Source organism: Rhodococcus tibetensis (assembly GCF_024438035.1).
In the GTDB taxonomy this organism is placed as follows: Bacteria; Actinomycetota; Actinomycetes; order Mycobacteriales; family Mycobacteriaceae; genus Rhodococcus_F; species Rhodococcus_F tibetensis.
Genome location: NZ_JANFQF010000002.1, coordinates 1 through 229,870, shown reverse-complemented (window position 1 = coordinate 229,870; position 229,870 = coordinate 1). Strand labels below are relative to the sequence as shown.

General features: G+C 65.8%; 218 protein-coding genes, 1 tRNA gene and 4 pseudogenes (1 of these 223 cut by a window edge). 97 read left to right on the top strand and 126 right to left on the bottom strand.

Annotated elements, in window-relative coordinates:
* Together NOF53_RS03800 and NOF53_RS03795 are read right to left on the bottom strand one after the other, a co-directional pair.
* A protein-coding gene (locus NOF53_RS03800) for an NADH:flavin oxidoreductase (protein WP_255965685.1) crosses the window boundary here: on the bottom strand, positions 1-463 show its start. 662 nt of this gene lie to the left of the window's left edge; only the first 463 of its 1,125 coding nucleotides appear in the window; its start codon is at positions 461-463; its stop codon lies beyond the left edge, outside the window.
* Between the two features lie 134 nt (positions 464-597).
* Positions 598-1,224 carry a CGNR zinc finger domain-containing protein gene (locus NOF53_RS03795; RefSeq protein WP_255965683.1) on the bottom strand — a complete coding sequence of 209 codons (627 nt, stop codon included), beginning with the start codon at positions 1,222-1,224 and terminating at the stop codon, positions 598-600.
* Positions 1,225-1,457: 233 nt separating this feature from the next.
* Here NOF53_RS03795 and NOF53_RS03790 point away from each other — a divergent pair, with 233 nt between their 5' ends.
* From NOF53_RS03790 to NOF53_RS03760, 7 genes and pseudogenes are all read left to right on the top strand, one after another.
* Positions 1,458-2,321 (top strand): enoyl-CoA hydratase/isomerase family protein, encoded by an 864-nt coding sequence (locus NOF53_RS03790; RefSeq protein ID WP_255965682.1) that lies wholly within the window; start codon positions 1,458-1,460, stop codon positions 2,319-2,321.
* A gap of 415 nt (positions 2,322-2,736) precedes the next feature.
* A complete protein-coding gene (locus NOF53_RS03785) occupies positions 2,737-3,546 on the top strand; it encodes a crotonase/enoyl-CoA hydratase family protein (protein WP_255965680.1) in 810 nt (269 codons plus the stop codon).
* Between the two features lie 48 nt (positions 3,547-3,594).
* On the top strand, positions 3,595-4,779 hold the full coding sequence (locus NOF53_RS03780; protein ID WP_255965678.1) for an acetyl-CoA C-acyltransferase: 1,185 nt from the start codon (positions 3,595-3,597) through the stop codon (positions 4,777-4,779).
* 340 nt (positions 4,780-5,119) lie between these two features.
* Positions 5,120-5,671, top strand: coding sequence for a TetR/AcrR family transcriptional regulator (locus tag NOF53_RS03775; protein WP_374212558.1), 552 nt, complete (start codon positions 5,120-5,122; stop codon positions 5,669-5,671).
* 169 nt (positions 5,672-5,840) lie between these two features.
* The gene (locus tag NOF53_RS03770) at positions 5,841-6,656 is read left to right on the top strand and encodes an oxidoreductase (protein ID WP_255965675.1); all 816 of its coding nucleotides are present in this window, start codon (positions 5,841-5,843) and stop codon (positions 6,654-6,656) included.
* A gap of 284 nt (positions 6,657-6,940) precedes the next feature.
* Positions 6,941-8,162 (top strand): annotated as a pseudogene (locus NOF53_RS03765) (cytochrome P450).
* Positions 8,159-8,749, top strand: a complete 591-nt coding sequence (locus NOF53_RS03760) for a TetR/AcrR family transcriptional regulator (protein WP_255965673.1) — start codon at positions 8,159-8,161, stop codon at positions 8,747-8,749. Before NOF53_RS03765 ends, NOF53_RS03760 begins: the two are co-directional and overlap by 4 nt.
* Before the next feature lie 67 nt (positions 8,750-8,816).
* Here the strand turns inward: NOF53_RS03760 and egtD are convergent, their stop codons facing one another.
* The 4 genes from egtD to egtA are packed head-to-tail and all read right to left on the bottom strand — an operon-like array spanning position 8,817 to position 13,057.
* Positions 8,817-9,791, bottom strand: coding sequence for an L-histidine N(alpha)-methyltransferase (gene egtD / locus NOF53_RS03755; protein ID WP_255965671.1), 975 nt, complete (start codon positions 9,789-9,791; stop codon positions 8,817-8,819).
* Complete coding sequence (gene egtC / locus NOF53_RS03750; RefSeq protein ID WP_255965810.1) at positions 9,791-10,534, bottom strand: ergothioneine biosynthesis protein EgtC; 744 nt, start codon at positions 10,532-10,534, stop codon at positions 9,791-9,793. The genes egtD and egtC overlap by 1 nt, the downstream gene beginning before the upstream one ends.
* Position 10,535: 1 nt before the next feature.
* Entirely contained in the window at positions 10,536-11,840 is a 1,305-nt protein-coding gene (gene egtB / locus NOF53_RS03745; RefSeq protein ID WP_255965670.1) for an ergothioneine biosynthesis protein EgtB, read from the bottom strand.
* Positions 11,840-13,057, bottom strand: a complete 1,218-nt coding sequence (egtA, locus tag NOF53_RS03740; RefSeq protein WP_255965668.1) for an ergothioneine biosynthesis glutamate--cysteine ligase EgtA — start codon at positions 13,055-13,057, stop codon at positions 11,840-11,842. The genes egtB and egtA overlap by 1 nt, the downstream gene beginning before the upstream one ends.
* Positions 13,058-13,203: 146 nt before the next feature.
* On the opposite strand from egtA, the gene NOF53_RS03735 reads away from it, so the two are divergent.
* On the top strand, positions 13,204-14,379 hold the full coding sequence (locus NOF53_RS03735; protein ID WP_255965667.1) for an aminotransferase class V-fold PLP-dependent enzyme: 1,176 nt from the start codon (positions 13,204-13,206) through the stop codon (positions 14,377-14,379).
* Between the two features lie 363 nt (positions 14,380-14,742).
* On the top strand, positions 14,743-16,215 hold the full coding sequence (locus NOF53_RS03730) for an FAD-dependent oxidoreductase (protein ID WP_255965665.1): 1,473 nt from the start codon (positions 14,743-14,745) through the stop codon (positions 16,213-16,215).
* On the opposite strand, the gene NOF53_RS03725 is transcribed toward NOF53_RS03730, so the two are convergent.
* Positions 16,212-17,462 carry a GAF domain-containing protein gene (locus NOF53_RS03725; RefSeq protein ID WP_255965663.1) on the bottom strand — a complete coding sequence of 417 codons (1,251 nt, stop codon included), beginning with the start codon at positions 17,460-17,462 and terminating at the stop codon, positions 16,212-16,214. The genes NOF53_RS03730 and NOF53_RS03725 overlap by 4 nt on opposite strands.
* 228 nt (positions 17,463-17,690) lie before the next feature.
* On the opposite strand from NOF53_RS03725, the gene NOF53_RS03720 reads away from it, so the two are divergent.
* Together NOF53_RS03720 and pth are read left to right on the top strand one after the other, a co-directional pair.
* Positions 17,691-18,305 (top strand): 50S ribosomal protein L25/general stress protein Ctc, encoded by a 615-nt coding sequence (locus NOF53_RS03720; protein ID WP_255965662.1) that lies wholly within the window; start codon positions 17,691-17,693, stop codon positions 18,303-18,305.
* Positions 18,306-18,409: 104 nt separating this feature from the next.
* Positions 18,410-18,982: an aminoacyl-tRNA hydrolase gene (gene pth, locus NOF53_RS03715; RefSeq protein WP_255965660.1), complete on the top strand. Its 573-nt coding sequence runs from the start codon at positions 18,410-18,412 to the stop codon at positions 18,980-18,982.
* A gap of 69 nt (positions 18,983-19,051) precedes the next feature.
* On the opposite strand, the gene NOF53_RS03710 is transcribed toward pth, so the two are convergent.
* A complete protein-coding gene (locus NOF53_RS03710) occupies positions 19,052-20,686 on the bottom strand; it encodes a fatty acyl-AMP ligase (RefSeq protein ID WP_255965659.1) in 1,635 nt (544 codons plus the stop codon).
* A 209-nt stretch (positions 20,687-20,895) separates the two neighbouring features.
* On the opposite strand from NOF53_RS03710, the gene NOF53_RS03705 reads away from it, so the two are divergent.
* Both NOF53_RS03705 and NOF53_RS03700 read left to right on the top strand, forming a co-directional pair.
* The gene (locus tag NOF53_RS03705; protein ID WP_255965657.1) at positions 20,896-22,599 is read left to right on the top strand and encodes a peptide chain release factor 3; all 1,704 of its coding nucleotides are present in this window, start codon (positions 20,896-20,898) and stop codon (positions 22,597-22,599) included.
* A gap of 116 nt (positions 22,600-22,715) precedes the next feature.
* Complete coding sequence (locus tag NOF53_RS03700; protein WP_255965655.1) at positions 22,716-23,213, top strand: hypothetical protein; 498 nt, start codon at positions 22,716-22,718, stop codon at positions 23,211-23,213.
* A 25-nt stretch (positions 23,214-23,238) separates the two neighbouring features.
* On the opposite strand, the gene NOF53_RS03695 is transcribed toward NOF53_RS03700, so the two are convergent.
* The 12 genes from NOF53_RS03695 to NOF53_RS03640 form a co-directional block, all read right to left on the bottom strand.
* Positions 23,239-23,940 carry a pyridoxine/pyridoxamine 5'-phosphate oxidase gene (locus NOF53_RS03695; protein WP_255965654.1) on the bottom strand — a complete coding sequence of 234 codons (702 nt, stop codon included), beginning with the start codon at positions 23,938-23,940 and terminating at the stop codon, positions 23,239-23,241.
* A gap of 27 nt (positions 23,941-23,967) precedes the next feature.
* Positions 23,968-24,360, bottom strand: coding sequence for a VOC family protein (locus NOF53_RS03690; protein ID WP_255965653.1), 393 nt, complete (start codon positions 24,358-24,360; stop codon positions 23,968-23,970).
* Between the two features lie 40 nt (positions 24,361-24,400).
* On the bottom strand, positions 24,401-24,877 hold the full coding sequence (locus NOF53_RS03685; protein ID WP_255965651.1) for a nuclear transport factor 2 family protein: 477 nt from the start codon (positions 24,875-24,877) through the stop codon (positions 24,401-24,403).
* A gap of 235 nt (positions 24,878-25,112) precedes the next feature.
* Positions 25,113-25,787, bottom strand: coding sequence for an esterase/lipase family protein (locus NOF53_RS03680; protein WP_255965649.1), 675 nt, complete (start codon positions 25,785-25,787; stop codon positions 25,113-25,115).
* 416 nt (positions 25,788-26,203) lie between these two features.
* Positions 26,204-27,988 carry an ABC-F family ATP-binding cassette domain-containing protein gene (locus NOF53_RS03675; RefSeq protein ID WP_255965647.1) on the bottom strand — a complete coding sequence of 595 codons (1,785 nt, stop codon included), beginning with the start codon at positions 27,986-27,988 and terminating at the stop codon, positions 26,204-26,206.
* Entirely contained in the window at positions 27,988-28,923 is a 936-nt protein-coding gene (locus tag NOF53_RS03670) for a 4-(cytidine 5'-diphospho)-2-C-methyl-D-erythritol kinase (RefSeq protein WP_255965645.1), read from the bottom strand. The genes NOF53_RS03675 and NOF53_RS03670 overlap by 1 nt, the downstream gene beginning before the upstream one ends.
* 66 nt (positions 28,924-28,989) lie before the next feature.
* Positions 28,990-29,643, bottom strand: coding sequence for an urease accessory protein UreD (locus NOF53_RS03665; RefSeq protein WP_255965643.1), 654 nt, complete (start codon positions 29,641-29,643; stop codon positions 28,990-28,992).
* Positions 29,643-30,332: an urease accessory protein UreG gene (ureG, locus tag NOF53_RS03660; RefSeq protein WP_255965642.1), complete on the bottom strand. Its 690-nt coding sequence runs from the start codon at positions 30,330-30,332 to the stop codon at positions 29,643-29,645. The genes NOF53_RS03665 and ureG overlap by 1 nt, the downstream gene beginning before the upstream one ends.
* Before the next feature lie 39 nt (positions 30,333-30,371).
* Positions 30,372-31,004 (bottom strand): urease accessory protein UreF, encoded by a 633-nt coding sequence (locus NOF53_RS03655; protein WP_255965640.1) that lies wholly within the window; start codon positions 31,002-31,004, stop codon positions 30,372-30,374.
* Positions 31,004-32,725 (bottom strand): urease subunit alpha, encoded by a 1,722-nt coding sequence (locus tag NOF53_RS03650; protein WP_255965638.1) that lies wholly within the window; start codon positions 32,723-32,725, stop codon positions 31,004-31,006. Before NOF53_RS03650 ends, NOF53_RS03655 begins: the two co-directional genes overlap by 1 nt.
* A complete protein-coding gene (locus tag NOF53_RS03645) occupies positions 32,722-33,036 on the bottom strand; it encodes an urease subunit beta (RefSeq protein WP_255965636.1) in 315 nt (104 codons plus the stop codon). The genes NOF53_RS03650 and NOF53_RS03645 overlap by 4 nt, the downstream gene beginning before the upstream one ends.
* 8 nt (positions 33,037-33,044) lie before the next feature.
* On the bottom strand, positions 33,045-33,347 hold the full coding sequence (locus NOF53_RS03640; protein ID WP_159925067.1) for an urease subunit gamma: 303 nt from the start codon (positions 33,345-33,347) through the stop codon (positions 33,045-33,047).
* Between the two features lie 138 nt (positions 33,348-33,485).
* Here NOF53_RS03640 and NOF53_RS03635 point away from each other — a divergent pair, with 138 nt between their 5' ends.
* Positions 33,486-34,853, top strand: coding sequence for a cation:dicarboxylate symporter family transporter (locus NOF53_RS03635; protein WP_255965634.1), 1,368 nt, complete (start codon positions 33,486-33,488; stop codon positions 34,851-34,853).
* On the opposite strand, the gene NOF53_RS03630 is transcribed toward NOF53_RS03635, so the two are convergent.
* Positions 34,847-35,740 (bottom strand): YdcF family protein, encoded by an 894-nt coding sequence (locus NOF53_RS03630; protein ID WP_255965632.1) that lies wholly within the window; start codon positions 35,738-35,740, stop codon positions 34,847-34,849. The genes NOF53_RS03635 and NOF53_RS03630 overlap by 7 nt on opposite strands.
* Before the next feature lie 172 nt (positions 35,741-35,912).
* Between NOF53_RS03630 and NOF53_RS03625 the strand changes: the two genes are divergently transcribed.
* Both NOF53_RS03625 and NOF53_RS03620 read left to right on the top strand, forming a co-directional pair.
* On the top strand, positions 35,913-36,881 hold the full coding sequence (locus NOF53_RS03625; protein ID WP_255965631.1) for a helix-turn-helix transcriptional regulator: 969 nt from the start codon (positions 35,913-35,915) through the stop codon (positions 36,879-36,881).
* Positions 36,882-36,988: 107 nt separating this feature from the next.
* Positions 36,989-37,414: a hypothetical protein gene (locus NOF53_RS03620; RefSeq protein WP_255965629.1), complete on the top strand. Its 426-nt coding sequence runs from the start codon at positions 36,989-36,991 to the stop codon at positions 37,412-37,414.
* Between the two features lie 85 nt (positions 37,415-37,499).
* Here NOF53_RS03620 and NOF53_RS03615 read toward each other — a convergent pair whose 3' ends face one another.
* The 4 genes from NOF53_RS03615 to NOF53_RS03600 form a co-directional block, all read right to left on the bottom strand.
* A complete protein-coding gene (locus NOF53_RS03615; RefSeq protein WP_109332503.1) occupies positions 37,500-37,703 on the bottom strand; it encodes a cold-shock protein in 204 nt (67 codons plus the stop codon).
* Between the two features lie 309 nt (positions 37,704-38,012).
* Entirely contained in the window at positions 38,013-38,918 is a 906-nt protein-coding gene (gene rsmA / locus NOF53_RS03610; protein WP_255965626.1) for a 16S rRNA (adenine(1518)-N(6)/adenine(1519)-N(6))-dimethyltransferase RsmA, read from the bottom strand.
* Positions 38,919-38,928: 10 nt separating this feature from the next.
* Positions 38,929-40,056 carry a resuscitation-promoting factor gene (locus tag NOF53_RS03605; protein ID WP_255965624.1) on the bottom strand — a complete coding sequence of 376 codons (1,128 nt, stop codon included), beginning with the start codon at positions 40,054-40,056 and terminating at the stop codon, positions 38,929-38,931.
* A gap of 28 nt (positions 40,057-40,084) precedes the next feature.
* A complete protein-coding gene (locus NOF53_RS03600) occupies positions 40,085-41,200 on the bottom strand; it encodes a resuscitation-promoting factor (protein WP_255965622.1) in 1,116 nt (371 codons plus the stop codon).
* A gap of 237 nt (positions 41,201-41,437) precedes the next feature.
* Here NOF53_RS03600 and NOF53_RS03595 point away from each other — a divergent pair, with 237 nt between their 5' ends.
* Positions 41,438-42,931: an amino acid ABC transporter substrate-binding protein/permease gene (locus NOF53_RS03595; protein ID WP_374212557.1), complete on the top strand. Its 1,494-nt coding sequence runs from the start codon at positions 41,438-41,440 to the stop codon at positions 42,929-42,931.
* Positions 42,928-43,692: an amino acid ABC transporter ATP-binding protein gene (locus NOF53_RS03590; RefSeq protein WP_255965619.1), complete on the top strand. Its 765-nt coding sequence runs from the start codon at positions 42,928-42,930 to the stop codon at positions 43,690-43,692. The genes NOF53_RS03595 and NOF53_RS03590 overlap by 4 nt, the downstream gene beginning before the upstream one ends.
* Positions 43,693-43,746: 54 nt before the next feature.
* On the opposite strand, the gene NOF53_RS03585 is transcribed toward NOF53_RS03590, so the two are convergent.
* Together NOF53_RS03585 and NOF53_RS03580 are read right to left on the bottom strand one after the other, a co-directional pair.
* The gene (locus NOF53_RS03585; protein ID WP_255965617.1) at positions 43,747-44,187 is read right to left on the bottom strand and encodes a DoxX family protein; all 441 of its coding nucleotides are present in this window, start codon (positions 44,185-44,187) and stop codon (positions 43,747-43,749) included.
* A 136-nt stretch (positions 44,188-44,323) separates the two neighbouring features.
* Positions 44,324-45,166: a TatD family hydrolase gene (locus NOF53_RS03580; RefSeq protein WP_255965615.1), complete on the bottom strand. Its 843-nt coding sequence runs from the start codon at positions 45,164-45,166 to the stop codon at positions 44,324-44,326.
* 133 nt (positions 45,167-45,299) lie between these two features.
* Here NOF53_RS03580 and metG point away from each other — a divergent pair, with 133 nt between their 5' ends.
* Entirely contained in the window at positions 45,300-46,859 is a 1,560-nt protein-coding gene (gene metG, locus NOF53_RS03575; protein ID WP_255965613.1) for a methionine--tRNA ligase, read from the top strand.
* 121 nt (positions 46,860-46,980) lie between these two features.
* Positions 46,981-48,183 (top strand): DUF2786 domain-containing protein, encoded by a 1,203-nt coding sequence (locus NOF53_RS03570; RefSeq protein WP_255965611.1) that lies wholly within the window; start codon positions 46,981-46,983, stop codon positions 48,181-48,183.
* A 22-nt stretch (positions 48,184-48,205) separates the two neighbouring features.
* On the opposite strand, the gene rsmI is transcribed toward NOF53_RS03570, so the two are convergent.
* Positions 48,206-49,036 (bottom strand): 16S rRNA (cytidine(1402)-2'-O)-methyltransferase, encoded by an 831-nt coding sequence (gene rsmI, locus NOF53_RS03565; protein ID WP_255965610.1) that lies wholly within the window; start codon positions 49,034-49,036, stop codon positions 48,206-48,208.
* Between the two features lie 29 nt (positions 49,037-49,065).
* Here rsmI and NOF53_RS03560 point away from each other — a divergent pair, with 29 nt between their 5' ends.
* Positions 49,066-50,619, top strand: coding sequence for a dolichyl-phosphate-mannose--protein mannosyltransferase (locus tag NOF53_RS03560; RefSeq protein ID WP_255965808.1), 1,554 nt, complete (start codon positions 49,066-49,068; stop codon positions 50,617-50,619).
* Between the two features lie 32 nt (positions 50,620-50,651).
* Here the strand turns inward: NOF53_RS03560 and NOF53_RS03555 are convergent, their stop codons facing one another.
* The 4 genes from NOF53_RS03555 to NOF53_RS03540 all read right to left on the bottom strand — a co-directional run bounded on the left by NOF53_RS03555 (position 50,652) and on the right by NOF53_RS03540 (position 53,981).
* On the bottom strand, positions 50,652-52,301 hold the full coding sequence (locus NOF53_RS03555) for a BCCT family transporter (protein WP_255965608.1): 1,650 nt from the start codon (positions 52,299-52,301) through the stop codon (positions 50,652-50,654).
* Between the two features lie 84 nt (positions 52,302-52,385).
* The gene (locus NOF53_RS03550) at positions 52,386-52,817 is read right to left on the bottom strand and encodes a DoxX family protein (protein WP_255965606.1); all 432 of its coding nucleotides are present in this window, start codon (positions 52,815-52,817) and stop codon (positions 52,386-52,388) included.
* A gap of 48 nt (positions 52,818-52,865) precedes the next feature.
* Positions 52,866-53,240 (bottom strand): GntR family transcriptional regulator, encoded by a 375-nt coding sequence (locus NOF53_RS03545; RefSeq protein ID WP_255965604.1) that lies wholly within the window; start codon positions 53,238-53,240, stop codon positions 52,866-52,868.
* Between the two features lie 78 nt (positions 53,241-53,318).
* Complete coding sequence (locus NOF53_RS03540) at positions 53,319-53,981, bottom strand: SDR family oxidoreductase (protein ID WP_255965806.1); 663 nt, start codon at positions 53,979-53,981, stop codon at positions 53,319-53,321.
* 112 nt (positions 53,982-54,093) lie between these two features.
* Between NOF53_RS03540 and arsC the strand changes: the two genes are divergently transcribed.
* Positions 54,094-54,441, top strand: a complete 348-nt coding sequence (gene arsC / locus NOF53_RS03535; protein WP_509908950.1) for an arsenate reductase (glutaredoxin) — start codon at positions 54,094-54,096, stop codon at positions 54,439-54,441.
* 68 nt (positions 54,442-54,509) lie between these two features.
* Here arsC and arcA read toward each other — a convergent pair whose 3' ends face one another.
* The gene (gene arcA, locus NOF53_RS03530) at positions 54,510-55,727 is read right to left on the bottom strand and encodes an arginine deiminase (protein WP_255965600.1); all 1,218 of its coding nucleotides are present in this window, start codon (positions 55,725-55,727) and stop codon (positions 54,510-54,512) included.
* A gap of 104 nt (positions 55,728-55,831) precedes the next feature.
* Here arcA and NOF53_RS03525 point away from each other — a divergent pair, with 104 nt between their 5' ends.
* Positions 55,832-56,353: a heme-binding beta-barrel domain-containing protein gene (locus tag NOF53_RS03525; RefSeq protein WP_255965598.1), complete on the top strand. Its 522-nt coding sequence runs from the start codon at positions 55,832-55,834 to the stop codon at positions 56,351-56,353.
* Positions 56,354-56,395: 42 nt separating this feature from the next.
* Positions 56,396-56,866 carry a redox-sensitive transcriptional activator SoxR gene (gene soxR, locus NOF53_RS03520; protein WP_308213775.1) on the top strand — a complete coding sequence of 157 codons (471 nt, stop codon included), beginning with the start codon at positions 56,396-56,398 and terminating at the stop codon, positions 56,864-56,866.
* A gap of 10 nt (positions 56,867-56,876) precedes the next feature.
* Here the strand turns inward: soxR and NOF53_RS03515 are convergent, their stop codons facing one another.
* A complete protein-coding gene (locus tag NOF53_RS03515) occupies positions 56,877-57,371 on the bottom strand; it encodes a DUF2505 domain-containing protein (protein ID WP_255965596.1) in 495 nt (164 codons plus the stop codon).
* A 259-nt stretch (positions 57,372-57,630) separates the two neighbouring features.
* Between NOF53_RS03515 and NOF53_RS03510 the strand changes: the two genes are divergently transcribed.
* From NOF53_RS03510 to NOF53_RS03485, 6 genes are all read left to right on the top strand, one after another.
* Positions 57,631-59,085, top strand: coding sequence for a wax ester/triacylglycerol synthase domain-containing protein (locus NOF53_RS03510; protein ID WP_255965594.1), 1,455 nt, complete (start codon positions 57,631-57,633; stop codon positions 59,083-59,085).
* 17 nt (positions 59,086-59,102) lie between these two features.
* Positions 59,103-61,358, top strand: coding sequence for a glycerol-3-phosphate 1-O-acyltransferase (locus NOF53_RS03505; RefSeq protein ID WP_255965592.1), 2,256 nt, complete (start codon positions 59,103-59,105; stop codon positions 61,356-61,358).
* Positions 61,359-62,792, top strand: a complete 1,434-nt coding sequence (locus tag NOF53_RS03500; protein ID WP_255965590.1) for an HAD-IB family hydrolase — start codon at positions 61,359-61,361, stop codon at positions 62,790-62,792.
* Positions 62,793-62,900: 108 nt separating this feature from the next.
* The gene (locus NOF53_RS03495; protein ID WP_255965589.1) at positions 62,901-63,305 is read left to right on the top strand and encodes a YciI family protein; all 405 of its coding nucleotides are present in this window, start codon (positions 62,901-62,903) and stop codon (positions 63,303-63,305) included.
* 12 nt (positions 63,306-63,317) lie between these two features.
* On the top strand, positions 63,318-64,535 hold the full coding sequence (locus NOF53_RS03490) for an RNA polymerase sigma factor (RefSeq protein WP_255965587.1): 1,218 nt from the start codon (positions 63,318-63,320) through the stop codon (positions 64,533-64,535).
* Between the two features lie 89 nt (positions 64,536-64,624).
* Positions 64,625-66,655, top strand: a complete 2,031-nt coding sequence (locus NOF53_RS03485; RefSeq protein WP_255965585.1) for an ABC transporter ATP-binding protein — start codon at positions 64,625-64,627, stop codon at positions 66,653-66,655.
* A 3-nt stretch (positions 66,656-66,658) separates the two neighbouring features.
* Here NOF53_RS03485 and NOF53_RS03480 read toward each other — a convergent pair whose 3' ends face one another.
* On the bottom strand, positions 66,659-67,498 hold the full coding sequence (locus tag NOF53_RS03480) for an SDR family oxidoreductase (RefSeq protein ID WP_255965583.1): 840 nt from the start codon (positions 67,496-67,498) through the stop codon (positions 66,659-66,661).
* 149 nt (positions 67,499-67,647) lie between these two features.
* Positions 67,648-67,791, bottom strand: coding sequence for a hypothetical protein (locus tag NOF53_RS03475; protein WP_201453670.1), 144 nt, complete (start codon positions 67,789-67,791; stop codon positions 67,648-67,650).
* 654 nt (positions 67,792-68,445) lie between these two features.
* Between NOF53_RS03475 and NOF53_RS03470 the strand changes: the two genes are divergently transcribed.
* The 3 genes from NOF53_RS03470 (at position 68,446) to NOF53_RS03460 (ending at position 70,745) form a co-directional block, all read left to right on the top strand.
* A complete protein-coding gene (locus tag NOF53_RS03470) occupies positions 68,446-68,862 on the top strand; it encodes a helix-turn-helix domain-containing protein (protein ID WP_109332570.1) in 417 nt (138 codons plus the stop codon).
* Positions 68,863-69,040: 178 nt separating this feature from the next.
* On the top strand, positions 69,041-70,459 hold the full coding sequence (locus NOF53_RS03465; RefSeq protein ID WP_255965580.1) for a glucose-6-phosphate dehydrogenase: 1,419 nt from the start codon (positions 69,041-69,043) through the stop codon (positions 70,457-70,459).
* Positions 70,460-70,499: 40 nt separating this feature from the next.
* Entirely contained in the window at positions 70,500-70,745 is a 246-nt protein-coding gene (locus NOF53_RS03460; protein WP_255965578.1) for a DUF2630 family protein, read from the top strand.
* 18 nt (positions 70,746-70,763) lie between these two features.
* Here the strand turns inward: NOF53_RS03460 and NOF53_RS03455 are convergent, their stop codons facing one another.
* The 9 genes from NOF53_RS03455 to NOF53_RS03415 all read right to left on the bottom strand — a co-directional run bounded on the left by NOF53_RS03455 (position 70,764) and on the right by NOF53_RS03415 (position 77,809).
* Positions 70,764-71,777: a hypothetical protein gene (locus NOF53_RS03455; RefSeq protein WP_255965576.1), complete on the bottom strand. Its 1,014-nt coding sequence runs from the start codon at positions 71,775-71,777 to the stop codon at positions 70,764-70,766.
* A complete protein-coding gene (locus NOF53_RS03450) occupies positions 71,777-72,277 on the bottom strand; it encodes an ImmA/IrrE family metallo-endopeptidase (protein ID WP_255965575.1) in 501 nt (166 codons plus the stop codon). Before NOF53_RS03450 ends, NOF53_RS03455 begins: the two co-directional genes overlap by 1 nt.
* A gap of 2 nt (positions 72,278-72,279) precedes the next feature.
* Complete coding sequence (locus NOF53_RS03445; protein ID WP_255965573.1) at positions 72,280-73,116, bottom strand: cell surface protein; 837 nt, start codon at positions 73,114-73,116, stop codon at positions 72,280-72,282.
* 233 nt (positions 73,117-73,349) lie between these two features.
* Entirely contained in the window at positions 73,350-73,523 is a 174-nt protein-coding gene (locus NOF53_RS03440; RefSeq protein ID WP_255965571.1) for a hypothetical protein, read from the bottom strand.
* Between the two features lie 259 nt (positions 73,524-73,782).
* Positions 73,783-73,858: transfer RNA gene (locus NOF53_RS03435), tRNA-Ala, on the bottom strand.
* 99 nt (positions 73,859-73,957) lie between these two features.
* Positions 73,958-74,698, bottom strand: a complete 741-nt coding sequence (gene sepX / locus NOF53_RS03430) for a divisome protein SepX/GlpR (RefSeq protein ID WP_255965570.1) — start codon at positions 74,696-74,698, stop codon at positions 73,958-73,960.
* Positions 74,699-74,974: 276 nt separating this feature from the next.
* On the bottom strand, positions 74,975-75,610 hold the full coding sequence (locus NOF53_RS03425; RefSeq protein ID WP_255965568.1) for a GNAT family N-acetyltransferase: 636 nt from the start codon (positions 75,608-75,610) through the stop codon (positions 74,975-74,977).
* Positions 75,607-76,866, bottom strand: a complete 1,260-nt coding sequence (gene glp / locus NOF53_RS03420; RefSeq protein WP_109332586.1) for a molybdotransferase-like divisome protein Glp — start codon at positions 76,864-76,866, stop codon at positions 75,607-75,609. Before glp ends, NOF53_RS03425 begins: the two co-directional genes overlap by 4 nt.
* A gap of 22 nt (positions 76,867-76,888) precedes the next feature.
* Positions 76,889-77,809, bottom strand: coding sequence for a UTP--glucose-1-phosphate uridylyltransferase (locus tag NOF53_RS03415; protein WP_255965565.1), 921 nt, complete (start codon positions 77,807-77,809; stop codon positions 76,889-76,891).
* Positions 77,810-77,916: 107 nt separating this feature from the next.
* Between NOF53_RS03415 and NOF53_RS03410 the strand changes: the two genes are divergently transcribed.
* The 4 genes from NOF53_RS03410 (at position 77,917) to mscL (ending at position 80,271) form a co-directional block, all read left to right on the top strand.
* A complete protein-coding gene (locus NOF53_RS03410) occupies positions 77,917-78,528 on the top strand; it encodes a 5-formyltetrahydrofolate cyclo-ligase (RefSeq protein WP_255965563.1) in 612 nt (203 codons plus the stop codon).
* A gap of 81 nt (positions 78,529-78,609) precedes the next feature.
* On the top strand, positions 78,610-78,918 hold the full coding sequence (locus NOF53_RS03405; RefSeq protein ID WP_255965562.1) for an FmdB family zinc ribbon protein: 309 nt from the start codon (positions 78,610-78,612) through the stop codon (positions 78,916-78,918).
* A 97-nt stretch (positions 78,919-79,015) separates the two neighbouring features.
* Entirely contained in the window at positions 79,016-79,720 is a 705-nt protein-coding gene (locus NOF53_RS03400; protein WP_255965560.1) for an SAF domain-containing protein, read from the top strand.
* 83 nt (positions 79,721-79,803) lie between these two features.
* On the top strand, positions 79,804-80,271 hold the full coding sequence (gene mscL / locus NOF53_RS03395) for a large conductance mechanosensitive channel protein MscL (RefSeq protein ID WP_255965559.1): 468 nt from the start codon (positions 79,804-79,806) through the stop codon (positions 80,269-80,271).
* Between the two features lie 75 nt (positions 80,272-80,346).
* On the opposite strand, the gene NOF53_RS03390 is transcribed toward mscL, so the two are convergent.
* The 13 genes from NOF53_RS03390 to mrf all read right to left on the bottom strand — a co-directional run bounded on the left by NOF53_RS03390 (position 80,347) and on the right by mrf (position 90,939).
* Positions 80,347-81,048: an MspA family porin gene (locus NOF53_RS03390; protein WP_255965558.1), complete on the bottom strand. Its 702-nt coding sequence runs from the start codon at positions 81,046-81,048 to the stop codon at positions 80,347-80,349.
* Between the two features lie 66 nt (positions 81,049-81,114).
* Positions 81,115-81,735, bottom strand: coding sequence for an MspA family porin (locus NOF53_RS03385; RefSeq protein WP_255965557.1), 621 nt, complete (start codon positions 81,733-81,735; stop codon positions 81,115-81,117).
* A gap of 251 nt (positions 81,736-81,986) precedes the next feature.
* On the bottom strand, positions 81,987-82,688 hold the full coding sequence (locus NOF53_RS03380) for an MspA family porin (protein ID WP_255965558.1): 702 nt from the start codon (positions 82,686-82,688) through the stop codon (positions 81,987-81,989).
* 66 nt (positions 82,689-82,754) lie between these two features.
* A complete protein-coding gene (locus NOF53_RS03375; protein ID WP_255965557.1) occupies positions 82,755-83,375 on the bottom strand; it encodes an MspA family porin in 621 nt (206 codons plus the stop codon).
* Positions 83,376-83,963: 588 nt separating this feature from the next.
* A complete protein-coding gene (locus NOF53_RS27860; RefSeq protein WP_374212562.1) occupies positions 83,964-84,179 on the bottom strand; it encodes a hypothetical protein in 216 nt (71 codons plus the stop codon).
* Between the two features lie 3 nt (positions 84,180-84,182).
* Positions 84,183-84,743: a MogA/MoaB family molybdenum cofactor biosynthesis protein gene (locus NOF53_RS03370; RefSeq protein ID WP_255965556.1), complete on the bottom strand. Its 561-nt coding sequence runs from the start codon at positions 84,741-84,743 to the stop codon at positions 84,183-84,185.
* Positions 84,743-86,206 (bottom strand): trypsin-like peptidase domain-containing protein, encoded by a 1,464-nt coding sequence (locus NOF53_RS03365; protein ID WP_255965555.1) that lies wholly within the window; start codon positions 86,204-86,206, stop codon positions 84,743-84,745. Before NOF53_RS03365 ends, NOF53_RS03370 begins: the two co-directional genes overlap by 1 nt.
* 127 nt (positions 86,207-86,333) lie before the next feature.
* Positions 86,334-87,809 carry a sensor histidine kinase gene (locus NOF53_RS03360; protein WP_255965554.1) on the bottom strand — a complete coding sequence of 492 codons (1,476 nt, stop codon included), beginning with the start codon at positions 87,807-87,809 and terminating at the stop codon, positions 86,334-86,336.
* Positions 87,809-88,495 (bottom strand): response regulator transcription factor, encoded by a 687-nt coding sequence (locus NOF53_RS03355; RefSeq protein ID WP_255965553.1) that lies wholly within the window; start codon positions 88,493-88,495, stop codon positions 87,809-87,811. The genes NOF53_RS03360 and NOF53_RS03355 overlap by 1 nt, the downstream gene beginning before the upstream one ends.
* A gap of 66 nt (positions 88,496-88,561) precedes the next feature.
* Positions 88,562-89,170 carry a trimeric intracellular cation channel family protein gene (locus tag NOF53_RS03350; RefSeq protein WP_255965552.1) on the bottom strand — a complete coding sequence of 203 codons (609 nt, stop codon included), beginning with the start codon at positions 89,168-89,170 and terminating at the stop codon, positions 88,562-88,564.
* 47 nt (positions 89,171-89,217) lie between these two features.
* Complete coding sequence (gene rpmF, locus NOF53_RS03345; protein WP_255965551.1) at positions 89,218-89,391, bottom strand: 50S ribosomal protein L32; 174 nt, start codon at positions 89,389-89,391, stop codon at positions 89,218-89,220.
* 34 nt (positions 89,392-89,425) lie between these two features.
* The gene (locus NOF53_RS03340) at positions 89,426-89,680 is read right to left on the bottom strand and encodes a type B 50S ribosomal protein L31 (protein WP_255965550.1); all 255 of its coding nucleotides are present in this window, start codon (positions 89,678-89,680) and stop codon (positions 89,426-89,428) included.
* Positions 89,677-90,939 carry a ribosome hibernation factor-recruiting GTPase MRF gene (mrf, locus tag NOF53_RS03335; protein ID WP_255965549.1) on the bottom strand — a complete coding sequence of 421 codons (1,263 nt, stop codon included), beginning with the start codon at positions 90,937-90,939 and terminating at the stop codon, positions 89,677-89,679. Before mrf ends, NOF53_RS03340 begins: the two co-directional genes overlap by 4 nt.
* Positions 90,940-91,047: 108 nt before the next feature.
* On the opposite strand from mrf, the gene rpmB reads away from it, so the two are divergent.
* Genes rpmB through rpsR form a run of 4 tightly spaced genes read left to right on the top strand, consistent with a single transcriptional unit; the run spans position 91,048 to position 92,030 of the window.
* Positions 91,048-91,284: a 50S ribosomal protein L28 gene (rpmB, locus tag NOF53_RS03330; RefSeq protein WP_109332618.1), complete on the top strand. Its 237-nt coding sequence runs from the start codon at positions 91,048-91,050 to the stop codon at positions 91,282-91,284.
* Positions 91,284-91,448 (top strand): 50S ribosomal protein L33, encoded by a 165-nt coding sequence (gene rpmG, locus NOF53_RS03325; RefSeq protein ID WP_109332619.1) that lies wholly within the window; start codon positions 91,284-91,286, stop codon positions 91,446-91,448. Before rpmB ends, rpmG begins: the two co-directional genes overlap by 1 nt.
* A 12-nt stretch (positions 91,449-91,460) precedes the next feature.
* Positions 91,461-91,766: a 30S ribosomal protein S14 gene (rpsN, locus tag NOF53_RS03320; RefSeq protein WP_255965548.1), complete on the top strand. Its 306-nt coding sequence runs from the start codon at positions 91,461-91,463 to the stop codon at positions 91,764-91,766.
* A gap of 9 nt (positions 91,767-91,775) precedes the next feature.
* Positions 91,776-92,030, top strand: a complete 255-nt coding sequence (rpsR, locus tag NOF53_RS03315) for a 30S ribosomal protein S18 (protein WP_005238639.1) — start codon at positions 91,776-91,778, stop codon at positions 92,028-92,030.
* Positions 92,031-92,102: 72 nt separating this feature from the next.
* Here rpsR and NOF53_RS03310 read toward each other — a convergent pair whose 3' ends face one another.
* The 3 genes from NOF53_RS03310 to NOF53_RS03300 all read right to left on the bottom strand — a co-directional run bounded on the left by NOF53_RS03310 (position 92,103) and on the right by NOF53_RS03300 (position 94,315).
* Positions 92,103-92,723 carry a DUF305 domain-containing protein gene (locus NOF53_RS03310; protein WP_255965547.1) on the bottom strand — a complete coding sequence of 207 codons (621 nt, stop codon included), beginning with the start codon at positions 92,721-92,723 and terminating at the stop codon, positions 92,103-92,105.
* Positions 92,724-92,797: 74 nt separating this feature from the next.
* Positions 92,798-93,193: a DUF6153 family protein gene (locus NOF53_RS03305; RefSeq protein WP_255965546.1), complete on the bottom strand. Its 396-nt coding sequence runs from the start codon at positions 93,191-93,193 to the stop codon at positions 92,798-92,800.
* A 75-nt stretch (positions 93,194-93,268) separates the two neighbouring features.
* The gene (locus NOF53_RS03300) at positions 93,269-94,315 is read right to left on the bottom strand and encodes a serine hydrolase domain-containing protein (RefSeq protein WP_255965545.1); all 1,047 of its coding nucleotides are present in this window, start codon (positions 94,313-94,315) and stop codon (positions 93,269-93,271) included.
* 141 nt (positions 94,316-94,456) lie between these two features.
* Between NOF53_RS03300 and NOF53_RS03295 the strand changes: the two genes are divergently transcribed.
* From NOF53_RS03295 to NOF53_RS03275, 5 genes are all read left to right on the top strand, one after another.
* Positions 94,457-95,383, top strand: a complete 927-nt coding sequence (locus tag NOF53_RS03295; RefSeq protein WP_255965544.1) for an AEC family transporter — start codon at positions 94,457-94,459, stop codon at positions 95,381-95,383.
* Positions 95,384-95,400: 17 nt separating this feature from the next.
* Positions 95,401-95,862 carry a hypothetical protein gene (locus NOF53_RS03290; RefSeq protein WP_255965543.1) on the top strand — a complete coding sequence of 154 codons (462 nt, stop codon included), beginning with the start codon at positions 95,401-95,403 and terminating at the stop codon, positions 95,860-95,862.
* A gap of 4 nt (positions 95,863-95,866) precedes the next feature.
* On the top strand, positions 95,867-97,027 hold the full coding sequence (locus NOF53_RS03285; protein ID WP_255965542.1) for an MFS transporter: 1,161 nt from the start codon (positions 95,867-95,869) through the stop codon (positions 97,025-97,027).
* A gap of 149 nt (positions 97,028-97,176) precedes the next feature.
* Positions 97,177-100,362 carry an NAD-glutamate dehydrogenase domain-containing protein gene (locus NOF53_RS03280; RefSeq protein ID WP_255965541.1) on the top strand — a complete coding sequence of 1,062 codons (3,186 nt, stop codon included), beginning with the start codon at positions 97,177-97,179 and terminating at the stop codon, positions 100,360-100,362.
* A 50-nt stretch (positions 100,363-100,412) separates the two neighbouring features.
* Complete coding sequence (locus NOF53_RS03275; RefSeq protein ID WP_255965540.1) at positions 100,413-101,774, top strand: flavin monoamine oxidase family protein; 1,362 nt, start codon at positions 100,413-100,415, stop codon at positions 101,772-101,774.
* Between the two features lie 27 nt (positions 101,775-101,801).
* Here the strand turns inward: NOF53_RS03275 and NOF53_RS03270 are convergent, their stop codons facing one another.
* A complete protein-coding gene (locus NOF53_RS03270; RefSeq protein ID WP_255965539.1) occupies positions 101,802-103,328 on the bottom strand; it encodes a PucR family transcriptional regulator in 1,527 nt (508 codons plus the stop codon).
* A gap of 406 nt (positions 103,329-103,734) precedes the next feature.
* Here NOF53_RS03270 and NOF53_RS03265 point away from each other — a divergent pair, with 406 nt between their 5' ends.
* The 6 genes from NOF53_RS03265 to NOF53_RS03240 all read left to right on the top strand — a co-directional run bounded on the left by NOF53_RS03265 (position 103,735) and on the right by NOF53_RS03240 (position 112,589).
* On the top strand, positions 103,735-105,165 hold the full coding sequence (locus NOF53_RS03265) for a gamma-aminobutyraldehyde dehydrogenase (protein ID WP_255965538.1): 1,431 nt from the start codon (positions 103,735-103,737) through the stop codon (positions 105,163-105,165).
* Positions 105,166-105,218: 53 nt separating this feature from the next.
* On the top strand, positions 105,219-106,559 hold the full coding sequence (gabT, locus tag NOF53_RS03260) for a 4-aminobutyrate--2-oxoglutarate transaminase (RefSeq protein WP_255965537.1): 1,341 nt from the start codon (positions 105,219-105,221) through the stop codon (positions 106,557-106,559).
* Positions 106,560-106,631: 72 nt separating this feature from the next.
* Positions 106,632-108,587: a primary-amine oxidase gene (locus NOF53_RS03255; protein ID WP_255965536.1), complete on the top strand. Its 1,956-nt coding sequence runs from the start codon at positions 106,632-106,634 to the stop codon at positions 108,585-108,587.
* Positions 108,580-110,034: an NAD-dependent succinate-semialdehyde dehydrogenase gene (locus NOF53_RS03250; protein WP_255965535.1), complete on the top strand. Its 1,455-nt coding sequence runs from the start codon at positions 108,580-108,582 to the stop codon at positions 110,032-110,034. The genes NOF53_RS03255 and NOF53_RS03250 overlap by 8 nt, the downstream gene beginning before the upstream one ends.
* Positions 110,035-110,068: 34 nt before the next feature.
* Positions 110,069-110,959: a universal stress protein gene (locus NOF53_RS03245; RefSeq protein WP_255965534.1), complete on the top strand. Its 891-nt coding sequence runs from the start codon at positions 110,069-110,071 to the stop codon at positions 110,957-110,959.
* A gap of 55 nt (positions 110,960-111,014) precedes the next feature.
* Positions 111,015-112,589 (top strand): APC family permease, encoded by a 1,575-nt coding sequence (locus tag NOF53_RS03240; RefSeq protein WP_255965533.1) that lies wholly within the window; start codon positions 111,015-111,017, stop codon positions 112,587-112,589.
* Here the strand turns inward: NOF53_RS03240 and NOF53_RS03235 are convergent.
* On the bottom strand, positions 112,516-113,160 hold the full coding sequence (locus NOF53_RS03235; RefSeq protein WP_255965532.1) for a TetR/AcrR family transcriptional regulator C-terminal domain-containing protein: 645 nt from the start codon (positions 113,158-113,160) through the stop codon (positions 112,516-112,518). The genes NOF53_RS03240 and NOF53_RS03235 overlap by 74 nt on opposite strands.
* 164 nt (positions 113,161-113,324) lie before the next feature.
* Between NOF53_RS03235 and NOF53_RS03230 the strand changes: the two genes are divergently transcribed.
* Together NOF53_RS03230 and NOF53_RS03225 are read left to right on the top strand one after the other, a co-directional pair.
* Complete coding sequence (locus tag NOF53_RS03230; RefSeq protein WP_255965531.1) at positions 113,325-114,314, top strand: nitrilase-related carbon-nitrogen hydrolase; 990 nt, start codon at positions 113,325-113,327, stop codon at positions 114,312-114,314.
* Positions 114,314-115,336, top strand: a complete 1,023-nt coding sequence (locus NOF53_RS03225) for an agmatine deiminase family protein (protein WP_255965530.1) — start codon at positions 114,314-114,316, stop codon at positions 115,334-115,336. Before NOF53_RS03230 ends, NOF53_RS03225 begins: the two co-directional genes overlap by 1 nt.
* A 5-nt stretch (positions 115,337-115,341) precedes the next feature.
* Here the strand turns inward: NOF53_RS03225 and NOF53_RS03220 are convergent, their stop codons facing one another.
* From NOF53_RS03220 to NOF53_RS03210, 3 genes are all read right to left on the bottom strand, one after another.
* Positions 115,342-117,315 carry a vWA domain-containing protein gene (locus tag NOF53_RS03220; protein WP_255965529.1) on the bottom strand — a complete coding sequence of 658 codons (1,974 nt, stop codon included), beginning with the start codon at positions 117,313-117,315 and terminating at the stop codon, positions 115,342-115,344.
* Positions 117,315-118,700, bottom strand: a complete 1,386-nt coding sequence (locus NOF53_RS03215) for an ATP-binding protein (protein ID WP_255965528.1) — start codon at positions 118,698-118,700, stop codon at positions 117,315-117,317. The genes NOF53_RS03220 and NOF53_RS03215 overlap by 1 nt, the downstream gene beginning before the upstream one ends.
* Before the next feature lie 76 nt (positions 118,701-118,776).
* On the bottom strand, positions 118,777-119,094 hold the full coding sequence (locus NOF53_RS03210; protein ID WP_255965527.1) for a hypothetical protein: 318 nt from the start codon (positions 119,092-119,094) through the stop codon (positions 118,777-118,779).
* Between the two features lie 166 nt (positions 119,095-119,260).
* Here NOF53_RS03210 and NOF53_RS03205 point away from each other — a divergent pair, with 166 nt between their 5' ends.
* Positions 119,261-120,229 (top strand): alpha/beta hydrolase family protein, encoded by a 969-nt coding sequence (locus NOF53_RS03205; protein WP_255965526.1) that lies wholly within the window; start codon positions 119,261-119,263, stop codon positions 120,227-120,229.
* Here NOF53_RS03205 and NOF53_RS03200 read toward each other — a convergent pair whose 3' ends face one another.
* Entirely contained in the window at positions 120,230-121,453 is a 1,224-nt protein-coding gene (locus NOF53_RS03200) for an N-acetylmuramoyl-L-alanine amidase (protein ID WP_255965525.1), read from the bottom strand.
* Between the two features lie 482 nt (positions 121,454-121,935).
* Between NOF53_RS03200 and NOF53_RS03195 the strand changes: the two genes are divergently transcribed.
* On the top strand, positions 121,936-122,169 hold the full coding sequence (locus NOF53_RS03195) for a hypothetical protein (protein ID WP_255965524.1): 234 nt from the start codon (positions 121,936-121,938) through the stop codon (positions 122,167-122,169).
* Between the two features lie 55 nt (positions 122,170-122,224).
* On the opposite strand, the gene purH is transcribed toward NOF53_RS03195, so the two are convergent.
* From purH to NOF53_RS03175, 4 genes are all read right to left on the bottom strand, one after another.
* A complete protein-coding gene (gene purH / locus NOF53_RS03190; RefSeq protein ID WP_255965523.1) occupies positions 122,225-123,781 on the bottom strand; it encodes a bifunctional phosphoribosylaminoimidazolecarboxamide formyltransferase/IMP cyclohydrolase in 1,557 nt (518 codons plus the stop codon).
* On the bottom strand, positions 123,774-124,457 hold the full coding sequence (gene purN, locus NOF53_RS03185; RefSeq protein WP_255965522.1) for a phosphoribosylglycinamide formyltransferase: 684 nt from the start codon (positions 124,455-124,457) through the stop codon (positions 123,774-123,776). Before purN ends, purH begins: the two co-directional genes overlap by 8 nt.
* A gap of 55 nt (positions 124,458-124,512) precedes the next feature.
* Positions 124,513-126,039: a cell division protein PerM gene (locus NOF53_RS03180; RefSeq protein WP_374212561.1), complete on the bottom strand. Its 1,527-nt coding sequence runs from the start codon at positions 126,037-126,039 to the stop codon at positions 124,513-124,515.
* Positions 126,040-126,152: 113 nt separating this feature from the next.
* Positions 126,153-127,274, bottom strand: coding sequence for a DUF5336 domain-containing protein (locus NOF53_RS03175; RefSeq protein ID WP_255965521.1), 1,122 nt, complete (start codon positions 127,272-127,274; stop codon positions 126,153-126,155).
* A gap of 126 nt (positions 127,275-127,400) precedes the next feature.
* On the opposite strand from NOF53_RS03175, the gene NOF53_RS03170 reads away from it, so the two are divergent.
* Positions 127,401-128,027, top strand: coding sequence for an IMPACT family protein (locus tag NOF53_RS03170; protein WP_255965520.1), 627 nt, complete (start codon positions 127,401-127,403; stop codon positions 128,025-128,027).
* Between the two features lie 59 nt (positions 128,028-128,086).
* Here the strand turns inward: NOF53_RS03170 and sucD are convergent, their stop codons facing one another.
* The 3 genes from sucD to NOF53_RS03155 form a co-directional block, all read right to left on the bottom strand.
* Positions 128,087-128,989 (bottom strand): succinate--CoA ligase subunit alpha, encoded by a 903-nt coding sequence (gene sucD, locus NOF53_RS03165; protein ID WP_073365705.1) that lies wholly within the window; start codon positions 128,987-128,989, stop codon positions 128,087-128,089.
* Positions 128,990-129,005: 16 nt separating this feature from the next.
* Complete coding sequence (sucC, locus tag NOF53_RS03160; protein ID WP_255965519.1) at positions 129,006-130,175, bottom strand: ADP-forming succinate--CoA ligase subunit beta; 1,170 nt, start codon at positions 130,173-130,175, stop codon at positions 129,006-129,008.
* 168 nt (positions 130,176-130,343) lie between these two features.
* Entirely contained in the window at positions 130,344-132,296 is a 1,953-nt protein-coding gene (locus NOF53_RS03155) for a hypothetical protein (RefSeq protein WP_255965518.1), read from the bottom strand.
* 231 nt (positions 132,297-132,527) lie between these two features.
* Between NOF53_RS03155 and NOF53_RS03150 the strand changes: the two genes are divergently transcribed.
* Positions 132,528-133,622, top strand: coding sequence for a M23 family metallopeptidase (locus NOF53_RS03150; RefSeq protein ID WP_255965517.1), 1,095 nt, complete (start codon positions 132,528-132,530; stop codon positions 133,620-133,622).
* Positions 133,623-133,704: 82 nt separating this feature from the next.
* Here the strand turns inward: NOF53_RS03150 and pcrA are convergent, their stop codons facing one another.
* Positions 133,705-136,173, bottom strand: coding sequence for a DNA helicase PcrA (pcrA, locus tag NOF53_RS03145; protein WP_255965516.1), 2,469 nt, complete (start codon positions 136,171-136,173; stop codon positions 133,705-133,707).
* Positions 136,174-136,446: 273 nt separating this feature from the next.
* Here pcrA and NOF53_RS03140 point away from each other — a divergent pair, with 273 nt between their 5' ends.
* Complete coding sequence (locus NOF53_RS03140) at positions 136,447-136,743, top strand: chorismate mutase (protein ID WP_109332711.1); 297 nt, start codon at positions 136,447-136,449, stop codon at positions 136,741-136,743.
* A gap of 54 nt (positions 136,744-136,797) precedes the next feature.
* Here NOF53_RS03140 and NOF53_RS03135 read toward each other — a convergent pair whose 3' ends face one another.
* Positions 136,798-138,252 carry an NAD-dependent succinate-semialdehyde dehydrogenase gene (locus NOF53_RS03135; protein ID WP_255965801.1) on the bottom strand — a complete coding sequence of 485 codons (1,455 nt, stop codon included), beginning with the start codon at positions 138,250-138,252 and terminating at the stop codon, positions 136,798-136,800.
* A 69-nt stretch (positions 138,253-138,321) separates the two neighbouring features.
* On the opposite strand from NOF53_RS03135, the gene pgi reads away from it, so the two are divergent.
* On the top strand, positions 138,322-139,974 hold the full coding sequence (pgi, locus tag NOF53_RS03130) for a glucose-6-phosphate isomerase (RefSeq protein ID WP_255965515.1): 1,653 nt from the start codon (positions 138,322-138,324) through the stop codon (positions 139,972-139,974).
* 1 nt (position 139,975) lies between these two features.
* On the opposite strand, the gene NOF53_RS03125 is transcribed toward pgi, so the two are convergent.
* Complete coding sequence (locus NOF53_RS03125) at positions 139,976-140,755, bottom strand: FAD:protein FMN transferase (protein ID WP_255965799.1); 780 nt, start codon at positions 140,753-140,755, stop codon at positions 139,976-139,978.
* A 108-nt stretch (positions 140,756-140,863) separates the two neighbouring features.
* On the opposite strand from NOF53_RS03125, the gene NOF53_RS03120 reads away from it, so the two are divergent.
* Positions 140,864-142,123 carry a hypothetical protein gene (locus tag NOF53_RS03120; RefSeq protein WP_255965514.1) on the top strand — a complete coding sequence of 420 codons (1,260 nt, stop codon included), beginning with the start codon at positions 140,864-140,866 and terminating at the stop codon, positions 142,121-142,123.
* A 13-nt stretch (positions 142,124-142,136) separates the two neighbouring features.
* Here NOF53_RS03120 and NOF53_RS03115 read toward each other — a convergent pair whose 3' ends face one another.
* Together NOF53_RS03115 and NOF53_RS03110 are read right to left on the bottom strand one after the other, a co-directional pair.
* The gene (locus tag NOF53_RS03115; protein WP_255965798.1) at positions 142,137-143,486 is read right to left on the bottom strand and encodes an NAD(P)/FAD-dependent oxidoreductase; all 1,350 of its coding nucleotides are present in this window, start codon (positions 143,484-143,486) and stop codon (positions 142,137-142,139) included.
* 45 nt (positions 143,487-143,531) lie between these two features.
* Positions 143,532-144,284 carry an SDR family oxidoreductase gene (locus tag NOF53_RS03110; protein WP_255965513.1) on the bottom strand — a complete coding sequence of 251 codons (753 nt, stop codon included), beginning with the start codon at positions 144,282-144,284 and terminating at the stop codon, positions 143,532-143,534.
* Positions 144,285-144,369: 85 nt separating this feature from the next.
* On the opposite strand from NOF53_RS03110, the gene NOF53_RS03105 reads away from it, so the two are divergent.
* From NOF53_RS03105 to NOF53_RS03090, 4 genes are all read left to right on the top strand, one after another.
* Positions 144,370-145,803: a dihydrolipoyl dehydrogenase family protein gene (locus tag NOF53_RS03105; RefSeq protein ID WP_255965512.1), complete on the top strand. Its 1,434-nt coding sequence runs from the start codon at positions 144,370-144,372 to the stop codon at positions 145,801-145,803.
* Positions 145,804-145,867: 64 nt separating this feature from the next.
* Positions 145,868-147,415: a carboxylesterase/lipase family protein gene (locus tag NOF53_RS03100; protein WP_255965511.1), complete on the top strand. Its 1,548-nt coding sequence runs from the start codon at positions 145,868-145,870 to the stop codon at positions 147,413-147,415.
* Entirely contained in the window at positions 147,412-148,881 is a 1,470-nt protein-coding gene (locus NOF53_RS03095; protein ID WP_255965510.1) for a carboxylesterase/lipase family protein, read from the top strand. Before NOF53_RS03100 ends, NOF53_RS03095 begins: the two co-directional genes overlap by 4 nt.
* A gap of 137 nt (positions 148,882-149,018) precedes the next feature.
* On the top strand, positions 149,019-149,945 hold the full coding sequence (locus NOF53_RS03090) for an SDR family oxidoreductase (protein ID WP_255965509.1): 927 nt from the start codon (positions 149,019-149,021) through the stop codon (positions 149,943-149,945).
* A gap of 11 nt (positions 149,946-149,956) precedes the next feature.
* On the opposite strand, the gene NOF53_RS03085 is transcribed toward NOF53_RS03090, so the two are convergent.
* Positions 149,957-150,337 (bottom strand): VOC family protein, encoded by a 381-nt coding sequence (locus tag NOF53_RS03085; RefSeq protein WP_255965508.1) that lies wholly within the window; start codon positions 150,335-150,337, stop codon positions 149,957-149,959.
* Positions 150,338-150,481: 144 nt separating this feature from the next.
* Between NOF53_RS03085 and NOF53_RS03080 the strand changes: the two genes are divergently transcribed.
* Positions 150,482-151,579 (top strand): CaiB/BaiF CoA transferase family protein, encoded by a 1,098-nt coding sequence (locus tag NOF53_RS03080; protein ID WP_255965507.1) that lies wholly within the window; start codon positions 150,482-150,484, stop codon positions 151,577-151,579.
* A gap of 44 nt (positions 151,580-151,623) precedes the next feature.
* Here NOF53_RS03080 and yczR read toward each other — a convergent pair whose 3' ends face one another.
* The gene (gene yczR / locus NOF53_RS03075) at positions 151,624-153,108 is read right to left on the bottom strand and encodes a MocR-like transcription factor YczR (RefSeq protein ID WP_255965506.1); all 1,485 of its coding nucleotides are present in this window, start codon (positions 153,106-153,108) and stop codon (positions 151,624-151,626) included.
* Positions 153,109-153,396: 288 nt separating this feature from the next.
* Positions 153,397-154,935 carry an alkaline phosphatase D family protein gene (locus NOF53_RS03070; RefSeq protein WP_255965505.1) on the bottom strand — a complete coding sequence of 513 codons (1,539 nt, stop codon included), beginning with the start codon at positions 154,933-154,935 and terminating at the stop codon, positions 153,397-153,399.
* A gap of 31 nt (positions 154,936-154,966) precedes the next feature.
* Here NOF53_RS03070 and NOF53_RS03065 point away from each other — a divergent pair, with 31 nt between their 5' ends.
* Positions 154,967-155,560, top strand: a complete 594-nt coding sequence (locus tag NOF53_RS03065; protein WP_255965504.1) for a methylated-DNA--[protein]-cysteine S-methyltransferase — start codon at positions 154,967-154,969, stop codon at positions 155,558-155,560.
* Positions 155,561-155,614: 54 nt separating this feature from the next.
* On the opposite strand, the gene NOF53_RS03060 is transcribed toward NOF53_RS03065, so the two are convergent.
* The gene (locus tag NOF53_RS03060) at positions 155,615-156,904 is read right to left on the bottom strand and encodes an adenylosuccinate synthase (protein WP_255965503.1); all 1,290 of its coding nucleotides are present in this window, start codon (positions 156,902-156,904) and stop codon (positions 155,615-155,617) included.
* 228 nt (positions 156,905-157,132) lie between these two features.
* Between NOF53_RS03060 and NOF53_RS03055 the strand changes: the two genes are divergently transcribed.
* Both NOF53_RS03055 and NOF53_RS03050 read left to right on the top strand, forming a co-directional pair.
* Positions 157,133-157,786 (top strand): hypothetical protein, encoded by a 654-nt coding sequence (locus NOF53_RS03055; protein ID WP_255965797.1) that lies wholly within the window; start codon positions 157,133-157,135, stop codon positions 157,784-157,786.
* Complete coding sequence (locus NOF53_RS03050) at positions 157,783-158,556, top strand: site-2 protease family protein (RefSeq protein ID WP_255965796.1); 774 nt, start codon at positions 157,783-157,785, stop codon at positions 158,554-158,556. Before NOF53_RS03055 ends, NOF53_RS03050 begins: the two co-directional genes overlap by 4 nt.
* A gap of 8 nt (positions 158,557-158,564) precedes the next feature.
* On the opposite strand, the gene NOF53_RS03045 is transcribed toward NOF53_RS03050, so the two are convergent.
* Positions 158,565-159,068: a winged helix-turn-helix transcriptional regulator gene (locus tag NOF53_RS03045; RefSeq protein WP_255965502.1), complete on the bottom strand. Its 504-nt coding sequence runs from the start codon at positions 159,066-159,068 to the stop codon at positions 158,565-158,567.
* A 53-nt stretch (positions 159,069-159,121) separates the two neighbouring features.
* Between NOF53_RS03045 and NOF53_RS03040 the strand changes: the two genes are divergently transcribed.
* From NOF53_RS03040 to NOF53_RS03030, 3 genes and pseudogenes are all read left to right on the top strand, one after another.
* Positions 159,122-160,528 carry an MFS transporter gene (locus NOF53_RS03040; RefSeq protein ID WP_255965501.1) on the top strand — a complete coding sequence of 469 codons (1,407 nt, stop codon included), beginning with the start codon at positions 159,122-159,124 and terminating at the stop codon, positions 160,526-160,528.
* The gene (locus NOF53_RS03035; RefSeq protein ID WP_255965500.1) at positions 160,525-161,292 is read left to right on the top strand and encodes a thioesterase family protein; all 768 of its coding nucleotides are present in this window, start codon (positions 160,525-160,527) and stop codon (positions 161,290-161,292) included. The genes NOF53_RS03040 and NOF53_RS03035 overlap by 4 nt, the downstream gene beginning before the upstream one ends.
* A 52-nt stretch (positions 161,293-161,344) precedes the next feature.
* Positions 161,345-162,055: pseudogene (locus tag NOF53_RS03030) on the top strand (thiolase family protein); the annotation flags it as partial.
* Positions 162,056-162,074: 19 nt separating this feature from the next.
* Here NOF53_RS03030 and NOF53_RS03025 read toward each other — a convergent pair.
* Entirely contained in the window at positions 162,075-163,031 is a 957-nt protein-coding gene (locus NOF53_RS03025) for a helix-turn-helix transcriptional regulator (protein ID WP_255965499.1), read from the bottom strand.
* A gap of 64 nt (positions 163,032-163,095) precedes the next feature.
* Here NOF53_RS03025 and NOF53_RS03020 point away from each other — a divergent pair, with 64 nt between their 5' ends.
* Positions 163,096-163,557: a pyridoxamine 5'-phosphate oxidase family protein gene (locus tag NOF53_RS03020; RefSeq protein WP_255965498.1), complete on the top strand. Its 462-nt coding sequence runs from the start codon at positions 163,096-163,098 to the stop codon at positions 163,555-163,557.
* A gap of 3 nt (positions 163,558-163,560) precedes the next feature.
* Here NOF53_RS03020 and NOF53_RS03015 read toward each other — a convergent pair whose 3' ends face one another.
* The 5 genes and pseudogenes from NOF53_RS03015 to NOF53_RS02995 all read right to left on the bottom strand — a co-directional run bounded on the left by NOF53_RS03015 (position 163,561) and on the right by NOF53_RS02995 (position 166,638).
* On the bottom strand, positions 163,561-163,968 hold the full coding sequence (locus NOF53_RS03015; protein WP_255965497.1) for a hypothetical protein: 408 nt from the start codon (positions 163,966-163,968) through the stop codon (positions 163,561-163,563).
* 39 nt (positions 163,969-164,007) lie between these two features.
* Complete coding sequence (locus tag NOF53_RS03010; RefSeq protein ID WP_255965496.1) at positions 164,008-164,934, bottom strand: cation diffusion facilitator family transporter; 927 nt, start codon at positions 164,932-164,934, stop codon at positions 164,008-164,010.
* A 71-nt stretch (positions 164,935-165,005) separates the two neighbouring features.
* Positions 165,006-165,083: pseudogene (locus NOF53_RS27855) on the bottom strand (mycothiol transferase); the annotation flags it as partial.
* Positions 165,084-165,089: 6 nt separating this feature from the next.
* Positions 165,090-166,157: an FUSC family protein gene (locus NOF53_RS03000; protein ID WP_308213777.1), complete on the bottom strand. Its 1,068-nt coding sequence runs from the start codon at positions 166,155-166,157 to the stop codon at positions 165,090-165,092.
* A gap of 64 nt (positions 166,158-166,221) precedes the next feature.
* A complete protein-coding gene (locus tag NOF53_RS02995) occupies positions 166,222-166,638 on the bottom strand; it encodes a DUF3151 domain-containing protein (RefSeq protein WP_255965493.1) in 417 nt (138 codons plus the stop codon).
* 136 nt (positions 166,639-166,774) lie between these two features.
* Between NOF53_RS02995 and NOF53_RS02990 the strand changes: the two genes are divergently transcribed.
* The gene (locus NOF53_RS02990) at positions 166,775-167,851 is read left to right on the top strand and encodes an Rv0361 family membrane protein (protein ID WP_255965492.1); all 1,077 of its coding nucleotides are present in this window, start codon (positions 166,775-166,777) and stop codon (positions 167,849-167,851) included.
* Positions 167,852-167,910: 59 nt separating this feature from the next.
* Here NOF53_RS02990 and fbaA read toward each other — a convergent pair whose 3' ends face one another.
* Positions 167,911-168,945 carry a class II fructose-bisphosphate aldolase gene (fbaA, locus tag NOF53_RS02985; protein ID WP_255965491.1) on the bottom strand — a complete coding sequence of 345 codons (1,035 nt, stop codon included), beginning with the start codon at positions 168,943-168,945 and terminating at the stop codon, positions 167,911-167,913.
* 205 nt (positions 168,946-169,150) lie between these two features.
* Here fbaA and NOF53_RS02980 point away from each other — a divergent pair, with 205 nt between their 5' ends.
* Both NOF53_RS02980 and NOF53_RS02975 read left to right on the top strand, forming a co-directional pair.
* Positions 169,151-169,879, top strand: coding sequence for a VTT domain-containing protein (locus NOF53_RS02980; protein WP_308213774.1), 729 nt, complete (start codon positions 169,151-169,153; stop codon positions 169,877-169,879).
* Between the two features lie 25 nt (positions 169,880-169,904).
* A complete protein-coding gene (locus NOF53_RS02975; protein WP_255965489.1) occupies positions 169,905-170,570 on the top strand; it encodes a DedA family protein in 666 nt (221 codons plus the stop codon).
* Here NOF53_RS02975 and NOF53_RS02970 read toward each other — a convergent pair.
* The 4 genes and pseudogenes from NOF53_RS02970 to NOF53_RS02955 all read right to left on the bottom strand — a co-directional run bounded on the left by NOF53_RS02970 (position 170,567) and on the right by NOF53_RS02955 (position 172,727).
* On the bottom strand, positions 170,567-171,697 hold the full coding sequence (locus NOF53_RS02970) for a GTP-binding protein (RefSeq protein WP_255965488.1): 1,131 nt from the start codon (positions 171,695-171,697) through the stop codon (positions 170,567-170,569). The two genes, NOF53_RS02975 and NOF53_RS02970, sit on opposite strands and share 4 nt — an antisense overlap.
* A gap of 73 nt (positions 171,698-171,770) precedes the next feature.
* Positions 171,771-171,989, bottom strand: a pseudogene (locus NOF53_RS02965) (LLM class flavin-dependent oxidoreductase); the annotation flags it as partial.
* A 148-nt stretch (positions 171,990-172,137) separates the two neighbouring features.
* Positions 172,138-172,335, bottom strand: a complete 198-nt coding sequence (locus NOF53_RS02960) for an SRPBCC family protein (protein ID WP_255965487.1) — start codon at positions 172,333-172,335, stop codon at positions 172,138-172,140.
* Positions 172,320-172,727 carry a hypothetical protein gene (locus NOF53_RS02955; RefSeq protein ID WP_255965486.1) on the bottom strand — a complete coding sequence of 136 codons (408 nt, stop codon included), beginning with the start codon at positions 172,725-172,727 and terminating at the stop codon, positions 172,320-172,322. Before NOF53_RS02955 ends, NOF53_RS02960 begins: the two co-directional genes overlap by 16 nt.
* A gap of 1,217 nt (positions 172,728-173,944) precedes the next feature.
* Here NOF53_RS02955 and NOF53_RS02950 point away from each other — a divergent pair.
* The 3 genes from NOF53_RS02950 (at position 173,945) to NOF53_RS02940 (ending at position 176,752) form a co-directional block, all read left to right on the top strand.
* A complete protein-coding gene (locus NOF53_RS02950) occupies positions 173,945-175,021 on the top strand; it encodes a hypothetical protein (protein ID WP_255965485.1) in 1,077 nt (358 codons plus the stop codon).
* A 315-nt stretch (positions 175,022-175,336) separates the two neighbouring features.
* A complete protein-coding gene (locus NOF53_RS02945; protein WP_255965795.1) occupies positions 175,337-175,984 on the top strand; it encodes a protein kinase domain-containing protein in 648 nt (215 codons plus the stop codon).
* A gap of 54 nt (positions 175,985-176,038) precedes the next feature.
* Positions 176,039-176,752, top strand: a complete 714-nt coding sequence (locus NOF53_RS02940; protein WP_255965484.1) for a hypothetical protein — start codon at positions 176,039-176,041, stop codon at positions 176,750-176,752.
* Positions 176,753-177,259: 507 nt separating this feature from the next.
* Here NOF53_RS02940 and NOF53_RS02935 read toward each other — a convergent pair.
* The 8 genes from NOF53_RS02935 to NOF53_RS02900 all read right to left on the bottom strand — a co-directional run bounded on the left by NOF53_RS02935 (position 177,260) and on the right by NOF53_RS02900 (position 189,530).
* Positions 177,260-177,541, bottom strand: coding sequence for a hypothetical protein (locus NOF53_RS02935; RefSeq protein ID WP_255965483.1), 282 nt, complete (start codon positions 177,539-177,541; stop codon positions 177,260-177,262).
* 1,047 nt (positions 177,542-178,588) lie between these two features.
* Positions 178,589-180,169 carry an AMP-binding protein gene (locus tag NOF53_RS02930; protein ID WP_255965482.1) on the bottom strand — a complete coding sequence of 527 codons (1,581 nt, stop codon included), beginning with the start codon at positions 180,167-180,169 and terminating at the stop codon, positions 178,589-178,591.
* A 13-nt stretch (positions 180,170-180,182) separates the two neighbouring features.
* On the bottom strand, positions 180,183-181,871 hold the full coding sequence (locus tag NOF53_RS02925; protein WP_255965481.1) for an aldehyde dehydrogenase family protein: 1,689 nt from the start codon (positions 181,869-181,871) through the stop codon (positions 180,183-180,185).
* A 275-nt stretch (positions 181,872-182,146) separates the two neighbouring features.
* A complete protein-coding gene (locus NOF53_RS02920; protein WP_255965480.1) occupies positions 182,147-183,178 on the bottom strand; it encodes an oxygenase MpaB family protein in 1,032 nt (343 codons plus the stop codon).
* 121 nt (positions 183,179-183,299) lie between these two features.
* On the bottom strand, positions 183,300-183,956 hold the full coding sequence (locus NOF53_RS02915; protein WP_255965479.1) for a TetR/AcrR family transcriptional regulator: 657 nt from the start codon (positions 183,954-183,956) through the stop codon (positions 183,300-183,302).
* Between the two features lie 698 nt (positions 183,957-184,654).
* Entirely contained in the window at positions 184,655-185,887 is a 1,233-nt protein-coding gene (locus NOF53_RS02910) for an oxygenase MpaB family protein (RefSeq protein WP_255965478.1), read from the bottom strand.
* Positions 185,888-185,904: 17 nt separating this feature from the next.
* A complete protein-coding gene (locus tag NOF53_RS02905) occupies positions 185,905-187,698 on the bottom strand; it encodes a phytoene desaturase family protein (protein WP_255965477.1) in 1,794 nt (597 codons plus the stop codon).
* Between the two features lie 53 nt (positions 187,699-187,751).
* Complete coding sequence (locus tag NOF53_RS02900) at positions 187,752-189,530, bottom strand: phytoene desaturase family protein (RefSeq protein WP_255965476.1); 1,779 nt, start codon at positions 189,528-189,530, stop codon at positions 187,752-187,754.
* Positions 189,531-189,655: 125 nt separating this feature from the next.
* Here NOF53_RS02900 and NOF53_RS02895 point away from each other — a divergent pair, with 125 nt between their 5' ends.
* On the top strand, positions 189,656-190,315 hold the full coding sequence (locus tag NOF53_RS02895; protein ID WP_255965475.1) for a TetR/AcrR family transcriptional regulator: 660 nt from the start codon (positions 189,656-189,658) through the stop codon (positions 190,313-190,315).
* A 341-nt stretch (positions 190,316-190,656) separates the two neighbouring features.
* Here the strand turns inward: NOF53_RS02895 and NOF53_RS02890 are convergent, their stop codons facing one another.
* Genes NOF53_RS02890 through NOF53_RS02880 form a run of 3 tightly spaced genes read right to left on the bottom strand, consistent with a single transcriptional unit; the run spans position 190,657 to position 193,109 of the window.
* The gene (locus NOF53_RS02890; RefSeq protein ID WP_255965474.1) at positions 190,657-191,772 is read right to left on the bottom strand and encodes a glycoside hydrolase family 76 protein; all 1,116 of its coding nucleotides are present in this window, start codon (positions 191,770-191,772) and stop codon (positions 190,657-190,659) included.
* Between the two features lie 34 nt (positions 191,773-191,806).
* Positions 191,807-192,505, bottom strand: coding sequence for a TrmH family RNA methyltransferase (locus NOF53_RS02885; protein WP_255965473.1), 699 nt, complete (start codon positions 192,503-192,505; stop codon positions 191,807-191,809).
* Positions 192,506-192,509: 4 nt separating this feature from the next.
* Positions 192,510-193,109, bottom strand: coding sequence for a DUF6636 domain-containing protein (locus NOF53_RS02880; protein WP_255965472.1), 600 nt, complete (start codon positions 193,107-193,109; stop codon positions 192,510-192,512).
* 101 nt (positions 193,110-193,210) lie between these two features.
* Here NOF53_RS02880 and NOF53_RS02875 point away from each other — a divergent pair, with 101 nt between their 5' ends.
* The gene (locus tag NOF53_RS02875) at positions 193,211-193,657 is read left to right on the top strand and encodes a hypothetical protein (RefSeq protein ID WP_255965471.1); all 447 of its coding nucleotides are present in this window, start codon (positions 193,211-193,213) and stop codon (positions 193,655-193,657) included.
* Here the strand turns inward: NOF53_RS02875 and NOF53_RS02870 are convergent.
* Positions 193,641-194,366 (bottom strand): lysoplasmalogenase family protein, encoded by a 726-nt coding sequence (locus NOF53_RS02870; RefSeq protein ID WP_255965470.1) that lies wholly within the window; start codon positions 194,364-194,366, stop codon positions 193,641-193,643. The two genes, NOF53_RS02875 and NOF53_RS02870, sit on opposite strands and share 17 nt — an antisense overlap.
* 103 nt (positions 194,367-194,469) lie before the next feature.
* On the opposite strand from NOF53_RS02870, the gene NOF53_RS02865 reads away from it, so the two are divergent.
* Positions 194,470-195,111: a ScbR family autoregulator-binding transcription factor gene (locus NOF53_RS02865; protein WP_255965794.1), complete on the top strand. Its 642-nt coding sequence runs from the start codon at positions 194,470-194,472 to the stop codon at positions 195,109-195,111.
* 42 nt (positions 195,112-195,153) lie between these two features.
* Here NOF53_RS02865 and NOF53_RS02860 read toward each other — a convergent pair whose 3' ends face one another.
* The gene (locus tag NOF53_RS02860) at positions 195,154-195,357 is read right to left on the bottom strand and encodes a DUF6186 family protein (RefSeq protein WP_255965469.1); all 204 of its coding nucleotides are present in this window, start codon (positions 195,355-195,357) and stop codon (positions 195,154-195,156) included.
* A gap of 1 nt (position 195,358) precedes the next feature.
* Positions 195,359-195,604, bottom strand: a complete 246-nt coding sequence (locus NOF53_RS02855) for a hypothetical protein (RefSeq protein ID WP_255965468.1) — start codon at positions 195,602-195,604, stop codon at positions 195,359-195,361.
* A gap of 469 nt (positions 195,605-196,073) precedes the next feature.
* Between NOF53_RS02855 and NOF53_RS02850 the strand changes: the two genes are divergently transcribed.
* On the top strand, positions 196,074-197,342 hold the full coding sequence (locus NOF53_RS02850; protein WP_255965467.1) for a benzoate/H(+) symporter BenE family transporter: 1,269 nt from the start codon (positions 196,074-196,076) through the stop codon (positions 197,340-197,342).
* A gap of 4 nt (positions 197,343-197,346) precedes the next feature.
* Here the strand turns inward: NOF53_RS02850 and NOF53_RS02845 are convergent, their stop codons facing one another.
* On the bottom strand, positions 197,347-197,844 hold the full coding sequence (locus NOF53_RS02845; RefSeq protein WP_255965466.1) for a DnaJ family domain-containing protein: 498 nt from the start codon (positions 197,842-197,844) through the stop codon (positions 197,347-197,349).
* Between the two features lie 187 nt (positions 197,845-198,031).
* Here NOF53_RS02845 and NOF53_RS02840 point away from each other — a divergent pair, with 187 nt between their 5' ends.
* From NOF53_RS02840 to NOF53_RS02830, 3 genes are all read left to right on the top strand, one after another.
* On the top strand, positions 198,032-198,478 hold the full coding sequence (locus NOF53_RS02840; RefSeq protein WP_255965465.1) for a DUF4190 domain-containing protein: 447 nt from the start codon (positions 198,032-198,034) through the stop codon (positions 198,476-198,478).
* Positions 198,479-198,650: 172 nt separating this feature from the next.
* Positions 198,651-200,198 (top strand): flavin-containing monooxygenase, encoded by a 1,548-nt coding sequence (locus NOF53_RS02835; RefSeq protein ID WP_255965464.1) that lies wholly within the window; start codon positions 198,651-198,653, stop codon positions 200,196-200,198.
* The gene (locus NOF53_RS02830; protein WP_255965463.1) at positions 200,195-200,650 is read left to right on the top strand and encodes an SRPBCC family protein; all 456 of its coding nucleotides are present in this window, start codon (positions 200,195-200,197) and stop codon (positions 200,648-200,650) included. The genes NOF53_RS02835 and NOF53_RS02830 overlap by 4 nt, the downstream gene beginning before the upstream one ends.
* A 52-nt stretch (positions 200,651-200,702) precedes the next feature.
* Here the strand turns inward: NOF53_RS02830 and NOF53_RS02825 are convergent, their stop codons facing one another.
* Positions 200,703-204,581 carry an nSTAND1 domain-containing NTPase gene (locus NOF53_RS02825; RefSeq protein ID WP_255965462.1) on the bottom strand — a complete coding sequence of 1,293 codons (3,879 nt, stop codon included), beginning with the start codon at positions 204,579-204,581 and terminating at the stop codon, positions 200,703-200,705.
* Between the two features lie 352 nt (positions 204,582-204,933).
* Here NOF53_RS02825 and NOF53_RS02820 point away from each other — a divergent pair, with 352 nt between their 5' ends.
* Together NOF53_RS02820 and NOF53_RS02815 are read left to right on the top strand one after the other, a co-directional pair.
* A complete protein-coding gene (locus tag NOF53_RS02820) occupies positions 204,934-205,350 on the top strand; it encodes a hypothetical protein (RefSeq protein WP_255965461.1) in 417 nt (138 codons plus the stop codon).
* Positions 205,350-206,756, top strand: coding sequence for a condensation domain-containing protein (locus NOF53_RS02815; RefSeq protein ID WP_255965460.1), 1,407 nt, complete (start codon positions 205,350-205,352; stop codon positions 206,754-206,756). The genes NOF53_RS02820 and NOF53_RS02815 overlap by 1 nt, the downstream gene beginning before the upstream one ends.
* A 79-nt stretch (positions 206,757-206,835) precedes the next feature.
* Here the strand turns inward: NOF53_RS02815 and pyrE are convergent, their stop codons facing one another.
* The 6 genes from pyrE to NOF53_RS02785 all read right to left on the bottom strand — a co-directional run bounded on the left by pyrE (position 206,836) and on the right by NOF53_RS02785 (position 213,865).
* On the bottom strand, positions 206,836-207,369 hold the full coding sequence (gene pyrE, locus NOF53_RS02810; protein ID WP_255965459.1) for an orotate phosphoribosyltransferase: 534 nt from the start codon (positions 207,367-207,369) through the stop codon (positions 206,836-206,838).
* Between the two features lie 20 nt (positions 207,370-207,389).
* Positions 207,390-208,217, bottom strand: a complete 828-nt coding sequence (locus tag NOF53_RS02805; protein ID WP_255965458.1) for an SDR family NAD(P)-dependent oxidoreductase — start codon at positions 208,215-208,217, stop codon at positions 207,390-207,392.
* Between the two features lie 67 nt (positions 208,218-208,284).
* Positions 208,285-208,959 carry a TtfA family protein gene (locus NOF53_RS02800; RefSeq protein ID WP_255965793.1) on the bottom strand — a complete coding sequence of 225 codons (675 nt, stop codon included), beginning with the start codon at positions 208,957-208,959 and terminating at the stop codon, positions 208,285-208,287.
* Positions 208,960-209,054: 95 nt separating this feature from the next.
* The gene (locus tag NOF53_RS02795) at positions 209,055-209,918 is read right to left on the bottom strand and encodes a hypothetical protein (protein ID WP_255965457.1); all 864 of its coding nucleotides are present in this window, start codon (positions 209,916-209,918) and stop codon (positions 209,055-209,057) included.
* Between the two features lie 148 nt (positions 209,919-210,066).
* Positions 210,067-212,619: an ATP-dependent chaperone ClpB gene (gene clpB / locus NOF53_RS02790; protein ID WP_255965456.1), complete on the bottom strand. Its 2,553-nt coding sequence runs from the start codon at positions 212,617-212,619 to the stop codon at positions 210,067-210,069.
* Between the two features lie 166 nt (positions 212,620-212,785).
* Entirely contained in the window at positions 212,786-213,865 is a 1,080-nt protein-coding gene (locus NOF53_RS02785) for an alpha/beta hydrolase (protein WP_255965455.1), read from the bottom strand.
* 215 nt (positions 213,866-214,080) lie between these two features.
* Here NOF53_RS02785 and NOF53_RS02780 point away from each other — a divergent pair, with 215 nt between their 5' ends.
* Both NOF53_RS02780 and NOF53_RS02775 read left to right on the top strand, forming a co-directional pair.
* On the top strand, positions 214,081-215,232 hold the full coding sequence (locus NOF53_RS02780; RefSeq protein ID WP_255965792.1) for a globin domain-containing protein: 1,152 nt from the start codon (positions 214,081-214,083) through the stop codon (positions 215,230-215,232).
* Positions 215,233-215,308: 76 nt separating this feature from the next.
* Positions 215,309-216,061, top strand: a complete 753-nt coding sequence (locus NOF53_RS02775; RefSeq protein ID WP_255965454.1) for an FAD-binding oxidoreductase — start codon at positions 215,309-215,311, stop codon at positions 216,059-216,061.
* A 10-nt stretch (positions 216,062-216,071) separates the two neighbouring features.
* Here the strand turns inward: NOF53_RS02775 and NOF53_RS02770 are convergent, their stop codons facing one another.
* Positions 216,072-217,235, bottom strand: coding sequence for an FAD-binding oxidoreductase (locus tag NOF53_RS02770; protein WP_255965453.1), 1,164 nt, complete (start codon positions 217,233-217,235; stop codon positions 216,072-216,074).
* A gap of 113 nt (positions 217,236-217,348) precedes the next feature.
* Positions 217,349-218,926, bottom strand: coding sequence for an AMP-binding protein (locus NOF53_RS02765; RefSeq protein ID WP_255965452.1), 1,578 nt, complete (start codon positions 218,924-218,926; stop codon positions 217,349-217,351).
* Between the two features lie 195 nt (positions 218,927-219,121).
* Here NOF53_RS02765 and NOF53_RS02760 point away from each other — a divergent pair, with 195 nt between their 5' ends.
* The 5 genes from NOF53_RS02760 (at position 219,122) to NOF53_RS02740 (ending at position 223,448) form a co-directional block, all read left to right on the top strand.
* Positions 219,122-219,595, top strand: a complete 474-nt coding sequence (locus NOF53_RS02760; protein ID WP_255965451.1) for a CinA family protein — start codon at positions 219,122-219,124, stop codon at positions 219,593-219,595.
* An 86-nt stretch (positions 219,596-219,681) separates the two neighbouring features.
* On the top strand, positions 219,682-220,089 hold the full coding sequence (locus NOF53_RS02755; protein ID WP_255965450.1) for a ChaB family protein: 408 nt from the start codon (positions 219,682-219,684) through the stop codon (positions 220,087-220,089).
* Positions 220,086-221,267, top strand: coding sequence for a zinc-dependent alcohol dehydrogenase (locus NOF53_RS02750; protein WP_255965449.1), 1,182 nt, complete (start codon positions 220,086-220,088; stop codon positions 221,265-221,267). Before NOF53_RS02755 ends, NOF53_RS02750 begins: the two co-directional genes overlap by 4 nt.
* A 100-nt stretch (positions 221,268-221,367) precedes the next feature.
* Positions 221,368-222,858: an FAD-dependent oxidoreductase gene (locus NOF53_RS02745; protein ID WP_255965448.1), complete on the top strand. Its 1,491-nt coding sequence runs from the start codon at positions 221,368-221,370 to the stop codon at positions 222,856-222,858.
* A gap of 26 nt (positions 222,859-222,884) precedes the next feature.
* A complete protein-coding gene (locus NOF53_RS02740) occupies positions 222,885-223,448 on the top strand; it encodes a type 1 glutamine amidotransferase domain-containing protein (RefSeq protein WP_255965447.1) in 564 nt (187 codons plus the stop codon).
* A gap of 35 nt (positions 223,449-223,483) precedes the next feature.
* Here the strand turns inward: NOF53_RS02740 and NOF53_RS02735 are convergent, their stop codons facing one another.
* From NOF53_RS02735 to NOF53_RS02725, 3 genes are all read right to left on the bottom strand, one after another.
* On the bottom strand, positions 223,484-223,960 hold the full coding sequence (locus tag NOF53_RS02735) for a DUF4383 domain-containing protein (RefSeq protein WP_255965446.1): 477 nt from the start codon (positions 223,958-223,960) through the stop codon (positions 223,484-223,486).
* Positions 223,961-224,034: 74 nt separating this feature from the next.
* Positions 224,035-225,222 (bottom strand): sensor histidine kinase, encoded by a 1,188-nt coding sequence (locus NOF53_RS02730; protein WP_255965445.1) that lies wholly within the window; start codon positions 225,220-225,222, stop codon positions 224,035-224,037.
* 1 nt (position 225,223) lies between these two features.
* Positions 225,224-225,859, bottom strand: a complete 636-nt coding sequence (locus NOF53_RS02725) for a response regulator (protein ID WP_255965444.1) — start codon at positions 225,857-225,859, stop codon at positions 225,224-225,226.
* A 277-nt stretch (positions 225,860-226,136) separates the two neighbouring features.
* Here NOF53_RS02725 and NOF53_RS02720 point away from each other — a divergent pair, with 277 nt between their 5' ends.
* Both NOF53_RS02720 and NOF53_RS02715 read left to right on the top strand, forming a co-directional pair.
* On the top strand, positions 226,137-226,613 hold the full coding sequence (locus tag NOF53_RS02720) for a hypothetical protein (protein ID WP_255965443.1): 477 nt from the start codon (positions 226,137-226,139) through the stop codon (positions 226,611-226,613).
* Between the two features lie 65 nt (positions 226,614-226,678).
* Positions 226,679-226,819, top strand: coding sequence for a hypothetical protein (locus NOF53_RS02715; protein ID WP_255965442.1), 141 nt, complete (start codon positions 226,679-226,681; stop codon positions 226,817-226,819).
* Positions 226,820-226,832: 13 nt separating this feature from the next.
* Here NOF53_RS02715 and NOF53_RS02710 read toward each other — a convergent pair whose 3' ends face one another.
* From NOF53_RS02710 to NOF53_RS02695, 4 genes are all read right to left on the bottom strand, one after another.
* Entirely contained in the window at positions 226,833-227,240 is a 408-nt protein-coding gene (locus NOF53_RS02710; RefSeq protein ID WP_255965441.1) for a heat shock protein transcriptional repressor HspR, read from the bottom strand.
* Positions 227,240-228,409 carry a molecular chaperone DnaJ gene (gene dnaJ / locus NOF53_RS02705; RefSeq protein ID WP_255965440.1) on the bottom strand — a complete coding sequence of 390 codons (1,170 nt, stop codon included), beginning with the start codon at positions 228,407-228,409 and terminating at the stop codon, positions 227,240-227,242. Before dnaJ ends, NOF53_RS02710 begins: the two co-directional genes overlap by 1 nt.
* Before the next feature lie 22 nt (positions 228,410-228,431).
* Positions 228,432-229,082: a nucleotide exchange factor GrpE gene (grpE, locus tag NOF53_RS02700; RefSeq protein WP_255965439.1), complete on the bottom strand. Its 651-nt coding sequence runs from the start codon at positions 229,080-229,082 to the stop codon at positions 228,432-228,434.
* On the bottom strand, positions 229,079-229,870 hold a 792-nt coding region (locus NOF53_RS02695), incomplete at its 5' end, for an Hsp70 family protein (RefSeq protein WP_255965438.1). The genes grpE and NOF53_RS02695, both read right to left, overlap by 4 nt.

Genomic DNA, 229,870 nt, shown 5'->3' with positions numbered 1-229,870 from the left:
CGTCATCGATATCAGCGGCACTGAGGGCAATTCCGTGGGGCAATCCATCGAGTGCCAAACCGGAGGGGCCCACGGGCGGCGCTGTACGGATGGGTCCAGCCCCTTCGGTGCGAGTAGAGCCCACGTGCCAAAGTTGGGGGATGATCTTTCCTCCGGCCTGATGCACAGCCGACACCACATTGCGCCAACCGGCGAGGGCTTCTCCGCCCCAGAAGCGCGGGACCCGCTCGCTGGTGCCTGATGAGGGGTGATGCACCAAGGTCCCCTCGGTGATGATCAGGCCGACGTCCGCGGCAGCGCGACGAGCGTAATACTGCGCCACGTCAGCACCGGGAACTCCGCCCGGCGAAAAGTACCGCGTCAGTGGCGCCATGACAATGCGGTTGGGGACTACCAGGTCACCAACGCTGAAGGGGCGCCCGAGAACCTGCGCGGTCCGCACGACACCTGGGGTAGTGGTCACGTATTTCCTCCTGAGGGTTCCGTGATGCCGGATGGGATATGAAATGACCGTACACCTTTTGGTCATTTCATACCACGGCACGACCTCATCGCGACACCTCACCAGCGACTTTTCGTGCTCGCCGCCTCGGCGCTCTACGTTCCGGGGGTCCGGACCCGCTGACGGGCCCTGTGAGCACGCAGGTTCTCCGGGTTTCCGCACAGCTTGGCGGAATGCCACACCCCGCTGTTATTGCGCGAGGAATCGTAGAACGCCGCCCCGCAGCGCACATTGCGGCAAATCTTCAGTCGGCGCCACGCGCCCGCCTGCTGGGCCTGGAAAACCTCGAGCAAGATCACAGCGGCGATGTACCGCCACCCTTGTCCGCGCGGCTCCAGGACCGCCCGTCCACCGCGATCCAACCGTAGAGCCGCTGCCGCGACATTAACTGCCGGCGCCGCGTGGCTGTCGCCGCCCACGGGCGGCGCAAGCAGCCGCCGCAATTCGGCGCGCAGCCCGATGAGTTCCTGCAGGTCATGCGCGGAGAGATGTACCGGCGCGGCCGACTGCCCTGATTGCGCTGCCCAGTTCGCCAGCGCCTTATCGAGCCAAGCCTGTGCGTCAGGAAGGCCGCCGAGTAGGTCGATGGCCCGCGGACGACCGGCCGAAATCGTGTTGACAAAGTCGTGCACCAACGCCAACCCGTACGGCGCAGGCGCAATTTCGTACCGCGCGGAGGCGGACCACTCCATGGCCAAGCCTTCTCCGGAATTTGGTTCCACCGACATGACTGTAATCGGTTTGGTCATCGGTTCGATACCCCGAGACAAGCGACGCCCTTTCCACCCTCAAATCTTGACGATCCGGTCTAGACGGATTAGTCTAACGCGGATCGGGGCCGGTCGGCGTACAACGCGCACCCACCCGACCGCTGCGGCGCGCTTCGAACGCCGAACGCATGGCCATCGGCACAAGGCCTTGCAGGCACGTCGAGGCACTCACGCAGAAGCCATCCATGACGTACGAAAACCTGAAGGTGCGGCAGGAGGAGTCGGTGCACACCATCGGCCGCGCGGCCGCACCATTCGGCAAATGTGCCATGTTTACCGCAGGTCCCACACCACATTTGCGCACCAACCCTCGAAGGAATCAGATGTCCCTCATTACCGATACGGTTGATCCCGGAATTCGCGTGTTGACAATAAATAGACCATCCAAACGCAACGCCTTCGATATTGAAACCTATGTTGCACTGGCCGAGGGAATTGTGGAGGCCGACCGCGACCACGAAGTTCGAGTCATCGTAATTACGGGAAGTGGTGGCGTCTTCACCGCCGGCAATGATCTGATCGATTTCCGGGATCATCCCGATTCGATGGCTGCGTTCGATCTTCTACGAACCTTGGTCGCGACAGAAAAACCGATTGTCGCAGCGGTCGAGGGATTCGCAGTCGGCATCGGCGCGAGCATGCTCCTGCATTGCGACTTGGCTTTCGCGGGCAGCTCGACCGTCTTCTCGCTGCCGTTTGTAACCTTAGGCCTGACCCCTGAAGGCGCCACAACGCTCTTGTTGCCCCGTATCGCCGGTGTCAAATTGGCCACCGAGTTGTTGATGCTGGGGAAAAAATTCACCTCGGGCCGCGCCGAAGAGGCTGGCCTCATCAACCGCGTAGTCGCCGACGGGACTGCACTCTCTACAGCACTCGAGGCGGCAACCTCCCTCCAGGAACTACCCGCCGAATCGGTGCGGATCACCAAACGTCTCCTCCATCGCGACCGACTCGACGTTCTACAGGTAATCGACGAGGAAGCCGAACTGTTCAGGAAACGTTGCCATTCAGTAGAAGCCAAGGCCGCAATTGCGCGTTTTCTCGAGTGATCCCGGAGCCACGACAAAGCGAATGATGTTCGACAATTTGATCCTTGGGCGACTCCCCCGGCGGTGATCAACACAGGCCTGCTGACACCAGCACTCTGCAGCACAGAGGCCGACGAGTCGGAGGCATGTGGACGAGATAATCCACAGCCAACGTGAGACACCTTGCGGGCTATGTTGTTTCAGTTTTCTACTGTCAGGATCGGCCAGCCTGAGTGTGCTCGTCTCTATCCCGACGACCGCTTCGATATCTACCGCATCTACAGGAAACCCACCGTTGACATGAGAGAGACTGTTCTCTATCGTCAAGTTAGCCGCGTTGCCGGTATCGGCAGAACCGAACCGGCGACGTTCGTCCCGCCAACAAGCGCTCGCCTTCGTGTGGGCCGCAATTCGTCCAACAGAAGGAACGTAGAGAATGCCTGAATCGACGATCGAAGCCGGCGTGAAGTCCAGCACTGTCACCACCGAGGTACGCGGAAACGTGCTGTTGATCGGCCTGAATCGGCCCGACAAGAAGAATGCGTTGACTGGAGAGATGTTCTCGGCCCTGGCCGAGGCATACAAGCGTTACGACAGCGATGACGATCTGCGCTGTGCCGTGCTGTACGGCGAGGGAGGGGTGTTCTGCGCTGGAGCGGATATGACGCAACTGAAGGACCTCGTCGAAAGCGGTGCGCTGGTCTACAGCGAAGGAGAGTACGACCCCTTCGGAATGGAGGGCTCTCGGTTGTCGAAGCCGGTGATTTCCGCTGTTCATGGCATGTGCTTCGCTGGCGGACTCGAGCTCGCGCTCGCTGGTGAATTTATCGTCGCCGCCGAGGGCACGCTGTTCGGCCAGCCGGAGGTTCTGCGCGGTGTCTTTGCGTTCGGCGGTGGGGCGGCGCGATGGGCCGAGCGTGTCGGCTATGCCAATGCGCAACGGTACCTGCTCACCGGCAATCACTTGAATGCGACGGAAGCGCACCGGATCGGTCTGGTACAAGAAGTCGTTCCGGCGGATGAGCTCTTCGATCGGGCCCTCGAGTTGGCCAATGAGATCGCGGCAGCGGCGCCGATGGCAGTGCGTCACTCGCTGGCCGTGTCCCGCCTTGCTGCCGCTGAGGGAACTCCGGCCGCCTTCAAGGTAGTTCCTGAGCTGCGGTCCGAGGTCGTCGGAAGCAGCGACGCCGCCGAAGGCGTCGCGTCGTTCCTCCAGCGCCGCGCCGGCGTATACACCGGTAACTGAGTCGGAACGCACCGGCCGACAACATCAACATCGAAGGACAGAAGAATCATGAGAGAAGCGGCAATCGTCTCGACGGCGCGTACCCCCATCGGAAAGGCGTATCGCGGGGCGTTCAACAATAGCCACAGTGCGACCTTGGGAGGGCACGCCGTCGAGCACGCGCTGAAGAAGGCCGGACTCGAGCCCTCTCGCGTCCAGGACGTCGTGATGGGAGCCGCCCTCACGACCGGAGTGCAAAGCGGTGATATCGCGCGTCAGGTCGCGATCCGCGCCGGAATCCCTGTCACTACACCGGCAATCACCGTCAGCAAGTTCTGTACGTCGGGGTTGGAAGCGATTGTCGCGGGTTCCTATCGTGTGCTCCAGGGGGGGCTCGATGTGGTCGCCGCCGGCGGCGTCGAGTCGATCAGCATGATTCAGGTCCCGGGCTACGACTTCATGATCGAAGAGCCGTGGATCAGGCAGAACAAGCCCGACTACTACATGCACATGATCGAAACGGCCGAGGTGGTCTACGACCGCTACGGCGTGAGCCGGGAGTCTCAGGACGAGTTCTCTTTTCAGAGCCAGCAGCGCACGGCCGCCGCGCAGGCGGCAGGTCTGCTGGACGACGAGATCGTTCCGATGGAATCGGTCAAGCGAGTCGTGAACAAGGAAACTGGCGAGGAATCGTTCAGTACCGTCACCCTCACACACGATGAAGGCAACCGGCCCAGCACCACGTTGGAAGGCCTGCAGGCACTGAAGCCGGTGATGCGTGCCGATGGATGTGTCACAGCGGGTAACGCCAGCCAGCTCTCCGATGGTGCGTCGGCGGTCATCGTGATGAATCGCGACACCGCGGAAAAGGAAGGTATCGAGCCGCTCGGATACTTCCGGGGCTACACGAGTGTCGGCGTCGAACCCGACGAGATGGGTATCGCGCCCGTGTACGCAGTACCGGCGTTGTTGGATCGATTCGGCCTGAGCGTCTCCGATATCGGCCTGTGGGAGCTCAACGAGGCCTTCGCGGTTCAGGCGGTCTACTGCCGTGACAAGCTGGGCATCCCCGACGAACTTCTCAACGTGAATGGTGGCGCCATCTCGATCGGCCACCCCTACGGCATGAGCGGAGCCCGCATGGCGGGACACGCCTTGATCGAGGGCAAGCGGCGCGGTGCGAAGTACGTCGTCGTGACGATGTGCGCTGCGACCGGCCTGGGTGGTGCCGGTCTGTTCGAGGTTGCCCTGTAAGCGGCACAGCCTCTGTGTCACTGCGCGGTGGGATACCGCACGCGGCCCGTCGGACGTCGAACGCGGCCGACTGGCCGCACTGAGTCTCGCGGCGATCCGGCTGTCGACTCGCCGGATGGCCGCGAACCCAAGTCCCGTGCTGCTCGCAGGACGGGAAGGTCGGGAACCGTGGTTTCCCACAGACCGCGGGGGCCTGGACCATCTTGTCTAGACTAGATGGTCTAGGTCTTTTCGATCAGGACAGGCGGGTGCCATCATGCTGGAGTCGGCGAAAACGCGCGACAGTGGGAAACATGAGGACGAGCGGCCCCGTCGGAAAGATCTTTCGCATAAAGAACGATTGCTCCGACAGGGTATGAGCCAGTTCTATGCCCACGGTTTCAGTGGCACCACCGTTGATGCCCTACTCCATTCGACCGGCGTGCCGAAGGGTTCGTTCTACCACCATTTCGGCTCCAAAGAGGCGTTCGGCCGAGCTGTGCTGGAGCGATATTGTCACTTCCAGATGGACCTACTCGCCTCCTGGGCAGCCAGACCCGAACTCGGCACTGTGGATAAGCTGACCGGCTATTTCGACGCGATAGCCGACGGTTTCATCGACTCCGGGTTTCAACGGGCGTGCTTGGTCGGCAAATTCTCCACCGAAGTAGCCGCCACCTCCGAGGCCTTTCGACACCACCTCGACGAGGACCTTCGCATCTGGCACTCCAGCTTGTGCGAGATCCTCTCCGAAGGCCAGGCCGCGGGCGAGGTTCGGATCGATCGGGCTCCCCACGAACTGGCCGACGCGCTTCTCGCCCTGATTCAGGGGGCATTCGTGGTCGCGTTGTCGACGCGCAATGCCGAGTCGCTACGGTCCGTTTGCGCGACCATCCCGGTCATCCTCACGTGAGTGCATCGATCGGCTGTGTAAGCGGCCGCCGAAAGCCGCCCCTCGGACAGCGAGTCGGCAGGAAACCAGCCGGTGGCGTGTCACGCCGGAGATCGCACACGTAAAACCGAAGGCTTGCGATTGAAGCAGGCCGATCGGTTTCCCAACAATGAGAGCTCGGGAGTTCATGATGAGCACAACTCGGCCGGTGGCACTAGTGACGGGTGCGTCCTCCGGCATCGGAAAGGCCTCCGCCCTCGCGCTGTCCGAAGCAGGTTTCACAGTGGTCGGGTCGACCCGGGACACCTCACGCGCTACCCCACTCGACGGTGTGACGATGGTTGACCTCGACGTAGCCAGTGACGCTTCGGTCGCTGCCGCAGTTCAGCAGGGCGTCGAACGGTTCGGACGGATCGACGTCTTGGTCAACAATGCCGGGATCGGCTTGACGGGCGCGGCAGAGGAGAACTCCATCGCGCAGGCCCAAGGCGTTTTCGATATCAACGTATTCGGCGTCATGCGCATGACAAACGCGGTTTTGCCGCACATGCGAGCTCAGCGAAGCGGACGCATCATCAACCTCTCGTCGATCTTCGGACTCATCCCGGCGCCCTATCTGGCGGCCTACGCGGCATCCAAGCACGCGGTCGAGGGGTACTCCGAGTCCTTGGACCACGAGGTCCGCGAATACGGCGTGCGGGTCCTTCTCATCGAGCCCGGGGGGACCAACACCGGGTTCGAGGCGAACAGCCCGCGGCCCGATTCACCCTTGCCGGTGTACGAATCGCAGCGGCGCATCGCCGATCAGGTACTCGCGACAGCTGTCAGGGACGGCGACGCGCCCGCCACCGTTGCCAGCGTAATCGTGGCGGCAGCGACGGATTCGAAGCCGAAGTCGCGGTACACCACCGGCCCGATGGCCGGGCGCATCAGCATCCTGCGCCGCATCGCTCCCTCCCGAATCTTCTATACCCAGATCCGCAAGTACAACCGCCTGGCCAACTGACGCCTCCGGGCAGCAGGCCTCGCAAGCCCCACCGGACAGCGGAGAATTGATGCCAGGGCGCGATCCCATTCTGATCACCGTAGCCGTCGGCGAAGTCGGTGGCGGTTTTCGTCGATGACCTACGGAACATTGCCGACGGGGCAACCGCACTGAAGGGCTGCTGTTGCGTCTGCCTCAGTCCATGTGTGCTCAATCTTCCTGTCGGTACGTGTCGAACCAACCATTCCTCGACCGTAGTCGCTCCATTTGTTGACACTGCGCCCAGTGTGTCTCATTATCGATACGTGTCCGCCGAAGTGTCGAGCAGCGTGTCCTTCGTGCCGAGGTCGGGTGACTCGTGGCGCGGTCGCGCAGATGTACGCACACCTGCGCGACCGCGACCCTGTGCACCATGTCATTCCCGAGGAGGACCCCCGGCACGACTACTGGGTGCTGTCCCGGTACGCGGATGTCTACGCTGCTGCCAGGGACGCGGACACGTTCTCTTCCGCTTCCGGACTCACCACCACGTACGGCGAGCTGGAGAAGATCGGGCTGCAGGACAACCCTCCACTGGTGATGCTCGACCCGCCGGAGCACACCGCGTTCCGGCGGCTGGTGTCGAAAGGTTTCACGCCACGCCAGGTCATCGCCGTGGAGCCCGCCGTCCGAAAATTCGCTGTGCAGCGGATCGAGCGGCTCCGCGAAAGCGGTGAGGGTGACGTGGTGAAGGAGTTGTTCAAACCCTTGCCCAGCATGGTCGTTGCCCACTATCTCGGGGTGCCCGACGAGGACCGAGACCGGTTCGACGGCTGGACCGAGGCGATCGTGGCGGCCAATGCCCAAGGCGATCCTCGGATTGCGACTGACGCGATCACCGAATTGATGGCCTACTTCGCTACCCTGATCGAGCGTCGCCGCACCGACCCTGAAGACGACACGATCTCCCATCTCGTCGCCGGTGGGATGGGCGCCGACGCCGACGTGACAGGCCTGCTGTCGATCCTCGGTTTCGCATTCACGATGGTGACGGGTGGCAACGACACCAGCACCGGAATGCTGGGCGGTGCAGCGCAATTGCTGACGGAGCGCCGCGACCAACGGCAACTGCTCATCGACCATCCCGAACTCATCGGCGATGCAGTCGAAGAACTTCTCCGGTTGACGTCGCCGGTGCAAGGCCTAGCCCGGACCACCATGCGGGACGTCGAGATCGAGGGCACAGTTATCCCGAAGGGACGAAAGACGTTGCTGCTGTACGGGGCAGCGAACCGCGACCCCCGCCAGTTCGGCTCCGACGCCGAAGAAGTGGACGTGCAACGACGGCCCAAGCAGATCCTGACCTTCAGTCACGGAGCCCACCACTGCCTCGGCGCGGCCGCTGCCCGGATGCAGGCACGCATCGCACTGGAGGAACTGCTCGGCCGCTGCCCAGACTTCACGGTCGACATCGATGCCGTCGTCTACGCGGAGGGCAATTACGTGCGGCGCCCGACGAGCATCCCGTTCACGGTGCGCGGATCGTGACCGGAGGCTGGATGCGCGACGAGCGATCCCGCGTCGCTGCGGAACGAATCCTCGATGTCGCGGCTCAGTTGTACGTCGACAACGGAATCAACACCGTCGGGATGGCCGAGGTGGCCCGCGCAGTAGGGTGTTCGCGCGCAACCCTCTACCGCTACTTCGACAGTCGCCAGGCTCTACAACTCGCCTTCGTTCATCGCGAGGCCCGCCGCATCGGCGCGCTGATCGCGCAGGAAGTCTCCGGTACCGCCGACCCGCGGGACGTGATCGTCGACGCGATGCTCGCGGCGATCCGGCTCGTCCGCCGCGACCCCACCTTGGCCGCCTGGTTCCAGTTGGGCGACTCCGGACTCGCCGCGCAGATAGCGCACTCGTCGGAGGTCATCGAGTCGCTGGGCGCCGCCTTCCTCGGGCAGGCCGGAGTCGGCGGCGAGGAGACGTCACGCCGGGCGCGGTGGCTCGTCCGCGTCATCGTCTCGCTGCTCACCGTTCCCGGAATCGACGACGACGACGAGCGCGCCATGATCGAGCAGTTCGTCGCACCGGTCATCACCACCGGCCCGCACGAACGGGACGTTCGTTCGATCTGACGCAACGAACGTCCCGTTCGCACGGTCGGATGGGGTGAAGGCAGTGACCCGAAGTTGATCTTGTCGGTCACGATCGGGTTGCGCACACCAGGGCGAAGCGGTCATCCGGGTCGCTCCACGTGCGATCTACCTCGAAACCGGCCGCACCCAGCTCACCCGTGATTCCCGCGAGCGTGAACTTTGCCGAAATTTCCGTGCGCATCTGCTCACCGCGAGCGAACTCGACGTCCAGGTCGAGGGCCGCAACCCGAACGGACAGCGCACGCTCGGCCTCGAGCCTCATCTCGATCCACTCGTTATCGGCGTCCCACAGGGCGACGTGCCGAAAGGCGTCCAACGGAAAATCTGCATCGAGTTGACCGTTCAGCACTCGCAGCACATTGAGGTTGAACTGCGCCGTCACACCGGCGGCGTCGTCGTACGCGGGGACCAGCACAGCCGGGTCGGTGACGAGTCCGACTCCGAGGAGCAGGTGCTCACCGGGTTCGAGCACGTCGGCGATTCCGGCGAGGAATTCGGCTCGCTCGGCCGGGACCATATTGCCGAGTGTGCCTCCGAGGAAAGCGATCATGCGGCGACCACCCCGCGGAAGGTGATGCAGCGACTCGGTGAAGTCGCTGACCACGCCGCGCACGGTGAGGCTGGGGAACTCGGCTCCGATCTGCTCGGCGGCGCCCTGCAGCGCCGACACCGAGACATCCTGCGGTACATACGTATGGAGGGTTCCGTGACGTGTTCCCGCTTCGAGTAGCAGCCGAGTCTTCTCGGAGGAGCCGGAACCGAGCTCTACCAGAATCTCCGGTGCCGCCACCTCGGCGATCTCCCCCGACCATTGCCGGAGCAGTTCCCGTTCGGTGCGCGTCGGGAAGTACTCGGGCAACGCGGTGATCCGCTCGAACAGCTCGCTCCCCCGGGCGTCGTAGAACCACTTGGGCGGCAGCCACTTCGGATTCGACGTCAGCCCCACGGTCGCATCCTTGCGGAGTGCGTCCTTCAGTTGGTCCGGTTCCAGATACACCTCGAGTGTCGGTGCGGTGGTCATCAGGCTCCCATCTCGAGCGGCGTGATCATCAAATGTCCTGGGCGAGCAGAAACGAAGTGCCGGTCCGGTACCTGCTGCCACCCGGGGTCATCGTCGAAGGGTTCGGACATCACGATTGCCCTGTCGTCGTCGACGAGCACCGACAGCGAGTGGTCCCAGGTGGTGGCCCACAGTTCGCGGCCGTCGCCGAGCAGAAAATTCAGGCGCGACTTCGGTGCGGCCGCGTCGGCGGCACGGATCAACGTGGCGAGTGCCTTCTCCGGCCCCTGCTCCTCGAGCGCTCGTTTCAGCAGTAACCACAGCGCGGCCGAATCGGTCGGTGCCTCGAGTTGCAGGAGGTCTGTCACCGGCAGTTGCGCGGCGAGCGGGCCGAGTGTCTCGGGCCACCCCTTTACCAACCCGTTGTGGCTGAACGCCCACGTCCGATCGGTGAACGGCGCGCAGGCAGTGGCCTGCACGGGCATTCCCACGGTGGCCGAACGGGTTGCGGCCACCACGGCGCTGGACCGGATGTGGGGCAGCGTCTCGCGTAGTACCGGATCGGACCACAACGGCTGCTCGCTGCGGTAGCGCGAGAACTCTGCCTCCCGCCACCACCCGACACCGAAACCGTCCGCGTTGATGGTTCCGCCGTGGCGCATGTCTTGCGGTGCCCACGACTGGCGCAGGAGCGAGTTCTCACCCCAAGTGATGAGCTCGCCGACGGATACGTCCGGTCCCAGGTACCCCAGGTGACGGCACATCTCAGCGTTCTTCTCCCGAAAGGTCTCGTGCACAACGGAATCCTGAGAAGATCTGCCGGCGGATCGGATGGTCCCAGTTCCGGAAAGTTCCGCGGCAGGCCACCGGATCGGTACCGAACGAACCACCACGCAGCACCCGGTAATCGCCGCCGTAGAACACTTCCGAATATTCGCGATACGGGAACGCTGTAAATCCGGGGTAGGGCTCGAACGGCGAGGACGTCCATTCCCAAACGTCACCGACGAGTTGGTGGACGCCGAGTGGTGACGCGCCCGCCGGATATGCGCCTACCACGGCTGGTCCGAGGAATCGTTGCCCGAGGTTGGCGAGCGAGTGGTCCGGGTCATTGTCGCCCCAGGGGAACCGGCGGGAACACCCGGTGGTGGGATCCCATCGAGCAGCCTTCTCCCATTCGGCCTCGGTGGGCAGTCGCTTGTCGGCCCACCGCGCGAATGCCTCGGCCTCGAAGAAGCAGACGTGGACCACCGGTTCCTGCGGGTGGAGCGGTTCGGGCACCCCGAACATGCGGCGCCACCACGTGCCCCCTCCGTCGCTCGCCCAGAACTGCGGCGCTTCGAGTTCCGCCTCACAGCGGTGAGCCCACCCACGCTCGCTCCACAATTCGGGGCGGCGATATCCGCCGTCCGCCACGAACTCGAGGTAACGCCCGTTGGTGACGGGCACCGCGTCGATCACGAATGCCGGCACGTGCACCGTGTGCGCTGGGCGTTCGTTGTCCAGCGCCCAGGGATCATCCGACGCACCCATCGTGAATGTTCCGGCCGGAATGACGACTTCGTTCTCGGCCACCGACACCCCTACGCGCGGCGCGGTGTCCGCGGTCAGCACCGGTGCACCGGAACGCAATTGATGGGTGGCGAGCATCGTCTCCGCGTGTTGCTGCTCGTGCTGGGCGATCATGCCGAAGGCGAATCCATGTTCCTCGAGCGGGCCGCCGCGGAGGGTACTGCTGCCCAGGACGTCCCACGCCTTGTCCCGAACAGTACGTACGTATTCCCGAGCTTCGACCGGATTCAGCAGTGGCAGCGACGGCCGGGAGCGCCGGGAATGCTTGAACGCGTCGTACAACTCGTCGATGTCGCTACGGACCGGTTCACGGCCCCCGACATCGCGAACGAGCCACAACTCCTCCTGATTACCGATGTGGGCGAGATCCCAGACCAGTGGGCTCATCAACGGCGAATGCTGAGCGACGAGGTCGGAGTCGTCCAGGCAGTCCGTCAGTCCGGCGGTTCGCCGGCGCGCCCGGGTAAGCACTGCCTCGACCTTCTCGCGGGTCCCCATCAGCCCTCCTCGCCCGGAGCGTGCCCCCGGCAACATCTTTCGGCGGCGGCGTCGAGCAGTCGGACGAACTCCGGGTCCGGTGAGTACGACGCCGCGAGCGACAGCAGAGCCGTTGCAGCTGCCCGCAATTCGAGGTCGGCGAGCCCGAACTCGGCAGCATCTCGCCAGCGGTCCGCGGTGGGGAGAGCGGCGGCCAGCGCCTCGGCCATCGCACCCGGGCCCGAGAGTAACGCGTCGATTGCCGCCACGGGCACCCTCCACAGATTTCCCGGCTGCGCGTCGAGGTATCGGACCTCGAGGTAGCCCGCAGCCCGGACGGGGGGGAACAATGTCGTCAGGTGATAGTCGAGATCCGCGAAAGTCGGGGATCGTCCGATGACGTCGTCCAAGGACCCGACCACCCAGTCTCCGAAAGTCGCATCGGGCGGCGCCGTCCAGTCGCTGCCGTCGCCCCGGACACACAGCAACGGCACATCCAGTACCCAGCGGGCGTAGTCGCCGCTCCTCCGCGTTCCGGTGGTCCGGGGTGAATCGAGTTCGAGCCACGTCCGCATCCGCTGCGACGCCCAATGCCCATCGGGCACTCCGTACAACCGAGGGGAACACGCGAAGGCGGCGATCAGCGCAGGGCCCACTGCGTGCAGCAGGTGCCAGCGCTGCTCCACGGCCGCTGCGTCTGCGCCTGCGTCGACGCTGATCTGCGTCGCCGCGGTATTGCACATCATGAGCTTCCCGTAGGGGCCGATTCCACTGAATCGCGACTCCATCGCGCGGTATCGCGGCGATTGCAGGAGCCGCTGGGGGGGACGGCGCGTGTCTGCAGCCTCGGAGGACATGAGTATGGCCCGAGACGACAGCAGGTCGGTGAGAACTGCATGGTCGGCGGACAGGTAGTCACACAGTTCGCGTGCGGAGCGACAAGGAGCACTGGACAGTTCGATCTGTCCACCCGGTTCGACGCTGACGGCGCTGCCGCCGGGGAGGGGCTGAGCTGGTGAGGAGGGATCGATGGATCGGGGAGTGTGCGGCCCGAGCGCGTAGGCAAGCGCGGCCAGATCGGGGCGCACGAATTCGGGCACCTGCGCGGTGAGCCACTCCAACTCCGCGCCGATCAGCTGCGGGGGACCCAATTTGAAGCAGACGCCGCCCAGGTAGGCCTCCGCGGCAGGTCGAGACGTGACACCGACTCCCTCGACGGACTGGATCGCAGTAGCCATTCCACCCTCCCTCTCGGGCGCCGCCTGAACGTCGTTATCGACGATAGAGCGCAGAGCCCGCCTATGCACGCGCGAACGGCGATACTTTTCGATACTGCGTCGCGGTACGTTCGACACCATTCGATATTGAACAGGAGGTATCCGACATGCTCGACCTCGAGCGCGCACGAAGGGACACCCCCGGCTGCCTCGACAAGGTGTTTCTGGACAGCGCAGGGTCTTCACTTCCGCCCACTCCGGTGCTCGATGCGGTGTTCGCTCACCTGCGCCGCGAGGCCGACGTGGGCGGATACGTCGCGGCCGCGGAACGCGCTGGGGACCTTGCCGCAGTGAAGACCTCGATCGGCCGGTTGATCGGCGCGAGCGCCGACACCATCGCACTCGTCGACAGTGCCACCACGGCGTGGAACGACTTCTTCCAGGCCGTCCCCTTGAAGCCGGGCGAGAAGATCCTTCTCTCCGAAGTCGAGTACGCCAGCAACGCGATCGCCGTCCTGCAACGGGCTCGGTCGACGGGCGCCACCGTCGAAGTGATTCCGAGTGACCCGACCGGCCAGATCGACCTCACCGCTCTCGAGCAGCTTCTCGACGACCGGGTCCGTCTCGTTTCTGTGGTGCACGTGCCGACCAACGGCGGGTTGGTCAACCCGGTCCGCGAAGTGGTCGACCTGGCACACGCCCAGGGAGCTCTGGTGCTTCTGGACGCGTGCCAGTCGGTCGGTCAGATCGCGCTCGACGTGGCCGAGCTCGGCGTCGACGCGTTGTCGGCCACCGGCCGCAAGTGGTTGCGCGGCCCCCGGGGCACGGGGTTCTTATACATCAGGGACGAACTGACCACGACACTCGAGCCGGCGGCGCTCGACCTGCACAGTGCCGAATGGACCGGGGCCGAGGACTACCGGATGGCCGCGGACGCGAGTCGGTTCGAGTTCTGGGAATGCGACATCGCGGCCCGGCTGGGCCTCGGCGCGGCAGTCGACTATCTCCTCGACCTCGGCGCAAGCCATGTCGAGGCCGCCGTGGCCGACCGCGCCGAGCACCTCCGTACGGGGTTGGCGGGAATCGCCGGCGTCACGGTGCGCGACCTCGGGACCCGCCGGTGCGGAATCGTGTCGTTCACGGTCGACGGTCTCGACCCGCGGGATGTGCGTGCACAACTGGCGACTCGACAGGTGACCGTCACGGCCAGCCTGCGCGGATCGACTCTGCTCGACATGAGCGCCCGCGGTCTCGACGCCGTCGTGCGTGCGTCTCCGCACTATTTCTGTTCCCCGGACGATCTCGACCGGGTTCTCGCCGAGGTGGCGGCGCTGGCGAAGTAGTGGTTCTCGCCGGCGCACGGAAATAGTCTGGGAGCACCCACAAGCAGCACGCGAACGAAACTGACGAATCCGCACTCGGGAGGCCACGGCCCGCCTGCTCGGCGGCGAGGAGGCTCGCGTCGCCGGCACGCTGATCGACAGGCGGTCCCGATCCTGCAACGAGTTTCCGTCCATCTGGCCCATCGGGTGATGCGGAGGCAGACGCTCCACTACACACTGACCGATGTCTTTGAGCTGGAGAAACGACCACGGCGCGGACAAATGCTCCCACTTACCGAGATGGTAAGCCTGCTCGGATCTATAACAGGTTACAGTTCGGGTAGCTGTGCACACTTCACACCCGAGCGCCCGAGAGGACCACCCATGGCCGAACCGACTCCGATCCGCCCCCGGCCCGCTTCCGAGGTCGCCACGTGGGACTACGAGGCCGACGTCGTCGTCGCGGGCTACGGGATCGCCGGCGTGTCCGCGTCGGTCGAGGCGGCACGGGCGGGCGCCGAAGTGCTGGTCCTCGAGCGCACCAGCGGGTGGGGTGGCGCTGCCTCGCTGGCAGGTGGATTCATCTACCTCGGCGGCGGTACACCCCTCCAGAAGGCCTGCGGTTTCGAGGACTCACCGGAGAACATGAAGAAATTCATGATGGCAGCCCTCGGCCCCGGCGCCGACGAGGAGAAGATCACCGACTACTGCCACGGCAGCGTCGAGCACTACAACTGGCTCGTCGAGTGCGGCGTTCCGTTCAAGGCGAGCTTCTGGAGCGAACCAGGCTGGGAACCGCCGTTCGACGACGGGCTCATGTACTCGGGTGGTGAGAACGCAGCACCGTTCAACGAGATCGCCACACCAGCACCGCGCGGACACGTTCCGCAAATGGACGGCAAGCGCACCGGCGAGAAGGGTGGTGGCTACATGCTGATGAAGCCGCTGGTCGAGGCCGCCGAAAAGCTGGGTGTGCGAGCCGAATACGACATGCGCGTGCAGACGTTGATCACGGACGACACGGGCAGGGTCGTCGGAATCATCGCGAAGCAATACGGCAAGGAAGTTGCCGTCCGGGCTCGTCGCGGCGTCGTCCTCGCCACCGGGAGCTTCGCGTACAACGACAAGATGATCCAGGCCTACGCCCCACGCCTCATCGGCCGGCCCGGTGCCGCCATCGAGGAGCACGACGGCCGGTCGATCCTGATGGCCCAAGCGCTCGGCGCCGACCTCGCCCACATGGACGCCACCGAAGTGGCGTTCGTGTGCGATCCCCAGTTGATGGTGCGGGGCATTCTGGTCAATGGTCGCGGACAACGGTACGTCCCCGAGGACACCTACTCGGGGCGGATCGGTCAGATGACGCTGTTCCATCAGGACAATCAGGCCTTCCTCATCATCGACGAAGCCGCCTATGACGAGGGCGCGGCCGCCACCACCGCCACGCCTTTCCTGCGCGTGCAACCGAAGTGGGTCGCCGAGACCGTCGAGGAACTCGAGTCGGACATGGGACTACCCGCCGGTGCGCTCCAGTCAACCGTCGAGGTCTACAACAAGCACGCCGCCGACGGCGTAGATCCCCTGCTGCACAAGAAGTCCGAATGGGTGAAGCCGATCGGCTCCCCCGTCGCCGCCCTCGACCTGCGCGGGTTCACGCTGGGCTTCACCCTCGGTGGGCTGCGGACCACCCTCGACTCCGAGGTGCTGCACGTCTCCGGTGAGCCGATCCCCGGACTCTTCGCTGCGGGCCGCTGCACGTCGGGAGTCTGCGCGGGCGGATATGCCAGCGGAACGTCGCTCGGCGACGGCAGCTTCTACGGGCGCCGAGCCGGTATCGCCGCCGCGAAACAGACTTAGTCGAGCACCCGCACGTTCACGCCGTCCGCGAAGCGGTAGGGCTGCGTGCTCAGCACCGCGCCGAGAGTCTTGCGCAGACGCGAGACCTCGGCGCGGACGGCGACCACGTGGTCCCGATCGCCGAACAGTGCCTCACTGAGGGAAGCGGCATCGACCCCCGCCCTTCCCGCCGCCGTCAACACCCGGAGAATCTGCGCGTGCCGCGGCGAGAGCGCCTGCGTCCAGTTCGCGTCTCCGCAGACCGTCACTCGCGGTGCGGCGCCGAGGTCGAGCTCGACCTCCAGTCCCGCGCCGTCGACGCGGCGACGCACCAGCCACCCGTCGCCCAGCGGTTCGGGCACACAGATCCCGAGTCCGGGGACGAGCAGCGGCTTGTCGAGACTCGGCGCGGCCAGCCGCTCGGGTGCCGCAATCCCGGTCGCGCCCGCCACCCAGCCGTGCCGATCGACCACCAGAGCGGGACCGCCCGCCGACGCCAGCAGCGGCGCCGCCCGTCCGCGTAACTTCTCGAGTTGCGCGGCGTGCTCACGCCACAGAGTGGCCTCGGCAAGGCGAACCGCGGTGCGCACGAGTGCGACCGTTGTCGGGTGAACCGACATTGCCGAACCACTGATGTCCACCACACCGAGTATCTCCCCGGTGCGCGGATCGTGGACCGGGGATCCTGTGCACGACCATCCGTGATGCGATGGCGCATAGTGTTCCGCCGAAAAGAGTTGCACCGAGGCGTCTTCGACAAGAGCCGTACCGATGGCGTTGGTGCCCACCGCCTGTTCCGCCCAGCGGGCGCCCTCCGTAAAACCGAGTGCATCAGCCGCTTTGCGCACCCGGGGCGATCCCTCGCGCCACAACAGCACGCCGTCGGCATCGGCGATGACCACGATGAAGTTGGCGTCGTCGGCCACCTGCGTCAGCGTGCTGCGCAGCTCGGGAAGTACGGACCTCAGCGCGGTGCGCGTGCGGCGCGCCTCGATCTCCGCGAAATCTGCCGGTTCCACGTCGGCGCAATGATCGGGGCTCACGCCGCCTGCCTGCAGTCGGGACCACGAACGTGCCACCACGTCCCGCGGCATCACGGGCGGCTGCTGCCCGGACAGCACCGCGTCGTGCACCCGGCTGAGTAATCTGGCATGCCGCGACAGATCCACGCCGCTGACGACCGCGGTCAACCGGTCGGCGCTCTGACGTTCTGTGCTCACAGCGCCGAGGCTACCCCCGACGCTGTGAGCCACACCACTATCCTTCATCCGTCAGCGAAACGACGACCCGATTAGCAGGCCCGGCGGCCGTCCGGTAGAGTTTCGTAAGTTGTCTCGGCGAGGGTGAACCGGCATGTTCGATGCGCTGGATTACCGTGATCGACGCGGCTACGGCTCAGCTCGAGCGTTTCGCTCCTGGCCCGTGTGCGCGTTCGTCCCTCACCGACGACAAGACGCCAGCCAGTAACCACCGTGAGTTGTAGGAGCCGTTTCACCATGTCTGACGAAAACACCCTCGTAGCCGCCGTTCGCACCGAGTTCGGCAAGGGCGCCGCCCGCCGCGCCCGCCGCGATGGTCAGGTTCCCGCTGTTCTGTACGGCCACGGTGAGGATCCCCGGCACCTGAACCTGCCGTCGCGCGACTTCGCCGCGATCCTGCGTGCACACGGCACCAACGCGATCCTCAACCTCGACATCGACGGCACCCCCCAGGTCGCGCTCACCAAGTCGGTCGTGATCCACCCGATCCGTAACTACATCGAGCACGCCGACCTCCTCGTCATCAAGAAGGGCGAGAAGGTCACGGTCGAGGTCCCCGTCGTCGTCACCGGTGAGGCAGCGTCCGGCACCCTGGTCGCCCAGGACGCCGCTACCATCGCCCTCGAGGCCGACGCCCTGCACATCCCCGAGCAGATCGAGGTTTCGGTCGAGGGTCTCGAGGCCGGCACCCAGATCCTCGCCAGCCAGCTCGAGCTGCCGAAGGGTTCCACCCTTCAGGCCGACCCCGAGGTGCTCATCGTCAACGTCGTCGCAGCCCCCACCGCTGCCGACCTCGAAGAAGAGACCGGCGCAGCCGCCGAGACTCCTGCCGAAGAGGGCGCCGAGAGCTGATCCTCTCCAAACCGCACTGAAATCGGCGGCGCGTCGTCCCGGATGTTCCGGGGTGACGCGCCGCTGTCGTGTGACGAGAACCTGCCATAGGGAAGGACCTGCCGGTGAGTGAAGACACCGCCTTGGTGGTCGGCCTGGGAAATCCGGGACCACAGTACGAGAAGACCCGGCACAACGTCGGGTTCATGGTGGCCGGTGTGCTGGCCGGTCGCATAGGTGCAAAGTTCAGCGCACACAAGAAGAGTGGCGCCGAAATCGTTCAAGGGCGTCTGGAAGGACGCCCGACGATCCTGGCGAAACCCCGCTCGTTCATGAACCTGTCCGGTGGCGCCGTAGCCGGACTGGCACGGTTCTTCTCCGTCGACCCCGGCAACATCGTGGTGATCCACGACGAACTCGACCTCGACTTCGGGACCGTCCGTCTCAAACAGGGCGGCGGCGAGGGCGGGCACAACGGCCTGCGGTCCATCTCCAGTTCGCTGGGCACCAAGGACTACCTTCGTACCCGAATCGGGATAGGACGCCCGCCCGGACGGATGGATCCGGCATCCTACGTGCTGAGGCCCTTCTCCTCGGCGGAACGCAAGGAACTCGACCTTGTCTGCGAGGAAGCAGCAGACGCCGTCGAACTTCTCCTGAAGGTCGGCCTCGAAGCCGCGCAGAACCGCCTGCACTAGGCGCTCCGCGCCCGTGAGTGGTTAACGAGTCTCTGGACTCTCCAACCACGCACGGGCGCCGAAGGCGCCTCAGTCGCGGACCAGCGACGCCGAGGTAGCGCGGCGCAATTTGCCGGACGAGGTCTTGGGGATGCTGCCGGGTCCGAGGACCGCGACGGTGCGCGGACGCACACCGACCTCGGAGAACACCGCGTGCACGACCTCGTGCTCGATCCGCTTGACCTCGTCGTGGTCCTGATAGTTGTTTGTTTCGACCGCTACCGCGAAGCTTTCCCGCTTCTGGCCCGCGTCGAGTCGCACTGCGACCGCGTTGCCCGGCCGAACCCCGGACACGGTGCCCGCCGCCCGCTCGATGTCGGTGGGGTAGATGTTGCGGCCACCCATGATGATCACGTCCTTGACGCGGCCGCAGACCACGACGAGACCCTCCTCGGTGAAGTAGCCGACGTCACCGGTGTCGAGCCAGCCGTTCGAGTCCTGAGCAGGTTTGTGCCCATCGAGAGTGACGTACCCGGGGGTCACAGCCTTGCCGCGCACCTCGATGATCCCGACGCCGCGGGTGGGAAGCAGTTCCCCGTCGCTGTCGACGACCCGGCCCTCGAGGTTCGGAACCATCTTGCCGAGGGTGGCGAGGGGCCGCGCATTCGGCTTGCTCGACGGGACCGCCCGCGACAGCGCCTCGAGGATGTCCGGATCGACGAAGTCGAGGACTTGACCCTGATCCGGGTCGGGAATCGACACCGCGAGCGTGGTCTCGGCCATCCCGTATACGGGGGCGAGCGCGGACGGATTCAGCCCGAACCGGGCGCCGGCCTCGGCGAGCGCCGTCATGGTGTCGGGGTCGACCGGTTCGGCGCCGTTCCACATGTACCGCACGCTGGAGAGATCGACGGCACCGTCCTCGGCCTGCCGCAGACGCCGGGCCAGCAGCGAGTAGGCGAAGTTCGGCGCTGCCGTGACCGTGCCCTTGTACTTGCCCATCAACTCCGCCCACAACAGCGGGGTGCGGAGGAAGTCCATCGGGGTGATGCTGACGACCTCGGCACCGACCTGCATCGGCACGCTGAGGAAACCGACCATCCCCATGTCGTGGAACAACGGCAACCAGCTGACCATCACGTCGTCGTCGAGGGAGAACTTGATGCGATCGATCATCGAGTAGGCGTTTGTGTAGAAGTTCTCGTGCGTGATCTGCACGGCTTTCGGCGACCCGGTGGAGCCCGAGGTCAGCTGCTGCAGCGCGATGTCATCCTCGAAGGTTTCGACCGGTTCGATCTCCGGGCCTTCGTTCAACTCCGCCACGGTCAGGACCGTGATGCCGCGCTCCTCGAGTAGCGGCTTGGCCACATCGAACGGCGCCCCCAGGATGACGGCCTTCGCCTCGATCATGGTGATCACGGTCTCGGTGTCCTTCGCCCACACTGCCAGATCGGTCCGCGGGGTGGGCTGATGCAGCATCGTGACGGACCCACCGCGCATCCAGATGCCCTGACAGGCCGGGGCGATATCGACGGGCTGACCGGCCAGAATTCCGATGGCGTCACCGTGGCCGATGCCCGCCGCCGCGAGCGCACCCGCCATCCGCCGCGCCGCCCGATGGATCTCACCCCACTGCTGACGCAGCGGCGCATCCGGCTCACCGGTGATCAAACCGCGGTCGCTGGTGATAGCGGTGGAATACATCTCCTCGGTGAACTTGCTCAAGATCTCTCCTCTTGCAGATACGGATGTCCGAACGCAGGTAGAGGTAGCTCCGGAGCGCCCCGACCACTCACCATGATTAATACGCGAACCCGAGCTCAGTGTTACGTCGCGGCGGATGTGAATGTGCTGTCAATCCCTCCTCGGCACCCGAGTAACCTGGTGTGCGGCCACCTGGCCTTTCCGCATCCAGTCCCCCGAGAGGTTCTTCGTTGACTACCCCGTCCGACTCGGCCGACACCATCCCAGCCGAGGAGGCGTCTGTCGCCGCCAATGCCTCCTCGCAGGGAAAACTCGACAAGGGCGTCCGCACCGAGGCGCAGCGCCGCCGGACCTTCGCTGTGATCTCCCATCCGGACGCCGGTAAGTCGACGTTGACCGAGGCTCTCGCCCTGCACGCGAAGGTGATTTCCGAGGCGGGCGCAGTGCACGGCAAGGCAGGGCGCAAGTCGACGGTGTCCGACTGGATGGAGATGGAGAAGGCCCGCGGTATCTCGGTCAGTTCGACGGCTCTGCAGTTCAATTATCGTTCCACCGAGGCGTCGCCCGACGACCCCACCGACAACGTCATCAACCTGGTCGACACCCCCGGTCACTCGGACTTCTCGGAAGACACCTACCGCGTCCTCACCGCTGTCGACGCCGCCGTCATGCTCATCGACGCCGCGAAGGGTCTCGAACCGCAGACGCTGAAGCTGTTCCAGGTGTGTCGTCACCGCGGGATTCCCGTGATCACGGTCATCAACAAATGGGACCGCCCGGGTCAGACGCCACTGGAACTTCTCGACGAAATTCATGAGCGGATCGGCCTGACCCCCACTCCCCTGTACTGGCCGGTGGGCATCGCCGGCGACTTCCGAGGACTGTTGCGCCGCGGCGAGGACGGTGCCCCCCGCGAGTACATCCGGTTCACCCGCACCGCGGGCGGCGCCAAGATCGCCCCGGAAGAGGTCATGGACGCGGATGCCGCCCTCGCGAAAGAGGGCAGTGAGTGGGAAACCGCCGCGGAGGAGAGCGAGCTGCTCTCGGCCACCGGCCAGGACCACGATCAGGAACTGTTCCTCGGCGGTCAGACCTCGCCGGTGATCTTCGCGTCGGCGATGCTCAACTTCGGCGTGCGGCAGATCCTCGACACTCTGGTGGAGCTGGCGCCGCCGCCCCGCGCCCGTGAGGACGTCACAGGCGCTCCCCGCGAGGTCACCGACCCGTTCAGCGCCGTCGTGTTCAAGGTGCAGGCCGGGATGGACACCGCCCACCGCGACCGCCTCGCGTTCATGCGGATCGTTTCGGGCGTCTTCGAGCGCGGCATGGTGGTGACCCACGCCCAGACGGGCAAGCCCTTCACCACCAAGTATGCGCAGACGGTGTTCGGCCGTGAGCGGTCCACCGTCGAATCCGCGTACCCGGGCGACGTGGTCGGACTTGTCAATGCCACGGCCCTCGCCCCCGGGCACACTCTCTACTTCGAGAAGAAGGTGGAGTTCCCGCCGATCCCGTCGTTCGCTCCCGAGCATTTCTCCATCCTGCGGGCCGAGAGCGCCGGCAAATACAAGCAGTTCCGGCGCGCAGTGGATCAGCTCGACTCCGAAGGTGTTGTGCAGATTCTCCGCAACGATCTCCGCGGTGACGCGTCCCCCGTCATGGCGGCCGTCGGTCCCATGCAGTTCGAAGTGGTTGCGGCGCGGATGAAGGCCGAGTTCAACGTGGAGGCCCGGATGGAACCCCTCGGGTACGCCTTGGCTCGACGCACCGATCCGCAGTCGGTCGACGAGCTGAACCGTCAGCGCGGTGTCGAGGTGTTCACCCGCTCCGACGGAGTGTTGCTGGCGCTCGTGAGCGACAAGTGGCGACTGCAGTACATCCAGAAGGAGTTGCCCGACCTGACGCTCGAGCCGCTTGTGGCCGCCGCCGACTAGGTGGACGTCGTCCGGTTCCGGCGTGGTTCTCCGGGTGCTGGTAGCTTTCACCTTCGTATCGAGCAAACTGGCGGGCTTGTGCGAAACCCGTTTGTCTACGAGCAGGAAGCGACACGATGGAGAACGGCATTTCTACCAATGGATCGGGCGGCAACGGCTCCAGGGGCAACGGCTCGACCGCCGACTCCCCTTTCGCGGAACCGAGCAGCGGGGCACTGACCGGCAACGGCACCTCGACTTCCAGCTCCGCCGAAACGTTCACCTTCCCGCTGCCGACGCGCAGTACGGGCTCGCACAGTACAGAGGAGGCAGCCGAGCCGGCTGACACCACCTCGTCCCTCGAGTCCCGTGGACGCACCGTGAAGCGACGCAACGCGATGGGAGTGGCAGCCGTGCGGGTCGCGGGCCGTCTTGCACACACCGAGCTCCTCGAGGATCACCTCGCGTCCGCGAGTAGCCATTCCGCCGACCCCACAGTGGACGCCGACGAACTGCTCGAGCTCCTCGGCGAATACCTCGTGGCAGCCGGATTCGAGCGGCCCGAGATTCATGCCGAGTTGAACGGCCAGTCGATCGTCCTGGACCTGCGCTCCCCCTCCGCGACCCTTCGCTGATCGTCCGGCGTCCAGGAGACGCGCTCTACGGCCACAGGACCGCGCGTGTCCACCTCTTCTCGCCCGAAGGTTCCCTGCGATAGCGCACGCGCTGGTGTCGGCGCCCGGGATCGGCCTGCCAGAATTCGACGCTGTCGGGCACCACACACCAAGCCCGCCACGTGCCTGACACGAAGTCGGGGTCGGCCTCGATGCTCGCGGACGCCGCCGTGACCGCACGCTCGTACTCCACCGGATCGGTGAGTACCTCGCTCTGGCGGCTCGCCGACGCGACGGCGCGAGCGGTGACAGAACGTTCCCGGAAATCGCGGGCCGCCACATCCGGATCGCCCTCGGCCACAGTTCCGCGCACCCGGATCTGACGACCCCGTTCCCGCCAGTAGAACGTCATCGCAGCAACGGCATTCGACGCCAGATGGCACCCCTTCGGTGAGCGCGTATCGCCGGAGAACCAGAAGCCTTCCTTCGTGACGTCCTTGAGTAACAGGATTCGCGCGTCGGGGCGACCGCCCGGGTCCACCGTCGACAACGCGGCTGCGTGCGGTTCCGAAACACCGGCCGCCGCAGCCTCCGCGAGCCATGCGAGGAAGAGCGTCTGCGGAGCCTCCGGCAACGCCTCGACGGTTGGGAGGCCGGGGGGCGGCGGGTCGACGACACCGAGTGCGGGCAATGCCCGTATCCACGCCCGAGTGTCCGGGAACGACGAAGGGTCCGGTGCGATCGGCATGTGCCGACACTAGCGGGATGATGCGTCCTACGGCCCGACCAGCATCCAGCGGTGCCCGAACGGATCGATGAGTGTGGCGTTGCGATGCCCATGTCCCTCGGAGATCCACCGTTCCACGGTTCCTCCGGCATCTCGTGCACTCAGCAGGACGGCGTCGGGATCGTCGACGCCCAGCATCAAGCTCACCGATGTCGAACCGGCTTCCGGCGCAGTCAGACCCATCTCGGGGAACTCTTCGGCGAGATAGATCATCCCGGTCGGGAGCCGCAATTCCACGTGGCCGATCCTGCCGTCGTCCAAGACGATCGGTTCACCGACCACCTCGGCACCGAACACCGTCGAATACCACTCGACGGCTTCGGCGCCTCGGCGCACCGTGAGGTACGGCACCGCACCGGGGACGGGCACTCCGGACGACATCCTCACCTCCCGTTTTCTCGTGGAAACTCCCCGTGGCCGGTCACGCCGAGGCAGGGGGTTGCAACATCGCCCATTTGTTGGAAGTCAGCCGGAAACTCGGGAAGTCGGACAGTGCCGCCACCGATTCCCACGTCCGCTCGTATCCGGTAGACGTGATCCGCCATGCACCGTCGGGGCACCGCATGTAACTGTCGTGATAGTAGGCCGACCCCCGTAGCAGCATGCCGTCCTCGGGAATCAGCGTGGTGTCTGCGAGGAACCACACGCCGACCGCGGTGTCACCGGTGACCGTGATCTCGGGCTGACCGCACTGGTGCTCGGTGATCACGTGAGTCCCTAACGTGTTCTCCAGGAAGGACACGAACGAGTCACGGGAGTCGAAAGTGAGATATTCGCTGTACGTCGCCTTGACTTCTGGAACCATGGTGTCGGCGAATTCCACCCACGACTTGGTATCGAGTGCACGAGAGTAACGGTGCTTGAGCTGCTCGATCTGTTTGATTGCTTCGAGATCCATGACCCCCGCCTCCTGTGCAGCGACATGCAAGCCCTGGACTGCAGATTAGTCCGAACATCTGCGGGCTCGCCTTGGATTCCCCCCTTTTGCTCGGATCATGCATATTTGCGCCGTGATTCGGGACACGAAAAGGTCACGAATCGACTCCGGGCGCGCATACCGTACGAGCGATGACGAACCCCGGACGTACGGACCGAAACCGAGGTGCGCGATTCCGGTCCGTACCTGTCCCGGGCTACCGGACGAAGTCGCGGACCTGACCGTAGACGGTGACATCCTCGAGTATTCCGTTGTGTGTAAGGCACCCTGTCTGCTTGTTGGCAGCACCGGCCAGTGACACGCTCGCGTCGGGATTGATCACCGTGTCGCAGGGTGACCACCAGGTTCCGTAGGCCGGGGTGCCCGGCGTCTCGTCTCCGGAATTGAGACCCGTCAGATAGGCCGAGCCGATCCGCATTTCAGTGCAGGAGGCGGTGAAGCAACTGTTCGCGGTGTCGGTGCCGTGATTGGGACCTGCCAGGGAGACCCAGTCATCGATCCTGGCGGCGCCGCCGAGGTTCTTGGCGTAGTAGCGGGTGGACAGTCCGCCCATCGAGTGCGTGACGACATCCACCTTGGCGGCACCGGTGATGCGGAGAATGTCGTCGATCTTCGCCTCCACCTGTGCGGCGGTGGTGACATTGGACTGACCGGAGTTGTACGACCAGTTGTAGAGCTCGGCATCGGCCCATCCGTCTGCCTTCAATCTGGCGATCATGGTGTTCCACTGCGACGAGCTGCCCTGCCATCCATGGACGAACAGGATGGGATCGTGCCCGGCCGCGTTGGCGGGCGCCGAGGGCACGAGCAGCAACGCCGCCGCGGCAAGGCCGACGGCGGCGAGTAGACGCGAGAGGAGAACACGAGGCATGTAGGGCTCCAGTTGTAGAAACCGACAAGAATGGCGATGTTAATCACCGGTAACTTAACGACCGTGGGCGGAACCGGAGCCATTTTGGCCACACTCGTTCGCGGGTTTTCGACAGGGTGAATGTGACCCTGCACCAACAGTTAAGCGAAGGCGCCGGCCCGGCCCTCGTCCACGGCAACGGCGGATAACCGACGTAGCAGCACGTCGTCCTGCTCGCGAACACGCCGCACCCGCATGGCTACATCGGTACCGAGCCGGTACAGCTCGACTCGGACGCGCCCGAACTCGCCGGGTACACCGGGCCCCAGCAAGCAGCAGCCCTGTCGGTGTTCACCCACACACCCCCGCGGTCGGTGGTCGGCCAGTCGGTCCATGTCACCGACCGAGACGGTGTGTTGACCGTTCAGCTCTGACGGCTAGTCCAGATCGGCGGCCAGCTCCATCCATTGCTCCTCGGCCGCTTCCTTCTCGGCCACCACCTGCTTGAGTTCGGCGTCGAGCTTCTGCAGCTCATCCGGATCCGTCGCCGCTGCGGCCAGCTTCTCGTGCAGCTTCCGCTCGCGTTCGTCCAGCTTCGCGACCGCACGCTCGAGACGAGAAAGTTCTTTCCGCGCAACCCGTTCTGCTGCACCATCGCGTGCCTGCTTGGGCGCCGATGCACCCGTCGCGGTCGACGCGACCGACGGTGCACCGACATCACCCATCGCCGCACGGCGGCGCAGGTAGTCCTCGATGCCGCCGGGAAGGTTGGTCAGCTTTCCATCGCCGAACAGTGCCCACGTGGTGTCACAGATGCGTTCGATCAGGTAGCGGTCGTGGCTGATGACCACCATCGTGCCCGCCCAGCCGTCGAGGATGTCCTCGAGCTGCTGCAAAGTGTCGATGTCGAGGTCATTGGTCGGCTCGTCGAGTAGCAGGACGTTGGGCTCGGCCATCAGCACCCGCGTGAGTTGGAGGCGGCGCCGCTCACCACCCGACAGGTCACCGACCGGTGTCCGCTGACGAGCGGGAGTGAAGCCCAGCCGCTCGGCGAGCTGTCCTGCCGATACTTCCTTGTCGCCCAAAGTTATTCGCTCTGCGACGTCTTTGACAGCCTCGAGGACCCGCATGCCGATCGGCAGGTCGTCGAGTTCCTGGCGCAACCATCCGATGTGGACGGTCTGCCCCTGGATGCGCTTGCCGGACGCCGGTTCGATCTCCCCGGCGAGCGTGCGCAGCAACGTTGTCTTTCCGGAACCGTTGACCCCGACCAGACCGACACGCTCCCCCGGCGCCAACCGCCACGTGAGGTCGTCGACGAGCACCCGGCCGTCCGGCGTCTCCAGGCGCGCATCCTCGAGTTCGATGACTACCTTGCCGAGCCGGCGCTGCGCGAACGTGGCCAGCGCCACGTTGTCGCGGGGCGGCGGCACATCGGCGATCAACGCCTCCGCAGCCTCGATCCGGTACTTGGGCTTGGACGTGCGGGCGGGGGCGCCGCGTCGCAGCCAGGCCAACTCCTTGCGGGCCAGGTTACGCCGCCGCTCCTCGGACGCGTCCGCCTGCCTGGACCGCTCCGCCCGCGCGAAAACCCAGTCGTTGTAGCCACCCTCGTAGCTTTCGACCTTGCCGCCCACCACTTCCCACGTGCGGTTGGCCACGGTGTCGAGGAACCAGCGATCGTGCGTGACGACCACCAGCGCGCTGCGGCGGGACACCAGATGCTCGGCCAGCCACTGCACCCCCTCGACGTCGAGGTGGTTCGTGGGCTCGTCCAGCACCAGGAGGTCGAGGTCCTGCACCAGCGCCGCCGCCAGCGCGACACGCCGTCGCTCACCACCGGACAGTCCGTCGACAGTGACTTCCAAGCCGAGATTGTCGATTCCGATACCCGCGAGGACCGAGCGGATACGGGCGTCACCGGCCCATTCGTGAGCGGCGACGCCGAGTGGCCCCAGCACCACGTCGCCGACACTGGAGCCGGGCGGAAGGACACCGCGCTGCGTCACCACCGCCATCCGCAGGCCACCGACCCGGCTGACGCGTCCGGAGTCGGGCGCCTCCACACCGGCGAGCACCTCGAGCATCGTGGTCTTCCCGCCACCGTTGAGGCCGACGACGCCGATGCGCTCGCCTTCCTGTACGCCGAGCGACACCGAGTCCAGCAACGGCTTGATGCCGAACGACTTCGATACCTGTTCGAGATTGATCAGATTCGCCATCAGTGCGATCCCTCCGCCGCGTCATTGATTATTCGGGCGCCCGGCACCGGTCCGCTCGCGACCCGCACGGTGCGACACACTCCCGCACCTGCGAGTTCTGCGCTGACACGGACCGCGGCATCCTCGTCAGCGCACAAAAAGGCACAGGTCGGCCCCGACCCGGAAACGATGCCGGCGAGCGCGCCCGCAGCAACTCCGGCGCGCAACGTCCGCCGCAGTCGTGGCTCGAGGGACAGTGCAGCGGCCTGCAGATCGTTGCCCAGCAACGGGGCGAGCGTCGCGGCGTCGCCCGTCGTGAGCGCATGCATGAGTTCGTCCGCGCCGCCGAGTCGCGGTGGTGTGCCGTCGGCGCGCAGTCTGTCGAGTTCCCGGAACACCGTGGGTGTGCTCAATCCACCCTTCGCGAGCGCGAGCACCCAGTGGAACGTGCTGCGCGAGAGAACCGGCAGGAGACGCTCTCCACGCCCGGTCCCGAAGGCGGTACCTCCGTGCAGAGCGAACGGCACGTCACTGCCCAGCTTGGCTGCGAACGAATCGAGGTCCTCCCGGGACAGGTCGAGATGCCACAGCGCGTTGAGGGCCACCAGCGTGGCTGCGGCGTCGGCGCTGCCGCCTGCCATGCCACCGGCGACGGGGACGCCCTTGTCGATGGAAATCTCGACGTCGGGACGCCGATCTGCCTCGATCGCGAGCATCTCGGCAGCTTTCCAGACGAGATTGCGGTTGTCGGTGGGGACCACGCGGGCATCCTCCCCGCGCACTTTCACCGCCAGCGCATCGGAAGGTGCTACCGACACGGTGTCGCTGAGCGAGAGCGCCTGGAAGACCGTGTTCAACTCGTGGTAGCCGTCGACGCGCAGGTCCCCGACGGCCAGGTGGAGATTGACCTTGGACGGGGCCCGGACGACGACGGGGCGAGGAACGACGGAAAGCACAAGGATAGAGCTTAGGCGCTCGCGGTACGGGGGCGAAAATGCGTCGCAGCCACGTTGCTGCTCAGCTCACAACCGCGGGCCGAGCTGGGTCGTGAGGCTGCCACCTCGTGCGAGCGGAAGACGTGTTCGTGCCGTACGCACGTCGCCCGACACCTGCGCGGGACGATCGTCGGGATAGCGCAGTTCGCTGGTCAGTGCCGCGGGGGCATCGAGAACGTCGTGGGAGACGGTGCCTGCTCCCAGCTCGAGCCGGTGCCGGAGCAGGGGACCGTCCCCGAGATCGGCGTCGGTCGTTCCGATCCAGGTTCCGGCACGTTCCCCGGTGCGGCCGATCTGTACCCGCTCGCGCAACACCAGCGTCGACGTCGGCGCGAGCAGTACGGTGGACTCCACCCGATGCTCGGCGCCGCCGGCGACCACGGTCGGCTCCAAGGCGCAGTCGAGGGCGGCGTCGTCTTCCACGTCGATCGACCAGTGTGCCGTCGACACTGTGCATCCTCTGCCAGGCAGCGCCAGGGACGCGGCGACGCTCCGGAGCGAGAGCCGAGCCCCCGACCGCACCCGGACTGTGATGTCCCAGTGGTCGCCGCCGAGCGGGGTGGCGGCCGTGCCGATCACGTGCACCGTGTCGCGCGCAGTGATTCGGGCAGCGAGCCCTCCTACAGCCGAAATTCGGGGGGTCCGGCCCGGGATCGCGACGATGGTCAGTTCGGTACGCACTACCCGCGCACGTCGGCGAGCGTGCGTACCTGCTCGCGCACCCACTGCAGGGCCGGCCCGGACGACGGGTCCTCGGTCAACGAGATCAGCACGGTGGGCCTGCTCTCACGAACCCGCTCGGCGTCCCGCCGCATGACCGACAGATCCGCGCCGACCATCGGCGCGAGATCGGTCTTGTTAATCACCAACAGGTCCGAGAACGTCACTCCAGGACCGCCCTTGCGGGGAACCTTGTCTCCGCCGGCGACATCGACGACGAAGATCTGCACGTCGATGAGGCCGGACGAGAAGGTGGCCGTCAAGTTGTCGCCGCCCGACTCGACGAGGATCAGGTCGAGCGGCGGGTTGGCGTCGATCAGGTCGTCGATGGCGTCGAGGTTGGCGGTGATGTCGTCGCGGATGGCCGTGTGCGGGCAGCCACCGGTTTGCACGGCGGCAATCCGCTCGTCCGGGAGTACGGCGTGGCGGCGCAGAAAATCCGCGTCCTCGGTGGTGTAGATGTCGTTGGTCAGCACTGCGAGGGACAGCTCGTCGCGCAGTTGCCTGCACAGCGCGGCCACGAGGGCCGTTTTTCCGGAGCCCACCGGGCCGCCGATGCCGATCCGGACCGGCTCACCCGCTACTCGTGTCCGCTTCGGCCGATCGTGCAGATGCTCGTGCGGTTCACCGTCGATGACATGCGGTGGCATAGTTGCTCTCCTCACTTCGGGGTACATCGGTGCTGTTCGTCACGACACGAACAGGGGTCGGTCTCGTTCGACGTGGCGCTGGGCAACGACGTCGAGGAGCGGATCGGACACGCTCGCCAACCCGGTCACGCACTGATCGGCGACGTCGTCACACAGGTCCGCCAATGTGAAGGTGCAGGCGGCGACCTGCGCGGGATCGAGCGCGAGCAGCCGCTGCGCGGCAATCGCGGAACCGGTCATGGTGGTGTAGACGACGACCAGCGCGGCTTCGCGGGCCGAGACACCGGTGAGACGCCCGACCACCCCGGTCACCACCGGGAGGTGTGGACGCGTTCCGAGCGGCGACCAGTCATGTTCGGGCCAGGTGGTGCGGGACAACCTCAGCAGACCCCTGCCCTGTGCCCGGGACGAGGCACGCGCCGCCGGCGACGGGATCCGTGCATCCATCTCGAGGTCGCCGTGCTCGGCGGGGAGCCGGCCGTCGCATACCGCCGCGGCGATGGACCCCGCGACCAACCCGGAGGCCCGGATTCGCCTTCGGAGGAACGCCTCCATCGTCGGAATATCGCGGACGAGACCACTGGTGACCGCTTCCTCGATGCCGCCGGAGTGCACGTGACCGCCGGTCGGCAGCCTCGAGTCGGCCAGCGTGAACAAATGAGCGAGACGCATCAGAACAGGAAATATCGTTGTGCCATCGGCAATTCCGTTGCCGGCCGTTCCTCCCACACTTCACCGTCGATCCGGACGGTGAACGTATCCGGATCGACCTCGATGCGGGGTTGTGCATCGTTACGCGGCATGTCCGCCTTACCTCTGGTGCGCACGTTCGCAACCGGAACCAGCCGGCGATCGAGTGCGAGCCGATCTTCCAGACCGTCCTCGAGGGCGTGGGGGGCGACAAAGTGCACCGAGGTCGCCGCCGCGGCCTTCGGCGCCGCCCCGAACATGGGCCTCGGAAGCACCGGTTGCGGCGTCGGGATGGATGCGTTGGCATCACCCATCGCCGCCCAGGCGATCATGCCGCCCTTGATCACCGCGTGCGGTCGTACTCCGAAGAATGCGGGATCCCACAGCACCAGGTCGGCCAGTTTGCCCACCTCCACCGAGCCGATCTCCGCTTCCAGACCGTGCGCGACCGCCGGACAGATCGTGTACTTCGCGACGTAGCGCTGGACCCGGTGGTTGTCCGCCCCGTTGTCACCGGAGAGAAAGCCCCGGCGCCGCTTCATCACGTGGGCCGTCTGCCACGTACGCATCACCACCTCCCCGATGCGCCCCATCGCCTGCGAGTCACTGCCGATCATCGAGATCGCTCCCAGATCGTGGAGCAGATCCTCCGCTGCGATGGTCGACGGCCGGATCCGGCTCTCCGCAAACGCGAGGTCTTCGGGGATCTTGGGGCTCAGGTGATGACACACCATCAGCATGTCGAGGTGCTCGTCGAGAGTGTTGACGGTATGTGGCCGAGTCGGATTGGTGGAACTCGGCAGGACGTTCGGGTGCGCGGCCACCGTGATGATGTCCGGCGCGTGCCCGCCGCCCGCGCCCTCGGTGTGGTAGGCGTGGATCGCGCGTCCGGCGATGGCTGCGACGGTGTCCTCCACGAAACCCGCTTCGTTGAGCGTGTCCGAGTGCAGGGCCACCTGCACTCCGGCGGCCTCGGCCACCGTCAGACACGCGTCGATCGCGGCAGGCGTCGACCCCCAGTCCTCATGCAGCTTGAAACCCGATACACCGCCGCGCAACTGTTCCCACATCGACTCGGATCTGACGGTGTTTCCCTTGCCCAGCAGGGCAATGTTCATCGGCCAGCCGTCGAGCGCCTCGAGCATCCGGGCGGTATGCCACGTACCCGGGGTTACCGTGGTGGCCTTACTCCCCTCGGCCGGCCCCGTTCCGCCACCGACGAGTGTGGTGATACCCCCGCCGAGTGCCTCGTCCATGATCTGCGGCGCGATGAAGTGCACGTGGCAGTCGATACCACCGGCTGTGAGAATCTTGCCGTTACCGGCAATGATCTCGGTGGAGGGACCCACCACCAGGTCGGGGTGCACGCCGGACATCGTATCGGGGTTGCCGGCCTTGCCGAGCGCCACGATGCGGCCGTCGCGAATACCCACGTCCGCCTTGACGATTCCCCAGTGATCGACGATCACGACGCCGGTGATCACGGTGTCGGGGGCGCCCTCCGCCCGGGTCGCACGGCCTTGCCCCATGGACTCCCGCAGCACTTTTCCGCCACCGAACACCGCTTCATCGCCGGCGAGTCCCGGTCCCCCGCTGCGATCCTCGGTGATCTCGATCAACAAGTCGGTATCAGCGAGCCGGATGCGGTCGCCGGTGGTGGGGCCGAACAGCTCGGCGTACCGCGCACGGGTGAGGTCGGTCATGACGGGTCCAGCCTGCCGGGAGGCGTAAGGCTCAGTCCGTGTACTTCGCGTCCACCACCGAGGGGTACGAGCGAAATCGTCTGCGCAATTCCCGGTTCGAACCGCACCGCAGTGCCTGCGGGGATATCGAGCCGTAGGCCGTGCGCGGCCACCCGATCGAACTGGAGAGCGGAGTTCGACTGCGGGAAGTGGACATGGCTGCCGACCTGCACGGGCCGATCACCGGTGTTCACGACCTCGAGTCGCGTGCGGGGCGCGCCCTCGTTGAGCTCGATCACACCGTCGGCGCAGAACACTTCACCTGGAATCACGATGCCCCCTATGCAATCGGATCGTGGACGGTGACGAGTTTGGTGCCGTCGGGGAAGGTCGCCTCCACCTGCACGTCGTGCAGCATCTCGGGGACGCCTTCCATCACATCGGACCGAGTGAGCACCTCACGCCCGGAGACCATCAGCTCCGCCACCGATCGTCCGTCCCGCGCACCCTCGAGAATGTGGTCGGTGATGATCGCGACCGCCTCCGGATGATTGAGCGTCAGGCCCCGTTGCTGTCGCCTACGCGCGAGTTCTGCGGCGTAGCTCAGGAGCAGACGCTCCTGCTCGTGGGGCGACAAGCGCATGTGTCCTCCTGCGGTCGGTGCGTCGCAATACTGCCACGATCTGCGTTGTGGCACCGCCCAGGCCCTGACCCGTCACGCTTCTCATCACGGAAACATTCGTGACACGCACTCGACACAGCGCCTTCCTACCGTTCCCGCATGGCCTCATCCCCTCCCCCGCCTGTCGCAATCCCGGCTACCCGATCGCCCTGGTACACCAATCTGTTCGTGCAACTTCTGATCGGAATCGTCGGCGGCATCACGCTGGGATGGTTGTGGCCGACCGTGGGATCCGAGCTGAAACCGATCGGCGACACGTTCGTCAAGCTGATCAAGATGCTGATCGCACCGTTGATCTTCACGGTGGTAGTGACGGGAATCGCCAAAGTCGGCGACGTCAAGGCCGTCGGACGGATCGGCGTCAAGGCGCTGATCTACTTCACCGCGGTCACCGGCTTCGCGCTGCTCTTCGGGTTGGTGATGGGAAACATCGTCAAACCCGGCGCCGGATTCGACATCGACCCAGCCACTCTCGCCGACGGCACCGAGCAGATCACGGAGAAGACCGGCGGTGGTGAACTACCCGGCGCCGTGGAATTCCTCACCGGCATCGTGCCGTCCAGCGTCGTCGGTGCCTTCGCCGACAACCTACTTCTTCAGGTCCTCTTCTTCGCGGTGCTCTTCGGCATCGCCCTGGCCAAGTTCGGCGAGCACGGTCCCCCGCTGGTTCTCGAATTCGTCGACCACCTCAGCCACATCATCTTCATCATCATCGGCTGGATCATGCGGCTCGCCCCGATCGGCGCGTTCGGCGCGATGGCGTTCATCATCGGCCAGTACGGAATCTCCACGCTGGGCAGCTTCGCCAAACTCATCGCCTGCTGCTACCTCGCCGGAGCCTTGTTCGTCCTCGTCCTCGCGCTGATCGCGAAGTTCGCCGCGGGACTGAACATCTTCACGTTCATCCGTTACACCAAGGAGGAGTTCGGTCTCGCGCTGGGAACCGCCTCGTCCGAGGCCGTGCTTCCCCGCATCATGGCCAAGCTCGTCGGCGCAGGGAACTCGCAGGCCACGACCGGTCTCGTTGTGCCGACCGGATACTCGTTCAACCTCGACGGGGCCGCGATCTACCTGTCCATCTCCACGCTGTTCCTCGCCCAGGCCACCGGCCACGACCTGTCGCTCGGCGATCAACTCGGTGCGCTATTCATCTTGTTGCTCACCTCCAAAGGCATGGCGGGCGTGCCGGGTTCGTCCTTCCTTGCCCTGTCCGCTACCGCCACCGCACTCGGGATCTTTCCTACGGCGGCCGTCGCCGTGCTCCTCGGCGCCGACCGCATCATGGATTCGATGCGGGTATTCGTCAATCTCCTCGGCAACTGTGTCGCGACGTTCGTCGTCTCGAACTGGGAAGGGCAGCTCGACCGACAGCAGATGCTGGACGCCCTCGACGGAAAGCTCACCCCCGGCAGCGCGGATCCCTTCGAGCCGCCGCCGGTCGTGGCCCAGTACGAGTCGCGTCAATAGCCGGCGGGGATGCCGAACACTCTGATCGCGTCGCGGTACATGCCGAGCTGCTGGTCCTTGGTCAAGGGCATGACTTCGGCGATCAGCTGACCGGCACTGGTGATCGCGCTCATCGCCCCGACCACCGGCAGTCCGGCGACGTTGAAATCGACCGTTGCCCTGCGGATGTGGTTGGCCGACGTCACGATGATCGCGCCACCCGCACCGAGCGAGCGCGCGAGCGGCACCGAGTTGAGCGCGTTGCCCACCGTCGATCCAGCACGGTGTTCGGCATGGATCCGGTGGCTCGGAACACCGTTGGCCTGTAACCACCCCTGCATGGCAGCTGCCTCGGTGATGCCGTTCTGCGGGTTGCCGCCGGTCACAATGATGGGCGAGAACGGGGACACCCACGACTGGATCACCGTGGCCTGTAGCCGGTTGATCAACTCAGGGCGCATGGAGCCGTCGGGAAGCAGTCCGTAACCGAGGACGACGATCGCCGTGGACGGACCCTGGATGGCGGGAAGCGGGTTCGGCGGCGTGAAGGAAGCGATTCTGATGGCGTCGAGCAGACCGTGCACGCCGGCACGCATTCCCCCATCCATCGCTCCCAGTCGTGCGAGCGCCGCTTCCCGGGTGATCGGGTCTCCGACTGCATCGGCGTAGATGGCCTGCAGAGCCACCGCATTCGGGTCTCCCGGGTCCTGGGCGACGGCTCCCCCGATGTCGGCGAGCGCTCCTCGTGCGTCACCGGCGGCGAATCTGCCCTGTGCACTGTTGAAGAGATCTGCGGCCGAGGCCGAGGCCGTTGCGATGGGTGAGACCGCGAGGACGAGCGAGAAGAGGGTGGCCAGCAGGGCGGCTGCCGCTGCCCTGGCGGGAAGCAGCCGAATACGCGTATTCATCCTGAAACAAGGACCTTTCCGTCGGATTTTCACGAGAAGACTGGTGCGATGGTCCGTGGAGCGTCGGCGGCCAGTGTAGTGGCGGGACCGGTGGGGCCGCTCGATTTCGTACCAGACGGTTTCTTGAAAATCAGGACAGGATCTGTCCGCAATAGGTGGCATCCTGATCGTCATGCGAGAAACTTCGGCGCGACTTCTCCGGTTGCTCTCACTCCTGCAGACGCGCAAGGACTGGTCCGGAGCCGAACTGGCCGATCGACTCGGAATCACGCCGCGCACCGTTCGCCGGGACGTCGAAAAACTCCGCGACCTCGGCTACCCGGTCGATGCGACCGTCGGAGTCGGCGGCGGTTACCAACTGGGTGCCGGCGCCGAGATGCCGCCTCTCCTACTCGACGACGAAGAGGTCATGGCTGTCGCTCTCGGACTCCAATCGGGAGCCACCGGTTCCGTGGTGGGCATCGGGGAGGCGTCGATGCGCGCCCTCGTCAAGCTCAGGCAGGTGATGCCGTCGCGGCTCCGCCACCGCCTCGAGGCGTTGCAGGTCGACGTGGTGCACCGAGAACCCGCGCGGAGCGCCGTGAACGCGCAAGTGCTCTCCAGCGTCGCCTCGGTGTGCCACAACCATGAGCGTCTCCGATTCGACTACAGCACCCACGACGGCACCGAGAGTCGCCGCGAAGTGGAGCCCTACCGGCTCGTCCGATCCGGGGTTCGCTGGTACCTGGTGGCATGGGATCTCACGCGCGCCGACTGGCGTTCGTTCCGGGTGGATCGAATGACACCGAAGATTCCGACCGGCCCCCGCTTCGCGCCGCGCGAGCTCCCGCCCGGCGGCGCCGCCGACTTCGTCTCCCGCGGAATCAACCGCGCGGTCACGCAGATACGCGCACGGGTGCTCTTGCACGCTCCGATCGACGAGATCGCTCCCATGGTGCACGAAGACTGGGGCACTCTCGAAGAACTACCGGACGGCCGCTGCGCCGTGGCGCTCGGCGGCGACTCCCTGGCGTCGATCGCCAACTGGCTCAGCGCTTTCGGCACCGACTTCACTGTGCTCGATCCACCTGAGCTGCGAGAAGAGTGCCGACGGGTGGGCGAACGCCACCGCCTCTTCGCCGACCGCTACGGTAACGCCTGACCACGACGCCGTTCCGTGGTCAGGCGTGTCTCGGATATCGACGGGGCGACGCGGTCGTTCATCGGTGTCCGAGCAGTGACGAGAAGAAGGGGTCGGGGTTGTCGGGGATGCACACGATTGTCGAGGAGGGGCGCGCCCGCGCACCGTCAGGGTCCGGAAGCAGCCTGAAAGTGCTTGTGGGGGGCCATCTGGCGCTCGGCGCCGCAACCGTGGTCACCATGGTGTTCTCGCTGGCATTTCTGTGCACCCTGGACAACGGAAACGATCCGTGGACCTGGCCGGCGCGGTACTCGTCGGCGTGGTACGTCTGCGCAGCCATCCTCGCCACGACGGCGTGGGCGCTTCTCGTCACCGGTGTGCTGATCTTCCGTCCGGGACGTCGCCGAGGATTGGGCACCGCAACGTTCTTCGTCGCTGTCGCCCTCGGAATCGCGGCCGTTGTCGGTCTCTTCGGGCCGAATTCAGCCCTCCAGCTGTGGCTGGTGTGTGCAATCAATCTGGCGTATCAAGCAGCGCATCTACGTTCGGTGTGAGCAGAAACGAGACAAGGCCCCACTCCGAAGAGTGGGGCCTTGCTCGAACGTCACGTCCCGGCGGACCGGGAAGTCATGGTCGTTCTCAGACCAGGGTGACGCCGGTGGCCTGCGGGCCCTTGTTGCCCTGGCCGATCTCGAACGAAACACGCTGGTTCTCCTCGAGCGTGCGGAAGCCGCCGCTCTGGATCTCCGAGTAATGGACGAACACGTCAGCGCTGCCATCCTCGGGGGCGATGAAGCCGAACCCCTTCTCGGAGTTGAACCACTTCACGATGCCCTCTGCCATGTAAATCTCCTCTAACACAGTTTCTTCTTCAGGTAACCGGCTCGGTTACCTGGGTCATCTGACACGACCGCTTATGACAATTCCTGTGGAGGACGTCCAAACGCTCGCAACCATCGATTTGCGAGCGTGGGAAACACAAACACAAAACTTACGACCTCCAATAGTGAACCACATCGGTGGCCGGTTGTCTCCCCCACCCCCGAATCAATGCGGGCAACTGCCCACCTGATGGGATTCGACGCGCTAGTGTCGAGGTCGAGCGAGACACGACCTCCCTGCATCTCGGCAGCGATGGCGGCGTCTTCGCTGTTACGGACGGGTGGCGGCAAGACGGACGAATGCCGCAGCATCGAGTCTTTCCCCGCGCGTAGACGGTTCGATGCCCGCCTCCACGAGCCTGCGCTCCGCTTCGACGGGGGAGCCTGCCCAGCCACTGAGTGCAGCACGTAAAGTCTTGCGGCGCTGCGCGAATGCGGCGTCGATCACGGAAAACACTCGCCGCCGATGCTCGTCGTCGATCGGCCACGGAGGTTCGGCGTAACGATCGATGCGCACCAATCCGGACTCCACCTTGGGAACCGGCCAGAACACCGCCTTACCCACGGCCCCCGCACGCCGGACGGCACCGAAGAAGTTGGCCTTCACGCTCGGCACCCCGTAGGTCTTGCTTCCGGGCGAAGCCGCCAGGCGGTCCGCCACCTCAGCCTGCACCATCACCAGAGCCGTTCGCAGACTGGGCAGTTCCGCGAACAGGTGCAGCAACACCGGCACGGCCACGTTGTAGGGCAGATTGGCGACGAGCGCAGTGGGTTCACCGGGAATCTCGGACGGCTGGACGCGCATCGCGTCCGCCTCGACCACGGTCAGCCGGTCCGCCAGCCCCGGAGCCCGGTCGGCGACCGTAACCGGAAGGCGAGCGGCGAGATTGGGATCGATCTCCACCGCGATCACCTTGTCCACCACGTCGAGGAGCGCCAGGGTCAGCGAGCCGAGACCGGGCCCGACCTCGAGAACGATGTCGCTGCGGCCCACTCCGGCAGTGGCTACGATACGACGGACGGTATTGGCGTCGTGAACGAAGTTCTGCCCCAGTTGCTTAGTGGGGCGCACACCGAATTCCTCGGCCAGGGAACGCACTTCGGCGGGGCCGAGCAGAGCAGCCTGCCCTCGGGCGGTCTGACCTCGTTCGACATGGGGTAGTTCGGCGTCGGACACCAGGGAGACTTTAACGGACTCCGAGCCTGCCCGAACACGACGGCCATGCTCCCCATCCCTGCGTCTTCTGCGTTCGCGAGGCGATCGCGATCTGCTCCTCGCGGGTGGCGAGGTCGGCCCGCGGTGCGTACTTGAGACCGCCCTGGCGCTCCCAGGTGTTCTGGTCGAATTGAACACCGCCGTAGAAGCCGTTGCCCGTGTTGATGGCCCAGTTCCCGGTGGCTTCACACTGTGCGAGCGCATCCCAGACTGCGGCGTTCTCGACGGGGGGCACTTCCGTACCTGGTTTCGCGCCGACCCGGATCACCTTCGGCTGAGCGGGTGTGGTCACCGTGACCGCGACCTGGTTGCGACCCACTTCCTTGCCGTTGACGGTGTTGACCGCAAAAGTGACGTCCTGCACACCCGGCATACCGGGGTTCTCGACCACGGTGCGGCTCATATTCATCGTGGGGTCCTCGATCCGCTGCTCCGGCGGCGCCAACGGCAACGTCTCCACCTTCGTCTCTACCCGGTCGCGAGTGACGGTGACCTCCATGCCTTCGATCAGCGGAGTGTCCGCGGAGGGCACGACCGTGTCGGACTGTTCGAGACCAGCGCCGTGCGCGGCGAGGAAATCCCCGACCGTCGGTGCGGCCAGCCGCACCTCCGTCACCGGCGCAGCGCCGTCGGTGAGCTTGACCACCATCGGGTTGCGAACCTCCAGGGCGGCGCCGTCGAGAGGCAATCGCTGCGATCGCGACGCAGAGACGTGGACGTCCTCGGCGATCTCCAACTGCTTCAGCGCGTCCTCGACGGTGAGCGCCGTGGTCCACACCGTCTTGGGCTGACCGTCCACGGTCAGGGACACCTCCCGCGCGCGGCGCAGGACGACCGTGTCACCGTCGGACAGAGTCGCGTCCCGTTCGGGTGCCACAACGTCCCGCTCGTCGAGCGAGTACCCGGCGTCGGACAACGCTGCGTCGACGCTGGTGCTCATGGTGCTCAGGGAGATCATTTCGCCGTCCACGTCGAGCGTGACGTTCTTGTGCCGGATCACCGCCATCACTCCGCCCGCGATCAGGGTGGCGAGAAGCAGCGCAACCACGGTGTACAGCAGCGGCGAGCGGGCCGAGTTGATCTTGGCGAAGGGCGACATCGTGTTCCTTTACGTCAAGGCGAGCGGGTCAGCGGAGTCCGAGCTTGCTGGTGCAGGCGGGCCACGCACCCCAGCCCTGCGTCGCCTGGACCTTTTCGGCGACGGAGATCTGCTGTTCGCGCGACGCGAGGTCGGCGCGGGGGGCGTAGGCGGTGCCACCGAACGATTCCCAGGTGCTCTGGGTGAACTGGAGTCCGCCGTAGAAGCCGTTGCCCGTGTTGATGGCCCAGTTGCCGGTGGCCTCGCAGTGCGCGATCGAATCCCAGGTCGACGCGTTGGAGATCGCGATCTCCTTCACTCCCACACGGACGACGGCGGGCGCGGGTTCGCGCAGCACCTCCGACTTCAGTTCCTGGCGGCCGGCCTCGACACCGTTGACGGTCTTCACTGCGGCCGTGACGGTGCGCTCACCGGGAACACCCGGGTTCTCGACGACGGTCTTGCCCTTGTCGAGCGCGGGGTCGTCCACACGGTTCTCGGGGGGCGCGATCGGCAGGGTTTCGGTGCGTGTCTCGGTGCGGTCGCGCGTGACGTGGATCTCCGCGCCGTCGAGCACGGGGCTGTCGGCGGGAGGGACGACGGTGTCGGCCTGCTGGAGCGGAGCGCCCCTGGCTGCCAGCAGTTCACCCACGGTGGGGGCGGCGAGACGGACTTCGGCGATCGGTGCGCCGCCGTCTGCGACCTTGACGAGCTTGGGCTCGACCACGTCCAGCTCGGCACCTTCGAGCGGAAGACGTTGCGAGCGTGACGCCGAGACGTGTACGTCTTCGGCCAGTTCGAACTGCTTCAGGGCGTCGTCGACGGTGAGCGCCGTGGTCCAGACCTTCTTCGGCTCTCCGTCGACGGTGAGCGTGACCTCGCGGGCTCGCCGCAACACCACGGTGTCGCCCTCGGAGAGCGAGGCGTCGGCCGCGGGTGCGACCGCGTCACGCTCGTTGACGGTGTAGCCGGCGTCATCGAGTGCGCCACTGACGTCCGTGGCCATCGTGCCGAGCGACATGCTCTCGCCGTCGACGTCGATCGTGACGGTCTTGTGCCGGGCTACGGCCAGGGCGCCCCCCACGACGAGGGTCGCGAGCAGGGCCGCGACCACCACGTACAGGAGAGGCGATTTGGCGTTGTTAAGTCTGGCGAGTACTGACACATCAAGTCCCAAGGCTGGCGAAAGTTTGATCACGGTACGGTAACGAATCGGCCTTGCTATGGCAACTTTGCGCCCTGGACCTGCTACCTAGATCACAAATAGATTGAGATCGGACACGGTTTCCGACTCGGCGCGAAAAATGCTTCTGGTTCGGACCACCCGCGCCGACGCAGTATCTTGCGTCATGCACCAAGAGCCCGGAAGCGACCGGGCACTGTCATAGAAAGCTGGGGTTCCGTGCACAGCAGATCCGATCGACTTCTGAGACACGTCAGACGTCCGAGAGTGCCCGCGGTGATCGCCGCGCTGACGCTGCTCGTCACGCTCGTCGCGCCAGGCCTCGCAGGCGCGCAACAGCCCGATCCGAACGGCGCGCAGCAGCCCGCCCCGGGCGACAACTACATCGTCGCCACCGACATCACGTTCGCCCCGTTCGAGTTCCAGGACGAATCCGGCAAGCTCGTCGGCATCGACATGGACCTACTCGCAGCCATCGCCGAAGACCAGGGATTCGACTACACCGTCAACGCGGTCGGATTCGATGCCGCACTGCAGGCGGTCACCGGCGGGCAGGCCAACGGAATGATCGCCGGTATGTCGATCACCGACGCCCGCAAGGCCACGTTCGACTTCTCCGACCCGTACTTCGAGTCGGGCGTCCAGATGGGCGTGCTCGAGGACGACGACTCGATCGCCTCGTACGAGGATCTGCGCGGCAAGTCCGTAGCGGTCAAGAACGGCACCGAAGGCGCGACGTACGCCGAGTCCATCAAGAGCCAGTACGGCTTCACCACCAAATACTTCGCCGACTCGTCGAGCATGTTCGACGAGGTGCGCACCGGTAACTCGGCCGCCGTGTTCGAGGACTACCCGGTGCTGGCCTACGGCATCAAGCAGGGCAACGGTTTCAAGACCGTCACCGACAAGGTTCCGGGCGCAAGCTACGGATTCGCCGTGGCCAAGGGACAGAACGCGCAGCTCCTGCAGCAGTTCAACGCCGGGCTCGCCAACCTGAAGTCGAACGGCCAGTACGAAGACATCCTCGCCCGATACCTCGACACCGACGCGAGCACCGACGACAACTCCATCCTCGGACTGATCAAAAGCACCTGGAAACTTCTCCTCGAAGGACTGTGGCTCACCGTCCTGCTGACCGTCGTCTCCATCGCCATCGCCCTCGTCCTGGGTGCGATCTTCGGCCTGTTCCGGGTGTCGACCAACATCGTGCTCCGCGGAATCGGCACCACCTACGTCGACGTCTTCCGCGGAACCCCGCTGCTGGTGCAAGCCTTCTTCATCTACTTCGGCATCCCGGCCGCTCTGGACTTTCAGATGTCGGCGTTCACCGCCGGCATCATCACCCTCAGTCTCAACGCGGGCGCCTACATGGCGGAAATCGTGCGCGGCGGCATCCTGTCGGTCGACAAGGGCCAGATGGAAGCGTCGCGAAGCCTCGGCATCAGCTATCTGAAGTCGATGCAGAAGGTCGTGATGCCGCAGGCCGTGCGCACCATGATCCCGTCGTACATCAACCAATTCGTGATCACGCTGAAAGATACGTCGATCCTGTCCGTGATCGGGCTGGCCGAGCTCACTCAGACCGGGCGGATCATCATCGCCCGCAACTACCAGTCGTTCAACATGTGGCTGATCATCGGCGTCATGTACTTCATCATCATCATGGCGTTGACAAAGCTGTCGAACCGCCTCGAGAAGAGGATCAATCGATGACCGAATCGAACCAGTCCCCGGTGGCCACGACCGAGCCGAAGATCCGTGTGTGCGGCCTGAAGAAGTCGTTCGGCGACAACGAGGTACTCAAAGGAATCGACGTCGAGATCCAGAGCGGCGACGTGGTCTGCGTGATCGGCCCGTCCGGCTCCGGCAAGAGCACCTTCCTGCGCTGCCTCAACCGACTCGAGGACATCACCGGCGGCAGCGTCGTCGTCGACAGCTTCGACGTGAGCGACAAGAAGATCGACATCGACCGTGTGCGTCAGCACATCGGCATGGTGTTCCAGCACTTCAATCTGTTCCCGCACATGACGGCGATCGAGAACGTGATGCTGGGGCCCGTCCAGACCAAGCGGGCCTCCAAGGAGGAAGCACGGGCCACGGCGGTGCGGCTACTCGATCAGGTCGGACTCGCCGAGAAGGCGGACGCCAAGCCTGCGAGCTTGTCCGGGGGGCAGAAACAGCGTGTCGCGATTGCGCGCGCTCTCGCGATGAACCCGGACATCATGCTGTTCGACGAGGCCACCAGCGCCCTCGACCCGGAGATGGTCGGGGAGGTTCTGCAGGTGCTTCGCGACCTCGCGAAGGGTGGCATGACGATGGTGGTGGTGACGCACGAGATGGGCTTCGCCCGTGAGGTCGCGGACCGGGTGATCTTCATGGCGGACGGCTACGTGGTCGAGGAGGGAACACCCGAGCAGATCTTCGGGAGCCCCCGCGAGGCCCGTACCCAGGACTTTCTGAACAAGGTCCTCTGACACGTGTAGTGGCAAAGTACGCCGCGGCGTACTTTGCCACTCCACGTCCGGGGGTCAGACGCTTGCGGTTTCCTTCGTCGCCCAGGGCAGCTTCGCACCGAGCAGGCCGTCGACACCGAACTTGCCGGAGCCGACCACCGCGAGAAGCAGGGAGCCGACGCCGAGGGCGAGGACCAGTTCGTACCCGCCCTCACTGGCGAAAATGCCCTTGTCGATGTGCGCGATGAAGAAGGCGCCCACCATGTCGAGGAACAGCAGGATGCCGAAGACCGGCACTGCAGCCCCGACGATCAGAGCGAGACCGCCGATGATTTCGAGCCAGGTGACCACAAACGCCGAGATGCCGGGGAGAGGGACACCCATGCTCTCGAATCCGGCCGTCTGCTTGTCCAGTCCGTTGGTGAAGGCCTTCTGCCACCCGTGCGCGAGGAAGATGACTCCGATGCCTACCCGGGCGATGAGAATTCCGAGATTGCGAACTGCGGGGTTGTTCATTGACCATGCCTTTCATCGAGGCGTCCCCGCGGATCGGGACGACCGTTACGTGACGGCCATCAGCCTAGAATGTCTTAGTTGAAACTTCAACATAGGGCCTTCGGCCCTGTGCGCGGTCGAGGAGTCGCTGGACTCGCTAACCACTCACGGGCCGCAGGCCGTATACCCGCTCCGCGGTAATTGTCGACGCTCGTGCCAGCGCTCCCGGCTCCTCGCCGCGAACCTCGGCCAGGGCCCGCACGGTGTACGGCAGGCAGTACGGCTCGTTGGGAGCTCCCCGGAACGGATGCGGGGTGAGGAACGGGGCGTCCGTCTCGACGATCAGTTGGTCGGCGGGCACGAGGGGCGCCGCCTCCCGCAACGCCTTCGCGTTCTTGAAGCTGACGGTGCCCGAGAAACTGAGAACGTACCCGGCCTCGATGCATTCACGCGCCATCGCCGCATCCGAGGAGAAGCAATGGAAGACCACCACCTCGGGCGCTCCCTCCTCGCGCAGCACTTCCAGCAGCGCCTGATCTGCGTCCCTGTTGTGGATCATCAGGGTTTTCCCCAGCCGTTTCGCCAGGTCGATGTGCCACCGGAAGCCCTCCTCCTGCTCCGGCACGGTGGCGCAGCCGTCGAGTTTTCCCGGCCAGTAGAAGTCGAGGCCCGTCTCCCCCACGGCCACCACGCGCGGATCATCAGCCAGTCGCTCGATCTCCGCCTTGGTGGAGTCGTCGAGGACATTGGCCCTCGTCGGGTGGATGGCGACGGCGGCGTACACCCGTGCATCCCAGTTCGCCGCATCGACGGCGAACCGTGCGGCATCGAGATCGTCGGCCACGGTGACCACTCGTTCCACACCGACAGCGGCCGCCCGGTCCACGATCTTCCTGACACTCGCAGCGTCCGACGCTCCACACGCGTCGAGATGAGTGTGCGCATCGACGAGCGGAAACAGTGGTTGTGGCGCTTCGGGCGCGGGACGGTCTTTGCTCATGCGCACATTGTCGACGGCAACCCCGCGCGAACGCCAATGCCCCCACGCGCCGCGTGAGACAGAGATCCGCATTTCGGGCCTACCCCAATCTGCGCGTCGCGGAAGCGCGCGGCGCAGATAGAGTGGTCGCACCATGAATGCTGCTGACTCCACCGCTTCGCGGCCACCTTTCTACCTGACGACGGCGATCGCGTACCCCAACGGCGTCCCGCACATCGGTCACGCGTACGAGTACATCTCCTCGGACGCACTGGCACGATTCAAGCGCCTCGACGGGTTCGACGTCTTCTTCCTGACCGGAACCGACGAGCACGGCCTGAAGATGCAGCAGACGGCGATCAAGGAAGGTATCGACGTCCGCGAGCTCGCCGCCAGGAACTCCGACGTGTTCGAGGCCCTCGACAAGACCTTGAACATTTCGTACGACCGGTTCATCCGCACCACGGATACCGATCACGAAGAAGCCAGCAAGGCGATCTGGCAGAAGATGCTCGAGGGCGGTGACATCTACCTGGACACGTACTCGGGCTGGTACTCGGTGCGGGACGAAGCCTTTTACACCGAGGCCGAGACGACGCTCCAGGAGGACGGCTCGCGGCTGTCCACCGAGACCGGGACGCCGGTCGAGTGGACCGAGGAGTCGACCTACTTCTTCAAGCTGTCCGAGTATCAGGACAAGCTGCTGCGGTTGTACGAGGAGAACCCGGACTTCATCGCGCCGGCGACGCGCCGCAACGAAATCGTCAGCTTCGTCAAGGGCGGCCTGAAGGATCTGTCGATCTCCCGTACCACCTTCGACTGGGGCGTTCCGGTTCCCGAACACCCCGAGCACGTCATGTACGTGTGGGTCGACGCCCTCACCAACTACCTCACCGGCGCCGGCTACCCCGACACGGAGTCCGAGCAGTTCGGCAAGTTCTGGCCCGCGAATCTCCACATCATCGGCAAGGACATCACCCGATTCCACACCGTGTACTGGCCGGCATTCCTCATGTCGGCGGGGATCGAGTTGCCGAAGCGGGTCTTCGTGCACGGGTTCCTCTACAACAAGGGCGAGAAGATGTCGAAGTCGGTCGGCAACGTCGTCGACCCGGTCGCCATGGTCGAGCAGTACGGCCTCGACGCCGTCCGCTTCTTCCTGTTGCGGGAGATCTCGTACGGGCAGGACGGCAGCTACAGCCACGAGGCCATCGTCACGCGCATCAATGCCGACCTGGCCAACGAGCTGGGCAACCTGGCCCAGCGCTCACTGTCGATGGTGGCGAAGAACTGTGACGCCCAGGTTCCGACGCCCGGCGAACTCACCGACGAAGACACCGCGATGCTCGCGTCGGCCGACGCTCTACTGGCCAAGTGCCGCGCCGAGTACGACGTCCAGGCGTTGCACCTCGCACTGGAAGCGATCTGGTCGGTTCTCGGTGAGACCAACCGGTACTTCTCCAAGCAGGAACCGTGGGTGCTGCGCAAGACGGACCCCGCCCGAATGGCCACGGTGCTGTATGTGACGCTCGAGGTGGTGCGCATCGTCGGAATTCTGGTGCAGCCGGTGATGCCGAACGCAGCGGAGAAGATTCTGGACCTGCTGGGCCAGAAGGCTGAGGCACGACAGTTCGCCGACCTCACCACCCGCATCGTGGCCGGCACGCCGCTGCCCGCACCCTCGGGCGTTTTCCCACGTTACGTGGACGAGTGACCCGTGCAGGGCCGAATTGTCGGACCCTGCATGCACACTTCTCCCCATGGCGGCCAATAGAACATACATTCGATCTTCACACGGTGGATTCGGCAGTAGCGGATTCGGGAGGGGAGCGCGCGTGTTCGACGATGAAGTGAGCCCGCCGGCGGCGGCCGCCGTCCATACCCTCCTGGGAGAGTTGTCGGCCGCGTACGAGCGCGGCTGGCAACCCGCCGACGTTCTCCATCTGGCGCGCAGATCGAAGGAGCCGGCTGACGCCCCTCTCGCCGCCGCGCTCATCCTGCACGAGGCGGAGCAAACCCGCGCCCACGACCGCGCGCCACAGGACTGGCTCGAACAACTCCGCACCATCGGCGAGCAATACCCCGCCGCTTCGGACCTGGCACAACGCATTTCGGACCGGGTGAGCGACGCGACGGACAACACGTCCAGTGATGCGGGCGTGCGCGCCCTTGCGGCGGGTTTGCTCTTCGAAGATCCGTACCACTCCGTCTACCAGTTGACGGACCTCTCCCTGGCCTGGACCGACCTGCCCGGGTGGACCGTCCTCACTCCCCCGCCGTCCACGTGGCCCAGGGTCCGGGCCGAGGTCAGCGAGGTCGCGAGCAACAACACTGAGGCTGACGCCAAGGTACTCAACAGAATCCGCGGTCTGCTCGCCAAGGCGGAGGCCACGGACTTCGCCGAGGAAGCCGAAATCTTCACCGCGAAGGCCCAGGAGTTGATGACCCGCTACGCCATCAACGCCGCCCTCCTCCACACCCAGAACGGCTCGGGAAACACCGCGGTCCACAGTCGCCGGATCCACCTCGAGAATCCCTATGTCAAGGAGAAGGTGCACCTGCTCACCGAGATCGGTGACTCCAACCGGGTGCGCACCGTGTGGTTCAGTTCGCTGGCCATCGCCACGGTGGTGGGAACACCCCTCGACCTGCAGCAGGTCGACATGCTCTTCACTTCTCTGCTGGTGCAGGCTACGCGGGCAATGCAATTCGCCGATGCGGACAGTCGCAGCGGTTCCCGCACCACGTCCTTCCGCAAAGGTTTCCTCGCAGGGTTTGCGAGCCGGATCGGCCAGCGGTTACGCGACGCCGACAGCCGAGCAACAGTTGAGGCCGCCGACGAGGCGTCGATCCCGGTCGACGACCTCCTGCCGATTCTCGCCACGAAGTCCGAAGCTGTCGACGCCGAGTTCGACCGCCTGTTTCCTCGTACCCGCAAAGCACGGGGAAGGGCCGTAGACGCGCACGGTTGGTACGCCGGGCAGGCGGCCGCGGACGACGCCACCCTGGCGCCTGGTGAGCGGGCACTACGGCGGTAGCGGCGGCGACCTCCCCGGAGTTCTACGCCTTCCGCGACGCCAGGACGGTCTCGTACAACTCGCGTTTCGACACACCCGGGGTGGCAACCAACGCGCACGCATCCTTCAGTCGGGTGCCGTCGGCAACCAGTCGTTCCACCTCGTCGACGAGGTCAGCGGGATCGGACGCCACGATGGTGGCCCCTTCCACCACCACCGTGATCTCACCGCGTACCCCCTCGGCCGCCCATTCGGCGAGTTCGGAGAGGGTGCCGCGGCGTACCTCCTCGTAGGTCTTGGTCAGTTCGCGGCAGACGGCGGCTCGGCGGGTGCCGCCGAGAACCACCACGGCGTCGGCGAGGCAGTCGGCGAGGCGGTGGGGTGCCTCGAAGAACACGCACGCTCGCTGCTCGTTCACCAACGCCTGCAACCACGATTTGCGCTGGCCCTGTTTGCGGGGCGGGAAGCCGTCGAAACAGAAGCGCTCCACTGGGAGCCCCGACAGGGCCAGGGCAGTCGTCACCGCCGACGGTCCCGGCAGACACGTGACTGCCAGGTCCTCGGCGACACATGCGGACACCAGCCGATAGCCGGGGTCGCTCACCGAAGGCATCCCCGCGTCGGTCACGAGGAGCACCGTTTTGCCCGCCGCCACGTCGGCCACGAGCGCAGGCAGGCGTGCCACCTCCACCTGGTCGTAGAAGCTGACCACCTTTCCGCTGATCGTCACCTCGAGCGCGGACGCCAAGGCCTTGGTGCGACGGGTGTCCTCCGCGGCGACGACGTCGGCCGTTTCCAGCGCCGTACGCAGCCTCGGCGAGGCGTCACCCACGTCCCCCATCGGTGTTGCGGCGAGCACTAGGCGACCAGTCATGACCCACAGCCTACGATTGCCGCGTGACGATGTTGACGGACGAGCGACCGACGCCCTCCGCACGACAGTCGTCGGTGGTCAGTCCGGCGCCCCTCGCCCCTCCCCCCGGTTTCGGCCCCGTGGACCGTGCCCGCGGTTGGGTAGTGACGCTGTTCGTCACGGCGATCGCGGCGATCACCCGGTTCACGATGCTGGGGTACCCCACCGACGCGGGCACACCCGTGTTCGACGAGAAGCACTACGCGCCACAGGGGTGGCAGGTTCTCACCGGCGGCTGGATCGAGGACAACCCCGGGTACGGCCTGGTGGTGCATCCACCGATCGGAAAACAACTGATCGCGATGGGCGAGGCGATCTTCGGCTACAACGGCTGGGGATGGCGGTTCGCGTCGGCAGTGGCAGGCACGATTCTCGTCCTGCTCGTGATTCGCATCGTCAGGCGATTGAGCCGGTCCACTCTCCTCGGTGGTCTCGCGGGCATCCTGCTCGTCGCAGACGGTGTCACCTTCGTGTCCTCCCGACTGGGCATGCTGGACATCTTCTTGGCCCTCTTCGCCGTCGCCGCCCTCGGTTGTCTCGTCGTGGACCGCGACGAGGTCCGCGAGCGAATGGCCCGTGTCCACGACGAGGGGCGGATCGGCGACAGCGAATGGGGGCCGCGTCTCGGCGTGCGTTGGTGGCGTTTCGGCGCCGGAATCATGCTGGGGCTGGCGTGCGGAACCAAGTGGTCGGGCATCTACTTCATCGTCTTCTTCGGGTTGCTCAGCGTGTGTTTCGACGTGGCGGCCCGACGGGCGTACGGGGTGCAGCGTCCATGGTCCGGCACCGGCATCCGGGATGTCGGCCCGGCGCTGTACGCACTGGTCGTCGTGCCTCTGTTCGTCTATCTCGGCAGCTACTGGGCCTGGTTCGCCAGCGAGACCGGAGTCGATCGGCACGCGGTGGGCAACGAGATCGGAACGGGCGGAACCTGGTCGTTCCTCCCGTCCGCGCTGCGGTCGCTGTGGTACTACAGCGGCAACGTCCTCGAATTCCACGCTGGTCTCACCAACTCCGCGGGCAACCATCACCCGTGGGAGTCGAAGCCGTGGACGTGGCCGATGGGCCTTCGCCCGATGCTGTACTACTTCGCCGAGGGCGGCCACGTCTCCGGATGCAGTGCGTCCAGCTGCGTCAAGGCGGTCATGCTCGTCGGCACTCCCGCGATGTGGTGGCTCGCGTTGCCGATGCTCGCGTGGGCGTTGTGGCAGACGGTAGTCCGCAAGGACTGGCGATACGCAACCGTGCTCACCGGGTACGCTGCCGCCTTCCTGCCGTGGCTGACCACCCTCGACCGCCAGATGTACTACTTCTACGCGGTGGCCCTCGCGCCGTTCATGGTGATGGGTATCGCGCTGGTCCTCGGCGACATCCTCGGCAGGGCCACGTCGTCGTACGAACGTCGCGGCACCGGGCTGCTCGCCGTGTGCCTCTATGTGGGACTGGTGGTGGCCAACTTCATCTGGCTGTGGCCCATCCTCACCGGTCTGCCGATCACACCACAGATGTGGCAGCACCAGCTGTGGCTACCGAGCTGGCGCTGACCGTCCCAATTGACCCAGCTGGCGCTGACCGTTCAGCCGCGCGGATTCTCGACGGAACTGGGCGAGCGACGTCGGTTCGCCACCACTTTCCGAAGCTCCCGCCGCATCTCCCTGGCTTCGACGACGAGCGAATCACGCGAGAGATCCTTGTACAGAGACAGACACAAACCGATCATCACGATGACGAACGGTGCGGCCGCGATGATCGTCATCGTCTGCAGTCCGTCCAGGGCTGTGTCACCACCGGTCCACAGGATCAGGGCAGCAACACCACCGGTCAGCACACCCCAGAAGACGACCACCCAGCGCTGCGGATCGAGGGAACCGCGCTGCGAGAGTGTGCCCATCACCATGGAAGCGGCATCAGCACCGGATACGAAGAAGATGGCGACGAGCACCATCACCAGAACGGTGGTGATGCCGGTGAGCGGCAGGTGGTCGAGCATCCCGAACAGTTGCCCTTCCTGGGTGTCCTGCCCGGCAAGGTCGATACCGTCGCGCTGCTCACCGATGCCCGCGCCACCGAAGATGGCGAACCAGACGAGGCTGACCACACTCGGAACAAGGATGACTCCGAAAACGAACTGACGAATGGTCCGGCCGCGGCTGATACGCGCCAGGAACATGCCGACAAACGGGGTCCACGAGATCCACCACGCCCAGTAGAAGATGGTCCACGACGACAGCCACTCACCGGTCGCCGGATCGGATGACGCCCCGGTTCGCGCCGACATCTGCGCCAGTTCGGCAGCGTAGGCCCCGATCGTCGTCGGCAGCAGGTTCAAGATGAGGACCGTCGGACCCACCACGAACACGAACAGCGCCAGCACGACGGCGAGCACCATGTTGGTGTTGGACAGCCACTGGATGCCCTTCGAGACACCCGACACCGCGGACGCCACGAAAGCGAGAGTCAGGAGCGCGACAATGGCGACGAGCAGGAAGGTGCTGACCTCGGACATCCACCCGACAACCTGAAAACCCGAGCCGATCTGCAGGGCCCCGAGACCAAGCGAGGCAGCGGTACCGAACAGCGTCGCGAAGATCGCGAGCACATCGATGAACTTCCCGATCGGGCCTTCCGCGCGCCGGCCGAGCAGGGGAACGAACGCCGAGCTGAACAGCTGCTTGCGTCCCTTGCGGTACGAACCGTACGCAATCGACAAACCAACCACGGCATACATCGCCCATGGATGCAGGCTCCAGTGGAACATAGTGGTGGCCATCGCCGTTCCAACACCACCGTCGGTGCCGGGCGGCGGCGCGACGTAGTGCGCGAGCGGCTCGGCGACACCGAAGAACATCAACCCGATACCCATGCCCGCGCTGAACATCATCGCGATCCAGCTGACCGTGCGAAACTCCGGCTTCTCGCCGTCCTTACCGAGCGGAATGTGACCGAACCGGCTGAACGCGAGCCACAACGAGAAGAGCACGAAGCCGGACGCCGACAGAACGAACAGCCACCCGAGGTCGGTGACCAACCACGAGAGTGCCTTCCCGGTGGTCGAATCGAGGTTATCGGGGGCCGCGAGACCCCACACGACGATGAGCGCCACGGCCGCGGCAGCGATGGAAAATACAACGTAATCGGTGCGAACACCGATCCGCTTCAGCCCGTCGGATGCTGTCGCATTCGGAGACTCGGATTGGTGATCCGGCAGATCAGTATTCATTGCCATGAACAAATACGTTGGTCACTGACGGGAGTAAATGCAAGCTGGGTGCAGGTCGGCCTCTGAACGAAGGCCGCTGCGCGCAGATCGTCACACCGCGGCTCTGCCCCATCCCGCACCCCGTCCGATCAGGCCGTCGATACCGAGGCGCCCGGCACCGATGACGGCCAGAAGAAGCGAGCCCACGCCCAGTGCGACGACGAGTTCGTACCCACCCTCGGAAACGAACACACCCTTGTCTGCGTGCACGAGGATCAGCGCACCGAGCATGTCGAGAAAGAGGAGGAATCCGGCCACCGGTGTGGCCAATCCCACGATGAGCGCGAAGCCGCCCGCAAGTTCGATCGTGGCTGCCGCTATCGCCGAGATGTCGGGCAGGGGTACTCCCATGTCGGCAAACGACGCTTGGGTCGCGTTCACGCCGAATTCGAAGAACTTCTGCCAGCCGTGCGCGACGAAAACAACGCCCAGCCCGATGCGCGCGATCAGAATCGAGAGGTCACGAAACAGTGCGGAGGCCATACCGAGTGTTTCCCTTTCTGCAATCGCTCCTTCTGGATGAAGCGCGGCTCAGCCGGCGCCGCGGAGGGCCGACTGCACGAAATCGAGGATTTCTTCGTCGGAGACGCCCAGCTTGCGCAGTTCCTGCACGTATCGGGTGGCCGCCTTCTCGCCACCGACGCGGATGGGATCCCCACCACCAGCGATGAAGGTGCCCTGCTTGCCCCGGCTTTCGATGACGCCCTGCTCGCCGAGCTCGCGGTACGCCTTCGCAACGGTGTTGGGGGCCAGCCCCACCTCGACGGCCAGGGCGCGGACCGTCGGGATCTTCGTACCGGCGATCAGCCGGCCTGTGCGCACCTGCTCGATGATCTGTAGCCGTAACTGGTCGAACGGAGCTGTCGGCGAGTCCGGATCGATGTCGATGTGCACGGCCGGCGCCACCTCCGTTGTTCCAGGCGTTGTATCAGACCGTAGTGGGGAGGGGACGACGCCGCAATGGTTGCCGGCGACCGCAGCTGGTCACAGCGCCGCGACGGCGTCCTCGACAGGGGTCGGCCCGGACGTCAGCATGAGGGTCTTCGTCGCGGTACTCGGATCGTCGAGAAGCGCCACGATCACGGCGGCGACATCGGCCCGCGGCACGGTACCGCGCTCGAGGGGCGGGGCGGCGAGGGTGACGTGCCCTGTCGATTCGTCGTCGATCAACCCACCGGGCCGGAGAATCGTCCAGTCCAGAAAAGTGCGCGCACGCAAATCTTCCTCGGCCGAAGTCTTGGCGACGAGGTAGGCGGCGAACACGTCGTCGGTTCCTTCCGGGATCGGCTCACCGGCACCGAACGAACTGACCTGAACGAACCGGCGCACCCCCGCCTTCTCGGCGGCTTCGGCGAGCAGCACGGCGGCGCCGCGGTCGACGGTGTCCTTGCGCTCCACTCCGCTACCCGGGCCGGCACCGGCAGCGAACACTGTGGCGTCCGCACCCAGCAGAACCTTCGCGACGTCGTCGACGGTCGAATTCTCGAGGTCGATGACCACCGGCTCGGCGCCGAGCGCTGCCACGGCGTGCTCGTGGTCCGGATTGCGGATCAGGGCCACGGCACGGTCTCCTCTCGCGGTCAGTAGCTTGGTCAGATGGCGTGCGATCTTCCCGTGCCCACCCGCGACGACGATGCGGCGGGGCATGCTGTTCGAGTGCTCGGCCATGGTCGATCTCCCTCTGTAGTCGACTGTTCCACGTACGCACAGTGCAGCGCACGGTACCGGTTCGTTTGTTCCCGGGTGCAGAATGTCCTTCATGGCGAACACCGCGACGATCTACCACAACCAACGCTGCAGCACCTCCCGTACCGTCCTGGGACTGATCCGGGACGCGGGCATCGAACCCACCGTCGTGAAGTACCTCGAGACGCCGCCCACGCGGGACGCTCTGCGCAAGCTGCTCGGCGACGCCGGACTGAAGCCGAGCGAGGCCATCCGCAAGAAGGAAGCGGTCTACAAGGAGCTGGCCCTGGCTCAGGCGTCGGAGGATGAACTGCTCGACGCCATGACGGAGCATCCCATCCTCATCGAACGACCGATCGTCGTGACGGACAAGGGCACTGTGCTGGCTCGCCCGGCCACGAAGGTCGCCGATATCCTTTAGGCGCTGCGCGCCCGTGCGTGGTTGAGGAGTCCCTGCACTCGTCAACCACGCACGGGCGGCGAAGCCGCCTACAGCGAGTCACGGGCCACCGGACAGGACATGCAGCGCGGCCCGCCGCGGCCCGACCCCAGTTCGGAGCCGGCGATCCGCAGGACCTCGATGCCCGACGCTTCGAGGCGGGCGTTGGTTTCGGCGTTGCGTTCGTAGGCGACGACGACTCCCGGCGCCAGGGCGAGTGTGTTGTTTCCGTCGTCCCACTGCTCGCGTTCGGCGGTGACGTTGTCGAGTCCGGTATCGATGACCCGCAACTTCCCGATTCCCATCGCCTCGGCGGCAGCGATCAGGAAGGGGTCGGCGCCGCGGATGGACACACCTTTGTCTTCGCGGTGAATCGTGAACGCCGACAGCGTGTCCTGGATGACGGGGTACATCACGACCGCGTCGTGGTCCACCATCGTGCAGACGGTGTCGAGGTGCATCGACGCCCTCGACTGCGCGATCGGAACCACCAGTACGGTATGAGCGAGTTCGTCCTCGAACACGCTGCGCGCCAAGGCCTCCGCACCGGCTGGGGTGGTGCGCTCCCCCACTCCCACGGCGACGACACCAGGCGCGAGCAGCAGGACGTCGCCGCCTTCGACGGGGGCTGTGTGTGATTCGTAGGCGCGCCGGGCACCACGGAACCGGGGATGGTGGGCGTAGATGATGTCGGTGAGCGACGTTTCCCGCACGCGCGCCGGCAAGGCCAGCGAGGTGATGGCCACGCGCGGGCCGATCCACACCGACGAGTCCCGGGTGAACAGCAGATTAGGGAGCGGGTCGATGACGAAGTCGCCGCCGTGATGCATGCGCCGGACCAGCGACGCACTGCTCGCCGCCACCGGGAGTTCGTCGAAGGTCATGCCCGCAGTGAGAATGGTGGACAGGTCCTGGGCGGGCACACCGCGCAGGTGGGCGGCCAGTTCCTGCGCGAGTGTGTGCCCGAGCTTGCGCGGATCCACCGCAGCGCCGATCCCTTGCATGCGGGCCGCGCCGCTGGCGGCGAGCGTCTCGGTGAGCAGTTCGGACAGCAGCAGTACCTCGACTCCCCGGCTGCGCAGCACGTCGGCGAACGCGTCGTGTTCCTCCTGCGCGCGGTCCACCCACGGCAGCCCGTCGAAGAGCAGTTGGTCGTTGTTGCGGGGTGTCAGCCGCTTCAGTTCGTCCCCGGGCCGGTGCAGAAGGACGGCACGAAGCTGCCCCACTTCGGAGTTGGCTCCCAGCGGCGCAGAACCGGACGCGTTCATGCCTAGACGGTAATGCGGTCGGGCGTCGCAGGCACGCCAAACACTCCGTCGCCGAACGCGTCACGTCTTGCGGGGACGAGTAGCGTGAGACGGCGGAGGTACTCATGGAGGAAGAGTCGAGTCGATCTACTGCGACAGCCGGTCCGTCTGTTCCGGCGACCGCGCCCGGTCCGTCCGTGCCACCCGCGTTGGCCCCGTTCGCCGGACGTTGGGTGGGGGACGGCAAGGGCGCCTATCCGACGATCGACGACTTCGCGTACACCGAGGAAATCGAGTTCACGGCGAGCGGTAAGCCGTTTCTCGGGTATCGGTCCCGAACGTGGGCCACAGACGACGGACGTCCCTTGCACTCCGAGTCGGGTTATCTGCGGCTGGTAGCCGAGGACGAGGCTGAACTTCTCATTGCCCAGCCCACCGGTTTCGTCGAGATTCATCGTGGTCAGATTCGCGAGGGCACCATCGAGTTGTCGATGCTGTCGCTGTCCGCGTCTCCGGACGCGAAGCCGGTACACAACGTGCGCAGGAAGCTGTCGGTGCGGGGCAATGACCTCACGTACGACTTGTGGATGGCGCACGGACCCACACCGCTCACCCACCACCTGCACGGTCACCTCCGCCTCGACTGACCTCGAGTACTGTTCGGGTACCTCCGGTGAAAGGTGCCCGATGTGGAGATGCCCGAATGGAAAGCGAAGGAACTCACACCCGGCCAGCTGTCGGAGCGCAGCGGCGTGGCCGTGTCCGCTCTCCACTTCTACGAGCGCGAAGGTCTCATCACCAGTCGCCGCACCAGCGGCAACCAGCGGCGGTACCGTCGGGACACCCTCCGGAGGGTGGCGTTCATTCGCATTGCCCAGCGAGTGGGGATACCCCTAGCCGAGATCCGGGACGCCCTCGCCACCCTGCCCGAGGGGCGAACGCCGACCCGCAAGGACTGGGAGAAGTTGTCGACGCGGTGGCACGCGGAACTGGATCAGCGGATCGAACAACTGGTTCGCTTACGTGACAACCTGACCGGATGTATCGGGTGCGGATGCCTCTCGCTGGGCAGCTGCACGATCGTCAACAGTCACGATCGCCTCGGTAGTGCCGGGCCCGGCGCGCGGACGCTCGACGTGGAGCTGAACACCTGCTCGTAGGCGCCGGCGGTCAGCTGTCGCCAAGCCATTTCTCGACCGCGTCGCGGTCCTGGCCCACCATGTCGCGGACGAGCTTCTTGATCAGTGACTCGATCTGACCACCGACCAACGGGATCTTCACCTCGACCGACCCTATGACCTCCAGCACCGAGCCTTCCCCCGAACCCCGAAGCACCGAGGCGCACTCGATGCGGACCGGGATGCCGGTGGAGTTCCCACGAATCCGGCCGTCGGCCCGGTTTCCGTCGAGGGGCCCCCATTCGTCGGCGCGTTCGACCTTCAGCTCCCCCGAGACGACCTTGCGGACCAGCCCGGGAAGCGAGGAGGCACTGATGCTGTCGCGCATCGTCGCCGTCAGGGTTCCGGGCCCGCCGCTCTCGTCCAGCGTGAGCTTCTCGGGTGCCTCTTCGAATCGGTGCCGCCAGAACACCTGGTCCGTCAGCGTCGCATGGACGCGCTCCACGGGGTACGCGATGTCTTCCGAGTATTCGAAGCGTTTCGCCATGACGGCAGCCTACGACACGCTCACCCGTCGAGCAGGGGTCCGGAGGCGTGGTCGTGATCTCCAGCGGGCACCGTTTCCGGAAGACCATCCGCACTTTGCGGGGGCTCTGCCCGTCGCTATCGGGCCGCTGTGAGTGACTGGTGCCTCGCCGAACGGAAGTCCCGGCGCAATCCGTCGAATCAGGGGTGCGATCTACGCCTCGGGTCCACACTGGAACAGCACCAGTTGAGGCAACTCGATCAACCGAATGAGGGTGGGCATGGCCGATGGCGAACCGCTGATACCACCGAGTGCCGTCGACGTCGATATCTCCGACATCGCCTGGGGAGCGGACCGCACGATGTCCGACTTCGAGACCGGGATGTGGCGGATGGAGGAGGCACAACCGAAGCTGCGTTCGCCGATCGTCGCGGTCGATGTACTCGACGGACCGCCGGACTGGGACCGATTGGTGCGCGCCCACGAGTGGGCCTCGCATATGGTGCCCCGAATCCGGATGCGCGTGGTCGAACCCACGCTGCGGCTGGGTAACCCCATGTGGTCGGTCGACCCGGAATTCGACCTGGACTATCACCTCACACGGGTGCGGCTACCCGAACCCGCGACCTTCGACCACGCACTGCGGATGTGCCGGCGTCTGGCCACCGAACCGTTCGACCGCGCGCGTCCGCCTTGGCGCGCCATGCTGATCGAGGGACTCGAGGACGGTCGCGCCATTTACGTCGTGAAGACGCATCACAGCATCACGGACGGTCTGGGCGGTATTCAGTTGATGACACTGCTGCACAGCAGGCGTCCCGAGCCGTCACCGGACAAGCCGGACCGGCCGCCACCCCTGCCCGAGCGGATGTCGGGCGGCGGCGCGTTCTTCGAGCAGGCACTCGGAAACGTTCGCCGAGCACCGGGTCGACTCGGTGGCCTCGTGCGCGGCGCCGCCCGGACGACGATGACCGCCGTGACCGACCCGGTCGGGACCGTCACCGACATCGTCGGTTACGCCAATTCGATCCGCCGGGTGATCACTCCTCCCCCGGCCGCGGGGTCGCCCTTGTTGCGCGACCGTGGGCTCGGCCGCTGGTTCGGCGTGCTCGAGGTCGGAGTCGACGAGCTGAGGTCGGCCGCTCACCGAGCGGAAGCTTCACTCAACGACGCCTACGTCGCCGCCCTGCTCGGTGGCTTCCGGCGCTATCACGAGTCCTTCGGCCACGACATCGATACGATTCCCGTCGGCATGCCGGTGAGCCTGCGGGTGGCGTCGGATCCGACCGGGGGAAACCGGTTCGCCGCCGCCCGCTTCGCGGGCCCGGTCGGGGAGGTCGACCCGATCGAGCGGATCAAGAAGGTGCGCGCCATCGTCCTCGATTTGCGTCAGGAGCCGGCTCTCGGGCTGCTCGACTCGGCTGCGCCGATTCTGGTTCGGATGCCGACAGTGGTGCTGGCCAATTGGTATCTCGCCCAGTCGAGCGGTCTGGACCTGCAGGCCAGCAATGTCGCCGGTGTGCCCGTGCCGGTCTACCTCGCGGGAGCCCGGATCGAGCGGATGTTCCCCTTCGGTCCCGCACCCGGTTGTGCCGTGATGGCGACTCTGGTCTCGCACGTCGGCACGTGTTGTATCGGCGTCAATCTCGACACCGCGGCGGTGACCGAACCGGCCCGTTTCATGTTGTGCCTACAGGAGAGCCTCGACGAAATCGTCGAACTCGGCCGTGGATGAACGAAAGGACCACGCAAATGGACGAGCAGACGACACGGCCACGCGTCTACCTCATCGAGTCGATGAGCGACATCGAGGAAACCACCCTGCGCGCGTGGCTGGAACGACAGAGCGGGAGCGACGGCCACGAGCCGCAAGCCGTCCGCGTCTCGGCCGATGAGTTTGCGGACGTGTGCCGGCGCGAGGACGATCCACTTCTCGTCCCCCTCCGGGTGGTATGGCGGCCGAGGACGGACCAGCCCGACGGCATGCAGCGGGTGCGGGAGTCGCTTCTGCGTGATCCCCTGCATCCCGGCCCGGGCATGCAGCGCCGGATCCTTCGCCGAGAACCCGCGCGCTGCGAGGTGATCGAAGGTGACCCGGCGCCGTTGAGCGACCTCCGCCGCCGGCTCGCCGAGAAGGGTGGCGGTTCGCTGCCCGATTTCGTACGCCGCCAGGCCGCGCTGACCCTCGAGCGCGCCGAGCGGTCGCTACTGGGAACCCAATACAAGGTGTCGCGGTTCGTGGTCGACGAGATGACCGACACCAGCCGGTTCCACACCGGCATCCACGAGTTGGCTGCGCGCCTGGATCTGCCGGCCGCGTTGGTCGAACGTCGCGCTCGGGGTGCCCTGGACGAGATGGTGGCGGCGCAGAGCCGACGTGCGATCGCGGTGTGGGACCAACTGGGCCGCTACTTTTCGCGGGCGTACCGACTCGACGTCGACACCTCGCGCCTCGACGAGCTCCGTGAGCTGAACAAGGAACACTCTCTCGTGTTCCTGCCCAGCCACCGCTCATACCTCGATCCACTGGTGCTGCGGCCCGCCCTCCTCGCGAACGACCTGCCCCTCAATCACGTGATGGGCGGATTGAACGTGAGTTTCTGGCCGATCGGGCCGATCAGCAAGCGCAGTGGCACCGTCTTCATTCGCCGCAAGTTCGACGACGACGAGATTTACAAGTGGTCTCTCCGCGAATACATGCGTTACCTGCTGACCAAACGGTTCAACCTCGAGTGGTACATCGAGGGTGGACGCAGCCGGACCGGGAAGCTGCGGCCGCCCCGTTTCGGGCTCCTCACGTACCTGGCCAAAGCATTCCAGTCCAGTAGCATGTCCGACGTCTACCTCATTCCTGTCTCGCTCACTTATGACCAGCTGTACGAGGTTGGTGCGATGGCGGCCGAGGCACACGGCGAGGCGAAGACGAAGGAAGGACTTCGCTGGCTCGTCGGATACGTGCGTGCCCAGGGACAGCGCCATGGGGTGGCCCATGTCAATTTCGGCAGACCGATGTCGCTCGCGGAGTACCTCGGCCAGGGAGACGACCTACGGCTGGCCGTGCAGAAAACGGCGTTCGAGGTGTCGCACCGCATCAACGAGGTGACCCCGGTGACGGCCACGTCGCTCGTGATGCTCGCATTTCTGGGCATCGAGGACCGTGCGCTCACCGTGTCCGAGCTACGCGCCATCCTCGGACCTCTCGTCGACTACATCACTGTCCGGCGGCTACCGACTGCGGGTGATGTCGACCTCACCAATCCCGAGGTCATTCGCACGGCGCTGCGGACCCATCTCGACTCCGGTGTGCTGCGCTGTTTCGACCGGGGCAGTGAGCGTGTGTTCTATCTCGGGCGGGACCAGCACCTCGTCGCAGCGTTCTACCGCAACAACACCATCCACTTCCTCGTGATGCGCGCCATCGCGGAAATGGTTCTCCGCGCCGCGGCCGATCAGCCGTTCGGCAATCCCCTCGAGGACGGGTGGGACGAGGCGCTCCGCATCCGGGACTTGCTGAAGTTCGAATTCTTCTTCAGCGACAAGGACGCCTTCCGTGACCAGCTCCGGACCGAACTCGAGATCATCGATCCCTTGTGGCGGGAGAACATGCGCGACCCCGCACATGCCGAGAAGTTGCTGTCGACGGCACCGATCCACCTGGCACACCGGGTTCTGCAACCGTTCCTCGAGGCCTACGCGGTGGTATCCGATCAGCTGTTGCGCACGCCGACCGACGAGAAGTTCGACGAGAAAGCGTTTCTCACCGAGTGCCTTTCGCTGGCCGAGCAGCGCCGGTTACGCCAGCAGATCGGGAGCAGGGAATCGATCTCTGCCGAGCTCTTTACGACTGCACTGAAATTGGCACGCAACCGGGGAGTTGTCGAACCGAACGCGCAGAATCTCGAGGGCCGGCGTATCGAGTTCGATGCCGAGATCCGCACCCAGGTCGACCGGGTCCTGCGAATCCGGACTCTTGCTCACGACACCCTCGATCAGGTGGTGGGTGAGTAGATGAGTGATCTGCGGAGCCTCCACGATGCCATCGCCGCCGCCCCGCCCGGTCCCGGAACGCTTGCCGCCTTCGACCTGGACGGGACACTCATCAGTGGGTATTCGGCCAGTGTGGTCTACCGGGATCGGCTGCGGCGGTTCGACATCAGCGTCGCCGAACTGTTACGCACTACCGGGGCCGCCATGGAGACCCGATTTCGGGGCGCCGATGTGAGCGGCCTGATGCGTATCGGCGTACAGAGTCTGGCCGGTCGCATGGAGGACGAAATGCAGGAGTGGGGGCAGCGCCTCTTCCGGCAGGAGATTGCCCGGATGATCTACTCGGAGGTCCGTGGGCTACTCGCCGCGCATTGGCACGCGGGACACAGGGTGGTGATGGCCACGTCCGCTACTCCGTATCAGGCGCAGTCGGTGGCCGATGACCTCGCCATCGAGGACGTCCTCTGCACTCGCCCCGAGATCTTGGACGGCATGCTCACCGGTCAACTCGCATCCGCTCCGCTATGGGGTCCGGCCAAGGCGGAGGCGGTGCGGACGTACGCGGAACAACACGGCGCAGACCTGGGCAATAGTTTCGCATATTCCAATGGCGCGGAGGATATTCCGATGCTGGCGTCGGTGGGCAATCCGGTCGCCTTGAATCCGGATCGGAAGCTGGCGGCGACCGCCCGGCGGAACGGGTGGCCTTCGGTGAATCTGCGGCCACCGCAGAGCGGCAACGACCCGGTGTCGATTGCGCGCACCACCACCGCAATCGGCGCGTTGATGGGCGCCGCCGCGTTCGGAGTCTCGGCCGGTCTGGTCACGAGGAACCGCCAGACCGCCGCCAACCTGGTCGGTAGCTTCGGCCCCGATATCGCCCTGGCGATCTGCGGCATCGGGCTGCGGGTGAGTGGCAAGGAGAACGCCGAAGCCGCACGACCGGCGGTATTCATGTTCAATCACCAGAGTTCACTCGACATGCTGGTGGTCGGCAGCGTCATCCGTCACGACGTGACCGGTGTCGCCAAGAAGGAAGCCGCACGCGACCCCCGTTTCCTTCCCGTCGGTGCACTGCTCGACGTCGCGTACATCGATCGGTCGGACAGCGCCAAGGCCAGGGCCGCGCTGCAACCGGCGGTGGAGAAGCTGCACTCGGGCATCTCCATCGCCATCGCCCCCGAAGGCACGCGCACCCCCACTCCTCGTCTCGGCAAGTTCAAGAAGGGTGGGTTCCATCTCGCGATCTCGGCTGGGGTGCCGATCGTGCCGATCGTCATCCACAACGCCGGAGAGCTGATGTGGCGCAACTCGCTGGTCGCACACTCCGGGACCGTCTACGTCGACGTGCTCGAACCCGTCCCCACAGACGGGTGGGATACCTCCGATCTGGACAAACACGTCGAGGAAGTCCGCACGCTGTTCGAGAAGTGCCTGCACGGCGGGCACCGCTGAGAAATAAAAATCAGAGAATCTTCCGGCGCGATGTAGAGAAACCGGAATGTGCTCCGTCCTCTTCGTGAAAGGCGCCAGAATGGGCGCCAGAAAGATGAGGAGAAGACGATGCCGAAGTTCATGTTGCTCCAGAACTACGAGGGCGGGGTCGGGTGCACGGTACCCATGAGCGACTGGGATCCGTCCGATATCAAAGCCCACATCCAGTTCCAGCACGATCTCAACGCCGAACTCGCCGCCAACGGTGAACTGGTCGATGCACAGGGGCTGGCCGGCCCCGAGGTCGCCAAGCGCGTCATCTTCGACGGCAGGGGCGTTCCCGTGGTGACGGACGGACCGTTCCCCGAAACCAAGGAACTGCTCGCGGGGTATCGCATGATCGATGTGGAGTCCGAAGCCCGTGCACTCGAGATCGCCGCGAAGGCCTCTGCCTCACCCGGACCTAACGGGGTGCCCATTTCGCAGCCGATCGAGGTTCGGCAGGTGATGGGCGCCCCCGACACCGACTTCTGAGAACACCTGCACGTGGAGATCGGAGCCGCACCCCTGGACCTGCTGCGCGAACTGGCGCCGCAGGTCCTCGGTGTGCTCGTCCGGCGTACCGGCGACTTCGACGCCTCCGAAGACGCCGTACAGGAGGCATTACTCGCGGCTGCGCAGCATTGGCCGCTCGACGGAGTGCCTGATAATCCCCGCGGTTGGCTGATCCAGACCGCCACCCGCAAGATGACCGATTCCATCCGGAGCGATATCGCCCGCCGCGCACGGGAGGAAGCGGTCGCCCGGCAGGCACGGCCCGACGTGGAGACCGTCGACACCGACGACACGCTGATTCTGCTCTTCATGTGCGCTCACCCGGCTCTGACGCCGGCGTCGGCCATAGCGTTGACCCTGCGTGCCGTCGGGGGTCTTACCACCGCCGAGATCGCCAACGCTTTCTTGGTCCCGGAATCGACCATGGCACAACGCATCAGCCGCGGAAAACAACGGATCACGACGTCGGGGATTCCCTTCCGGCGCCCGACGGGTAAAGAGTGGACGGAGCGGCTTCGTTCGGTCCTGCACGTGCTCTACCTCGTCTTCAACGAGGGATATGCCAGCAGCGTCGGGAACGACCTGCACCGGACCGAGCTATCTTCGGAGGCAATCCGCCTCACCCGCGCCGTCCACGCGATGCTGCCCGACGACGGCGAGGTGGGCGGTCTGCTGGCACTGATGTTGCTGACCGATGCCCGCCGCCCGGCGCGCACCGGCCCACGCGGTGAACTGATTCCGCTCGCCGAACAGGACCGGACTCTCTGGCAGACGGACTTGATCGCCGAAGGCCAGCGGGTGGTGATGGACGCCGTGGCCGGCGGGGCGGTGGGCCCGTACCAGCTTCAGGCGGGAATCGCGGCCGTTCACGACGACGCGAAACGGGTCGAGGACACTGACTGGGCGCAGATCCTCGCGCTGTACGGACTGCTCGTGCGCATGTCCGACAATCCGATGGTGCGACTGAACCGCGCCGTCGCCGCGGCCATGGTGCACGGTCCGGCCACGGGCCTGACGATGCTCGAAGAGCTCGACGGCCCACTCCGCGGGCACTACCGGCTCGACGCCGTCCGTGCGCATCTCCTCGACATGGCCGGGGACACCGAATCTGCGGTCACGCACTACCGCGCGGCGGCGCGCCGCACCACCAATGTCCCCGAACAGCAGTACCTCGCCGCACAGGTGGCCCGGCTCGGTACGGGGGACTGAACCGGGCCAGGAAATACCTCGTATCCGCATGCCGGTACTGCGTCCCGAGTCGGCTCGCCAGAATCACGGCGCGTGGGCACGATGGACGAATGCGCTCTGCCCAGCCCCTGTCGTCCTCGAAGGTCTCCGACTCCGAGTCTTCGCTGCTGCCCCGGATCTGGGCGCTGCTGCGGCCCTACCGGGGATGGCTCGCCCTGGTCGGCGCGGCGATCGTCGTGTCGGCCCTCCTCGGTGTCGTCCCACCGTTCCTCACCCGGGCAGTCTTCGATCGTGCGTTGTTCCCCACCGACGGCAGCGGCGTCCATCTGACGCTGCTGCTGTGGCTGGTCCTCGCGATGATCGCGGTGACATTGGTGAGTTCCCTCATCAGCGTCGGGCAGAGTTACCTCACCACCAAGGTCGGCAACCTGTCGATGGCAGACCTGCGCGAACGGCTCTTCGCGCACCTCGAAAAGATGGAACTGGCGTTCTTCACCTCCACCAAGACCGGATCGATCCAATCGCGACTGGCCAACGACGTCGGTGGGGTGCGCTCCGTGCTCACGTCCACGGCATCGAGCATCCTGTCCAACGCGGTCACGGTCGCCGCCTCCCTCATCGCGATGGTGTTGTTGTCCTGGCAGTTGACTCTTCTCGCAGTGGCACTGCTGCCCGGCTTCGTCTACCTCCAGCGCCGAGTGGGCGCCCGGCGGCGGGTGCTCGCACGAAAGACGCAGGAGTCGCTGTCGGACATGACCGCTATCACCGAGGAAGCACTGAGTGTCTCCGGTGTTCTCCTGACCAAGGTGTTCAATCAGTCCGAAGCCGAACTCGCGCGGTATCGCTCGGAGAATGCCCGGCAGACCGAGCTTCAGGTGCGCCAGGCCATGGCCGGCCAGGGGTTCTTCGCGGTGGTGGGCACGTTCATGGCCATCACGCCTGCCCTGGTGTATCTGCTTGCCGGCTACCTCATCAGCGACGGGTCCGGCCCGGCCATCTCCGCAGGGACCCTTGTCGCGTTCTCGACCCTGCAGGCCAGGCTGCTGCAGCCACTGGTGTCACTGATGCGGGTCACGCTCGACGTGCAGACGTCGATGGCGTTGTTCCGCCGCATCTTCGAGTACCTCGACCTGCAACCGGCGATCGTCGATCGCCCCGCCGCCGTCGAGCTTCCCGCAGACTCCCCGGGCAAGGTGGAACTCGACGACGTCCATTTCGCCTATCCCACCCCCGTGCGCCTGTCCACCGCCGACCCGGACCCGGTGGCACTGCGGAGCCTCGGACGCGGTGGAGGTGGTGGCGGGATGCGCGGTTTCTCGGCACCGCCGACGCGCACCCCCGTAGCAGCGGACGAGGGGCGGACCGAGCCGCGCCCTCGGCGCTGGGCGGTGGCCGGCACCTCTCTCGTGGTCGAGCCGGGGCAGCTGGCGGCCTTCGTCGGGCCGTCCGGCGCGGGCAAGACCACCCTCTGCTACCTGGTGCCACGGCTGTACGAAGTCGACCGCGGCGCGGTCCGCATCGACGGATTCGACGTACGCGACCTGACGATGAGTTCCCTTGCCGACGCGGTCGGGATGGTGACCCAGGACCCGTACCTGTTTCACGCGTCCATAGCCGACAACCTGCGGTACGCCAAGCCGGACGCGACAGACGCCGAACTGCACGACGCGGCCACCGCAGCCAACATCCACGACCGCATTCTCGCTTTCGACGACAGCTACGACACGCTGGTGGGTGAACGTGGCTTCCGGCTCTCCGGCGGCGAGAAGCAGCGTCTTGCCATCGCACGGGTGCTGCTGAAGAACCCCCGCGTTCTCATTCTCGACGAAGCCACATCGGCGCTCGACACCGTATCCGAGCGACTCGTCCAGCGAGCGCTCGCCGAGGTGATGCGTGGTCGGACCACACTCGCGATCGCGCACCGGCTCTCCACAATTGCGCATGCAGACGTCATCTTCGTGATCGACGAGGGCGAATTGGTCGAGCGCGGTACCCACGCCGAACTCCTTGCACGTCAAGGCCTTTACGCGAAGTTGCATGCCGAACAGTTCGGTGGCGGCCAGGTGGAATGCCGCTGCACCGACGGCGTCCGGTTCACGGACGGCACGGTGCTGGCGCCGAGCAGTAGCCGCGAATACTAGTCGCTACAAGAACTTGCTGAACTGGTCGTTGGCCTTCTGCATCACGAAGTCGTACGGCGGCGAAAACTTGCGGGCCCACCAGTACCCGAACCGAATGTCGGGCGACGTGTACACGAGATAACGGTTCTTCCTGATACCCGTGAGGATGCAGGAAGCTACCTTCTCCGGGCTCACCGCTCGTTTCTCGAAACGGTGGATCGCTTTCTCGATACGCGGGTCGTTCCGATCCACACCGGCGATCTCGACTGTCCCCACCAACGGGGTTTTCACAGCACCCGGAACCACGAGGCTCACCCCGATCCCGTGCCGTTTCAGGTCGAAACGCAGAACCTCGGATACCCCGCGGAGCCCGAATTTGCTTGCGCTGTAGGCCGCGTGCCACGGCAGAGCCAGCAGTCCTGCGGCAGATGACACGTTGACCAGGTGACCTCCGCGTCCTGCCCGCACCATCGGAGGGACGAAATTTTCGATGATGTGGATCGGCCCCATCAGGTTGACGTCGATCATCGACTTCCAGTGACGGTGCTCGAGGTTTTCTACCGTGCCCCACGCGGAGATTCCGGCGACATTCATCACGACGTCGAGGCTGCCGAACTGATCGTGAATGTCTGCGGCGAATGCCGTCACCGCGTCGTAGTCGGACACGTCGAGTGCTCGCGAGAAGCTGACCGTTCCGCCCTGATTGCCGACCTGCTCCACCGTCTGTGCCAAGCCGACCTCATTGATGTCGGTGAGGAAGAGTTCGGCGCCTTCCGCAGCGGCCGCCAACGCCGTAGCGTGCCCGATACCACTACCTGCACCTGTGATCAGGCACTTTCTGCCGTCCAGCGTCGTGATCGCCATTGCCGTGCGAGCCCCCGTCCTCACCGATGCGTGTCGGCTGGAAGTCTACGCACGCACGACGATTGCGCGCACGCCTCCGTAAGGGGGCATCGGGTCTGCACCACGGTGTCGACAGGGGTGAGCCGGCTCCATTCCCGAGCAGGCGCTCGCTACAACCGCTGCGCCATTTCTTCCTGATAGGTCCGGATCGTCCGCTCGATTCCGTTGGCGTCTTCTTCGCGTCCTCGATGCCGGGCGTCGTCGGCGCGCTCGCGCAGAACTCGAATCGCCTTCCGCAGCTCGGCGTCACTCATCCTGTGTTCCATATCACAATCATTCCCGACGACTCCCGGTTTAGCCAGGCATCGGGGACGTTCGCCGCAAGACCCCGAGGTAGGGCCGGTACAGCCGGTCGCGCGGGTTTCATCCAGCGACCGGCGGACCTTCCAGCGACCACACCGGGGACGTCCCGATCGCTGAGCCGTGGTGTGGCGGGCGGTGCGGATCCGCGTCCTTCGCAGTAGTGTTCACGGCGCCGCGGAGGCCGAGCGACTCGTCGGAGTTGCGATGCGCAACGCAACACAATGGCCCTGAACTGCGGATACAGGTCGGTCAATCGACCCTCGGAAGGAAGCAGAACGCTGCCAGCAAACTCCCAGCGATGGAACGAATCACCACGCGGTCGGCCAGATTGCGGCATTCGAAGAACAGGCCCCGTGGCGATCGAGTGCACGTTTCGCAATTGACGTTTCAACATGCACGCTGCTATGACTTGCACAGAGAGCACCCGGCTGAGTAGCCGCAAGTGACCGAACAGCAGGCAGTCATCGAGACCTGCATGGAGCTCACGAATGAGCACCGCCGCCACGTTTCAGCTCACTGTCTGCGAGTTATCGATCGGTTATCATCATGGTACTGTGTCGTTCACACGACTGACGCGCGCACGAGAGAGGACCCGGCGGCTCACAATGGCAGATTTTGCTGCGCGGTTGAACAAACTCTTCGACACGGTCCACCCTCCAGGACGTAAACCGCACACCAATGCAGAGGTGGCTTCGGCGCTCATTGCGGACGGGCACCAAATCTCGAAGCCCTACATTTCGCAGCTTCGCTCCGGGCAACGCACCAATCCGTCGGACGAGACCGTCGCAGCATTCGCACGCTTCTTCAAAGTCAAGCCCGAGTATTTCTTCAACGACATCTACGCGGCCAAGATCGATCACGACCTCGAACTTCTGTCCCAACTCCAGGGCTACGGACTACGCAAGCTGTCGAGCCGCGCATTCGACTTGTCCGAGGAATCGCAGAATCTCCTTACCACGATGGCCGAAAAACTCCGGGCCAGCGAAGGCCTGCCGGAAGTACCCCCGGACGCGTCCCGCTAGCACCGACTCGTTGCTTCGGTTGCGGAACATATTCGGGCACTGACCGATTCGCAACCAGCACCCGTCTGGCCGGCCTGCACCGGGAAATGCCGAGCCGGGGTGCCGAACGTCTTGGTCGGGCCCTGAGCCGCCCGGGGAATCCCACGCATGCCAGCCCCCGTTGGCGCATGATGGAGCAATGTCTGACAGACCGCAGCTCGGTCCCACGATCTTCGTACTCTTCGGCGCCACCGGAGACCTGTCCAAACGGATGGTGCTCCCTGCCTTCTTCCAGCTCGCCCGATCAGGCCTTCTCGGTTCGCAGTGGACGCTGATCGGAACCGGGCGGGGCACAGTCTCGGACGACAGCTTCCGGGCCCATGTGCGGGAGTCCCTCACCCAATTCGGCGGCGAGCACACCGACGAAGGCTGGGACGAGTTCGCGCAGCGACTGCGATTCGCCGGCGGCGGTTTCACCCCCGACGATCCGGGGACGCTGCCGAGCACGGTGCAGGACGCGCGCGAATCACTCGGCGTCCAGAACGCCCAACTCGTACATTATCTGGCTCTTCCCCCGAGCGCGTTCGCCGACACCACGCGCGCGCTCGGCGCGCACGAGCTGGCGCGTGGTTCCCGGGTGGTCTACGAAAAGCCGTTCGGTACCTCGCAATCCGCCTTCCGTGAACTCGACGCCGCAGTGCACGACGTGCTCGACGAGAAGCAGATCTATCGCATCGATCATTTCCTCGGCAAGGAGAGCACACAGAACCTGCACATTCTGCGATTCGCGAACGGGCTGATCGAGGGAGTCTGGAACCGCGAACACGTCGAGCAGGTCCAGATCGACGTGCCCGAAACCCTCGATATCGATGACCGTGCGCGCTTCTACGATGCCACCGGTGCGGTGCTCGACATGCTGGTCACCCACCTGTTCCAGGTTGCCGCCGAAATCGCGATGGAACCGCCACACAGCCTGGGTGCCGACGACCTTCAGTCCGCGCGCGAAACGGTGATCGGCGCGTTCCGCCCGCTCGACCCGGCCGAAGTGGTCCTCGGCCAGTATGAGGGATACCGCGACGTCGAGGGTGTCGCAGACGATTCGGAGACAGAAACTTTCGTCGCTGCACGGTTGTGGGTAGACACCGACCGCTGGCGGGGTGTGCCGTTCCTCCTCCGGACGGGCAAGATGATGGGCGTCGCGAAGCAACGTGTGAGCCTGGTGTTCCGGAGCCCGGACGGTCCGCTCACCGACATCCCACCCGACGGCGCAGTCCTGACGTTCGATTTGTCGGGGGACGGCGAGATCGACATGTCGATGGTGGTGAAGGAGCCCGGCCCCGACGACGAACTCTCGGTGGGCCACATGAGCCTGCCTCTCGACACGGTTCCGCTCGGCCATGCTTTGGCACCGTATTCGCGTCTCATACTCGATGTACTGCACGGCGACAGGTCGCTGTTCACCCGCCCGGACGGACTTGCCCACGTCTGGGATGTCGCTGACCCCTTGCTGAACAAACCGCCGAAGGTCACGTTGTATCCCGGGGGATCCATGGGACCGCCGGAGGCCGATAAGCTCGCGTCGCCGTGTGGATGGCTGGTCACCCGGTCGACCGATTGAATCGCCAAGGCAAGCCCTCCGAAACTGACGAGGAAACGCCATGGACAACGAAGAGATCGCACAGCGTATTCAGGCCCTCGTCGAGCAGGAGCACGAACTGCGGGCACAACTGCAGGCCAGCGAGTTGGGGCCCGAAGAGGAACGAGCGCGACTGGCCGCGTTGGAGACCTCTCTCGATCAGTGCTGGGATCTCCTGCGCCGGCGACGTGCCCGCCTCGACGCCGGACAGAACCCGGACGACGCCTCGGCGCGGCCGGCGTCCGAGGTCGAGGGCTACCAGCAGTAAACGGCGGCCCGCAGCGAGTCAGGGCACCGACTCCTTCGACGCCGGCTCGGTAACCGAGGCGGGCCGGGCCGTCTTACGGAGTTCTGCGTGTGCATCTGCGAGTTGCAGAACCCACCGGCGCGGCGACATCCCTTGCGGCGGAGCAATCCACTCGGTGTCGAGCACCTCGGAATTGGCTGGGTCGTCGATCCAGCGGGCCACAATCCTGGTGTGCTCGCTCGTGGACGCAGGAAGATTCTGTCGCGTCTCGAGCATGCCTGCCCCCGACTGCAGATAGAGCGCGTCCATGACGTGAGCGATCGAATCAGAGGCGCGCAGGACGGTGGTGCTGCCCGTGCCGTCGCCCTCCACGACTTCGGGGAAGCGGGTGACGAGCACGGCATGCAAGTCGCTCATCCGGCGGAGATCCCGGCGTGCACGCAGCCAGGTCTCCACCAGCACCCACACCGTGCCGGCCGAGACCACCACAGCGGCGCTCGTGTAGGCGGCCGAGGATCCGACGATCCACGTCTGCCCCGCAGCCTCCCGGACGAGTCCCGCGACCGCGGCGACGAGAACTATCGCCGATCCCACGACGACGAGCGCGATGCCACGTCCGAGCGGGGTCCACGCGACGTGCCAGATACCGGTGACCACCACCGACGCCAGCGCGAGCACGATGAACACCAAAGCTGGGACGGGGTGACCACTGGTGAGGGCAATTCCGATCAGGACCGCGACGGTGTAGATCACAGTAGCGACGGCGCGCAGGGCCCGGCGCGGCAAAATCGGCCAGACCGACACCGCACCTACGGCACTCGCTGCAGCGAAGAGGGTCCACGCCAATTCGAGCAGGGTCTCCGACAATCCAGCGGTCGATGCCAACGCGTCGAGACGCTCGGCAACATCCGGGACGGCAAACGTAGACGCGCACGCGGCGCTGGACACCGCGATCACCATCGCGATCCGAAGTGGCGTCGGCTGACGTGCGGCGACCCGGCCGGTGCGCGCACCCGCCGCGATCCAGACGACGAGCGCTATCACCCAGCCCATCAGCCGATCGCCTCGTCGTAGCGAAGCACCGACACCGGGGTTCCCCGGCCCTTCATCGTCCTGAGCTGCAAAAGCAACATGGACGCGAACGTCTCCGCCTCCCACTCGGCCACGTCCTCGGAAGCCTGATCGCCCCCACGCATTCGCGACCGCTGGCTGAGCATGTAGGCGATCAAGTCGTCGCCGACCTCGAGCGTTGCCGCGACGACCTCAGCACCCTCATGACGAAACACGATGTGCCCCAGTTCATGTGCAAGAGTGCGGTCGACGTCGGGAAGTCCCGGGGCGAGCACGATGACGTCCCGATCCGGGTAGGCACGCCGCTGACCACACACGCCCGGCGCCATCGGCGTGGTGTAGTCGAGTTCGATGGGACGCTGCCGTTCGCGGGCGACCGCGTCGACGACATCCTCGAGTGAGACGGCTTCGGCCCGGGCAGCGGCGTCACATACAGCATCCACGGCTGCTGCCACTCGTCGATGAGATCTGCTTCCTGCCACGACTACATCCCTCCCGTGGTTGCGGGCGGAAAGAACTCCGCCCGTGCGGCCGCGATGCGCGCCTGCTGTGCGCGTGCGCCCTTGAAGGTCAGTGCACCGGCCCCAGCCGCCCCGCACAGAAGAACTCCGATACCACCGAGGACGGCGATCGCGGGTAGTGGCTCACTGTGGACAACCGACGCGACTTCCGGCAGTGCGGCTTCTGGAACCGGTGCGGGCGCGGGGCGAATATCGCGTGGTACGTGCTCCTGCGGTCGCACGTCCACCGCAGTCGCCTCGTCGGGCAGGCTCGTTCCGCCGGATTCCCGCGGCGCGTCGGGCGCCGGAGCGGACTCGGGGCCTCCCGGCGGGGCACCAGGTCCGGGACCTGCCGGTCCGCTGGCCGGGGGTGTGTCCGCGCCGGCACCGTCGTCACCGTATTCGGGATCGCTCGACGTATCGGGGCGAGTGTTGTCGGTTACCGGACCGGACGGCAGGGTAACGAAAGGGGGAAAGACCACCTGCGGCACGGATGGAGTCGACGGCTCCGTGGTCACCGACGGCTCCGTGGTCACCGACGGCTCCGTGGTCACCGACGGCTCCGTGGTCACCGACGGCTCCGTGGTCTCCGACGGTTCCGTGGTCTCCGACGGTTCCTCTTCCTCGGAGTGATGGCCGCAGTCGTGGTATCCCTCGCACGGATGTGCTCCCACACCTGGGTGCGTCGACCCGCCACCGAGGTCCGGGTCTGCCGATGCCTGCGACGGGAACACGGAGAAAGTGCCCCATCCGAGAACGGCAAGAACAGCCAGCGCCATCCCTACCATGATGAGCTTCCGGATCACACGACGTACTGCCACTGCGCACCCCCTCGGTATCGAAACAACACCTCTGGCGGCGTCGAAGCTGCCATGGTATCGAGCGGGCCGCCTCGAGGTGCTGGTGGTGCCGGTGTCGGGGACCGGCACCACCAGCGGTGCCCGAGCCAGGTGGGACTCGGGCGGCTTTTCGCCGAGACCGAAGCACGCAGAGCGCGCGGTCGAGCGTCGGAGGTCGTTGCGGCGACGGGCTGGACGGGTTCCCGGGAAACGCGTCAGAGCGCCCCGGCGACCGACGCCTCACGGGGCTGCACAGCAGCGTTCGGGGCCGGCTGGACATCGGTGGCGGACGAGGTGCCGTTGCCCATGACCGCCGCCCCTGCGCTCACGGCGAGGGCTGCCGCCGCTCCGACCAGCGCAGCACGGGCAGCACCGGACGGACGTCCCACGTTCACAGTGCATTCACCAGCAACATCGTCGCGGCAATGGTTGCCACCACGGTTGCCGAGGCGAACATATCCGTAATTCTCTGCCGTGCTTGCATCTTCTGCACCCCGCCCAGTTGACCCCTCGATGACCTGCGAACAGTAGAACGTGCACAGTTATCTTTTGGCAACTTTTTTGGCCGGAACGTGACGCGACCCACCTCACACAGGCGCTCCCGACGCGAAAAGGCACTCCCCCCGACTGGAGAGAGTGCCTTTGCGATGGTGGAGCTGAGGGGAATCGAACCCCTGACCTCTTCGATGCGAACGAAGCGCGCTACCAACTGCGCCACAGCCCCTGATCCAAACCCTGCGATCTGCTCGGCAAACTCTAGCAGGCCACCCACACAGGGGGCGAATCGCCTATCCGAATGCGGCTTTCGGCTCCCAGTAGCGAACTACTCACCGGCAGCACGACGCATCGTTGCGTGCTGCATGGGCTCGTCGTCGAAGTGCTCGAGATGATCGAACTCGGGGTCCTCGTCATCCACCTCGAGCACGACTGCGCCGGGACGCCGCAGACGGGCCGGAATGAGGCGCAGTTCCTCGTCACTACGGGACTCGACACCCAGCCGAGAACGATTGAGGCGCGCGGTCCTACGCCGACGGATCTCCTGTTCGATCTGCACCTGACGGCGGAGATACGCGAGATAACCGACGAACCCGACGAGGCCGGCCGCGAAGATCCACCACATCACCGGGGCGATGATCAGCGCGAGCGCCGCAGACATGATGGTCCCGAACACGAGTCCGAGCACCGAGCGTTGGCGGAACGCGTACCGCGCCTCCCGCGCGATCGCATCGGCCTCGGGATCGAAGCCGCCACGTCCACGTCGCACCGGCACATACTCACCGACCGGTGCCCGGCCGGTGTCGAAATCGTCTTCGTCTGCGTGAGTATCCACAAGGTCCTCCGCGTCGTAGCCGTAGTGGTCCGGCTCCGGTTGCCAGTACGGGTCACTACGGTGCCCTGCCGCGGGACCGCGCTGCACGGGGCGCTCGTCACCGCGGTGCAGCACGCGCGTGGCGAGGGCGGCGTCACTGGTTTGCCGGATCCGGGGGCGGTTGTTGACCAGCATCGGAACCAGGACGAAGAGCCATACGACGACGAGCCCGATCCAGAGAAACGAGTTCGGCATACGGCAGCCTCCTCCCAATCGTCTACCAGCACGGATACCGCTGTTGACACACCCAGGCTAACCGCATGGACTCACACATCTTCGCAGACGCGCCGATCTCACCATACTCAGGTGTCACACGCGTAACGCGGAAATGTGGCGCTCGACATGCTCGAAAGAGAGGCGCTCCCCGCGCTCCGCCGTGAGTGCCCGAAACGGCTACCTCGTCCGGCAACGTTTGATACCGTCAGATAACTGCTGTGTAGCTGGACGATCGTCCAGACGCCGTTGTGGCTCTCACGCCCAGGTCGCTTTGCCGCTGCGGACCAGAGAATCGGCGACAGTTCCCAGTACGTCCTCGACCGTCATCCCTACGAGGATGTGGTCGCGCCACTGGCCGTCGACGTCGAGGTACCTCTCGAGCAGACCCTCTTCACGGAAACCGACATTGCGGAGCACAGCCTGGCTCGCCAGGTTTTCCGGGCGCACGGTGGCCTCGACGCGGTGCAGACCGACCGGACCGAACGCGTGATCGAGCCCCAGGGCAAGGGCACCCGTGGCGACTCCGAGTCCGTTGACATCGCTGGCCACCCAGTATCCGATCCACGCCGAACGCAACGCGCCCCGAACTATATTGCCGATCGTGATCTGCCCGCAGAAGTTTCCGTCGAGTTCGATCGCCATCGGCAACATGCGACCCTTCCGCGCTTCGGAGCGCAGGCTGCTGCACAGTCCCGGCCACCCCGAAATGTGGTGACGCGCATCCCAGGGCGCCTCCCCCGTCGGTTCCCACGGCTCGAGATGCTCCCGGTCACGAATGCGCAGTCGGCTCCACGCGGCGGCGTCGCGCAGTCTGATGGCGCGCACGGTCACCACTCCGCCGTGGACGCGGAGAGGGCCGAGGTGCGGAGGCCAGCCCGGATGCTGTGTCATCCCCGTTGCGCCAGGAACGCCACGTCCACCTGGTCACCGGTACGCACCTCGGTGACCTCCGGATCGATCAGCACGAGGCAGTTGGCTTCGGCGAGCGTGGCGAGAAGATGCGAGGACGCACCGGGCGCGCCGCCGAGCGCTTGAACGAGGTATTCACCGGTGGCTTCGTCGCGCATGAGCTGGCCCCGCAGAAATCCCTTGCGGTCTTCGATCGACGTGATGGGTGCAACGGTGCGGGCGGTGACGACACGGCGCATCGGCTGCCGACGCCCCAGCGCGATCCGGATCAGGGGACGGACCATCACCTCGAAGACCACCAGCGCACTCACCGGGTTCGACGGAAGAAGGAACGTCGGGACCTCGTCGCGGCCGAGCTGGCCGAATCCCTGCACCGACCCGGGATGCATCGCGACCCGGTCGACTTCGAGATTTCCGAGGTCGGCGAGCGCGTCGCGGACATCCTCGGAAGCCCCTCCCCCGACCGCACCCGCAATCACCACGATCTCGGAGCGAATCAACTGCCCCTCGACCACCTCGCGCAGGCGCCGTGCGTCGGCGCTGGCGATCCCGACTCGATTGACGTCGGCACCGGCATCACGGGCGGCGGCGGCGAGCGCATAAGAGTTCACGTCGTACACCTGACCGGGTCCGGGCGTGCGGTCGACGTCGACGAGTTCGCCGCCCACGGAAATCACGGACAACCGGGGCCGTGGGTGCACCAGCACCTTGTCTCGGCCCACAGCCGCGAGCAGTCCCACCTGGGCCGCTCCGATAATCGTGCCCGCCCGGACGGCGACGTCTCCCGGCTGGACGTCGTCGCCCGCACGACGCACATAGTCGCCGGAGCGCACCGGTTTGTAGATTTTGACGCGCGCGCGGCCGCTGTCCGTACGGTCGAGAGGCAGCACTGCATCGGCGAGGGTCGGGAGCGGGGCCCCCGTGTCCACCTTGACCGCCTGCCGGGGCTGGAGACGGATGGGCTGCCGGGAGCCGGCCGACACTTCCCCCACGACGGGAAGCGTCAGCTCGACGGGGGCACCGTCGTCATCACGGAGGTCGGTGCCGGCAGCCTGAACATCGACGCTACGAACGGCGTACCCGTCGATAGCGGCCTGGTCGAAACCCGGGAGCGGACGTTCGGTGACCACTTCCTCGGCACACAGCAGTCCCTGCGCTTCGGAGATCGCTACCCGGACCGGCCGCGGCGCCACCGCAGCCGCGGTCACGATGGTCTGTTGCTCCTCGACCGACCGCATGTACTTCGTGCCTCCCGAGCCTCTAGGAATCCGCCCGCTTCAATCGGTCGGTCAGCCATTCACGCAGCGACGGGCCGTACTCGTCACTGTTCAACGCAAAGTCAACAGCAGCGCGGATGTACCCGCCGGGATTTCCGAGGTCGTGTCTCGTTCCGCGGTGCACGACCACGTGAACGGGATGGCCGTCCTTGATGAGGAGGGCGATGGCGTCGGTGAGCTGCAGCTCGCCGCCCGCTCCCGGCTCGATCCGGCGCAGGGCTTCGAAGATCGACCGGTCGAGGATGTAGCGACCGGCAGCGGCGAAGGTCGAGGGTGCGTCCTCGATGGCTGGCTTCTCCACCATGCCGGTGACCTTCAGGACGTCCGGGTTGACGGCGTCGGGCACCGTTTCGACCTCGAAGACGCCGTAGGAGCTCACCTGGTCCTTGGGCACATCGATCGCACAGAGGACGGTGCCGCCGCGCTTCTGACGCACCCGGGCCATCGTTTCCAGTACGCCCCGGGGCATCACCAGATCGTCGGGCAGGAGCACCGCGATGGCGTCTTCGTCGTCGTCGAGAACCGACTCTGCACAGCTGACGGCGTGACCGAGCCCAAGCGGCTGATCCTGGACGACCGACTCCACTTCGAGGAGGCCGGGAGCCTTCCGGACCTTCTCGAGCAGGTGATACTTGCCGCTCTCCTTCAGCTTGCTCTCGAGGACGAGATCCTCGACGAAGTGGGCAACCACACCGTCCTTGCCCGGCGAAGTCACAATGACGAGGCGTCCGGCCCCGGAATCAGCGGCTTCACCGGCTACGAGCTCGATACCCGGGGTGTCGACCACCGGGAGCAGCTCTTTCGGCACGGTCTTGGTCGCGGGCAGGAATCGCGTACCCATTCCTGCTGCGGGCACGACCGCCGTGCGAAAGGCGCTGTTGGTGTGCGGAACGGCATCTGTCATGCCCCACACCATAACTGTGTGGAGCTACTCGTCAGTCACCAAGCGGCTGACAATCGCCTCGGAGAACCCGTCGAGAATGCCTGTTCGGGTGGTCCTAGGGTGGTCTCATGCAGGCGCGAAGCAAGACCGAGTGGCGGCAACAGGTACTTTCCCGCCGGCGCGCACTGGACGCGGGCGTGCGTGCGGCCGAGGATCGTGCACTCGCCGAACTGGTCACAGCCGGTGTGGTGACCGGCTCGGTGGCCTGCGCATATGTCCCCACTGCGCTCGAGCCGGGGTCGGTGGATCTACTCGACGCCCTCGCAGGCATCGTTCGACGCGTACTCGTCCCCGTCACCCGCGGTCCCGGCCCACTGTTCTGGTCCGAATACACCGGTGCCGGACAGCTGGCCGATGCGCCGTACGGCCTGCGTGAGCCGACGGGAACCGTCTTCGGTCCCGAAGAGATCCGGTCGGCCGGGATCGTGTTCGTTCCCGCTCTTGCAGTCGACCGGCGGGGCGTGCGTCTCGGGCGCGGAGCCGGTTTCTACGACCGGACGCTCGGGCTTGCGGCGCAGGATGCTCGCCTGGTCACCGTGGTCCGCGACGAAGAACTGGTGGCCGAACTACCTGAAGATGCCCATGACGTGCGGATGGGCTGGGCCCTGACACCCGGGTCCGGACTCGTCCGCCTCGGCGACCAGGCCTGCTCCAGCCCCGGCGAGAATGCCGCGGAATAAGGGGCTGATTAGCGTTGTTGGCACTGTCGACTGTAGAGTGCTAACACCTGCGGTTTGACTACACAGTGCGGAGGAGCCCCAGTGCCCACTTATTCATACGCGTGCACGGAATGCGATAACCGCTTCGACATCGTTCAGTCGTTCAGTGACAATTCGCTGACCGTCTGCCCCGCATGCTCGGGCAAGCTTCGCAAGCTGTTCAACTCCGTCGGGATCGTCTTCAAGGGCAGCGGTTTCTACCGCACCGACAGCCGCGGTTCCTCGGGGGCTGCCAGCGAGCCCGCCAAGACCGAGTCCGCGCCCGCCGCGAAGGCGGAAAGTTCGTCCAAGGCTTCCTCGAGCTCGACGAGCTCCACCACTGCCGCACCGGCCAAGGCTGCAGCCAGCTAGTTTCACCGCAGCGCCTCGTTATCCACAACCTCTCGCCCATCCACAGGTGGGCCGCTCGATGCCCGGATCAGGCCGGGTGGGGTCCTAGCGTCGAACCATGTCACGCACCCCCGCCCGGAACCGAGCCACCCGGGCACACCGAAGTCTCGGTCCTTCCTGGGTCGACCGCCTGTCCGAGCTCACCCACCCGAATTGGGCCCGCACCCTCGTCGCACGACGCGTAGCCGCAGCCGCCCTGACGTGCCTTGCCGTGGCGCTCTTCGTCCGCGGCGACCCCGACTCCGCTCGCTCCCCCGTCGTGGTCGCTGCACGTGATCTACAACCGGGACGAATTCTCGCCGACACAGATCTAGAAGTACGGGAGTTCGAGGCAGGAAGCCTTCCCGACGGAGCAGTCACAGCAGTTTCGGACATCAGCGGGCGCACCCTCGCCGGCCCCACACGCGCCGGCGAGACCCTGACGGACGTGCGCGTGCCGGGACCACGCCTGGCAGCGACGGCAGCTGGCATCGAGGACGCCCGCATCGTCCCCGTTCGCCTGGCCGATCCCGTGGTGGCGGAACTGCTGCGAGAGGGTGATCGCGTCGACGTCCTCACTGTCGACGCCGACGCGCCACCACACTCCGGGCGGCAGCAGGGCGCAACCGTGTTGGCCTCCGATGCCGTCGTCGTACTGGTGACTCCCTCGGCGAACGGCCGTGACCAGCGCGATCGGGTGGTGATGCTGGCCCTGCCGGCAACGGAGGCCACCACCGTGGCCGCCGCGTCGCTCACCAGTGCGATCACCGTGACATTCCAGTGACCTGTCCCCATTGCCGCCTCTGATCTAGGCTTTTGCGCGAGATAGTGCTGGATGACGTGCCACCCACCGGAGGAGACATCGACATGCTCAAAGGATTCAAGGACTTCCTGCTTCGGGGGAACGTCCTCGACCTCGCCGTCGCAGTAGTAGTCGGAGCCGCGTTCACCGCCATTGTGACCTCGTTCACCAACAACGTGATCAACCCACTCATCGCGGTCGCCGGCGGTGCCAACGATCTGGGGTGGGGCTACCAGGTTCTTTCGAACAACCCGGCGACCTTCATCAATGTCGGGGCGGTGATCACAGCCGTCATCAACTTCGTCATCATCGCGGCGGTGGTCTATTTCATCCTCATCGTTCCCGCCAACGCTGCGAAGAAGCGGTTCATCACCGAACCGGCCGACAAGAAGGCGAGCGAGGCCGACCTGCTGATCCAGATTCGCGACATCCTCGAGGCGAGTCTCGAAACCGAATCCTCGGGAACCACTGCAGGCGGCGCGCATTCCATGCCTGCTGACAAGGCTGCCAACCTGGAGCAGACGCGCCAATAGGTTCCGGATATCACACGACCTCGGGCCCGCGCACAGTCCAGTGCACGGGCCCGAGGTTTTGCGCGTCAGAACAGATCAGCCGAGGCTGAAGGGCTGTCCCCACAGGGTGACAGTGCCGTCGACAGAGTCGGTCGAGACGGAAACCTTCGCGTAGGAACGAGCCTGCGCGTAACCGGCGCAACCGGACACACCGAACGTCTCGTCCGCGTAGGTGAACCCACCGCTGTTGCCCTTGAACTTGAAGCTGCTCTTGTGCGCCTCGGCGCCATAGTCATCGGTGTACTCGATGTCGAGGATCGGCACGTTCTTCGCCTCACCGGGAGCGATGGAGAGACCGCCACCGACATTCGTTCCACCCTGATCAACTGCCGGGGTCCCACCGTTACCCAAGTGATCCCACGTGTTGACGTCGTCATCACTCGCCACCTCGCCGCCGGCCTCGCCGCCGAAGTCGAGTTGGCACGCCACGATGTAACCGGCATCGATGGTGCCACCCTTGGCGGTGCCACCGTTGATCGACACATCGATCGTGCCCGAAGCCCACACGTTGCGGTGCAACGGAGTCGAACCCATCGACGGGCTGATGTTCGCGCTGTTACCGGTCTGACGCACGGTCACCACAGTGCCGTCGAGCAGCGTCTGCGTGATCTCGCCGTCCTGCAACGGAACGAAGGTATCGGCATTGGCCGCACCGGTGGAAAGGAGGCCGATCGCGACGGTGGCCGCGGCGACCACGCCGGCAGCCTTGGCGCCGGAGCGCAGGGTCTTGCTGTTCATGGTTCCCCTCTAGGGTTACTGATCGCTTACGCGAGAGTCGTGAATGGAATCGATCGGGAGCGGCAATCAGCCGATGCTGAACGGCTGCCCGTAGAGGGTCGTCTTGACGTAGTGGTTACCCGGAACCTCCACCACGGTGTACGCCCGAGCCTGTGCGTATCCACCGCAACCCTGAACCTCGATCTGCTGATCGCGGTACTGAATCGCCGACACACCCGGCTTCAGGTCTTCCTTCGTCCTGATCTTCGCGAACTTCACCTCGCCCGGAGCGACAGGCAGACTCAGCGCGCCACTCGCGCTCGGCCCGGACAGCGACATGCTGCCACTGATTCCAGCCTCGAGACCGGTGATGTCGAGCTGGCAACCCACGATGTAACCCGTGGTCAGCGTCGCACCCTCCTCGGGAATCTCCCCACCGAGCTCGGCGAACACATCACCCGACACCCACGCGACACGGCCCGCACCATTAGCGGCCAGCGACGGAGAAACCAAAGCACTCTCCGCATTACGGGCGACCTTCGCGCTCACACCACCGGCGTTCACGACCTTCTCACCACCCGGCAGCGGCACAAAGGTGTCCGCATTCGCAGCACCCGTCGACATCAGGCCGAGCACAACAGCCGCAGCGGCACCCAGGCCGGCAACGCGGGCTCCACGGCGCAGACCGGTCTTTCGGTTCTCGCTCATTCGTTCCCCTCATCAGGTACCGCCCAACCGTCTTTCGGTTAGGCAGTAATTACCTCGTGACGGAATAAAGTTAGCGGAAACAACATCAAAATGTGATGTCTACGTGTCCTGTTCTGGGCCAAGACCGCTCGCCGTGTCTGAACTGTGACATGCGAAAGAACGCATAGAGCGTGGTTGGGGGCGTGCGGAAGTCACCGCACGCCCCCAACCACGAGGTATTACACCATCTGAAGTTTTTTGGACTTCAGTGGTCAGCCGAGGCTGAAGGGCTGTCCCCACAGGGTGACAGTGCCGTCGACCGAGTCGGTCGAGACGGAAACCTTCGCGTAGGAACGAGCCTGCGCATAACCGGCGCAACCGGACACACCGAACGTCTCGTCCGCGTAGGTGAACCCACCGCTGTTGCCCTTGAACTTGAAGCTGCTCTTGTGCGCCTCGGCGCCATAGTCATCGGTGTACTCGATGTCGAGGATCGGCACGTTCTTCGCCTCACCGGGAGCGATGGAGAGACCGCCACCGACATTCGTTCCACCCTGATCAACTGCCGGGGTCCCACCGTTACCCAAGTGATCCCACGTGTTGACGTCGTCATCACTCGCCACCTCGCCGCCGGCCTCGCCGCCGAAGTCGAGTTGGCACGCCACGATGTAACCGGCATCGATGGTGCCACCCTTGGCGGTGCCACCGTTGATCGACACATCGATCGTGCCCGAAGCCCACACGTTGCGGTGCAACGGAGTCGAACCCATCGACGGGCTGATGTTCGCGCTGTTACCGGTCTGACGCACGGTCACCACAGTGCCGTCGAGCAGCGTCTGCGTGATCTCGCCGTCCTGCAACGGAACGAAGGTATCGGCATTGGCCGCACCGGTGGAAAGGAGGCCGATCGCGACGGTGGCCGCGGCGACCACGCCGGCAGCCTTGGCGCCGGAGCGCAGGGTCTTGCTGTTCATGGTTCCCCTCTAGGGTTACTGATCGCTTACGCGAGAGTCGTGAATGGAATCGATCGGGAGCGGCAATCAGCCGATGCTGAACGGCTGCCCGTAGAGGGTCGTCTTGACGTAGTGGTTACCCGGAACCTCCACCACGGTGTACGCCCGAGCCTGTGCGTATCCACCGCAACCCTGAACCTCGATCTGCTGATCGCGGTACTGAATCGCCGACACACCCGGCTTCAGGTCTTCCTTCGTCCTGATCTTCGCGAACTTCACCTCGCCCGGAGCGACAGGCAGACTCAGCGCGCCACTCGCGCTCGGCCCGGACAGCGACATGCTGCCACTGATTCCAGCCTCGAGACCGGTGATGTCGAGCTGGCAACCCACGATGTAACCCGTGGTCAGCGTCGCACCCTCCTCGGGAATCTCCCCACCGAGCTCGGCGAACACATCACCCGACACCCACGCGACACGGCCCGCACCATTAGCGGCCAGCGACGGAGAAACCAAAGCACTCTCCGCATTACGGGCGACCTTCGCGCTCACACCACCGGCGTTCACGACCTTCTCACCACCCGGCAGCGGCACAAAGGTGTCCGCATTCGCAGCACCCGTCGACATCAGGCCGAGCACAACAGCCGCAGCGGCACCCAGGCCGGCAACGCGGGCTCCACGGCGCAGACCGGTCTTTCGGTTCTCGCTCATTCGTTCCCCTCATCAGGATTCTTGCTGGTTCCCAGTCACGACCTTCGAGACTGAGGAGTGGTCCATGTCGGGCCCAGGGCAGTATTCAGAGCCGTCATGACCACGGAGTGAATTCCGGGTTATCACAACCTGATTACCGCACTGAAGTCGAAATCACTGACCGAGCATCAGAGTTTCGACTGGGCAACGGCACATCGACCCTGCCCTCCATCTCCAGTACTGACTCGCCGAGGACAGTAACCGGGGGGTGGTTGCTTAAGCAATTAATTCCTCACGAAACGGAATCGTGATGTATGACACATCGCAAAACGTGTCCAAGGTGTGGGATTTCAGCGAGAATTCGGACCTCGGGCCGCTTCGCTGACCAGCGCATTCATGCGACGTTCACGTGAAGTTCGGTAACGTTTACACCTGGTTCATGAGTTGGAAGAATGTCTGTTCTGCCCGAAAAAAACCGTCTGTGTCGCAGAAAAATGCGGGCCGGGCCACGGGCCGCCCACCGTCCTCCTCTGGATACAAAAACTCCGGCTGATTCCAAGGGCAGAAGGCAGATCACGATTGCCTTACGGTGGCCTCTTCTGAAGGTAACTATCCGTGATGGGGAGGTTTCTGGCTGCGCAGCCACTCGTCGGAATCACTGCCCCGCTCACCCCGGCCCGAGGCGTCGTCGGGCTCGCGTTCGTCGGCTGTGGTGTCGGGAAGCACTTCCCCGAAGATGCGTGCGAGCCGGGCCCTGTCGATCGGGGCCCGGCTCGGTGCAGTGTTCTCGGTCGGCTCGTCGTCCGACGGATCGGAAGTGGAGATGGCTCAGCCTTCCAGACCGGACAACTCGGAGATGACGTGCGATGCAAGCGGTGTGAGGGTAGCCATCCCGTCGCGCACCGCGGCGCGTGAGGACGCCAGATTGACCACGAGCGTGCTCCCCGACACACCCGCGAGGCCGCGCGACAAACCGGCGTCGAGGGAGCCGGCTGCGAGGCCGGAGGTGCGCAGTGCCTCCGATATTCCGGGAATCTCCCGGTCGAGGACCTCTGCGGTGACGTCGGGTGCGACATCGCGCGGCGAGACGCCCGTACCGCCCACGGAGACGACGAGGTCGACGCCGCCGATGACGGCGGTGTTGAGGGCGTTACGAATCTCGACCTCGTCCGCTGCCACCGCGACAATGGCGTCGACGATGAATCCGGCCTCGTTGAGCAACTCCGTGACCAGCGGACCGATGGAGTCCTTGCCGTCACCGTGAGCAGTGCGGTCGTCGACGATTACCACCAGCGCGCGGCCGGCCAGCGAGGCTTCGATATCCATGGTCCCTACCGTAGTGGCCCCGTTCAATACGGACTCGACCTGCCCGAGAATCCCCGTGTTCATCATCGGCCACCCTGTTCTGCGGTTCCCAACGTGACGTCGACGGTCTTGGTGTTCGACCCGTTTCCGTCCGAATATGTGATGGACACTGTGTCTCCTGGTGCGTGTGAGCGGATGGCAGCGATGAGGGCGTCACCGCTGGTGATGACGCGGTCGTCGACCTTGGTGATCACCGACCCCTTCGGAATTCCCGCCTTCTCGGCCGGGCTACCCGGCGTCACCTCGACGACGGTGGCGCCGTTGGCTGCATCCTGCGACGGAACCTGGATGCCGATGATGGCCTGGGTGGCCTTGCCGGTCTTGACCAACTCGTCGGCGATGCGGCGAGCCTGATCGACGGGGATCGCGAATCCGAGACCGATGGAGCCGCTCTGCTCACCCGCCCCGGATCCGCCGATACTTGCGATCGCCGTGTTGATACCGATCAACTGCCCGTCCATGTTGACGAGAGCGCCGCCCGAATTGCCGGGGTTGATCGCCGCGTCCGTCTGCAGGGCGTCGATGACGGTGTTCTGGTTGCCCGCTTCACCGGAGGTCGACACCGGACGGTTGAGGGCGGAGATGATGCCCTCGGTGACCGTACCGGCCAGCCCGAGGGGAGAACCGATCGCGACCACCTGCTGGCCCACCTGGACGTTGCCGGAGGTTCCCAGCTCGATGGGCGTCAGATCCGTCTTGCCCGACGCCCTGATGACGGCCAGGTCGGAGACGGGATCGGCGCCGACCAGGGTTGCATCCGCGGTGCTGCCATCCGAGAAGGCGACCGTCAGTTTGCCCCCTTTCGCCGCTGCGCCGGCGACGTGATTGTTGGTGAGAATGAGACCGTCGGAGGACAACACGATCCCCGACCCTTCCCCACCGGAACCCCCTGCAGTCGCAACCTCGATCTGGACGACACTGGGAACCACCTTGTTCGCCACGGCCTGCACGGAGCCTGCCGGGGCATTGGCTGCGGGGGTCGCGGTGTTGTTCTTCGGAGCGTCGAGGGAGTTGGTGACTGCGGCCCCGCTGCCGTCCCGGTCGGTGGCGAGCGAACCGACGACGCCACCGATGCCGCCGCTCACCAACGCCAGTGCGACAGCTCCGACGACGATTGCCGTTCGAGCGGGACGCTTGGTGGTCGTCGCCATAGTTCCCGGACCAGGCTGCCCGGGCCCGTACTGACCGGAGAAGGACCCCTGGGGTCCTCCGTGCTGAGCTGAAGCGTGCTGGGGGCCCGCGCCCTGCTGGGGCTGCCCGAACTGCTGTGTGGACTGATGCGGAACGCCGTACGGGGCGCCCTGGGGGTAGCCCGCCGACCCATAGGCCTGCGGTCCCGGACCCACGGAGCCGTGCGGTGTGGCCCGGAACTGCTCGGTCGGCTGGTAGCCCGGAGCCGACCGGGGCGCCGCCGACTGGTCCGGGTGGGCTCCCTGGTTACCGGCGTCGCGACTGTTGCTGTCGGAACTGTTTCGATCTTCGGTCATCGCATCACTTCCATCTCCCGCGGCCGCCCGCAGGGGCAGCCGCACCGTCTCTGGGTACGAGAGTGCCCGGTGGGACTGAGAAGGTCCTGAGACCGGCCTTTGAGTTTGCCCAACCCTTCTCCCGAGACTATTCCGACTCCGGTTCGCCGGGAAGGACGATGCGGATGAGTGCACCGCCCCGCTCGGAGATGTCCACGGCAATCGTGCCTCCGTGTTTGACGACCACCTGCCGCACGATCGCCAGCCCCAGTCCCGAACCGGGCATCGAGCGCGACGCCATGGATCGGTAGAAGCGGTCGAACACCAGCTCGCGGTCTTCCTCGGGGATGCCGGGTCCGGCGTCGTCGACCGTCAGCTCGAGCAAGCCCTCACCGGCAGGTTTCATCATCACACGCACCTGCTCACCGGTGGGACTCCACTTTGCCGCGTTGTCGAGCACGTTCAACACTGCCCGCGACAACCCGGCGTGGTCGCCGTAGACGAACCAGGGAACGGTGACGGCGGTGAAGTCGATTTCGTTGCGGCGGCGGCGCGCTCGTTCGAGGCAACGTTCCACCACCTCACTGAGATCGACGCGCTCGAACACCGTCTCGGGTGCATCCTCACGGGCGAGATCGACGAGATCGCCCACCAGCGTCGACAACTCCTCGATTTGCGCCACCACGTCGGTGCGCAGTTCGGCCATGTCCTCGTCCGGAATGTGCGGGGCGCCGGGCCGACTCGATGCGATGAGCAATTCCATGTTGGTCCGCAACGAGGTGAGCGGTGTCCGCAGTTCGTGACCGGCGTCCGCCACCAACCGGCTCTGGCGCTCGCGTGATTCGGCCAGTGCCCGCAGCATCGTGTTGAAACTTTCGGTCAACCGGGCGAGTTCATCGTTACCCGTCACCGGCATGGGTGTCAGGTCATCGGTGCGCGCCACCCTCTCGGTGGCCGCGGTGAGCCGTGCGATGGGCCGGAGCCCGGTGCGCCCCACCGTCGTTCCTGCGACCGCCGCGAGAACGACACCGCACCCGCCGACCACGAACAGCACCCACGCCAGCCGGTCGAGAACCGCGCCGGTCGGTGCGAGCCGCTGGGCGATCACCAACGTGCTGCCGTCCTGGGTGCGCTCGGCCAGCACACGCTGGTTCCCGGCGGTGCGCAGCGACGTGTCCTGCTCACCGCGGGCCACCGCCAATTCGGGCTCCCCGATGGGAACACTCGATCCTGGAGGCGTGTACGTGTCGAGGTCCGGAAAGATCAGCGCCACACTGATGTCAGTCGTGTACAAGGTCGCGCCCGCGATGTAGCGCGGGTCGAACGTCACCAGATTGCTGTCGATCAGCGCCGACACCCGAGTGCGCAGCTGATTGTCGACATCCGCGTAGAGCGCCCGGGACACCACCGCGTACGCGGCGATAGCCATCACCGCCACCGCGATTGCCACCACCGACGCGGCGAGGAGCGTGACACGCCAGCGCAGCGACACCGACCGCGTCAACGGCATCGGGGGCCGCATCTCCGGCGGCAGCGGAATCGGCCCGGTGGGATGCCTGCCGGGGTGCTGCTCGTGCCCGGGCAACCCCGGCTTGTCGGCGGTTCGGTGGAACGGCACTGCCATCACGGAGGAGTCTCCCGCAGTACGTAGCCGACGCCCCGGACGGTATGCAGCAAGCGCGGCTCACCATCCGCCTCCGTCTTGCGGCGCAGATACCCGACATAGACCTCGAGGGCATTGCCCGACGTCGGGAAGTCGTAGCCCCACACCTCCTCCAGGATGCGACCACGGGTGAGCACCCGGCGCGGGTTGGCCATCAACATCTCCAGCAGCGAGAACTCGGTACGGGTGAGGCTGATGGACCGCTCGCCGCGCGTCACCTCCCGGGTGACGGGGTCGAGGGTGAGGTCCTCGAAGGTCATCTTCTCCGAGTCGATGCCCGGCTCGGGGGCCGCCCGGCGCAGCAGAGCACGCAGCCGGGCGAGCAATTCCTCGAGGGCGAACGGTTTGGGAAGGTAGTCGTCGGCTCCCGCATCGAGTCCGGAGACCCGCTCCGACACGGAGTCGCGAGCGGTGAGGACCAGGATCGGCAAGTCGTCACCGGTGCTGCGCAGACGCCGGCACACTTCGAGGCCGTCGAGACGCGGCATCATGACGTCGAGCACCAGCGCATCCGGCCGCGCGGCCGCCACCTTCTCGAGCGCATCGACACCGTCGACGGCCAGTTCCACCGAGTACCCGTTGAAGCTCAGGGATCTCCGCAAGGACTCCCTCACGGCCCGATCGTCGTCGACCACCAGAATGCGCATACCCGACAGTTTGACCCGGTCGACTGAGTAATGGCTGAGAAGGGTCGCTGGAGGAGGCGGACGTGGTCACTCGACGATGCGCGGCCCCGGCAGACTCCACTTCCGCCAGAGCGCCACGAGGCGGAGAACCGAAGCCAGCGCCGTGCCCGCTCCCAGGGCGGCGTTGGGGCCGGAGCCGAGTTCGCTCGACACGACCACCAGCGCCGACCCCAGCAGGGCGGGCACAGCGTAGAGATCCTTGTGGAGCAGCAACGGAACTTCGTTCACCAGCACGTCGCGCAATACACCCCCGCCGATGGCGGCCGTACCACCGATCAGGCACGACGCCAGCGGACTCGCTCCGTATTCGAGCGAGATCACCGCACCCGTACTCGCGAACAAGCCCATTCCCACGGCGTCGAGGACGAGGATCTCGCGGCGCAGCCGGCCGAGCGCCGAGTGCAGGAAGAACACCAGCAACGACGTGCCGAGGGCAGTGCCGAAGTTGGGCCAGCTCCCCAGCGAGGTGGGCGGGTGGATGTCCAGCAGGAGGTCGCGGACGATGCCGCCACCGATACCGGTGAAGACGCCGACCACGCACACCCCGAAGACGTCGAGCCGCTTCGTCACGCCCACCAGGGCGCCCGACGCCGCGAACGCCGCTATGCCCACCAGTTCGAGGATGTAGAGCAACACCCGCCAAGGTTCGCACGGCGACCGTCATTTCCCCGGCCGGGTCCGACCTACTTGTCAGCCGGGTCCAGCAATCCCAGCTTCACGGCCTTCACCAGACGGCGCGGCACGCGGTGGGTGGTCCCGCCGACGGTCACCTCCACCAGGTCGGGCGCTTGGGCCTTCCACTGTGACCTTCGGCTGCGCGTGTTGGACCGCGACATTCTGCGTTTCGGTACTGCCATGTTCTGTCTCCTCCTTCGTCGTCGACCCGTGTGCTCACGGGCGCTTGCGCACTCCATATCGGCGTTCGAATTTCTCGACGCGGCCCGCGGTGTCCATCACACGCTGCGCGCCGGTCCAGAACGGATGCGACTCACTGGTCACGTCCACCACCACCAGCGGATAGGTGTTTCCGTCCGCCCACAGGACGGTGCGGTCGCTCGTCACCGTCGACCGCGTGAGAAACGTGGTTCCGGTGCTCGCGTCCTGGAAGACCACGGGGTGGTAGTCGGGATGGATATGGGGTTTCATTCGTGTCCCTCTCTCGAGCTGTCGGGTTCTGCGTACGGTGATTCGCTGCTCTCGCAGGGGTCTTCGTGGAACTGGCCGAACGGATCGGGCCACGACTCCCACGCGGCCTCGTCGGCGAGTTCGTCGTCGGTGACCAGCGCCCACTGGAGCGTGCGGTCGATGTCGCTGGGGTCGGCCGCATGCACCAGGACCACCATCGAGCTGTGCCGGTCGCCGAACTTCTCGTCCCAGCACAGTGCGGCCATAGCTCGCCGCGCCGTAGGAAGTTGGTCTTGTTCCGCCGGCGTCATCGCGGCCAGCCATCGGTCCGCGCTCGCCACCCGCAGCCCGCCACCGGCAGATTCGAGCCACAGCGCCTCGTCCGGCTGCGTCGCCACCCACACCCGGCCGCGTGCGGTCACCACACCGTCGAGCAGGACGTCGATGGCCTCGTGCAATCGCTCCGGATGGAACGGCCGGCCGGCGGTGAACTCGACGATCATGACTCCGCAGTCGTGTGAGAGCGGAGGCTGCCCGCGCAGCAGGGGCGAGTGGGCGTGGGTGAGCTCGCCCCGCCGCGCCCCCGACGGGATCTCCAGGAGTAATCGCTCGACGTCGAGTGTGTCGACGTCCCACGCGATCGGTGCGCCGGGAGCGAGCCGCGCGAGGACGGCGTGGAGCCTGGCCTGCTGCCAGCCGTCACCCGCGCTGCCCGACACCACCAGTGCGTCGGCGAAATCGACCTGCCCGACGGCTACCTGCGCGACCGTCCGGTCGTCGTCCAGGGCCTCGTCGCCGGTCGCATCGTCCAGCCACGACTGCGCGTCGATGCATGTGATCACCGCCTCGACGCGCACGTCGCGGGATGCTGTTCCGTCCAGCTGGCCCACCACCCCGGACACCACCACGTGCTCGATCGCCCAGCACACGGCCTCCGGTTCGAGCCGGCGGTCGAGGTGCAACACGATGCGCTGCACCGAGCTGCGTGCATGCAGTCGACGTAATAACGGGAGAAGGTCTTCCCGCAGAGTGCAGGAGATACAGCCGTGCGCAAGTTCGAGAATCCCGACACGGGTGCGCTCCTGTCCCGACTCCACCGTGGTGACCGTGCGCCGTACCACTCCTTCGTGCACCAGGTCGAGGTCGTGATGCACGACCACGGTGCCGTCGCGGAGCAGCGACCGCGCGAGGTTGTCGGTGGGACCGCTCCATCCGGATACCAGGACGAGCGGTGTCCGGTGAATCTCACTCACGAGCACCCTTTCGATAACGATTGTCATTACTTGCCGAGAACGCTACATTGGAATTCAGCTGTTGTCGAAAATGATTGTCATCACCTTGCTGACCGGTAGACGCCTGGATGCGGGAGGAGACAGAGAGGAATGCCCATGTCGGCACACTGCCAAGTGACCGGACGCCGGCCAGGATTCGGCAAATCCGTATCGCACTCCCACAAGCGCACCAATCGGCGCTGGGATCCGAACATCCAGAAGAAGACGTACCTCCTGCCCAGCGAGGGGCGGCGGATCACCCTCACCGTCTCCGCCAAGGGGATCAAGACGATCGACCGGGACGGGATCGAGGCCGTGGTGGCCAAGATCCGGGCGCGCGGAGAGAAGGTCTGATGGCGCGTAACGAGATTCGTCCGATCGTGAAGCTGAAGTCGACGGCGGGCACGGGATACACGTACGTGACCAGGAAGAACCGCCGAAACGACCCGGACCGACTGGTGATGAAGAAGTACGACCCCGTAGTCCGACGCCACGTCGATTTCCGAGAAGAAAAGTAGAAGACAACCCTGATGGCGAAGAAGTCGAAGATCGCAAAGAACGAACAGCGCAAGATCATCGTTGCGCGCTACGCCGAGCGGCGCGCCGAACTGAAAGAGGTCATCCGTCGCCCGTCGAGCAGCGAAGACGAGCGCGCACAGGCGCAGACGGCACTGCAGCGTCTGCCCCGGGACTCGAGTCCGGTACGATTGCGCAATCGAGACGCTGCGGATGGACGTCCGCGCGGTCACCTGAGGAAGTTCGGGCTCTCTCGCGTGCGTGTTCGCGAGATGGCGCACCGCGGGGAGCTGCCAGGCGTGCACAAGTCGAGCTGGTAAAGGAAGAAGATGGCAGTCAAGAGAGCACCGTCGAAGAAGCCGCGTCCCGTCGAGGGGCGCAAGCCGAAGAAGAACCCGTTGTTCGCGGCGAAGATCGAGTACGTCGATTACAAGGACATCAACCTTCTCCGCACGTTCATCTCCGACCGCGGCAAGATCCGTAGCCGCCGCGTGACGGGCCTGACCCCGCAGCAGCAGCGTCAGGTTGCCGTCGCGGTCAAAAACGCCCGCGAGATGGCCCTGCTGCCCTTCACCAGCCGGTAGCAGCTTCTTCACAGACACCCGAAGGCCGCGTAGTCCACGGACTACGCGGCCTTCGGCGTATTCCGAGCGGAGCTAGCCGAGCATCGCCTGCATCTCGGCAATTTCCCGCTGCTGGGCGCTGACGATGCCGGTGGCGAGTTGCTTGGCATCGGGATTCTCGCCCTCCGCAAGTTCGGTGTCGGCCATCTCGACGGCACCCTCATGGTGCTCGATCATCATCGTCAGCCACATCCGGTCGAACTCGGGCCCCGACATGCCCATCAAGGTGGACATGTCGTCTTCGGACATCATTCCGTCGCCCGACCCGTGGTCCATCCCTTCGTGACCGGTGGACGTCGGAGCGGTGTCACCCGCCTGAGCGAGCAACCCGGTGATCTGATCCATCTCCGGTGCCTGAGCGGCCTCGATCCGCTGGGCGAGCGCCAGCAGTTCGGCGTTGTCGGTGCGGCCGTCGACCATCTCGGCCATCTGCACCGCCTGCGCATGATGCGGATGCATACCGCGCAGGAACGTGACGTCGGCGGCATTGAACTGAACTTCGGCTCCGCTACCGGCCTCGGCCGAGGTCGACAGGGAGTGGGACGTCGACGAGGCGCCCGAACTGCTCGGGTCGGACGAGTCGGTGCCGCAGCCGGCGAGGACAAGCGCGGCGCCGGTCGCCGCGGCAATGAAAGCTGCATAGGTGGTACGCATGGGAAACTCCTCATGGACAGGCTTCGGGAAAGTGGCAGCAAAATCCGCCGGAGCCCTGAGCTCCGGACTCCCCGTCACACCCGCAGTATCGACAGCTGCGCCAACGACAACACGGTCCACGCCGGTGGTCCACGTCCGGACTGCACCCGGTCGACGCTCACCCGCGACGTCGGCGACGGCGCCTCGGTACCGACCACGCAAGGCACCGTCGCACGCGTGAGCGCCGGTGCCACGACGACGACGCCGGCGCAGTGATGTCCGTTGGGGTGCGACTGTTCGCACTCGTTTCCCGCGCAGTCGTGGCCGTGGCTCATGCCGGGGTCGTGTGAGACGGCCACGGCATGCAACGAACCGTCATGAGCCGGAGCTGAAGCGGCGGTGAAACTGTGCATCACAAGGACCGCAGCCGCCGTGACCAGCAACGCAATGCGTGCGGTGGGCACACGCCTACGTTTCGCCGCCGGGGTCATGACTTCCACTGTAGCGGCGCATACCCTTTAGGGGTATGTCGGTGACGCCGAACCTTCTGGTCGCACTCGCATGAGTCAGAGCGACGACAGGATGTCGAGTCCCTGCTGCTCGAGGCCACCGATGGTGTTGGTGAGGATGACCAATCCGCGCTCGCCGCGCCGATCGAGAACCACGGTGCACTGGAACCCGCCCGTCGCCCCGCCGTGGACGGTGTAGTCGCGACCCTCGAACGGCGCCACCGACCACGTCAGTGCCCGGTAGTTGTCGCCGACCCACCGCTCGTCCATCGCGGTGCTGCCCGGCACGGTGCCGTCGAGAAGCTGCCGTACGTAGTCGGCCATATCCGCCACCGTCGACCGGAGCCCGCCCGCCGGGGCGTAGGCGTCGAGCGGCCACGGGTCCTGCGACCTGTGCAGGACGTCGAATCCGCGCGTGACGTCCGGGGGCAGGTCTGCGGCGGTCAACGGCAACCAGGTATCCGACAGCCCGAGCGGCTCGAGCATCCGTTCGCGCAGGAGCGACGGATAGTCGGTTCCGGTGGCCGCGGCCAATGCCTGACCGAGCAACGCAAACCCGACCGTCGAATACGCGTAGGTTCCGCGGCTGGTGAGCGGTGCCGACCGCAGCTGTTGCAGCAGCGCCTCCCGGTCGTACGTGAAGGGGTTGGTGGCGACCGCCCAGTGGCCCACCGCCACAACGGCATCGGTGGTCATCGGGAACTGCGACAGTCCCGAGGTGTGCGAAGCCAATTCGAGGAGTGCCACATCGGCAACGGGCGCGCCCTGCAACGGCAGCAACTCTCCGACGGTGGTGTCCTCCCGCACCTCACCGCGCGCCACCGCGTCGACGAACAGTTGCGCGGTGAATGTCTTGGTGAGGGAACCGATCTCGTACTCCGTGTCGTCGGCAGCGCCGAAGTGGGCGAACCGGGTTCCGGACCCGTCCACGTACGCGACACCGGCGTTCTCGCGATAGCTGCGGCCCAGAACCTGCCCGGCGAGCGACACCAAGTATGGGTCCCCGCTCGACGGGGGCGCCAGTGCGGGCGTCGCCGGTGCCGTCACCGCCGTGAGAACGCAGGCGCAGAACAGCGCGCACAGAATGGTCGTCCGACGCAGCATCGCAACTCCTCGGGCACGCCCGAACACACGCGCATGTACTGTTCCCCGCTCGAGGGTATTGTCACCCACCGAAACTGCGCCCACTAGACTTCGGACGGTTTGCCGACAGGAGGCTCACCGGTCGAGGAGGTGCCCCGCAGCGTGTCGGGAGTAGTTGCGGGATTCACGGTCATTTTCGTGATCATCGCGATCGGTTACATTCTCGGCCGGCGTGGAACGCTCGGGTCGGAGGGCGAATCCGTCCTGGGCAGGCTGGTGTTCTTCGTCGCGACGCCGGCACTGCTGTTCGATTCGCTTGCATCGTCCGACCTTTCCGTGATCTTTTCGCCGACGCTCGCCGTGGCTGCTGCGACTGCTTTGACGGTCGGCGCACTGTACATGGGAGTAGCGAGGGTGTGGCTGCGCAGGTCGCTCCCGGAACTGACGATCGGGGCGTTGTCGGCGTCGTACGTCAACTCCGCGAATCTGGGCATCCCGATTTCGGTGTTCGTGCTCGGTGACGCCTCCTTCGTGGCCCCACTGCTGCTCTTCCAGATCATCGTGTATTCGCCGATCGCGTTGACCATCCTCGACATCACCACGTTGCGCCGTGGCGCGTCGCGACTCGAGACCGTGACCGCACCGTTCAAGAATCCGATCGTTGTGGCGGGCGCCGCGGGGCTGGCGCTCGCCCTCGTCGACTGGACGCCGCCCGAAGCCGTGATGCAACCCTTCCGGCTCATCGGCGGCGCCTCGGTACCGGGTGCCCTGCTGGCCTTCGGCATCTCGTTGTACGGTGTGCGCGTCCTCGAGAAGGGGACGAGTCCCCGCCGAGACGTGGCGCTGGCTTCGGTTCTCAAGATCGGCGTGCAACCCGTCCTGGCGTACCTGATGGCGCGGCACCTACTCGGCCTCGAGGGGCATGAACTGTTCGCGATCGTGGTGGTGTCCACCCTGCCGACGGCGCAGAACGTCTTCGTCTACGCCAGCCGGTACCGGTGTGGAACGGTACTGGCGCGAGACACTGCCTTTGTCACCACCCTGGCCGCGATTCCCGCGATTGCGCTGGTCTCCGGGTTGCTCGCGTGACGGGGTTACCGTGGCTTATGCGCGTAATCGCCCTCGCAGTGCTGGCCTGCCTCGCCGTCGCCGGATGCGGATCCACCTCGGGCACCGATGAACCGACAATTCCCCCGGAGATCGCATCCGCCGTCGACCCGAGTCCCACCAATCCGTCGGGGATGCCCCTTCCCAGCGAGGTACCCGGCGAGAAGTTCGGCACCGTCTTCACCGCCCGGCCCGACATCGTCCGAGCCCATCCGACCCCATTCGAGTCGTGGTCCCGGGCCGACGGCAACAAGGTCGCGATTCATTTCGTCACCGGAACCCCGGAATGCTACGGCGCCGATGCGACAGTCACCGAGACGGACACCACCGTCACCATCTCCCTGCGTACCGGGACGCTGCCGGAGTCGGCCGACAAGATGTGCATCCTCGTAGCAGTGTTCGGCACGCTCGAGGTGCCTTTGCAGGCGCCGCTCGGCGATCGTCGGGTGATCAACGGGTGAGCCGGTGAAACACTGGTTCCTCAACGTCTGCATCGCCACCGCACTCCTGCAAGCCGTCTATCACGCCGTCCGCGTTCTCGTCTCGTACCGTGTCCTCGCACTCGGCGGAGACGCCGTCACCATCGGGGTCGTGACGGCACTGTTCTCACTGGCGCCCCTTCTCGTTGCGGTCCGCATCGGGCGCGCGGTCGACCAGCAGCACGCGGCCGCGGTCCTGCGTACCGGCGTTGCGCTCACGACACTCGGTGTCGTGGTGATCGCGCTCAGCAACGACCTGATCGTGCTGGGTCTGGGCAACGTGGTCCTCGGATTCGGCCAGATCCTCGTCACCGTAGCCGGGCAGGGATTCATCACCTTGCTCTCGAAACCGGGCGACCTGGACAAGGGTTTCGCGGGCCTGACCCTCGGCGTGTCGGTCGGTCAGGCGGTCGGCGTGCCCGTTGTGGGTCTGATTGCCGCCCACAGCTCCGACGGCGGTCCTGTGCAGACCACTCTCGCGCTGGCGCTCATGGCGGCGGTATCCCTGACGTCGATCCCCTTCGCGTGGCCGATCCGCGAGCGTCCGCAGTCGAGGAAACCGAGCGCCAAGGACCAGCAGCAATCCGTCTCGAGCATGATCTCGACGCCCGGTATGCGACCCGCAGTGTTCAGCAGCCTGATCGTCCTCGCCTCGGTCGATGTGGTCGTGGCCTATCTGCCCGTACTGGGACAACAACTCGGATTCAGCGTCCTCCTGGTGTCGTTGCTGCTCACCGCGCGCACCGCGGCATCGATCGTGTCGCGCGCGTTTCTGCCGTGGCTGCTCACCTGGGCCCCGCGGCAGCGACTGCTCGTCTCCGCCACCCTGTGTTCGGCGCTGCCCACAACGCTCCTGCCCTTCGTCCGCAATCCGTGGTGGATGGCGTCCCTGCTGGTGGTAGCCGGATTCTTCTGGGGAATCGGTCAACCGCTGACGATGACGTGGGTGACCGGCCTCGTCACCGCTCCCAATCGGGCGGCCGCGTTGTCGCTGCGCCTGACCGGCAACCGACTGGGCCAGGTCCTCATCCCGTTGGCTGCCGGCGCCACTGCCGGTGTCGCAGGAACGGCGTCGATCTTCGTGATCACCGGTGGTCTCCTGGGCACGGCGGCCGTCTCCACCTGGCGAGCCGTGCGCAGTGAGTGACAGCTCTGGCTGACAACGACGTTACGGGCGCCTAAATGTCGCGGCGGTCGGTGTGCGACGCTCCACTTCGTCGGATGTGGCGTGCGTCTCTCGTCGGCAGACTTGTCCCCAGTCACGCGTTCGTCAGATCAGGGGTCAGGAGCCACACGATGAGCTATACCGGTGTCATTGCGAGCACGACCGACACACCTCCTCCACAGCAGGACGAGCACGCCGTGTCGAGCGCGGTGCAGGCATCCGGTGGCACAACCCCGCGGCTACGTTTCCTCGATTCCTCAGACGCCGGGTCGGAGCGTGCGGCCGTCATGGTCTGGCCGCAGGGCACTCCGCTGCTCGCGGAGCTCGTTGCCCTGTTCGCCGACCTCGGGCTGCAGGTGGCCTCCCACGAGCAGCTTCCACCCGCTGACTCCGGCACGCCGGTGGTCCACCGATTCGGCTTCCGCACCGACGACTCCGATTGGGACACTGCGACTCCCGGGCTGGTGTCCGCCGCGTTCGAGGCTGCCGCCGCCGGACATCTGGAAGTGGACGGATTTACCCGCCTCATTTCGGCGGCCACCGTGACCTGGTCCGACGCCGTCCTGATGCGGGCGGCCTGCCGTTATCTCCGCCAGGTCGGACTCGGGTTGTCGGAGCCGAACATCGTGGCGATCCTGCTGCGTCACAGGGAGTTCTCGCGGGGTTTCCGCGCATTGTTCGCGGCTCGTTTCGATCCTGCGCGCCCCGATCGAGACACCGCCGTCGCGGCTGCGGAGAAGATTCTTCTCAGCGCCATCGAGAAGACCGCGACGTTGGACGAGGACCGCCTGTTGCGGGGCTTGTGGTCCTTCACTTGGGCTGTTCTGCGCACCAACTGGTTTCGGCACGACCGCATGTCGGGGAACGGCACGGCGTCGGTGGCGTTCAAGATCGATCCCTCGCTGCTGTCGCTGTCCGCTTCCGTCACCCCGTACCGCGAGATCTTCGTGCACTCTCGGATCGTCGAAGGCAGTCATGTGCGCAGCGGGCCGGTCTCCCGAGGTGGCCTGCGCTGGTCGGACCGCAAGGACGACTTCCGCACGGAGGTGCTGGGACTGATGAAGACGCAGCACGTGAAGAATTCGCTGATCGTCCCGATGGGGGCGAAGGGTGCTTTCGTCGTACGCACCGATCCGACTCCGGATGCAGTGCGGGAGGCGTATACGAACTTCATCGAAGGGCTGCTCGACGTCACCGACGACATCGTCGACGGCGCGGTGGTTCACCCCCGCGACACGGTGATCTATGACGGTGACGACGCGTATCTGGTGGTGGCAGCCGACAAGGGCACGGCGCGGTTCTCCGACCTCGCCAACAGCATTGCGACGCGGCGCGGCTTCTGGCTGGGCGACGCCTTCGCCTCCGGAGGTTCGGCGGGTTACGACCACAAGGCGATGGGAATCACCGCCCGCGGCGGATGGGTGTCTGTGCGTCGGCATTTCGCCGAGATGGGTAAGAACGTCGACACCGACGCGTTCACCGTGGTGGGGATCGGCGACATGTCCGGGGACGTCTTCGGCAACGGCATGCTGCTCAGTCGCGCGATCCGCCTCGTCGGCGCCTTCGATCACCGGCACATTTTCCTCGATCCGGATCCGGATTCCGAGGCGTCCTATCGCGAGCGCGAACGCCTGGCCGCAGTGCCGGGAAGTAGTTGGGACGACTACGACCGCAACCTCGTGTCCGCCGGTGGTGGGGTGTGGCCCCGGACAGCCAAGAAGATTCCGTTGTCTCCCCAGGTGCGGGAGCGCCTCGGAGTCACCGAAACCGACCTGCCTCCGCACGAGGTCGTGAAGGCCCTGCTCACCGCCGAGGTCGACCTGTTGTGGAACGGCGGAATCGGAACCTACGTCAAGGCGTCCGCCGAGGGCCAAGCCGACGCTGCCGACCCGGCCAACGACTCCGTCCGCGTCGATGCCGACATGCTGCGCACCGCGGTGGTCGGTGAGGGCGGAAACCTCGGGTTCACCCAGCGTGCCCGGATCGAGTACGCACTGAAGGGCGGTCGAATCAACGCCGACTTCATCGACAACGCCACCGGTGTCGCCACCTCCGACCGTGAAGTGAATCTGAAGATCGCGGTGGACGCGGCAGTTGCGGCGGGAGAACTGCCCGCCGGCGAACGGAACACTCTCCTGGCGCGGGTTCAGAACGAGATTGCCGAGTCGGTGCTGGCCGACGCCGCCGCCCAGACCCTCGCGATCAGCCTGGCCGAAGTGCATGCGCCCTTTCTGCTCGGACGCCATGAACGGCTGATCGAAAATCTCGAACGGGACGCCGGGCTCAGTCGATCCGCCGAGGTACTACCGACTTCAGCAGAATTGACGGCGCGGCACCGCGCCGGGCAAGGACTCGTCCGCCCCGAAATCGCCGTCCTGCTCGCGCAATCCAAGAATCTGGTCGTCACGGAACTTCTCGCCTCACCCGTCCTCGACGACGCGGTGTTCGAGGGCGTTCTGGCGGACTACTTTCCCGCACCGATCCGGAAGCGAGTGCCGCAGCAGATCAGCGGTCACCGGCTGGCACGGGAGATCGTCGCAGTGATCGTGGCGGGCGACATGATCGACCGTGTCGGACCGGGACTGATCCATCGCTTGGAGGAACGCGTCGGTGTCGGCACCGCCGACATCACGAGCGCATACGCGGTGGTGCGGCAGGTGTTCGACATCGATCGCCTGTGGCACGAGGTGCTCGCCCTGCGGGGTGCCTCCCATCGCACGAGGCTGACTCTGCATGTCGGCATTCAGGACCTGATCGAGCACACCACGTCGTGGCTCCTGCGGCACCGCACCGCAGGCAGCGACGCTCGCGCGTTGATCGAGCGATTCGCCGGTCCCGTCCGGGAACTGGCAACCGCGCTCCCCCGGCTCACCGGTGCGCCTGCGCAGGATCTGAGCACGCTGCGCATCCTCGCGCAGGGGTTCGCACTCGAGGACACTGCCCGCACACTCGGGTCGCCGATCACCCAGGTGGCCGAAACCTACCGGGAATTCGGTAGAGTCGTCGGACTCGACTGGCTGTCGGAACGGTTCTCGGTCGGTGAGACCGGGACCGCCTTCTGGGAGACGATGGCGGCGGCCGTCCTCGTCGACAACCTGCAGGAGCACTGGCACGCACTGATCGGCTCGGTTCTGCGCGACGCATCCCCCGACACATCCGCGGCGGACGCCGTCGCCGCTTGGCTCGACCGGCACACGACGGCAGCGGAACGGCTGTCACAGATGCTCGGTGAGCTACGCAGTCGCGATCGGGTGGACAATTCGAGTATCTGCGTAATAGTCGCCGAGCTGACTCTCGCACTGAACCGCTGCCGATGACGCCTACCCCCGTTCCCCCAAACGTCACCACCGATCGAAGGAGTTCGAAAGTGCCCACTCTCCAGCGAGATGTCGCCATCGTCGGTGCCGGCCCGTCCGGGCTGGCCGCTGCCACCGCACTGCGTAAGGCCGGCCTGTCCGTCGCAGTCCTCGAGGCGCGGGACCGCGTCGGAGGACGCACGTGGACCGACACGATCGACGGCGCCACGCTCGAGATCGGCGGCCAGTGGGTCTCGCCCGATCAGACAGCGCTGATCTCACTTCTGGGCGAACTCGGCCTCGAGACGTTCGACCGCTACCGCGAGGGCGAATCCGTCTACATCTCGGCCGCCGGGGAACGCACCCGCTACACCGGCGAATCGTTCCCCGTCGACGAGACGACGCGGAAGGAGATGGACCGCCTGATCTCCATTCTCGACGACCTCGCCGCTCGGGTCGGCGCCGAGGAGCCGTGGGCGCACCCACTTGCCCGCGAGCTCGACACCATCTCGTTCAAGCACTGGCTGATCGAGCAGTCGGACGACGCCGAGGCCCGCGACAACATCGGCCTGTTCATCGCCGGCGGCATGCTCACCAAGCCCGCGCACTCGTTCTCTGCGCTGCAGGCCGTCCTGATGGCCGCCTCCGCCGGATCGTTCTCGCACCTCGTCGACGAGGACTTCATCCTCGACAAGCGCGTTATCGGTGGCATGCAGCAGGTGTCGATCCGGATGGCCGCTGCGCTCGGGGACGACGTGTTCCTGAACGCACCCGTGCGCACCGTGCAATGGAGCCAGCAGGGTGCCGTCGTCCTGGCCGACGGCGGCATCCGCGTGGAAGCGTCGCGGGTCGTGCTCGCAGTGCCACCCAACCTGTACTCCCGGATCTCCTACGATCCGCCGCTGCCGCGCCGCCAGCACCAGATGCATCAGCACCAGTCACTCGGACTGGTCATCAAGGTGCACGCCGTGTACGAGACGCCGTTCTGGCGCGAGGACGGCCTGTCCGGCACCGGTTTCGGGGCCTCGGAGATCGTGCAGGAGGTGTATGACAACACCAATCACAAGGACACCCGGGGCACCCTTGTCGCGTTCGTGTCGGACGAGAAGGCAGACGCGATGTTCGAATTGAGCGAGGAGGATCGTCGCGCCACCATTCTCGACTCGCTCGCCCGCTACCTCGGGCCGAAGGCAGCCCAGCCGGCGGTGTACTACGAATCCGACTGGGGCTCCGAAGAATGGACCCGGGGCGCCTACGCCGCGAGCTTCGACCTCGGTGGCCTGCATCGGTACGGAAAGGACACGCGGACCCCGGTGGGACCGCTGCACTTCTCCTGCTCGGACATCGCGGCCGAGGGCTACCAGCACGTGGATGGCGCCGTGCGGATGGGTCAGCGCACCGCCCGGGACATTCTCGCTCGCCTCGGCAAGTAGTCTCCCGCGATCATTGCCCGGTAGTCGTCACGACTGCCGGGCAATGATCGCAAGCAGTAGTTCGGCGCGCACCCGCGCCACGTCCAGCCTGCAGTCGATCAGAGCTTCGATCCGCGCCATCCGGCTGCGCAGAGTGTGCCGGTGCACGCCCATCGCGGCGGCCGCCGACTCCCAGTGCCCGTTGGCCTCGAGGAATGCCCGCAACGATCCCAATAGTTCCGTGCCGTTCGCGCGGTCGTAGTCGTCGATGGGCGCAATCATCGTGTCCGCCAGCGAGTTGAGCACCTCGCGGGTCGCGCTGAACGTGAGCAGGGCACTGCCGGTGAGCGCCGCGAACTCCAGTGGTTCGGCGCCCGCTTCGGCAGCCGAGGCGGCGAGTTGTGACTGCTCGATCGCGGCCACCACACCGGCCAACGCCCGGCGCCCACTCAACCCGGCACGGACCGCTTTTCGCTCAGTCGAGGACAGGCCCCTCAGCATCGACCGGACCGAGTCCACATCGTCAGTTCCGCGGAGAAGTACCGTGACCCGGGCATCCTGGCAACGCGAGAAGAGCTGCCTTCCAGCCTTGTTCATCGCCGCAGCCACCGCTGACTCCACCCGCTGCGCGAGTTCCACCGTCTCGGCTACCACCGTCAGGCCTCGCACCATCCCGTCGGCGTCCGCCGCCTGCCGAATTTGATCCCACGCCGGATCCAGGTCGCGATCTTCGGTGAGCAGCAGACCGAGCGCATGCGAATTGAGCAGATTTTGTGCGGTCCGCAGGCGAGCGGGTTTCTCGAAGTCCAACGCCAACAGGGAGTTGGCGTGGCCCAGCAGAATCTGATCGACATGGCTGAGCGCCGTCGGGCTGATCACCGCGAGATGACCGTGCGGAGTGCTCCCGACACTGATCTGCTGGACGGTAATCGAGGCCCCCGACCGCGCCAGCGACACGCTGCTCGACGCTCCCCCCGTTCCGGCCGCCAGCACGTCCCGCAACTCGGTCAGTACCTCCTCGTCCGGTCGCGCCGGATGGTGTTCGAGCACCCGGCCGGACAGATCGAGGAGCAGCACGGTGGCCGAGGTAGCCACCGCAAGTTCACGGACCGTGGCGCCGGTACCACCCGAGATGACGGCGCGCGTCATCCGCGGCTGGGCGCGGGACGCCCGCAGCACCGACTCGTATTCTTGTTCGGCGAGACGGCTCATGACCCGCTTGACGACGGCGGCGAACGGTGTCGGCAACGGCACCTCCAGCAGCGGGAGACCGAGGTCGTCGGCGACGGCCACCAGGTCGTCCGGCACCTCCGGATGCGAAAGTCCGGTGCCGAATCCGACGGCCGCTACCCCCACGTCAGCCAGCCCGCGTAGATACCGCGCCCGGTCGGCTGCTGTCAGGGGCAGTCGCAGCCCGGTGGTGAGCAGCAGTTCCCCGCCGGAGAGCCACCGGAACGGATCGGACAATTCGGTGGTAATGGCGAAAGTAATCTCGTTGCCGAGACCCGCGGTTCCACCCCGAAGTTCGAGAGCGAGATCCGGCTGGGACAACATCCAGCGGACGGGAACGGTCATGTCGGGCTCCTGCGCGTTGCGGTCTGGTGGGTGCCACCCTGACGCGTCGATCCCGACAGCGTCGCTAGACAGATCGGCCAGATGATCCCGAGCGTCGACTCCATTCTGTCAGAGGTCTCGCGTCGGTGACCTGTACGGACACCCAAGCACCACATCGACGAATTTCGTTCCTTTGAGGTCGTGCGCCCGAACCCGCGTCCCCGCAACCGTACGAATCCGATTCGCTGAGCCTCTGCTCCCCTTCGGGCGGAGGCTGGACAAGTCGGCGCGCCCTGCGCCTATGTTTTCACCATTTCGTCAGCTGCCCTGTCCTTGTGAGGCAGCGCACACTGACTACCAGATGCTTGACGGACCCCGATGGACGTGTGTCGGCGGCCCGTTCGACCCCAGGAGAGGAACCGTACGGATGTCCATCGACGTACTTCAGAACTACATCAACGGTGAGTTCGTCGCCTCGTCGGCGACGGAGACCCTCGACTTGATCAATCCGGTAGACGAGGGCGTCGTCGGCCGTGCGCCGGTGTCCACCAAGGCCGATGTGGACGCTGCCGTCGAGGCGGCGGAACGCGCCTTCGTGTCCTGGGGGAAGACCACCCCGAGCGTGCGCCAGACGGCGTTGCTGAAGCTGGCCGACGCGATCGAGGCGCACAGCGACGAACTGGTCGAGGCGGAGTGCCGCAACACCGGCCAGCCCAAGCAGGTCATTGCCGACGAGGAGATCAAGGTCGGGGCAGATCAGCTCCGGTTCTTCGCAGGCGCAGCCCGCATGCTCGAGGGCAAGGCCGCCGGGGAGTACATGGAGGGCTTCACCTCCTATGTGCGCCGGGAACCGATCGGTGTCGTCGGCCAGGTGACTCCGTGGAACTACCCGTTCATGATGGCGCTGTGGAAGATCGGACCCGCACTGGCGGCCGGGAACACCATCGTCCTCAAGCCCAGCGACACCACCCCGAACAGCACCCTGGTTCTCGCCCGGTTGACCAATGGCATCCTGCCCGACGGAGTATTCAACGTGGTGCTGGGCAACGGGGAGACCGGTGCGACTCTCGTGGAGAACCCCGCGCTCGGACTCGTGTCGATCACCGGTTCCGTGCGCGCCGGAATCGCGGTGGCCGTCTCCGCCGCCCGGCAGCTCAAGCGCGCACACCTCGAACTGGGCGGCAAGGCACCTGCCATCGTGTTCGATGACGTCGACATCGAGAAGACCGCCGGCGGAATCGCCGAAGCGGCGTTCTTCAACGGCGGCCAGGACTGCACCGCAGCCACCCGTGTCCTCGTCCACGAGTCGATCCACGACCAGCTCGTCGACGCGCTGGTCCGCAAGGCCGAGACGCTGAAGCCGGGACTGCCGGACGACCCGGACACGTTCTACGGTCCGCTCAACAACATCAACCACTTCAACGCCGTCAACGCGAAGATTGCGAATCTTCCCGCCTCCGCCAAGATCGCCACCGGCGGCAAGCGCGCTGGGGAGCGGGGCTTCTTCTTCGAGCCCACCGTCATCACCGGCGTCGACCAGCGCGACGACATCGTGCAGGAGGAGACGTTCGGACCCATCCTCACCGTGCAGAGCTTCTCGGACGAGAAGGAAGCCATCACCCTGGCCAACGACGTCCGGTACGGTCTGGCGTCGAGCGTGTGGACCCAGGACCACGGTGTGACCCAGCGTCTTTCGGCCGCACTCGACTTCGGCGCCGTGTGGATCAACTGCCACATCCCGCTCGTCGCCGAGATGCCGCACGGCGGATTCAAGTACTCCGGCTACGGCAAGGACCTCTCCGGCTACGGCGTCGAGGACTACACCCGCATCAAGCACGTCATGAGTTCCCACGACTGACGTCGAATTCCGTTCGCCCCTTTTACCGTCACGACCCTGAGGAATTCACCCTGATGAACGACATCCAGTACCGGCTGCCGCAGAAACGCGCACTGGTCACCGAGCTCCCCGGCCCGAAGTCGGCGGCCCTCACCGCTCGCCGCCGGGCCACCGTGGCCGCGGGCGTCGGCTCGAGCGTGCCCGTGTACGCAGCGGATGCGGACGGTGGTGTGGTCGTGGACGTCGACGGCAACTCCCTGATCGACCTCGGCTCCGGCATCGCCGTCACCAGCGTGGGAGCCTCCGATCCCGCTGTGGCCGAGGCGGTTCGGGAACAGGTCGGGCACTTCACCCACACCTGCTTCATGGTGACCCCGTATGAGGGTTACGTGCGGGTCGCGGAGGAACTCGCCGCCCTCACCCCCGGGGATCACGAGAAGCGCACCGTTCTCTTCAACTCGGGCGCCGAAGCGGTGGAGAACGCGATCAAGGTCGCTCGCCTCGCCACCGGCCGCGATGCCGTCGTCGCGTTCGACCATGCCTACCACGGTCGCACCAACCTGACGATGGCCTTGACCGCCAAGTCGATGCCCTACAAAGCCCACTTCGGTCCGTTCGCTCCCGAGGTGTACCGCCTCCCGATGTCGTACCCGTACCGAGATCAGGACGGACTGACCGGCGAGCAGGCCGCCCAGCGTGCCATCAGCCAGATGGAGAAGCAGATCGGCGCCGATTCACTCGCGGCGATCATCATCGAGCCGATCCAGGGTGAGGGCGGATTCATCGTTCCCGCCGAGGGATTCCTCCCCACACTGGTGGCCTGGGCGCGTGCCAACGGTGTCGTCTTCATCGCCGACGAAGTGCAGACCGGGTTCTCCCGCACCGGCGCCTGGTTCGCCTGCGAGCACGAGAACGTGGTCCCGGACATCATCACCATGGCCAAAGGTATGGCGGGCGGAATGCCGCTCTCTGCGATCACGGGACGGGCCGAACTTCTCGACAAGGTCCATCCCGGTGGACTCGGCGGCACGTACGGCGGCAACCCTGTCGCCTGTGCTGCGGCGCTCGCCGCACTCGACAGCATGCGGACATTCGACCTGCCGGGCAGGGCTCAGCGCATCGGCGACCTCGTCCTGCCGCGGTTGAAGGCCCTCGCCGCCGAGGTCGGTGTGATCGGTGACGTGCGCGGTCGCGGTGCCATGCTGGCGATGGAATTCGTCAAGCCCGGAACCACCGAACCGGACGGGGAGTTGACCAAGGCGATAGCTGCCCAGGCTCTCGAGCAGGGCGTCATCCTGTTGACATGCGGTACCTACGGCAACGTGATCCGCCTGCTTCCCCCGTTGGTGATCGGCTACGACCTGCTCGAGGACGCGTTGACGGTCATCGAGCAGATAGTCCGCTCGCTCGTCTGACCCCGTGCGCCTTTCTGGTAGCCACCACTACCAGAAAGGCGTGCGGGCGCGAAGCGCCCGAAGGAGACCACCATGACCGGCACCGGCACGTTCCATCCACTGGATCCACTGGCGGCAGAGGAATTCTCTGCTGTGGCACGCCTGCTCGCCCGTGAACACGGCGTCGCGGACGGGTGGCGTTTCGCATCGATCGAACTCGCCGAGCCGAGCAAGGCGGAGGTGGCCGCGTTCGACAGCGACGGCACTGTGCCGGACCGACGGGCTCTCGTCGTGTGCTTCGAGCGACTTTCGGGTGACACGTACAAGGCAGTGGTGTCGCTGCCGGGAGACAACGTCGTCTCCTGGCAGCACGTGCCCGGCGTGCAGGCCAACTTCACCGTCGACGAGTGGGAGGAAGCGGACGAATTCCTCCGCACCCATCCCGAGGTGATCGCGGCCCTCGCGAAGCGCGGGATCACGGACATGAGTCTGGTGTTCATGGACGTGTGGACCTACGGCGACGCGGTCACTCCGGAGAAGTACAGGGGACGCCGGCTCGGTTGGTCGGACACCTGGGTCCGAGCCGCCGAGGGAGCCAATCCCTATGCGGGTCCCGTCAACGGGTTTCATTGCGTGATCGACGTCAATGCCATGGAACTGCTCGAGATCGAGGACACGTTCAGCGTCGAACGCCCCGAGGTCATGGGTGAGTATGTGCCCCGGCACATTCCCGAGCGCATCCGTCGTGCCAGTACCCGGGAACCGTTGAAGCCCCTGAACATCACCCAGTCCGAGGGGCCGTCGTTCACGCTCGAGGGCAACAAGCTCGAGTGGCAGAACTGGTCGCTGCGGGTGGGCTTCAACTACCGCGAGGGTATGACACTGCATGCGCTGACCTACAACGACAACGGCCGGGTGCGCTCGATCGCGAATCGCCTCTCGCTCGCCGAGATGGCCGTGCCCTACCGCGACACCAGCCCGGACCACTACCGCCGCACCGCCTTCGACATCGGCGAATGGGGCATCGGCTTCATGACCACGTCGCTGACCCTGGGTTGCGACTGCCTCGGTGAGATCCGCTACCTCGACGCCGTGCTGCACGACAGCAAGGGTCAGCCGTACACGATCCCGAACGCCATCTGCATCCACGAGGAGGACAACGCCGTCCTGTGGAAGCACGTCGACCACGACGCCGGCGCAGAAGTACGGCGAATGCGCCGCCTCACCGTGTCGTTCCACGTCACGGTCGCCAATTACGAGTACCTGATCTACTGGCGGTTCTATCAGGACGGCAACATCGAATGCGAGGTCCGCGCCACCGGGATCATGGTGGTCAGCCACGTCCCACCCGGTGAGAGCAATCCGAGCGGCACGCTGGTCGACCAACGCACTGTTGCGCCGTTCCACCAGCACTTCCTGGTCGCCCGACTCGACCTCGACGTCGACGGCACCGACAACACGGTGTACGCCTCCGAGACCGAGGTGGTGCCGATCGGACCGGACAACCCGTACGGACTCGCGCTGCGGCAGAGGAACACTGCACTGCGCACGGAACTCGAGGGGCGCCAGGACTACGACTGGCAGAGCCAGCGGGCATGGAAAGTCGTCAACGACAACGTTCGTACCGGCCTCGGGACTCCACCCGCCTACAAGCTCGTGCCGGGCGGTGCGATCCCGTCGATGTTCGATCCGAGTTCGCCCATTCTCCAGCGCACGGGCGCGATCGAGCACACACTCTGGGTGACGCCAAACTCACCGGACGAACGTTGGCCTGCAGGCGAATTCGTCAACCAGAGCGCGTCGGGCAGCGGACTACCGGCGTGGACCGCGGCAAACCGGCCGATCGAGAACGCCGATGTCGTCCTCTGGTACACGTTCGGTATCCACCACATTCCCCGGCCGGAGGACTGGCCGATCATGCCCGCGGACATCGTCTCGTTCTGGCTGAAGCCGGCCGGGTTCTTCGACCGCAATCCCGCCCTCGACCTCGCCCCCACCCCGGAGGCGTGCGATGACCATCCCACCCACCACGAGGACTCCCATGACTGATTTTCAGCGGCTCCGCGCGACCCTGCCCACCGGCCTGTGGATCGACGGCACCCAAACCGACCCGATCGACGGCGGCACCTTCCCGGTCTACGACCCGGCCACCGGTGCCCACCTCGCCGACGTCGCGAACGCAGGCAGCAAGGACGCGCTCCACGCCCTCGATTCCGCCGCCGCAGTACAGGAAGAATGGGCCGCGACCGCACCCCGGCAACGGTCGATCATCCTGCGGTCCGCGTGGGAAAACGTCATCGAACGCACCGAAGACCTCGCCCTGCTGATGACCATGGAAATGGGCAAGGCACTACCCGAGAGCCGCGGCGAGGTGAACTACGGCGCCGAGTTCCTGCGCTGGTTCAGCGAGGAAGCCGTCCGCATCCAGGGCCGCTACACCACCTCCCCGTCCGGTACCGGGCGGATCATGGTCACCAAGGTCCCCGTCGGACCCACCCTCGCCGTCACCCCCTGGAACTTTCCCCTCGCCATGGGCACCCGCAAGATCGGCCCCGCCCTCGCCGCCGGCTGCACCATCATCGTCAAGCCCGCCGAGGACACCCCACTGACCATGCTGCTGCTCGCCGAGATCTTCGCCGAAGCCGGACTCCCCGCCGGAGTGCTCTCGGTGCTGCCCACCCTCGACGCCGCCGCGGTCACCGAACCGCTCCTCGCCGATCCGCGACTGCGGAAGGTCACGTTCACCGGATCCACCCGGGTCGGCAAGATCCTCATCGAACAGTCCGCCCAACAGGTCCTGCGCACCTCGATGGAACTCGGCGGCAACGCCCCGTTCGTCGTCTTCGACGACGCCGACATCGACGCTGCCGTCGACGGGGCGATGGCCGCGAAGATGCGCAACGGCGGCGAGGCCTGCACCGCCGCCAACCGCCTGATCGTCGCCAACTCGGTACGCGAAGAATTCACCACCAAACTCACCGACCGCATCGCCGCACTCACCGTCGGACCCGGCACCGAAGAAGGCACCCACGTCGGCCCCCTCGTCAACGACAAGCAACGCCGCAACGTCGCATCCCTGGTCGACGACGCCGTCGCCGCGGGCGCCCGGGTCCGCACCGGCGGCAAGACCATCGACGGCCCCGGCTACTTCTTCGAGCCCACCGTCCTCGACGAGGTACCCGCCGGAGCCCGCATCATCCGCGAGGAAATCTTCGGACCCGTCGCCGCCATCACCGGCTTCGACACCGAAGCCGAAGCAATAGCAGCCGCGAACGACACCGAATACGGGCTCGCCGCCTACATTTACACCCAACACCTCGACCGCGCACTGCGCGTGGCCGACAAACTCGAGAGCGGCATGGTCGGCGTCAACCGCGGAGTCATCTCCGACGTCGCCGCCCCCTTCGGCGGCATCAAGCAATCCGGCCTCGGCAGCGAAGGCGGCACCGAAGGCATCGAGGAATACCTCGAGACCAAATACGTCGGCTTCGCGTAATCCACCCTCCCCGAGACAGATCGGAACCGTCATCATGCGTTTGGTCGTTGGATATCTCGCCACCCCGAGCGGGGAGGACGGTCTGGCCCTCGGGACGCAGCTCGCCCGCAGTCTCGGCGCACAGCTCGACATCTGCATGGTGCTCCCGCCGGACCGCACGGTCCCGGCGAGAGTTCCGGCAAAAACCGGCTACGACGACATCCTCGCCGCCCGCGCCCAGCGCTGGCTGGACGAGGCGAAGTCGTCGGTGCCGAGCGACCTCGACGTGGAAGTCCACCTGAGCTTTCACGAATCATTCGCCCAGGGTCTGCTCGACGAGGTGTCCCGGCTCGGCGCACAGGCCATCGTCGTCGGCGCCGCCGGCGACGGACTACTGGGGCGGCACTCCGTCGGATCCGTGTCGACGGAGCTGTTGCACTCCGCACACGTTCCGCTGGCTCTGGCGCCGCGCGGTGCCCGGCATTCCACGGCCAAGCAGATCCGGGAGATCACCTGCGCGCTCGGCACCCGTACCGGCGCCGATGTCCTGCTGCGAACCGCGGCCAAGACCAGCGAGCTCATGCAGGCACCCCTACGCTTGGTGTCGCTGGTGGCACTTGACCCGCAGAACGACCTCCGCGATCACCGTGACACCCCGGAGGACATTCGCGAACGCGCCGTCGCCCACGCGCAGAGCACCCTCGACGCGGCGCGATCCGTGTTGCCCGAGGAGTTTCCGATCTCCGTGCTGATCGCCGACGGATCCACGGTGGAATCGGCGGTTCGCACACTCGACTGGCAGGACGGCGACCTCGTCATGGTCGGCTCCAGCCGCCTCGCCCAACCTCATCGACTGTTCCTGGGCTCCACCGCCGCCAAGATGCTCCGCGTCCTGCCGGTACCCATGGTCGTCGTACCGAAGCAGGAGTTCCCGCACAGTGCGTAAACCTTCCACCACACCCGCCCCGGATCCACGCTTGTTCCCCACCGGAGGTTCGACCATGACGAACGACGAAGCCGCACAGGCGTCCCGCGAGGGCGGGGTGAGCGCCAAGGGCCTGGCCACCGGCACGGTCGGCACACTGTCCGGCGCGATTCTCGGAATCTCCTCCGTCGCACCCGGTTACACCCTGACGGCGAGCATCGGACTGATCGTTGCCGCGGTGGGATTGAAGATGCCCGCCATCTTCATCGCCGGGTTCATTCCCATGTTCCTCACGGCCTACGCCTACCGTGAGTTGAACTCCGAATCCCCGGACTGCGGGGCGTCGTTCACCTGGTCCACCAAGGCGTTCGGTCCCTACGTCGGGTGGATGTGCGGCTGGGGAATGGTGATCGCCACCATCATCGTGCTGTCGAATCTCGCGGCGATTGCCGTCCAGTTCTTCTACCTGTTCATCGCCCGACTGTTCGACAGTCCGGGCATCGCTGATCTACCCGGCAACAAATTCGTCAACGTCGGCACCACGCTCGTCTTCATCGCTCTCGCGACCTGGATCGCCAGCCGCGGCATCACCACCAGCGAGCGCCTGCAGGTCGCACTCGTCGGCTTCCAGATGGTGCTCCTCATCACCTTCGCCGTAGTCGCACTGGTTCATGTGGGAGCAGGTGACTCCCCGGCGAGCCTGTCGTTCGACCTCAGCTGGTTCGATCCGTTCTCCGGACTGGCGATCGGCGCCTTCGTCATCGGTGTCACCGGTTCGATCTTCGCCTTCTGGGGATGGGACACCTGCCTGACCCTCGGAGAGGAATCGAAGAACCCCAAGAAGACTCCCGGTCGCGCGGGACTGCTGTGCGTGGCGACGATCCTGTTGACTTACCTGCTGGTCTCGGTCGCGGCGATGATGTACGCGGGTGTCGGAGAAGAGGGACTCGGCCTCGGTAACCCGGACAACTCCGAGAACGTGTTCGGCGCTCTCGCGGATCCCGTACTCGGCAACTGGGGCGGCATGCTGCTGTTCCTCGCGGTGTTCGTCTCCTCGGTCGCGAGCCTGCAGACCACCTTCCTCCCGGCAGCTCGCACGATGCTGGCCATGGGTGCCTACGGCGCATTCCCCAAGAAGCTCGCCGAGGTGTCCCCCCGCTTCCTGGTGCCGTCCTACGCCACCGTCGTTGCCGGTGTCGTGACGGCCGTGTTCTACACGGTGGTCACGTTCCTGTCCGAGAGCGCCCTGCTCGACACCATTGCCGCACTCGGCATCATGATCTGCTGGTACTACGGCATCACCGCGTTCGCCTGCGTGTGGTACTTCCGGGGACGGCTGTTCACCAGCGTCCGCAACGCCGTCTTCCGCTTCGCGTTCCCCCTGTTGGGCGGACTGATGTTGCTCGCGGTGTTCGTCATCTCGGTCGACGAGAGCATGGACCCCGAAAACGGTAGCGGCGCGCAGATCGGCGGAATCGGACTCGTGTTCTACCTCGGATTCGGCATTCTTCTTCTCGGTGCCGTCCTGATGGTGATCATGCGTTTCCGCAACCCCGAATTCTTCCAGGGCAGGACCCTCACGCGGGAGACGTCGGCGCTGCGAGACGAGGGCGACCTTGCGTCGGAGCCTGTGCCACCAAGCCTGCGATGAGAGTGCGCAGCCCGAACTCGAATGCTGCATCGGCCCGTCCGGGGTTCGGCCCGGAAGTGGCAAGCGCTGCCCGCATCGACTCGTTCGCCTCGGGGGCAGTCGCCCACACCACTTCAGGAGCGGCGAGGTCGAGCGCGGAGCCCAGAACGAAGCTGTCAACCGTCGTGATGGCGTGCAGGACTTCCTCCGGCGAGAATCCGCCCTCCGAAAATGCCTGCGCCAGAGCGTTGTACAGCCCGAACGCCACACCGGACTGTACCGTGTGCGCGGTGAACAGCGGAATCAGCCGAGGATGCTCGGCGTAATTGCGCCGATACTCGCGCGCCAGGCCGGCCACCGTCTCGCTCCACTTGCCGTCGGGGCCGGTCACCACGATGCCCGCCATCACGCGGGCACGCATCAATTCGATGATCTCCGCCCTCCCGGACACATGGTTGTACAGCGAGGAGGGCCGCACCTTCAGCCGTTCGGCGAGACCCGGCATCGTGAAGTCACCGGTGAGGTCGACCATGCGAATGGCCGCTTCCGTGATGATCTCCGGTGACAGCAGCCGCTGTGATGGCCGAGGCATGAGTGCGCCCTTCTGGTCGATGTTTCGCTGCCGACGACAGAGTCGAACGAGAAAAAAATCGAAGTCGACTCGTCCCACCCCTTGATCGCCGAGCATTCACCCACCATACTTAACGAATCTAATTCGTTTTAGGCACTCGCCGAACCGGACATCCGAGGACCACAATGTTGACGATCACCACACCGACCCCTCCCGAGCCGCTCACGAGGACGCCCCTCACAAGCACACAGAAGACCCAACGCAGCCTGCTGCGCGTCGGGCTGGTGCAGCACCGGTGGCACGAGGACGAGCAGGAACTACGCGCCGAACTCGACGAGGGAATCGCTACGGCCGCACGCCTCGGAGCCCAGGTCGTGTTCCTCCCCGAGCTGACACTCAGTCGCTATCCCGCATTCGTGGAAGGCGGCGCCAACCCCGGCCGCCAGGCTGAAGACCTCCTCACTGGCCCCACCTTCATCTTCGCCGCCAAGGCCGCGGCCGAACACGGGATCCCCGTGCACGCCTCGCTCTACGAGCGCGACGACCGCGAGAACGGGGAGAGCTACGACGACGGCCTCGGTTTCAACACGGCCATCCTCGTGGCGCCGTCCGGCCGACTGCTGGCACGCACCCGCAAACTACACATTCCCGTGACCGCCGGCTATTACGAAGACACCTATTTCCGCGGCGGACCTGCCGCCGATCCGTACCCGGTGCACACTGCGCTGGGCGATGTGAAACTCGGCCTGCCGACCTGCTGGGACGAGTGGTTCCCCGAGGTGGCTCGTGCGTATTCGCTCGGTGGCGCAGAGGTTCTCGTGTATCCCACCGCGATCGGCTCCGAGCCCGACTTCCCGAAGTTCGATACCCAGCCCCTGTGGCAACAGGTGATCGTCGGAAACGGTATCGCCAACGGCACGTTCATGGTGGTTCCCAACCGCCACGGCAACGAAGGCCTCATCACGTTCTACGGGTCGTCGTTCATCTCCGATCCGTACGGCCGCATCCTCGTTCAGGCACCCCGCGACGAGTCCGCGGTTCTGGTGGCCGACCTCGACCTCCAGCAGCGAGAGGACTGGCTCGCACTGTTCCCGTTCCTCACCACGAGACGGCCCGACACCTACGGCCGTCTCATCGAGCCGGTCGATCACGCCTCCCCCCTCGGGAAAGCCTGATGACCTGGCGCATGCCCGCGGAGGGCGAACCCCACGAGCGCACCTGGATGGCCTTTCCGAGCGAGGGATACTCGCTGGGGGACACTCCCGCAGCACGACACGAGGCACGCAGCACGTGGGCCGCGGTCGCGCACGCGGTCGCCCGGTTCGAACCCGTCACCGTCGTGATCGACCCGGACGAAATTGCCGTCGCGAGGGAGTATCTCTCCCCCGGCATCGACGTCGTCGAGGCACCACTGAACGACGCCTGGATGCGGGACATCGGTCCCACCTTCGTGCTGTCCGAGGACGGCAGGCTGGGCGGGGTCGACTGGGTGTTCAACGGGTGGGGCGGTCAGGACTGGGCCCGGTGGGACCGCGACTCGAAGATCGGCAGGCTGGTGATCGATCGGTCCGGCGCCGAACTCGTCGAGTCGACGCTCGTCAACGAGGGCGGCGGCATACAGGTGGACGGCCTCGGCACCGTACTGGTCACCGAGACCGTGCAACTCGACCCCGGCCGTAACCCGGGACTGTCCAAAGCTGATGTCGAGGCCGAACTCGCGCGCACCCTCGGCGCCACGAAAGTCATCTGGCTGCCCCGGGGTCTCACCCGCGATTCCGACATTTACGGCACGCGCGGACACGTCGACATCGTGGCCGCAGTCGCGTCGCCCGGGGTCCTGCTCGTCCACGACCAGCGCGATCCGGAACACCCCGACTTCGAGGTCAGCAAGGCCGTCATCGACCTGCTGAAGCAGACCACGGATGCCCGCGGCGAATCCTGGCAGATCATTCCGGTGCCGGCACCGACCGTGCTCCGTGACGCCGAGGGATTCGTCGACTACAGCTACATCAACCATTTCGTCGTCAACGGTGGCGTGATTGCCTGCAGTTTCGGCGATCCCGCTGACGAGGAGGCAGCCGCGATCCTCTCGGCCGCTTACCCTGGCCGCGAAGTGGTGACCGTCGATGCCCGGCCCCTCTTCGCCCGCGGCGGCGGAATCCACTGCATCACGCAGCACCAGCCCGCCGGACGCTGACGCACCTAGCGCCTGCGCCGCATGAAGTCGCTGACCACTGCCGCGCCGAGACCGTCCAAGCCAGGTGCGACGACCCGTCCGCCGACGCGTTCGGCCATGCGATCCACCACCCGCGCCAGGCCGGGGTCGTCGCCGAGCCGGAAGAACGTCACATGGGCGCCGAGCCGGGCGAGGGTGTCGAGTTCACGCACCGTCAGGCCCAGCGTGCGCGGGCTCGGGGGGTAGTCGAAGTACGCGAAACCGTCCGGCTCGAGATGCGCCGTCGGCTCACCGTCGGTGACGATCAGGACCACCGGCTGCGCGTTCGGATGCCGGCGCAGATGCCGCGCCGCCAGTAGCAGCGCGTGGTGCAGGTTGGTGCCCTGATCCCACGCGCCGTCCAAGCCGGCCAGTTCCGACGGCGTCAGTACCTGTGCGTGACGGCCGAACGAGATGAGCTGCAGCTCGTCGCTGCGAAAACGGGTGCTGATCAGGTGATTCAGTGCCAGTGCGGTGCGCTTCATGGGCACCCACCGGCCCTCCATGACCATCGAGAAGGAGGTGTCGACGAGGAGCGCGACCGCCGCCTGCGACCGCTGCTCGGTTTCCATCACCTCCACGTCGGACACGGTCAACCGGACCGGAACACGGGGTCGCTTCGACACCTCGGCCGCCGCCCGCAACACGGCATTCGTGATGGTGCGGGTCACGTTCCACGGCTCGGTGTCCCCGAACGCCCATTCGCGGGACGCTCCCGTCGGCTCCCCCATTGCACCGGCCCGCCGGGTTTCCCGCTGTCCTCCACGTGAGGACAGTTGCTGCGCGACATCACGTAGCGCCGTCTGCCCGAGTTGCCGCATCGCCTTGGGAGATAGCCGCCACTGACCATCCGCACCGCGGTCGAAGAACCCCTGATCGCGCAGCGCCTTCTCCAGGTCGGCCAGTGTCCGCGCGTCCGCCGCCGCTTCGTCGCCGAGTTGCCGGGCCAATGCCTCCGCGTCGATGTCGTCGAGTGCCGCCCCCGCGTACTGCTGCGACAGCTGTTCGGCGAGCGATTCGAGCTCGGCGATGTCCTGCAACGCACCGGTCCCCTCACCCAGGCCCATGCCCTGGTCGCCGCGGAACCGTTGCGAGCCCTGCCAGTCCTCACCCGGCCGGGCGGCCTGCAGGTGCTGATCGAGCCGGTCCAACTGGCCGATCAGGGACGGGTCGCCGAAGGCCTGCTGGGCCAGCGCGTCCAGTTCGTCGCGCTGTTCCTGCGACAGCGAGTTCCGCAGGCGTTGCGCTGCCGCGGCGCGCTCGGCCAGCGAATCGAGCAACTCCTCGACGTTCTGTGGGTTCTCAGGGAAGTACTCGCCGTGCTTGTCCATGAAGTCGTCGAACTGTTCCTGGGTGTCCTCCCCCCGGGCATGCTTGTCGAGCAGTTCGTTGAGATCGGTGAGCATCTCCCGGATGCGTTCGCGGTCTTCCTCGGTCGCACCCTCGAGTGCCTGTTTCATGCCCGCGAATCGTTGATCGAGCATCTCCCGACCCAGCAGGTCCCGGATCTTCTCGTAGTCGGCGCGCGCGTCGGAGCTACGCCAATCGTAATCGGCCAACTCCTGCACGGCCTGCGCCGTCGACGGCGGTAGTTCCGCCAACCGCATCTCCGCGAAACGCGCATCGTCGTCGAGTGCGCGGGCCAGTGTCTTGCGTTCCTCGAGAACGGCGTGGTCGAGGAGTTCTCGCACCTCTTCCAGAGTGCCGCTCAGGTTGTTCCGTTTCAACAGTTCACGCCTGCGCCGATTGGCTTCGGCTGCAAGATCGTCCAACCCCCGCATGTTCCGATTGCCACGGCGGAGCATCTCCCGCAGCGCCTGACGCGGCGAACTGCCCGACAGCACGTCGTCGCCGATCGCGGCCAGGGCCTCCCGCAGGTCGACGGGCGGCGCGAGCGGATCACCACCTTCGTACGGCCCGTACCGCGCATTGTGCGACCCGCGCTCCGCCTTGCGGGTCATTACGAATACACCGTCTGGCCGTTGACGTCGGGGTTCTTGGAGATGCGCCGCGCCAGATACAGCCCCTCGAGCGCGAACTCGGCGGCCGCGGCGCGCTCCCCATCGGATTCGGCGCCCAGCCGCTCGGCGAGTTCGTCCAGTACGTCGAGTTCTGGCAGCTCGTTCAGAAGCACCTTGGCGGTGATTCGCTCACCGGTGACGACAGGCTCGCCCTGTTCGACCGCGGCGACCAACGGGGCCAGATCGATGCCGCCGAGCCTCGCCCGCACGGTGTCGGCCGTTGCGCGGCGCAGCAGGTGTTCGAGAACCTCGATCTCCCGACCTTCCTCACCGGACTCGAATTCGACCTTGCCCCTCAGCACGTCGACAACGGTCTCGAGGTCCACCGGCCTCGCCACCGGGTCGGCCTCGCCGAGAACAGCTCCCCGATGGACGGCCGCGGCACTGACGGTCTCGGCCCCGGCAACCGCGAACCGCGCAGACACACCCGACCGCTGGTCGACCGACGTCGACTCGCGTAGCAGGCGGGTGAATCGCGCCAGAATCTCGAGCAGATACTCGGGCACCTCGGCGAGGAGGTGCGCCTCCTGAAGGATCACCTCGACCTCGTCTTCGAGATGGTTCGGATAGTGGGTACGGATCTCGGCGCCGAACCGGTCCTTGAGCGGAGTGATGATGCGACCACGGTTGGTGTAGTCCTCCGGGTTCGCGCTCGCCACCAGCAGAACGTCCAGGGGAAGCCGAAGGGTGTACCCGCGAACCTGAATGTCACGTTCCTCCATGACGTTGAGCAGCGACACCTGGATCCGCTCGGCAAGGTCGGGAAGTTCGTTGATGGCGACGATGCCGCGGTGAGCACGCGGAACCAGCCCGAAGTGAATGGTCTCGGGGTCGCCGAGGCTGCGACCTTCCGCGACTTTGACGGGGTCGACGTCACCGACGAGGTCCGCTACCGAGGTGTCGGGCGTCGCGAGCTTCTCCGAATACCGTTCGCTGCGGTGCCGCCACAGGACGGGCAGGGCGTCACCCAGTTCTTGGGCCCGCCGGATGGACGCCGGGGTGATGGGCTCATAGGGATGCTCCCCGAGTTCGGAACCGGCGATCACCGGAGTCCATTCGTCGAGGAGCAGGTTGAGTGTGCGGAGGAGTCGTGTCTTGCCCTGACCGCGTTCGCCGAGGAGCACCACGTCGTGCCCGGCGATCAGTGCACGCTCGAGTTGCGGAGACACCGTCTCCTCGAACCCGACGATCCCGGGCCACGGATCACGTCCGTCACGCAGGGCCGCGAGCAGATTCTCGCGGATTTCTTCCTTGACGGTGCGTTGAACATGGCCCGACTCGCGGAGCTCGCCGAGTGTGGAAGGTCTCTGTTGCGATGACGTCACCACTCCAAGCTACGAGTGTTCGAGACAATCGGCACGCGCTGACGTGCACAGGTGGCGAGATTTCGTCATCGCCCCGTCACGCGTACGCGACTGAACCGACTGTCGCCGCGCTGTCGAGCGCCTGCCACGCGACGTCGTAACGCTTGCGTGTCATCTCGTCCGCGTCGGCGAGAAGAGCTTCCAGGAGCGATCTCGGATCGTCTCGCCACGACTGCACCGTTTCGGCCACGGCGCGGTTGCCGAACAACCCGGTGCGGGCGAGGGCGGAGGCCCATTCGTCGAACTCGCCGCGATGAATGCGCTCGACGGCATCGCCGTGGAAAGCCGCGTCCACGAAATCGAGCGAGAAGATGGCGGCGACATAACCACCCGAGTTCAGCTGGACGACGTTCATGGCGTGACACCTTCCTGGAGTCGGAGCTCGTCCCGGCGCGCTGCCGGTGCGAGATTTGCTGACCTGAACGCTATTCGCGCTTCTTGTGAGCACTGTGTTGCTTCTCTGAGAAGACAGTTCGGCTCGCACCTCGCGACGGCTCGCCCGAAACTGGTAGACAGTCCCCATGCCTGACACCGAGATCACGTTCGAGAGCGGTGCCGTCACCTACTACGGCAGCCTGCGCTCCCCCGAGCACGCGACCGGGAAGGCCGCGCCCGGAGCCTTGCTGCTCGCCGGTAGCGGACCCACCGATCGGAACGGTGACAGCGGCCTACTCCCCGGCGACATCGGTACCCTCCGCTTTCTCGCCGATCTCCTCGAGCAGCACGGCATCGTCAGCCTCCGCTACGACAAGATCGGCAGCGGGAGAACCGCTCTCGGCCCCTACGAGGTGGAAGAGATCGGCGACCTCGGCTTCAACACCTTCGTCGACGCCGCATCGGCCGGGCTGGACTACCTTGCGGCGCAGCCCGGCGTGGACCCGTCGAGGCTCTTCGTCATCGGTCACAGCGACGGCGGACTCGTCGCTCTGGCACTCGCCACCGCAGCGGGTGAGAACCGGGTACGTGCCGTGGGGCTCCTCGAACCGCTGAGCGTTCGCCTCCTCGACCTGCTCACTACTCAGATTTCCGCCCAGCTCGACACCGTTGTAGGTGCCGGGCAGTTGCCGGTGGAACTGGCGGACGAGCTCCGGCTCGCGCTCGCCGACACCGTCGAGTCGCTACGCGCAGACGGGACGATCCCCGACAACCTGCCCGAGCCCCTGCAGAACGCTGGACTGGTCCACGCCAATGCGAAAGCCCTCGCCGAGGAGGACGCGCTCGACCCCCGCGCGCTCGCCGGCCGCCTCCCCACCGGCTTCCCGGTCCTGACCAGTTGCTCGGCGAAAGACGTCCAGGTGCAGGTTGCCGACGTCGATCGACTCGACGAAGCACTGGCGCACACCGCTCTCACCTCGGTGCGCATGGTGAACGCCAGCCACGTCCTCAAGGACGTGGGTGACCGCCCGTCCACAGGCCCCGATTACGTTGAGCCTCTCCCCTATTCGTCGGAGTTCGCCGAGCCGTTCAGCGCCTGGGTGGCCGACCTGTAATCAGTTCGGCCGGACGTCGTTCAGCATCGTCATCAACGTCCGCGCCAGATCGGAGACGAGTCCCAGGTTCTCGTCGTCGACCAGATCCTCGAGGCCGTCCACTCCATCGACCTCGAGAAGCGGCCTCAGCGTCTGCAGTAACCGCGACAGTTCCGTCGACTCCCCGGACGGTCCCGGTGCGGAGGGCGTCGTGGTTTTCGGTGTGGTCGTCGTCGTGCTCGGTGCGGTGGCTGACGTCGTGGTCGTGGTCGTGGTCGAGCTCGTGTTCTGCGAGGCCGCGGCCGACGGAGCCTTCGCTGTCGTGGTGGTGCTGGGCGACTCCGTCGACGAGGACACGCCAGCGGTCGGAGTGGCGGAGGAAGTGGTGGTCGCGTCCGCTTCCGTGGTCGCGGCGGCCGACTGCACGGCGTCGAGTTCGGATGCGGCGGACGACCCTGTCAGCAAATAGGTGACGATGCCCGTGGTGATGGCAATCGCGTGCTTCAACTGACCGTCGGCACTCTCGAGCTGGGCCGCATCCTCCGGATGGGAACCGTTGCCCATCTCGACGAACACCAGCGGCACCTTCGCGAGCGCCGGCCCTGCCACGTCGGCACGGGTCTGGATTCCGTCCGCCACGCCCGCGTAGTTGGCGGGCACGAATCCGTCGGCCACATAGGCGTCGCGCATAGCTTTGGACGCCTCGAGGCCGCCCCCGGACTGTGCCGCGTTCGCCTCCGCGTCCGGAATCGGCAAGGTGGGGACGATCAGGTGGAAGCCGTGCTTGCCGGCGTCCTCACCCTGAGCCGTCGAGTCGGCGTGAATGCTCACCGCCACGTCGGCGTTCGATTCGCTTGCCGCGTGCGCTCTTTCGTCAACACACCCACCCCAGCCCGTGTCGTTCTGGCGGCTCTGCACCACCGATGCACCCAAGGTCTCGAGGCTGCTCTTCACCAGCTGCGCAACGTTCCAGTTGATCGTGTGCTCCGGCACCCCGCCCAGTGAGGTCATTCCACTCGTCTGGCAATCCTTGGTGCCACCTCTGCCGTCGTCGACCTGCCGGGTCAGGTCGTGTCCCTCAGCCGAACCCTGATGACCGGGGTCGAGGAAGACCGTGAGGTCGGCCAGTTCGGTGCCGGTCACTGTCGGCGCCGGATCCGGCTGCGCCGACACATGCGCGGGAATGAGCACGGAAGCGCCGAGGACGCAGGCACCGAGGCCGGCCTTGATTGCAGTTCTGTTCATACCGGGGATGGGCGCACGTCGCAGTGCGGGCGCCACTCTCCTTCCACAGGTGCCACACGAGTCACATCAGCCCCGAGTGAAGCAGCTGCATCGGTCGAATGTGCCGCTCGAAACCGAATCGAGAGCAACCTGTGACCGAAGGGGCAATCGAGCGAAAGTGAACAGGGCGGCAACTTCGCAGGAAGAATCGCTGCTCAGCCCAGCAGTCCGCGCAGCGGGCCCGATAATGGAAGTGCACACCCTCGACCCCGTGCTGTACGGTCATCTACCAACCAGCAACGCCACGCAGAAAGGTACGGACATGATGCAGCTTCACGCTCTCTTCGCATCCGTACCCGCATGGCGTCACTGCACCGCCGACAAGCACATCTCCAAGTACGGCGCACCCCGAGAATGACGAGATTCCATCCAGTTCTTCTCGGGCACCCAGGGCAAACCCCTCGGGTGCCTTTTCTTTTACCCTTCACCTGCAGGAGCACTCCATGAAACTTCGGATCAACCAACTGTCCACCGAACCCCCATATCTGGGCCTACCCGACGACCTGACCGGATACGCGGTCACGCTCGACCTCTCGCACTGCGACGCCGCCCACGAAGCGGCGCTCGGGGAGCTGATCAGTGAGGTCCGTAGCCGCGGTGCCGCCCGGGTCGTCATCTCCGGTTCGCCGCGCGCACTCGAAGGCACCGGCCGCGGCCACGCAGCCGCAGCCGCCTGACAACGACGAACGGGCCCCGGCATGATGCCAAGGCCCGTTCGCGACGTGCGGAACGCTAGTGCGCGAAGTGCCGCGCGCCAGTGAGGTACATGGTGATACCGGCTTCCTTGGCGGCGTCGATCACCTCGTTGTCGCGGACCGAACCGCCGGGCTGAACCACAGCCTTGACGCCGGCGCTGGCGAGGACCTGCAAGCCGTCCGGGAACGGGAAGAACGCGTCAGACGCGCCCACCGACCCGACCACCCGGTCCCCGGCCCGCTGTACCGCGAGGTGCGCGGAATCGACGCGGTTGACCTGGCCCATCCCGACGCCCACCGACGCACCGTCGCTGGCGAGCAGAATGGCATTGGACTTCACCGAACGGCACGCCCGCCAAGCGAACTCGAGATCTTTCAGGGTCTGCTCGTCGGCAGCGTCACCGACGGCGAGAGTCCAGTTGGCCGGATCGTCACCGTCGGCGTCGAGAACGTCGCGTTCCTGGAGCAGCGCTCCCCCGGACACCGGACGCAGTTCGATTCCTGTCGGGTTCGGCGCCTGCGCGAGAAGAACGCGAATGTTCTTTTTCCGCTGCAGCACACCGAGTGCGCCGTCTGCGTACGACGGCGCGATGATCACCTCGGTGAAGATCTCCGCGACCTGCTCCGCCATCTCGACCGTGACCTCACGGTTCGCGGCAATGACGCCGCCGTACGCGCTCACCGGATCACAGGCGTGCGCCTTGCGGTGCGCCTCGGCGATGTCGCCGCCCACTGCGATGCCACAGGGGTTCGCGTGCTTGATGATCGCAACGGCGGGAGCGCTGAAGTCGAAAGCGGCACGCCAGGCAGCGTCACCGTCGGTGTAGTTGTTGTACGACATTTCCTTGCCGTGCAGTTGCTCCGCCTGAGCGAGGCCCGCGGAAGCGGCGGGATTCACGTACAGCGCCGCGGCCTGGTGCGGGTTCTCGCCGTACCGCAGCACCGCCGAACGGTCCCACGTGGCGCCCGCCCACTCGGGGAACTGCGAATCACCACGTTCGACCCGTGTGGACGTCATCCAGCTCGCCACGGCGACATCGTACGACGCGGTGTGCTGGAAAGCCTGCGCAGCGAGAGCAGTCCGCTCACCGAGCGTGAAGCCACCCTCGGCAACCGCCGCGAGCACGTCCTCGTAGCGGGCGGGATCGACGACAACCGCAACGGACGGGTGGTTCTTCGCGGCAGCGCGGACCATGGACGGGCCGCCGATGTCGATTTGCTCCACGCACTCGTCGGGAGTTGCGCCCGAGGCCACCGTCTGGGTGAACGGGTAGAGATTCACCACCACCAGCTCGAACGCCTCGATACCGAGTTCGTCGAGCTGGGCGAGGTGCTCCGGCTTCCGGGTGTCGGCGAGAACACCGGCGTGAACCCGCGGGTGCAGGGTCTTGACGCGACCCTCGAGGCACTCGGGAAACCCCGTGAGCGCCTCCACCGGCGTGACCGGAATACCGGCGTCGGCGATCTTCGCCGCTGTCGACCCGGTCGACACCAACTCGACACCCGCCTCGTGCAGGCCGGTAGCCAGGTCGACCAGACCGGTCTTGTCGTAGACGCTGACGAGCGCTCGGCGCACAGCCTTGCGTTCACTCACTGGGGATCACGGCCTTTCGTCCATCGGATAGAACTCCACGGGTCGCGACAGCGGCGATGACGTCCGCCAACAACCGTCGCTCCACAGTCTTGATGCGCTCGTGCAGGGTCGACTCGTCGTCGCCGTCGAGCACCGGCACGGGCTCCTGCGCCAGGATCGGGCCGGTATCGACGCCGGCGTCCACGAGGTGGACGGTTGATCCAGACACCTTGACGCCGTACGCCAGCGCATCGGGCACCGCGTGTGCTCCGGGGAACGCGGGCAACAACGCCGGATGCGTGTTGATGATGCGGCCGCCGAAGCGGCCCAGGAAGGCGGGCCCGAGGATCTTCATGAATCCCGCCGACACGACGAGCGAGGGCTCGTGTGCGGCGACAGCCTCGGTGAGCGCCTCGTCCCACGCGGCGCGATCCGGGTGGTCGCGCAGGCTCACCTGAAAGTGGGCGATTCCCGCGGCGTCCGCATGGCGGGTCGCTTCGCAGTTCCGGTCGACTCCGACCGCCACGATCTCGGCGGGGTATCCACCTGCCCGGGACGCATCGATCAGCGACCGCAGCAAAGTGCCGGCACCGGATGCGAGTACGACGACCCTCGCCGGTGCCGTCGATGACGTTCCGGTCGCCGCCGTCGGCCTCAGGTGGTCACGCGAGGAAGTCAGCGCTCTACTCCTGAACAATCGAAAGGCCGGGTGATATCGAACGGGGCGGTCGCATCGTCGACCGACCAAGAGCCTAGTCGCTGGGGGTTGCGGGCCCTCGGGGCAGGTCGGCTTCAGCTCCGTCATCCGAATCGCCGGGCTCATCCGGATCCGGGGTGGCAGGGTCTTCCTCGACCTCGGCGTCCACCACGACCTCGGTCGGCGCCTCGTCGTGCTCGGGTGCCGGGGCGGTGGCCGGTGCCTCCGGTTCGTCGACGAGCTCTGCTTCGATGACACTGCCCGGAGCTTCACCCGCCGGTATCGGCGATGCGTCGGGAACAGGAGCGGCAATGGCGGGCACTTCCTCCTCGCCCGGAAGATGCGGCTCCTCCTCGCCCGCCGAGTCCCCGTCCACCTCGTCGTGAGCACCCCGACCGCGGAACCACGCGATGACGACGGCGGTGATCGCTCCCACCAATCCCAACCAGGCGAAAGTCAGTCCACCGAACACCCACCACGTGATCCGGACGGTCCCGAAGGCACCCAACTCGCCGCCCGCGATCAGACCGAGCACTGCGGCCACCACACCCACACCCGCGGCGGCGGTCAGCACCGTGAACAGGGCCTCCTGCCCGGCCACCCGCCGACCGGAGTCGCGCCCGAGCATCACACCGATCAGTAGTGGAATCAACAGCAGAGCAGGCCAGGCACCGCCCGCGGCGCCGTCCGGAACCGCGCCGAGTACCGGCAACGGAGGCAGCGAGCCGCCGACGTTTCCGAACACACTGACCGACACGTCACCGATCTGCGCCGCCCCGCCCATCACGGCTGCCGCCGCACCGATCACCACGTTGGGCAGATACAGCACCGAGAGAACCGTCAATCCGAGGGCGCCCATCACACCGTCACCGCGTTCGAGCAACCCACCGACCGTCGACCATTCCACGAGCAACGAAACGGTGACCAGAGCCGCACCGGCACCGACAATCGCCATCAGCGCGCGTAGCCCCGGACGCACCGCGTTCCGCACCCATGCCGGAAGGTCGACGGCAAGCACCGGCCACATCGTCACAGCCACACCGAGCCCTGCGGCCACCAGGTGAACGAACAGCACCCAACCGAACGCGGCGAGAGTATTCGGCGGCGACAACGCGATGACCGCCGACGCGTCCGCGACCACAGCCAGACTGATCGCGGTAACCACCAACGGACCGCCCACCGCTGCTCCGACGACGCGGAGAACCCGGCTGCGGGACGACGCCACGTCCACAGCCCCGGCGCACCCGCGGGCAACAGCCCACACCATGCCCGCGGTCGGAATCAAGGGAAGGACACCGAGCACGGTGCGGTCGATGGTCACCGGAACCTGATGAATGGCCAGCCACGACGCGGCGATCGCCCCGAACGTTCCGGTCAGGTCGCTGTTCGCGGCAACCAGCGTGACCACGATCAATGCCGACAGAAGAACGACCGTCACCACAGCCGGCCGGAACGCCACCGCCAGCAACGCCCACGCCTCGTCCGCGTCCGGCACCCGGACCTGCGGACCCGGACCTCGCCCACCATCAGCGGATCGCCGCTCATCACTTCGTGCGGCCCTGCGCTGAACACGATCAACCAAAGAACTCATCCCCTCGAGAGTGGCACCTGGGCGCCGCGACCGCCGTCAGGCGCGCCGCACAGAAGTGGCCTCCGACCATGTTCGGTCGGAGGCCATCTGCTTGATCTTCCCCGCTACTTGTCGTCCCGGTCTGAACGCGTGTCGAAGGCCTGGGTCGGTGCACCCGGGCCCTCCGACTCGGAAGTCTCACCCGGCTCGGCATGCTGCGATTCGGAGCGCGACTGCTCGCCGTACTCCAGAGTGCGCTCCACCGGTGACGCTTCGGGTTGCGCGCCGTAGGCGGGCGCGGCGTGCTGCGCCGAACCATAGCTCGTGCCGGCCGGTCCTGTCGGATACTGCGACGCGGGGGTCGAGCCCGGCTGCGACGGCTGCGAATACCCCTGGTACTGCGGCTGCTGATACGCAGTGGTCGGAGCGTCGTACGGTGCCGGCCCCGCCCCATACCCCTGCTGCGACGGCGGCTGTCCGTAGCCCTGACCGTAACCGGACTGGCCGGACGAAGAGTGCGTCTGGCCGGGCTGCTGACCGGGCTGACCCTGCTGACCGAAGCCCTGCTGGCCGTACGGAGCCTGGCTTTGCTGTCCGTACCCCGGCTGTGGCGACTGACCCTGCTGCTGACCGTAGCCCTGCGGACCGGCGTACCCCTGAGAGGGCTGCTGACCGTAGCCCTGTCCCTGCTGCCCGAACGACTGTGGCCCGCCCTGGCCGTAGCCGCCCTGGCCGGGCTGGCCGGGCTGGCCGGGCTGGCCGGGCTGGCCGAAAGCACCAGCGGCCGAAGTACTGCGGGCCGGCTGCTTCACCACGCCGATGTCGAACAGCAGCGCAGCGACCGCCACCGCCGACTGGATGAACCCCAGAACGAGGATCAGGACGGCGCCCCACCCGGAATCGGCGTCGAAGTTGAGGAAGATGAGCAGGGCGAGAACCCACCCGGAGATGGACGCCGCCGCAGCCGCACCGGCATAGTTCTGCTTCGGGAGAAGAGATATTGCTGCGAGCAGACCGCCCAGGAACAGCAGCCCGAGACCGTGCGACCCCGCCTCGAAAGAATTCAGCGGCTCGCGGACGACGGTGACGTACGGGGCGAACCCCAACAGCAGGTTCAGCAACCCGAGAACGGCGACACCGATCAGGAGGAAGAAGCCCAGGTTTTTGGAATCTCCCCCTGCATTGTCTTGCGCTGCATTCGGTTGCGCGGGCGGACCGTAGCTCGGCCCGCCGGGCGTGAACGTCATGACTTCTCCTCGTCGACAAGTGGTCGTCTGCGTGCGCTCTTCCGACGCTAGCCTACGGATACCCGTCGGTCACTGCCCTCGGCAGCGACCCGCAGCGCCCGGAACGGTGCGGGAGACAATAGGCCGATGCCGTACACGCTCACTCCCCGCACGACCGATCTCACCGTCGAAACGGAGATCAAACACTCACGCTTCATCGCGGCGGTGCGGCGGGTGGCCGATGCCGAGTCCGCGCGAGACTTCGTCCAGTCGCAACGACGCGCGTATCCCGATGCGCGGCATCACTGTTCGGCCTACATCGTCGGGAACGGTCCCAGTGAACGGATCGAGCGTTCGAGTGACGACGGAGAACCCGGCGGAACGGCGGGGATACCGATGCTGCAGGTCCTGCGGACACGGGACCTCGTCGATGTCGCGGTGGTGGTCACGCGATACTTCGGCGGAATCAAACTGGGGGCGGGCGGACTGGTCCGCGCCTACTCGGGGGCGGTGACCGCGGCAATCGATGCCGCTTCCCTCGTAAGACGCGAGCGACGGCAGCTGCACACATTGGCTGTCCGTCATGCGGATGCGGGCCGGGTTGAGTCGGAACTGCGGATGCGCGGGGTGGTGGTCGTGGAAACGACGTACGCCGAAAAGGCAGTGCTCACGCTCGCGGCCCGGGATTCGAAGGGCTTGGCGGATCTGGTCGCGGCCGTCACGGCAGGTGCGGGGACACTCGATCCGGCCGGTGAGATGTGGGTGGACGCCTGACGGCCCGTGCGTGGTTGACGAGTCCAGAGACTCGTCAACCACGCACGGGCGCGGAGCGCCTAGGCCTGGACGGACAGGCTCTGCAGGATCTCGCGAGCGAGCGCAGCGGTCTCGGACGGCGTCTTGCCGACCTTCACGCCGGCAGCCTCGAGGGCGTCCTTCTTGGCCTGCGCGGTGCCCGAGGAACCGGAGACGATGGCGCCTGCATGGCCCATGGTCTTGCCCTCGGGAGCGGTGAAGCCCGCGACGTAACCGACGACGGGCTTGGTGACGTTCGCCTTGATGTAGTCGGCGGCACGCTCCTCGGCGTCGCCACCGATCTCACCGATCATGACGATGACCTTGGTCTCGGGGTCCTTCTCGAACGCCTCGATGGCGTCGATGTGGGTGGTTCCGATGACCGGGTCGCCGCCGATGCCGATGGCGGTGGAGAAACCGAAGTCACGCAGCTCGAACATCATCTGGTAGGTCAGCGTGCCCGACTTGGAGACGAGACCGATGGGGCCGGAGCCTGCGATGTTCGCGGGGGTGATGCCCACCAGCGACTCGCCCGGGGTGATGATGCCGGGGCAGTTGGGTCCGATGATGCGGGTCTTGTTGCCCTTGGAGACGTTGTACGCCCAGGCGTACGCCGAATCCTGCACCGGGATGCCCTCGGTGATGACCACGAGCAGCGGGATCTCCGCGTCGATGGCCTCGACGATGGCGTCCTTGGCGAAGGCCGGGGGAACGAACGCGATGGAGACGTCCGCGCCGGTCTTCTCGATGGCCTCGGCGACGGTGCCGAAGACGGGCAGCTCGACGCCGCCGTCGTGGGTGACGGTGGTGCCGGCCTTGCGGGCGTTGACACCGCCGACGACCTGGGTGCCGGCCTTGAGCATCAGCGCGGTGTGCTTCGTGCCCTCGCCGCCGGTGATGCCCTGGACGATGACCTTGGAGTCCTTGGTCAGGAAGATAGCCATGTTGTTTTAAGTCCCTTTACTTTGCGGCGAAGGCCAGCTCGGCAGCCTTGTCGGCGGCCTCGTCCATGGTTCCGACGACCGTGACCAGCGGGTGAGCGGCCTCGGCGAGGATGCGGCGACCCTCTTCGACATTGTTGCCGTCCAAGCGGACGACCAGCGGCTTGTTGGCCTCGTCACCGAGCGTCTTCAGGGCGCCGACGATGCCGTTGGCGACCGCGTCACACGCGGTGATGCCACCGAAAACGTTCACGAACACGCTCTTGACCTGCGCGTCGTTCAGGATGACATCCAGGCCGTTCGCCATGACCTCTGCGGAGGCGCCGCCACCGATGTCGAGGAAGTTGGCCGGCTTCACGCCACCGTGCTTCTCACCTGCGTAGGCGACGACGTCCAGGGTCGACATGACCAGGCCGGCGCCGTTACCGATGATGCCGACCTCACCGTCGAGCTTGACGTAGTTGAGGTCGTTTTCCTTGGCCTTGAGCTCGAGCGGGTCCGTGGCGTCCTTGTCCTCGAACGCCTCGTGGCCGGGCTGACGGAACGCAGCGTTCTCGTCGAGCGTGACCTTGCCGTCGAGTGCGAGGATCTGGTCGTCCGGCGTGCGGACGAGCGGGTTGACCTCGACGAGGAGAGCGTCTTCCTTGATGAAGACGTCCCACAGCTTCTGGATCGTGACGGCCGCTGCGTCGAGCACCTCGGCGGGCAGCTTTCCTGCCTCGGCGATGCTGCGCGCGAACGCCAGGTCGACACCCTTCACGGCGTCGACGGGGATCTTGGCGAGGGCGTCGGGGTTCTCCTCGGCGGTGACCTCGATCTCGACTCCACCTTCCACCGAACACATGGCCAGGTAGGTGCGGTTGGTGCGGTCGAGCAGGAAGGAGATGTAGTACTCCTCGGCGATGTCACTCGCCTCTGCGACCAGCAGCTTCTTGACGACATGGCCCTTGATGTCGAGGCCGAGAATGGCCTCGGCGTTCGCCTGGGCGGCGTCGACGTCTGCGGAGTACTTGACGCCACCCGCCTTGCCGCGGCCGCCGACCTTGACCTGCGCCTTGATCATCACGGGCTTACCGATTTCTTCGGCAATCTCGCGCGCGCCGGCGACCGTGTCGGTAACACGTCCAGCCGAAGTCGGCACCTCGTGCTTGGCGAAGAGTTCCTTCGCCTGGTATTCGAAGAGATCCATCTGCTCACCGTCTCGTCTGCGTTGACACCCGCTCGAGGGGTAGGAGCGGGTCTGTTTTGGACTTTAACCAGTTGCCGGGCCAGGTCTACGCCCGCGTGCATGGTATGTGGTCCACATCACGCGATACGCCCCCCTGAGGTGCGCCTCACCGATTTTCCGGCGGGGTGCTCACCGTTTTCCGGTGCGTGCTGTGAGGGCCGCGGCAGCCGCAACCAACACTATGCCCACCGCGGACGGGATGACACCGGCCCCCATTTCCGGGGCCTCCAGCCGCGCTCGGGTGAGAGGCCAGGACAGCAAATACACCCCCATGGCGACGCCTGTCCCCAGGAGGAGTGCGCATGCCCGGGCAGGCCTCGCCCGCGCGGCCACGATCACCGCGAGGACGACCGTGGCACCGAGCAACGCCCGCCCCCACACGTCGAGCCCCCAGGGAAGTTCCCCGAAGGTAGCGGCAGCGGAGTGCTCGCCCACAGCATCGGTGCCCGAGAAGAGCGGAAGTGCCAGTCCGACGAGCGCGGACAGGGCGCCGAGTCCCCCGACCACGAGGACCGCGAGATCGGTCGAGCGCTCCTCCGAGGTATCGATCTCCTCCCGTTCCGCGGAACCGGCGAACCAGGTGAGCACCCCGGTCACGGTGGCAGCGACCGCGGCGCACCACAGCAGAACCGAGCCGGCGCCGGCGCTGATACCCGGTACATCGGTGGCGAGCACCACGGACTGGGTCACCGCCGCGACGGAGAAGGGAATCGTCACCCACAGCACTCCGACCGCGGGTCGCACCGCCGAAGCGAACTCGGAGAAGAACAACCAGATCGTTCCGACGACGAGAACGATGGCTGCGACGAGGACGACCCGGGTCGCCAGAACGTCCGGGCGCGCCAACCCGGCGGGCGTGTTCAGGACCGGGAGCAATGCCCCGGTGGCGGCAAGAACGGTCGCGACGGCTCCGGCGATTCCCGCGGCAACGTGCCATCGGGCGAGCCGGGCGCGCGCCGCCTCGGCTTCTGCCCGCGCGGCAGCCTGGGCGACACCTTTCCCCGACGGCGCGACGGCCCCGGCCTTCACCGTCCCGACTGTCGGCCGATCCGGAATTGCGCCTGCCAGCGCCTGCAGGACGCGAGTATCGCGGGCGCGGTCGACCACGGGGACACACACCCCCGCGACCACCAGCACACCGGCCCCGACGCTCCCCCACACCGACCCCGGCCCGGCGTCGATGCGTTCGCCTGCGACCAGCCCGGCCACCAGGCGCGTCCCGACCACACCCAGAGCGGCGAGGCCGGATCCCACCAGGACTCCCCCCGACACGGGCGGGGAGATGGACGCCAACGCCGAGGCGACGACGACCAGGACCGCGACGGCAATCGCCGCAGCCCCGGCCGAGGCCTCGAGATCCGATTCGATCACGGGAGGAACCAGGACGACGGGATCCGAGGACAGGAAGGCAGGCGCGAACAATGCCCCGACCAGAACCAGGGCCGCTGCCACCGCGCCTGCGGACAAGAGGAACCCCACCCGCGCGCCGGTGGGGCGTCCTACCTGCTCGGAACTGCGGGCGTCGCCATAGCCGTCGAGGAGGGAGCAGCGGTGGACAGCGACCATCCCGAGCAGGCCGGCAAGCGCGATCAGGAGGTGACCGGCCAGGACGGTATAGGCGCCGGCGCCCGTCGAGAGTTCCGCCGCCGTGTGCGGTCGGAACAGCTCGAGTCGGTTGGCATCGATCGCGTCCGTCCACAGCTGTACATCCAGGACGGCCGCGCCGACCGACACGGCACCCGCGCCCGCGAGTACCCCGCCGGCGACGGCGGTCCTTCTGGCGACGAGCGCGGCGATCGCCGCCAGGGGCGCTGCTACTGCGAACACTGCGGCCCACACGGCCGCGGCGCCGATGCCCGGAAGCTCCTCGACGCCTCCCGCCGGCCGAGCAGCGTCCAGCACGGGCGCGACGGCGATACCCAGCCCCCCGAGGAGGGCCAGGATCGCCGCGGTCGTGCACCCTCGGCGAGCCCTGGAGGGATCCGGCTCCTCGAACGCGGCCGATGGAGCGCCGGCGCCGGCGGAGGGGATGCGTTCGGGCTCGGCCCTACGGCACTCTCGGGAACCTGTTGATGACGCCACGGACCGACGCTAACGCTTCACACCCGGACAGCGGCCGCTGTGACACGCGCATCTGCGCTGGAGATCGAATCGAGACCGAGCATCCGCATCCGCATTCCCCCTGTTCACGTTGTGATGCGCATCACAAGTAGCTGTTCATTCGCGTTACAGGTTGCGCGCATCGCAACCGTTTCGTTACCGTCGCCAGGTCTAAGTCACAGGCAGGTCACGAGCAGGAGGTTGGACGGGCGTATGCACCACCGCAGCCAGTTCACGGCCAGCCGTTTTGTGAATCACCACGCTGACGAGGAACGTGAGACTTCGTTCTCGGTTGGTCACAGCGACGAGGTCACGCCCACGTATCCCCCAAGATCGGTCGAGCGTTACACCGAGACCGATAGTTCTGAGATTTCCGACATGCTCTTCCGTGATTCGCATTCTCCGCGCTCCGCCGGCCAAGACGCTCCGCGCTCCGGCAACCACAGCTTCGAGACGGTAAGCAGTTACGACACCGAGTTCGACATCCCCGGCTCCATTCCCCGCAGCGGTATCGAGTCCCCCGAGGGCACGCCCTCCCACTCCCGCCGCGGAGCGCACCGACTTCCCACTCCCCCCTCGGCCCTCAAAGGCCGCGCAGCCGTACTCGCCGTCGCGGCCGGTGCGGTCGTCGCAGCAGGCCAGGCCGCAGTCACCGGTTCTTCCTCCGATTCCTCCGATCACTCCGAGGTCGCCCTCGCCAGTGACGAGTCGAGCGTCATCGGAACCACCGCCGAGCCGCAGGCCGCGCAGTTCTCCACAGTCGCCGATACCGTCGGGTCCGAGTCGAACGCTCCTCAGGTCCTCAACGTTGCGAACCCCACTGACCTGTCGCAGTTCAGCAATCTGCTCGCGAAGGGACAGCGCTTCAGCGAAGAACGCGCCGCCCGCGAGGCCGCTGCCCGTCGGCCGTTGTTCGTTCTCCCCACCATCGGCACCTTCACCTCCAACTTCGGATCGCGCTGGGGCACCCTCCACGCGGGCGTCGACATCGCCGCCCCCATCGGCACCCCCATCGTGGCCGTGGCCGATGGTGAGGTTATCGACTCGGGTCCGGCTTCCGGGTTCGGCATGTGGGTCCGACTCAAGCACGCCGACGGCACCGTCACCGTCTACGGACACATCAACACCTCCACTGTCACCGTGGGCCAGAAGGTCATGGCGGGTGACCAGATCGCGACCGTCGGCAACCGCGGCTTCTCCACCGGCCCGCACCTGCACTTCGAGGTTCACCTCGGCGGCGAGAACAAGGTCGATCCCCTGCCCTGGCTGGCGTCCCGCGGCATCAGCCTCGGCCCCGAGATGGACTGATCCGGAAGTTCCCGGCACGCAACTACAAACACGACTGCGGCGCATGCACAGTGCATGCGCCGCAGTCGTGTTTGTACAGGGCCTACAATTTGGTCATCGGGACGCCACCGATCAGCATGAGCCGGACCTTGCCGGCGCTGCCGAAGTCGATCGTGACGGTGGCTGTCGGTCCGGCACCCTTGGTCTCGAGTACCGTGCCCAGGCCGTACTTGTCATGGGTGACACGGTCGCCCACAGTGAGAACCAGGTTGTTGTTGCGGGAGCGGGCAGCACCGAAACTCGGCGCAGCGGACGAACTGCCGCCATAACCCTGGCCGCCGTAGCCCGAACTCCGGGCGCGGCCGCCACCGATCGCGCCGCCCGAACCGATTCTGGTTCCCGGGTCCTCACGACGCCAGTGCACCAGATCGTTCGGGATTTCCTGCAGGAAGCGCGACTCCGGGTTCTGGATGGGTTGCCCCCATGCCGACCGAATGACTGCGCGGGTGAGGTACAGCCGCTTCCTGGCTCGGGTGATACCGACGTAGGCAAGTCTGCGTTCCTCGGACAGCTCGGTGGGGTCGCCGAGCGCCCGCATGTGCGGGAACTGGCCGTCTTCCCACCCGGTGACGAACACGATGGGGAACTCGAGCCCCTTCGCCGTGTGCAGGGTCATCATGGTGACGACGCCCTCGTCGGAGTCGGGCAGCTGGTCCGAATCCGCCACGAGCGAGACTCGCTCGAGGAAGGCGGCGAGGGAACCGGGGTCGGGTTCACCGTCGCGCGCGTCGACGTCGCCGTCCTCCGGAGTCTCGATCAGCCCAGCAGCATTGCGGGCATCCGAGCTGAACTCCCTTGCAACGCTGACCAACTCGTTGAGGTTGTCGAGCCGGGCACCATCCTGCGGGTCGCTGCTCGCGGCGAGCTCGGCGCGATACCCCGTCCGCTCGAGCACCGCCTCGACGACCTCACCGATGTCGCCGAGCTGATCCGGGACCACCTCGTCCGAGCTGAACTCGGGCGGGAGCATCATCCGCAACCCGTCCATCAGCTCGAGGAAGGAAGCGATGGCCTTCTGCGAGCGGGTGTTCAGCAGCGGCACCCGGCCCTCGCCGCCGTCGCGCAATGCCTCCGCGAAACTGATGCCTCGTTGCTCGGAATGCACTGCCACGCACGCCTCGGCACGGTCACCGATGCCGCGGCGCGGGGTATTGAGAATGCGACGCAGGCTGACCGTGTCGTCCTCGTTGGCGAGCACCCGAAGATACGCGACGATGTCGCGCACCTCCTTGCGCTCGTAGAACCGCACACCGCCGACCACCTTGTAGGGAACGCCGAGGCGGATGAAGATTTCCTCGAGGGCACGCGAGGAGTTGTTGGTGCGGTAGAACACCGCGACATCAGCGAACTTGGCTTCTCCGGAATCGACCAACTTGTCGATCTCCGAAGCGACGAAGGACGCCTCGTCGTGCTCGTTGTCGGCGACGTAACCGGTGATGAGCTCACCCTCGCCCGAGTCGGTCCACAGCCTCTTCTCACGCCGGCCCGTGTTCTTGGAGATGACGGAGTTCGCAGCGGACAGAATGTTCTGTGTGGAACGGTAGTTCTGTTCGAGCAGGATGGTGCGGGCGTCGGGATAGTCGCGCTCGAACTCTTCGATGTTGCGGATCGTGGCACCGCGGAACGCGTAGATCGACTGGTCGGCATCACCCACCACACACAACTCGGCAGGAGCGACGCGGTGCTCGGCATCCCTGTCTTCGGAAGTGCCGCCCACCAATTCCCGGACCAGCATGTATTGCGCATGGTTGGTGTCCTGGTACTCGTCGACCAGTACGTGCCGGAACCGGCGCCGATAGTACTCGGCCACCTGCGGGAACGCCTGGAGCATTGCAACGGTCTCGCCGATCAGGTCGTCGAAGTCGAGCGCGTTGGCCGAGCGCAGCCGCTGCTGGTAGTGGCCGTACACCTTCGCGACCAGGCGCGGCAGCTCCGCCGGATCCTTGTCGGCGTCTGCACTGGCCTGCTCCGGGTCGACGAGCTCGTTCTTCAGATTCGAGATGTGAGTGGCGAGCAGCCGCGCGGTGTATCGCTTGGTGTCGAGGTTCAGATCCTTGGAGATCATCGTCAACAAGCGCCGCGAATCGTCCGCGTCGTAGATGGAGAAGTTGGAGTTGAGTCCCGGAAGCAGCGCGGCTTGGGCGCGCAGGATGCGAACGCAACTCGAGTGGAACGTGGAGACCCACATGTTGTTGGCACGCGGGCCGACCAGGTGCGCGACCCGCTCGCGCATCTCCGCCGCGGCCTTGTTGGTGAAGGTGATGGCCAGGACCTGGCCCGGCATCACACCGCGTTCCGCGAGCAGATAGGCGATTCGGCGGGTGAGCACTGCCGTCTTCCCCGACCCGGCCCCCGCGACGATCAGCAGCGGAGAGCCGGTGTGCACGACGGCCTCGCGTTGCTGCGGATTGAGGCCTTCGAGAAGTGTGTCCGAGCCGGCGCGCGCGGGCGTGGATGCCCGCGGCGACGCCACGGCACCGGTGTGCGAAGCAATACCCGAAATAGTGTTCATCGTCCATCAAACCTACCGGCGTGTACCGACAGCGTCACAGCGGCTTGGCCTGCGTGGTACCGCCGTGGCAAACTGGTACACGTGTTCAGTCAGCCATCGCGCCCCCTGTGGCGATTTTTTTACGGGTACCGGCCTCCGGTGCCCGTGAACTGAACAGCTCACGAGCCCCGAGGTCCACACCGGATCCGGGGCTTTTTTCGTCAAACGAGCCTGGATCGGTAACGACTCGAGCCGAAACAACGATCCAAGTTCTGACAAGAGGGAGACGAACCAATGAGCACTCAGACCGTCGCATCAGCCGCCAAGGACACCGCTGTTCCCACCAGCGAGGCCGAGATCGAAGTTCTCCGTCAGGAGATCGACAAGCTCGACGCCGAGATTCTCGCCGCGATCAAGCGCCGGTCCGAGGTCTCGCAGATCATCGGTGCCACCCGGATGGCGTCCGGCGGTCCGCGCCTCGTCCACAGCCGTGAGATGAAGGTGCTCGAGCGGTTCAACGAACTCGGCCAGGAAGGCCACACGCTCGCCATGCTCCTGCTGCGCCTCGGGCGCGGCCGCCTCGGGCACTGAGCCGCTGAGGCGCGGCCGCCGTCGGTGTACGACAACGGCCGCCTCACCTGATGACTACGACTCGAGTGCCACGTACTTGGTCTCCAGGTACTCCTCGATCCCTTCGCTGCCCCCTTCGCGCCCGAAGCCTGACGCTTTGACGCCGCCGAAGGGGGCAGCGGTGTCTGAAATGACGCCCCGGTTGACGCCTACCATGCCCGTTTCGAGGAGATCAGCGACGCGGAGCGCACGGTCGAGGTCCCGGGTGAAGATGTAGGCGGCGAGACCGTATTCGGTGTCGTTGGCCGCGGCGATGCCCTCCTCCTCGGTGTCGAAACCGCTGATTGCGGCAACCGGGCCGAACACTTCCTCTTTCAGGATTCGGGCGTGTAGCGGGACCTCGTCGAGGACGGTGGCCGGGTAGAAGTAGCCCGGCCCTTCCGGCGCCGCACCGCCCAGCCGGACGCGGGCCCCCGCACCGACTGCGTCCTGCACCAGTTCGCTGACGGTCTCGAGCTGATCGGCGTTGATGAGGGGGCCAAGTGTGGTGCCAGCGTCCTGCCCCGGCCCCAGCGTGTACGACGACATCTTGTCGGCGAGTTTGGCGGTGAATTCCTCGCGGACGCTGTTCGCGACGTGGAAACGGTTGGCGGCCGTGCAGGCTTCACCGCCGTTGCGCATCTTCGCGAGAACGGCGCCTTCCACCGCGGCATCGACGTCGGCGTCGTCGAAGACGACGAAGGGCGCGTTGCCACCCAGTTCCATGGAAGTGCGCAGCAGCCCCTTGGCGGACTTCTCGATCAGCATCCGTCCGACCCCGGTGGAACCGGTGAACGTGAGCTTGCGCAGGCGCCGATCGTCCAGCAAAGGTCCCGTCACTTCGCCGGACTTCGACGTCGGTAGTACGGACAGGACGCCTTTCGGCAGTCCCGCGTCGGCCATGACCTCGGCGAGTAGCAGCATCGTCAAGGGTGTTTCGGAGGCGGGCTTGACGATCATGGTGCAGCCCGCAGCCAGCGCGGGACCGATCTTTCGGGTGCCCATCGCGAGAGGGAAGTTCCACGGGGTGATCGCCAGACAGGGACCGACCGGCTGTTTGGTCACAAGCACTCGTCCGTTGCCGGCGGGTGCAGCTGTGTAGCGGCCGGAGATGCGCACCGCCTCTTCACTGAACCAGCGAAAGAACTCGGCGCCGTACTTCACCTCCGCCTTGCTCTCCGGCAGCGCCTTGCCCATTTCCAGGGTCATCAAGAGGGCGAAGTCGTCGGCACGCTCGATAATCTTGTCGAACACGGTGCGCAACAGTTCCCCACGCGCCCGTGCCGGTGTCGCCGCCCACTCGCTCTGCACGGCCACCGCGGCGTCCAGAGCTTTCATCGCGTCGGCTGGACTGGCGTCCGCCACCTCGGTGAGGGACTCACCGGTGGACGGGTCGAAGACGGTGAAGGTGGCGCCGTTTTCGGCGTCGCGCTGCTCACCACCGAGGAAGAGGGTCGTCGGAACTTGTCGAATGAGTTCGCGGGAATCCATGAGGTCCATCATGCGCCGCACCAGACTTCACACGGAAGTTTCGACGCGCGGGCACTAAGCTCGAACCTCGTGAGCTCAGACATCACCGGAACCGCTGCCTGGCAGAAATTGCGCGATCATCACGCTCGAATCCAGTCCGTCCATCTGCGGGAGCTCTTCGACGAAGATCCGGCGAGAGGCCACGAACTCACCGTTTCAGCGGGCGATCTGTACATCGACTACAGCAAGCACCGCGTCGATCGCGCGACCCTCGAGGCGCTGCTCGATCTGGCGCGCAGCGCGGACCTCGAAGCGCGCCGGGACGCGATGTTCGCGGGCCAGCACATCAACACTTCGGAGGATCGCGCCGTCCTCCACACCGCGCTCAGGCTGCCTGCCGATGCCTCACTCACCGTGGACGGTCAGGACGTGGTCGCCGATGTCCACGAGGTTCTCGATCGCATGGGCGACTTCACCGACCGGTTGCGTTCCGGGCAGTGGCGCGGCGCCACGGGCGAGAGAATTTCGACGGTCGTCAACATCGGCATCGGCGGGTCCGATCTCGGGCCGGTGATGGTGTACCGGGCTCTGCGGCACTATGTCGACGCCGGGATCAGCGTGCGGTTCATCTCCAACATCGACCCCTCGGACCTGGTGCGCACGTTGCACGGTCTCGATCCGGCCACCACCCTCTTCATCGTGGCGTCCAAGACGTTTTCCACGCTCGAAACCCTCACCAATGCCACCGCCGCCCGGCGCTGGTTGCTGGACGGTCTCGGCCTCGGTACCGACGCTGTGGCAAAGCATTTCGTCGCCGTCTCGACCAATGCCGATCGAGTTGCCGAATTCGGGATCGACACAGACAACATGTTCGGATTCTGGGATTGGGTCGGGGGACGTTACTCGGTCGATTCGGCGATCGGACTGTCGGTGATGGCCGCGATCGGCAGGGAGCGTTTCGCAGAGTTCTTGGCCGGGTTCCACGCGGTGGACGAGCATTTCCGGACGGCTCCACTGGAGGAGAACGCGCCGGTTCTCCTCGGGCTGCTCGGACTCTGGTACTCCAACTTCTTCGGCGCCGAGTCGCGTGCGGTGCTGCCGTATTCCAACGACCTCGTGCGGTTTGCGGCGTACCTGCAGCAGCTGACGATGGAATCCAACGGCAAGTCGGTGCGAGCGGACGGGTCCCCGGTCCCCGCCTCTACCGGTGAAATCTTCTGGGGTGAGCCGGGGACCAACGGCCAGCATGCTTTCTACCAGCTTCTGCACCAGGGGACACGGCTCGTTCCCGCCGACTTCATCGGCTTCGGGGAGCCCACCGACGACCTGCCCACCGCGGACGGCACGGGCAGCATGCACGACCTGCTCATGAGCAACTTCTTCGCCCAGACCAAGGTCCTGGCATTCGGCAAGACCGCGGAGGAGATCGCCGCGGAGGGAACCCCCGAGCATCTGGTACCGCACAAGGTGATGCCCGGAAACCGGCCGTCCACGACCATCCTGGCGCCCAAACTCACGCCGTCCGTCATCGGGCAGCTCATCGCGCTGTACGAGCACCAGGTGTTTGTCGAGGGCGTCATCTGGGGCATCGACTCGTTCGATCAGTGGGGCGTCGAACTCGGGAAGACGCAGGCCGTCGAATTGCAGCCGGTGCTCACCGCCGCGGAGTCACCCGCCGCGCAGAGTGATACGTCGACGGACAGCCTGGTGCGCTGGTATCGCCGTCAGCGCGGGCGCGCCTGACTCACCAGCTCTCGGTGGTGTAGACGCGGCCCGAGCGATCCGCGAGCCGGGCGCGTAGCTCCTGCTGCTCGATCCACCGGATGGCGCCGATGCCCCGCGCGAGGGCGGCGACACTGGCGGCGTACGCCCACAGCGCGTCGTCGGCGATCACCGTCACCGATTCCCATTCGGTTCTCGATGGCGGTTCGCTGACGGGCGGCGCGAACGCCGTCGCCATCGCCGTCCCGTTCACCAATTCGACGTCTCCGTCCCCCGGTACCGACAGCTGCCATCCGCCGGCGGGGCAGTGACCTGCCGTCGCGATCACGTCGCCGATGCGCACCGCTGCCCCGCATTCGAGTTCGCGTGCGACGAGCGCCGCCGCCCGATCGACCGTGTCGGCCTTCGCGGTGTCGGTGATGTCCAAGGACGCACCCCACGGCGCGAACACCACATCGTCGTCGATCTGGATGTCACGGAAACTCGGCGCCGGATGCACGGTGGGAATCAGGTTGTCGTCGGCCATCTCGGAGGCGAGTGGGTTGACCACACCGTCGGTCATTCGTGCGGCCCACAGCGCGGAACGAAGCAGCGCCGACATCCGGCGACTCACCTTCACCGGTGCGCCCTGAGACAGGTTCACGGCGTGAATTTCGGCGTCCCCGCGTTGGAGGTCGCACACCGACTCGGTTTCCTCGATGACACCCGCGATCAGCGTGGTCGCCTCGGGAAGTGCAGCACCCTCGGTGACGTCGACTTCCACGACGGAACCCCAGACCTTCCATTTCTCGACACTCACCATGGCGTGCTCCGTGTGCAGTTCCTTCATTGTGCTGCAAATCCAGTATGCGCCGGTTGTCCAGAGTGCCAGTCGTGCGGCGACACCGGAACCGGTCGTAGACTCCGGCAGGTGAGCGCGCGGTTGAGCGTTGTCGACGAGATGTTCCTCCGCACCCATCGGGGGTGGGGAACGCCGATCGTGATGCAGGGTCTGTGGCGCACCGACAGCCGGGTCGATGCCGAGACCCTGGAATCCCTCCGCGCCGTGCTCGCGCGCGGTCCGCTGGGCAGGCGGGTGGTCCGGTCACGGGTCCCTGGCGCCCGACCGCGGTTCGCGCCCAGGTCAGAGGCATTTCCTGTCGAGTATGCCGCCGTCCCTGCCGCGGCGTTGCTCGAATGGGCCGACGGGCGGGCAGCCCTGTCGGTCGATCCCGAACACGGCCCGGGGTGGCGGGTGGCGTGCGCGCGACTCGATGATGGCGGCACAGTGCTGTCGCTGGTGTGCTCCCATGTGGTCGCGGATGCGAGGGGCCTGGCCGCCGCCATCGCGAGCGCGTTGCAGGGCACGGCGCCCACCGTTGCGGTGCGTCACCGTGGACCGGTCGAGGACCTGTGGGACGCCACCCTTCTGACTCGCCGGGTGACCGAGGGAACCGTGCGCGCCATGGCCGGGTTGCTGCTCAGTTCGGACCGACGCGCCGAATTGCGCGACTTCGTGCAGGCGGGCAGCACGAGGCGCTCCGAAGTGTTTCGAGGTAAGGCTGTTTCCGCGGTGGTGGACGTGGACGCGGGTGCCTGGGATGCCGCCGCCGAGGGGTCGGGCGGAACTGCGAACAGCCTGTTCCTGTCGGTGGTGGCCGAGATCGCGCGGCGCGGCGGTGAGTCGGCGCCGCTCACGATCAGCGTGCCGATGGATGTGCGCCGCCGAAGCGACTCCGCCGACCCCGCGAACTCGGTCGCGATGGTCGAAGTGGCGGTGGCGCCGGGCGATACCGTTGCCGATGTCCGCGCCAAGAGTCGTGCGGCGTTCACCTCGACGCCGATGACGAGCCCGGCCGGCTTCCCCGAAGAGATGCTGCAGCTGATCCCCGACCGCGCCGCTCACGCGCTGACGGGCAACCCCGGTGAGCGGGACGTGTTGTGCTCGAACATCGGGCCGCTACCCGACGCACTCGGTGTCCTGGGCGGACACCGGACCACGGGTATCGCCACGCGGGCGGTGCACCCGGGCGTCGTCTCCAGCCGCACGAGGATGTCGGCCTATCTCAGCAGCTTCGACGGGCGCTACACCCTCGCCCTGGAATCACTCGACGCCCCGAGTCATACCACTCTCCGCGAGCGTGCCGAGAAGGTGCTGAGCCGTCACGAACTCCGGCCCCACGGCTGGTGACCTGAACAGACCCTCAAGCGTCGTAGGGCTGACGGGCCGACTGCGGGTCGCCGTATGTGATGGCCCGCTCCCGCCGCGACCCCGAGGCGAGCGTGGCCGCCCAGTTCAGCAACGTGCCGAATCTGTTGCGGTATCCGGCGAGGAAGGCGATGTGGATGACGCCCCACGACACCCACCCGACGACCCCCGACATCTGAATCGGCCCTGCCTGAACGAGCGCGTGCCTGCGGGCGATGTACGCCGCGCTGCCGAGGTCGCGGTACTTGAACGGTTTCCGGTCGGGCGTCCCACGCTCGACGGTGCGGGCGATACACGCCGCGGCGTGCCGGCCACCCTGCATCGCCACCTCGGCCACGCCGGGGAGTTCCTTCAGCGACATCATGTCGCCCACGACCCAGACGTTGGGGTGGCCCGGCACGGTGAGGTCGGGATTCACCTCGATGCGGCCACCTCCGGCCTGCTTCACTCCGAGGGCCTGCGCGAGGACGGAGGCGAAGGGTACGGCCTCGACGCCGGCTGTCCAGAGGATTGTCCGCGCCTCGAACCTGTTCTTGGTCTTCGCCCCGTCCTTGGACGTCGTCTCGACGCTCGTCTCCGACACGTCGGTGACATGCACACCGAGATGTGTTTCGACACCGATCTTGTCGAGTGTGGCTTGCGCTGCCGCCGACAGCTTGCGGTTGAACGACGGCAGGACACGGTCACCGCCGTGCAGGAGCAGTACCCGCGCCTCACCCGGATCGATGGACTGGAATTCGTGGGCGAGCGCCCGAAGCGCCAATTCCCTGATCTGCCCGGCCAGTTCGACTCCGGTGGGTCCTCCGCCCGCGACGGCGAAGGTCAGCCACGGCTTACGCTGTTCCGGCGTGGGAAGTGACTCGGCCATTTCGAAGGCGGAGATCAGTTTTCGCCGGATCGCGAGGGCGTCGTCGAGGGTTTTCATCCCCGGCGCCCATTGGATGTACTCGTCGTGACCGTGATACGCCTGACGCATCCCGGCGGCGACGATCAAGTAGTCGTAGGGAACGTCGAAGGTGGAGCCGTCGAACCGGCTTGCCGTCAGGACCCTGTTGTCGGCGTCGATCGACTGCGCTTCCCCGAGGGCGACGTGGATGTTGCTGTAGCCACGCAGCAAGTGTCGCAACGGACTTGTGATCTCCCCTTCGGAAAGGAGGCCGGTGGCACATTGATACAGCAGCGGCTGAAAGACGTGGCTGGTTCCGCGATCGAGCAGAGTGACGTCCACCTCCACGCCCCGAAAGCGCTTTGCGGCATAGACGCCACCGAATCCGCCGCCGACTATCACGACGCGCGGCCGCGAGCGCTGCAAGCCGAGGGACGAAGATTCCTGGGTTGTGGTCACCGCGGCCACCTCACGCTCGTCGTCACTGTCCGGCACAGCTCAGTCCTACACGAAGCGTGATGTCCATGCATGGGGAAGGAACCTCAACGCCACGTCGATTCCCTTCCACTTCGTGCCCGGCAACGCCACCCGGCGCGACTCCTTCTCGATCGCGTCGACCATCGCGCTGACACCCTCGTCCAGACTTGCGGTCATCGAGGAGCTGTCGCCGGCTTTGGCCGACATCTCGGTGGCGATGAATCCGGGCAACAGCGTGGTGACCGCGATGGGGCTCTTCGCCAGTTCCGCCGTCAATGCCTCGCCGAGCGCGGAGACGCCGGCCTTGCTGGCCGAATAGGCCGCCTTCGGCCCGGGCAGTCCGCGATCGGCGCTGATCGACGACACGAGCACGAGGTGACCGGACTTCTGTTTCCGGAAAATCTGCAGAGCGGCCTCGCACTGCGACAGTGCGCCTACGAAGTTGGTGCGGGCGGTGGCGAGGTTGGCATCAGCCCGCCCCGTTCCGATCTTCGCCCCTTTGCCGAGTCCGGCGTTGACGATCACCCGGTCGAGACCACCCAGCTCGTCCCGTAATTCCCCGAAGATGCGTACCACCGCTTCGTGATCGGTGACGTCGAGTTCGCGGATCGCCACCGCGATCGCGGGATGTGCTGCCCGTAGTTCGTCCCGCAGGGCCTCGAGGCAGGGACCACGCCGCGCGCAGAGCGCAAGGTCGCGCCCCTGAGCGGCGAATCGGCGGGCCATCTCCTCGCCGAGTCCCGAACTTGCTCCGGTGATCAAGATCTTTTTGCGCATCATCTCGTCACAGTACTCGCGAGTAAGTGCGCCGCAGGCGTGCGGGAAGTTCTGACAGCCGACCCTCGACCGGCCTACCGTGACAGGCATGACTGACTCGGTGGACGACGCGGAAGAGTACGACGTCATCGTGATCGGAGGCGGTCCCGCCGGCGAGAACGCGGCAAGTTATGCCATCGCGGGCAGCGACCGTACTGCCGCTCTGATCGAACACGAACTCGTGGGCGGCGAGTGTTCGTACTGGGCCTGCATGCCCAGCAAGGCGCTGCTGCGTCCCGGCGAGATCCTGGGGGCCGCACGCAACATGGCCGGTGTATCCGCCGGAGCCCTCGATCCGCAGGCCGTACTCGCCCGGCGGGACTCGTTCACCAACAACCACGATGACTCGTCGCAGGTGATGTGGGCCGATGCGCAGGGAATCGAGGTGATCCGCGGCTCGGCATGCCTCACCGGCGAGCGGACGGTGACGGTGGGCGGCTCCCGCCGTATCCGGGCCCGGCACGCCGTCGTCGTGGCGACGGGAACCACGGCAGCGATTCCCGACACACCCGGCCTCCGCGCGGCCTTGCCGTGGGTCTCACGCGATGCCACCAATCTGCGGGAGGTTCCGCGCCGGGTCGCGGTGATCGGCGGCGGCGTCGTAGCCTGCGAGAGCGCGTCGTGGCTGCTCGACCTCGGTGTCGAGGAACTCACCATGGTGGTGCGTGGCCGGGGGCTTCTGGCGAAGAACGAGCCGTTCGCCGGGAAGCTGGTGGCCGAGGGACTCGAAAAGAAGGGCGCCCGACTCCTCTTCGGCGCCGACCTCCGGGGTGTGGAGCGGCCCGATGCGCAGGACACCGGCGTCGGCCGGATCCACGGCGGCAGCGTCACGCTCGATGTGGCCGGGCAGGACCCGTTCGAGGTCGACGAGATCGTGGTCGCGACCGGCCGCACCCCTGCGACGTCCGGGTTGGGTGTCGACCCACGCCTGCTGGACCCCCGCGGTTATCTCCCCACGGACGACCACATGACGACACCGGACGAGTGGTTGTACGCCGTCGGCGACGTCAACGGCCGTGCTTTGCTCACGCACATGGGCAAGTACCAGGCGCGGGTCTGTGGTGACGTGATTGCCGCGCGGGCGGAGGGGAGGCCGCTCGACGGTGCCCGCTACCGTGCGTCCGCCGATCACGGGCAGATTCCCCAAGTGGTGTTCTCCGAACCCGAGGTCGCCGCGGTCGGACTCACCGAAAGGGAAGCCCGTGATGCAGGCGTGGACGTCGAGACGGTGGAGGTCGACATCGCCGTCGCGGGTTCCTCGCTGTCCCGCGACGATTTCAGCGGCCACGCGAAACTGGTCGTCGATCGGGGCACCGACACCCTCCTGGGCGCAACGTTCGCCGGCACGGACGTCTCCGAATTGGTGCATGCGGCCACCGTCGCCGTCGTGGGAAAGGTAACGCTGGACACCCTGTGGCACGCAGTGCCGTCATACCCGACGGTGAGCGAGGTATGGCTACGGCTGCTCGAGGCACGGCGCTGATCGGATTCGGCGCGAGAACACCGCTCAAATCGGTTTCTCAGGAGGTCTACGTATAGTCGCCGACATGGCGTCCGACATTTCCGCAACCGACACGGTCACGACCGACACAGTGGTGAAGACGACCGACGGGAAGGTGCGCGGCCGACGGCTCGACGACCTTGTGGCCTGGCGCGGTATTCCCTATGCGGCCCCGCCGGTAGGGCCGCTGCGTCTGCGCGCACCTCAGCCGGTCACCCCATGGAGCGGGGAACTCGACGTCACCGAGTTCGGTGACGCGGCCGTCCAGCACAAGAAGTTCACGGTGCTGCGGCCGGGCAAATACCAGCCGAGCAGTGAGAACTGTCTGACCCTGAACGTTCTGGCCAGGCCCGGTACGTCCGGGAAACCCCGGCCAGTGATGGTGTTCGTCCACGGCGGCGCATACACCCTGGGAATGTCTGCGACCGCGCTATACGGTGGCCAGTCACTGGTGCGCCGCGGCGATATCGTCTACGTGTCGATCAACTACCGGCTGGGTTCGCTCGGCTACCTCGATTTCACCCAGTTCTCCACCCCCGAGCGCCCATTCGATTCCAATCTCGGCCTCCGCGACCAGGTGGCGGCGCTCGAGTGGGTGCAACGCAACATCGCGGAGTTCGGTGGCGATCCCGACAATGTCACCCTGTTCGGGGAGTCCGCGGGCGGGAACGCCGTCACCACCTTGATGACCACACCCGCCGCGAGGGGTCTGTTCGCTCGTGCGATCGCGGAGAGTTCGGCGCCCGGTCTCGTCACGACCGCCGAGCGCGCTGCCGGGTGGGCGGTCGACTACGTGAAACTTCTGGGCGCCGAACCGGAGAATGCGGCCGAGGCCTTGGGTACCTCGCCCGTCGGCGCGCTGGGTAGAGCGGGAAACCGGCTGGGCGCCAAAGTATTGGTGGAAACTCCCGGACTTCACCCGTTCGGCCCGGTGATCGACGGGGACTTCCTGCCGAAGCCGCCGCTCGATGCCTTCTCGGACGGTTCCGCGCACCGTGTCCCTCTGATCATCGGAACCAACAGTCGCGAGGGCACGTTGTTTCCCAAGGTGCTCGACGCCTTGCCTACCGATCCCGCGCGGATCAGCCGGATGTTCGAGCTGACCGACCCGGCCGCCGAAGCCCGTGTCACCGCAGCCTATCCGGGATATCCCGCTCCCGACGCCGCGGTGGACCTCGGGGGTGACCTGACGTTCTGGAAGCCGTCGGTGGAACTGGCCCAGGCTCATTGCGCCTACGCGCCGACGTACAGCTATCGTTTCGATTTCGCTCCGCGGGTCATGAAATGGCTCGGGCTCGACGCCACCCACGGATTCGAATTGCTGGCCGTCTTCGGCGTCGCCGACACCCGTTTCGGGCGCGCGCTCACGTTGGCAGGGGGTCGGCGCGGACTGAAAGACGTAACCGATACGGTGCAGAGGCACTGGTTGCAGTTCGCCACGCACGGAACACCTTCGGCTGCGTGGCCGAGATACGACACCGATCGGAGGGCAACGCTCGTGTTCGACACCGTCACCACGGTCCAGGACGATCCACGCCGGGAACGTCGACTGGCGTGGGAAGGGTACGAGGGCTACTACGGGCAGGGCCTATGAGTCCACTCGAGGTCCACACCGAGAGCGGCGCCGTCGGAGGGCGCCGACTCGACGACCTGATCACCTGGCGCGGCGTTCCGTACGCGGCTCCCCCGGTGGGTCCGTTGCGGTTACGTGCCCCGCAACCGGTCGAGCCGTGGTCGGACGTCCGGAGAGCTTTCCATTTCGGGGCGAGCGCGCCCCAAGGTAGCGGGCCGTGCGACGAAGATTGTCTGACGCTCAATGTGGTGGCGCCCGCGGAGCCGTCCGCGACACCGCGCCCGGTGATGGTCTTCATCCACGGCGGCGCCTACTCGGGAGGAAGCTCCTCGTCCTCGCTGTACGGTGGCCACTCGCTCGTGCGGCGCGGCGACATCGTCTATGTGTCGCTCAACTACCGGCTCGGGGCCCTGGGTTACCTTGATTTCAGCCAATTCTCCACCCCGGAACGGCCTTTCGACTCGAATCTCGGTCTCCGCGACCAGGTGGCTGCGCTCGAGTGGGTGCAACGCAATATCGCCGAGTTCGGCGGCGACCCCGACAACGTCACGATCTTCGGGGAGTCGGCCGGCGCCAACGCCGTCACCACTCTGATGAGCACGCCCGCCGCGAAAGGGCTTTTCAGCAGGGCCATCGCCCAGAGTCCCCCGGTGGCGTCGGCATACCATCCCGAGCGGGCGGCACGGTGGGCACGCGAGTTCGTCGAGTTCGCGGGAGTGCCCCTTGCCGAGGCCGCGGCCTGGCTTCAGACCGCGAAGGCCTCCGACTTCGTCGAGGTGGGAACTACTTTGGCGGATCGGGGCGCCGACGAGGAGCCCGGGACACGAGTGTTCGCGCCTGTCGTCGACGGCTTCGTCCTGCCCGCTCACCCGCTCGATGCCTTCGCGTCCGGTTCCGGTCACCCGGTTCCCTTGATCATCGGCACCAACCGGTACGAGGGTCGGGTGTTTCCGCGATTCCTCAATATCCTGCCCACCGACGCCGCCCGCATCGAGAAGATGTTCTCGCATGTCGACGAGTCCGTGAAGAACCGGGCGATCTCCGCGTACCCCGGTTATCCCGGTCGGCGTGCTGCCGCGGATCTCGGCGGCGACGTCACCTTCTGGGAACCGTCCATCCTCTGCGCGGAGGGACATACCGCCGTGGCCCCCACCTACAGTTACCGATACGACTTCGCTCCTCGCCTCCTCCGTCTCGCCGGATTCGGCGCCACGCACGCCACGGAGATGTACGCGGTGTTCGGGCTGACCGGACCCTGGGCGCGGGCGCTCACCGCACTCGGCGGGTGGAAAGCGCTACGCACCGTCACCGGCACGATGCAGTCGCATTGGCTGCATTTCGCACGGCACGGCGTGCCTGCCCCCGGCTGGCCGTCCTATTCGCGGGAGAACAGGGAAACCCTCATCATCGACGAGACGAGTCGGGTCGAGCACGATCCGCTCGGCGAGCGCCGTCGCGCGTGGCTCGGTTACGAACACCGGCGTTAGGCACCTTCTGCGCGTTTTCGTGAATCGTTTCGGTCGCAGACCCCGCGGTTTCACAGTCGCCGTTGCTGTGGTGTGCCCTACTCTCTGAAATATCCGCAGGATCGCGCACCTGTTCCCCGCGGTATCGGGAGGCGGAGATGACCGAGCACGACGACCTCGCAGGACTGACCATGGTGGTCACCGGCGCCACTTCCGGGCTGGGCTCGCAGACGTGTCGGCAACTGGCGGAGCGCGGCGCGTCGATCGTGCTGGTCGGCCGTGACCGGGCGAAGGTCGACGAGGCGATTGCCGAGTTGTCGTCGGCGTACGACCCTGCCCGGTTGAGTTCGGCAACAGCCGACCTGTCGTCGCTGGCGCAGGTGCGGAACCTGGCCGAGGAACTCCGGCACCGATTTCTCCGCATCGACGTGTTGATCAACAACGCGGGGATCGACGTAGGAGAACGTCGCCTCACCACAGACGGCATCGAATCGACCTTCGCGGTGAACTATCTCGCACCGTTCATACTCGGCACCGCACTGGCGGACGCCATGGCGCAGGCCGCCACCACGGATGCCGCCGGCTTCCGTCACCCCGCACGCATCGTCAACGTCAGCTCGTCGGGGCATCGAGGTGGGCACCTCGACTTCGACGACCTGCAGGGCTCGAACGGCAAGTTCCGCGGACAACGGGCTTACAACAATTCCAAGCTCGCGCTCACCCTGTTCAGTCGGGAATTGGCGCGACGGTTCGACCCCGCGCAGCTGGTCGTGAACTGCGCGGATCCGGGCTTCGTCAAAGGCACCGCTCTCGGCCGCGACCTTCCGTTCGGATACCAGGTCATCGGAACTCTGCTCACTCCGTTCATGGCCGATGTCGAGAGGGGCGCGAAGACAGCGGTGTGGACTGCCACGGCCGCGGAGGCAGGAAAGTTCACGGGCGCATACGTCAAGGGCTGCAGGGTGGTCCAGCCCAGCAAGAAAGCGCGCGACCCCGAACTCGCGGCCAGGTTGTGGGAGGCGACGCAAGCGCTACTACTGGCCGGACGCGGGCGCGCCGAGAACGGCGCCGGCCTCGACGCCTGAACTCTCAGCTCTCATCGGTTCGGGTACTCGAACAACGACAGCACGTTTGCGTGCGGATCTTGGAACCATGCCACGCGGACGCCGTCCGGCGCGGTCCAGGCGGCGTGCTCGTCCTGGTCCATCCCTGGGTACTCGGTGAACGAGATCCCTTTGGTGCGGAGCGCGTCGACCACCCCGTCGAGGTCGGAGACCTTCCATCCCAGCACGGTGTACCCGGTATCTGCCCTCGACTGGACCAGCGTGACGCGCAACAGCGATCCGCTGCAGGTCAGTGCGAGCGCGAATTCGTCGCGCGAGTCGAGCTCGAGCCCGAGGGTGTCCACATAGAACATCTGGGAGACGTCGAGGTCTGTGCTGGGAACGAAACTGACGAGCTCACCCTGAAAACCCATGAATCAACTCTGCGCCGCCCACCGGCCGCAGGGCAAGAGAGGGCCGTGACACCACGCCCGTGTCGTGACCCGCGGCACAGCATCCGCGCACGACAAGTTAACGTCGATTCGACAGGTTGTCCCGCATCGGAATGAGGAACTCGAGTGTCTGCTCCCGTTACAGAGAAGAATGGCCCGCTCGCGGGCATTCGCATCGTCGAATTCGCAGGTCTGGGACCCGGCCCGCATGCCGCTACCCTCCTCGCCGACCTCGGTGCGGACGTCGTGTGTGTGCAGCGGCCCGGCGCGATCCCGCAGGATGGCCCCTACGACCAGATCCAGCGCGGACGTCGCGTGGTCGAGGCCAACCTCAAAGACCCCGAGCAGGTGGAGAAGGTTCTGGGATTGATCGAGCGCGCCGATGTCGTCATCGAGGGGTTCCGCCCCGGCGTCACCGAACGCATGGGCCTCGGCCCCGACGTCTGCCTCGAACGCAACCCTCGGTTGGTGTACGGCCGGATGACCGGCTGGGGCCAGGAAGGCCCGCTGGCAAATGCCGCCGGACACGACATCAACTACATCTCCCTGACGGGTGTGCTGCACGCCATCGGGCGCAAGGGTGAGCGTCCGGTACCTCCGCTGAACATGGTCGGCGACTTCGGTGGCGGCTCCATGTTCCTCATCTTCGGCATCCTCTCCGCGCTCGTGGAACGCCAGACCTCAGGCAAGGGCCAGGTGGTCGACACCGCAATGGTGGACGGCGCCCTCGCGCTCTCGCACATGATGTGGGCATTCCGTGGCCGCGGCGTCTGGTCGGACGAGCGTGGCGTCAACCTGCTCGACACCGGTGCGCCGTTCTACGACACCTACGAGACGTCCGACGGCAAGTACATGGCGGTGGGGTCGATCGAGCCTCAGTTCTACGCCCTGCTGCTGCAGGGACTCGAACTCGACCCGGCCGACCTGCCGCACCAGATGGACATCTCCGCGTGGCCACAGATGAAGAAGGTGTTCGCCGAGAAGTTCCTGTCGAAGACCCGCGACGAGTGGGCCGCGATCTTCCTCGGCACCGACGCCTGTGTGTCGCCGGTCCTCACGTTCTCGGAGGCACCGTCCAACGAGCACATCGCGGCGCGCGGGTCGCTGATCGAACTCGACGGCGTCACCCAGCACGCCCCCGCCCCCCGGTTCTCCCGCACCCCGGCCGGCGCTCCCACCCCGCCGGCCCGCGAAAGCATCGACATCGACACCGTCTGGTCCTGAGGTGAGTGGCAAAGTACGTCCGACGTGCTTTGCCACTCCCCCCGTCAGACGACGAGGGACGGTGCGGCCAGCTCCCGCCCAACGGCCAGGGTCTCGTAGGCAGCCGCGATACCGTCGACTCCCCGTCGCAGCTGGTCGGGTGTCCGGGCGTACGGCAATCGGATGAAGCGCTCGAATGCGCCCTCCACGCCGAAGCGTGGTCCCGCGGCGAGCAGCACACCGAAGTTGGGTGCCGTTGCAGCCAGCGCGGTCGACACCGGAGCCGGAAGCCGCAGCCAGAGCGACATGCCGCCGGAACCGATGGTCGGGACCCAGTCGGGAAGGCGCTGGGCCAGGGCGTCGAGCATGGCACTGCGCTGCTCGCGCAGCTCGGCACGCCTGCGTGTGAGCACCGCGTCGTCGTCGGCGAGCAAGTGCGCCGCCGCCAGCTGATCCATCACGGGTGTGCCGAGGTCGACCGCTGCGCGGGCGCCGACGAGCCGCGAGATCAACGACGGATCGGCACGGATCCAGCCGACCCGCAGCCCTCCCCAGAACGATTTGGCCGTCGACCCGATGGTCACCACCTCCGTCTTCGCCGCTCCTCGGCCGTACGCGGCGACCGGTCCCGGTGACGGCTCGTCGAGCCACAGGTCGACCATGGTCTCGTCGACGATCAGCGTCATCCGCGTCTCACGGGCGATCTTCGCGAGTTCCGCCCTGCCGGGTGCGTCGAGGCACAGCCCGGTCGGGTTGTGGAAGTCGGGAATCAGATACGCCATTCGCGCGGCAGTCTGCCGGGCGGCACTCCGGATTCCGTCGAGGTCCCAGGCCGCGGAACCGCCTCCTTCGGGACGGACGGGAACGGGCACCGGCCGCGCCCCCACTCGGCGGATCGCCTCGAGCGCGTTGGGATAGCTGGGGTGGTCGACCAGCACCCGCTCCCCCGGCGCAGTCAGCACATTCAGCAGCAATCGCAGGGCGTGCTGCGCCCCCGAGGTGACCATGATCTGTTCCGGTGTCGTGGCCAGGCCGCGTGCCTGATACCGGGCGGCGATCACCTCACGCAGGGCGCCGATACCCACCGGTTCCATGCCGTGCGTCGGAAGGAACTGCGGAAGAGACTGCAGGGCAGAAGAGTACGCGCTCTCGACCGCTTCTCCCGGCGCCGCCATCGCCGCGTAGCTGAGGTCGATCATCGAATTCTCCGGTCCCGGCTGATGCGCGCGGAACATCAGGCCGTTCTGGCGGGACCCGGCCGGCAACGCGACCGTACTACGCGACCCCTGACGGCTGATCAGGTAGCCCTCGTCGCGCAGGACGGAGTACGACGACGTGATCGTCGTACGGCTCAACTCCAGCACCGACGCCAGTTCGCGCTCGCTGGGGAGTGCAACGCCGAGGGGGACCCGGCCGTCGTGAACGAGTAGCCGGATGCTGTCGGCGAGCGCCCGGTAGGCCGGCCGGACCGCCGAGCGGCGGGTGGAGTCGTCCTGCCAGTTGCCGAGGTCCCTCGCCAGCGAACGCGCACCGAGCACACGAGTCATCATGCAGTCCAGTATCGGCCTGTTGGCTATTCGATTCCAAGCCAGTTGGGACAAGAGTCGAGCCCATGACAACGCTGATCACTCTCGCCTGCCTGGTCCTCCTGGCCGCGGCTGTTGTGCGTTACGGACCCAAAGAGGGAAGTAGTGGCATGTTTCGACTCGAGCAATTCCGAGTCGGTGCACCACTCGGTGGCATCTTTTCCGATCCACCGACCAGTCCAGAATCTGCCGACTGGACTGCACCTCAGGTGGGCGAAGGCCGTCCAGGCGCACTGTCCCACGCGCGTGAGGTCACCGGACCGGAGGCTCCAGCACCTGACTGAACAGCACAACCCCGGCAGCGTCGAGAAGATCGACTCGGAGCTCCGACGTCTCTCCGTCGATGAAGACCTCCCCGAAATGCTGGTAGCCGTCGAGTGGTGAGGAGTTCGGGGCCGGCGGGGCGTGGACGAACACGGCCTCGGGACCGAACGTCGGATCGAGGTCATTGGGTCCGAAACCGCCGGCGTTGAGCGGACCCGACACGAACTCCCAGAACTCGTCGAAATCCTGGTACGCGGCACGGCCCGGTGAGTACTTGTGCGCGGCGGTGTAATGCACGTCCGCGGTGAGCCACACCGTCCCGGTGACGCCGCCGGCCTTGATCGCGGACAGAACCTGCGCGATTTCCGATTCACGGCCCGACGGTTGTCCAGGGTCTCGGTTGGCGACGCCTTCGAAGGCGGTGTCGCCGTCCGGTACCACGACCCCGAGCGGAAGGTCGTTGGCGATGATCTTCCAGGTGGCCGTGGACGCACCGAGTTCGCGTATCAGCCAATCCTTCTGGACTGCACCGAGAATCTGACCGGCCGGCCCGGTATTGATGCCGTTCGCATCCTTGTAGGTGCGCATGTCGAGCACGAAGACATCGAGAAGAGGTCCGTAGCCGATCTTGCGATACACGCGCCCGTCCACCGCCTCGGCGGGCTCGATCGGAAGCCACTCATGAAATGCCTGAAAAGCCCTCTGCGCCAACACGTCGACGCTCTTCTCGGAATAGGTCTCGGCGCTGAGAACTTCGCCCGGATACCAATTGTTGACGGTCTCGTGATCGTCCCACTGAACTATCTGCGCGACAGACGAATTGAACGTCCGGTAGTGCTGATCGCTGAGATTGTAGGCGTACTGGCCGCGATACTGGTCCAACGTCTGCGCGACCGCGCTCTTCGCCTCGGTCACCGTGTTCCGCCAGACGCGACCGTCCGGCAATACGACCGACTCCTTCAGTGGACCGTCGGCGTAGACGACGTCGCCCGAGTGCAGGAACAGGTGCGGGTCACGCGCGGCCATCGTCTCGAAGATCCGCATCCCCCCGACTTCCGGGTTGATACCGTATCCTTGGCCCGCCGTGTCCCCGGACCACTGCAGCCGGATGTCGCCGGGGGCGCCCGGAGCGGTGCGGAATACGCCCGTCACCGCCTCCGAGGTGACGCCGTCGTCACCTTCGAGAGTGACGCGATAGTGCACCTGCTGCCCGGCGGGAAGTCCCGTCAGCCGCAGGCGTCCGGTGCCGTCCGTGTCGGGGGTGAGTCGCACGCCCTCGAATCGCACCGGGTCGGTGAACGACTCGGTGGCCGCCGTCTCGACGATCATCGCCGCCGGACGGTCGGACCTCGCCCAGATCAGCGCACCGTCGGCACGGACGTCGCCGGCGGCAACTCCATGTGTCAGGGCGGGCCGTGCGCGTACGAGGGTGGGACTCGAACCGGCCGAGGCGGAACAGGCAGCTGCGGGTACGGCGAGCACGCCGAGAGCGGTTGCGCGAAGCAGGGTACGGCGCGACAGGTGCACGGGACATCTCCTCGGTGGTGGAGCCTCGAGGATGTCCAACCGTGGTCAACGGAAGGTGAACGTCAGATGTGGGGAGCATACTGGGTTGGTGACCACGGGATTCTGCCTGTTCGACACAGCACTGGGCACGTGCGCCATAGCCTGGCGGGCCGCCGGGATAGTCGGTGTGCAACTGTCGGAGGGTTCGCCCGAGGCCACCCGGGCCCGCGTCGAGCGGTGCTTTCCGGGTGCGCTGGAGCACCAACCGCCCACACCGGTCCAGCAAGCCTTGGACGGCATCCGTGAACACCTCGGCGGCGCACTCGACGATTTGCGCTGGATCGACCTCGACTTCGAGGGGGTCCCCGAGTTCGACTGCAACGTCTACGAGATCGCCCGAGCCATCGACCCCGGCGACACCCTCACCTACGGGGAGGTGGCTGCAGCACTCGGCAAACCCGGCGCCGCGCAGGCCGTCGGCCAGGCACTCGGACGCAACCCGTTGCCGATCGTCGTCCCCTGCCACCGCGTCCTCGCTGCCGGAAACAAGGTCGGCGGATTCTCCGCAGGTAGCGGCACCCTCACCAAACGCGAACTTCTCGCCCTCGAACACGCCCCGGGTTTCGACGACCCAGTGCTGTTCTGAGTCGCCCGCACGTCTCGCCCACCGCGCGGCCGACGAGAACGGCAGGGACTGCGGTCAGCGCACCACGTCGCGGCGGACGATGGTCTCGTCACGGCCGGGGCCGACGCCGATGCACGAGATGTATGCGCCGGACAGTTCTTCGAGACGCAGCACATAATTCTGCGCGTTCTTCGGCAGTTCCTCGAACGTGCGCGCGTGCGAAATGTCTTCCCACCACCCGGGCATCTCTTCATAGATGGGGGTTGCGTGGTGAACATCCGTCTGCGACATCGGCATTTCCTCGTGTCGCACGCCGTCGACGTCGTAGGCGACGCAAATCGGGATGGTGTCGAGGCTGCTGAGCACGTCGAGCTTGGTGAGGAAGTAGTCGGTGATGCCGTTGACACGCGTTGCGTAGCGGGCGATCACGGCGTCGAACCAGCCGGTGCGGCGGGCGCGACCGGTAGTGACACCCACCTCGCCACCCGTCTTGGCCAGGTACTCACCGTGTTCGTCGAACAGTTCGGTGGGGAACGGGCCCGAGCCGACTCGTGTGGTGTACGCCTTGAGGATGCCCAGGACCGTCGTGATCTTGGTGGGTCCGATGCCCGAACCGACCGCCGCCCCACCGGACGTCGGGTTGGACGAAGTCACATACGGGTACGTTCCGTGGTCCACATCGAGGAGCGTTCCCTGCGACCCCTCCAGCAGGACCGTCTCACCACGCTCGAGGGCCTCGTTGAGCTGCAGCCGAGTGTCGGCGATGCGGTGCTTGAACCCGTTGGCCTGCTCGAGCACCTCGTCGACCACCTGCTGCGGATCGAGCGCCCTGCGGTTGTAGATCTTGGCGAGCACCTGGTTCTTGAACTCCAGTGCCGCCTCCACCTTCTGGGTGAGGATCTTCTCGTCGAGCACGTCCTGCACCCGGACACCGACGCGGGCGATCTTGTCCTGGTAGCAGGGCCCGATCCCGCGGCCCGTGGTGCCGATCTTCTTGGCCCCCAGGAAGCGTTCGGTGACCTTGTCGATGGCTACGTGGTACGGCATGATCAGGTGCGCATCAGCCGAGAGCAGCAGCTTGCTGGTGTCGACGCCCCGCTCGTCCAGGCCGGCGAGCTCGGTGAGCAGCACTCCCGGATCCACCACGACACCGTTGCCGATGACGTTGGTGACGCCCGGCGTGAGGATGCCCGACGGGATCAGATGCAGCGCGAACTTGTCGCCGTTCGGAAGAACCACGGTGTGTCCGGCGTTGTTTCCGCCCTGATAACGCACCACCCACTGCAGGCGTCCGCCCAATAGATCGGTCGCTTTGCCCTTGCCCTCATCGCCCCACTGGGCGCCGATCAGGACGATTGCCGGCATGACGTTGTCTCCTACGGTCGACGTACAGTCGTATCCGACTGCGTGGTTCTGCCGTTCGTAGGCAGTGGCCGGGGGAACAGTCTAGCCGAGCGCACAGAGAACAGACCCCACAGTACGACCGGAGTGGCTGCGGGGCCGGTGGCGGGCATACAACTAGGATGGCCGGATGGAAAGCTGCGGGAGCCGGAGCGGGACATATCCGGGCGAGGAGTGGCGTTGACCCCCGTTGTGCTCATCTGCGGTGACGTGCCGCTTCCCCTGTCCCTCGGTTCGATTTCGGCGTCGAGTGCACCCACCGTGCCCGGCAAGGACGACTTCGACGAGGTCTTCTCCAAGCTTCAGGTAGTCACGGACCCGCGGCTCATCGTGGTGGGTAGTGACGCCGCGCTGGCCGCAACATTGACGAGGCTGATGCGGACCGACCGTCTGCACATCGAACTCGCATTCGTTGCCGAGCGCAGTTCCCCGGCAACCGATGCCTATCACTTGTCCGCCGGCGCACGGGCCGCCCGCACCGCGCTGAAAGGAACCGCCAAGCCGGTACCTCTCATTCGCGACGATGCGGGCATCGCGCTGGTCGGGCTCGCCACCGTGACCGCACCCGGAGGTGAACCCTTGGTAGGTGAGGCATATGTCGACGACACCCGACTGTTCTCCGGCACCGCCGCCAACGTGCACATCACCCCGACTCCCCGGATGCCCGGATTGCGGGCCTCGATCGAACCGCGAAGGCGTTGGTGGCCCCGGCGATGGATCGAGGGGCGCGCGGTACAACTCGGCTCGCCGGCGGCGGCGCTGACTCGCGACGACATCCCCAATCCCCGCGATCTGAAGCGTTCGACGTTCTACCGTCACGACCGCGAGTGGCTGCTGGTTCGATGAACCTGCCGAGAACACGATCCACCGCCGTCCGGCCCAGTCCCGTCTTCCTCCTCGTCGTCGCCGTCGCAGTCACAGGCGGAGCGCTCGCGTGGGGCGCCCGGACCGAGTCCCTCGTCGGCCACGTCGGAGTTTTCCTCCTGGTGGTGGCCGGCTGGGTGGTGACGCTGTGCCTACACGAGTTCGCGCACGCCTACACAGCGTGGCGGCACGGCGACACCGATGTGGCGGTGCGCGGGTACCTCACGCTGAACCCGCTGAAGTACAGCCACCCCTTGCTGTCGATCGGTCTTCCGGTGCTGTTCATCGCAGTGGGCGGGATCGGGCTCCCGGGCGGTGCCGTCTACCTGCGTACCGGGTTGTTCACCCCGAAGGTCCAGGCGAAGGTGTCGCTCGCGGGGCCGGCCGTGAACCTGCTGTCTGCTGTGGTCCTGCTGGCGGTGATTCGCTGGTGCGGCCAGAGCGCAGAGCACCAGGTGTTCTGGATGGGCCTCAGCTTCTTGGCATTCCTGCAGGTGATGGCGACAGTACTCAATCTGCTCCCCGTCCCGGGACTCGACGGCTACGCCGCGCTCGAGCCCTTTCTTCCGCCCCGGACCCGCCGGTCGGTAGATCAATACAAGCCCTACGGGCTGCTTCTCCTGGTGGCCCTGCTGTTCGTGCCGTCCGTCAATATCGTCTTCTTCGACGTGATCTACGGGTTGTTCGAGCTGTCCGGTGTGCCGGCGAGCTACGCTCGGGCCGGAAACTTCCTGATGCGCTTCTGGCTGTAGCCCGGCCCTCAGCGCAGGGAGCGGCGGGCCTGCTCCTCGGTGAAGTTGGGCGTCAACCGCAACTCGCTCAACGGCACCTCGCGATCGGCACTGCGCACCTCGACCCGGACGGGTTCACCCGTCGCGTCGTCCCGCAGCCCGATCGGCGCGCCGTGTGATCCCTGCAGGTACTTGTCGCCCCACTGCATGAGTGCCAGCACGGCGGGCAGGAGGTCCCGACCCTTCTCGGTCAGCACGTACTCGTAGCGGGTCCGCTGTCCGGGTTCCTTGTAGGGCTGCCGCTCGAACAAACCTTCCGCGGTGAGTTCCCGCAGGCGCGCGGCTGCCACCGCCTCGGTGATGCCCACTCGTTGGGCGAAGTCGTCGAACCGCGTGGTGCCGTAATAGGCCTCGCGGAGTATGAGAATGGCCGACCGCGTACCCACTACGTCCATCGCCTTCCCGATCGAGCACTGCCTGGGCCGCCAGGTGTCGCGATCACCGAGGAAGCCGTCCAGTCGTGCCGCATTCATGCCACCATGCTAGCTGACTTGCAAAAAGCAAAGCCAGGTGTACATTGCTGGCTATGGTATTCAGCAGTCAGGTTCGGGGGGATATACGTCTGCGTCCTCTCCTTCTCGTCCTGTGTGGCGCCCCGTTCGTCGCGAGCCTCGATCTCTTCGTCGTGAACATCGCCCTCGGCGATATCGCCGCCAGCTACCCCGGTTACTCCCTCGGCGACCTGAGCTGGGTACTCAACGGCTATGCGATCGTCTATGCGGCACTACTGGTTCCACTCGGCCGGTGGGCGGATCGCATCGGTCACCGGCGCGGATTCATGCTGGGACTGGCGCTGTTCACGGCAGCGAGCGCCGCCTGCGCGCTCAGCCCCTCCCTGTGGTTTCTCGTTGTCTTCCGCCTCCTGCAGGCTGTCGGCGCCGCGGCCCTGACCCCCGCAAGCCTCGGATTGCTGGTCGGAACCGTCCCCGCGGAACGACGCGCCGGCGCAGTCCGCATGTGGGCGGCCTCTGGTGCGGCAGCCGCCGCATTCGGCCCCGTCGTCGGCGGAATCCTCGTCGAGGCCTCCTGGCGCTGGGCGTTCCTCATCAACATTCCGATCGGAATCGCACTCCTGATCGCCGCGACCCGTGTCGTGCCCGACGTCCGCCCCAGTGCCACCGACACCGAACTCGACCTGATGGGGGCGGCCCTGCTGATTCTCGGGATCGGCGCCCTGTCGCTCGGGATGGTCCAGGGGCCGGACTGGGGATGGGGGGACCCCCGGATCACGCTCGCTTTCACCCTCGCCGCCGCCTGCCTTGCCCTGTTCTGGTGGAGCAACAGCCGTCACCGGGCACCCCTCATCGAACCGGCCCTGCTGAAGGTGCGCACGTTCGCGTGGTCCAACGCGACCGCCCTGGTGTTCAGCGCAGCGTTCGCGGCGGGACTGCTGTCGAACATCCTCTGGCTGCAGAACGTGTGGGAATACTCGGCGATCAGGACGGGACTCGCCATCGCCCCCGGACCGATCCTCGTGCCGGTCTTCGCGATCGCCGGCCAGCTCCTCGCCCGGCGCTTCTCCCCCGGCACCATTGCCGCTGCGGGAAGTCTGCTGTGGGCGGCGGGCACGCTCCTGATCCTGGCGTCGGTAGGGGCGGAGCCCCACTACGTCACCGAATTCCTTCCGGGTTTGCTGATCGGCGGAGTAGGCGTCGGCCTCGCACTCCCGACCATTCTCTCGTCCGCCACTGCCGGGCTTCCGCAGTCCCGGTCGGCGACCGGCAGTGCGATCGTCAACATGAATCGGCAGATCGGCACCGTGATCGGTGTCAGCGTGCTCGTGGCGGTCCTCGGCACCACCGTGGGCTACGACGACACCCACTCTGCCTTCATCGCCGCCTGGTGGGTGATCGCCGCAATCGGCGTCGGCGCGGCGGCCACGTCCATCGGCATGAATTCCCAGAACCCGCAGACTGTGGAGGTACCGGCATGACCCCGCTGACCGCAACTGCTTTCCCCACCGAATTCGACTCCACCTGGCGTGGTTTCGGCGGTATGCACGGCGGACTCGTCGTCGCATCGATGCTGCACGCGGCCGAGGCCGAGACGGCAGCGACACCGGTCACCGTCTCGGCCCACTTCACCCGGCCCGTTGAACCGGGCACCGTGGACCATCAGGTCGAGGTCGTGCACGGCGGGCGGACACCGAGCGTCCGCGTATCGATGCCAGGCTCCGCCGGTGCGCTGATCCGCCTCACCCGCACGCCCAGCGCCATCACGTGGCCTCTCGACGCGCCCGACCTCGGCGACGAAGATCCGAAACTCCTCACCCCCTTAATGATTCCGGTCGACTACATGCCCTTCGCCCAGTACCTCGACATTCGCCCGATCAACTCGGCACGTCCCTTCGCCGGCGGCGCCGACCCTGAATTCGAGGTGTGGATTCGTCTGCTCTCACCGATCGAATTCAGCCCTTCGGAACACGCGGCGGTATTACTCGACGCGCTACCGCCGGGGCTGTTCGCCGTACTCGACGCGCCGGTAGCCATCCCCACCGTCGAGTTCAGTGCCCACTTCCCTGTGAGTACTTCTCAACAGCCCGCTGTTGACGAGTACCCACGGGAGGGGTGGTACCATCTGCGCCACCGCACGGTCTGGGCCACCGAAGACTCGTGCGTCGACGAGACCGAACTGCGCACCGCCACAGGACACCTCGCCGGTCAGGCGCGTCAGCTCCGCAGAATCCTCACCCCCTGATCGCCACCCACAGCTCCGCAGCAAAGAGAAAGGGAACTCCCCTGGGAGCGCCGTCGCGGCCGGCGTCGAGTCGATGGGCCGGGTCTCGATGGGCTCGAATGAGATCGTCCGGGAGTCGATGGGACTGGGATTCGAACGCCGTTACCCTGACGGCCTCGTTCCTCAGGGCATCAGTGCCGAACTCATCGCCGCCCGCTGGGAACTGTCACGACAGCAGCTGGACGAGTTCGCGTTACGCAGTCATCAGAAGGCCGCCGCGGCAACCAGCGCGGGAAACTTCGCGAAGGAACTCGCCGTTCTACCGGAACTCGGTGTCGACGAAGGGGTCCGTCCCGACACGACACTCGATGCCCTGGCCGGCTTGCGTCCCGCCTTCCACAGCGAGCACTACGCGAATCGGTTCCCTCAGGTCGACTGGTCGATCACCGCGGGCAACAGCAGTCCGCTCTCGGACGGGAGTGCCGCCCTGATGATCACGACGACGGAGATCGCGGACCGGCTCGGATTGACCCCCTTGGCCCGACTGCACAGCTTCGCCGTCGCCGGCGACGACCCGTTGATGATGCTCACCGCGGTCATTCCCGCCACCCGGAACGTTCACGGCGGCGCGATCGCCCTCGGACATCCACTCGGTGCCAGTGGGGCACGCATCATGACCACGTTGGTGAACGCCATGGAGCAGCGCGGAGCGCGATACGGCCTGCAGACCATGTGCGAGGCAGGCGGACTGGCCAATGCGACCCTGATCGAGCGCCTCGGGTAACGGTGTGGGCGGGTGCGCGTCACCGGTTGCGATTCATCATCGCCTCACCGGTGGCGCGCAGCGGCGCCCGCAACGACGCAGGTTCGAGTACCTCCGCCCCTGCCCCCAGCGCGGTCAACTGGTCGAGTGCCACGTCCTCGGCCTCGAGCATCAGGTCGACGGTCACCCATCCGTCCTCGTCGGGAGGGCCCGCGTCGACACGTGCAGCCTCCACGCCGACAAGGCGGGGCAGCTGACGCCACGATCGCGGTGACAGACGCACCCGGCATCGGAACCGGAGAAGCGCACGGTCGAACTCGGCGACGGAGGCCGACCACCATGCGCCGAGATCGAACTGTTCCGGCCGCACTGCCGGTTCCCTGAGGACCGAGGCGTCGCTGATCCGCGACACCCGGTACGACAATGTCCGGCTGCGATGCTGCGCCACCAAATACCAGACACCCGCCTTGGCCACCAGCCCCAGCGGATCGAGCGTTCGCGTCACCGCTCCGGCACCCTTTCTGTAGTCGATGCGCAGTCGAAGTCCCTCGAAAACCGCGGCGGCGACGTCGGGCAGATACTCGTTGTCGCGCGGGGTCGTAAACCATCCCGGTACGTCGACGTAGAGACGATCACGCCACAACTGCACACCTGACCGGAGTGAGATGGGCAACGCGTGCAGCAGCTTCGACTGCGCCGCCGCAGTCACCTCACGCAGACCGAGGTCTTCGGCGAGCGAAGGCACACCCAGCAGCATCAGCGCCGACGTCTCCGCCCCCGTCATCCCACCGAGTTTCGACTGCCATCCGTCGAGCAACCGAATACCCCCACCGGGACCACTTTCGGTCCAGAGCGGCACGCCCGCCGCGGAGAGCGCCGTGACATCCCGGTACACCGTGCGTACCGAGACACCCAACTCGTCGGCCAGTTGCTGCGCTGTGACGCCGCGGCTGCCCTCCAGCCGCAGCATCAATTCGACGAGCCGACTCGAACGCATTGCCCGAGTCTAGAGAAAAATCCCTGACAGGAGGTGTCAGGGATAGGCGTGCACACTGACGTACATGACGCACTGGACACAGTTCGAGACGGAAGCACCCGACCTCGCCGAAGCCGTGATCGCCCGGTTCGAGGCACACAAACATCATGTTCTCGCCACCGTCCGTAGAGACGGTTCCCCCAGGGTCAGCGGCACCGAGGTCGAGTTCTACGAGGGCACGCTGCTACTCGGCTCGATGGTGGGCGCGCGGAAGGTGCTCGACCTTCGGCGTGATCCGCGGTTCGCCCTCCACAGCAATCCCGGGCACCACTCCATGAAAGGCGGCGACGCGAAGATCAGCGGCCGGGCACTCGAAATAGTCGGCGAGCGCAAACAACTGATCGTCGACCACTACCCCGACGAGATCGGCGAGGCAGACGTCTTCGAACTCACCGTCGACGAGGTGGTACTCACCACCGTGGACGGCGAACATCTGTACGTCGACCTGTGGAAACCGGGCAGAGCGATCACCCGGTTCACCAAATAGCGGTCACTGCGTGACAGCGAATCCGAAACCGAGCGGGCAGGTTGCGGCCGTTCCCTTGGTGCCGTCGGGGTCGTAGGTTCCACCCGGGATCAGGTGGATGGTGAAGCCCGGCAGGATTTTCTCGGTGCCTTCCCCATTGACGAGCGCTCCCGACGATCCGATGGTGGGACCGGCCTGACCGATGTTGAGGTAGGTCACCTGGGCGTCGGTGGTCGCGTCTGTCGGTCCCTCGAATTCCCACTCGACCTCATCGCCCTCCTTCTCCACATCGAGGGTTGCGGCGGGCTTGCAGTTCACCAACGGATCAGGCATGAACGGATCGGCCGACGCGACGGCGGGCGCCGAGAGGAGGGCGGCCGCACCGAAGGCTACGGCTGCTGCGGATTTCGTGAACGCTCCGAGAGTGGACATGACGCTGGCTCCCTTGTGAGACGACACCGATTACTCCGTTTACCAGGTCACATTCTTCTCGCAGTGGCGTCCGTTCGCCGTGGATTCCACCTGCACCGTGGCGTGGGAGAGCTGGTGTGTTTCGAGGATCGTTCGGGCCGATTCGAGGACTGCGGCCGAGTCGGAGTCGGTGGTGAGATGCACGGTCGCCACATCCATGCCGGTCGTGAGGGTCCACACGTGGAGGTCGTGCACGCCGGTGACGCCAGGGACTGCCGCGAGGTCGGCCTCCACCGATTCGACATCGACGTTCGCAGGGCTCGCCTGAGTGAGGATTCGCAGGGATGCGGCGGCGAGTTTCAGTGCGCGGGGCACCACCCACAAGGAGATGAGGACACCGACGACGATGTCGGCGTAGGTCCAGTTGAAGGCGAGTACGACGGCACCGGCGATGAGGACGCCCACACTGCCGACGGCATCGGCGAGTACCTCGAGGTACGCCCCGCGCACAGCCAGGCTGTCCTTGGAATCTGCGCGCAGCATGAGCATGACGACGAGGTTCGCGGCCAAGCCGGCGGTAGCCGTGAGAATCAGTGCGAGACCGGGAATTTCGGGCGCGTCGCCGATTCGTGAGATGGCCTCGTAGAACACCCATATCGCGACGGCGAGAAGCATTGCGGCATTGGCCATTGCGGTCAGCACCTCGGCGCGATGCCAGCCGAATGTGCGGGCTGCGGCCGCGCTGCCCTTGCGCGCGAGCAGAAGCGCGACGAGACCCATCGCCATGCCGACGACGTCGGTCAGCATGTGCCCGGCGTCCGCGAGCAGCGACAGCGAGTTGACGGCAAGGCCGACACCCGCCTCGAGGACGAAGAACGCGAGGAGAATCACGAGCGCTATCGCCATGCGACGGACCTGCCCCTTGGACGGCCCTACCTCACCCCCGCCTTGCGTGTGGCCGTGCGAATGACCGTGGCCGACTCCCATGTGTAGAGCTCCTCCCGAAGTTCTGCCGATCATATGCGTACTTGTGCATGTGTATCAACAGCGTCGTTTCCGCTCCCGTCGACGAGTTCCCGGACGATGTCGGCGTGTCCGGCATGGCGATGAGTTTCGGCCACCACGTGCACAAGGATCGCGAGTCAAAGTTCCGGGCGGTACGCGGGCTTCTGCACGGTCGGGGGCAGATGCGCGATGGCAGAGATGCGCTTGAGTCCCGCCACCTGCATCAGGTCGACGGTCAGCGAACGGATCTGGGCGAAGACGACGGTAGCCGACAGCCCTGCATTCTCCACCAATTCCGGTTTGAGCCCGGACGCCACCGAACGCAGCACGCGAGCAGCTTCTGCCTGGTCGGGTTGCTGACCTGGGTCCGCGAGCACCATCAGACGCAGCGTTTCGATGGCCTGCGCCAGTTTCTCCACTAGGTCGACCAGTCGTGGGTTCAGTATCTCGTCGTCGCGCACCAAGGTGAGCGAGCGCCGGGCCAGGACCCGAATGTTGCGCAGAGCGTTGTCGAGAGGATCGGCAACTGCGCTCAAGCGGTCGAGCCGCCCGCGGGTGTTCCAGTACAGCGGCGAGATACGGCTGACCTCCCGGCCGCCGGCGAGGTGCGTGCGCAGGTTGTCGATGGACGATTGCGTGGCTCTCGCCTTCCGCAGTGCCTCCTCGATGGGCTTGTCGTCGTTGGCAACCAACCCGTCCGCGACCAGTTGCATCACCTCGGCTGCCGTTCCCAGGACTCCGGCTGCGTGACGCCTCGCCCGGCCCACAGGATGCGTGGGAATCAACGCCACCACCGCGATGCCCACCAGGCCGCCGGTCAGCGCGTCCACCATGCGGTTGACCCCCGCATTGCCACCGGGTGGGAGAAGTGTCGCCACCAGCACAGCGGAATTGCCGGCCTGCATCGACAGGATCGGTCCGCTGTTCAGGAGCACCGCCGCGGACATGGCCAAGGCCACCACGAGCGCGATCTGCCACGTACCGCTACCGATGAACGCGATCAGGAGGTCACCGACCCCGATCCCGATGGTCACACCAACGACGAGTTCGACGGAACGCCGCAGCCGAGCACCGAGCGACAGTCCCAGCGACACCACCGCGGCGATCGGCGCGAAGAACGGGGACGTGTGACCGATCACCACCGTGGCAACCCACCAGGCGGCGCCCGCCGCGATCGCGCATTGCAGGATCGGCAGAGCCGACACCCGCAACCGCTGAGCCGAAGTCGCCAGTCCGTTCCGAGTGCGGACCGTCGCTGTGGTGAGGGCGTTACCCGAGGCCAAGCGCTTCGGCGGCTCGGGGGTCGCTGTCCTCGAGCAGGTCGAGGCAACGGGCGTACTCGTCGGATTCGCCGATCGCCCTCGCAGCCTTGGCCAGAACGGCGACGCAGCGCAGGAAACCGCGGTTGGGTTCGTGGCTGTAGGGAACAGGGCCGAACCCCTTCCAGCCGTTGCGACGCAGCTGGTCGAGGCCGCGGTGGTACCCGGTGCGTGCGTAGGCGTAGGCGGCGATCGTCTCACCTGCGTCGAGAGCCGCCTCGGCGAGATAGGCCCACGCGATGGAGGCAGTGGGGTGCGCCGCTGCCACGGAAGCCGGTTCCTCATGGTTCAACAGGGCCGACTCGGCCTCGTCGTCCCCGGGAAGCAGCGTGGGCTGTGGTCCGAGAAGGTCACCGAAAGACGTCATGCGCCTATTGTGCCCCCGACGGGGCTGCTCCACTGCCCCGCCCCGTGGGCGGAGCACCCTGTGGTGGTCTGCGCTGGCGCCCGATGTCGTTAGGCTTCCCCCAACGTTCATTTCTCTGCAGACCGAGGGGCAACGCGTGCAGGACCCGAAGAAAGACGAACCGACCGAGAAGCCGACTCCGGATACCCCGGCAGCCGAGCCCGCGGGGCCGGCCGCTGCCGGCACCGCGAAGGCCGCGGGCGGAACCCCGGCTCCCGACGCGAAGAAGCCGACCGCGAACACGCCACCCGCCACCCCCTCGGCGAAGACGCCCGAGGTGGCAAAGCCCTCCTCCGGCGACGCGGCGTCCGAGGCCGTGACGAAAGCGATCCCGATGCAGAAGGGTTCGCCGGACAAGCCTGATGCGGCCACCGTGAAGATGCACCGGACATCCCCACCGCAGGCTGTGCAGGGGAAAACCGGGCAGGGAAAGAACGAAGCCGGCAAGGTGGATCCCGCCGAATCGGAGACCGTTGCCATTCCGGTCACGAAGTCCGCCGTACCGCCGACTCCGCCGCCGCCGCGTCCCGCACAGGCTCCACCGGCCCAGCCGCCCGCCCGGCCCCAGCAAGCGGCACCGCCCCGGCAGGCGGCATCCGCCCAGCAGCCTCCCGACACGCGTGCGACTCCGCCGCCCGCTCCCCCGCGACCCAAGCCCAAAGCGGCACCTCAACGAGTACTACCGCCCCAGCAAAGTGCCCCGCAGCGCGTCGGCCCCGCCGAGCCTGCGGCCGAGAAGCATGGCAAGGCCTGGCTCCTCGCGGCGATCGCCGCAGGACTCATCGTGATCGCAGCCATTGCCGTCGCCGGTGTGGTGGTCTACAACAACAATCGAGCCGAGAACTCACCCGAGGCGCAGGTACAGGGCACTATCGACACATTCGTGGCGGCGCTCACGCAGGGCGACCTGGCGACCCTGCGCACCAGCACCTGCGGCGGTCTCGCCGAGTACTACCAGGGCATCTCGGATCAGGACTTCGCTGAGGTCCACCAGGTCGCGATCACACAGCAGAACATTCCGGTGGTCGGCAAGGTCGATGCCGTCCAGATCACCGACGACACCGCCATCGCCCAGGTGAAAGCGCACACCGCCGCCAACCCGAACGAGCAGTCGTGGCGCACGTTCAACCTGGAGAAGGTCGAGGGCACCTGGAAGGTGTGCGACCCCCGATAAACGACTGTGCGCCTTTCTGGTAGCGGTGGCTACCAGAAAGGCGCACGCGCCCGAAGGGCCTATCCCGAGACGGAACGACCCGCGGACTTTAGATCGTTGCAGGCCTCGATGACGCGGGCGGTCATCCCGGCCTCCGCCTTCTTCAGGTAGCTGCGCGGGTCGTAGACCTTCTTGTCGCCCACCTCGCCGTCGACCTTCAGCACACCGTCGTAGTTGCCGAACATGTGGCCGACGATCGGTCGGGTGAACGCGTACTGGGTGTCGGTGTCGACGTTCATCTTGACGACGCCGTAGCTCAGAGCCTCCTCGATCTCCGACTTCAGCGAACCCGAACCGCCGTGGAAGACGAAGTCGAACGGCTTGGCGCCGTCCCGCAGGCCGAGCTTCGAGGTGGCGACCTTCTGACCGGTCTCGAGCACCTCGGGACGCAGCTTCACGTTGCCCGGCTTGTAGACGCCGTGCACGTTGCCGAACGTCGCGGCCAGCAGGTACTTGCCGTTCTCGCCGGTGCCCAGAGCGTCGATGGTCTTCTCGAAGTCCTCTGGGCTGGTGTACAGCTTGTCGTTGATTTCCGCTTCCACCCCGTCCTCTTCGCCGCCGACGACGCCGATCTCGACCTCGAGGATGATGTTCGCGGCCTTGGAAATGGCGAGAAGTTCCTTGGCGATCTCGAGGTTTTCGTCGATGGGAACGGCCGAGCCGTCCCACATGTGGGACTGGAAGAGCGGGTTGCGGCCCGCGCTGACACGCTGCTGCGAGATTTCGAGCAGCGGCCGAACGAAACCGTCCAGCTTGTCCTTGGGACAGTGGTCCGTGTGGAGGGCGATCGTGACGTCGTACTTGGCGGCGATCACGTGCGCGAATTCGGCGAGCGCGACAGCACCGGTCACCATGTCCTTGACGCCCAGGCCCGAGCCGAACTCCGCGCCACCGGTCGAGAACTGGATGATGCCGTCACTGCCCGCATCCGCAAACCCCTTGATGGCGGCGTTGATGGTTTCGGAAGAAGTGCAGTTGATGGCTGGGAAAGCAAAGGAGTGCTCCTTGGCTCGACCAAGCATCTCGGCGTAGACCTCGGGAGTCGCGATTGGCACGGCGGCAGTCCTCCATAAACGAGTAGATTTCGGCGCACGCGATCAGCGCAGCGCGCGATGTGGTCCTAGCAGTATGGCAATACCGGTAGCGTACGTCTCCCGGTGGCTGTCGCGGCACCCCGTTTCGGGCGGTCCGTGACCCGGCCGAAACTCCATGACCTGCAGTATTCCGACAGTCGGGGAATACGCCGGTACGCTGAGGCCCGTGATTGTGCAGGCAGCATCGGATTCCGTGACCAACCTCGCGTTGTTGCCGGGATTCCTCGACCCGGTGAACCTCCTCAACTCCTTCGGCACGTGGGTGCTCGTCGGACTTCTCCTGGTCGTCTTCATCGAGTCGGGATTGCTGTTCCCCCTGCTCCCCGGCGACTCTCTCCTCTTCACTGCCGGCCTCATCGCGGCGTCGAAGTCGACGGAGATCGAACCGTTCGCCCCCATCGGGGTGCTTCTGGTCCTGATCCCGATCGCCGCGATCCTCGGCGACCAGGTGGGCTACTTCATCGGCAGCAAGGGCGGTACCGCCCTGTTCAAGAACGACGACGCGCGGTTCTTCAAGAAGAAGTACATCGACGAGTCGCACGCCTTCTTCGAGAAGCACGGCCCGATCACGATCATCCTCGCCCGCTTCGTACCGATCGTGCGCACGTTCGCGCCGGTGGTCGCGGGTGCGTCGCGGATGAAGTACTCGCTGTTCCTGACGTACAACATCGTCGGCGGCATCCTCTGGGGCGCCGGTGTCACACTGCTCGGCTACCTGCTGGGCCAGATCGAGTTCATCCGCGACAACGTCGACATCATCTTCCTGCTGATCGTGTTCGTATCGGTCCTGCCGATCATCCTCGAGGTCGGCAAGCGTGTTCTGAAGGCCCGCCGGGGTGAGCCGGCCGCTCCCGAGGCTGCACGGCCCGTCTCCACCCCCACCGATCCCTCCTGATCGACATCGAGGCAACGGTCTGACCATGGACGTATCGGCATCCGGCACTTTCGGACCCCTCGTCTCCGCCGGTCCCGCACTGGTATGGGTCATCGTGCTGGCGTTCGTCTTCATCGAATGTGCGGTCATCCTCGGGCTCTTCCTGCCAGGTGACTCGATGCTGATCACCGCGGGCATCGTGCTCGCCGGCCACCAGTCGGGTGCCGGTCACGTATGGGCGCTGTCGGTCGGCGCAATGGTCGCCGCAATCTGCGGAAATCAGGTTGGGTACGTCATCGGGCATCGCACCGGCAACCGGATCCTCGCGCGCAAGGGCGGCAAGTACCTCAACTACGCAAACCTTCACCGGGTGAACATCCTGCTGGAGCGTCACGGATTCTGGGCCGTCCTCGTCGCCCGCTGGGTGCCGTGGGTGCGCACACTCTGCCCACTCGTGGCGGGCGCAGCCAAGATGAACCACACCAAGTACACCGTCGCCAGCACCATCGGCGCCGTGTTCTGGGCACCGGTGCTGCTGCTCATCGGGTTCTACTGCGGTTCCTTCCTCGACCGGGTGTCGTGGCTGATGCCCGTGGTGTTGGGTGGCATGGTCGCACTGCTGGTGATCGGAACCGGCATCGGCATCTGGCACTACCGCCAGGAGATGGCCCGGCCACCCGAAGAAGTGGCCGTCGAGGAAGTTCTCGACTAGTGCTCGTGCACCTCTTCCCATTCGGGAAGCGGGTCCTCGAAACGCACCCATTCGGCCGAGCCCGACGCTAGTTCCTCGTCAGTGAGGAGCGCGGGGTCGAGAATGCGTGCAGGCCCCTCGAGGTCGAGTCGGACACCGATGAACACGATCTCCTGCCCCGGCGTCTCGTCCGTGGCCGACCACAGCTGCGCCGGTTCGATCACCAAATTGGGTCCCGCCTGTGACCAGATCGCGGCGAGGTCCGGGCGGCTCGCGATCCAGCAGAACCCTTTGCTCCGCAGCAGTCCGTTGAACTGGCCCAGTGCCTGATCGAGCCGTGCGGGATGGAAAGGCCGCGCCGCGCGATACGTGACGCTTCGGATCCCGTACTCCTCCGTTTCGGGTGTGTGGCCACCCGCAAGTTCCTCGGCCCACCCGGGCGTCCGGGCAGCCGACTCCGGGTCGTACAGACCGGTGTCGAGAACGTCGGCCAGGTCGACCACCCCCCGCGTGGTGCGCTGGAGCTTCGCCGTCGGGTTGAGCCTGCGCAGGAGGGCCTCGACCGTGCCGGCAGCGCGCTCGCTCACCAGATCGGTCTTGTTGAGCAGGATGACGTCGGCGAACTCGACCTGGTCGACGAGTAGGTCGGAGATGCTGCGCTCGTCGCCCTCACCCGCCTCGAGGTCGCGTTCGTCGAGGCGTTCCCCCTTCGCGAGTTCGCCGACGAACGTCGACGCGTCCACCACTGTCACCATCGTGTCGAGCGCCGCCACCGTGCCGAGGCTGAAGCCGTCCTCGAACTCCCAGTCGAAGGTGGCGGCGACGGGCATGGGTTCCGAGATGCCCGTCGATTCGATGACGAGGTGATCGAACCGCCCCTCCCCCGCCAGTCGTGCGACCGCCTCGATCAGGTCCTCGCGGAGCGTGCAGCAGATACAGCCGTTCGTCAGTTCGACCAGTTTCTCCTGCGTCCGGTCGAGATGTCCCTGGCCTGCGACGAGTGCCGCATCTATGTTGACCTCGCTCATGTCGTTGACGATCACGGCGACGCGCCGGCCGTCCCGGTTGGCGAGGATGTGGTTGAGAAGTGTGGTCTTGCCGGCACCGAGGAAACCGGACAGGACAGTGACAGGAAGAGGACGAGTCATCCGAAAATGATAACTGTTTTCAATAAATGCGCGAACTGGCGACCGGCCTCCCTGGGTGACCCACTCCGCGATGGTGTCGCCGACGGTTGCCGGCGATGCTTTCGAGCTGGGCGAGGCCGTACTCGGGCAACGTCAGTTCGCTGAATTCGCGTTCGAGGCCTCGGGCATGTGCGTCGGTGTCGCCAATGAACGGGCTGACCCCGGGAAGGATCTCAATCTGGTCAGGGTTGCGTCCGAACTGCGACGCGCGTGCCTTGATGTCTGCGCAGAACGCCTGCCCGTCCGACAGCCGCTATGAACCTTCGGGTGTCGTCCGGCTGCACGATTACCGCGACCGCCTGCGCTGCCGCAGAGATACATCATGTCAGTTTCAGAAGCCGCTGCACGTGGTCACTGCTCGGCTGCACACGTCCAGATGGGAGACGAGCACTGATCGTAGATCAGTCCTTCGCTTCGCGGACGTCCTTTCCCTGCTCGGCGAACGCCTCGAAGTCCTGCATGTGCTGTTGCGACTGCTTGCGGAAGGCGCCGGGCATCAGGAGCCCCACCAGCCGCATCAGCAAGCCGCTGAACCGGTATTCGCTCTCGCTCACCCAAAGCGTCATCTCCGGACCGGCTTCGGTCAGCCGGTCGCGCACGGCGCTCCACATGCCCTCGCCGACGATCTCGCGGTCGAAGTGAACGACGCTCCCTTTCGGGATCCCGCGCAGGTCTGCCGGTTCCCGACGCGTGATGGTCTCGGTGCATGCCGAGAATTGTTCAGGTCGATCAGCGAACTCGACAGCTGCCCCATCCCGGCGATCGCGTCCCGCACGACCTCCAAGAGCTCGGCACACTGCGCCCGCTCGTTCTCAGCCACCCGGTTCCGCTCGTTGATCCGCTCGTTCGACCGGATCTGCCGATGCACCCCGAGGAATGCGACACCGGCCGCGCAGATCGCGAGTACGCCAGTGACGATCGTCGCCTCGGGTTGCGTCAGCCCGTCGAGCGCGAACGCCCACACAAGGCCCATCAGTCCAGGTGGCGTCATCAATCGTTAATCGACCCAGTGAGTAGCCGGACAAGTCGTGCAGTCGAGTTCTGAACGCGTGCAGCCCACTTCTGAAACTGACACCCAAATACGGCGCTCACAAGCGATGACTGTCCCAGAAACGTCCGGCACCCTCCAGTGGGCACCCGAGAGGGTGAGACGGGTTTCCGGGACACATCACAGTTTGATCACGCCGACGGTCGATTCGAGCCCGGGACGCCGGCAGAGCAGCCTTCGCGCTTCCCAATTCGATGCCCGGCCGGTGACACCCGATGCCGGCCGGTGTCTCACCTGTGGGCGTCTCAGTAACGGCCGTTACTGGGGCACCGCCCCGACGAGACACCGCAGAGGCATCGGAAAGTCCGTTTTGGCGCACTGTAGACCGCGGAGCGTCCGACGTGATGGTCCGGCGCACCCAGACCCATCGGCTGGTTTGCTCACCGAGCATGAAGAGTACTCGCGCCGATCAGGGTAACGATGAGCCGTTTCGTAGCAGATATCGGTCAGGTTCGCGCGGGTACGCGCGCGTCAGGTTCACGTCGGCCAAAGGTTCGCGTCGGTCAGGTTCGTGTTCGACAGGATTACCCAGGTCCGGTTCGCGATGCCGCCGGCCAGGTCGGCGTCACCGTCGCGGAAGGTCTAAATGGTTAGAAAGGAGAATTATCAGTGACAGAGGCGGGGCGACGGAGGAGCATAAAGGAGGACCAACCAGTCTTGTCTCAGCGATTCTGGGTGAAGGGGAACTCTTTGGAGTACGTAGGCACGTTGCGGCGAGGGCGAATTTGGGGCGAATCCAGCAACCCCTCGCCAAGATCGCCGGGCTCAGGAGCAAGGTAGCGAACACATCCGAGGGAGGAAGCTGAGAACGGCGACTACAACAGTTAGGACCGTGCCGGGACGGTTCACCTACCCGATTCCCGCCACTCCACGGGACTTACCAATTCAAAAGATATTGAAGCCTTGCTGCCTTTGCCTAGACGCTTCCTTGCCCGGTAATTGGTATGTCTGGACACACACCTGGTGCAGAAGCGCTGCAGTAACATATACACTATTGCACCACCAGGAGAAGGTTGGCGCTTGAGAGTGCCTTTTAATAACACACCAATTGTGGCGGTATTGATAAGCGCCGCGCGAGAATTATGCCATTCGCCCAGGCCCGTCGCCGGTTAGCCACAGATGCTTTGTCAACCCGCCACCTCGAGCGATAGGATAACGTTGTGGCTATAACAAAGGCGCGATCCGCACCGATTGGATACGCGAGTCCAACCACCGGCCATCAGTGGGTCAATTTTATTGGCGTTGATAACCACGTACACGAGCTGTATTGGAATGGAATATGGCATTATAAGGACCTGAATGTACATTCAGGACAGCTCGACCACCTAGCTTTTGGCAATCGCGCCTTCGGATATGTCCACCCGAATGGCACTTCGCATGTTTTCTACAACTCTGGCGGAAATGTGATTGAGTTTTTCTGGGATCCCTTTCAGGTAAAATGGCTGTGGACCCACGTGAACTCCGGTGGCCCCCAGGGGCCCGCAGAGCACGCCGATATCACCGCATACGTCGCAAATGATGGAACGCAGCATGTGGCGTGGATTAAGCCGCCAGGCGAAGTGATCGACATGGCATGCCACGGAGTGAATTGGGTGTCTACCAACCTCACCATCGAACTCGGTTTCCCGTCGCAAAAGCCCAACACTCAGCACACGCCATGGGCTTATGTTCACCCCAAGAACAACACCCTCCATATCAATTACCTTGATACGAGCGGAAGATTACACGAGTTCTGGAACGATGGAAGCTGGCACTACAATAACCTTTTTGCAGCGGCGGGCGTGCCGAACGATAAAACCTCCGCCACAGAGCCCAAAGGATACGTAACCCCCGACGATTTCCAACATATAGTCTATCGTACAAGCGGAATGGAAATTATTGAACTTTGGTGGGATGGCGCGTGGCATTTCGCCAACCTCTCGACCCAAGTTAGCCACAGTCATAGCGATGCAGCTCAAGGATACGTTGATTCACTAAAACAACAGCGCATTCCCGTTCGACACCCGACGCTTTTTGGTCGAATCCAACTACTGTGGTTCAATGGACAATGGCAGCTCTTCGATCTCGGGCCAACACAGGCGGGTAACGAATGTGACGGAATGCTTCGTGGATATGCGAATCCAAAGAACGCAACTGAACACATAACCTATCGCGGCTTGGACGGCGATATTCATGAACTGTGGGCAACCCCCACGGCCTGGAAACATGAGAACCTGAGCCAACACGCATCGCAATGACACCAGTCCTGACAGCCGTGCAGTTGCCTTCTGAAACTTGACACCGGGATCGAGTACCGCACCGCCTGCAACCGAGTACGGCCGCAGATCAGTCCTCGCCGAGGCCCGACGGCGTGTTGGTGTCTCGCGGATCGGTGTCTCGGAAACGGTCGATTCTGAGGCATGACGACCACCCTGCATCGGGTCTGCGCGCTAACGGCAAGGCCTCACGTTGCCGGATTCGGCCCAGGAATATCCGAAACTAGTACCTTCCGGATATCGTGCGGTAGTGGATAGCATTCGTATGCAAGTGGCACATGGGCAGTCGTCGAGCGGATCGGCGACGCCTCTGGCATGGGGCAAGTCTTCAAGACAACCCGCGGAGAAGAAACGTGTGCGATCAAGGTTATCCACGAGGCTGTAGAGCGGGTCCGCGACGTCCTGGCCAATGAAATTCCGGACTCGAAATACGTTATACCCATATTAGAATCCGAATCCCGAAACGGGCAGACGTTTCTTAGGATGCCGCTCGCGGATCATTCTCTTGGGAGCTTTCGGAAAACGCGGCCCCACGGAAAACTCACCATAGAAGAGGTAATCAGCGCGCTGCGTGATATCGCGACCAGCCTCGCTGATATCGGTCCCCATGTTACGCACCGAGACATAAAACCCGACAACGTTCTGTGGTACGGCGGCCGCTGGTGCCTGACTGACTTCGGTCTCGCTCGTATAGCTGAAGCCACGACCGCCACATTTACCATGAAGGGTTGGGGAACAAAAGAGTACATCGCCCCAGAACTGCTAACAGGCGACCGAGCAAGCGGAAAGTCTGATATCTATGCACTTGGAGTAGCCGCGTATCTCTTGCTGATGGGTAAATACCCATTCGAGAAACACGGACCCATCTCGACAGAGGATATCTTCCAGTGGCACCTCAATGGAGAAATTCCCCGACCGGATTCGGGCTCTTCTCAACTCGATTAGCTCGTCTTACGCATGCTAATGAAGGCTCCGGAAGCCCGTCCTACCGCCCGCGAGGTGCGTGACAGGATCTCGACCATAGAAGAAGGTCCGCAGTTCATAGCTATCGCAAAACTGCACGATCTGGCTGCGGAGCAAGACCTAGCTCTCGCAGAGGAGGATCGCCAGCGTGTCGAGCAAACGACGCGAGAGGAGAGGCGAGATCGCCTTGCAGGGTCAGCCAGGACGTTGGCCGACATGTTTATGTCAAATCTGTACGAGAGTCTCGACTCGGTTTCTGGAATTCAGCGGTCCACACAGATGAATGATGTAACTTTCCGTTTCGGGCAAGGAACTCTATTAATTTCCCCGTTGGAATCTGTCCGTGAAGTCCCATCAAATCCTTTCGACGTGGTTGCGGTGTTTTCAATTTCCATCACGCAGGATAGGGACCAAAATGGCTGCAACGGTCGGCAACACAGTCTTTGGTTCTGCGATGCCGAAGAAGAGGGTTCGTACCACTGGTACGAGACGGCTTTCCACCGGCTGAGAGGGCAACGGTCAAATATCGAACCTTACGCACTTACGCCCTTAGACAGGGACGCCCAGCTGGCACTAAGTGCGACAATACACACAGTTCAGGTAGCGAGGAAATTTTTTCGTGTCAGTGACGAGCAAGCCGACGAGTTCGTCAACCATTGGATCGAATTTCTTACGCAAGCGGCGCAAGGTGCGCTCTACTTCCCCCAAATCTTGCCGGAAGGCGAAAGGGCAGTGTGGCGCCGGAAGTAGACCTACAGCAGGCAGCAGGCAACGCGCGCCGCAAGGCTGCCGGGGTTCGGGATTCTTTTTAACCGGCCTATATCGGGGATGGTGCAGCTTAGAAATCCCCATCACGGCACGGCTGGGGCGGCGCGACCGCCGTGGTCGGGATCGCTGCAGTCGATAACTATCCAAGACGGGATCAACCGGTGTCCCGTTCGTCGCCCCGCCAGGCGTGGAGGCACGGGAGAGGTCCCTACTCGGTGGGAGGGGCGTAACGCGGATGGAGTTGTCGGGCGGCTTGCCGAAGATGCTGCGGACAGCTCCGTCCGACACGGGGGCCCACAGAGGCGTGAGTCTCCCACAAAGTGACCGCCGCCTCTGTCGTCGTGAGTGACACATACAGCAGGTCGGCCACAACGCTGTGTAAGTCCGTGGCACCGAGAAGATATCGCGTGGGCCACGTTGAACCATGTGCGAGACCAGACGCAATCGAATACATCTGTCGAGACAAATTCGCCATCGGCCTGCCCGACTTCACCAATTGTTGGCATCGATCCATTCGGCCGACGCGTCAATGATCTGCTCCATGTTGGGCACACCTCTCACATCAGCATCGACCAAGACCTGCATCACGGATTCTGCGCCACTCTTGTGCGCCTTGAGCTGGCTCAAGTACTCGGTCGTCTCGAACGGCAAAGGGCCAGCGCCAGCCCTCACTTCAGTCCTGTCCAGCCGCGTGACCTGTTCGGTGACGTACTTCTTGTGGCGCTGAATCTCGTCTCGCGTAAATCCGGAGCGCACGGTTGCGACGTTCATATCGGTCTGATTCGCAGAGCACCCAGACTGCCCGCGATGCGGACTCAAGAGCAGATCGACACAGCGTGATGATGGACGCCGTCCGCATCCTGCCCGTCGCATCCCACTGGTCGATGAGGTAAGCAACGGTCGTCAAGTTCTCAGCTGCGCTCATCGCAGGGAACAGAGTGTGGTACTGCACGAGCGCGTCAGTTCCGACAAAGTCGCTGACCTCGGCAGGGAATCCTGCGTCGTCGAGGTGTACGGAGCTTCCCGGCTGAATACCACTAGGTGTCCTCTGCCAGGGAATCAAAAGCTCTGCTTGGGATGCTCGCTCGCCGGCCCGGACTCGAGCCGGAATGAGCGACGACACCAAAGTGCGTGCAGCTACCGCCTCCGGGTCGGTAAGACGTCGGCGTTCTGTGCCGCTGCCTTTGCGGGCTGTGCGTTTCGTTCGGCCCACGAACGCTCCTCTCCGTACTGCGCCGTTACCTCGGTCGTCGGCGACGGTACGAACCGTATGCCAGGCCTTGGTAGGTGCCCACGTTCACCGCCTTTTCGGGCTCGCCTTCGCTCATAGGTCTATCCCTATTGGTCGTGCCTGGTGTGTCTCACTTCCTGTGCCTCGGTAACGGTCGATACCGAGACAATTCCGGATTCGACGGACGAAGAGGTAGCCCGCCAGAGTCCACTGGGACGACCACTCCGTTCGGTGGCGAGATCCGTAGATCCGTAGATCCGCATGTCCGTCGATCCGTAGACGCTCGCCTACCAACGAAGTTGGTCTCCCGAATCAGCGCCTCAGAAAGGACCGAATGCGAGACAACCCGAAACTGTGCATAACTATCCAGAACCGATCAACCGGTGTCCCGTTCGTCGCCCCCCGATCCGGGATTCTTCACCGGACGGGGCTATCGGGACCGGCAGCTCAGTTCGTTCCGGTCATGGGCCGGCTTTCGGGACGTGCCGGTGTGGGTTCAGCTTGCGGAACTTCGGAGTTGCAAGATTGTCACTGGCCTTATCGCGCTCCCGCAGCAGGCGCCGCGTGTCCGCGTGAAAGAGGAAGATTCATTGTGCCACTGGTCGCCCTTTGAGGTCTTTGCGGAGGATTTTGCCTGACAGCGATTTCGGTACGGCGTCGATGAATTCGAGCATGCGGATGCGTTTGTGCGGTGCGACCCGGGCTGCGACGTAGTCGAGTATCTCGTCGGGGAAGACTTCGGCACCGGGCTGGGTGACGATGAATGCGCGGGGGATTTCGCCTGCCTCGGTATCGGGATACGGTACGACTGCAGCGTCGGCGATGGCGGGGTGGGTGAGCAGCAGTGCCTCGAGCTCGGCCGGTGGGACCTGGTAGCCCTTGTATTTGATGAGTTCCTTGAGCCGGTCCACGACGTAGACCTCACCTTTCGGGCCGACCTCGACGATGTCGCCGGTGTGCAGGAACCCGTTCGGTTCGATCGTCGCGGCGGTGGCCTCGGGATTGCCGAGATAGCCGTGCATCACCCCCGGACCTCGGACGAGCATCTCGCCGGGGCGACTGCGGGCGCCTTCGACATAGGTGATCTCGGTACCCGTTTCCGGGTCTACGATCTTGAATTCGATGTTGGGGACCGCGACTCCGATCGATCCGATCGAGATGTCCGGGTCGTCGATGGGAGTCACGTGCGAGACGGGGCTGAGCTCGGTCATGCCGAAGCCTTGCAGCAGGCGGCACTGCAGGCGCGCCATCAGTGCGTTGCCGAGCGCTTCGTCGAGAGGTGCTGCCCCGCAGACGATAACGCGCACACTCGACACGTCGAACTGCTCGACAATTGGGTGTTTGGCGAGAGCCACCGCGACCGGCGGGGCGATAAACAGGTAGGTGCATTCGTACGCGGAGATCTGCCGCAGGAATTCCGGCAGATCGAATTTCGGCAGTGTCACCAGCTTGCCGCGTTGCCGCAGCGTCAAATTCATGATGACGTTCATGCCGTAGATGTGGAAGAACGGGAGCACGGCCGATACCGCGTCGTCCGAGGTGATCCGCAGCATCGGTGTGCACTGGGCGATGTTGGCGACGAGGTTGCTGTGTGTGAGCATCACGCCCTTGGCGCGGCCGGTCGTTCCCGACGAATACGGCAGCACGGCCAGTGCCGACGGATCCACCGTCACGTCCGGTGGTGGCGTGGCCTCGCCGAGCAGGCTCGCCAGTGACTCGAACCCGCACGCACTGTCGAGCACGATCATGTGCTCGGTCGGAAGCCCGGCCTCATCGGCGGCCGCGACAGCGTTCGGCAGCACCGGTGAGACTGTGACGTACCGACTCGCGTTCGAATCGCGCAACTGGGCTGCGATCTCGGTCGGGCTGTACAGGACGTTGATCGTGGTCGCGGTCGCGCCGGCCCGCAGGATCCCGTGGAACGCGATGACGAAACCGATACTGTTCGGTGAGTGCAGGGCGACCACGTCACCCGGTCGAACGCCGCGGGCGGCGAGCGCCCCGGCGAAGCGGTCGATATCGGCCTTCAATTCGGCGAACGTGATGCTCCGCCCACCGTCGACGACGGCAACGCGGTCGAGGTCGGCCGCGGTCAGGGAACCGAAGACATAGTCGTAGACGGTTTCCGCTGGAATCTCTACGTCCGGGAAGGGGCTCTTGACAATCATTGTGCTTCCTTGATCAGGCGCGGAAGGCCGCGGCGAAGATGGCGGGCATCTCGAGCCAGCTCGGCGCTGCGGCGTAGCCGGTGAGCTTCTGGGCCGTCGACTTCGCGCTGCGCGCGGTGACGAACCAGCTCGGTTTCGGCGACAGCGCGATCTCGCCGTTGAGGACCGAACGTGGGAACGGGCGGAACGGGCCGGTGAGAACGGAACGTTCGACGTTGTCGACCAGGTGCGAGTTGTGGACGATGCCGATGCCGGATCCGACCGCTTCGAGGGTGTTGCCCGGATAGGCGCCCCAACTCACCGACGGGAGCAGGAAGCCGATGGCACTCCACACATTGATGCCGATGGTGCCGTAATGCAGGTCGGCGATGGCGTCGTCGAACGCCGAACCCATCCGCTTGCGGTCCGCCGGGGCGACAATGAGGCTCGCGCCGAGGGTGCCGTCGAGCTTGGTGTTGGCGAAGTCGACTGCAGCGCGCAGGAACTCGATACCGGTGCCGGGCAGCGAGGTGAAACCGAGGACGGGCCCGAAGTATTCGGTCGTGAGCAGGTCCTGCGACGTGGTCTCGTTCACCTCGATCAGTACCCGACCGCCGTGCTGCTCGGCCTCGGGGTACGAACTCGCGGCCGATGCGAGTTTGCGGTCGGTGCCGGGGTACCACGGTGCGCGGGCCGGCAGCGTGTCCAGCACGTCACGCAGGACCGCGAGGAACTCCTCGCGCTGGGCCCAGTCGCTGGAGAGGATCAACGCTTGGCCGGCGATGCAGTTGTGTCCGCCATTGTGCAGACGCTGGGTGGCGACATGCTCGGCCTGGTACCGCAGGTCTGCCTTGGACCAGGTGCCGGGGACGACGATGATCGGCGAGACACCACCGAGTTCGCTGGTGATCGGCGTGCGCAGTACCGGTTCCCCAGTCTTGTCTCCGCCGCCCCACACGATGGCGTCGTGCGTGACACCGCTTCCGGTGATGTGCACATGGCAGATACCCGGGTGCTGCGTCAGATAACCGCCGGTCTCGGCGCCGCCGTTGACCACCCGGAGCAGGTTCGCCTCGATCAGCGGCGCGAACGCCGTGGCGTAGGCGTCGATCAGACCGGCGAAGGTCGGGTTGATCTTCAGAATGGACGCGCGGTTGGAGGCAATGAGCTCGTAGAGCACGTCGAGCGGCCCGATCGCGGTGATGTTGCCGGCTCCCAGGACCAGTCCGACGCCGCCGTTCACACCCGGCTTGTTGGCACCGAGACCGGCGTGCGCACGGGCTTGGTCAGCGGAAATGCCGGGCTCGAGCCACAAGTCGGCGGTGAATCCGTTGAACAGGGTGAACTCTTGCAGGCTGCTCGGCAGCATGCGGAAGGTGGTGCGACCGCCCGGCGCGGTGCCCGACTTGATGCCTGCCAGCGGCGATGTGCCCGCGGCCAGCTTTTCGAGCGAGTCGATGATCGCGCCGAAACCCGCCAGCGTCGCGTACGGGCCCGACATCCACTCTTCGCCCTCGAGCGGTCCGCGCGGGGTGCCCTTCGCGACGATCCCCGCCTCGGCCCACTCCGCGGCGGCCGACTCGATCGAGGCGTACGTGGTCTTGACGAGTGCGAGCCGCTCCGTCAGCGACAGCGCGGACCAGGTCTTGGCGCCGGCGGTGAGATCTTCGACGGCCCGGTCGAGTTCGGCGGCCGGAGTTTCGGAAACGGTAGGTGATGTCATCAGCTGTGCTCCTGTTGTGCTCAACGATCGGTGGGGAGTCCCGCGACCGGGGGTTCCGCGGTATTCGGCCGGCCGGTTGTGGAGCCCCTGCCTGACCATGTAGTTCATTTGCCGGCCACGCCGCGCCACGATCGGCCGCACGAACGGCCAGCCGGGTGTCGGAATCGGCGTCCTTCAGCGCTGTGGTGAGTACCCGCACGGCGCGGTTCCGCGGCGACGTCACGCGGAATTCCGAAGTCGCCGGGAATGTCCCGGCAGGGCAGGGTCTCGACCATCTACTTCGCTGGCCGGCCGCCGGATTCGACGCCGCGGGCGACGGTGAATCGGTAACTCTTGCTCGGGTCGCCGACGCGCCGGTACCGCGGGTCCGCGGTCATGTCGTGCTGGTAACCCAGGCGGGCGAGGTTGGGATCGGTGCCGATGCGACTGAATTCGCCGACCCAGGTGCGGCTGAGGTTGACCCGCCGGACGGAATCGGCGGCTTTGTAGGCGCGAATACCGGCGGACAGGGCCAGCGGGACTGCCGGGTTGACCGGGCCGGAGTCGACCACCGAGCGGGTCATCCGGTTGAGACCGGCGGAAAGTGTCTGGTGGGCCAGAATCTTGGACGGGCCCGGGAACCAGCGGGCGAAGCCTTCGACCTGCTTGCGGTATACCGCCTGCGCCTCGAAGGTCGGCTTGGCGTGTTCCCGCTCGAAGTCGTCGATCCACTGCCGGAACTCGTCGTAGCCCTGTGGGATCTGCTTCAGTCCCATGCCGCGGCCGACGCCCTGCCAGAAGTGGAAGCGGGCGAGGTTCTCCCGTTCGGTGAACCATCCGGGCATGCCGAGGTCGCTCACCCAGCGCTCCGGCTCGAAAATCAACAATCCGAGGACGTGCAGCTGGAGGTCGTTGCCCACACCGCGCACATCGTGATGAATCTGTTGGACCCGATCGAAGATCTCCTGCGCGCGGGCGCTGCGGTGACCCTCGCGCATGAACAACCCGAAGAACGTGAGGGTGTCGCGGTCGCGGTGTTCGGGTCGGAGTATCTGGTCACCGCGTCCACCGCGGTAGCCGACGACGGCCTCCGCGGGATGGGTCATCCCGCGTGCGGTCCCCGATGCGTACACGGCGTGGGCCATCATCGGCGGAACGAGCACCTCGAGCGAAAGGTGGGTGATCTCGGCATCGTCCTCGAGCGGGTCGAGTTTCTCGATCAGCTTCCGCACCTCGGTGACGGTGAGCCTGCGGTCGGCCCAGAATTCCGCGCGCGGCTGCCGGAACTGCGATGTCGCGGGCAGGTGGCTTGCGTCGTGGGTAGTCATCGTGACCTGCTTCTCCTCGGAGGTCTGTGCCTGGGCACGTGTTATCTAGAGTCTCACTCTAATTAAGAGTATGACTCTAAATTACTTCCGGGGCAATGCCGCGAGCAGTCGAATCCGCCGATCAGTCCGTCGCGAAGGATGTGACCCCGGCCACCAGCACCTGGATCGCCTGCGTCAGGCAGCGTTCGACTTCCTTCGGAGTCAAGCGCAGGGTGTCGCGCCGCAGCGCGAGCGACGCCACACCCTGCCAGGCGCCGAACAGGAAGAAGGAGAGCAGCCGACTGTCGACCGGCACGATCTCGCCGGCATCGACAGCGGCCTGAATGCGCGCTTCGAAGACATTGCGCAAGAATTCGATCCGTTCGACCACAGTGCCGTCGATCGGGGTTTGCGGCTCACTCAGGACGGCCCCGGAGAGGTGCCGAGTCAACGCCGGGTGATCCAGCAGGAGCCGCATATATGCCAGGCCCGCCTGCTGGACCTGCTCGAACGCGCTGCCCTCGCTCGCGTACGCCGCCGTCAAGGAGGCCATCGACATGTCCAGCAGGCGCTCGATGACCGCAGTGACCAACGCCTCCTTGGTACCGAAATGCACATATACCGACGCCGGTGAGATGCCCGCGAGCGCCGCCACATCCTCCATCCGGACGGCATCGGCAGACCGATCCGACAGCAACTGCTCCGCGGCGTCGAGCAGAGCGGCGCGAGTCCGGTGCCGGCGCCGCTCGCCCCGCAACCGTGCCGCCTCTACCTTGTCCGGGGTTGCACTGTCCGTCATGCGAGAAACGGTAGCCGCATGCCGCCACAGTCGACCCACACGAAGCTGCGCAGCCCGTCGCAGGCGGGGCGCCGCCAGCCACGGAGACGGGAATCCAGCGGCGGGGGCTTGTGCCACAACAGTCATAACCCCGCTTCGGGAACCTCGAGCAAGGGTCCGATGGAAGTAGACGAGCAGGTCCTCGAGCTCGGGTAACGCCGCGGCATGCTCTAGGCCCAGGTGGCGTCGATGGGCCGTCACTGCAGACCGCGCAAAACGATCGAACGCCGCCACGTGGGGTCTGGCAGTTCCGGCGATGATGGCGGACCATTCTCGAACGCACGCTCCGACAGCTCGGCGTATCTGCGGTCGGTGTGGCGGTCGAAAGTCCCCATCGCCGGCCACGCACCCATCAACACACCGGATCGACCGCCGCATCAAGATCGAACAAGTCGATACGACGGGGGCGGCCGGGGTACTCGGATTGCGGGGAAACCGGGCTGTCTTGCCGCATCCCTGCTTTCTCCGGCCCGTTGCGGCCCTGCAACCATCCGTCCTGTGGCGGAGCGCTTCCGATGTAGTGGTCGTTTACGCCGACATCGCATGAGTAAATCGACTGGGTAAATGATGTGAGCCGACGCCTCCCCTTCGACCGAACCCCGAGTCCGGACAACCGCGGGCCGACGGCGATTGCCGGGTTTCACGGCTGGCCCACGTGGTCAGTCGGGGGCGCCCGCGACAGGGGTGGCCCGGTACTCGGCGCGCATCCGATCCAGTCCACGGTCTACGACGGTGTCCAACAGCTTTTGACCGTGGCGAGAGGCCAGCGTGCGTACGGCTGGGATGCGCATCGCTTGGTTGATGATCGTGAGGCCTGTGGTCGCCGCGGCGATGGCGAGTTCCGCCGGGCGGTCCGGCCGGAGTCCGAGGTCACCGGCCACGTCGCGGCCCGGCAGCGTCTGGACCATATCCTCGGTCAGCACTCGACGGACGATGGCCGAGTGGGCGCGGCGCGGCAAGCGGAAGGCACGCATGCCGGTCAGGCCGGTGATCATTTTCTCGGTCATCGACCGCGAATCGGTCTCGGGGGCGTAGAGGTACTGATGCATCCGTTCGGAGATGCGACGCTGGTCAGCGTGGGTAGCGCCGAGCAGTTCGACGTTGACACCTTCGATGCGGCTGATCCAGCGCCACATGAGGCTGAAACTGTCGTCTTCCGCCTGGGTGGCGAGGCCCCCGAAGGAGCGGATGATAGCGACGCGGTACGGTCCGAAGATGTGGGTGGCCGCGGCGGTCGCGACCTGGCTGATAGGCATGCTGGTGGTGTAGTCCCAGTGTCCACTGCGGTGGATTCCGAGGCGGATCATGGTGTGCAGCATCCGAATGCGAACCCACTGTTCCCAACGCGGACCGCCCGGCTTCATGCCGTCGACGTCGAGAGCTCCGACGAATCCGGTTGCGGTCTCCCAGAATCGACGACGGAAGTCGCCTCCTTCCTTCGCCAGTCGGCCGGTACCCGCCATCACCCGTGCGGTGGCGGGGTCAATGTAGGTGAACGGAAGTCCACCGTGGAGTCCCATCAGCATGCCGATAGGGTTGCGGCGCCCCATGTCCGCGCCGAGCCTCATGGCTTCGAAATCGACCCATGCAGGGACGTGTTCGACGTCGGCGAAGAACTCGACCGCCGCGGTGACACCCTGGGACTCGAGCGCCCGGGCGTTGGCGTAGATGTCGCCGCCCATCAGCTTGCGTTCGCGCAGTTCAGTGATCAGCGCCTCGGCAAGCGGGTCGCCGACGTGGTTCCACGCCTCGACGTCGACCAACTCCGGGTCGATCGCGGCGTCGTAGCCCGGGGTGGCCGCAAGAGCCGTGACCCGGGCGATCCGGGCCGCGAGGTCGTCCCCGAGCGCGGCCACACTCGGGAGCTGGTCGTTGGACACTGACGAGGTCATGTGAATCTCCCTATTCTTCATGAAATGGACAGCTCCTCACCGTGCGGCGATGCCGCTGGTGGTGTGCCGTCGAGGTCGGTGCCGCGTGCTTTGGCTCCCAGACCGCGGCAGGCGTCGAGCGGGTCGAAGTCGGGACCCCATGCGGCGAGTCGGGATTTGTCGGCGATCACCGCACCGGCCCGCACCTCGGTGGCGAGGTCGCGGCCGAGGATCGCACCGGCGGCGTGCTGGCCGCTGATCATTGCGCCCTCGGTGCCCGGGCCGAACGCGGTGCTGGTGCCGACCATGAACAGACCTTGTATCGGGGTCCGCACCCCTGGCCGGAAGGGTCCGGACTGGCTGGGCCCGGTCGCGAGCCCGAACGGGGCGCCGCCGGTGTTGCCGACGAACCGCTCCTGGCTGGCCGGGGTCGCCAGTTCGCTCCACCGCACCTTCGACGACGAGCCGGGGAAGGACTGTTCCATTCGCTCCAGCATGCCGTCGGTGACGATCTTCTTGATTTCTTGGTAGCCCTTGTCAGGGCGGTATTCGCCGGAGTTCACGTCGTATCCGTCGAAGCCCCACAGTTTCGGGTTGTACGGGGTGATGGTCTGGACCTCGATGGTGGCGTGCCCGGCCGGGGCGGCTCGGCGGTTCGATGGGTCGCGCCGGGAGGAGGACTGCACGAACATCGGTTGCCTGGCGGCGAACTCGCGCGCCCAGGCGGCCCCGTTGGCGTGGCCTTTGCCGCCGGCGATCTGGCGGCCGAAACGCTCGAGCGAGAGCAGTGAGCCGGCATCATCCCAGCCGGGGATGGCGTAGAAGTTGCTGTTGGGGGCTTCGCTCAGGTCGATTTCGACACCGAAGTATCCGTTGATCAGTGGGCTGGACATCTTCAGGTGTTTGACTCGCTGGCGGAAGATGGTCGGGAGGTGCTCGAGACCGACCAGATCGGTCAAGGTGCGGATGAGGTCTGCCCCGGAAACTACGACAGGGGCGGACAGGTGCTCGCCGTCTTCCAGACGTACGCCGACCACTTTCCCGGCCTCGACCAGGATGCGGTCGACCCCCTGGTTGGTGCGGATCTCGCCGCCGTGGCTGCGGATCACCTCGGCGAAGCCGGCCGCGAGCATCTGGCCACCGCCCTTGGGATAGTACGAGCCGCCGCCGACATAGTTGCCGAAGAACCCCGCCTGCATCAACACCGACACCGACAACGGGGTGCTGGCCATGGCCCCGCACTGCACCGACAGCGCCAGGATGGTGCGCGGTTTCAGACCGCAGGCGACCAGGAGCGAGATGTACGGGGTCATCGCGAACGGTGCCGCGAACCCGGCCGCCTTCATCATCTTCGCGAATTCCCGCGGGGAGGACGGCGTGCGGCTGCGGTCCACCGCCTCGCCGATCTTGCGTATCACCGACACGAAACGGCGCAGGCCCCGCTCCTCCCCGGGGAACGTGGCAAGCAGGCTGGCCAGATAGTTGTCCCACCCGAACGGGGTCCGCAGCTCGAGTCCCGGCCCGATGATCGTGTCGAAACCGCCGGAGTCCATCGGCAGCCACTCGATCCGATCGTCGAGCCCGAGACCGCGTAGGAGTGTCGGCACCTGTCCACCGGGCCCGCAGTCGCCGACGTAGTGGACCCCGCAGTCGAACTCCCACCGGCCCTGACGCCTGAAGACGTGTGAACTGCCGCCGAGGACGGAGTACCTCTCCACGAGCAAAACCCGCTGGCCCGCAGAGGCCAGGTAGGCGGCTGCAGTGCTCCCGCCCAGGCCTGAGCCGATGATGATGGCGTCGTATCGGCGTCCGCCGGTGGTGTTTGCGTTCATGACACGTCCTCTGAATCCGCGGTAGTCATGTTTCGTCCTGTCCGTTGATGCGCTCACGCGCGATGGGTGCCGAGAACGACGGGATCGGCGTCGTCCTCGGGTTCAGTTGCCGCACCGTTCTTGCCGATCCGTCGGGAGGCGGCGAGGGGATCCCAGTCGTCATCGAGCGGTTTCAGCCGGCTGGCGTCGCCATAGACGGCGCCGGCGTGGATTTCGGCGTCGAGATCCCGGCTGAGGATCGCGCCGGCGGCCTTGACGCCGCTGAGCATCGCGCCGGTCGTTCCCGGTCCCCACCGGGTGCTGGTGCCGGCGAGGAACAGACCTGGGATGGCGGTGCGCGATCCGGGCCGGGTGGGGCCGTACTGCGAGGGGCGGACCGCGAGCCCGAAAGAGGATCCGCCGCTGCTGCGGGTGTAGCGAGTTTGCGTTGCCGGGCTCGCGGCTTCGCTCCACAGCACCTGGGCGCGGGCACCGGGGTAGGCACGGTCGATGCGGTCGAGCATCACGTCGGTCAAGCGGGACTTGAGATCGCGGTAAACGGGCTCGCGCCGATACCCGCGGTCGAAGTCGCCGTACTTCTCGATGCCCCACAGTGCGGGATCGCGGGGGACCATGGTCATCGCCTCGACAGAGGCGCAGCCGGGCGGGGCCGTACGTGGGTTCTCCGGATCGCGGACGGTGCCCGAGTGGATGAAGGCGGCCATGTTGTCGCTGAAGTCGTCGACCCAATCCTTGCGCGGGCGCTTGTGCGCTCGGGAGATCAGATCCGGTGCGTAGCGGGTGAGCCGGTACAGGTTTGCGGCCTTCTCCCAGCTGGGGATGACGTAGTAGTTGGTGTTGGTGGTGCCGCGCAGGTCGAGTTCGAGGCCGAAGTAGGTGTTCATCAGCGGCCAGCCCATCTTGAAGTGCTGGGCCCGCATCGCGACATGGCGCGGAAGCACCTCGGGGTCGAGAAGTTCGAGGTAGGTGCGTTTGATATCGGCGTCGGAGACGACGACCGGCGCCCGCAGCACCTCACCACCAACGAGCCGGACCCCCGCGACGCGGCCGGATTCGGTGAGGATCTTCTCGACGACGGTGTTGGTGCGCACCTGACCGCCGTGCGCGGTGAGGAACTGGTAGAGGTTGGCGGAGAGCACCTGCCCGCCACCGCGTGGGAACCAGGCGCCCCGGGAGATTCCGTCCGCCATATAGCTGACGTGCATGCCGAACGGTGCCGCGTCGGGTGTGCTGGTGTACGCGCCGGACTGGGCGCACAGGGTCAGGATCGCTCGCGGACTCAGCCCACAGGCGACCAGGACCGCCGCGTACGGCATGAAGAAGAACGGTGCCGCGATCCCGGCCGCGGCGAGCATCCGCGGGGCGGACCCGAACGCGGGTGCCGTGCGGTTCCCGGCGCGCGCTGCTGCCTGCGCCAAGGCAAGGTAGCGGCCGATCGCGCGTCTTTCGGTGGGGAACGCGGCGACGAGGTTGTCCCGGTAGGCGTCCCAGCCGCGCGGGGTGCGCAACTCGACGTCGGGCCCGATGATGGTGTCGAACCCGTTGGGGTCGAGTGGGAGGAACTCAACACGATCGGCGAGGCCGAGACCCTCTAGAACGTGCGGCATCATCCCGCCGGGGCCGGCGTCCTCGATGTAGTGCACACCGACCTCGAACTCCCACTGCCGCTTGCGCCGGAACACATGGGACGACCCGCCGAGCACGTCGTACTGCTCAACCACCAGCACCCGCTGGCCGTTCGCTGCCAGATAGGCGGCGGTGGTCAGGCCGCCGAGACCGGCGCCGATCACGATGGTGTCCCATGCGTTGCCGGAGGGTTTTCGGGATGTCATCGGCTGCTCCAAATCGGGAAGTGGGGTTCGGGCGGGCGAATCCGAATCAATTACTGTGACCATACGACACAGGTATAACGATCGCAATAACAGTGTCATATCTCTGTTGTGCGTAGAATTGCGGCATGCCAGCGCGCCAGCTCGATCCCGACATGCGGGCCCGACTATTGGAGGCAGCGGCTCGCCTGCTCGCCGAGGAGGGGCCGTCCGCACTGTCCACCCGCAAGGTCGCCGCCGTGGCGAACACCTCGACGATGGCGGTCTATACCGAATTCGGATCGATGGCCGAGTTGGTACGGGCGGTCGTCGACGAGGGCTTTGCCCGGCTCGCCGCGCGGCTCACGGCCTTGCAGCCCACCGAAGACCCGGTCGCCGATCTCGGCCGGATCGTGGTGGCCTACCGCGCCCACGCCCATGACAACCCGCACCTTTATGCCGTCATGTACGGCACCGCTTCACTCGGGGGATACCGCCGTTCCGGCGGCGACCTAGCGCAGGGCCGTTACACCTTCGACGTCCACGTCGAGTTCACCCGGCGGGCAATCGCTGCCGGCCGGTTCCGCGACGACGATGCGGCCGCGGTGGCCACAAAGATCTGGACCGCCGTGCACGGCTACATCATGCTCGAGCTGGCCGGTTACTTCGGGCAAGGCACTGATGGCATCCGGCAGTATCTCGTCCCCATGTTGCTCGACCTGTTCGTCGGCCTCGGCGACGATCGTGCCGCCGCGGCCACCTCCACCGAGGTCTGGTTCACCGACACCTTGCCGTTGACAGTGGGCTGAGCCGGCACAGTGTCAAAACCGTTGCGATTTGTACGACCAATAGGTCGATGGTGATGCCCACCAACACAATTGATCCCAGCTCCCCGAGCGGTTCGAAGTATGACCGGCTCCGGTGCCGCTCGAGCCCGCTCGATCTGCGCCAATCGATACAGCGTCGCAGCGGTGAGCGCCTCGCGCGTGAGAAAATCCACCGCCACTCGTCGTCAGTCCATTCGTGCGCGAAGTGACCGGGTTGAATGGCCGCAAGTGCGGCGGAGACGCCCTCCGGCGGTTCCTCGTCGGCTGGCAGACGCGCGAGATACGTGTCGCATACGGTTAAGTTTCGCGTGAGCGAAACGGCTTTACCGGCGCGGATACCCCGCAGCCGACACCGTGTGCGCCGCTTCCATCAGCATCCAGCCACCCAACTGGACGGAGAGGTCGCGCTCCGGAATGTCGGACGATCGCACCGTGCCTCCCGTGAACGCCGCGATATTCCTACCGAGACCCGGGAGCCGGGCCTGCTTGCCCCAGTCGGCGCCGAAGAGGGGCTGGCCCTCGATCTGCAAGCGGTTCTCCCACGCAGCTTCGGCGGACGTCAGCACGATTTGGGCAGCGACTTCACGCGCGCGGATGTCGTCGTGGTTCTCCCAGGGCAACATCACCGCGGTCAGCGCGAGGTAGCGGGCGAGGATTCCGTTGAACAGACCACCGTCTCCCCCGCCCCCACCGCGAATAATCCCGCCCGGAGCCAGGTGCTCGTCGATGGCGTCGACCAGTCGATGGACGCGGTGTCGGTGCCGCGGCGCACCGAGGCGCACCGCCAATTCGGTCTCGAGCCCGAGGACAACTCCCTGACAATACGAATAGATGACCCGTTCGGCTTCACCGCGGCGATGAACCCCGTCAATGACGAGCCCTGTTTTCTCGTCCCGCAAGGTGTCGTCGATCCAGTCCGCGGTGGCCTGCGCGCGCCAAAGTTTGCCCGTGCGGGCCAGCATGATTCCGGCCGGCCCGTTGGCGGGGGCGTTGTAGAAGTCCGAGCCCTTGCGCCAGGGCAGCCCACCGCCGTCGGGATCCCAGGCATCGAACAGCTGGGATTCGAGCGTCTGCACGGCTTTTCGGTTGTCTATGAAGTGCATACGCTGCGCGCGTTCGAGGGCGATGCCCAGCCACGCCATATCGTCGTAATAGTTGTTGGTCCAGCCGGAGATGTTCCGGAGTCGGTGACTGCGAGCCAGTTTCACGATCCGACGTCGCCGGCGCGCGGTGGGGTCGCGCTCGAGTGCGTCGACGGCACAATCGATGAGATGCGCCTGCCACCAGTAGTGCCAGCTGACGAACAGCCGTTCGCGCCTCACCGCCGGCCAGGCGACCACGCCCAGCGTGGTGCCCGGAAGGCCCCACAGCCGGCGAAGATGCCTGCTCACGACTGCTTCTTCAGCGGCGTCGGCGCGCGCCGACCACTCGTCCTGCATGAGAGTTGATCTTGCCTATTCCTCGGGCGATCCGCTACCACGCACGGCCGAGGTCGGCGTGCTCCCGCACCCACGCATGCATGGCGATCCCTGCCGCCACTCCTGCGTTGATGCTTCGGGTGGACCCGAACTGCGCAATCGATACCGTCATGGCTGCAACCTCTTTCGCCTGGTCGGTCACTCCGGGACCCTCCTGACCGAACAGCAACATGCACTGAAGCGGCAGACTCGCCGTTTCGAGCGGAACGGAGCCGGGCGTGTTGTCCACCGCCACGATCGTGAGACCCTCCGCACGTGCGAACTCGACCAGTTCGCCGATGTCCGAATGATGCCGGACGTGCTGGTACCGATCAGTGACCATCGCGCCGCGCCGGTTCCAGCGCCGTCGTCCCACGATATGGACCTCCGCGGCGGCGAAGGCGTTGGCAGTCCGCACTACGGTGCCGATATTGGCGTCGTGTCCGAAGTTCTCGATCGCCACATGCAGTGGGTGGCGCCGGCGATCGATGTCGGCGACGATCGCCTCACGCGTCCAATACCGGTAGGCGTCGACCACGTTCCGTCGGTCACCGCCTGCCAGCAATTCGGGATCGTAGCGGGGATCCGTCGGGGCGGGGGTCTCGTGTTCCTCGGTCCACGGCCCGACACCGCGGGGATTCTCGCCCCACTCGGTGGGGCCCGGCTCGGCCGACGCGGCCTCGACCGGAAGCGAATCTGCCTCTACGCCATTCATGTCGTCAGAACGTCTCGTTGGAATCGGGAGAAACCGTGAATCCGTGTGAGGTCTCGTCGTTGACACAGGTGACAGCGGTCGCTGTCGTGCTGCAGGTGTAACCGAGTTCGGTGAGCCTCGACCCGGCCGGCAACACCGGGTCCCGTTCGGCCTCACCCGAGGTGTACACGAGGCCGCCGGCACACATGAACGCTCCCCTGCCCTCGTTTTCGACACGGATGCCGTGGCCCCAGTCGACCATGCAGTCAGCAGGCCGCGGTGGCACCGGACTTGTCGAGCCCTGGCATCCGGCCTCCGTCCGACTCGGGAGCTTGATGATGCCGCACTGGAATGCTCCGTCGGGGGAGGTGAAGAAGTACGACTCGTTGTGCTCGTACGGAACGTCCACGAGGGTGGTGGTCGGCGCCTCCGTCGTCGTAGTGGGCGGCGCAATGGTGGTCGTGGTGGTCGTGGTCGGCGGAACCGTCGTCGTGGTGGTAGTCACAGGCGCTGCAGTGGTGGTCGTCGACGGCGGAGCCACCGCCTCGGAAGAACCCCCACATGCTGCAACGGTCAGAGCCGCACCAATGCTCAGACCTACCAACGACACCCGACGCCACGCCATACGGCCACCTCCACACACTCGCCTGCTGCCGACACTGCACTCTAACGGCACCTCTGCCCGGCGTCGCCGCGGCGGTCTACCCTGGACCCGGAGGCACAACGATGAACCACAAGCGCATCGTGCGGACGGTCTGCTTCATCACAGTCGGCTACGTCATGGTCCTCGCAGTCTGGCTGGGATGGCTGATCGAGCACACCCCCGAGGCCACGATTCCGTACCAGATCATGGGACTGGTCGCCGCCTTCGGCTCGGCGCTGGGATTCGGCATGATGGCTGCCGAACGTCCCACCCGAGCAGACCGGAAACTCGCGCGGCGCGGGCTCGAAGGTTGGGCCCGGATCGAGCACGTGACACCTCTTCACCGCACTGCCGACAACGGCGAACTCACCGAACTGGATTTGCAACTGACCGTGCCGGGGTCCGAGAGCTACTCCGGACGTGTCGTGTACGAGGTGCGCCGCGAGGAGGCCACCCGGTTCGTACCTGGCGAGACCATCACCATTCTGGTGGATCCGAACAACCGGGACCGCATCATGCTGTGTCCGTGACCCGACGACGTAGGGCGAGCATTCCCTCGACGAGCAGCAGTTGGGCGGCGGCATAGGTGGCGAGGATCAGTCCTTCGGAGGCAGCCCTGCCGCGCTCACTACGGACGAACAACCTTCGCACCACGATCAGCCCATCCGATGCCGTGAACAGAATTCCGCCGAGACCGAGCCAGCTGCGGCGGTCACTGCGGGGCATCACCACGCCCCCGACAACACCGGCACCGGGGGCGAGGGATGGATCGGCAGCGAGAGTGGACGTCGTCGCCAAGGCCGATCCGTATGCGGTGAGGGGCGCAGCGACACCGGCGGATCGAGCCCGCAGCAGTACTGCCGCGCCGAGCCAGCCGGCCAGTCGCGGACCCCACGCCGCCGCCCTTCCACGCGCACCCCGGCGCAGTAACAGAGCCGAGTAGCAGGCCTGCATGACCGCGAAGGACGACGCGCCACGCACGAGACGAGCATCGTCGTCCGGGTCGATCATGAAGACGTCACCGACGGTCGCCGCCGTGAGCCCGGTCAGCAACAGTGCCGCGTCAGCGGGCTCGGTCGTACGTCGCCGACGCACCACCCGCGCCGCGAGGGCAGGACCGATCAGAGGTTTGGCGACCTCCTGCAGTCGCTCACGTCCGGTCACGGCACCGATCACGGTGGCCAGGGTCGCCCCCGCGAACACGACGTGCTCTAGACCCCACTCATTCTTCGATGTCACATCTTCCTCCCACACTCGAGGTGGTGCCGAGGCTACAGAACCCACGAGTGGTTCACTGGAGAGTAGATGCCATGGTGACAAGGGCGAAGGTGAGGCACAAATGATGGCAGTACAGGCGCGTGCGGCAGCCACCCGCCATCAGGTCTTGGAAGGCGCGGCACGCAGTTTCGAGAAGCTCGGCTACGGCGGCGCCAGCCTGAGTGGAATCCTGGCGCATTCCCACGTCACGAAGGGCGCCTTGTACTTCCACTTCGAGTCCAAGGAAGCACTCGCCTGGGCGGTGATCAAGGAGCAGCACGCCATGTCGATGCTGGCGGCGCAGCGAGTGCTTGCGACAGCACAGTCCCCGATGGAGGCGATCGTCCTGTGTGCCAGGGAGATGGCGCGGCAACTCCTGACCGAACCGATCGTCCGGGCTGGGGTGCGTCTCACCCTCGAGCTCGGCAACTCCCGCGGACCGGCCACCGATCCCTACATCGACTGGACCGACACGCTGGTGGCACTGGCCGCCAAGGCAACGGCGGCAGGTGAGCTACGGGCCACCGTCGATCCAGCGGCCCTCGCCCGCTTCCTGGTCAGTTCCTTCACCGGGATGCAATTGGTGTCGGAGGCGCTGAGCGGTCGAGCCGACCTGTACGAACGCCTCGCCGACATGTGGGCCCTGCTACTTCCCTCGATCGCCGCCCCCGACATGCTGTCCCGCCTGCTCGAGTTCGCCTCTCTGCGCGACGACGTCGCGTCCTGATCACCGTCGTGATTCGACTGGGAAGCACAGCGGTTGACCGGGTCATCCGGGCAGGGTGTACCGGGCGAAAACGTGCCACCCGACGAAAGCCCAGATGCCGACGAGTAGTAGTCGCCCGGGTAGCCGGGTCCACAGTGAGGAGACGATGCTCGCGAGGCTCGTCCACCGTCCGCCCGTCCGGCGGCTGTACAGCTCGATGGCGATTCCGATGCCGATCAACATGAGCCAGATGATCGTGACTGTCACTTCACCCTCCCGTAGGAAAATGGGGCAGCACACGCCTGTGCACCATCCGGACGACCGGCGCCCCGCCGACGGCAAGCCATCCGCAGAACAGGACGAACCGAACCGGGTGCCAAGCCAAGGCGTAATCGATCACCGTGCTGAGGGTGGGAACGCTCGTCGACCGGCCACCCAAGGCGAGACCGACTCCTTCGAGCCCGACGGCGAGAACGAGCAATATCAGCCACGGAAGCACCGAAAGTAGCGTCACGTTCCTTGCCCGTGGTGTGCCGCGACCACGCGAACCGTCAGCTTCTCTCATGACGGCCGCACATGTGAGCAGGGCGACAGGTACTCCCACGGCGATGTAGGCGAGAGCCGTGAATGGCCGAAGTCCCGTTGCCCAGTACGCATAGAGCGCCGCAATCACGAGACCGGCGATACCAGCGGCGTAAGGCGTGCATCTTCGCCGCAGTCGTCTTCCCCGCAATACCGACTCCATCGCATCACCCCACCTGTTGGTCGCATGCTGTTGCGCGGGTTGCCGAGTCGATCACACGGCCCGGCCGCTGCCACGGCGCTCTCAGTACATCTCACCGCCCCCCATCCAGAAAGAGTCTCGGCCCGTTTCGAATCCTGATCCAGGTGCGAGTTATGATCCACGCCACATCGCAAGTACGCACAGCGTCGATAGTGACCGCTATGCGTACACCTTGACACGTCGGCAGGAGGACACCTCGATGACCACCACGGAGGAACCGTCCCGCGCCACGGACGTCCCGTCTCGATCCCCCCGCTTCGAACGGCCGTCGTGGCCCCCCGCCGGACCCCGTCGCGTGATCGCAGACTTCGGCGGAACGTATGCAGCCAACGGCCTCATCGGCCTGATTTTCTCCGCCACCGGGCCGGTCGCAGTAATCCTGGCGGCAGGGTCGGCCGGCGGTCTGTCACCTTCTCAGATGGCGTCGTGGATCTTCGGGGTCTTTTTTCTCAACGGCCTGCTGACGGCACTGTGCAGCTGGTTGTATCGCCAGCCACTCGCATTCTTCTGGACCATTCCCGGGACGATCATCGTCGGCGCATCGCTCACCCACCTCGCGTGGGCCGAGGTACTGGGCGCGTTCCTCGTCACCGGCTTTCTCGTCCTCGCCCTCGGCCTCACCGGCCGGGTGCGGCAGGTGATGTCCATGCTGCCGATGCCGATCGTCATGGCGATGGTGGCCGGCGTGTTCCTGAGGTTCGGCACCGACCTGGTGGCGGCACTGAAGAGCGATGCCCTGGTGGCAGTTCCGATGGTAGTGGTGTTTCTACTCCTCGGGTCGCGTGCCCGTTGGGGCCGGTGGATGCCGCCCATCCTCGGAGCATTGCTCGTCGGCGCCGTCGCTGTGGCGGCGACTGGGCGTTTTCGCCTCGACGACGCGGCGCACCGGTGGATCGCGGAACCCGTCTGGCAGGCACCGCACTTCACGTGGGCTGCGATCACCGAATTGGTGATTCCGCTCGCCGTCACGGTCATCGTGGTGCAGAACGGTCAGGGCTCGGCGGTACTGAAGTCGGCCGGCCACACACCGCCGATGAACGTCGCCACCGTGGCCTGCGGCATCTGGTCTGTTGCGGCGTCCACCGTCGGCGCAGTCTCCTCGTGTCTGACCGGACCCACCAACGCGCTTCTGGTGGCATCGGGAGTGCGGTCCCGGCAGTACACCGCGGCCATCGTCTGCGGAATCCTCGCAATGGTGGTCGGCGTATTCGCGCCCGTGTTCGTCCAGCTCATGCTGGCCACGCCGGCGGCTTTCGTCGCGACGCTCGGCGGCCTCGCCATGCTGAAGGCGCTCCAGGGATCGTTCGTCGCCGCGTTCGGCGGCCGCTTCACACTGGGCGCCCTCGTAACGTTCCTGGTGACCGTCTCGAGCGTGCAATACCTCAACATCGGCGCGGCATTTTGGGGCCTGCTGGCCGGACTCCTGGTGTCCCGGCTGATGGAACCGGAAGACTTCCGGCCGACATGACCGGTCACCTTGCTCGTCGCCACCACCACCGGGTACGGGTCGGCGACTGCTCCGCTGCCGGGGGTGGGTCGGGCCGGCCACTCGCGGGCGTGCGCACCGCTCGACGCTTCGCTCGCCACTGCGACACGACCTCGTCTGCGTCGACGGGACCGACCGGCACCTGCGGCCCGGACGGCGCGCGCAACCAGGCAACGATCTCGAGGTTGAGCTGATGCACAATCTCGCGCACCGCGTCCTCCGAAGGTATACCGCGGACGGTCTCGGGTAGCCGCTCGATCTGCTTGCGCAGCTGAAGGGGCGTGGGCAGCAGCGCGTCGAGGGGCACATTCTCGCGCCGCAAATTCCCTTTGACCCACCATAATTCGTCATCGACGTCGCCGGAGCGCGGGATCGGTTTACCGGCTCCCGGAAGGTTGTCGAAGTCGCCGCGCTCCTGGGCCAGCCGAATCTGCTTGTCGATCCACGTCTCGCAGCTCACCTCGGGAGGTTTGCGCTCGGTCATGCGCCAATTCTCCCAGGATGCGCATCACTACGCAGGCGAGTCCTGCACGGCGGAAATCTGCGACTCTCCAGGGACCGACCGCGTCACAGACCGGTCGGACACCGGAGCACCGTGAGCCCCCGTTTCGCAGAACATCGATCCGGGAATGCGTTGTACAACCCGAGATCGACTACGCCCGGAGGAAATGATGAGCAGACCACTGACAGGCCGCGGCGACGAGAACGACCCGCATCGAATGAACGATGTCGATGGTCGTTCCGTCGATGTCGAGCAGCGAGTCGTCACCAAGCCCGCACGTACCAGCGCAGCAGCCGCCTTCGCTCTTGCTCTCGGCGTGGCGGCCCTCGTCTGCGTCCTCATCGTGATCCTGTCACCGGTCGGACTGGTGCTGGGCATCATCGGGCTGATTCTCGGAGTGATCGGACTGAGGGCGTCACGCAAGGTGGGCATCACCGGGAGAGGTGTCGCGATTGCCGGCACGGTACTGAGCGCGCTGGCGATCGTCATCTCGATTGCCTTCGCGGCCGGGATGGTCACCGTGCTCAACAACGACAGCGCCGTCGAGCGAATCGAACAGGAACTCGACAAGATGCGGGACAAACTTCCCGACAGTGTCGAGGTCCCCCAGCCGTAACCGCAGGAGCGCCTCCTTAGGTTCGCTGCCCCTGCTCGAGCATTCCGGCGCCCGAGCAGGGGAGCGGTCCGTCCCGCCACGCGGCCACTTGCCATTGCGCCTTCTTCCTTTTACTGTGACATCGAGTCTCAGTTAACTCCCCGATAGCTCCACCTCGGCCCAGGAAGAACACATGACAGTGAGCACCCCTCAGCAGGCCGGCACCGCACTCGAGGGCGCCGAGGACGAACGACACCTGTCGGTCGTCGTAGTCGGAGCAGGCCTGTCCGGAATCGCCGCAGCGGTCAAGCTGGAAAGAGCCGGAATTACGGACTACCTCGTGCTCGAAAAATCCGATCGCGTCGGCGGGGTGTGGCGGGAGAACACCTACCCCGGTTGTGGTGTCGACATACCCGCACCGGTGTACTCGTTCTCCTTCAACCCCAACCCGCGGTGGCGGAGCAACTTCGCGCTGCAACCGGAACTGCTGTCGTACATCGAGGAGACGGTCGACAAGTTCGGCCTCCGATCGAAGATTTCGATGCACACCGAGTTGGTGGAGGCAGCGTGGTCCGATGACCGCCGACGCTGGGTCCTCGACACCAGCCAGGGCACGATGATCGCCCAGCACGTCATCTTCGCAGCCGGGCCCATCACCGAGCCGAAGACGCCCGCGCTCCCCGGAATCGACGGATTCGCCGGCGAAATCTTCCACTCCGCGCGCTGGAATCACGAGGTCGATCTCACCGGCAAGAGGGTCGCGGTGGTGGGCACCGGCGCGTCCGCCGTCCAGTTCATTCCGGAAATCCAACCGAAGGTGGCGCAGCTGTACGTCTTCCAGCGCACACCCGCTTGGGTCGTCCCACGACTCGACTTTCCGTTCCCGCGCATCGCCCAATGGGTGTTCGGCCGAGCACCTGCCGTCCAGCGAGCATTCCGGCACATCCTCGACGTCGTGCTGCGGACCCTCACCCTGACAATGCGGCGCGAACGGACCGCACGCATGCTCAACCCCATCGGCACCCGGTGGCTCGCCAGGCAGGTGCCCGACCCCGAACTTCGAGCGTCGCTGACTCCGGACTTCACCCTGGGATGCAAGCGACTCCTGTTGTCCAACACTTACCTACCCACCCTGACGCAACCGGGCGTCGAGCTGATTCCCCACGCACTCGTCGCGGTCGAGGGCCAGGCGGCGGTGGCCGCCGACGGCACCCGACGCGAAGTGGACGTCATCATCTTCGGCACCGGATTCGATGTGAGCCATCCGCCCATCGCAAGCCGTATTCGCGGACGCGACGGACGCCTGCTCTCGGAGAAGTGGTCGAAGAGCCCCGAGGCCTATCTGGCCACCACGACTCCCGGCGCGCCGAACGCCTACATCATGCTCGGCCCGAACATCCTGGTGTACAACTCGTTCCTCGGATTGGCCGAGACCCAGCTCGACTATGTCATCGACGGCTTGATCAAGGCCGAGCAGCAGGGCATCGAAGTACTCGAGGTCCGGGACGAGCCGTTCCGCGCATTCAACGACGCCGTCCAGAAGGGCCTTGCACCCACGGTTTTCAACAACGGCGGGTGCAGTAGCTACTACCTCGATGCGGACGGCAAGAACTTCGCGGCCTGGCCGTGGTCCACCAAATCGCTGCGTCGTCGTCTCGCCCGATTCGACCTCGAGAACTACGCCATCCGGCCTTACCGAACGCACTCGCCGTCCGTCCACTCCGCAAGAAAGTCGTCATGATCGAAATTCATCACACCGCCGTGGCCCGGGCCCCGCTCGCCGCTTGTTTCGAGTATCTCGACGACTACACGCACGTGCCGTCCTGGCTCTTCGGAATTACCCACTTCGATCCCATAGGCGAACCCGTCCGCGGGCTCGGCGCCGTCTACGACGCGGCGATGCGGGTCGGCCCCAAGACGCTGGGCTCGGTCGTCGAGATCACGGCGTGGGAAGAGAACGCACTGATCCAGCTCGATTCGATCGACGGCCTCACCACGCACTCGAAGTGGCAGTTCGAGGCCATCGGCGACGAGGAGACCCGATTGACCGTCGACTTCCATTACGAACTCCCGGGCGGACTTGCCGGGAAGGCGCTCGGCAGGATCATCGAACCGTTTGTCGCTCAGGCTATTCGACACACCGACGCCACCCTGCGGCGTCAGGTGGAACAGGCGGCGCAGCGCTCGTCCTGACCTGTCCCGGACGGCCGCCACCCGCACCGGACGGCACGTCCCCGCACGGGGGTCAGCTACAGGGCGCTGCCGCGGGTCCGTGAGCAAGCGCCTGCCACAACAAAACTGTCGACGGATCTGATGTGTTCGCACACACTCTGGTCTCGGCAGTGTGCGGGTTCAGATCGAGGACTCGAACGGCACCTGCCTCCCCCGTCGCGATCAGGACGTCCGAGCGGGCACCGAACGCCACCCGCCACCGGACGGTTCCATCCGGCACCAGCGAACCACCCAGCGCCCGCATACGCGCCACGTCCCAGATGCGCACGGACTGGTCATCGCTCCCCGTGGCCAGGATCCGTCCGTCGGGACTGAACGCGACCGAACGGATCGTGCTCGTGTGCCCGGACAGCACCGCGGCCTCACCCGGCTTCTCGCCGGTCTGCGAAGTGAGCGGCCACACGCGGATCGTCTGGTCGTCACTGCCGCTGGCGAGGGTACGTCCATCGGGACTGAAGGCGATAGCGTTGACCGCGCCGTGGTGACCGGTCAATGTTCGTACAGGAACGGTCATCTCGGGGTCGGACACGTCCCACAGTCGCACGGTCTTGTCACTACTGCCCGCCGCGAGGACGGTTCCGTCGGGGCTGAAGGCAACGGCGTTGATCCATCCGGCGGCGCCGGAGAGTGATCCTCCCACCCGGACTGGATGCGCGCGATCCGTGAGGCTCCACAGGGCAACCGACTGGTCGTCGGCAGCCGTGGCGAGCAACATCCCATCCGGACTGAAGGCCAACTCATGGGTGTAGCGCGCGGCGATCTCGAGCGGCGGGCCTGCCGGAGCGGCAGTGCCGTCGGCGACGTTCCACAACTGCACCTTCCCGGTGCCCACACCCGCGGTCGCGAGCACCGAACCATCCGCCGACAATGCGAGATTCTCGACGCCCACACCGTCCGGCGACGGGAACCGTGAGCTGAGCACCGGCGCATGACCGTCCCCCATCCGCCACAGGGCGACACTCCCGTCCCGGGAAGCCGTGACGGCGACGGTGCCGGACCGGTCCAATACGGGCGTCGCGACCCGCAAGGTGTGTGCGGCGACGACTGCAGTCGGTAACGCCCACTTTCGCACCGTCCCGTCCTGACCCCCGGTGACGACAGCCTTGCCGTCTCGGGTGAATACCGCGGTCGTCAGACCACCGCTGCTCCCTGCAAGGGGCTTTCCGAGCAACGTCGGTCGATCCGGGTCGGTCAGCGACCAGATCCGGGCGGTTCCGTCCCAACTCGCAGAGACCAGGGACGAACCGTCCGGGCCGAAGGCCACCGACCACACCGCGGCGTTGTGCCCGGTCAGGGGTTCACGGGCGGCGACCGGCGAACCCGGGCGGTCGAGGTGCCACAGCCGAACGCTGTGATCGTCGCTTCCCGTCACGAGAAGTCGCCCGTCGGGGCTGAAGGCGACCGAATGCACGGTGTCGGCATGCCCGACTACCTGCCCCGACACCACCGGGCGTGCCGGGTCGCTCACATCCCAGATCATCGCGGTGTGGTCGTCGCTTCCCGTGGCGAGCGTTCGCCCGTCGGCACTGAAGGTCACGGTGCGAACCGCGGCTGTGTGACCGCGCAGCGGTGGTGCACGATCCACTACCGCGCGCGGATCCTCGATGTTCCACAGCCGGGTCGTACCATCGTCACCGGCACTCGCAACGGTCCGCCCGTCCGGGCTGAACGCCACCATGTACACCGCTCCGGAATGCCCGACGAGTGGCCGTCCCAGTGCGGTGGGATGTGCAGGGTCTCCGATGTCCCACAGCCGGACGGTGCTGTCACCGCTTCCGCTGGCGAGGATCCGCCCGTCAGGACTGAAGGCCACGCTGGTGACCCAGCTCGTGTGCCCGGCGAGCGGCGTCACGAACGAGCCGGGCGTCCCGGTGTCCGTGGGATTCCACAATCGGATCGTCCTGTCGTAACTGGCGGACGCGACTGTGCCATCGGGCCCGACAGCGACGGAGTAGACGGCACCGTCGTGGCTCCCGAGCCGGTCGGCGAGCGGGGCGTTCTGTGACGCGAGGAGCATCGACCGCGCAGTGTCGTCCTGGGGCCTCAACCGGGTCGCGAGCAACGACAGTCGTGCCGACAGCGACGGATCGGAGTTCTGCGTGCGGGCGGCCTGCGCGAGGATCTCCGCGAATTGCGCCGTGGCGCGTTCCTCGTCGGCCGACACTCGTTGGGTGTGCGCTGTGAGTGCCGCCACCGTGGTGACGAGGGTCAACAGCGCGAGCACGGTGACAGCTCCTCTGCGTCGCAGCCGGCCGAGGCGGTCCTGACGTCTCCCCGCCGCTATGAACGAACGCGTCGACGCGCCCACGCGGCCGGTGCGGCTGTCCGCCTCCCATCGAAGTGCTGCATCCAATCGCAAGCCCCGGTAGAGCAGCGAGCCGTCACGATCATGCCTCTCCCACTCCTGGGCATCCTTGTCGATCCGCTGATGCAGGACTGCGACCGCCCGATCCTCCCCCAGCCAACCGGCAAGCCGTGGCCACGCCTCGAACACCGCGTCGTGCGCGAGTTCGACCCCCGACGCGTCACGAGTCAACAGCCGCGCAGCGGTCAAGGCATTCATCGCCTTCGTACCGGCGCTGGAATTCGAGCACGCTTCGAGGAGCTGCGGCGGGCTCAGAGTTCGCCGAGTGTCCGGACCGTCATCGCCGACGGCCACGAGGTGCATCAGGATCTGTCTCGCCGCAACCTGTTCTGCGGGTGTCAATGATTCCCAGACCGCCTCGGCGGTACGCGCGACGGCACCGCGCACTCCGCCCACGGACTCGTAGGCCGCCACGGTGAGGGAGTTACCTGCGCGCGCCTCCCACGTGGCCAACAGAGCGTGACCGAGCAGCGGCAGAGAGCCCGCGTTGTATGCCGTGCCGTTTCCCTCACCGAGGTCGCGGAGCATGATGTCGACGAGGCCGGGCTCGAGCGGCACACCCACCAGCCCGGCCGGACCATTGACGGCCATCCGAATCTCCTCACGCGTCATAGGTCCGAGAACCATCTGACCGTCTTGGAGGCGTCGCGCCAGATCGGGGTAGTGCACGCACCGCTCGTAGAAGTCCGCGCGCACGGCGACGACCACTGCGTCGACCTGCGTTTCGGAGTAAGCGCGCGTTCGCGCCGTGTCCACGAGCAGGCCGACGAAGCGGCGTCGGACATCCTCGTCCCGGCACTGTGTGAACAGTTCCTCGAACTGGTCGACGATCAGAACGCACGGCGTCTCCCGCTCCTCGGCAAAGGAGCGTTCGAGTATGCCGACGGGGTCGCGGCCGGGAGTGACGGTCACGACACAGCGGCGTGGTCCCAGCGCCGGGGCGAGCCCCGCGTGCAGAAGCGACGTCTTACCCGAACCGGACGCACCCACGAGAACAGTCAGGGCGATGTCGTCATCGTCCTCGAGCACCGAGGCGAGGAGGGCAGAGGTCGCCCGTTTCCTCCCGAAGAAGTACCGACTGTCCCCGACGCCGAATGCTCCGAGCCCGCGGTACGGGCATTCGACGTCGTCGAGCCCTCGGTCCGTGGCCGGCGCGGCGTCGTCGCGAGCAGCGTCACCGCGCGCCGGTTCGCTGCGCTGGGCTCGTTCCCACAGCGTTTGCCATTGCCGGATCGAGTAGAGACCGTCCACCGGCGGGCGGGGATGGCAGGTCCGAGCTGCAGTGATCAGAACGCGCAGGGTCGGGACCAGACCATCGAAGCGGGCCGGCACGTTGCGACCGGCACGCCAGTCCGAGAGGCGTTGCGCGGAGACGAACACGGCCCGCCTGGACTCGGCGACGGAAATCGTCGAGTTGGCGCGATCGGCGAGCCGTTTCAGGACGGGGCGACCGGCCAATTCGTAGAGAAGCGCAAATCGTTCGGCGAAATGCACTCGCGGGTGACCGTGATCACCGGGATATTCCATCAGCGCTCCGAATTCGATTCCGCACACCGTGGACGAACGGTGCGCCGTTGTTATCGCAGATGCGGACCGGCGTTCCAAGTAATTGAGACCGAGATCATAGAACCACCCCCACGTCACGCTGTCGCACCTACCGGGCCGGATCCGGTCCGGATGAAACTTTATGCCCTACTAGCAGGGTCGATCGCATCAGTATCTGTTTCGGGTGAGCCAGGACGAGTTCTTCGGACAAAGCTTGTCCCGTCCACCGATCAATGGCCCGAAATCAATGGCCGCATCGGACTCCTCAATCCGCACTCGGCATTTTCGAACAATGCCCCCACTCCATTCTCCGCGTGAAAGGGCATAACCAGACATGAGGCAATTCTTCGTCATCGTCGCCGCAGCACTGATCGCAGTGGCCGGGAGTACCGGCTCGGCCGGTGCGGCCCCCGCGGCTCCCGCGACTCCCGCGACCACTTCGGCCGTCACACCGGACACCGCCGATTCTGCCGGAGTGATCGGACCCGCGAGTTCTGCCGACGCCGCAACGGCCGCACCATCGGCAGTCGGGTCGATCATCGTGAGGACGATCCGCGAATGCGGGATCGGAGCGCTGGTGGGAAAGACGACCGACGAACTGACGTTGCAGAACGTCGTCGTGTTCGTCAACGCCGCCGGGCAGAGACTGGCCGCGGTCGCCGCGGGCCCGCTGGCAATCATCACCGTCGCCGCATACGGCTGCCTCGACCGCGCACTCACGAGCCTGCGCCAGGACAGTGAGGAACGCTGATGCACGTGACCTCGATCGACCGTTACGACATCGAACCCGGCACGCTCACAGAATGGACCCTCCTGCCGACTGCGAAAACAATCAAGTCGGACATTCCGCCGAGTTACAACCAGCGTTTCCATCTCGACACTGCCCGGGCACACGGGTTCGGTCGCAGCGTGTGGATGGCCGGCAGCCTCGATCTGCCGGGCACACTCGACCGCAGCGCTGTGCGACGCACGTTCGAGATCTTCATCCGTAGGCACGACGCACTGTGGACGGGCTTCGACGTCCGCCCCACACGCATCGAGCGCCTGATTGTGCCACCGGACGCCGTCGCGCTGAGAGAATCCGATCCCGTCCACTTCGACGACCCCGTGTCGCTCCGCGCGCACCTGTGCACGAAATTCACGGTGGAGTGCGACCCCCTGACTTTTCCCGCTTTTCTCTTCGCTACCGTGGAGAGACCGACCTCGAGCACCGTCATCGCAGCATTCGACCACACCATCGTGGACGGGCTGTCCCTCGTGATCGCGTTACGCGAACTCCGGCAAATCTACGAGCTGATCACGTCGACACCGGCAAAGGACGATGCGCAGATCGGACGGGCGCTCGGTGACCCGGGGAGTTTCATGGCGTACTGCGAGGCAGAAGCCGGGGACCCGCCCGCCGAGGACGGCGATCCGAGAATACGGGCGTGGTCACGGTTTTACGAGCACTGTGGTGGGACAGCCCCGAGGTTCCCCTTGGACCTCGGCGTCGAACCGGGAAGACCGGCCCGGCAGGCTTCCGATGTCCGGCGACTCCTCGACGGCCCCGGCGCCGCACTGCTGGAAGAGCAGTGCCTGCGCGCAGGAGGCACCATGTTCACGGGTGTGCTGAGCGCTATCGGCACCGCGTTACGGCGCGAAGGTGGCCCGCTCCACCTGCCGCTGCAGTTCCCCCTGCACACCCGACATGATCACCGGTGGAAGGACTCCATCGGGTGGCTCACAGCCACCGCGCCGATCGTGGTTCCGGTGGCAGCGCACGGATCGTTCGAGTCGACGCTGACCGGTACCCACGCGTCGTTCCGCTCCGCACTCACGCTGAAGGGGTTGTCCATGGAACAAGTGCGCCGTGGAGTGGGCGAAGGGTACCGGCGAAGCCGAACCGACCTGTTCATGGTCTCCTACATCGACTACCGCAAAGTCACGTGCCCCGACGAGCTTCGGGCGATGAACGCACACCACATCAGCAATGTGACGGTGTGCGATGACGCTCAGTTCTGGGTGTCGCGCACCGAAGACGGGGTGTCGTTGCGTTCGCGCTATCCCGACACCGCAACCGCCCATTCCGCGATAGCCCGGTTCCTCGATCAACTGGCGTCGGTATTCACCGAGGTCATCCGAAACGACATCATGACACCGGCTCCCGCCTATTCGTGAAGCGGCGCCGATCAGCTCCGCGGTATCGCACCAACGGGTGGCGGGGTGACGGAATCCCGTCACCCGTCGGTGCGCTGAGTCAATTCAGTCCGAGATCACCGAGGCCGAGCAGCGACCGGTACTCCAGCCCTTCGGCCGCGATCACCTCGTCGGCTCCGGTGGCGCGGTCGACGACGGTAGCCACCCCGACCACGATGGCACCCACGTCACGCAGTGCCTTCACCGCGGTCAGCGGGGAATTTCCGGTGGTGGTCGTGTCTTCGACAACGAGGACACGCTTGCCGACCACGTCCGGTCCCTCGATCTGGCGCTGCATCCCGTGCGCTTTCGCCGCTTTGCGGACGACGAAGGCATCGATCGGCCTGCCCGCCGCGTGCATGACGGCCATCGCCACCGGGTCGGCGCCCATCGTGAGTCCACCGACTGCGTCGAAGTCCCAGTCGGACACCAGTTCACGAAGCAATTTTCCGATCAGCGGGCCTGCCTCGTGGTGCAGCGTCGCACGGCGCAGGTCCACGTAGTAGTCGGCTTCCTTGCCCGAGGACAACGTCACCTTCCCGTGCACTACAGCCAGCTTCCGCACCAACGCGGCCAGATCCTCGCGATCACTCATGAGAGAAACCCTACCCACAACTACGTGCGGCCACGGCCCCGGCCGACCACGTTGGTGAGGCGACGGACAACGCTCTTCGGGACCAGCCGTCCCACCGAGGTGAGCACCTTGTACTGGACGCCCGGGATGCTGACGACCTTCCCCTTCTCGAGATCCGCCAGGGAGGCCGCCACCACTTGCTCGACGCTGAGCCACATGATCTTCGGGATGGAACTCATCTCGATTCCGGCGCGCTCGTGGAACTCGGTGCGGATGAATCCCGGGCACAACGCCTGGACGCGAACACCCGTCCCGGCCAGACCTCCCGACAACCCCTCGGAGAACGAGATGACATACGCCTTGCTCGCCGAGTAGGTGGACCCGCGGCCCGAGAGCAGTCCGGCCACGCTCGCCACGTTGATGATGGTGCCGTTGACCGACGCGATCATCGCCGGCAGCGCCGCGCGCGTGAGCTGCATGACGGCAGTGACATTGACGTCGAGCTGAGCCTGCAACATCCCGGGGTCGGCGGTCCAGAACTCGCCGGAGGTGCCGAAGCCTGCGTTGTTGACCAGTACGTCGACGCCCTGGTTCAGGCGGCCGACCACCACCGATCGACCCGCAGTCGTCGCCAGATCGGCCGGGAGGATCTCGCACTCCGTGTCGAACCTCGCCTTCGTCTCGGCGGCGAGCTCGCGCATCCGCGCCTCGTCACGGGCAACCAGCACCAGGTCGTAACCCAGCGAGGCGAACTTGCGGGCGAACCCGGCACCCAGCCCGGAGGTGGGGCCGGTGACCAGGGCGACCGGTCGCGAGGGGGCGTCGTCGGAACCGGACGGGAGGTCGGCGGAGCTGGAAGGCGTCGACATACCGGTGACGGTAGCAAGGCCCGGCATGCCTGTGCGCGGTTAACGAGTCCCTGAACCCGTCAACCACTCACGGGCGCGGGCGCCCTTCGCGCAGTCGCGGCCGGCCCGGATCGTGAGGCTGACGGTCGAGTTCGCGGGGTTCGATGACCGGCGGGAGGACGTGGAGGAGACCGGACAGCCGGGCCACCGTCTCGATCGCCGAATCCCATTCACGCCCAGTGCTGTTGGTGGGCAGCGAACCGAGCGTCCACTCCCCCTCACTCCACAGCATGTTCACGTGCGGCGGAACCGACTCGGTGAACGCCACCATCCGCTGATCGCAGACGCGGCGCGCGATCTCGAGGTCGGTGGCGAATACCACCCGCGGCCCGATGGCCCCCAGGAGCTCGAGGTCCGGATCCTTGGGCGGCGGCGTCGACTTGAGCCGAAGGTCGATGTCGACGTCGGAACCGACCTTCCGGTGCACCGCGACGATGGTCGCGGTCTCCTCCAGGTCGAACAGGATGAACGACTCACCCCGACGTTCGCCCCGCACGACGTCGAGCGCGCTGAGGTATTCCTGCTTGGCCATAGCAGCCCGATGGAATTTCGCCGGCAACCGTTCTTCGACGCTCTCGTAGGTGTAACCCTGTGCCTTCGCCCAGATCTGCCGCACACGGCCCGTCTGGTCGCGCCGCGAGCGGTCGAAATAGAGCAACGCGCACGCGCCTGCGAGTGCGATCAACGCCAGTACGAACCACATTCCCGTCATCGGTGATCAGCCTAGCGAGTCGACCGAGGAATCGGACCATGCGGTACCCGGACACCCCGTGTCGGATGCCTCCCGACGCACGGCGGTCAGTTGCCGCCGAGCCGGGGCAGCTCTGTGCTGATGATCGTCTCCGCCGTCATCGCGCCGTTCTCGATCTTGGTGCCCTGAACCATGACGGTGAATCCGGGCTTCAAGTCGGCGACGGTGGCTCCGTCCAAGGCGATCACGTTGGTCTGGGCGTTCGTCCGCACCGTCACCTGCGAACCGCCGACAGCGTCGAGGGTGAGCGTCATGCCGTCGTTGGCGCTGATAGTCCCGAACGCTGCACCCGCTTCGCCGATGGCCTCGCCGATCCCGCCGGGAAGCCGGTCGAGCGGTGACTCGGATGTCGTGGACGGGGGCGCGCTGGTTCTCGGTGGTGCGGTGGTGGCCGGTGGGCGTGACGTGGTCGGTCCCGCCGCCGTCGTCGACGAGGAGTTGTTCGGCGCCGTCGTGAAGAGAGCGACACCGAAACCGATGACACCGATCAGCAACAACGCGGCAGCGGCAGCGGCAATCCATGTGGCGATGCGGCGCGGCTTCTTGTCGTCGGGTTCCTCGACCGGCGCCCGAGGCGGGTACTGCGGGTTGGGGTACTGCCCGGTGGGATACCCGCCGTAGTACTGCTGCGAGTCGTACGGCGGATACGCCTGCGTGGCGTTCGGGGGCGGTGCCCCCGAGTCGAATCTGGGGTCGTACGGCGGGAGCGCCTGCGTGGGGTTCGGCTGGTTCTGTCCGTAGGCCGCGGTCGGGTCGGACGTGTAGAACTGCTGCGTGCGCTGCTCGGCGGGGCCCAGGTACTCCGTGCGCTGCTCGTCTCGCGACCACGCCTCGGTGCCGTCGGGTCCCGATGTCGCCGAGTCGTCATACGCGCGTTCCTGAGGAGTACGCGGATCGTCGGAGTTCGTCATGGTCGGGGCCCCTCCCTCGGGGTGTGGTTGCCGGTCTGCGGCCCGTTCGGGGGTTCAGGGTAGTGCTGCAACTTAAGACGGCCCTGTGAAAGCGCCAGGTGAGTGGCGAGGTACGCCTCGGGGCGTACCTCGCCGCTCGCGGAAGGGCTTAGCCGAGGACCAGAGAATCACCGTTCTCGGAGACCTTCACCGGAACGGTGTCACCGTCCTTGACTTCACCGGCGAGGAGTTTCTTCGCCAGTTGGTCGCCGATGGCCTGCTGGATGAGGCGCCGCAGCGGCCGGGCCCCGTACATGGGGTCGTAACCGCGCACCGCCAGCCAGAACCTGGCCGAGTCGGACACGTCCAGGGACAACCGCCGCGCCTCGAGGCGGTGGGACAGCTGGTCGAGCTGGATGTCGACGATCGCTTCGAGTTGTTCCTCGGACAGGGCGTCGAAGATCACGACGTCGTCGAGACGGTTGATGAACTCCGGCTTGAACGCGTGCCGTACCGCGTCCATCACCTGATCCTTGGTTCCGCCCGACCCCAGGTTGGAGGTGAGGATCAGGATGGTGTTGCGGAAGTCGACAGTGCGACCCTGCCCGTCGGTGAGCCGGCCGTCGTCGAGCACCTGGAGCAGGATGTCGAAGACGTCGGGGTGCGCCTTCTCCACCTCATCGAACAACACCACGGAGTACGGACGTCGCCGCACGGCCTCGGTGAGCTGGCCGCCGGACTCATACCCCACGTATCCGGGCGGGGCGCCGACGAGGCGGGCCACCGAGTGCTTCTCGCTGTACTCGGACATGTCGATCCGCACCATGGCCCGCTCGTCGTCGAACAGGAAGTCGGCGAGCGACTTCGCGAGCTCGGTCTTACCGACACCGGTGGGGCCGAGGAACAGGAACGAACCGGTGGGCCGGTTGGGGTCGGCCACTCCGGCCCGGGACCGTCGGACGGCGTCGGACACCGCTTGGACGGCCTCCGCCTGCCCGACCACACGCTTGCCCAATTCGGATTCCATGCGCAGCAGCTTGGCGGTTTCGCCTTCCATCATGCGGCCGGCGGGGATGCCGGTCCACGCTGCGACCACGTCGGCCACGTCGTCGGGACCGACCTCTTCCTTGAGCATGACGTCGCCGTCGCTGGCGGCACCGGATTCGCGAGCCGCCTGCTCGAGTTCCTTTTCCAGCTGCGGGATCTTGCCGTACCGCAGTTCTGCCGCGCGGCCGAGGTCGCCGTCGCGTTCGGCCCGTTCCTCTTCGCCGCGCAGCGTCTCGAGCTGTTCCTTGACCTCGCGGACGGAGTCGATGGCCTGCTTCTCGTTCTTCCACCGCGTGGTGAGTTGGTTGAGCTTCTCCTGCTCGTCCGCCAATTCCTGACGCAGCTTCTCGAGCCGTTCCTTCGACGCCTCGTCGGATTCCTTCTGCAGCGCCATCTCCTCGATCTCGAGGCGACGGACGATGCGTTCGACGGTGTCGATCTCCTCGGGGCGCGAGTCGATCTCCATCCGCAGCCGGGACGCCGCCTCGTCGACGAGGTCGATGGCCTTGTCCGGGAGGAAGCGGGACGTGATGTAGCGGTCGCTGAGGGTTGCGGCGGCGACCAGCGCGGAGTCGGTGATGCGCACACCGTGGTGCACTTCGTACCGCTCCTTGAGTCCGCGCAGGATACCGACGGTGTCCTCGACGGACGGTTCGCCGACGAGGACCTGCTGGAACCGACGTTCGAGGGCAGCGTCCTTCTCGATGTGCTTGCGGTACTCGTCGAGCGTGGTGGCGCCCACGAGGCGCAGTTCGCCGCGGGCCAGCATCGGCTTGATCATGTTCCCGGCGTCCATCGCGGATTCACCGGTGGCACCGGCGCCGACGATGGTGTGCAACTCGTCGATGAACGTGATGACCTGGCCTGCCGAGTTCTTGATGTCGTCGAGAACGGCCTTGAGCCGTTCCTCGAACTCGCCGCGGTACTTGGCGCCCGCGACCATCGAACCGAGATCGAGGGAGATGACGGATTTGCCGCGCAGCGATTCGGGGACGTCGCCCGCGATGATGCGCTGGGCCAGCCCTTCGACGATGGCGGTCTTACCGACACCGGGCTCACCGATCAGCACCGGGTTGTTCTTGGTCCGGCGGCTGAGTACCTGCACGACGCGGCGGATCTCGTTGTCGCGGCCGATCACGGGGTCGAGCTTGCCGTTCCGGGCCAAGGCGGTGAGGTCGGTGGAGTACTTCTCCAGCGCTTGATACGTCCCCTCGGGGTCGGGGCTGGTGACGCGAGCGCTGCCCCGGACGGTGGTGAATGCGTCACGCAGGGCGTCCGGCGTAGCGCCGTGCCGTCCTAGGAGATTCGACACGTCAGAGTCACCGGACGCCAGCCCCACCATCAGATGTTCTGTGGACACGTACTCGTCGTCGAGTTCGGTGGCGAGATGCTGCGCTCCGGTGAGGGCGGCAAGGGCTTCGCGTCCGAGCTGCGGCGTGGTCGTGGCACCGGACGTCTTGGGCAGCCGGTCGACCAATGTCTGCGCTTCGCGATGGACCGCGGCGGGATCGACACCGACCGCTTTGAGCAGCGGTGCGGCAATGCCGTCGGTCTGATCGAGCAGGGCCACGAGTAGATGGGCGGGCCTGATATCGGGGTTACCGGCCGACGACGCCGACTGGAGCGCAGCGGTCATCGCGGCCTGGGTCTTGGTGGTCGGATTGAACGAGTCCACTGGTCACCTCTTCTGGCGAAGTAGAGCGGTCCGTCGCCGGAACCGGGAGGGACCTGGCGACGCTGTCACTCTTCACAACGCACGAAAGGTTGAGTCTGTTCCGCTCAACTTTGGATTTTTTTCTCTACTCCATCATCGTTCCCCGGACATGCCATGGCGAGAGCGCTCAGGCACCGATCGCGGCCGCCATCATCGGCCACGAGGTGTAGAGGTCTTCTTTCCAGTATTCCCAGGAGTGAGTGCCCGCCGGACGGAGGTCGACCGCGACGGGGATGCCGAGGGTGTTCAGTTTCTCGGCCAACCGAACGGTGCAGTCGTTGGTGACGGCCTCGATCACCCCGCCGACCACCACCTGCGTGGCGAGCGTGCCCCGGTCGCCGCCGACAGTCCGCGACTCCAACGTGTCGTGTTTCCCGGGGAGGCCCGTGCCGTTGGAGAGATAGAGGGTGGTGCCGCGGAGCCGTTCGGCGTTGACGAACGGATCGTTGGCGATCCACAGCGGGTCGTTGGCCGGCCCCCACATGTTCTCGGGATTTCCCCCGAAATCCGCGACGGTGATTTCCACGAATCTGCGGGCTACCGGATCGCTCGTCATAGCGCATCCGCTGTAGGCGCCGACGCTTCGGTACAGACCCGGCCGCGCGATCGCGAGATTGAGCACGCTCGTGGCCGACATCGACAGCCCTGCGATCGCATTGATGCCGCTGGCACCGAGGGCGGAATCGACAATGGGCGGCAATTCCTCGGTGAGAAACGTCTGCCACTTGTTCCTGCCCAGCTTCGGGTCGTCCCGCTTCCAGTCGGCGTAGTAGCTGGATTGGCCACCGAACGGAATGACTACGTTGACGTCCTTGTCCGCGAAGAACTGCCCGACGTCCGCCCTGGGTTCCCACCCGTTCTTCTCGGAGTTGCCCTCCACGCCCCCCAGTAGGTAGACGGTGGGGCGCTTCGCCGTCGCGGCACGAACCACGCGGACGGTGATGTCCTTGTCCATCGCGGCCGAATGAACGATGAAGTCGAGCTGCGCATCTCCTGCCGACCTGACCTCGACCAGTCGCGATCCGTCCGGGGCGCGGTCGGCCGTGATCGCCTCCGTCACTCCCCGCGGCTCCGCTGCTGCTGTCGGCAGTCCTGTCAGGGCCGACAGCGCCACGACCAGTAGTCCGGCGGCTACCGTCGACGTGCGCCGCCAGCCATCGCGCCGTCGCCTTGCACCGCGCAAAAATGTTGCATCGTCAGCCCGCATGGCCCCCCCTGAGTCACTCCCCACCGATACCGGACCATATCGTGCCCTGCGAGTCGCGACCACCCGCACGTGACCCACCGAATCTTCCTCGAATCCGCCGGGAGTGACGATTGCCGTAACCCGGAGTCCACTGCACCGACAGCTAGAATGCAGGTGTTCGTATCGGCACTCACGACACAGGGGACGGCTTGACACGAGATTGCCTCGATCCGCTCGTGATTTCGCGTCTGCGCGCAAGCTTTTCGTCGATCGTTTCCACCGAGCAGGGGCGCACTCGTCTCGCTACCACGTTCTATTCGGCCCTCTTCGCCGAGCACCCCGAGTTCCGGTCACTTTTTCCGGCGGCGCTCGATCAGCAGAAGCATCGACTGTTCCAGGCACTCGAATTCGTCATCGACAATCTCGAGGACCAGGACCGCATGCTCGGATTCCTCGCCCAGCTCGGGCGCGATCACCGCAAGTACAGCGTGGAGGGCCGGCACTATTCGGCCTCGGCGAAGGCCTTGCTCGTCGCCGTCCAGGACTCGTTCACCCGGGCCATCTGGACCCCGTCCCTCACCACCGCCTGGTCGGAACTGATCGAGCTGGTGCTCCACACGATGGCCGCCGCCGCCGACAACGACGACCTCCCTGCTGTGTGGGGGGCGACCGTCGTCGGCCACGAACGCCTCCTCGACGATCTGGCGGTGGTCCGGCTCGAGGCCGACTCCCCGATCCCCTACGCGGCCGGCCAGTACCTCAGCGTCCAGATCCCGCAACGCCCTCGCCTGTGGCGCTATCTGTCCGCGGCCATCCCTACCAACCCGTACGGGCAGATCGAGTTCCACGTGCGGCGGGTGTCGGGCGGCTGGGTCAGTCCGGCCATCGTGAACGAGACCCAGGTGGGCGACCGATGGCTGCTGAGCTCGCCGCTCGGCGGGCTCGAGGTCGATCGCACCAGCGGCCGGGACGTTCTCATGATCGGTTCGGGCACCGGAATCGCCCCCCTGCGCGCCCAGGTGATGGAAATGGCGATGCGGGCCCAGAATCCGCGCGTTCACCTGTTCGTGGGCGGCAAGTACCCGTGCGACCTCTACGACATCGAGACGCTCTGGCAGCTGTCGCTCAGCAACCCGTGGCTCACCGTGGTGCCCGTCTCCGAAGAGGACGAGAACCCGTGGTGGCATGCCGTGCCCGTCCCTGACGAGCCGCCCGGCCTTCATCGACGACTCCAGGGGCGGCTCGGTCAGGTGGTCGCCCGGTTCGGGTCGTGGGCCGACCGACAGATCCAGATTTCCGGTTCCCCAGCGATGATCAAGACCACCGTGTATGCGTTGCAGGGCGGCGGTACACCACCGGAACTGATCCAGCACGATCCGCTCGTCTAGCCACCCGTCCGCCCACTGATCGGCCAGCCACCCGCCCACCGAAGTCCGGTTCCATCGTCGGGAGAGCAACACACACATGCAAGCCACGCAGACCACCTGGACCAGCACCGTCGTGGAACATCACCGCCTACGGCAGGATCTTGCGGTAATTCGGCTCGTGGGCGAGTACGTCCCATTCCGGCCGGGACAGTACGTCGATGTCAGCGTGCCCCAGAACCCGCGGTTGCTGCGCAGACTGTCGCCGGCGCTTCCCCCGTCATTGGATGGCAAGCTCGAGTTCCATGTCCGGACCGTGCCCGGCGGCTGGGTGAGCAAGGACATCGTGTCGGGCACCGAGCCCGGTGACCGATGGCAGATCCTGGAGCCTCGCGGCACGATGTCGGTCGACGAAGACGGGCCGGACGTGATCATGATCGCCGGAGGTACCGGGCTGGCCCCGTTCCGGGCGATCTTGCTGGACCTCGCGCGGAAGCCGAATCCGCCGCGTGTTTTCCTGTTCGTCGGCGACCGGACGCCGCGGGACCTCTATGCGTCCGACCTGCTCTACCTGCTGTTGCAGGACCTTCCGTGGCTCACGGTGGTCCCGGTGGTGGAGAGCGTCGAGAATCCCGACTGGGTCGACGAGTGGCACGAGCGGACCAGGGTGGACATCGGCTTTTCGGACGAGGACCTCATCGAGGGCACCCTGCCCGACGTCGTGACGTCCTACGGGGCCTTCACCGAACACCAGGTGCTGGTATGCGGGTCGGCAGCGATGGTACGCGCCACCCTCGACCGCCTGCGGGACACGGGAACGCCGGCCGAGAACATTCAGTACGACCCGTACTGATCGGGCCGGATCAGTAGGCCGGATCGTGCCGGATGTTCTCCGGCGGAGTTCCCGCCGCCTGCAGCCGGAACTTGGTGGTGTTGATCATCGCCTCGGATCCGACCAACTGGATGTCGCGCTCGGACCACGTGCCGAAGTCGGCGACGACCTGACCGACCTTGCCGGTCAGCCTGCGGTGCATGCCGGGCAGGGTCGCGCTGCTGGGACCGGTGTACCACCAGGGATCCTCGTCTTCCTCGGTGACGGGGACGACGGTGAGCCACGGGTTCTGTTCGGCGAGAGCCCACAGGGTGCCGAGGTCGTACAGGTCGCAGGGATAGCGGCCCGCGAAGAACAGGTGTACCCGGAGCTCCTGACGGCGCCGGGCCATGTCGAGGATCTGGGCGCGCAGTGGGGCGATGCCGGTACCCGAACCGATCATCAGGACGTCGCGGCCGTTGTCGAATCGCACTCCGAGGTCGCCGAGCGGTGATCCGACCACCCACCGCTCACCCACCATGGTCTGGGTGACGATGGCCGGACTCACCCAGCCACCCGACACCCGGCGTACGTGAAATTCGATGATGCCCTCGTCGTTGGGCGGATTCGCCGGTGAGAGATAACGCCACATCCTGGGTCGTGAGGGCACCTGCACGCTCACGTATTGACCGGGGTTGTAGTTCATCGGCTCGTCCAGTCGGAGCCGGACCACCGAGATGTCCTTGCGAACCGGAAGATGCTCGATGACAGTGGCGCCCCAGGCCGGAGGCCCGGACTCGGCGTTGGCGGCATCCATCATGGTGGCGGCGATGACGGAGAGAACGTCACGCCACGCCTGCTCGAGTTCCTCGGTCCACGGCTCGGTGGACGGGAACTGTTCCACTGCAGCGATCAGGGAATTGCCCACTGCGACGTAGTGCGCGTCCTCCACACCGTACTTGCGGTGATCGCGGCCGAGCTGCGCCAGGTAGGTGAGGATGGGTCCCGACTGCTCGAGGCGGTCGATGACGTACTGGACAGCGGAGATCAGCCGGTCGCGCTGCACATCCATGGCTGCCGGGAAGAAGTCACGCGCCTCCGGATACCGTGCGAACAGCAGGGCATAGAACGACCGCGACAGCGCCTGCGGCCCGTCCGGAACTGCTGCAATTGCCTTGAAACTAGACCGGACCAGGGATATTGCCTGTGAATCCACCGCGCATCCTCGTCACCGACTGAAACGCGGCCACGCCGCGAAGTACTTGGGCAGACTATAGGTGCGGCGGCACTGCCGCTGACAAGGTCCCCTCGGTATCTGCCCAGGTCCCGCTAACCGACCGACCGGTTCGATGCCTCCCAGTAGCGCGCCCGAAGCGCCTTCTTGTCAAGTTTGCCGAGAGCAGTCACCGGAAGCGTCTCGACGAAGTCGACCGACTTGGGCGCATGGACCGACCCCTTCGCCGCCCGCACCCTCTCGACGAGCTCTGCTGCGTCCGCACTGTGCCCCGCGCGGAGAACGACGCAGGCCTTGACTGCTTCACCCCACTTCTCGTCCGGAACACCGACGACGGCGACCGAGCCGACGGCGGGATGCGCGGAAATCACGTCTTCGATCTCCCGGGGAAATACGTTGAAGCCACCGGTGACGATCATGTCCTTCTTGCGGTCGACGATCGTCATGAAGCCGTCTTTGTCCTTGCGCGCGATGTCGCCGGTGTGGAGCCATCCCCCGCGGAACGCTTCGGCGGTCTCTTCGGGCTTCTTCCAATACCCCTTCATGACGAGCGGACCGCGAACGCAGATTTCGCCGAGGTCGCCTTGCGGGACCTCGTTCAGGTCGTCGTCGAGCAGCGCCACCTTCAGCCACGGCACCGGACGCCCACAGGTGGCAAGCCTGCTCGGGTCGTTCGCCAGATGCTCCTCTTTGCGCAGAACCGCGATGGTCATGCCGCATTCGGTCTGACCGTAGAACTGGAAGAAGATCGGCCCGAACTTCTCGATCCCTTCCTTCAGTCGTGCCGGCGACATCGCCGAGGCTCCGTAGAACAGTGTTTCCAGACTCGACACATCGCGCCGGGCGAGATCGGGATGATCCATCAGGAGGTAGATCATCGTCGGCACGAGCATGGTGGCCGAGATCCGGTGCTTCTCGATCGCCTCGAGCACGGCACCAGGCTCGAATGCGGGCAGCACGATCAGCGCGCCACCTCGCAGCAGGGTGGGAATGAAGAAGGCGGCGCCGGCATGCGACAGCGGAGTGCAGATGAGGAAGCGCGGCTCTTCCGGCCACTGCCACTCCGCCATCTGAATCTGATTGAGTGTGGCGCCGGATTGATAGGAACCGACCACTCCTTTGGGCTTGCCCGTCGTGCCGCCGGTGTAGACCATGCTGCTGTTGTCGTCGGCGTCCACCTTCGCCGCGCGCAGGCGTTGCGGAGTGAAGGTGGCAGCAAGCGCGAGGATGTCGATGCCGACCTCGGACGGTCCCAACGACAACACGTTCTTGATCGACGAGCACTGCTCCTTCAACTGCGCCGCGCGATCCTCGAAGGCGTTCGGGTCGAAGATCAAAGTTTCGATCTCGGCGTCGCCCACGATGTACAGATGGTCGTCGAGCGAACCCATCGGATTGAGGGCACTTGCCCGGCATCCGGAGATCATGGTGGCACCCATGCTGATGAGAACCTCGGGCCGGTTCTTGGACAGCATCGCAGTGCTGGCGCCCTTGCCGATTCCGAGCGAAGCAAGTGCCTGCGCAAAGCAACTGATCTGATCGCGCATCTCGCCGCCGGTGAGCACGACGTCGCCGATGTACAACGCCGGCTTGTCGGTGTTGCGTTCCAGCGCTGTGATGAGGAGATCTGCCGCGAAGGCAGGGCGATGCAGTTCTGCGAGCTCGTCGGTCATCTGTCGTCCCTTTCGTTCCCGCGACGCCGAGGCGCATGGTTCGGCGACCTGGTTTTCGTTGCCCTCCGGTCCTCGATACCATAACCGGAAATCGCTAAAACTGAAACCTGTTCCACCTATTCGTGGAGCGTGCTCGAGCCAACACTCCCCCGTCTTCCCGAGAGCCTGCGCCGCCGATTCCGTTAACGTGATGACATGGGTTCGAACGAGACAATCGCAGAACGTATCGCCGAGCAGGCCGGAAGCGCACAGGTATCCGTCGCGACCGCCGAATCGCTGACCGGCGGCCAGATTTCCTGCGTCCTCGGAGCCGCGCCGTCGTCGTCGGACTGGTACCGGGGCAGCATCGTCGCCTACTCCAGCGAAGTGAAGCATCAGGTGCTGAAGGTGCCGGAGGGTCCGGTCGTGAGCGAGGCCAGCGCCCGCGCCATGGTGGCGGCGGTCGCGGAGATACTCGGCGCCGATGTCGCCGTCGCCGTGACGGGCGCCGGTGGACCGGACCCGCAGGACGGGCAGCCGCCGGGCACAGTGTGGTTCGGCATCATCGCGCGCGGCGAGGTGAGCGCGGAGTTACAGAAATTCGACGGCGACCCGCAGGAGGTGGTCGAAGCAACCACCGGGCACGCCCTGTCTCTCCTCGCGAAGACCCTGGACGCACTGTCCCAGTAAGGATCCTCGGCGCACGCGCCGATTGAGTTCAGCCTCCCCGGGTACCCATGGTCGAAAGGGCACCACCACCACGTGAGGAGGATCCCGTGCCGAAGACCACCCAGAGCGGAAAGCCGAAGAAGAGCGAGCTTCCGTCGACGCTGCAGAAGGCGCCGGCCAAGGCCCAACGCACGTTCACCAAGGCCTACGACTCGGCGATGGACGAGTACCACGACGAAGAGCGCGCCCATCGCGTCGCCTACGCGGCACTGAAGCACAGCTTCGAGAAGGTGGGTGACCACTGGGAGGCGAAGGACGAGAAGGGGCCCTCGGACAAACGGGCCGAGAGCGGCGGCCCCGACGCGTCGGGGAAGACCGCCGAAGGCGTCGACGCCAACGCCGGCAAGGACCACCTGATGGACATCGCGCGCAGACTCGATGTTCCCGGCCGATCGACGATGAAGAAGGACGAACTGGTCGAGGCAATCAAGAAGGCGAATCGGAGAGCCCGATGAAGGCTGTGACCTGGCAGGGTAAGCGGAAGGTCAGCGTCGATACGGTCCCGGATCCGGTGATCGAACAGCCTACCGACGCCATCATCGAAGTCACGACCACGAACATCTGCGGTTCCGACCTCCACCTGTACGAGGTCCTCGGTGCATTCATGAAGCCGGGCGACATTCTCGGTCACGAGCCGATGGGCATCGTCCGCGAGGTGGGGTCCGCAGTGACCGATGTCCAGGTCGGCGACCGCGTCGTCATCCCATTCCAAATCTCTTGCGGTGCTTGTTACATGTGCGAGCAGAAGTTGTACACCCAGTGTGAGGTCACACAGATTCGCGAGCACGGATCAGGCGCGGCCCTGTTCGGATATTCCAAGCTGTACGGCAGCGTCCCGGGCGGCCAGGCCCAGTACCTCCGGGTACCGCACGTAGCGAACACGCATGTCAAAGTTCCCGAGGGGCCCCCGGATTCGCGTTTCGTGTACCTGTCCGATGTGTTACCCACCGCCTGGCAGGCAGTGGAATACGCGAGCGTACCCGACGGTGGTTCCGTGGTGGTTCTAGGCCTCGGCCCCATCGGGGACATGGCGGCACGCATCGCGGCGCACAAGGGTTTTCGGGTCATCGGGGTCGATCTCGTCCCCGAGCGGCTCGCGCGTGCGAAGGCGCGGCAGATCGAGACGGTGGACCTGTCCGGCGCCAAGAACGACCTGGGTGACGTTATCCGCGAGATGACCGGTGGGCGCGGGCCCGACTCCGTCATCGACGCGGTGGGCATGGAAGCACACGGGTCACCGGGTGCGAAGCTCCTCCATCAGGTCACGTCCTTCCTGCCGGACGTCATTGCGGGACCGCTGATGACGACGGCCGGCGTGGACCGATTACACGCCCTGTATTCCGCCATCGACATCGTCCGCCGGGGCGGCACCATCTCGTTGAGCGGCGTGTACGGCGGAATGGCGGATCCGATGCCGATGCTCCGCTTGTTCGACAAGCAGATTCAGCTCCGGATGGGGCAGGCGAACGTGCTGCGGTGGGTCCCGGACATCCTTCCGTTGCTTACCGACGACGACCCGTTGGGCGTCGACACCTTCGCCACCCACGAGCTTCCGCTGGACCAGGCGCCCCACGCGTACGAGATCTTCCAGAAGAAACAGGACGGCGCAGTGAAGATCCTGCTGCGGCCGTAGTTCGTCCAGGCTCGATGCGTGGCGTGCCTTCGAGTGCTCGGCCACCTGGTACCCGAAGACGGGTCGTTTCATCGACAGATCAGAAGGGAAAGCGCACACCATGACTTCTCTCTGGCTCGACCGTGCCGAACCGTTCACGCCTTCCGTCGACGCCGAGCAGTCCTGGAACGAGCGCGGCAAATACGACACGGTGGTGGTCGGTGGGGGTTTGACCGGCCTTGTCACGGGGTTGCTGCTCGCCCGTTCCGGCCAGCGGACAGCGGTCGTGGAAGCCCGCACTCTCGGCGCCGTCACCACCGGGAACACCACGGGCAAGGTCAGTGTGATGCAAGGCAAACGGCTTGCCGAGATCGCGCGCCGGCACGCCACCCACACCCTCCGGTCCTACGTCGAAGGCAATCTCGAGGGGCAGCAATGGTTGATCCGTTACTGCCGCGAACGCGACATTCCCGTCGGCATCACATCGGACTTCACCTACGCGCAGACGTCTTCGGGCTCCGAATCCGTTCAGGCACAGTATGCAGCGTGCCGTGTCGCCGGGTTGCCCGCGCGCCTGGTCACCGACCTCGACATCCCGGTGCCGAATGTCGGTGCGGTCACCCTGGACGATCAGGCATACATCGATCCGATGCCCGTGCTGCAGGCACTGGCGCGAGACGTCCTCTCGCACGGCGGCGACGTCTTCGAACATCGGCGAGTGACGGGCACACGCTCGGTGACGAAGTCCCACATCCTGACCACCGACCACGGCGACATTCGAGCCGATCGCGTCGTTCTGGCAACTGGCATACCGATTCTCGACCGTGGCGGGTTCTTCGCACGGCTCTCGCCGGAGCGATCGTATGCCGCGGCGTTCGACATCCCCGGCGGCGCACCCGACGCGATGTACCTGAGCGCCGATCAGCCCACGCGCTCGCTACGCCCTGCCGCCGACGGGACGAAGCTGCTCGTCGGTGGTAACGGCCACGAAGTCGGGCGCACCGACTCCGCCCAGGAAGCCGTCGACGACCTGATCAGTTGGACGTCTTGGCACTTCCCCGGCACCACCCTCACCCACCGCTGGTCGGCCCAGGACTACTCGTCACTCGACATGCTCCCGTATGTCGGCCCCCTCGTACCCGGACAGGAGAGCATTCTCGTCGCGACCGGATATGCCAAGTGGGGCATGACCAACGCCGTCTCCGCCGCCCTCGTCCTGTCCGCACGCATCCTCGGCGGGCACATCCGCTGGGCCGACGCATTCCAGAGTTGGTCGCCCCACCAGGTGTTCGACGTGACAGCCGCCGCGAAACTCAACGGCTCCGTCGCCGTGCATCTGGCCACCGGATGGGGCGGCGCACTCCTCGGTCGCCGCACCGCTGACAAGCCCGCACCGTCCACCCGCGTGGTCCGGGAAGGACTGGTCCCGGTCGGTGAGCACACCGAGGACGGCCACACCGAGCGGGTCTGCGTCGTGTGTCCCCACCTCGGCGGGATCCTGAAGTGGAACGACGCCGAAGAAACGTGGGACTGTCCACTCCACGGTTCCCGATTCGCCTCCGACGGCACCGTTCTCGAGGGGCCGTCGACCCGGAACTTGCGTCGTCCGTGACAGAGAACCGCACGAAAGGAGCAATTATGACCTCGGCAGAAGCACTACGCGGCCGCAAAGTCGCCATTCTCGCGACCGACGGCGTCGAAGAAGTCGAACTCGTCGAGCCTCGCAAGGCAGTCGAGGACGCCGGCGCGCAGGTGCGCCTGATCTCGCTGTCCCCCGGCCGAATCCAGGCAATGAAGTCGGACGTCAACGAGGCCGGCACTTACGAGGTCGACGCCGTCGTCGGTGATGTGTCCGTGGACGACTTCGACGCGCTGATCCTCCCCGGCGGCACCACCAACCCCGACCACCTGCGGCAGGACGAGTCGGCCGTCGGCTTCGTCCGCGACTTCGTGAACTCCGGCAAGCCCGTGGGAGTCATCTGCCACGGCCCCTGGACTCTGGTGGAAGCCGACGTCGTCCGCGGCCGGACCCTCACGTCGTATCCGAGCGTGCGGACGGATATTCGTAATGCGGGCGGCAACGTCGTCGACGAAGAGGTTGTGGTCGACAACGGACTGGTGTCGAGCCGCAACCCCGACGACCTCCCCGCCTTCTGTTCGAAGATCGTCGAGGAGTTCGCCGAGGGTCGCCACAACCGGTGACCGCACCAACGGCTACTGCGTCAGTTCACCTGCAGTCAGTCCATGGGGGAGTGGGGACGGGTCGCGTCGGTTGCCGGCGTGGCCCCCATCCGTGCCGTCAGCACACCCAGTCCGATCATGCCCACACCGAGCACGAAGTGCAGCCAGTTGTCGGCCGTGTTGACCGGCACGAAGTTGGCGGAACTTTCCTGATCGATCAGGAGCCCGTAGATCCACAGCACGAGATAGATCACGCCACCACCGATGAGGAACAGGCGCGCGGTGTTGGCTGCCCGGGACAAGGCGATACCGGCCACGCCGAACAGCAAGTGAACGATGTTGTGCAGGATCGAGACCTGGAAGATTCCCAGCAGCTTCGCTTCGGAGTGGTGGCCGGCACCGCTGAGGGCGTCGTAGTCGGTGGTGATCCCCGGAATGAACCCGAGAATCCCGACGAGCAAGAACACCGCACCCACGGCGAGGGCAGCTAGCTGCACCGGCGACCGGGTGACCGACGTATCACGTGTACTCATGGCACTCCTTTTCTCGGACGAAATCGGATGCCCACCGTTTACCCAGCGTGCCGCAGTACCAACCGATCGCGAGGTCAGCCCTCGTCGGGAACGGTGACCACAACCCGTGTCCCGGCTCCGGGAACCGAGGTCAGGTCGAACGTGCCACCAAGGCTTTCGACCCGCACGATGTGCGATGCCAGCCCGATGTGCCCCTGTGCCACCCGCTCCGGTAAAACAGCGGGGTCGAAGCCGTCCCCGTCGTCCTCGACGGTCATGACCAGCCGTCCGCGCTCACGGGTGAGCCGCAGGTCCACAGTCGTAGCGTGAGCGTGTTTGCCCACGTTCGCCAGAAGTTCACTGGCCACCCGGTAGAGCAGTTCCTGAGCGGCCGGTTGTCCGACCTCGTCGAGTGCCGTCCGCAATTCGAGATCACTGCGGCGTGCCTGCCCGTCGGCCAGTTCGCGCAACGCCGCGGTGAGTCCGAGTTGGGCGAGCACCTGCGGATGCAGCGTCGTCACCGTGGACCGCAGTTGGGTGGCGGTTTCTCGTAGCGCGGACTCGGCGGCGGTGAGCCTGTCGTCCGAGACTCTTTCCAAGGCCTCCTCGACGTCCAACCGGGCGGCGAGGACGTTCTGCAGCGGCCCGTCGTGCAGGTTCTCGGCCAACTGCCTCCGTTCACGTTGTTCGGCATCCATCGATTCGGCGATCAACTGCTTACGGACGTCGAGCAGCGAGATGACGGTGGCCGAGCGCCGGACGAGGACGTAGGACAAAGCGGTGGTCGCGGCCGCGAGCCACAGCAGGAACCCGAAATACAGGTACACCTCGTCCGGAAACCCGACGGCGTCGTCCCTCTTCGAGTACACGATCCAGACAGCCTGATAGCCGACGGCCGTACACAGTCCGACTATCGCCGTCAGGCGTGGCCGGTACTGGAACGCCACCGAGATCGGCAACAGGAAGAACACCGGCAGCAATACCGACGTCGCACCGCCCGAGGCGATACACAATGCCAGCACCGCCGTGACATCGACCGCGGTGGACGCCCACCCCGCCCACGGGCCTACCTCCCGCGCGAGCACGACGACGAGCCAGGCCAGCGCGATAGCTGCGTAGACGATCAGCAGCGCCGTGAAAACGTCCGGCTGCCAATGTGATACGTGAATCACCGGGCCGAGCAATGCCATGAGGCCGATGAGCGGCAACCGGAGAAGGGCAGTGACCCGGACCGCTTCGGTGGTATAGCGCCGGACTACGCGCCGCTGCGAGGGAGCCGACACGTCACTCCAACAGCCCGCGTCGCATCGCCTCGGCGACGGCCGCGGCACGGTCGCTCACCCCGAGCTTGTCGTAGAGACGCTGAACATGGGTCTTCACCGTCGACGGCGCCAGATACAGCTCACCGGCGATCGTGGGAATGCTCTGTCCGCGCGCAATGAGCGCCAGCACTTCCTTCTCCCGGCCGCTCAGCACCGGCCCGACCGGTTCACTGCGACGACGCACCTCGCCGGCCAGCCCGACCGCGAGAGACGCGGGGAGGACGTCACGGCCCTGAGCGCAGTCCAGGACGGCTTGCACGATCTCCGCCCGGGTCGACTCCTTCGGGAGGAAACCCGCCGCCCCCTCCTGCAACGCGTGGTAAACGATCGCGGATTCGTCGTGCGCCGACAGCAGCAACACCCGCGTAGCGAGTTCGGCTCGTCGCACGGCCGCCGCCACCTGGGAACCGTCCAGCTCCGGCATCCGATAGTCGAGCAGCGCGACGTCGGGGGCGAGTTCGCGGATCAAGGCGAGCGCCGCCGCACCGTCGTCCGCCTCGCCGACCACCTCGATGTCGCCGCTCGCGACGAGGGCACGGACGACACCGTCCCGAAAGATCGGATGGTCGTCGCCCACCACGACACGCACGGCGCTCAAGGCGTGGTCCGATGCGATGCGACTCCGGCGAAGTCCATTGCTCACTTTCTCACGTGAGCCGGCCCGCGCGGAGCACTTCGCGGCGCCAGTGTCCCCCGATCGGTGGACACCGGATTCATCCCGCCTGCGGTCCTGTCGGTGGACAGACGACGGCGCACATTCGCGACATAGTTGATGCACACCGGAAAACGGGACGCCGGAAACCGAAAGCCCACGGCCCCATACATTCCGCCCAAGAGTCAGAACCCCGAAGTTCCAGAACCCAGGAGAAGCCAACATGCGCACCACCGCCCGCCGCCGCGTCGCACTCTTCATCGCATTACCCGCCACCGCAGTGGCGGTCACCGGATTCGCCATCGCAGCCGCCGGGGTTGCCACTGCCGGAACGATGCCGACGTCGGGACCCACGATCGCGATGACGATCAGCAACGACACCGACCTGCCGATGGTCCTCGCGGGATCGTCGAATCCCTACGGCCAGTGGATTCAGGCACCGTCGGACTACCTCGCCCCGCACAGCAGCCAGATCGTGAAGGCATTCTCGAACGACCCGAACGGCGTCGAGGTGGACGCCACCTACTCGCTCCCCGGTGGCGCTCAGGCCGTGTTCCGCGCCGACAACTACAGCAACACGACCGACGTGGACGGAACTCGCGTGGACGCCAACTTCGGCCACGCCTACGGCATCAGCAGCTGGATCGACTCGGGCTACCCGAACATGAACGCCGGCTACCACCTGTACGGACACCCCTGACGACCCTGCCGACCGCCGATCCCGACCGACCACCGAACATTCGACGAAAGCCAGAGACCATGATCATGCACGTCACCGAAACCCCCACCCCCACCGTCTCCCGGACGATGTGGACCACCGCGGAGATCAAGGCACGTCTCGAGGAGATGGACATTCCGCGCTCACGCACTCGCCGCGGGCCCCGCTGGGGCAACCGCGACCGATGAGCCGGGGCCGGCGTCAGCGCTTGTGCCGCGGCTTCCACACCACGAGGGCGTTGCTGCGCGGGATGGGAACGAGGTCGCGCCGGAAACCGGCGTGCACCCGCGCGAGTTCCTCGGCGAGTTCACGCACCCGGTGCTGCAGCGCTTCCACCTGGTTGGTGAGCTCGATGATGCGCTTGATCCCAGCAAGGTTGACGCCCTCGTCCTGGGAGAGTCGTTGCACCTCACGGAGCAGCGCGACATCGCGCGGGGAGTAGCGTCGGCCGCCGCCCTGGGTGCGGTGCGGGGTGACGAGGCCCAGACGGTCGTAATTGCGCAACGTCTGGGCGTGCATGCCCGCAAGCTCCGCCGCCACCGAGATCACGAAGATCTGGGCGTCGGGGTCAACAGACGATTCGCGTGGATCCTGGGTTGTATCGGTCATCACGCACCTGCCCACCCGGCCCTGGGATCGAATCCACTGGCCTTTTCGGCTTCCAGATAGGTTTTCAATGCGTCGACAGCGGGGTCGTCCAGCTTCTGCGGTACCGCAATCTTGACGGTGACCAGCAAGTCTCCCGCACCGCCTGCACGCTTGGGGACGCCCCTGCCGCGGACGCGGAGGATACGTCCGTCAGCTGTTCCCGCCGGAATCTTCACTCCCACACGCCCCTCCAGGGTGGGGACGGAGACGGTCGTACCGAGCACGAGTTCACCGTAGCTGACCGGCACGACGACTGTGAGGTCGTCACCGTTGCGGCCGAACACCTTGTCGGGACGCACACGCACGGTGACGAACAGGTCACCCGACGGTGCACCGCGCAGGCCCGCCTCCCCTTGCCCGGCGAGACGAATCTTCTGACCGTCGCTGACGCCGGCCGGTACACGGACCGTGATAGTGCGGGTACGGTTGGTGACGCCGTTGCCGTGGCACACCTCGCACGGAGAATCGATGATGGAGCCGGTACCGCGGCAGTCGTCGCACGGTTCGCTGAAACCGAACGCGCCCTGATTGCGGCTGACGATCCCGGTTCCGTTGCAGTGGGGGCATACCCGCGGGCTGGTTCCCGGCTTGGCGCCGCTGCCGTGGCACGTGGTGCACGGCGACGGGCTGGTGAGGCGCAGCGGAACCGTGACACCGAGACTGGCTTCCCGGAAATCGAGCGTAGTCTCGGTTTCCACGTCGCTTCCGCGACGCGGACGACTGGATGTGCGGGTGGCGCCGCCGCCACCGCGGTTGAACAGGCCTCCGAAGAGGTCGCCTAGTCCGCCGTCGGCCGCTGCGCCGCCGCCGAACAGGTCGTTGATGTCGAATCCGCCCTGGCTGAAGCCGCCGCCGGCGCCGGGGCTGAATCCACCCCGACCGAAACCGCCGCTGGCGAACAGGCGCCGGGCTTCGTCGTATTCCTTGCGTTTCGCGGGATCCGACAGCACGGCGTGCGCCTCACTGACGGACTTGAACCGCTCCTCCGCCTTGGTGTCGCCGGGGTTCGCATCAGGATGCAGGTCACGGGCGAGCTTGCGATACGCCTTCTTGATCTCGTCCGCGGACGCGTCGGACGAGACGCCCAGCTCCTTGTAGAAGTCCTTCTCGATCCACTCCCGTTGGCTCACTGGGCGTCTCCTCCTCTCGCTCTTACTCTTGTTCCGACTCGGCGGGCTTCGCAGCCTCGTCGGAGGTGTTCGCGCCGCCGTCTTCGATGCGATCGATCACAGCTACCATCGCATGCCGCAGGACGCGGTCACCGAATTTGTAGCCCTTTCGCATCACAGTGCCCAGCACGGGGTCGTGACCGTCTCCCTCGTGCTGCACTGCCTCGTGCAGCGCCGGATCGAACGGATCGCCCTCGGCACCGAACTCGCTCAGGCCGAGCGAGGTGAGTGTGCCGGTGAGCTTGTCAGCCACACCCTTCAGCGGCCCCGAGTCGAGGTCACCGTGGCTGCGTGCCCGATCGAGGTCGTCGAGCACACCGATCAGTTCACCGACCACCGACGCCTTGGCTGTCTCGATGTCGGCCTGCTTGTCACGCTGGACGCGGCGACGGTAATTCGCGTACTCGGCCTGCAGTCGCTGTAGGTCGGCAGTGCGTTCCGCCAGCTCGTCCTTCTCGGGTGCAGCTTGCTCCTGCACTTCCCCTTCATCCACCGAGCCGGGCTGCGGAGCGGCGGCGGCGCCCGCGAGGGACTCCGTCACCGGTTCCGCTTCCCGCACCTGACCGGTCTCGGGGTCGATCTTCCGCTTGTCCACGAAAGTGACCGGCTCCTGCTCGGTGTTGTCGGACGTCACTTCTTCTCCGCGTCGGACGGCTCGTCCACGACCTCGGCGTCGACCACGTCATCGGAGCCGTTGGCCCCGGCACCGTCGGTGTTCGCCGCCTCCTCGGCAGCGCTCGCCTCGTAGATCGCCTGCCCCAGAGCCTGCGACTCGGTGGCCAGCTTCTCCACCGCGGACTTGACCGCTGCGATGTCGGTTCCGGCCAGAGCGTCGTTGGCTTCCTTGATGGCAGCCTCGACCTTCTCCTTGACGTCCCCGGCCACCTTGTCCTCGTTGTCCTTGATGAACTTCTCGGTCTGGTGCACCAGCGATTCGGCCTGGTTGCGAACCTCGGCCTCCTCGCGACGGGCCTTGTCTTCCTCGGCGTGCGCCTCGGCGTCCTTGACCATGCGGTCGATCTCTTCCTTGGACAGACCGGAGCCGTCCTGGATCTTGATCGTGTTCTCCTTGCCGGTGCCCTTGTCCTTCGCGGTCACGTGCACGATGCCGTTGGCATCGATGTCGAAGGTGACCTCGATCTGCGGGACGCCACGCGGGGCGGGCGGCAGTTCGGTGAGTTCGAAGGAACCGAGGAGCTTGTTGTGCGAGGCGATCTCGCGCTCCCCCTGGAACACCTGGATCTGCACCGACGGCTGATTGTCATCGGCCGTGGTGAAGGTCTCGCTGCGCTTGGTCGGGATGGTGGTGTTGCGCTCGATGAGCTTGGTCATCACCCCACCCTTGGTCTCGATACCGAGGGACAACGGCGTGACGTCGAGGAGCAGAACGTCCTTGACCTCACCCTTGAGGACACCGGCCTG

Bases quoted from the DNA above. Each gene is read 5' to 3' on its own strand.
- NOF53_RS03555 (WP_255965608.1), bottom strand. From the start codon at position 52,301: ATGGCAATGAATACTGATCTGCCGGATCACCAATCCGAGTCTCCGAAT.
- NOF53_RS02815 (WP_255965460.1), top strand. From the start codon at position 205,350: ATGCACGTGACCTCGATCGACCGTTACGACATCGAACCCGGCACGCTC.
- NOF53_RS03305 (WP_255965546.1), bottom strand. From the start codon at position 93,193: ATGACCCCGGCGGCGAAACGTAGGCGTGTGCCCACCGCACGCATTGCG.
- NOF53_RS02930 (WP_255965482.1), bottom strand. From the start codon at position 180,169: ATGATTGTCAAGAGCCCCTTCCCGGACGTAGAGATTCCAGCGGAAACC.
- NOF53_RS03255 (WP_255965536.1), top strand. From the start codon at position 106,632: ATGACCGGCACCGGCACGTTCCATCCACTGGATCCACTGGCGGCAGAG.
- ureG (WP_255965642.1), bottom strand. From the start codon at position 30,332: ATGCCACCGCATGTCATCGACGGTGAACCGCACGAGCATCTGCACGAT.
- NOF53_RS03050 (WP_255965796.1), top strand. From the start codon at position 157,783: ATGAACCTGCCGAGAACACGATCCACCGCCGTCCGGCCCAGTCCCGTC.
- NOF53_RS02850 (WP_255965467.1), top strand. From the start codon at position 196,074: ATGACCACCACGGAGGAACCGTCCCGCGCCACGGACGTCCCGTCTCGA.
- NOF53_RS03105 (WP_255965512.1), top strand. From the start codon at position 144,370: ATGACTGACTCGGTGGACGACGCGGAAGAGTACGACGTCATCGTGATC.
- NOF53_RS03015 (WP_255965497.1), bottom strand. From the start codon at position 163,968: ATGTCCACTCTCGGAGCGTTCACGAAATCCGCAGCAGCCGTAGCCTTC.
- NOF53_RS03175 (WP_255965521.1), bottom strand. From the start codon at position 127,274: ATGACGTTCACGCCCGGCGGGCCGAGCTACGGTCCGCCCGCGCAACCG.
- NOF53_RS03230 (WP_255965531.1), top strand. From the start codon at position 113,325: ATGTTGACGATCACCACACCGACCCCTCCCGAGCCGCTCACGAGGACG.
- NOF53_RS03390 (WP_255965558.1), bottom strand. From the start codon at position 81,048: ATGAACAGCAAGACCCTGCGCTCCGGCGCCAAGGCTGCCGGCGTGGTC.
- NOF53_RS03470 (WP_109332570.1), top strand. From the start codon at position 68,446: ATGGCAGATTTTGCTGCGCGGTTGAACAAACTCTTCGACACGGTCCAC.
- NOF53_RS03245 (WP_255965534.1), top strand. From the start codon at position 110,069: ATGCGTTTGGTCGTTGGATATCTCGCCACCCCGAGCGGGGAGGACGGT.
- NOF53_RS03485 (WP_255965585.1), top strand. From the start codon at position 64,625: ATGCGCTCTGCCCAGCCCCTGTCGTCCTCGAAGGTCTCCGACTCCGAG.
- NOF53_RS03040 (WP_255965501.1), top strand. From the start codon at position 159,122: ATGGTATTCAGCAGTCAGGTTCGGGGGGATATACGTCTGCGTCCTCTC.
- NOF53_RS03500 (WP_255965590.1), top strand. From the start codon at position 61,359: ATGAGTGATCTGCGGAGCCTCCACGATGCCATCGCCGCCGCCCCGCCC.
- NOF53_RS03300 (WP_255965545.1), bottom strand. From the start codon at position 94,315: ATGCTGCGTCGGACGACCATTCTGTGCGCGCTGTTCTGCGCCTGCGTT.
- NOF53_RS02775 (WP_255965454.1), top strand. From the start codon at position 215,309: ATGCAAGCCACGCAGACCACCTGGACCAGCACCGTCGTGGAACATCAC.
- NOF53_RS03620 (WP_255965629.1), top strand. From the start codon at position 36,989: ATGCACACGATTGTCGAGGAGGGGCGCGCCCGCGCACCGTCAGGGTCC.
- NOF53_RS03515 (WP_255965596.1), bottom strand. From the start codon at position 57,371: ATGGCGAAACGCTTCGAATACTCGGAAGACATCGCGTACCCCGTGGAG.
- egtD (WP_255965671.1), bottom strand. From the start codon at position 9,791: ATGACCACCGCACCGACACTCGAGGTGTATCTGGAACCGGACCAACTG.
- mscL (WP_255965559.1), top strand. From the start codon at position 79,804: ATGCTCAAAGGATTCAAGGACTTCCTGCTTCGGGGGAACGTCCTCGAC.
- NOF53_RS03360 (WP_255965554.1), bottom strand. From the start codon at position 87,809: ATGGCAGTGCCGTTCCACCGAACCGCCGACAAGCCGGGGTTGCCCGGG.
- yczR (WP_255965506.1), bottom strand. From the start codon at position 153,108: ATGATGACTCGTGTGCTCGGTGCGCGTTCGCTGGCGAGGGACCTCGGC.
- NOF53_RS02845 (WP_255965466.1), bottom strand. From the start codon at position 197,844: ATGACCGAGCGCAAACCTCCCGAGGTGAGCTGCGAGACGTGGATCGAC.
- NOF53_RS02955 (WP_255965486.1), bottom strand. From the start codon at position 172,727: ATGACGCCACCTGGACTGATGGGCCTTGTGTGGGCGTTCGCGCTCGAC.
- NOF53_RS02885 (WP_255965473.1), bottom strand. From the start codon at position 192,505: ATGAATGGCGTAGAGGCAGATTCGCTTCCGGTCGAGGCCGCGTCGGCC.
- NOF53_RS03730 (WP_255965665.1), top strand. From the start codon at position 14,743: ATGGCCGAACCGACTCCGATCCGCCCCCGGCCCGCTTCCGAGGTCGCC.
- NOF53_RS02795 (WP_255965457.1), bottom strand. From the start codon at position 209,918: ATGACGAACTCCGACGATCCGCGTACTCCTCAGGAACGCGCGTATGAC.
- NOF53_RS03400 (WP_255965560.1), top strand. From the start codon at position 79,016: ATGTCACGCACCCCCGCCCGGAACCGAGCCACCCGGGCACACCGAAGT.
- arcA (WP_255965600.1), bottom strand. From the start codon at position 55,727: ATGAACGCGTCCGGTTCTGCGCCGCTGGGAGCCAACTCCGAAGTGGGG.
- NOF53_RS02905 (WP_255965477.1), bottom strand. From the start codon at position 187,698: ATGAACGCAAACACCACCGGCGGACGCCGATACGACGCCATCATCATC.
- NOF53_RS02760 (WP_255965451.1), top strand. From the start codon at position 219,122: ATGGGTTCGAACGAGACAATCGCAGAACGTATCGCCGAGCAGGCCGGA.
- NOF53_RS03355 (WP_255965553.1), bottom strand. From the start codon at position 88,495: ATGCGCATTCTGGTGGTCGACGACGATCGGGCCGTGAGGGAGTCCTTG.
- NOF53_RS02745 (WP_255965448.1), top strand. From the start codon at position 221,368: ATGACTTCTCTCTGGCTCGACCGTGCCGAACCGTTCACGCCTTCCGTC.
- NOF53_RS02975 (WP_255965489.1), top strand. From the start codon at position 169,905: ATGGACGTATCGGCATCCGGCACTTTCGGACCCCTCGTCTCCGCCGGT.
- pcrA (WP_255965516.1), bottom strand. From the start codon at position 136,173: ATGAACACTATTTCGGGTATTGCTTCGCACACCGGTGCCGTGGCGTCG.
- rpmG (WP_109332619.1), top strand. From the start codon at position 91,284: ATGGCGCGTAACGAGATTCGTCCGATCGTGAAGCTGAAGTCGACGGCG.
- NOF53_RS03010 (WP_255965496.1), bottom strand. From the start codon at position 164,934: ATGGGAGTCGGCCACGGTCATTCGCACGGCCACACGCAAGGCGGGGGT.
- NOF53_RS02710 (WP_255965441.1), bottom strand. From the start codon at position 227,240: ATGACCGATACAACCCAGGATCCACGCGAATCGTCTGTTGACCCCGAC.
- NOF53_RS03065 (WP_255965504.1), top strand. From the start codon at position 154,967: ATGTCCAACCGTGGTCAACGGAAGGTGAACGTCAGATGTGGGGAGCAT.
- NOF53_RS02915 (WP_255965479.1), bottom strand. From the start codon at position 183,956: ATGACGGACAGTGCAACCCCGGACAAGGTAGAGGCGGCACGGTTGCGG.
- NOF53_RS03735 (WP_255965667.1), top strand. From the start codon at position 13,204: ATGCTCGACCTCGAGCGCGCACGAAGGGACACCCCCGGCTGCCTCGAC.
- NOF53_RS03280 (WP_255965541.1), top strand. From the start codon at position 97,177: ATGAGCTATACCGGTGTCATTGCGAGCACGACCGACACACCTCCTCCA.
- NOF53_RS03685 (WP_255965651.1), bottom strand. From the start codon at position 24,877: ATGGATCTCGAAGCAATCAAACAGATCGAGCAGCTCAAGCACCGTTAC.
- NOF53_RS03690 (WP_255965653.1), bottom strand. From the start codon at position 24,360: ATGTCGTCCGGAGTGCCCGTCCCCGGTGCGGTGCCGTACCTCACGGTG.
- NOF53_RS02820 (WP_255965461.1), top strand. From the start codon at position 204,934: ATGAGGCAATTCTTCGTCATCGTCGCCGCAGCACTGATCGCAGTGGCC.
- NOF53_RS03375 (WP_255965557.1), bottom strand. From the start codon at position 83,375: ATGAGCGAGAACCGAAAGACCGGTCTGCGCCGTGGAGCCCGCGTTGCC.
- sucD (WP_073365705.1), bottom strand. From the start codon at position 128,989: ATGGCTATCTTCCTGACCAAGGACTCCAAGGTCATCGTCCAGGGCATC.
- NOF53_RS03220 (WP_255965529.1), bottom strand. From the start codon at position 117,315: ATGACCCGCAAGGCGGAGCGCGGGTCGCACAATGCGCGGTACGGGCCG.
- NOF53_RS03510 (WP_255965594.1), top strand. From the start codon at position 57,631: ATGGCCGATGGCGAACCGCTGATACCACCGAGTGCCGTCGACGTCGAT.
- NOF53_RS03790 (WP_255965682.1), top strand. From the start codon at position 1,458: ATGACGTACGAAAACCTGAAGGTGCGGCAGGAGGAGTCGGTGCACACC.
- NOF53_RS02740 (WP_255965447.1), top strand. From the start codon at position 222,885: ATGACCTCGGCAGAAGCACTACGCGGCCGCAAAGTCGCCATTCTCGCG.
- rpsR (WP_005238639.1), top strand. From the start codon at position 91,776: ATGGCAGTCAAGAGAGCACCGTCGAAGAAGCCGCGTCCCGTCGAGGGG.
- NOF53_RS03340 (WP_255965550.1), bottom strand. From the start codon at position 89,680: ATGAAACCCCATATCCATCCCGACTACCACCCCGTGGTCTTCCAGGAC.
- NOF53_RS02970 (WP_255965488.1), bottom strand. From the start codon at position 171,697: ATGACTCGTCCTCTTCCTGTCACTGTCCTGTCCGGTTTCCTCGGTGCC.
- NOF53_RS03695 (WP_255965654.1), bottom strand. From the start codon at position 23,940: ATGCCGATCGCACCGGACCCTTCGTCGTTCCCGGACACTCGGGCGTGG.
- NOF53_RS02880 (WP_255965472.1), bottom strand. From the start codon at position 193,109: ATGGCGTGGCGTCGGGTGTCGTTGGTAGGTCTGAGCATTGGTGCGGCT.
- NOF53_RS03655 (WP_255965640.1), bottom strand. From the start codon at position 31,004: ATGCGTCTCGCTCATTTGTTCACGCTGGCCGACTCGAGGCTGCCGACC.
- NOF53_RS03635 (WP_255965634.1), top strand. From the start codon at position 33,486: ATGGCCTCATCCCCTCCCCCGCCTGTCGCAATCCCGGCTACCCGATCG.
- NOF53_RS03580 (WP_255965615.1), bottom strand. From the start codon at position 45,166: ATGAGCAAAGACCGTCCCGCGCCCGAAGCGCCACAACCACTGTTTCCG.
- NOF53_RS03495 (WP_255965589.1), top strand. From the start codon at position 62,901: ATGCCGAAGTTCATGTTGCTCCAGAACTACGAGGGCGGGGTCGGGTGC.
- arsC (WP_509908950.1), top strand. From the start codon at position 54,094: ATGGCGAACACCGCGACGATCTACCACAACCAACGCTGCAGCACCTCC.
- NOF53_RS03720 (WP_255965662.1), top strand. From the start codon at position 17,691: ATGTCTGACGAAAACACCCTCGTAGCCGCCGTTCGCACCGAGTTCGGC.
- NOF53_RS02895 (WP_255965475.1), top strand. From the start codon at position 189,656: ATGCCAGCGCGCCAGCTCGATCCCGACATGCGGGCCCGACTATTGGAG.
- NOF53_RS03465 (WP_255965580.1), top strand. From the start codon at position 69,041: ATGTCTGACAGACCGCAGCTCGGTCCCACGATCTTCGTACTCTTCGGC.
- NOF53_RS03785 (WP_255965680.1), top strand. From the start codon at position 2,737: ATGCCTGAATCGACGATCGAAGCCGGCGTGAAGTCCAGCACTGTCACC.
- egtC (WP_255965810.1), bottom strand. From the start codon at position 10,534: ATGTGCCGTCACCTGGGGTACCTGGGACCGGACGTATCCGTCGGCGAG.
- NOF53_RS03425 (WP_255965568.1), bottom strand. From the start codon at position 75,610: ATGACACAGCATCCGGGCTGGCCTCCGCACCTCGGCCCTCTCCGCGTC.
- NOF53_RS03410 (WP_255965563.1), top strand. From the start codon at position 77,917: ATGCAGGCGCGAAGCAAGACCGAGTGGCGGCAACAGGTACTTTCCCGC.
- NOF53_RS03025 (WP_255965499.1), bottom strand. From the start codon at position 163,031: ATGCGTTCGAGTCGGCTCGTCGAATTGATGCTGCGGCTGGAGGGCAGC.
- NOF53_RS03085 (WP_255965508.1), bottom strand. From the start codon at position 150,337: ATGGGTTTTCAGGGTGAGCTCGTCAGTTTCGTTCCCAGCACAGACCTC.
- NOF53_RS03125 (WP_255965799.1), bottom strand. From the start codon at position 140,755: ATGGTGAGTGTCGAGAAATGGAAGGTCTGGGGTTCCGTCGTGGAAGTC.
- NOF53_RS03060 (WP_255965503.1), bottom strand. From the start codon at position 156,904: ATGCCGGCAATCGTCCTGATCGGCGCCCAGTGGGGCGATGAGGGCAAG.
- NOF53_RS03200 (WP_255965525.1), bottom strand. From the start codon at position 121,453: ATGAACAGAACTGCAATCAAGGCCGGCCTCGGTGCCTGCGTCCTCGGC.
- NOF53_RS03415 (WP_255965565.1), bottom strand. From the start codon at position 77,809: ATGACAGATGCCGTTCCGCACACCAACAGCGCCTTTCGCACGGCGGTC.
- NOF53_RS02720 (WP_255965443.1), top strand. From the start codon at position 226,137: ATGCGCACCACCGCCCGCCGCCGCGTCGCACTCTTCATCGCATTACCC.
- NOF53_RS02785 (WP_255965455.1), bottom strand. From the start codon at position 213,865: ATGCGGGCTGACGATGCAACATTTTTGCGCGGTGCAAGGCGACGGCGC.
- NOF53_RS03210 (WP_255965527.1), bottom strand. From the start codon at position 119,094: ATGAACGTCGTCCAGCTGAACTCGGGTGGTTATGTCGCCGCCATCTTC.
- NOF53_RS03605 (WP_255965624.1), bottom strand. From the start codon at position 40,056: ATGTCGCCCTTCGCCAAGATCAACTCGGCCCGCTCGCCGCTGCTGTAC.
- NOF53_RS03195 (WP_255965524.1), top strand. From the start codon at position 121,936: ATGAAACTTCGGATCAACCAACTGTCCACCGAACCCCCATATCTGGGC.
- NOF53_RS03110 (WP_255965513.1), bottom strand. From the start codon at position 144,284: ATGATGCGCAAAAAGATCTTGATCACCGGAGCAAGTTCGGGACTCGGC.
- NOF53_RS02935 (WP_255965483.1), bottom strand. From the start codon at position 177,541: ATGAACGTCGCAACCGTGCGCTCCGGATTTACGCGAGACGAGATTCAG.
- NOF53_RS03225 (WP_255965530.1), top strand. From the start codon at position 114,314: ATGACCTGGCGCATGCCCGCGGAGGGCGAACCCCACGAGCGCACCTGG.
- NOF53_RS03540 (WP_255965806.1), bottom strand. From the start codon at position 53,981: ATGCCCCGCCGCATCGTCGTCGCGGGTGGGCACGGGAAGATCGCACGC.
- NOF53_RS02925 (WP_255965481.1), bottom strand. From the start codon at position 181,871: ATGACATCACCTACCGTTTCCGAAACTCCGGCCGCCGAACTCGACCGG.
- NOF53_RS03630 (WP_255965632.1), bottom strand. From the start codon at position 35,740: ATGAATACGCGTATTCGGCTGCTTCCCGCCAGGGCAGCGGCAGCCGCC.
- NOF53_RS03140 (WP_109332711.1), top strand. From the start codon at position 136,447: ATGAGCACTCAGACCGTCGCATCAGCCGCCAAGGACACCGCTGTTCCC.
- NOF53_RS02900 (WP_255965476.1), bottom strand. From the start codon at position 189,530: ATGACATCCCGAAAACCCTCCGGCAACGCATGGGACACCATCGTGATC.
- NOF53_RS02715 (WP_255965442.1), top strand. From the start codon at position 226,679: ATGCACGTCACCGAAACCCCCACCCCCACCGTCTCCCGGACGATGTGG.
- rpmB (WP_109332618.1), top strand. From the start codon at position 91,048: ATGTCGGCACACTGCCAAGTGACCGGACGCCGGCCAGGATTCGGCAAA.
- NOF53_RS03770 (WP_255965675.1), top strand. From the start codon at position 5,841: ATGAGCACAACTCGGCCGGTGGCACTAGTGACGGGTGCGTCCTCCGGC.
- sucC (WP_255965519.1), bottom strand. From the start codon at position 130,175: ATGGATCTCTTCGAATACCAGGCGAAGGAACTCTTCGCCAAGCACGAG.
- NOF53_RS02800 (WP_255965793.1), bottom strand. From the start codon at position 208,959: ATGTGGTTCGTACTGGCGTTGATCGCACTCGCAGGCGCGTGCGCGTTG.
- NOF53_RS03045 (WP_255965502.1), bottom strand. From the start codon at position 159,068: ATGAATGCGGCACGACTGGACGGCTTCCTCGGTGATCGCGACACCTGG.
- NOF53_RS02890 (WP_255965474.1), bottom strand. From the start codon at position 191,772: ATGCAGGACGAGTGGTCGGCGCGCGCCGACGCCGCTGAAGAAGCAGTC.
- NOF53_RS03370 (WP_255965556.1), bottom strand. From the start codon at position 84,743: ATGAACACGGGGATTCTCGGGCAGGTCGAGTCCGTATTGAACGGGGCC.
- NOF53_RS02825 (WP_255965462.1), bottom strand. From the start codon at position 204,581: ATGGAATATCCCGGTGATCACGGTCACCCGCGAGTGCATTTCGCCGAA.
- rpsN (WP_255965548.1), top strand. From the start codon at position 91,461: ATGGCGAAGAAGTCGAAGATCGCAAAGAACGAACAGCGCAAGATCATC.
- NOF53_RS02995 (WP_255965493.1), bottom strand. From the start codon at position 166,638: ATGACGTCTTTCGGTGACCTTCTCGGACCACAGCCCACGCTGCTTCCC.
- NOF53_RS03780 (WP_255965678.1), top strand. From the start codon at position 3,595: ATGAGAGAAGCGGCAATCGTCTCGACGGCGCGTACCCCCATCGGAAAG.
- NOF53_RS03460 (WP_255965578.1), top strand. From the start codon at position 70,500: ATGGACAACGAAGAGATCGCACAGCGTATTCAGGCCCTCGTCGAGCAG.
- NOF53_RS03235 (WP_255965532.1), bottom strand. From the start codon at position 113,160: ATGCCTCGGCCATCACAGCGGCTGCTGTCACCGGAGATCATCACGGAA.
- NOF53_RS03675 (WP_255965647.1), bottom strand. From the start codon at position 27,988: ATGGCGAATCTGATCAATCTCGAACAGGTATCGAAGTCGTTCGGCATC.
- NOF53_RS03090 (WP_255965509.1), top strand. From the start codon at position 149,019: ATGACCGAGCACGACGACCTCGCAGGACTGACCATGGTGGTCACCGGC.
- glp (WP_109332586.1), bottom strand. From the start codon at position 76,866: ATGCGGTCGGTCGAGGAGCAACAGACCATCGTGACCGCGGCTGCGGTG.
- NOF53_RS03250 (WP_255965535.1), top strand. From the start codon at position 108,580: ATGACTGATTTTCAGCGGCTCCGCGCGACCCTGCCCACCGGCCTGTGG.
- egtB (WP_255965670.1), bottom strand. From the start codon at position 11,840: ATGGGGACCCGCGAGAAGGTCGAGGCAGTGCTTACCCGGGCGCGCCGG.
- NOF53_RS02765 (WP_255965452.1), bottom strand. From the start codon at position 218,926: ATGACCGACGAGCTCGCAGAACTGCATCGCCCTGCCTTCGCGGCAGAT.
- pyrE (WP_255965459.1), bottom strand. From the start codon at position 207,369: ATGAGTGATCGCGAGGATCTGGCCGCGTTGGTGCGGAAGCTGGCTGTA.
- egtA (WP_255965668.1), bottom strand. From the start codon at position 13,057: ATGGCTACTGCGATCCAGTCCGTCGAGGGAGTCGGTGTCACGTCTCGA.
- NOF53_RS03095 (WP_255965510.1), top strand. From the start codon at position 147,412: ATGAGTCCACTCGAGGTCCACACCGAGAGCGGCGCCGTCGGAGGGCGC.
- NOF53_RS03550 (WP_255965606.1), bottom strand. From the start codon at position 52,817: ATGGCCTCCGCACTGTTTCGTGACCTCTCGATTCTGATCGCGCGCATC.
- NOF53_RS02805 (WP_255965458.1), bottom strand. From the start codon at position 208,217: ATGTCGACGCCTTCCAGCTCCGCCGACCTCCCGTCCGGTTCCGACGAC.
- NOF53_RS03170 (WP_255965520.1), top strand. From the start codon at position 127,401: ATGCCGTACACGCTCACTCCCCGCACGACCGATCTCACCGTCGAAACG.
- NOF53_RS03480 (WP_255965583.1), bottom strand. From the start codon at position 67,498: ATGGCGATCACGACGCTGGACGGCAGAAAGTGCCTGATCACAGGTGCA.
- NOF53_RS03240 (WP_255965533.1), top strand. From the start codon at position 111,015: ATGACGAACGACGAAGCCGCACAGGCGTCCCGCGAGGGCGGGGTGAGC.
- NOF53_RS03615 (WP_109332503.1), bottom strand. From the start codon at position 37,703: ATGGCAGAGGGCATCGTGAAGTGGTTCAACTCCGAGAAGGGGTTCGGC.
- mrf (WP_255965549.1), bottom strand. From the start codon at position 90,939: ATGACAATCGTTATCGAAAGGGTGCTCGTGAGTGAGATTCACCGGACA.
- NOF53_RS02750 (WP_255965449.1), top strand. From the start codon at position 220,086: ATGAAGGCTGTGACCTGGCAGGGTAAGCGGAAGGTCAGCGTCGATACG.
- NOF53_RS02875 (WP_255965471.1), top strand. From the start codon at position 193,211: ATGAACCACAAGCGCATCGTGCGGACGGTCTGCTTCATCACAGTCGGC.
- NOF53_RS03385 (WP_255965557.1), bottom strand. From the start codon at position 81,735: ATGAGCGAGAACCGAAAGACCGGTCTGCGCCGTGGAGCCCGCGTTGCC.
- NOF53_RS03505 (WP_255965592.1), top strand. From the start codon at position 59,103: ATGGACGAGCAGACGACACGGCCACGCGTCTACCTCATCGAGTCGATG.
- NOF53_RS03365 (WP_255965555.1), bottom strand. From the start codon at position 86,206: ATGACCGAAGATCGAAACAGTTCCGACAGCAACAGTCGCGACGCCGGT.
- NOF53_RS03205 (WP_255965526.1), top strand. From the start codon at position 119,261: ATGCCTGACACCGAGATCACGTTCGAGAGCGGTGCCGTCACCTACTAC.
- NOF53_RS03100 (WP_255965511.1), top strand. From the start codon at position 145,868: ATGGCGTCCGACATTTCCGCAACCGACACGGTCACGACCGACACAGTG.
- gabT (WP_255965537.1), top strand. From the start codon at position 105,219: ATGAACGACATCCAGTACCGGCTGCCGCAGAAACGCGCACTGGTCACC.
- NOF53_RS02920 (WP_255965480.1), bottom strand. From the start codon at position 183,178: ATGACTACCCACGACGCAAGCCACCTGCCCGCGACATCGCAGTTCCGG.
- NOF53_RS03020 (WP_255965498.1), top strand. From the start codon at position 163,096: ATGACGCACTGGACACAGTTCGAGACGGAAGCACCCGACCTCGCCGAA.
- NOF53_RS03265 (WP_255965538.1), top strand. From the start codon at position 103,735: ATGTCCATCGACGTACTTCAGAACTACATCAACGGTGAGTTCGTCGCC.
- NOF53_RS02865 (WP_255965794.1), top strand. From the start codon at position 194,470: ATGGCAGTACAGGCGCGTGCGGCAGCCACCCGCCATCAGGTCTTGGAA.
- NOF53_RS03585 (WP_255965617.1), bottom strand. From the start codon at position 44,187: ATGAACAACCCCGCAGTTCGCAATCTCGGAATTCTCATCGCCCGGGTA.
- rsmI (WP_255965610.1), bottom strand. From the start codon at position 49,036: ATGACTGGTCGCCTAGTGCTCGCCGCAACACCGATGGGGGACGTGGGT.
- NOF53_RS03725 (WP_255965663.1), bottom strand. From the start codon at position 17,462: ATGAAGGATAGTGGTGTGGCTCACAGCGTCGGGGGTAGCCTCGGCGCT.
- rpmF (WP_255965551.1), bottom strand. From the start codon at position 89,391: ATGGCAGTACCGAAACGCAGAATGTCGCGGTCCAACACGCGCAGCCGA.
- sepX (WP_255965570.1), bottom strand. From the start codon at position 74,698: ATGCCGAACTCGTTTCTCTGGATCGGGCTCGTCGTCGTATGGCTCTTC.
- NOF53_RS03700 (WP_255965655.1), top strand. From the start codon at position 22,716: ATGGAGAACGGCATTTCTACCAATGGATCGGGCGGCAACGGCTCCAGG.
- NOF53_RS02830 (WP_255965463.1), top strand. From the start codon at position 200,195: ATGATCGAAATTCATCACACCGCCGTGGCCCGGGCCCCGCTCGCCGCT.
- NOF53_RS03560 (WP_255965808.1), top strand. From the start codon at position 49,066: ATGTTGACGGACGAGCGACCGACGCCCTCCGCACGACAGTCGTCGGTG.
- NOF53_RS02735 (WP_255965446.1), bottom strand. From the start codon at position 223,960: ATGAGTACACGTGATACGTCGGTCACCCGGTCGCCGGTGCAGCTAGCT.
- NOF53_RS03270 (WP_255965539.1), bottom strand. From the start codon at position 103,328: ATGACCGTTCCCGTCCGCTGGATGTTGTCCCAGCCGGATCTCGCTCTC.
- NOF53_RS03290 (WP_255965543.1), top strand. From the start codon at position 95,401: ATGCGCGTAATCGCCCTCGCAGTGCTGGCCTGCCTCGCCGTCGCCGGA.
- NOF53_RS02835 (WP_255965464.1), top strand. From the start codon at position 198,651: ATGACAGTGAGCACCCCTCAGCAGGCCGGCACCGCACTCGAGGGCGCC.
- NOF53_RS03680 (WP_255965649.1), bottom strand. From the start codon at position 25,787: ATGCCTCGTGTTCTCCTCTCGCGTCTACTCGCCGCCGTCGGCCTTGCC.
- NOF53_RS03640 (WP_159925067.1), bottom strand. From the start codon at position 33,347: ATGCGCTTGTCGCCCCACGAGCAGGAGCGTCTGCTCCTGAGCTACGCC.
- NOF53_RS02910 (WP_255965478.1), bottom strand. From the start codon at position 185,887: ATGACCTCGTCAGTGTCCAACGACCAGCTCCCGAGTGTGGCCGCGCTC.
- metG (WP_255965613.1), top strand. From the start codon at position 45,300: ATGAATGCTGCTGACTCCACCGCTTCGCGGCCACCTTTCTACCTGACG.
- NOF53_RS03625 (WP_255965631.1), top strand. From the start codon at position 35,913: ATGCGAGAAACTTCGGCGCGACTTCTCCGGTTGCTCTCACTCCTGCAG.
- NOF53_RS03035 (WP_255965500.1), top strand. From the start codon at position 160,525: ATGACCCCGCTGACCGCAACTGCTTTCCCCACCGAATTCGACTCCACC.
- NOF53_RS03525 (WP_255965598.1), top strand. From the start codon at position 55,832: ATGGAGGAAGAGTCGAGTCGATCTACTGCGACAGCCGGTCCGTCTGTT.
- NOF53_RS03380 (WP_255965558.1), bottom strand. From the start codon at position 82,688: ATGAACAGCAAGACCCTGCGCTCCGGCGCCAAGGCTGCCGGCGTGGTC.
- NOF53_RS03310 (WP_255965547.1), bottom strand. From the start codon at position 92,723: ATGCGTACCACCTATGCAGCTTTCATTGCCGCGGCGACCGGCGCCGCG.
- NOF53_RS02840 (WP_255965465.1), top strand. From the start codon at position 198,032: ATGAGCAGACCACTGACAGGCCGCGGCGACGAGAACGACCCGCATCGA.
- NOF53_RS03135 (WP_255965801.1), bottom strand. From the start codon at position 138,252: ATGGATTCCCGCGAACTCATTCGACAAGTTCCGACGACCCTCTTCCTC.
- NOF53_RS03475 (WP_201453670.1), bottom strand. From the start codon at position 67,791: ATGAGTGACGCCGAGCTGCGGAAGGCGATTCGAGTTCTGCGCGAGCGC.
- NOF53_RS03650 (WP_255965638.1), bottom strand. From the start codon at position 32,725: ATGACCGACCTCACCCGTGCGCGGTACGCCGAGCTGTTCGGCCCCACC.
- NOF53_RS03455 (WP_255965576.1), bottom strand. From the start codon at position 71,777: ATGGGCTGGGTGATAGCGCTCGTCGTCTGGATCGCGGCGGGTGCGCGC.
- NOF53_RS03150 (WP_255965517.1), top strand. From the start codon at position 132,528: ATGCACCACCGCAGCCAGTTCACGGCCAGCCGTTTTGTGAATCACCAC.
- NOF53_RS03590 (WP_255965619.1), top strand. From the start codon at position 42,928: ATGACCGAATCGAACCAGTCCCCGGTGGCCACGACCGAGCCGAAGATC.